The sequence below is a fragment of the Hymenobacter sp. UV11 genome (genome assembly GCF_004684095.1).
Classification (GTDB): domain Bacteria; phylum Bacteroidota; class Bacteroidia; order Cytophagales; family Hymenobacteraceae; genus Hymenobacter.
Genome location: NZ_SRII01000001.1, coordinates 346028 through 576713, shown reverse-complemented (window position 1 = coordinate 576713; position 230686 = coordinate 346028). Strand labels below are relative to the sequence as shown.

The following is a 230686-nucleotide window of genomic DNA, read 5'->3' as shown; positions in this document are numbered from 1 at the left end:
TGGTGCCTGGCTGCCGGCGTGGGCGCACCGCCCCGCCTACCTGGCCTTGCTGGGCGCCCTGATGCTGGCCGTCAGTGGCGACGGCGCGGCGCTACGCCCACCTACGGCGGCCACATCTTACGATGCCCCGGCTGCCCTACCCCACTGATTTGCCGCCGGCACCTTCCCCTTGCTTTGCTGCCCGGCCGAAAATCCGGCTTGTCGGAGTAGCTGCTACTCGTCTGAAAAAACGGCAACCCCGAGGTAAGAAGTACCTTTGAATCATCTTTCTTCTTTGTGCCCATGACCGGACTACTCGCTTACATTACCTGGAACGTTTCGCCCATTATTGCCGAAATCGGGCCGCTGCTGCTGCGCTGGTACGGCGTGCTGTTTGCCTCGGGCTTCGTTATCAGCTCGTTTGTCATCACCGATATGTTCAAAAAAGAGGACGTGCGGCCCTATTGGGTCGATGTCCTCACGTTTTACATGGTGGTGGGCACGGTGCTGGGGGCGCGGCTGGGCCACGTATTTTTCTACGACTGGCCTTCGTACAGTGCGCACCCGTGGGAGATTCTCAAAATCTGGCACGGCGGACTGGCCTCGCACGGGGCCACCATTGCCATTCCGCTGGCCGTCATTATCTTTAGCTATCGCAATAAGTTTGACTACCTCTGGGTGCTCGACCGCATTGTGATTACGGTGGCCATTGGCGGGGCGTGCATCCGGCTGGGCAATTTGATGAACTCCGAAATCGTGGGCAAGCCGACCGATGTGCCGTGGGCCTTCGTGTTTCCGCGCGATACCGAGCACTTGCAAACGCCCGTGACGCCCCTCCCCCCCGGCGCGGTGCTGGTGCAGCGCAGCCGCCTGCCCAACGGTGAGGACCGCACCGAGGTGCTACCTGCCGGCACGGTGCCCACCGCCACGATGGAAATGGCCGTGCCGCGCCACCCCACCCAGATTTACGAGTCGTTGTTCTGCATATTTCTGCTCGTCATTGTCTACGGTTTGTGGAATAAATACCGAGAACGCACGCCGCGCGGGATGCTTCTCGGGCTGTTTATGATGCTGCTGTTCACGTTCCGCCTGCTGGTGGAATACCTAAAGGAAAATCAGGTGGCGCAGGAGGGCGGCATCATTGCGCAGTACCACCTCAACATTGGACAGCTGCTCAGTATCCCGTTCATCCTCATTGGTTTGTGGATATTGCTTCGTGCCGGCAAAGACCCCAAAAACCCCTACGGCTACGCCCCGCGCGACCTGGCCGAGGAGGAAGCCGCCGCCCGCGCTGCGGCTACTACCAAGTCGTAAGTTAGGCAAACCGCAAAGCAAAAAGGGGCCGTCGCACCAAGTGCGACGGCCCCTTTTTATTTACTCAGCAAGCCCTACCCCCTGCTACAAGGGCAGCTCGTACACATCGCCCTGCTCAGTGGTGATGAGCAAGGTTTTAGCATCTTTGAAGGCGGCGCCTTCGGTCTGGCCGGCGCCTTCGAGGCTGATGTGGCGCGGGGTCGCTTTCAGGATGGCGTCCCAGGAATTACCGTCCAGAATGAACAGCTCCTGGCGGGCCAGCAGCACGAGGCGGCGGCCGTCGGGCGAGAGAGTGGCGTCGGTGACCTCACCCGGAATGACGAGCTTGGTAATGAGCTTGGCGGTATAGCTGCCGGGCTGGTCGGGCACGGTGTATACTTTGCAGGTGCTTTCCTGGCCGCGGTCCTTGGTAAAAAGATACACCTGGCCATCGTGCCAGAGGCTGGCCTCGCAGTCGAAGTTGCGGTCCTTTTTGCTGGGCGGAAACTCCGTTTGGTCGGGGTAATTGAACTTGATTTTGGAAACCTGGCTGGGTGTAGCGGGCCGAAAGCGCAGGATGGCCAGGTTCTGGCGGTCGGAGTTATTATTGCCGCAGTCGCCCATGTAGTAGTTGCCGCTGGGGTCGCGGCTCAGGCTTTCCCAGTCGTGGTTGGGCGCGCCGAGTGTAAACTGGGCCACTTGCTGGCCGGTGGCATCCACGCGCCACACGGTGGGCTGCTGGCCATCGTCGCCAAAGGTGAAATAGGTACCCGCCTCAGGCGCGGCGCACAGCCCCGAGCTTTCCAAAATGCCATCGGTGAGCTTGCCCACGCGGCGCAGGCCGCTGGGCAGGTTTTCGGCTTCGTCGTCTTTATTTTTCTTATGACCCTTCTTTCCCTTTTTACCGGGGTGGGTCTGGGCCGTGGCTTGCGGCTGGTCGGCGTCGTTGCTAACGTGGTCGCCTTCAGCCGAAGAACAGGCTGAAGTAAGGAGCAAGGCACCCAGCAACGGGCGGATAAGGAGCGGGATATACAGCATACGACCCGCTTGTACGGCAAAGCCCGCCCCAGTGGCTAAGCGCCCTCGCGCTACGGCACCGGGTCGTAGCCCGAGCCACCCCACGGGTGGCACCGCCCAATGCGCCGCAGCGCCAGCCTCCCCCCCCGCCACGCCCCGTACTTGCCAATAGCCTCGGCCGCATAGGCCGAGCAGGTGGGCGAGTAGCGGCAGCTCGGCGGCGAGAGCGGCGAAATAAACAGCTGGTAGAAGCGCACCAGCAGCAGCAGCAAGCGGCGAAACATAGCGCAATAAGCAACGGCCAGGGAGCAAAGTTCGGCATTGCCCATGCTGTGGGCGCTCGACTCACAACCAGCCCAAAAATAAAGCGCGGTTTCAGCCCGCAAGTATTCACCAAATTATCATTCTGCCAGTATATTTCGGCTTTTATCCGCTTATTAGTCTTTATGCTGAGACATTTATACTTTTTCTTTTTATTCTTATTTAGCACTCCCCTACCCCTGCTAGCGCAGGGCAACGGCCCGGCCGCGCACGGCGGCCGCGCGCAGGCGCTGGGCAATGCCTCGGCCACGCTGGGCGGTGAGGTGTGGGCGGTGGCCAACAACGCGGCCGGCCTGGGCAGCCTCACGCGGCCCACGGCGGGGGCATATTTCGAAAATCGCTACCTTATCCCAAGCCTCAACGTGGCGGCGGTAGCCCTGGCGCTGCCGCTGGGCGTGGTGGAGCCGGCGACGGGCGGCCTCCCCGCCCGCGCCAGCCGGGGCGTGCTGGGAGTGGAGGCCCAGCGGTTTGGTGGCATTTTGTACAATGAAGTACGGGTGGGCGCGGCCTACGGCTACCAGCTGGGGGTAGTGCGCGTAGGCGGCCGGCTCGACGCGCTGCAAGTGAGTTTCCAGGACCTGGGCAGTCGCCGCACGCTGGCCGCCTCGCTGGGCGGGCAGGCCGATATTTTGCCCCAGCGCCTCACGCTGGGCGTGTACCTCTACAACATCACGCAGGCCAAACTAGCTGATTACCAGGATGAGCGCGTGCCCACCGTGCTGCGCGCCGGCCTGGCCTACCGCCCCGGCAAGCAGGTGCTGCTGCTGGGCGAAGTGGAGAAGGATGTGGAGCGCGCGGCCGGCTTCAAAGCCGGCGTCGAATACCTCCCTACCCCCGCCGTGGCCGTCCGCCTGGGTTACGCAAGCCTGAGCCAGCAGAGCACGGCCGGCGTAGGCCTGCACGCCGGCGACTGGCAGCTCGACTACGCGGCCGGCTGGCATAATGCGCTGGGCCTGAGCCAGTACTTCAGCGTGAGCTGGCAGTGGGAGAAGGAGATAATTAAGAATGAGGAATGAAGAATGAAGAATTATTTCTCACGGGAACTCATCCTGTCTACTCTCTTCTTTCTTGCTGTTTGGCTCTTGCCAGGCCTCGCGGTGGCACAGGATTTTCCAAGGCGCGCGCCCGAGCTGGACCGGATAGCGCAGGAGCTGTTTGCCGAAATTCAATCGGACCAGATTCCCTACGAGGACCTGTACGGCACGCTGCTGAATTTTTACCAGTCGCCGCTCAACCTCAATACCGCCGGCCCCGAGGAGCTGCGCGCCCTACCCCTACTCAGCGAGGCGCAGGTGGCCGCGCTGCTGCTGCACCGCCGCACCGCCGGCCCGCTGCTGAGCGTGTATGAGCTGCAAGCCGTGCCGGGCTGGGACGTGCGGACCATTGAGCGGGTCGCGCCCTTCGTGACGGTGGCCAGCACCAACCCCAACGCGGTGCGCGGCCCGCTGTGGCAACGCATTAAAAATGAAGAGAATAACGCTATCATTCTGCGCTACGAGCGCGTGTTGCAGCAGCGCAAGGGCTATACCGCAGTCGATACCTTTCAGGGGCGGCCCACGCTGCGCTACCTGGGCTCGGCCGATGCGCTGGCCCTGCGCTACCGCGTGAGCCACGCCCACGATTTCAGCCTGGGCTTCACGGCCGAGAAAGACGCGGGCGAGCCGCTGGCCTGGCGGCCGGGGCACAACCAGTTTGGGCCCGATTTCTTATCGGCCCACGTCGTGCTTTATGAGCAGGGTAGGCTTAAGACGCTGGCACTGGGCGACTACCAGCTGCAATTTGGGCAAGGGTTATTGCTGTCGTCGGGGTTGGCGCTGGGCAAAGGCGGCGAAACCGTGACGGCCCTGCGCCGGGCGTCGCTGGGCGTGCGGCCCTACGCGGCGCTGCTCGAAAACACGTTTTTTCGGGGCGCGGCGGCCACTTATCAGCTCGCGCCGCGCTGGGAAGCCACAGCTTTCGCCTCGCGCAAAAACATCGACGCCAACGCCCGCCAGACCACCGACTCGCTGGCCCAGTTTGACGAGTTCAGCACCAGCCTGCTGCTGACGGGCCTGCACCGCACGGCCACCGAAATAGCCAACCGCCAGCGCCTGGCCGAAACCGTGGGCGGCGGCCACCTCGGCTACCGCAGCCCCAACGGCAACCTGAGCTTCGGCCTCACGGCGGTGGGCACGCACTACGGCATGGCGTATCAAAAAAGACTAGAACCGTACAATCGTTATGAGTTTCAGGGGCAGAATAACCTGGCCTTGGGGGCGCACTACAGCTACGGCTGGCGCAATATGCTGCTTTTTGGCGAAAGCGGGCGCAGCAGCGGCGGCGGCCTGGGCACCGTGAACGGCGTGCTCGCCAGCCTGGGCCCCAACGTGGATGCCTCATTGCTGGTGCGGCACTACGACGCTGATTTTCACACCTTCTACGGCAACGCGCTGAGCGAAAATACCCGCAACATCAACGAGAGCGGCCTGTATATTGGCCTCAAAGTGAGGCCCCTACCCCGCTGGGAAGTCTCGGCGTACTTCGACCAATTTCGCTTTCCGTGGCTGCGCTACCGGGTGAGTGCCCCCAGCCACGGCCAGGATGCGCTGCTACGGGTGGCCTTCACGCCCACCAAAACCGGCCTGCTCTACGTGCAGTACCGCGCCCGCCTCAAGCCGCTCGACCTGCCCAGTAGCCTGGGCCGGCCGGTGCCGCTGCCCGGCCAGCAGCTGCGCCACTCGCTGCTATTCTACTGCGATGTGCAGCCTACCCCCCGCCTGGGCCTGCGTACCCGCCTGCAAGCCAGCTACCTGCGCGCCGACGATAACCTGCCCTGGCGCAGCGGCTTCGTGCTAAGCCAAGACGCCACCGTACAGCTGGCCCGCCGCGTGAGCCTGGCCGCCCGCTACGCCGTATTCGACACCGACGACTACGACACGCGGCAGTATATGTTTGAGCAGGATGTCTTGTACGCCATCTCAGCGCCCGCGCTCTACGGCCAGGGCACGCGAGCCTACGCCCTACTGCAAGCCACACTCAATAAGCACTTTACCCTTTGGCTACGCTACGCCGACACGCGCTACCGCCACCAGGCCACTATCAGCTCGGGGCTGGAAGAGATAAAGGGCAACGCCCGCTCGGAGGTGACGGCACAGGTGCGGTATCGGCTGTGATTTTTAAGCTGTTAGCTAATAGCCAATAGCTAACAGCTTAAAAATCACGCATCCGTTTTCGTCAGCACCACTTGCGCATGGTCGGCCTGGTTGACTTTGCGGCGAAAGTCCTGGTACTCGGTGTATTTGGCGGGGGGTAGGGACGTGCCCCCGGCGGGGCGGCGGGTTTCGAGCTGGCGCACGTATTGCAGCGTGCCGTCGGGCAGGGTGGTGCAGGTGCTGGAATAAGTGCCGTAGGGCGAGGTCAGCTGCGTAGGTTGGGGCAGGTTTTCGGCCCGGAAGCCAGCCGGCAGGTGCAGGCGCACGGTGTCCTGGTAGAGGCCGGCGGGCGGCAGCGACAGCGGCGCGGTGCGCGAACCCACTTGCGCCGGCAGGGCGGCCAGACGACCCAGCACGTTGGGCTCCAGTAGCAGGCGGCGGCCGGCGGCCGTGCCCACGCTCTGCAGCTCCAGGCCCATCGTTTCGACTACGCCGGGCAGGGGCGCGGGGCCCGTGCTCGGGGCCGCCGCCAGGCGCAGGCTGGTGATAGTGAAATGACTCACGGGCAAGTGGTTGGCCACGTACTTTTTCTGGTCCTCGGGGCCTACCTCGTGCAATAGCTGGGCGTAGGTATCCTGGGCCAGGCCCAGGCGGCGGGTGCGCACGGTGGCTTTGGCCGCGCCGGTAGCATCGAGCCAGAGGTCGGTGCGGCGCTGCTGGCGGTTGGCCTGGGCGCCGTAGCGGGGGGTAGCCACCAGGCGGCCGCCCTCGGGCGTGAGCAGCAGCGCGTGGCGGTTGCCGGTGAAAGAGCCCATGTAGCCGAACGCCTCGGTCTGGCTGGTGCATTCCATCCACACCGTATCGGCGGGCGTGCTGCCGTGGGCGGCCAGCGGCATGCACAAAATCATGTGGTTGAACTGGCTGCTCGGGAAGTCGGCGCGCACGTCGGTTTCGTTACGCCCGGCCCCCACCAGAGCCATGTAGGCAGGCAGGCCGGCGGCTTTTAGCAACGCGCAGGTGTAATTACTCAGGGCTTTGCAGTCGCCGTAGCCGCCGGTGGCCACGCTGCTGGCGGGGGCCGTTTGCCAGCCGCCCAGGCCCAGCTGCACCGATACGTAGCGCGTCGAGCCCTGCAAAAACTCATACACCTTGCGGGCCCGCTCGCGGGCGTCGGGCGCGGTTACCAGCAGTTGGGCCATCTTGGCGGTGAGGGCGGGGGGTAGCACGTCGCGGCCCTGGCCGAGTTGATACGTCCACAGCCCCAGGCTTTGCCACGAGGCCAACGAGCCGGCGTGGCCCTGCACCTCAAAGGTGGCCGGGGCCAGGTGCACGGCCGGCAGCAGCTCATCGAGCGCAGGTGATAGGGGCTCTTCCTCCACGGCGGGCGCGGCGGGCAGCTGCCAGCGGTAGGTGGTCTGGCTGCCGGCCACCACGGGCGCGCTGGCGGCGCCGGCCGGCAGCAGCTGCTCCTGGTAGCGCAGGGGCAGGGCGGTGGGCGTAGTCACTTGTAAGGTGGCCCCTTCAAGGGACACATTCTCGGCGTACTGGGGCTGCCAGTCGGGGTAGAAAAGCGTGTTGTCCGACACTATTTCGTAGTCAAACTCCACGGTGTAGGGCGTGGTAGGCTGGCGCAGGTCGGCGTAGCGCACGCGCACGTCGGTCATCAGGCTGCCGCCGCTGCTGCCCAGGCCCTGGTCGTGCACCTCGGCCGGGCGCAGCTGGTGCAGCAGCTGGCCCTGGGCATCATACACGGCGCCGCGCAGGTAGTTGATGCGGTTGAGCGCGTCGTAGCTGACTACCAGCTGGCCGTAGTCGTCGCTGCCCGCCTCATTGAGCACCGTCATGACCCGGTGCACCGTTTTGACGAGCTGGCCGGCCGACTTCACCACCACTTTCTCGTCGTAGGCGCGCACCACGGCGTGGGCGTTTTCGCGCAGGGCCGGCGCAATGGCATCGGCCGGATACTTGGGGGTAGGCGGCCCCAGCAGCGTGAGCGAGGCAAATATGGGCAGAATCATAGCGAATTTATCAACAATAAATCAAGATGTTAGCTGGCTTTTTTAACCACCAGCGCCTCGGCCTGCTTGGCCAGCATCTGGCGGTAGAGCTCGCGCAGGGCCTGGTATTCGGCGGCGCTGTACACGGGCTTGTCGAGGGTGAGGCGGCTGAGGAGCTGCACCGTGCCGGGCGTGGGGCTGCTGGCCACGTACACGTAGCGGCCGCCCTGGTTGGGCAGCATCAGCGTGGCGGCCTTGGGCAGCTCGGCCACGTAGCCGGGGGGTAGGGTCAGCGTCAGGCTGATTATTTCCTGCTGCATCATGCCCACATCGACGGGGTAGTAGCGCTGGGCGTGGCGAAACGGGTTTTGATGTTCGCCAAAGGCTTCAAAGGGGTTTACGTACAGCTCCTGGGCCGGGCTGGGCGTGCTGGCCGGCTGCCGCAGCTCGTAGCGCAGGGCCAGCGGCTGGCCCACTTCCCCCTGCTGGCTGAACTTGTAGCTGGGCACTTCCCAGCCAGGATGTTGGCCAGCCAGCTCGCTCACGTACTTCTTCTCTCCCAGCTGCTGCAAGCGCTCGCGGGCTTCGAGGCCCGCGTAGCCGGCGTGCTCCTCGCGCACTTGCCCACTCAGGTTGCCCTGGGCATCGAGGGTCAGCTTCACTTCCTGGTAATGGTTGTAGCGGGGGGTAGGCACCAGGCTCACCCAGCGGCCCTCGCCGGTTTCGGGCACCGTGTGGCCGCGCTGGTTGAGGCAGTGGCGGGGTAGCACACCGGCGGGTAGCAGCGGCTCGGTAGCGTCGAGCAGCAGCTCGGGCTGGCCAGGGATTTCGACAAGCGCAATGACGTAGTTAAACTGCTCCAGCAGCGGGTATTGCTCGCTCACCATTCCGTGGCTGCGGGTGCTCAGCAGCAGCGGCTGGGCCAGCAGCCCGGCCTGGCGCAGGGCCGCGATGAGCAGCAGGTTCACATCGGCCGCCGTGCCGCGGTGCAGCTCGTAGCTCTTCTTGAGCGAGGAGCTGGCAAAGAGCCGGTTAGTGCCATCGTACTTCACGGCCTGCATCACCAGCGCGCGCACCGCCGCCGCCCGCGCCGCCGCATCCGGGTACTGCGCCACCAGCGGCTTCACGGCGGCTTCCAGAAAGCCACTTTGTTTCAAAGCCAGCCCAAACGACTCGTCTTCCAGCAACGCTTTATTCTTCTTGGGCCAGCTGTCGGTCAGGTCCCGGTATGGCTGTTCGGGCATTTGCACGCCGGCCAGCTCGAAGGTCATGCGCGCCAGGTAGTCGTTGGCGGTCGTCATGTAGGGCTCCTCCCGAAAGGCCGGCGCGTCGCGAATTACCCAGCGGTGCTGCTCGGTACTAATGCTCACGCCCATGCTGCCTACCCCCAGCCCGGCCCCAGCTCCCGCCCCGGCGTCCAGCTTCTGGTCGAGCAGCAGGCTCACCGAGCCCTTACCCATCTCATTAACAGCCAATGGCAAGTAGCCCTGGTAGAGCGCCTTATACTGGTACACCTGCGGAATGCTCGTGCGGTACTCGCTCCACCGCGTCGGAATATCGCGCTGAAACGTCCAGTCCTGGTAATTACTGAAGAACGTGGACGTGACCGTGTAGGCGTACTCAATCACCGCGCCTTCCTGCACGTTGGGCAGGGTAAATTTGCGCACCTTCAGGTTGTCGGTACGCTTTTCCTCAAACGTAGCGTTGGGGTCGAGCTTGGTTTTGCTGACTTTGCCATCGGCTCCGCGCAAGTACGTAAAGCCGCGCAAATTGCTCAGCCGCTCGTTTTGCTGGTCGCGGTGATACAGCGGTACTTCCACAGTGGCGTAGTCGTAGCCGGCTTTTTTCAGAATCTTGATGCGCACGGTGCGCTCCAGGATGATGCTCATCGCGCCGGCCGTGCTACCGAAGCGCGCCGTGCCGTAGTCGCACAGCACCACGGCCACCGCCCCACTGTCGGCCACAAAATTCTGGGCCTCAAAGTCCTTGGCTTCGGGCTGGCCAAATTGCAGCGGCAGCGGGGCCGGGGTTTTCGACAGGGGCGTTTGGGCCACGGCGGCCCGTGGGCCCACGGCCAGCAGCAAACCAGCCGCCACCACGGCCGGCCGGTAGTTTTTCCAGTTCATAGCGCTCTCGGCGTAAAAGAACAGCAGCCCTACACAGGCGCCAGTACCTAGATTTTCTTCAGCACCAGCGCCTCAGCCTGCTTGGCCAGCGCCAGGCGGTAGAATTCGCGCAACGAAGCATATTCCTCGGCTCCGTACACGGACTTGGTGAGCGTGAGGCGGCTGAGGAGCTGCACCGTGCCCGGCGCGGCCGCGCTGGCCGAGTACAAGTAACGACCGCCCTTGTTGGGCAGCTCTATCACAGCGGGCTTGGGTAGTTCGGCCACGTAGCCGGGGGGTAGGGTCAGCGTCACCATAATAACCTCCTGGGTAGGCGCCCCAAAATCGACGGGGTAGGTGCGGTCGGGGTGCCGAAAGGGGTTCTGGCTATCGCCAAACGAGGCCAACGGGCTCACGTACAGCTCACTCGCCGCGCCGGGCGTGCTGGCCGACTGGCGCATTTCATAGTTCAGGGCCAGTGGCTTGCTCACTTCACTCACCTCGCTAAACTTGTAGCTGGGCATTTCCCAGCCGGTGTGCTGGCTGGCCAGCTCGGTCACGTATTTTTTCTCGCCTAGCTGCTGCAAGCGCTCGCGGGCCGATGCCCCCGAGTAGCCGCTGTGCTCCTCGTGCACCTGGCCGGTCAGGTTGCCTTGCTCATCCACTTTTAGCTGCACCTGCTGGAAGTGATTATGGCTTTGGGCCGGCGTGAGGCTCACCCAGCGGCCCTCGCCTTCCTTACCATCCACGAGGCGGCCAATTTGGTTGAGGCAGCGGGTGGGCAGCGTGCCGCAGGGCAGCAACGGCTCGGTGGCATCGAGCAGCAGCTCCTTGTTATCGGCCAGCGGCAGCATCCCAATTACATAGTTAAACTGCTGGAGCAGCGGAAAATTCTGGTCCACGCGACCGTGGCCGCGGGTGCTCAACAGCACGGCCTCGGCGGGCAGCCCGGCCTGGCGCAGGGCCGCGATGAGCAGCAGGTTTACATCGGCCGCCGTGCCGCGGTGCAGCTCGTAGCTCTTCTTGAGCGCGCCGCTGGCCACAAAGCCAGTCGTACCGTCATACTTTACTGCCTTTACTATCAGCTCACGCACGGCGGCGGCACGGGTGGCCGGGTCGGGGTACTGCGCTATCAGCGGTTTCAGGGCCGCGTCCAGGAAGCCCAACCGGCCAAGCTGGCCGCCAAAGTTGTCTTCATTTTGCAGCTCGGTATTGATTTTTGTCCAAGTACCCAGCACGTTGTGGTAGGGTCCGCCGGGCATGCGCTCGCCAGCCAGCTCAAAGTTGAGGCGCGCCACATAGTCGCGCATGGTGGTCATGTAGGGCTCATCGCGCAGGGCGGGCACGTTCTGCATGGCCCAGTGGTAGTTGGTGGCCTGCGCCGTAATATTTTCGGTTTCAGTAGCTGAGTGACTACTCATGCCTCCTGAAAGGCCGCTAGCGCCCGAAGCTACCTGTACCCGTTCGCGTACCATATACTGGGTAGTAGTCTGCTCCTTGGTTTGCAGGGCCAGCGGCTCGTAGCCCTGCATCAGCATTTTGTAGTCGAAATACTCCGGAATCGTAGCCTGAAACTCGCTCCACCGGGTAGGAATTTCGCGCTGAAACGTCCAGTCCTGAAACTGCGATAGGAAGTCCGAGGTCACCGTGTAGGAATACTCAATCACGGCGCCCTCGCGCACGTTGGGCAGCGTAAACTTGCGCACCCGGGTGTTCTTGGTGCGCTCCTCGGTGAACGCCTTGCCCACTTCGAGCTTCACCTTTTCGATTTTACCGCCCACTTCGTTGTAAGTGAAGCCTTTCAGGTTCACGATTTTCTCCTCATCCTGGTCGCGGTGGTAGAGCGGCACCTCCACGGTGGCCACGTCGTAGCCCGACTTTTTCAGAATCTTGATGCGCGTAATGCGGTCCGACTCCAACTGAAAGCCCGTATCAGCAAACCGGAAGCGGGTCGAGCCACAGTCGTAGAGCACCACGGCCCCGAACGCGCTGTCGGCCACGAAATTCTTAGCCTCAAAATCGGCCGGCTCGGGCTTGCCAAACTTTATCTCGACCGACTTCACCGGCGCCTGCTGCGCGTGGCTGGTAGCCGCCCCCAACAGCGCCAGCGCGCTCGCCGAACATTGTACAAAAGCAAGTAAGTTTTTACTCATAACAGAAGAGAGATGTAGAGCGGGAGCGGCAAAAATATATAGTCGACCACAGCCTGGTAAAAGTAGGTGACAGCAAATACATTACCAATTTCCCCTGCTCACTGCTACACCACCTCTTCGGGGCCCGCCACGGCCATAGCTTGGGCGGCCAGCGCATCGTTGGCTGGCTGGGCGGGGGTAGGGCGCACGGCCAGCAATAAGTAGGCAATGGCCAGCAGCACACTGGCCAGGCTCAGGGCGTGCACGTAGGGTAGGCGGCCGGGTTGATTATCAAAAATCCAGCCCGCCAGCAGCGCCCCGATGCCGATGCCCACTTCCAGGGCTATGTACATGGTAGCCACACCCCTACCCCGGCGCTCGGGATGGCTCAGGTCGATGGTCCAGGCGTAGAGCGTGGGCGAGTTCAGGCCGGTGCCGAGGCCAAAAATCAAGGCCCCCAGCAAAAACACCGGCACCGAAGGCGACCACACCAGCACCGCCAATCCCACCGCCAGGATGCCCGCCGACCAGCGCAGCACCGGCACCCGCCCGTGGGTATCGCTGGCCTTGCCCAGCACCAGCCGCACCGCCAGCGAGGCCACCGTGTAGCAGATGTAGAACAGCCCCTTAGTCGAGCCCGTGAGGCCCAGCAGCCGGCTCTGGTCGGGTATTACGGTGAGCACCGCGCCGTACGGAAACAGGCACAGCAGCGTCACCAGGGCCGGGTCGAGTACGCGCGGCTCCAGTATTTCGTCCAGCTTCAGCTTGAGCAGCGCCGGGCTGAACTTGCGCCGCTGGGCGGGGGGTAGGGTTTCGGTGAGCGTGCCCTGCACCAGCACCGAGAGCAGCGCCGCCCCGCTCGACAGGTAGAACATGGTGTTGAGGGAGAACGTGGCCGCCACCCACGAGCCCAGCGCCGGCCCAGCCGCCATGCCCAGGCTGCCCGTCACGCCGAGCAGGCCCATGGCCTCGCCGCGCTTTTCGGCGGGCACGATGTCGGCTACAAACGCCGCCGTGGCCGTGGGCTTGAAGCCCGTGCTGAAGCCGTGCAGCAGCCGCAGCAGCAAAAAGCTGCTCACCGTGAGCGCCCACGGGTAGAAAAACCCGCACACAAAGCACACCAGCGACCCGAATATCATCACCGGAATGCGCCCCACCGTGTCGGAGAGCTTGCCCGAAAACGGCCGCGAAATGGCCGCCGTGAGCGTAAATAGCGCGATAATAAAGCCCTTGTACTGCCCGCCGCCCAGGTCGGCCAGGTGCTGCGGCAGCTCAGGCAGCAGCAGGTTGAAGGATAGAAAAAACAGAAACGACGACAGGCACATCAGCCAGAAGCCCCGCGAATACGAACCAAGCATAAGTGCCGCAAAGGTCGGGGGTAGGGCCGCCCCGTGGCACCGGTGGTTGGTGCTTCTTCCAAAAAACGAAGGCGACTGCAATTTCGGAAGCCGTTTTTAGGACCTTGCGTAACTTGGTGGTATGAATCGCGCTTACGACGAAATCATTGACTGGCTGGCGGGCGGCTTTACGCCAGCCTCTCTGGTAGCTTATCGCCCTTCCGAAGCAGTGCGCGAGCGCGTGGCGGAACTTATCAGCCGCAGCAAGCAGGAGGAGTTGGCAGAATCAGAATCTACTGAACTGGCTCATTATCTACAGATTGAGCACTTGTTGCGCTTGGCTAAAGCGCGGGCTCGGCATCGGCTGGCGGCGTGAGCACCACGTACATCAGTCCGGCCTTACGCCGGGAAGTCGCATTGCGCGCAGGCGCTCGGTGCGAATACTGTCACATTCAGGAAGAAATTAGTGAAAAACACGGTGGAGCTACCACCACTGAAAACCTAGCTTACGCCTGCACTTTTTGCAACTGGAACAAGGGCAGTGATATTGCTTCGCTGGCAACCGATGGCACGCTGGTACGCCTGTTTCACCCAAGGCTCGATACCTGGGAAACCCATTTTGCCCTAGTTGGAGTAGTTATCCAAGCTCGCACAGCTATCGGCGAAGTAACAGTGCGCCTGCTAAAGTTTAATCTACCCGAACGCCTTATGGAGCGGGAAGCACTTGGATAATAAACTCCTCGCGGAAAAAACGGAAGCGGCCGCTGAGGTTTCAGTGGCCGCTTCCGTTTTTTAGCTATTCGTCTCACCTCGCGTGCTGGCGCGTGGCGAAGGCCGTGCGGTCAAGGCGAGGCGGATTATTCAAGTCGTATCCGTAAGCTACGCTATTAAGATAAGCCGCAGCTCGTAAGCGCTCGGCGGGGGTAGCCGGCTGGTGCGTGGCGTGGTAGCGGGCGTTTTCTTCGTGGGTGCCGGCGTGGTGGGCAGTGCGGTCGAGGCGGAAGGGCATGGAGTAAACTTACTCGCGACGAGTGGTTTCTACGAGTAATGGAAAGCGGCGACTGAGAAATCAGTCGCCGCTTTCCATTACTTGAACTTTGCTTTCTTACAGTTTTGCAGCGAAGTTTTCAAGGTTTCTACTGATTCGCTGAACGTACTGATTATTACCGAGTCAAGTTGCCTAACGGTTTGACGGTCTAGAATTTTTAGCGTTTCGAAGCTACCAGCTTTACCAGTACTAACTCGGCTAAACTCCAACAAAACATCCTGCCATTTTACGTCACCTAGCTTACGCGTCCATATGCCATTGCGCCCAAACTGCAGCGATGGCTTCGTATCGGTCACTGTTCTCCAGCCCAACCAAATAGATATACTGGCTAGCAACAAGAGGAAGATGACAGTAAACGAATCAGCAGTTCCATTTGCAAAACCATAGCCAATAGCTGCTAGAAATCCCAATCCAAATAGCAACACAACATACCCATACCAACGGGCATTGTAGAAAGCATAGGAATAGGGTTCCATTGTTATTTAGTTACTTCACTACCACATCCGTCTTAATACTCAGTTCCTTCAACTGAACATGCGAAATCGGCGAAGGCGAGTCAATCATCACGTCCCTACCCGAGTTGTTTTTGGGGAAGGCGATGAAGTCGCGGATGCTGTCGGCGCCGCCGAAGAGGGAGCAGAGGCGGTCGAAGCCGAAGGCAATGCCGCCGTGGGGCGGGGCGCCGTACTCGAAGGCGTCGAGCAGGAAGCCGAACTGGGCCTGCGCTTCCTCGGCCGAGAAGCCGAGCAGCGAGAACATGCGGGCCTGCACGGTGCGGTCGTGGATGCGGATGGAGCCGCCGCCTACTTCTACGCCGTTGATAACCAAGTCGTAAGCATTGGCGCGGGCCTGGCCGATGGTGTCGGGGTTGTCGAGCAGGTGCAGGTCGTCGGGCTTGGGCGAGGTGAAGGGGTGGTGCATGGCGAAGTAGCGGCCTTCTTCTTCAATGTATTCGAGCAGTGGGAAATTGACGACCCACAGCGGGGCGAAGGTGTCTTTGTCGCGCAGGCCGAGGCGCTGGCCCATTTCGAGGCGCAATTCGCTCAGGGCCTTGCGGGTTTTATCGGCCGGACCGGCCAGAATGAGTAGTAGGTCGCCCTCGTTGGCGTTGAAAGCGGCGGCCCACTTCTGCAATTCTTCCTGCGAGTAAAACTTATCGACCGACGACTTTACTACCCCCCCGGCTTCGACACGGGCGTAGACGAGGCCGGTGGCGCCGAGCTGCGGCTTCTTCACGAAGGCGGTCAGCTCGTCGAGCTGCTTGCGGGTGTAGGCGGCACAGGTGGCGGCGTTGATGCCTACAACCAGCTCGGCATTGTCGAAGACCGGGAAGCCCTGGCCTTTTACTACCCCATCCAATTCGACGAACTTCATGTCGAAGCGCACGTCGGGCTTGTCGTTGCCATACCAGCGCATGGCGTCGGCGTATTCCATGCGGGGTACGGTGGGGAAATCGAGGCTTTTAATTTCCTTGAACAGGTAGCGCACTAGGCCCTCGAAGGTGTTGAGGATGTCTTCCTGGGTCACGAAGGCCATTTCGCAGTCTATCTGCGTGAACTCGGGCTGGCGGTCGGCGCGCAGGTCTTCGTCGCGGAAGCACTTCACAATCTGGAAGTAGCGGTCGAAGCCCGATACCATAAGCAGCTGCTTAAACGTTTGCGGCGACTGCGGCAGGGCGTAAAACTCGCCGGGGTTCATGCGCGAGGGCACCACGAAGTCGCGGGCACCCTCGGGCGTGCTTTTGATGAGCACGGGCGTTTCGACTTCGATAAAGTCCTGGCCGTCGAGGTAGCGGCGCACGGCCTGGGCCATCTTGTGGCGCAGCATGAGGTTCTGGCGCACGGGCGTGCGGCGCAGGTCGAGGTAGCGGTACTTCATGCGCAGCTCGTCGCCGCCGTCGGTGTCGTCTTCGATGAGGAAGGGCGGCAGCTTGGCGGGGTTGAGGACCTCCAGCTTTTCGACGCGGATTTCGATGGCGCCGGTGGGCAGGTGGTCGTTTTTGGAGTAGCGCTCGGCCACTTTGCCAGTTACGCTGATGACAAACTCGCGGCCTAAGGTGCGGGCGGTTTCGCGCACGGCGTCGCTCTCTACCCCCTCTTCCAGGGCTAATTGCGTGATGCCGTAGCGGTCACGCAGGTCAATCCAGAGGATGCCGCCTTTGTCGCGGGTGCGCTGCACCCAGCCAACGAGGGTGACGGTTTGGCCGACGTGTTCGAGGCGGAGTTCGCCGTTGGTGTGCGTTCTTAACATAAACCGCAGATTTAACGGATTTAACGGATTTTGCGGATACGCCGCTGCGCGGCTGGCGAGCGGGGCGGGCGTAGGCGGGTGGTCCGGAGATGAGGGTTACTGGGTGCGAAGGTACTGGCGAGGGCGCGGGGATGAAATGGCCGGTTTGGTACGGAGTATGCAAGAGGGGGTAGGGACGACGTTCTTTTGTCTGGTTTTTTCTTCCTTTTGACCATGAAATTTCTTTCTGCACTGGCCCTGGCGGCCGCTTTGCTCACGGCCGGCGCGGCTCAGGCCCAAACCAAAGTCAAAACCAAAAACAAGTCCGCTAGCGGCACCGAAATCAAGAGCAAGGGCGAGGTGCCAACCGTGACGCTCGACGGCCCCATCAAGCGCGTGGAGACGCTGTCAGGTATCGACATTTTCCCCCGGCCCAACTCCAACAGCGTGATGCTCAGCTTTACGCAGCAGTTTACCAAGCCCGGCACGCTGGTGATGACGGACTACAAGAACAAGGTGGTGTACCAGCAGGAGCTCGACCCGCAGAACAATACCGGCGAGCCCGTGGACCTGGGCCACATTCAGGCCGGCACCTACCTGGTAGAGGCCAAAACTGGCCAGTACGTGTACTGGAAGAAGGTTCGCATCAAGTACCCGACGGTGGTGCGCCGCTAAGCTCGCATGCTTCGCTAAAGCCCGAAAGAACGTCATGCTGAGCTTGTCGAAGCATCTCTACTGCGCCGTTAGGATTAGTAACCCCGGCGGCACGGTAGAGATGCTTCGACAAGCTCAGCATGACGTTCTTTTTTTCAGCATGACGCTTTGGTGTTTTTGCCGATTACCGCTGCCCGGCTCCTACCCCCTATTTTTGCCCCGACTATGAAAACCCTACCCCTCCTCGCTGTCGTTCTTACCCTCACCAGCTTTGGCCCCAAGCCCAAGCTGACGACGGTGAAGCTGGCGCCCGGCCTGTCGGTGGCGGTGCCGCAGGGCTTTACGCCGCTGCCCGATGCAGCCATTGCCGCCAAGTTTCCGTCGCCGCGCAAGCCGCTGGCCGTGTTCAGCAACCCCAGCGGGCGGGTCGATTACAGCGTAGGAGTGCGACCCACCACCTTTGGGCCCGATTATAACATCTTGCTGCCCATGTATAAAGCCAGCGTGCAGCGGCTGTACACGAAAGTGGAGTTCTTGACCCAAGAAGTGCGCAAGGTGAACGGCCGCGACTTCGTAGCGCTGGAGTTTATCTCTACTCTCACTGATAGCCGCCGCTTGGCCATAGCGCTGGCGCCCGTGCGCAAGTATGAGTACATCGAGTACGCCGTGCAGGGTGAGCAGCTGTATATCTTTTCCTTCTCGGCCCCGGCCGAGGAGCAGGCGCAGTGGCGCCCCGTGGCCCAGGCCGCGCTGGGTGATATTGATTTGAAGTAAGCCGCTTCCCATAAATCGGTTACTTACAATCGTTGGTCATTGCGAGCGTAGCGCGGCAATCGCACCCAAACGATACCCGAACGATTTCGTTCTGGGGCGATTGCCGCGCTGCGCTCGCAATGACCAACGATAGCATCCTCACCGACGAGTACTTTATGCGCCAGGCGCTGGCCGAGGCGCGGCGGGCGCGGGCGGCGGGCGAAATCCCGATTGGGGCGGTGGTAGTGCTGGCGGGGGTAATAATCGGCCGGGGCTACAACCAGACCGAACAACTGCACGATGTGACGGCCCACGCCGAGATGCTGGCTCTAACGGCCGCCGCCAATTACTTGGGCAATAAGTACCTGACCCACTGCACGCTCTACGTAACCGTGGAGCCCTGCGTGATGTGCGCCGGCGCCAGCGCCTGGGCCCAGCTGGGGGGGGTAGTGTTTGGCGCGGCCGAGCCCAAAACCGGCTACCGCCGCCACACCCTGGGGCTGCTGCACCCGCGCACCCAGGTGCGGGCGGGCGTGTGCGCCGAGGAGTGCACGGCACTCATGCAAGCTTTTTTCCAAGACAAACGGGGAGCAGTGTAGGATAGGCTTTAGCCTGCCGGAGAATGTGCGGTAAGCTTTAGCTTGCCGTTTTTAGCCCTGGCTGGCTGGCAGCTTTTCTCTCCCGGCAAGCTAAAGCTTACCCTACACTGCTCATGGTAAGCTAAAGCTTACGCCTGCCCTACACAACCTCGACAGCTTGTTGGGGGTTATAGTAATACCTACTACATTTTTTTCACTTAAAACACCCGCATCATGGCTTTTGAACTGCCCAAGCTGCCGTATTCCTACGACGCCCTCGAACCTACGTTTGACGCGCAGACGATGGAAATCCACCATACCAAGCACCACCAGGCCTACGTGACCAACCTGAACGCGGCCGTTGCTGGCACGGCGATGGAAAACCAGAGCCTGGAGGAAATTATGCACAACATTGCCTCGGCGGCCCCCGCCGTGCGCAACAACGGCGGTGGTCACTGGAACCACTCGCTGTGGTGGACCATCCTGAGCCCCAACGGCGGCGGCCAGCCCACGGGCGCCGTGGGCGACGCTATCACCAAATCGTTTGGCAGCTACGATAACTTCAAAACCGAATTTACCAAGGCTGCGACTACGCGCTTTGGCTCGGGCTGGGCCTGGCTGTGCAAGCAGGCCGACGGCTCGGTAACCATCTGCTCGACGCCCAACCAGGACAACCCGCTGATGCCCGACGCCGGCTGCAAGGGTATGCCCATCCTGGGCCTCGACGTGTGGGAGCACGCCTACTACCTCAAGTACCAGAACAAGCGCCCCGACTATGTGGCGGCCTTCTTCAACCTCATCAACTGGGATGAGGTAAACAAGCGCTTCGCCGACGCCAAGTAGGGCCTACCCCCCTCCGCAGCTAGCAAGAGCCCCTCTGCCCCGTGCAGAGGGGCTTTTTTGGTGGCCGGCCCGGGCTGGGCCAGCGGTTAATCGGTGTTACCGCAATGCTATGCTATTTGCACTGTGCCGACAAAAAGTATGTAACTTTAGGCGCAAAAGCCCCTTTCCCGAACTTTAAAGCTGCGCCTGCATGAGTATCAAGCTGCGACTTACCATTCTAAGCTTCCTCCAGTTTTTCATCTGGGGGGCCTGGCTGATTACGATTGGCGCGTACTGGTTTCAGACCAAGCAGTGGTCGGGCGCGCAGTTTGGGGCCATCTTTTCTACGATGGGCATCGCCTCCATTTTCATGCCCTCGCTCATGGGCATTGTGGCCGATAAGTGGGTAAATGCCGAGAAGCTCTACGGTGTGTTGCACCTGCTGGGCGGCATCACGCTCTGCACCATTCCGTTCGTCACGGACCCCGGCGTGTTCTTCTGGGTCATCCTACTGAACATGATTTTCTACATGCCCACGCTCTCGCTCTCCATTGCCGTGTCGTACTCGGCTTTGAAAACCCAGGGTTTGGATGTGGTGAAGGACTACCCCCCCATTCGGGTGTGGGGCACGGTGGGCTTCATTGCGGCCATGTGGACGGTTACGTTTCTGGGTTTTGAGAAGTCGGCCAGCCAGTTTTACGTAGCCGCCGCGGCCGCGCTGCTGCTGGGCTTTTACGCTTTTACGCTGCCCAAGTGCCCGCCGCCCTCCCAGGGCGCGTCGAGCCGCTCGCTGGTTGATGCGCTGGGCCTCAAGTCGTTTGCGCTGCTGCGCGACCGCAAGCTGGCTACCTTCTTCGCCTTTGCCCTGCTGCTGGGCGCCGCCTTGCAGCTCACCAATGCCTACGGCGACACCTTCCTGCACGATTTCGACAAGATACCCGCCTACCGCGACACGCTGGCCGTGCAGCACCCGGCCTTTATTATGTCGATTTCGCAGATTTCGGAAACGCTGTTTATCCTGGCTATTCCGTTCTTTCTGCGGCGCTTTGGCATCAAGCAGGTCATGCTATTTAGCATGGTGGCCTGGGTGTTGCGCTTTGGGCTTCTGGCCTACGGCAACCCCGGCGGCGGCCTCTGGATGGTGATTATGTCGTGCATCGTGTACGGTATGGCGTTCGATTTCTTCAATATTTCGGGCTCGCTGTTTGTCGAAACCCAGACCCAGCCCAGCATCCGGGCCAGCGCCCAGGGCTTGTTTATGATGATGACCAACGGCTTCGGCGCGGTGCTGGGCAGCTCGATAAGCGGCCTCGTTATTCAGAACTACTTCACCGACGCCGCCGGCAACAAGGACTGGCACGGCATCTGGCTGGCCTTCGCGGCCTACGCGCTGGTGATTGCCGTACTGTTCGTATTCATTTTCAAGCACAAGCACGAGCCGCAGCTGGCCGAGACCAACGAGTATTCGGAGCCCGTTCTGGCCGCTTAGTACCCGCTTACAGTACCTAATTTATGACGCCTACCCCGCCCCCGGCGGCTAGCCCCGGTGCATCTGACCTGTTCAGCCAGCACGGCAGCTTTTTACCCACCAACTGGTTCTACGTCACGTTTGGCGCGGTTCCTTTCAAGGAGTCTTACCAGCTAAGCACGGCCGATTCTCGGCAGCAAGTAGTGCAGCGCATGGCCGAATACTGCGACCTGGACCAGTCTACCATCACCAAGGCCGTGTACCTGGAGGAGAACGGCAAGGAGCCCGACTGGCACTACTACGCGCTGTCGCCGTGGCCGCACCTGCTGCTGTGGTTCCACGAAAACGGCATCTACGGCGACCAGGGTGCCCAGCTCTTCTACTCGCCCCACACCGATGCCGAGCAGCTGGCGCGGGTGCGTGGCATCTTGGCGACTTACCTGGAGGGCGGCCAGGCCGAGCGCCAGCGCATTCAAGTGCTGCGGCTGATGAGCAGCGACCTGGTTTTTTCGCCCCTACCCCTCAAAATTCCGGCGCTCGACCTCGCCGCCAACTACAACGACGACCTGCTGCCGGTGCACGAGGCCATTGTGAAGCGCCTGCAAAAGCCCGACGACAAGGGCCTCGTTATCCTGCACGGGCCGCCCGGCACCGGCAAAACCAGCTACATCCGCCACCTCTGCGGCCTCACCGATAAGCCCAAGCTGTTCATTCCGCCCAACCTGGCGCTGCGCATCGCCGACCCCGAGTTTATCAACCTGCTGCACGACAATACCAACTCCATCCTGCTCATTGAGGATGCCGAGGAGCTGCTCACCAAGCGCGACGCCACCGGTAGCAACGCCGTGAGCAACCTGCTGAACCTCAGCGACGGGCTGCTTTCAGACGGCTTTCACATTCAGATTATCTGCACCTTTAATGCCGACCTCACGCGTATCGACAAGGCGCTGCTGCGCAAGGGCCGGCTCATCGCCTCCTACGCCTTCGAGTCGCTGGCGCAGGACAAGGCGCAGGCGCTGGCCACGGCACTTGGCCAAACGGTGCCCGTTACCGAGGCTATGTCGCTGGCTGACATCTACAACCGCGAAGATGCTACCTTCGTGAGCGAGCCCAAGGGGCCGGGCCGCATCGGCTTTGGGCGCGCCAACTAAGCTCGTCGATACAAGATTGGTATAAAAAAAGTCTGCTTTGAGTATAAAGAAAAATCCGCTCTACATTGTGCAGAGCGGCTTTTTCTCGTCTGTCATGCTGACGAAGGAAGCATCTTATCAGGTTCGAACGAGTTGTTCAGCGGTGATAAGATGCTTCCTTCGTCAGCATGACAGACGGGAGGGGGTAGGGCCTACTTCTTGAAGAAGAACTCGCCTTCGATTTGGGCGTTCTCGTCCGAGTCGGAGCCGTGCACGGCGTTGGCTTCGATGCTCTTCGCGTACTTCTTGCGGATGGTGCCGTCCTCGGCGTTGGCCGGGTTGGTGGCGCCGATGAGGGTGCGGAAGTCGGCTACGGCGTTGTCCTTTTCGAGGATGGCCGCCACGATGGGGCCGCTCGACATGTACTTTACGAGGTCGTTGTAGAAAGGACGCTCGCTGTGCACGGCGTAGAACTGGCCGGCGCGCTCGGACGTGAGGGTTACTTTCTGGAGCTCCACAATGCGGAAGCCGCCCTGCTCAATCATGCTCAGGATGCCGCCGATGTGCTGGTCAGCCACGGCGTCGGGCTTAATCATGGTGAAGGTGCGATTGGTTGCCATTCTTTTTTGACTTAGAAAAAATTAATTGGATTGGTAAGGCAAAGGTAAGGGCGGGCGGCGGCCCCTACCCCCTCTCCCCGAACCAACGCGGGTGGTTTGATTGTTGAATGCCAATTCATGCCGACCTTTGTCGGCCAATTTGCGCTGGGTTAATCACCGGGCGTTTTTTCGAGTGCATTCGCAGGTCATTCACGTTGTCGATGTTTCCTTCCGTATCCGAGTTGCAGAATCTGCTGGCCCAGCCCCGGCAGATTTTTATCACCACGCACCACAAGCCCGACGCCGACGCGCTGGGCTCGTCGCTGGCCTGGGCCACGTACCTGAAGAAAAAAGGGCATTCCGTGACCGTCGTAACGCCCTCCGACTACCCCGCCTTCCTCAACTGGATGCAGGGCAACGACGAGGTAGTTATTTATGACCCGCGCCAGAACGACCGGCAGGTGCGCGACCTGGTGAACCGGGCCGAGCTGCTTTTTTGCCTCGACTTCAACTGCCTGGGCCGCATCAACGAGCTGGGCGAGTACGTGCGGCAGGCGCCAGGCACTAAAGTGCTCATCGACCACCACCAGCGGCCCGAAAACTTTGCCGACGTCAGCTTTTCGGACCCCAAGGCGGCGGCTACGGCCGAGCTGATTTTCGAGATTATCCGGGCCCTGGGCGACCAGGACCTTATTGACCAGGGCATGGGCGAGGCGCTTTACGCGGGCATTATGACCGATACGGGCTCGTTTCGGCACCCCAGCACCTCGCGCAACGTGCACCTCATTATTGCCGAGCTGCTGAGCGCCAACATCGACCTGGCCTCGGTGCACCGCCGCATCTACGACTCGCACTCCGAAATCCGGTTGCGCTTCCTGGGCTACATCCTGAAGGATAAGCTCGTGGTAAACCGCGAATTCAACACCGCATACATTGCCGTCACGAAGGAAGAGCTGCGCGAGTACGAGAGCAAAACCGGTGATACTGAAGGCCTTGTCAACTACGCACTCAGCATTGAGGGCATTGTATTGGCGGCCGTTTTCATCGACCGGGGCTCGGCGGTGAAGATTTCCTTCCGCTCGGTGGGCGATTTTTCGGTGGCCGATTTTTCGCGCAATCATTTTGAGGGAGGCGGGCACCACAACGCGTCGGGCGGGGTTAGCAACGAATCGCTCGACAAGACCGTGGCGCGCTTTCTGAGCGTGCTGCCGCAGTACCAGGCGCAGCTGGTGAGCACGCCTACCACCCCTGTAGCGGTTGCGCCGCCCGTGGCCTAACTTTGAGGCCGAATTCGTCTTTATTCCAACTTTCTGTTTTCATGCAGTTTTCCTTCCGGCCCCGCGCGGCCCGGCAGCTGGCCCTGGCGGCCAGCGTGCTCAGCGTAGCTTCCTTCTTATCGTCGTGCAGTAAAGGTGGCGGCGACTTTGCCAAGACTAAGTCGGGCATGGAGTACAAGATTTTCAAAAACGAGGGCGGCAAGTACGAGTCGCGCGACGTGGCGGGCGGCGAAGACCCCGGCTACAAGGACCGGGTAGGCAAGGTGATGTCGGCCCACATCGAGTACCTCACTTCGGGCGACTCGGTGATGATGAAGTCGCGTGAGCGGCAGTTTGGCGTGCCGGTACGCATTCCGCTGGAAGCACTGACGGCCAAGCAGCTGGGCGCCGAGCCCGAGGCATTCTCGTTGCTGCAGCCCGGCGACAGCGGCGTGTTCCGCTTCAACGCCGACACGCTGTATAAGCGCAATGCCCACCAGTTGGCGCCAGCTTATCTCAAGAAGAAAGGCAACTACATCATCCTGACTGTGAAAGCGGTAGCTCTGCAGCCCCGCGAAGCCGCGATGGCCGAGGCCATGGCCGACCAACAGAAGATGATGGCCGAGCAGCAGAAGCAGATGCGCACCTACGCCGCCACCCAGGACAAGGCCGACGAGGTAGTGCTCCAGGATTACCTGAAGAAGAATAACCTGACCAACGCCAAGAAAACCCCAAGCGGCGTGTACGTTATCACCACGCAGCCCGGCACCGGCGCCAACGCCAAGCCCGGCCAGATGGTGACCGTGCAGTACCGCGGTACGCTGCTCGACGGCAAGGAATTCGACTCGTCGGCCAAGCACCCTGGCCAGCCAGCCTTCACGTTTGCTTTGGGCCGTGGCCAGGTAATTCCGGGCTGGGACGATGCCCTGCAGCAGCTCAGCAAGGGCAGCAAAGCAACCATCCTCATCCCCTCGTCGCTGGCCTATGGCAAGCAGGGCTCGCCGCCCGCCATCCCGGCCAACTCGCCCCTGCGCTTCGACGTGGAGCTGACGAACGTGCAGGATGCACCGGCCGCTGGCCCCACTTCCATGGCCCCTCCAGCTGGCCAATAGCCGACCCGATTGCATCAAGTTACTACTTATGCCGCCACGCCGCTTTGGCGTGGCGGCTTTGTTTTTTGCAAGCACCATTTACAAAGTCCCCACTTCCCTGTGAAATACTTTCTGAATCTTTTTCTGCTGCTGGTGGCCTTGGCTAGCCCCACTTGCCTGTGGGCGCAGGCCCCTACCCCCCCCGGCTTCGAGCGCAGCCCCAGCGGCACGGAGTATAAGCTGTTTCGGCGCGATGCGGCGGGGCATTACGCGCCCCGGACCCTGGCCCCAGCCGGCGATGTGCCCTACGCCAGCCGTGTGGGCCAGGTGCTGCTGGTGTACATTCAGTACCGCACCGACCGCGACTCGGTGCTGATGGACACGCGCCAGATGAGGCCCGAGCCGGTGCCCATTCCGCTGGGCCCTACCCTCCCCAAAGGCAGCATAGAGGAGGCCGTGAGCCTGGTGCTACCCGGCGACAGCGCCATCTTCCGCTTCAACGCCGATACCGTGTTTGCCAAGTCGTTGCGGCAGCCGGTACCGCCATTTATCCAGCGGACGGGCAATGCCTTGCGCGTGACGGTGGTGGCCAAGCAGCTGCTCACCCCCGAGCAGATGCAGGCCAAGCAGCAGGCCCTGCTGGCCGAACAGGAGCGCCTGGCCAAAGCCCGCGCCGCCAAGCAGTTAGTGAAGGATGACGCCGCCATTCAGGCTTATCTCAAAAAGAATAAGCTGACGGCCAAAGCCAAGAAAACGCCTGGCGGCACCTGGTACGTGGTAACGACCCTTGGCAAGGGCCTACCCCCCAAAAAGGGCCAGACGGTGAGCGTGAAGTACCGCGGCACGGTGCTGGCCACCGGCCAGGAGTTTGACTCGTCGGCCAAGCACGGCGGCACCCCGTTTGACTTTCTGCTGGGCGCGGGCCAGGTGATTAAGGGCTGGGACCAGGGCATCGCGGCCCTACCCAAGGGCAGCAAGGCCATGCTGCTCATCCCCTCACCGCTGGCCTACGGCGAGCGCGGCGCGGGCGGCGACATTCCGCCTAATGCCGTGCTGCGCTTCGACGTGGAACTGGTGAACGTGAAGTAGCGCGCTACCGCACCTCGAAGCGGCGCACGTAATCCTGGGCGGCGAGCGCGACTTTATTGTCGGGCTCGCTGCCGTAGTGCCAGCTTAGCTGCGGCACCACGGCCGTGTGGTATTGGCCCTTGGGCAAATAGCCATTCGCCGCGTGCTGGCAAAAAGGTTCGCTGTCAGGATATTGCGGAGCGGCCGCCCAGGCCGTGGTCAGGGTGAGGGCTCCGTGGGCAGGCAGCACGTAGAAAGCGCGGTAGCTCGTGCACAGCCCCCCGCTGTAGGGCGTGCCCACAGACTGCGCCGGGCTGCTGGCGTCGCTGAACACCTCCAGGAAAGCAGTTGGCTCAAAGATGTTCGGCTGCAGGTACATATCCTGGTTGGTAGTGTTGCGCAGCTCGTAGCGAAACACCACGTTCTGGCCGGCGGCGAATATTGTGGATTCCTGGCCTTGCTCGTTTAGCAGCTGGAAGGTGCATACTAGCGGTTCACTCGGCACCACGGGGGCTTTCTGGCAGCCAGCCAAGTTACCCAGCAGGCCGGTGGCAAGTAGCGAAAAGAAGACGTATTTCATCTGAAAACAAGGGAAATAAGAAGTACTGGCATTATCAAAAAACCGCGCCCTACCCCTACTTCCGCCACCGGCGGCTACGGTCGTAGAGCAGCACCCCGGCGCTGAAGATAAGTTGGTTGGTGCGCTGGTGAAAGCCCTGAGTCTGGCCGGCGTAGGTTATCTGGCGGGAGTAGGGCGTCAGGCTTTGCTCGTAGCGCAGGCCCAGGTCGAGGCGCCACACCTGCAGCCCTACCCCCACCTGGGCCAACAGCTGCTGGCGCTCCACGGCCTCGTAGAGGCTGCTGAATACTGCGTTACTCGCTATTTGGCTGGCGGTGATTTGCTGGCGCAGCTGCCGGGCCAGCACGGGACCCGCCACCACGTAGAATCTTGGGTTGAGGTGCCAGCCAGCCAGCACCGCCACATCGGCCCGCCGGATGCGGTACCCAAAAGGGCCACTGGTGGGTGGCTGGTAATCGGGCGCGCTCGGCGGGCCGGGGTCGCCGGGGTAGCTCAGGTCGTAGCGGCTGCTGAGCACGCTGGTGTAGGCCAGCTCGGGCTGCACGAAGAAGGCGCCTTCACCCAGCCGAATGCGAGAGTAGGCGCTGAAGCGGTTGCCCGTATCATCGAAGCGCGCGCCCGCGTTGCCACCCAGCTGGTAGGCGCCCAGCTGCAGGCCCGGCTCGCGCAGCCAGCTTTGGCTGATGTTGAAGCTGGCCGCTAGGCCCACTACCTCTACCCGCTGGGCCTGGGCGGCGGGCAGCAGCAACCCGGTGGCGACAAAAACCGGCAGGCAACGACGGAAGAAAGACATAAGCAGAAAAAAGGTGGGTAGAAAACGATTAGCAGCTAATGCACCCCAGCTCAGCGCCCCAGGCAGAGCCCTACCCGCAGGTTCACGGCCAGGGTAGGACCCGAAAAATTGGGGTAGAAGATAGTGGTAGCAGCTCCTGGGCTGAGAGCGAAGGGAATACCGACGTTGAAATCGACGAAGCCAATACGGCCCAGCCGGCGCTGCAAGCCGTAGAGTAGCGCCACGTCGGCCCGGGCGAAGGGCCCGCTATCCGGGTAGAAGAAGCATGCCGTTTCGTGCGCCTGCTGGCCCAAGCCCGCGCCCACCGCCACGGAAAAATAATTACCCGAAAAGTCGCCGGCCCGCCGGCCCAGGCGCAGGCGCCGCGCCAGGTTGTAGTAATAGCGGCCCGCCACCTGCGCCCGGGCGCACAGGGCTACCCCCCCGGCCGATGCCGAGCCAGCCGGCGCGTAGTCCAGCAGGTAGGGGCTGATTTCGGTCAGCAAAGTCCAGGTCGCCCGCAACTTGCGCTCGTAGCCGAGGTGCAGCCCGTAGCGGCCGTAGCGCACGGCGCGGGGTACAGCCGTGAACTCGCGGGGCCCGCCGTCGGGCAGGAAAAACAGGTTATTCAGGCCCAGCTTCCACAGGTGCCGGGCCTGCACCTGCACGCGCGGGGCAGCCGGGGCCTCGGCGGGCGGCAGCACTTCCTCCTCGTAGTGGATGGTGGTGGAGTCGGGGCGGGTTTGGGCGGCGGCGGGCGAGCAACCCCCTACCCCTCCCAGCCAGCCGGCCAGCAACACGGGCAACCACCCCAGCGGCAAGCGAAAAAACAGGGCCATTAGCGGTGCAGGAGAAAGGCGCCCGCTGACTCTTGCAGCGTGATGGGCGCGTAGGTGGTGGTGAGGCGAAGCAAGGGCCGGCGGCCCGGCGCGCTTGATTTCCAGACAGTTTTAGCGGTCCCGAGGTCAATACCGGGCACGTTGAGCGTGCCGTGGGTAGCTACAAGCTGGTAGTTAAACTGCGCTAGCGCGGGTGGGAGCACGGTTATCTCCGTGCGCTCGGCATCTATCACTACGCTGGTCAGCTCCTCGGTAGGCTCCAGCCGAATGCTGCCGTAGCGGTTGCGAATGGCATAGCTGCCGCCCACGGTGCGCAACGACAGGGACGACTTTTCGGCCTGGCACGAAAAGGTCATTTGCAGGTCGGTGCCCGTGAGGTCGGCGTACTGCACGGTGGCGTCGAGGCTGCCGCGCAGCTGCGAGAGCGTTACCTGGCCAAACTCTTGGGTGAGCTGCTGCCGACCCGTGAGGCCCGTGAGGGCAGTCTGGCCGTAGGTATTGGCCACCTGCAAGGCGTTGGCGGCGGGCATCAGCACGGTATAGTCGGCGCGCAGGTCGCTGGCGGGCGCGGGAACGCCGGCGGGCAGCGCCACGTAGTTGACCAAATCGATGGCGCTGGCCTGCTGCGTAATGCGGTACTGCGCCGCCGCAAGGTCTTTTTCGGCCACGGCGCGCTCGGGGTGGCGGGCGCTGAGGCGCAGCACCACGCGCACGGTGGGCTGGTCCCAGCCCTGCACCCGCACGGTGGCTTTGTCGGCCCGGATGCGCACCGCCGTGCCGGCCGGACACACCAGCGTGCGCTCGATGGTGCGCGAAACTACCTGTACCTTGCGCGGGGCCGGCGCCTGGGCCAGGGCCGCCAGGCTCGGCAAGGCCAGCAGCCCCACGAGCAGCGCCCGGCCGGCCGCCGTCAGCAAAAGAAGGGCGCGGCTCATGAGATAAGTAGTTGAATCAACTCCCGCGTTACCGAGGCTTTGCGAATAGTTACCTGCACCTGCCGGCGCACCAGTTGGGGCGTGGCCCCGCGCTGCTGGGTTTGGGCGCGCAGCTGCTGCTCCTGCTGCTGCAACACCGTCAGCTGCGCCCGCAGCTGCTGAAACTCGCCCGACTGGCACACCGTGGGCAGCGAGGTGCAGTGCGCGTCAATAAAGGCCTCGCCTTCCATCTCCAGCGGGTCGGGGGCGGCGGGGGGGGGTAGGGCAGCCAGTACCGGCGCGGCGGCCGGCACGGGCGGCGCCACGGCCAGGGGCGGTGCGGTAGCCCTGCCCCCTAACCACCTCTGCCCTACCCCCACTGCCAGCAGCAACAGCACCGTGGCCGCCAGGCCCAGGCGCACCGGCCACGGGCGGCGCCACAGGGGCCGCACTACGGGCGCGGGGGCCGCCAGGTGGTCGAGCCGCGCCGCCACGCGCTCCCACGTAGCCGCGTCGGGCTCGTGAGTGGGCAGCTGCGGTAGGGCCTGCGCCACGGCCAATTCACCGGCCAGCTGGTCGGCGATGGCGGCCCAGGTAGCCGCGGCAGGCTCCTGGGCTGGCAGCTCGCGCACGGCCCGCTGCAGGTGCGGGTAGCCGGCTTCGGGTGGGGGGGTAGGGAAGCTCATCGGTACAGAAACGCTAGTTTGACTTGCAGCAGCCGCTTGGCCTGGTGCAGCTGCGACTTGCTGGTGCCCTCCGAAATACCCAGCAGCTCCGCCACTTCGCGGTGCAGGTAGCCTTCCACCTCTACCAGGCAAAACACGGCGCGGTAGCCGGCCGGCAGCTCGGCAATGGCCTGGGCCAGGGCCTCGCCGGTGAGGCCGTCGTGCCAGGGCACCAGCGGCTCGCGATGGCGCTCTTGGTCATATACTTCCATGCGCTGCTCGCGGCGTAGGGTTTGCAGGGCCATCTGCACCACAATGCGGCGAATCCAGGCGCCGAGCGTGGAGCGCTGCTCAAAGGTGGCCAGCTGCTGAAACACGGCCACGAAGGCATCTTGCAGCGCATCTTGGGCCAGGGCGCGGTCGTTGAGGATGCGCAGGGCGCACGAAAACATAGCCGTCTTGTAGCGCAGGTACAGCTGCTGCTGGGCCGCGCGGTCGTGCGCCAGGCAGCCGGCCAGCAGCAGCTGCTCATCACACGCGGGAAAAGACGGGGTAGAAAGGGTCACGGCCAGCTAATTTGGCTTAAAGTGACGCAGCCCCGGCCAAAGGTTGGGTGAGTAAAAAATAATTTATCTAATTTTTACTCAATTACCAGTAACTTACTCAAAATCAGAAATTTATATTTACAATAAAATGCTTAAAAAACAAAAGGGACGTCCTGCTTCCATACAAGAGCAGGCCGCTGCTCAGCCTCCCAGCACGTCGCTTAGGATTTCGAGCGATTTTATTTCGCCCAGGCCTTCGATGTGCAGCTGGTAGTAGCGAATGAGCACGGCCAGCAGCTCGCGGCGCACCTGACCGTTGGGGATGGAATTGCTGGCGGAGGTGCGCAGCAGCTCATCGAAATAATGCTCAAACTCGCGCAGGCGCAGCGTGGCCGGGCCACTGCTGAAGCCGCTGCCGGTGGGCGCGGCCCCGGCCATGGCCACCTGGTCGGTGATTTCGGCGCCGGTTTCGGCCCCAAAGCCGAGGTAGCTAGCCAGATGCAGCAGGAATAGCAGGGCGAAGTTTTCCACGCCCACGTCTTGCTGGTCGAAGGCCAGGATAGAGTCGTGCAAGAAGCGAAACAGCGACACGTTTTCTTCTTCCTCGCGCACCGATTTGCTCAGCACTTCGCTCAGGAAAAGGGCCACGCTGCTTTTGCGCATCTCGTAGGGCAGGGACCGGAACGGCTCGGCGCAGCGAAACTCGGCCAGCCGAGTAAGGCTACCCCCCTGGCGCGGCACGTAGGCCACTAATTCGAGCAACGTGAGCGGCTGAAACAGGGCAATGCGCCCGGGTGGCTTGGCCCGGCGCACGCCGTTCACGAGGTAGCTCTGCACGCCACGCTGCTCGGTGTAAACGCGGGCGATGATGCTGCTTTCGCGGTATTTGAGGTAGCTGAAGACGATACCGCGGGTTTTGATGAGCATAGAGGTGGGGTAGGGAATGTATGGCTAACAGCAACCAGAACGTCATATTGAGCTTGCCGAAGCATCTCGCTCAAATCGTTGAATTAGTAACGCAACGATTCGAGCGAGATGCTTCGGCAAGCTCAGCATGCCATTCTGGTTTGAAAAAACCTCTAGTTTGACAGCACGGCCACTTTGCTCACGCAGGTGTTTTTGCCGTCGGCATCAGAGGTGAGCACCAGGTATACGCCGGAGCGCACGCGGCGGCCGGCGGTGTCGGCCAAGTTCCAGGTCACGGTGCCGCCCGCGGCGTGGGTGCTGTACACGAGGTGGCCGGCGATGTCGGTGATGCGCACTTGGGCATTGTTGGCCACGCCGCTGATGCCCACGGTGCCCGCAAAATCGGGCCGCACGGGGTTGGGCGACACCTGGGCGCAGCTTGGGGCGCCGTCGGTGACGCTGGCCGAGCCCTGGTAGCTGACCAGGCCGGCATCGGTGGCCACGAAGACTTCGCCGGTTTTGTCGTTCACGGCCAGGTCCACGATGCTGTTGCTGGGGAGCGGGCTGTTGGCGGTGGTGAAGTGCAGCAGTGCTTCGGTGGCCGTGGCGTTGAAGAGCCACAGGCCATTGGGCGTGCCAAACCACTTACGGTTGGCCCCGTCGATGGCAATGCAGCGCACGGTTTCGTTGTAGAGCGTGGGAAACAAGCCGCTGCCGCTCTGGGCCACGGGCAGCTTGAAGCCGTTGGCGAGGGCAGTGCCCTGGCTGGCCGCGCTCACTAGCTGGCTGGGGTCGTTGAACACGGCCACGCCCGCCCCGGTACCCACCCAGATATCGCCCACACGGTCGCGCACCACGGCGTTGAGCGAATTGCTGGGCAGGCCTTCATTCGTACTGAAATAGAATGGCTTCTGGCTAGCCGTGTCGTAGGCCACTACCCCGCTGATGCCCTGCGCCCGCGACCGCGTGGCCCAGGGGTTGCCGAAATTATCGACCGTGATGCGGTCGAGGTTTTCGAAGCCGGTGTAAGCTGGCACCACCAGCCAGGTGGCGTTGGCGGGCCGGAAGCGGAACAAGCCCGGCACCCCGGCCAATTGGTGGCGATTTATTACCCACACCTGGCCGCTGGTAGGGTCGGCGGCCACGTCGGTCACGCGCACGAAGCTGGGGTAGTTAGGGTCCGTTGTGGGCAGGCTGCTGCGGAGAGGCGAGCCGGGAGTGTTATACGTGAATTGCCGAAACTGCCCTACCCCCTTCCATTCAAGCAAGCCGTTGCCGTAGCTGGCCATGTAGAGCGTGCCATCGGGCGTGCGGGTGCCGTGCGAGAGGTCGAGCAGGCTGGGATAGCCGGTGGGCGAAGGATAACTGGTGGCCGTGTAGGTGGTCCACTGCCGGTCTTTGTATTCGTAGAACCCCTGGCGCAAATTAAACTGCACCCCGTTATCGGCCGAGTAGCCACCGCTGAACACGTCGACCGTATTGGTGACCGCGTTGGCCAGCAAGCCATAGGAGAGGGCCGTTGCGGGGGCATTGGGCAGAATAACCTCGGGGGCCGTGGTAGTGCCGGGGGCAAAGCGCAGCAGGCCCTTATCGTAGCTGGCCACGTAGTACGTGCCATCGGTTTCGCGCACGGCATCGGCTGCGATGGTACCCACAGCGGCGGCGGGCAGCACGTCGGCCAGGTAGCCGGTAGGCGCGTCGAAGCGCCGCAGGGCGCTGCCATCGAAGGCTACCAGCAGCTGGCCGGCGCTCACGCGCAGCCGCCGGGCATAATTACCGTAGCCGTTGGGCACGCTGCGCCAGCGGCGGGCCGCCCCTACCCCCGCCAGGTAGTCGACACCCCGGTAGGTACTGGCCGTGACGGCGTGCCCCCGGTAAGCTACCAGCTGCTCATACACCCGCGCGGGGCTGCTGGTGGGGGTAGGGCCGTCGGCCGTCCAGCTGCGGTAGTCGAGCAGGTTTACGGCCGTGCTGATGCGGCCGCGCAGAATACCCGCCGACGTGGAGGCATAAACGGTATCGTGCAGCACCACCGTGGCGTAGGACGTAATCGTTTGGCCGCCCGGCCCAACGGCGCTGTACGTATCGCGCACTTCGCGCTTGGCCAGGTCAAGCACCACCACGCCCAGGGTAGTACCAATGTAGGCCAGCCCGTTATATACCTGCACCTGGTAAATCTTTTTGGCGATTTGGCTTTCCTTGCGCAGCAAGTCGGTGACATTGCGCACCCCACCGTTGGCACCCAGCAGGTCGATGTTGCCGTTGTTATACACAACCACCAGCTGCGCCGAGGCCGAGTCGTAGGCCAGCGCCGCCACGCCCACATCGCTGAGGCCGTCGCGGCGCGACAATAGCTGCGTGGTGTTGAGACTCTTATCGTAGAAGTAGAAGGACGATTCGGCCCGTACGTAGAGCCGGTTACCCGCCTCGGCCAGGCCCAGCGGGCGCCAGGCGGGCAGGTGCAGCTGCCAGTCGCCGTAGGCCGCGCCCTGGCCCCAGGCCCGCACGGCCAGCAGCATTCCTAACAGAAAGAACCGGGCGAAAAAACGGGGCATAGAACGTTGGTTAGCAGTGAACAAAGAGTAGCGTGCGAGGCTCAACGGCAAACACGCCCTCCTCATTGCTGGGCGCGGTTGGTAGCTACCTGCTCGTCGTGCCAGCTCTTGGCGGCGGGCCCGGCCAGGAAGCAGGGGCGGCAGCGGGCCTCGTAGCTGTCGGTTTCGCCCAGCAGCACCTGCTTTTCGCTGGCCGCGATGCGGTAGGAATACGCGGCCAGCTCGCCGCAGCACACGCACACGGCGTGCACCTTGGTCACAAACTCGGCGGTGGCTAGCAAGGCAGGTATCGGCCCAAACGGGCGGCCGCGGTAGTCCATATCGAGCCCCGCCACGATAACGCGAATACCGCTATCAGCCAGCTGCTTACACACCTCCACCAGGCTCTCATCGAAGAACTGGGCCTCATCGATGCCCACCACGTCGGTGCTGCCGCCGGCCAGCAGCAGAATTTCGGCCGGCGTTTGCACGGGCGTCGAGCGGATGCTGGTTTGGTTGTGGCTCACCACATCCTGGGCGTGGTAGCGGGTGTCGAGGGCGGGCTTGAAAATCTCAACCCGCTGCCGCGCAATGCGGGCGCGGGTGAGGCGGCGAATCAGCTCCTCGGTTTTACCCGAAAACATGGAGCCGCAAATGACTTCCAGCCAGCCCCGGTGACGCGGAAAATCGGACAGGCGGCGGGGCTCGGTGAACAAGGGGAGTTAGGAGTTAAGAGTTAGAAGTTATGAGTTACGGAGAACGGCATAACTACTCGGCAGGCGAAGATGACTCTTACAAAGTACGGCACCGCCTGCCGATAGCAGGCTACCCACCCCGCGTCTTCCCAACTCACGACTCATAACTTTTAACTTTTAACTCCACACTGGCAGGCCAGCCGCTCGGCCTCCTGGAGGCGGCCGGCGGCCTGGTAGCGCAGCTCGGGCGCGGTGAGGGGGGTAAGGAATTCGGCGCCGGCCAGCACCCGCACCCGGCAGGTGGTGCAGCGGCCCTTGGCCCCACAGGCGTGCCACCAGTCGTGGCCGGCCGCGTGGATGGCGGCCAGCACGGTGCGGCCGGCGGGCACGTCGAGCGGGGGGCCGGGCAGGCCCGCAATGGTCAGTAGGGGCATTTTGTGGCTAACTTGGCGCACGAAACCGGCCCACCGGCCGGCCCACGCTATGCCCGACAAATATAGCCTCGCCAAGTGCGAGCAATACGGCCGCCGGCTGGCCACCCGGCTCAGCCAGCAGTTTTTTGGCCCCCAGCCCGAAGCCACCCTCGACGGCCCGGCGCTGCTCAAGCTCACGCCCGTGCGGCAGGTCAACCTGCTGGTGCTTCGGCAGCTGCTGGGCCGCTGGCAGCAGGAGGCCAGCCAGTTGCGCAGCCCGTTCTTCGACTTCGAAGCCGCGCCGGTGCGCGCCGCGCTGGAGCAGTTTATGAACGTGCTCTCGCGCCACATTCGCCTCGACCGGGCGGCCCTGGAGCCGCTACTGGCGCAGGCCGTGGCCGATACGCTGGTGCTGGCCACCGCCCCGATGGCCGCCTTCGAGCGCTTGCTGCTACCCCCCGCCGGCCCGGCCGATGCCGACGATAACGTGCCGCTGGCCGCCCTGCGCGACCACCTGCGCTACTTCGACCAGGCCAAGCCGTTTTTTGAGGGCTTTGTGAATAGCCTGCCCACCGGCAACGCCCCACTGAGCCGCGACTTTTTGCGCCAAAGCTTCGACCTCTACCAGGCCGCGCACGCCAAGGAGCTGCCCGCCCTGTCGCCGCTCGTGAGCGAGTTCAGCACCCTGCTACCCCTCACCGAAGCCGACCTCTGGGACGATGGCCCGGCCGCACCGGCCAGCCCGCCAGCCCCAGCTAAAGCGGCGGCTCCCGCCGCGCCGGTAGCCGCGCCAGCGCCAGAACCGGCACCGGCTGCCCCGCCCAAGCCAGCAGCATCAGCAGCCGCCGAGCCTGCCCCGGCGCCCGCCCGGCCGCTGCCGCCGGTGGCCGCACCCGCCGCGGCCCCTACCCCCCCGCCACCGGCCGAAGCCCCGCTGTATGAGAAGCTGAAAGCCACCCAGCCGGCCGCGCCGCACCTGGCCAGCACGCTGCGCGAGGCGATTCAGGGCACGGCCACGTCGCTGGCCGAGCGCGGAGCGCCCAAAGTGGGCAGCCTGCGCGAGGCCATTTCCATCAACCAGCGCTTTAGCTTTATCAATGAGCTGTTTAACGGGGAGAATATGGAATACCACGCCGCCATTCAGCACCTCGACACGCTGCCCGATGCCAGCGCGGCCATGGCCTACGTGCAGCAGGAGCTGGCCCCGCGCTACGACTGGAGCCGCAAGGAAGAGCACGTAGGCAAGCTGCTCAAGCTGCTGGAGCGCAAATTTGCCGGCAGCTAGCGTTGGGGTAGGCATACTCTTTAAGGGATTAATCAGTTTTTTAAGAACGTCATGCTGAGCTTGCCGAAGCATCTCGCTCGCGCCATTGGGTTAGTAATCCAACAGCGTGAGCGAGATGCTTCGGCAAGCTCAGCATGACGTTCTTTTAGTATTTTCTTTTGCCTAACTACTTAGCTTCTGACATGACCCTTGCTACTTGCCGAAGCTGGCTGCTACCGTGGGTCCTGGCGTTGGGCGTGCTGCTCAACGCGGCCTTCCCCATGTACCGGCACTACGACTTCTCGCACTCGCTCGATACGCGCAGCTACCTGCGCCTGGCCAGCGGCCGCTTCGATAGCGTGAACGTGACGCGGCGCTACCGCCTGCTGGTGCCCCTGGCGGCCGGCGCGCTGGCCCGGCCCCTAGCCAAGCTCAGCACCCCCAACGGCCCGGCCCGGCCGGCCGGCGAATGGCCGCTCCGGCTGGCTTTCTATTTAATCAACTGCCTGCTGCTGAGCGCAGCAGGCGCCTGCTTCTACCAAGGTGCGCGGCTGGCGGGCGCCGGCGAGGCGGTGGCAAGCGTGGCGCTGCTGGCGGTGCTCAGTAGCCGCTGGGCGGGCTACACGGCGGGTCTACCCCTCACCGACAGCCTGTATCTGCTGGTGTTCGGGCTGAGCTACTATGCCGTGCGGCGTGGCCCCGGCGCAAGCTGGGCAGTGGTGGTGGCGCTGCTGGTGGGGCCACTGGCCAAAGAATCGTTCGTGTTCTTGCTGCCTTGGCTGGGGTGGTTTGGGCGGCGGGCGCTGGGCTGGCGCGGGCAGGCGGCGGCGCTGGCGCTGGGCGTAGCGGCCCTGGCGGCAGTGCACCTGTGGGTGGATAAAGCGGCCGGTGCCCCAGCTTTAGCGAGCGTGCACAATGCGTTTTCGCACGTCGAAAATATTGCCTATTCGTTGCGGCGGGGGTTTTCGGCGAAGGGAATATTCGAGCTGTTCAGCATTTTCGGCTTGTTTTGGCTGCCGGTGCTGGCGGCCCTGGCGCGGCCGGCGGGGCGGCGGGCACTGGCCCCGGTGCTGGGCTGGCCCGAGGCTACATTGCTACTGGTGGTAGCGGTACACATGCTGCTCTCGGGCGATTTGGCCCGCATGGGCTACCTGCTGGCTCCGGCCTTCACGGCGGTGCTGGCCCTGAGCCTGGGCTGGCTGGTGCGGCTATTCCCTACCCCCGCCGGCAGCAGCCGCGTGAGGTAGCTCGGGCCAAAAAACGTGGGGAATGAATCGACCCGCTCGCCCGCAAACCCGGCCAGCAGCTGGGCTGCCGCGTCGCCCTGCATGAGCTGGGCGCGGTCGAAGGGCCGGTAGCCGCCCAGCGCATCGGTATACACCGTATCGCCGGCTGCCAGGCGGGCTATGAGCCAGGGGCCCAGGGCGGCAGTATCGGGCCGCACCAAGCCCAAGATGCGCGGCGCGGCAGTGGGCCGGCCGGTGTAGTACTGAAGCTGGTTGCGCAGCAGATTAGGGTCGCGCAGCAAAAACCAGGCGCCGGGCTGGCTCAGCACCCGCGCCCGCAATGCCGGCCCGGTGCCGGTATAGTCGAGCAGGTGCGCCGGCAGTAGCCCGAAAGCCAGGTTCCAGCTCAGTAGCGCCACGCCCGCGGCGGCTACCCGCCGCGGCGGCCAGGTCACTAGCCAGCCGCCGGCCAGCGCCACCGCCGCCAGCACGGGCAGCATCACCATAAACTCGGCATTGCCGGCCGCCTGCGCCGCGAAGCCCAGGTGCAGCGCCCCGATGAGCAAGTGCGTGCGCCGCACAGTGCGGGCCGAATTCACCACTGCCAAGGGGGGTAAGGGCCGCGCCGGGCGGCAGCCAAGCACGCTATATACCCCCAGCGCCACGCTGCCCAGCGCTACGCCGCCCAGCAAGAGCGGCCACCGATGCAGCAGCGGCAGCAAGTTGCCATGCACTTGCACGGCAGTTCGCACCAGGCTGATAGCGGTGAGCAGCAGGCTTTTGCCTCCTATTTCCACTCGCGCATTGCCCGTGAGGTAGTCGTGCAAGGCAAAGCGCACCACGTTCCCTACCCCCCCCGGTGCAGCCAAGGCATACGCCAGCGGCACCAACAGCGCGGGCGCAGCATAACAGGCCGCCGCGGCCCGCGCGGCGCGGCCACGCCAGGGCCGCAGCCCCAGCAGCAGCCCCAGCCACCACCACACCATAAGCTGATGCACCAAGCACGCCAAGGCCGCCAGCAGCCCCGCCAGCAGCAGCCAGCGCCAGGCTTTTTCCTTGGTCTGAATAGCCCGCGCCCAGGCCAGGCTGGCCAGCAGCGCCAGCAGCAGCGGCTGGATGTACGTCTCGTTTTCGGTGGCAAAGCGCAGCATGCCGAAGCAGCTGCCCACCAGCAGCAGCCACGCCGGCACGGCGGCGCGGGGCGCCCCCGCCCGGCGCAGCAGCGGCGCCAGGGCCAGCAGGCAGCCGCCAGCGACCAGCGCGTTCAGGCTTTGGAGCCACGCTAGCGCGGCCAGGCCCGCCGGCGCGGGGCCGCTGGCGCCCAGCAGCAGCAGCCACAGCGCGCCAATACTATTATAGAGCAGGTGGTGCGGCTGCCACAGCTCCTGGCCCCAGCGGGCGCACGCGGCGTAGTACCAAGCGTCGCCGGTAGCGTTGGCGGTGGGCAGCGCCAGGCATAGGGCCGTGAGCAGACCCGCCACGGCCAGGCTAGGCCAGGTTTGGCCAAGGCGAGGGGGGTAGGGAATAGTGCGGCGCGGCATAGGGGGCGCAAGCTAGGCGCGGGCGCGGCTTTCCTATTTATCTGTTCCCGAAGGAGATTTTACGAAGAGTAACGTGACAGTACCTCCAGTACCGGGGCTGAAGCTACTTTGCAACGTATAGCCCTCCTGGTAAAGGCGTTGCAGAAACTTATAATATTCCTCACCACCTTGAATCTGCTTTTTATCCGAATACCCACTAGCAAACTCTACCTTCTCACTCTTGCCCTCGCCTCGCGTAATAATGGCGGTTGTATTGCCATTAAATTCCAGAATCCGCACTACCACAATGTCAGCGGGTGGCCCGGCCACGGCGCGCAGCGGCGTGGCCAATGCCAGCAGACAGGCGCACAAGAGAAGGATGTTTTTCATACCAACAATATACATTGGTATAACGTGGTGAACTGATGAAATCAGGCCAGGAACGTTATTCTGACCTCCTATTGACCTACGCGACCCTACCCCCCTCCTACCGCACCAAGTCCTGCTTGCGGTGCGCATCGAGGGCCAGCAGGGCGAAGAGCAGGATGGTGAACGACCACAGTGACGAGCCGCCGTAGCTGAAAAACGGCAGCGGAATGCCCACCACTGGCATCAGGCCCATCGTCATGCCCAGGTTCACGGTGAAGTGGACGAACAGGATGCTGGCCGCGCAGTAGCCGTAGGTGCGCCCAAACACGGACTTTTGGCGCTCGGCCACCAGCAGGATGCGCCACAAGAGCGTGAGGTACAGCCCAATGACTACGAAGCAGCCCGCCCAGCCCCACTCCTCGCCCACGGTGCAGAAGATGAAGTCGGTGCTCTGCTCGGGCACGAAGTCGAACTTGGTTTGGGTGCCCTTGAGGAAGCCCTTGCCAAACCAGCCACCCGAGCCGAGGGCGATTTTGCTCTGCGTCACGTTCCAGCCCTTGCCCAGCGGGTCTTTGCCGGGGTCGATGAGCATCTCAATGCGCTGCCGCTGATGGGGTTGCAGCACTTTATTGAAGAAGAAATCGACCCCGAACACCATCCCAATTACCAACACCCAGGCCCCTAGGCTCAGCGGCAAATGGTGGCGCCACAGCCGCGAATTCAGCAAAAACGCTATCCCCAGCACCACCGTAAAGCCGCCCACCAGCCACAGCTTGGGCACCAGCAGCGCCAGCAGCAAAATGACGCCGCCGGCCGCCAGCAGCAGCAGGATAATCGGCGACATGCCCTCGCGGAAATACGCCAGCAGCAGGGCCGCGAACACCAGCGCCTGCCCGGTTTCATTGGAAGCCAGAATGAGGGCTACCGGCAGCAGCGTGAGGCCCGCCAGCACCGCCTGGTCGCGCCAGTTCTGGTTGCGCAGGTTGATGCCGGCCATGAAGCGCGAGGCGGCCAGCGCGGTCGTAAACTTGGCAAACTCGGCCGGTTGTAGGCGCACCGGCCCAAACTCGAGCCACGAGCGCGAGCCCGCAATGGGCCGCGCCACGACCAGCGTAACCAGCAGCAAGACTATCATACCGCCATACAGGACGTAGGCCAGCGTGTCATAGGCCTTGTAATCAACCACTAGCAGCACCACGATGAGCACCACCGCCGTGCCCATCCAGATGAGCTGCTTGAACCAGTTGAAGGCCATCAGCTCCGAAAAGCTGAGCGCGGAAAACGGGTGCGCCGGGGCATCGGGCGAGTAGCTGGCCGCGTACACGGCCACCCAGCCCAGGCCCACCAGTACCAGGTAGAGGAGCAGCAGTGGCCAGTCGATGCTGCGCGAAGAACGGGGGGTAGCAGGGGACATTCAGTAAACTTTCCGCAAAGGTCGGGCAGTAGCGCGGACTCGGCGAGTCCGCGCGTGGGAACATTCGGGTGCTACCACGCGCGGCCCCGCCGAGGCCGCGCTACGTTTAATGGCGCCGCTTGGTCAGGTCGCCGTACATAATCCAGTCTTCCCAGCGCTTGCGGCTGGGGGCCACTTTGCCGCGCAGGTACTTTTCCATCATCAGGCCGGCGCAGGGGGCGGCGGCGGTGCCCCCGAAGCCCGAGTTCTCGATGAACACGGCGATGGCGATTTTGGGGTCGTTGGCGGGGGCGAAGGCGGCGAAAGTGGAGTGGTCGGGGCCGTGGGCATTTTGCACGGTGCCGGTTTTGCCGGCTACCGAAATGCCGTATTGGGCCAGGCTGGCAAACGAGCCGGTGCCGCCGTTGCCATCTACCACGGCCTGCATGCCGGGAATGAGGTACTTAAACAGCGTGGTATCGACGGCCGTGTAGTGGCGCTCGCGAAACTGCGGCAGCGGCCCGGTGGTGCCCACGCTGCGCACAAAGTGCGGCGCGTAGTAGTAGCCGCGGTTGGCAATGGTGGCCAGCACATTGGCCATTTGCAGACCCGTGATACCGATTTCGCCCTGCCCGATGCTGAGCGAATACACCGTTTTGTAGTTCCAGTGGTGGTAGCCGCGCAGCTTGTCGTAGAACTCGGGCGACGGGATGAGGCCGCGCTTCTCGTGGCCCATGTCTACCCCCAGCCGTTCGCCCAGCCCGAAGGTTTTCACCATTTTCTGCCACTGGCCCAGGCCCAGGCGGGCGTCCTCAAACTTGTTGGGCGACTGCCCGCGTAGAACCGCCGCGCGCATTACCTGGTAGAAATACGGGTTGCAGCTTTGCTTGATGGCAATGCCCACGTTGCTCGGGTATTCGTGGCGGTGGGTGCAGTGAATGAGGTGCTGGTCGCAGGGAAAGCCGGTGCTCGGCGTCACTACCCCCAGCTGCAGGGCCACCAGCTCGTTCACCAGCTTAAAGACCGAACCGGGGGGGTAGGTGGCCATCAGGGGACGGTCGAAGAGCGGGCGGTCGGGGTTGCGTAGCAGGTCCATGTAGCGGTTGCCCATGCCCTTGCCGGTCAGCATCTGGGGCTCGAAGCGCGGGGCCGACACGAAGCACAGGATTTCGCCCGTTTTAGGGTCAATAGCCACAATGGAGCCGCGCCGGCCGCCCAGCAGCTTCTCGCCGTAGGCCTGCAGGCCCGCGTCGATGCTCAGGTGCAGGTCTTGCCCGGCCTGCGACAGCGTGTCGAACTCGCCGCCCCGAAACGGCCCTTTGTCGATGCCACGCACGTTCACGAGGCGGTACTGCACGCCGCGCCGGCCCATCAGCGTGGGTTCGTAGTAGGATTCCAGACCCGAAATACCGACGTTTTCGCCCGGCGCGTAGTGCGCGTATTTGGGCGCTTCGAGCAGCTTAGGCGTGATGGAGCCCACGTAGCCCAGCGCGTGGGCTAGGTTTTGGGTGCGGTATGCGCGGGCCATGCGCGCCTGCACCCGGAAGCCCGGAAAATTAATCAGGTTGTCGTTGATGGCCGCCAGCTCAGGCGTGCTCAGGTTTTGAATAATCGGCGAAGGCCGCACACGCGAGTAGATTTTGGCGGCGCGCAGGCCCAGACGCAGGTCCTCCAAGGGCAGCTGCATGAGCTGGCAAAACTTGGCCGAGTCGAGGTGCTTCACCTCGCGGGGCACCACCATCAGGTCATAAACGGGCGTGTTGGTGACCAGCAGCGAATCGTGGCGGTCGTAGATAAGGCCCCGGTACGGCACCTGCACCTGCCGCTGCAGCGTGTTGCGGTCGGCCGCCGTTTTATAAGAGTCATCCAGCACTTGCAGGTAAAACAGCCGACTCGCGAACAGCAGCCCCACCAGCGTAAAAATCGCCAGCACCACATAGCGCCGGCCTTCCAGGTATTGCATACATCAAAGTTACAACTGGCTTAACGGGGGTTGGCGCGGAATCATTCAGTAAAAGCTGGACTGTCCGGTATTCGGCTTTTACCGTCAGGCTATTACCAAACGAAAAGCCCACCAGCAGGAACTGGTGGGCTTTTCAGCAACGCTACGTTAGGCTCAGCTTAGTTGAGCGAGGCAGAGTGAGCTTTCATAATTTGACGAGCCTGAGCCAGGTTAGTATCTTTCGAGTTAACAGCCAGGTAGATAAACTTTCCACCATCGGCCGACAGCTTCAGCAGGTGCAGCTGGTCAGTTAGCGTCAGCAGGATATCCTGCACGGTCTGGTTCAGCTTCAGGGCTTGCACAGCCTTGAGCTTGGCCTTAATCACTTCCGTGTTATAAGCAGCAGCGGTTTCGATATCAAAATCCGAGATGTTGGTGTGCGAAGCTAGGGGCATACCGGTTTCGGTTTCTACTACGGCTACGGCAAGCAGGGTAGGCAGGTCGGCCAGGATGCCCTGAATGGTTTGTTTGGGGGTTACAACTGACATGTTAGGGGGTAGGGAGGTAATAAAAAATGTGGGGGAAATGAATGGGTAAGCGGCTTTTTTATTTTATAACTTACTTTGCGTCAAATCATTAAGTGTTTTGTGAAACAGTCAGGAGGTACAGCGGCGCACCACTTCTTTTACCATGCCCATATTAGAATCGGCTAGTCGAGCAGCGGCGAAGCAGTACCACCCTAGCTCGTTGAGAGGCCGCAGGTGGTGAATCTGGTCTTCCAGGATAATCGAAACGTCGGTGAGTGGTCCCCCAACCCAGGCTTTATTGGCGAGCGCCTCCTGCATGGTGCGCAGGAGCTTGGTATTGCGCAGGCTGAGCTGGTTGGGGTTGTAAGAATTGCTAACGGTATAGAAAGATAAGATGCTACCCGACTGCGTATCAACTATGTAGCCTAACAACAATTCGGGTAGCTCCTGTACAATATCTACCAGCATTTTTTCGGCCCGGCGGCCCGACTCACTAGCAGTGGGCACCACTATTTTTTTGAGCTGGAGCCGGTTAAAAAAAGGAAAATTCATGTGGGAAGAGCGAGGAATCCGCAACTACTATTTTAGAGTACTCACTACAAGAATGTAGCCAGTCGGGATTCGGTGCGCAAAGTGGTTATTACTCCCCATAAGAATAGCACAATTTGTTAGTGGGTTAAGCTAATTAAATGGCCACCAATGGTGCTTTTTCTTCACATCAGTACGAGGCAACAACGTGATATTCTGAATGCTACGACCTTTTATTTGAATTTCTTCCTCGCCATAGCCGCCGTAGCCAAATTGTAGTTTGTGCGCTTGGTCAACGGGCACAGCGAGCGAGAATTTGCCCTGGGCATCGGTGCTTACCCCGCGCCCGTTGCTTTTGTCGAGTACAGTAGCACCTACCAGCGGCCGGCCGTTTTCGTCCAGAATCCGACCGTTTACCGTGGTCATCCGGTTAACCGCCATAACTTCTGCCGGCGCTGCGGCAGCCGCCGACTCCTCCATAGTGGAAGGCACGGTTGCAATGGCCACGCCCTCGCCTTTGACCGTGGAGTGGCTGGCTGCAAAAGCGCCGCCGCTCAGCAGCGCTCCTACCAGCAGCAACGAACCTGCGCGCTGGCGAAAACGAGCGGGCTCCGTGCGAATCAGCTGGAACTGCTGCTGTACCCAGCCTACGGGGCGCACCGTGTGGCCCTTCTGCTGCAAGGTGTGAAAACGTGCGAAGGTTTCGTTGCCCTTCGCCGGGTTGGCTTTCAGGTAAGCGTCTACCAAGTCGGTATTCTTGGTAGATAAATCCCCGCGCAAATAGGCATCGCGATAACCGGGAAGCAGGTCGCCGGTAGTGGGGTGAAAGGGGTGAGCATTTAATGCCATACAGAAAAATTGAGAAATAAGTAAAGGGGAAGGAGAAGCTAAAAAGAAGAGCGTGTGTGAGCCAGCCGGTGGTCTCTTATAAATAATGTGAGTAGTATTATTCTTCTTACTGAATCGTTCACGAATGTATAATCAAACCAAGAGCACGTTTTGTTTTTTTTGACGAAAGGAATAAACACCGCGCTGAGATGCACCCTACGCTATCTGGTGAATGCTCTTTTAAGAGCTAAAATAAATTCTCATTAAGTATAAATTTGAATTTATCCCTTAAAAACGCTCATCAATATTTTCACAAAAATTATAACTAATCTAACATTAAACTTTCTTCATTGCCTTACCATCCTGTGATTAGCTACCCGTGGGATTGGTCTGAGGCAGGCCAGTACCTTTGTGGTTTCAACTTCTGCCCATGCCCCCGCTTGCCACCCCTACCAGCAACACCGCCTTCGCCGGCCTCATTTCGGTGGTTGCTCCTTTATATAACGAGGTCGATACCGTGGCCCAGCTCGTGAGCCGGGTAGCCGCCGTGATGCAGCAGCACGGCTACGACTACGAGCTGATACTGGTGAACGACGGCAGCACCGACCGCAGCTGGCAGATGATGCGCGAGCTGGCCGCCCACGACCGCCACCTGGTGGCCATCGACCTGGCCGGCAACTATGGCCAGACGCTGAGCCTGCGCGCCGGCTTTGCCCAGGCCCGCGGCGAGGTCATCATTGCCATGGACGGCGACTTGCAGCACGACCCGGCCTACATTCCGCAGTTTATCAGCCTCATCAATGAGGGCTACGACATGGTGGGCGGCGCCAAGGCCAAGCGCCCCGAGGGGCCCATTGCCACGGCGCTGGCCACCACGGCGCACGGCATCATCCGGCGCTTGTCGGGGGTGCAGCTGCGCTACTTCGGGGCTACTTACAAGGCGTATCGCAGCTACTTGGTGAAGAATGTGGAGATGCTCGGCGATGCGCACCGCTTTCTGGGGGCGCTGGTGGCCCGCAAGAATCTACGCTACTGCGAGTTTCCAATTGATATTCACGAGCGGCAGTTTGGCCAGAGCAACTATAAGATTAGCAAGCTTTTCTACGTTATTCTGGACTTGTTTATCCTGCGCTTTTTCATCGTACACTCGCGCAAGCCGTTCCGGTTATTTGGCCTGTCGGGGCTGCTGAGCCTGCTGGTGGGCGGCGCGCTGGCGGGGCAATTTTTGGTGCGCTCCATCTTCTTCGGGCTCAATATCGAAGCCCGCTATCCCCTCGAATTCATCTTTAGCCTGTTCCTGATAATGGCGGGCATTTTCTTGCTCTGCTTCGGCGTACTGGCCGAAATCGGGATGTATAACTACTACTCGCGGCGCTCGCGCAAACCGTATGTAGTGCGGCATTTGGCTACGTCGGGCACAGTGGCGTAAAAAACCGTATTACTAGTTTGTCATTGCGAGGAGGAACGACGAAGTAATCATTCCTTATCGTTGGCAACCCCAAGGAAAGATTGCTTCGTCGTTCCTCCTCGCAATGACAAACTTCTCTGCTTTGCCCTACCCCCCTTCCAGCACGCCAAAGCGACTAATCATCAACTGCGACGATTTTGGCTGGGATGCGCCCGCTACCCAGGCCATTCTGGAGCTGGGCGCGGCCGGGCAGGTGAGCAGCACCACCGTGATGGCCAACTTCGCTAGCGACGCCGACCTGCGCGCCCTGCAAAAGCTGGCCTCCCCTACCCTCTCCGTAGGCCTGCACCTCACGCTAAACGCCGGCCAGCCGCTGAGCGCCGCCACGGCCGTACCCTCATTGGTGGACAAAGACGGACAGTTTTATAAGTCCAGCCAGCTGTGGCAGCGCTACCTGCGCGGCCAGGTGCGGCGCGAGGACTTGAAAACCGAAATCGCTACCCAGCTGCGTCGCCTGGCGGCCGCTGGCCTACCCCCCTCGCACGCCGACAGCCACCAGCACCTGCACCAATACCCGGTGCTGGGCCCGGCGCTGCTGGGCATTTTGCGCGAACTGGGCGTGCGCCGGGTGCGCCGCCTCACGGCGGCGGGCCGGCTCGATAGCCGCGGGCTGGTGCTACAAGCTTTTGCCCTCAGCAGCCGCCATGCCCTGCGCAGCCTGGCCACGCCGGGCGCGCTGGTGAGCACGTTTTCGACCGAGCCGGCGAGCGCGTCGGGCTTTCGGCGGGGGGTAGGGGCCGCGTTCCGGCGGGCCGACGTAGTGGAGTTTATGAGTCACCCCGGCCTGAGCGAGCGCCCCAGCTCGCCGCTGATGCGCGTGCCGGAATATGAATTCTGGCGAGGCGGCGAGGCGCACGAGCTGCTGCGGGAGCTGGGCGGCGAGCTGGTGAGCTACGCAGCCGTGTAGGGTAAGCTTTAGCTTGCCGCCATATCAACCAAAATCATTACCTACTGATGTTACGGAGGGCGACCCGCCTGCGTAACATCAGTTACTTACCTTCTAATAAGCCTGTTTTTAGTCGTGCTAGTCAGCAGCATCCGTCCTTACACCGAGCAGGGGAAGGAAATGCTTATTACCAGCCTGCCCAGCCGAGTAACAGGCTGGCGTTAGTTTATTCGCTCCACCTTTACCAGCGCGCCCACCAGCGACACCAGCGCCGTAATGACGTAGAAGAGCACGCTCACGCTCACCGCCACCGGCGTGCTTAGCGCGAAGAGTTGCGCGCCGTACAAAAACGTCAATTCGCGGGCGCCCAGGCCACCCACCGTGAGCGGCAGCACCGCCGCCATGCTCGACGCCAGAAACACCAGTAAGTAGGGCAGCACCGGCCCGTTGGCCGCGCCCAGCGCCGCCAGCAGCGCCCAGGCGCACAGCACCTGCGCGCCCTGCACGCCCAGCGCCTCCCAAGAAGTGCGCCCAAACGCCCGCCGAAACTCGCCAAATAGTTGCCGGCCCAGCGCGTAGCTCAGGCCCAGGCCCAGCGGCACCAGGCCCAGCGGCACCGCCCGCCACCAGGGGGGTAGGGCCAGCACGCCAGCCGGGCGCAGCTCGGCGGCGGGCACTACGGCCAGCAGCACCAGCAGCAGCACCAACAGGGCCACCATACCACTGAGCCGGTCGAGCAGCAGCGCCCGAAAAATGAGGCCCCGCCGCCCCGGAAACTCCCTGCCCAGCAGGTACACCTTGTAGCCGTCGCCGCCGATGCCGCCGGGCAAAAACAGGTTGTAGAACATGCCCAGCCAGTACAGGCGCAGGTTGTAGCGCTCAGTGAGCTGGATATCGACAGCACGAAAGAACGTATTCAGCCGCACCGACGAAATCAGCTTGGAGAACGTGAACAGCGCCGCGGCCAGCGCCAGCCAGCCCGGCCGCGCCTGCCGCAGGGTGCGGCCCAGAGCCGGCAGGTCGAGGTGGCGCGCCACCAGCCATAGCGCCCCGGCCATGAAGGCTAGCTTGAGCAGCAAGGCCGCGTAGCGCCGCCAGGGGGGGGTAGGCATGGGGTTTAATTTAGAATTTAGAATTATTTGTCATTGCGAGCAGCGCGAAGCAATCGCACCAGAACGACATCCACGCCAGTCGTTCATCCATCGTTCTGGTGCGATTGCCGCGCTGCGCTCGCAATGACAGATGATTTGCGTAAGCCCTATAAAACCTGTATTAGCCGGAAGTGGATGTTGCGGTCTACCTGCATCGTGTCGAGGGTGCGGTAGCGCAGGCCGCTGAGCCAGTACTCGTCGCCGAGGTACAGCGTGTCGGGGTGGAGCGCGTGGGTGGCGGTGCGCAGGGTTTGGCCGCGGCCGCGGGCGATGTAGAAAGCCTCTACGTTGTCGAGCGGGGTGCCGGGCAGCAGCAGCAGCGGCTTGCCCTTGGTTTCGCGGCCAATGCGCTCGGCAGCGGTGCGGTAGGGTACTTCGGGTGAGGTCTGCATGCGCGCCGGGAAGATGAACACGTCGAATGCCAGCCGCAGCACCAGCAGGTAGTAGCCCAGCACCAGCAGGCGGTAGTCGGCCAGCTTCCAGAACAAATACGTGCCCAATGCCAGCACCGCAAACAGCGCCAGACTCAGCGGCCACGAGGCGGGCACGCCACGCAAAAACGCCGTCTGCGCCGCCGATACCAGCCCTACCCCCTCGGCGGCCCGCAACACGGGCGGCCCCAGCAGCGCGGCGGTGCTGATGAGCAGCAGCGCTAGCAGCGCGGCATCGAGCCAGCCCACCAGCGTGCGCCCGGCCGCGCGCTGCTGCACGTAGAGCGGAATAACTACCGTGAGGCCCAGCGGCACCAGCATAAACAGGTAGCGCGGAATGGTGGCCGGCGACAGCCAATACACCGGCAAAATGGCCAGAAACAGCAGCGCGTTGTAGCGCAGAAACGGCTGCCCCAGCACCCAACGGCGCGCGCCCGGCACCAGCAGGCAGGCCACCAGCAGCGTCCAGGGCAGAAAGTGCTTGATAAAATCGAACGGAAACAGCAGCACGTACTGGATAGAATCGGCCAGCGGCTGGGCCGCTACCGTGCGCTGGCTCGACTGCGACCACAGTGTTTCCAAGGCTACTTCGAGCGAGTTGTGGCGGCTATAGAGCAGGAAATACGCCCCCAGAATGGCCAGCATCACCCCTACCCCCAGCACGTGCTGCCAGCTAAACAGGCGCCGCCACTGCCGGGTATCGAGGCAATATACGAGCAGCGCAATGCCCTGAAATACCATCGACGGCAGCCCTTTCAGCAAAAAACCCACCGCCGTGAGCGCGTAGGTGAGCACGAAGAGCCGCGTCCACTGCCCGCGCTGGCCCAGGTACCACACGGCCATGAAGCCCAGCCACGTGAGGGCCGCGTGCCAGAGGTCAATCAGCCCCAGAAAGGAATCGTAGAACAGTACTCGCCCGGTGGTGGCAAACGCCAGCGCCACCGTAAACGCCAGCCGCGAACCCAATTGCGGGCGCAGCACCCGCCAAATGGCGCTGGTGTAGAGCAGCAGCGCCGCAATGGTGGGCAGGCGCAGAATAAACTCATCCTGCCGCCCCGTGAGCCGAAACAGCGCCACTAGCAGCCAGTTGAACAGCGGCGGCTTATTATAATAGGGAAAGCCCTGGAGCGTGGGCGAGAAAAAGTGGCCCGAGTAGTGCATCTCCAGCGCCACCAAGGCCCGAATGGGCTCATCGACCAACAGCGGCTGCCAGCCCAGGTGCAGCAGCAGCGCCGGCAGCGCCAGCGCCAGCGTAAACGCCGCCACCCACCACGGACGCTGGCTAAGGGCAGTAATTACCCGGCGGGCTAACGATTCTACCACAAGTTTGGTTAGTTGTTCGGGAGTAGCCGCCCGCAAGAACCTGGCCGCAGGCAGCTACTCCGCAAAGGTACGCCCCCGAAGCAAGCCGCCCCGCCGCCCGGCAGCTTCTCATCATTTCGTAAGTTTGGCCCATGTCGTCGTCTTCCACGCTCCCTACCCCCCCCGACCGCCTCACCCAGACACTGCTGCGCCACGGCCTGCGCCAGACGCCCGTGCGCCGGGCCGTACTGGCCGCCCTCACCGGCAAAGGCTACGCCCTCACCGGGGCCGAGATTGAGCAGGAAATCGGCACCGATACCGACCGCATCACACTCTACCGCACCCTCAAAAGCTTCGAGCAGCAGGGCCTCATCCACCGCGTTATCGACGATACCGACGTGCTGCGCTACGCCGCCTGCTCCATCGAGTGCTCGGCCGAGGCCCACTTCGACAACCACGTGCACTTCAAGTGCGGCGTGTGCAGCCACACCTACTGCCTGAGCCAGGTAGCCATTCCGGCCGTGCAGCTGCCCGGCGGCTTCCAGGCCCAGCGCCGCGATTTTCTGCTCTCCGGCACCTGCCAGTTCTGCCAGGCGTAGGCTACTTCAGGTTTTCAACAGAAAATTGTTTGTCATTGCGAGCCTGCGAAGCAATCGCATCAGTACGAAATCGTTCGGGTGTCGTTTAGGTGCGATTGCCTCGCAGGCTCGCAATGACAAACGCATTACTCATTGTTCACTGCTAATTGCTAACTAAAATGTGGTGGACCTACGCCCTGCTTTCGGCCGTGTTTGCGGCGCTCACGGCGGTGCTGGCCAAGGTGGGCATTAAGGGCGTAAGCTCCGATTTGGCGACGGCTATCCGCACGGTGGTTATCCTGGTGGTGGCCTGGGGTATCGTGTTCTTTCGTGATAACCCGGCCGATATCTTCACCCTGCAGCCGCGCACCTGGCTGTTTCTGGTGCTGTCGGGCGTGGCCACGGGGCTGTCGTGGCTGTGCTACTTCCGGGCCCTGCAGCTGGGCAAAGTATCGCAGGTGGCCCCGGTCGATAAGCTGAGCGTGGCGCTAGCTATTCTGCTCTCGGTCATGTTTCTGGGCGAAACGCTCACCCTGAAAGTGGCGCTGGGCGCGGCACTCATTATTGGCGGCACGCTGGTGCTCATTTTCTAAAAAGCAGGGGGTAGGGAAACAAGCTGGTGTTGGTAGCCCCTACCCCTCCCAAAAGCAAAAAGCGTCCGCAAGCTAAGGCCTACGGACGCTTTTTATATAAACGGGAGTGGAGAATATCGGAGTCGAACCGATGACCTCTTGCATGCCATGCAAGCGCTCTAGCCAGCTGAGCTAATCCCCCGTTTTAGTGGCTACCAACCCGCCATTTGCGTTTTGGTTGTGCAAAAGTACGGCAACAGTTGGCTTACGCAAGCATTCGGGCCAACATTCTTCGCAACTGCCGCGAAATCAGGCGCAAAAAAAAGAGCGGGGAAATTTCCCCGCTCTTTTTGGCTTATGCCAGGTGGCAATTACTAGTTGAAGCTGTAGCGTACGCCCAGCTGCCCCTGCCAGCGCGAGCCAAACGCGGCGAAGTCATAGGCCAGGCCGTTGTTGCCATAAGCTGAAGGCAAGGAGAAGGTCGGCTGGGCGTTTACGTTCGTTGATTCTACTTTCAGTAGCTCCACGGCGTTGTTCGACACCACGTACTGACGGCCCCAGTTGTTGTTGAGCAGGTTGCCAACGTTGAAGATGTCAAACGTTATCTGCAGCGCGTTGCGCTTGCTGCCGCCCATGAAGGCAATGTCCTGGGCTACGCGCAGGTCAATTTCGTGCGTCCAGGGCAGGCGAGCGCCAAAGCGCTCCACTACCTGGCCGCGGTGGCTGCTCAGATACGGGTCGTTGTTGATGAAGTTTTCGAGCTGCGTCTGCACCGTAGCTAGGTCGCGGCCTTCGGTAGCTACCAAGCGAATCTGGTTCACGTCGCGCACGTCGGTCGGTACGTAGAGCAGGTCGTTGCCGTTGTTACCGTCGCGGTTCAGGTCAGTGCTCTGGCCGTAGATGTACGTCAGCGGCTGGCCCGACAAGCCTTCGTAGAACAGGCTGATGGTAGTAGCCAGATGGTCGTTCGCGTAGCGGAAGGTGTAGCCCGTGCTAGCGATAATGCGGTGACGCTGGTCGTTGCGCGAGTAGCCCAGCTCCGGGTTGTTCGGGTCATACGCTACCTGGTTGAAGGCGAAGTTCGACGAGGCCGTGCTGCTGCTGCCGCTGTTGATTTCCTTCGACACACCGTAGGTATAGGCTGCCATGGTGTTCAGGCCACCCACAAAGCGCTTTTGCAACTGGAAAGTAGCGTTGTAGCGGTAGCCCTTGTTGGTGTTGTTGAGCAGGTATACGTTGGTATAGCTCTGGTTAACGCGGCGCAGGGCCGTGGTAGCTGCGTAGACGGGGCGCTGGTCGGGGCCGGCCAGGCGGCCTACCGGGGCCGTCAGGTTCAGGTCCTGGTAGTAAATGTCGTTGACGGTCTTGGAGTAGATACCTTCTACCGTGGCCACTACGTCGCCGGGTAGGCGGAAGTCTACGGCCAGGTTCGAGCGCCACACCTGGGGCAGCCTGAAGTTGTCGCTTACCAGGTTAATCTGGCTGGTTGCTACCGGGTTAAACTTGGTAGCGATATCGTTGATGTTCGTGTAGATGTTGGGCAGATATACTGTCGAAGCACCCGAACCGGTAGAGTTCTGGCTTACCGAGCCCTGAATGAGGCCGCTGTTGGTGTAGCTGTTCGAAATCCACACGAAAGGCACACGGCCTGAGAAGATACCCGTACCACCGCGCAGCTGCACTTTGCTGTCGTTGTTCACGTCCCAGTTGAAGCCCAGGCGGGGCGAGTACAGCACCTGGCCGTTGGGGGTGTTGCTGGTGTGGTACTGCTGGCCAAACTGCGTGGCTACGCCCTCGTTGTTACCCGGCTTGTCGAAGAACACGGGTACGTCGATGCGCATGCCCAAGGTCAGGCGCAGGTTTTCGATGGGCGTGTACTCATCCTGCGCGTAGAAGCCCAGCTGCGCAGCTTTGAACTTAGCCTCCCCGCCATTAACAATGGGGTAGCTGGCCTGCACCTGGCTAGCCTTGCCGGTCTCAAAGTTGCCAATCGACGAGAACGTGTAGTAGCCAGCCCCGTTGTTGAGGAACAGGTTACGGAATTTGAAGCCTTCGTTGTGCGTGCCAATGGTAATGGTGTGCTTGCCGTAGGCCTTGGTCAGGTTATCCGTGATTTCCACGATATCCTGGTCGAGCTGGTTGGCTACCGAGCTGCGGTCTTGGCCAAGGCTGTAGGTAACGCCGCCTTCCGAAATCTGGTAAGCCGGGCCAGCCGCGCCTACTACATCGCGCGAGTCACGGATGGCAGTATAGGTCAGAATCAGCTTGTTGGAGAAGCCCCCCGCGAAGCGGCTGTTGAGCTCAGCTACCGTGCTGTTGGTGATGTTGCTAAAGCGGTAGGCGTTGTTGCTGAAGCGCACGTTGGTGCCGGTGCGGGTAATGTTGTCGTCAAACGCCTTCACGAAGTTGTGGCGCAGCGTCAGCGTATTGTTTTCCGAGAGGTTGAAGTCCAGGCGGGCAAAGATTTTGTTGCTCTCCGTGAGGCGATTTACATTGCCAATAGTGCCGGGGTCATAGCCACCATAGTAGCCCCCATCGGCCGTAGGCCTCAAAGAAGCCGTCCTAATCCGATTGATGATATCCAGGCTGGCTCGCGAATCGGAAGTGCCGGGCAGGTAGGCCAGGGGCGTATTAACGCGGGCAATTTCGGCATTGATGAAGAAGAATGCTTTGTCCTTCACCAGGGCGCCGCCCACGCGGAAACCCGTCTGGTAGTTGTAGAATTTATCGGCCGTGGTGCGGTCGGTTACGCTGCGGCCAATCGAGTTCTGGTTGCGGCCAAACCCGTAGATGGAGGCCGACAGGTCGTTGGTACCCGAGCGGGTCACGGCGTTTACGCCGGCCCCGGTGAAGTTACCCAGCGTTACGTCGTAGGGCGCGAGCACTACCTGAATCTGGTCGATAGCGTCGAGGGCGATGGGGTTGGTATTTGCCTGCCCGCCGGGCGTACCCGAGCCGGCCAAGCCAAACACGTCGTTGTTCACGGCGCCGTCGATGGTGATGTTGTTGTAACGGTTGTTAGCACCGCCAAACGACGAGCTGCCGCCGCCGCCCGCCTGGGGGGTAAGGCGGGTGAAGTCGGTGAGGCTACGGCTCAGCGTGGGCAACTCCATAATCTGCTCGCGGCTCACGTTTGTAGCGGCACCGGTGCGGCCAGCGTTGATAGTGGGGTCAGGGCGACCGGTTACTACCACGTTGCCCAGCTCGGTGCTGGAGGTACTGAGCGGAAAGTCGAGGCGTAGGTTCGCGTTCAAAGACAGCAAGATATTGCTGCGAGTAGCATCCTGGTAGCCCACAAACGATACCTTAACGGTGTAGGGCCCGCCTACGCGCATGCCCTGGATGTTGTAGCGGCCGTCGGCGTTGGTGCCTACCCCGTACTGGGTGCCGGTTGGCGTGTGGATAGCCAGCACGGTGGCCCCGGGCAAGGGCTCTCCCTTGCTGTCAGTTACCGAGCCGTTAATGGAAGCGGTAGTAGCTCCCTGACCCCAGCTCAGCTGCGCCGTTAGGAGCAGCAAGAGAAGCAGTGAGAAGTGGCGTAAAAGTAAATTTCTCATAAAATGAAGAAAAGTGAAAAGGCTCGCAATTGCCAATATGCTGCAAAGTTACACGGTAGCAGGTAGCGAAGCCTTACTTTCTCATCAAATCCTCATTTGAGCCTAGAAAAAGCGCATTATTCAATCATCCATAATACAAACTTCTATTTTGCATAACCTCTGCTTGTTATGCCCCAGTTGCGCAGGATTGACTAGTGGTCGACAGGCTTCTTTTTGCTTGGCTATTATCTTGAAATAATAGTGTTTTTTTATGCACAAAAAAGCGGGGTAGGAATTGCTTCCTACCCCGCTTTTGCGGGCCTAAGCCGGCGGGTGCCGGCAAGAGTACTTAGTTGAACAGGTAACGCAGGCCAATCTGCGCCTGCCAGCGCGAGGCCAGGGTCGTTACGTCCGTGCGGAAGGGGGTAGTCAACAGCGTCGGAGTGGTTGCACCAGTAGCCGTCTGCGACGGGTTATTGATGTACTGAAAATTGAACGTAGGCACACCCTGCGCATTGTAACCCGCGAAGGCCAGCGGCTGGGCCGTGTACTGGAACTGGGCAGCACCCCAGTTGCGGTTAATCAGGTTGCCTACGTTGAAGATGTCGATGCTGAACTGCAAGGCATTGCGATTTTCCCCGATGTTGGTGAAAATGTCTTGCAGCACGCGCACGTCTACCTGGTGCTGCCAGGGCTGCGAAGCGCCGTTGCGCTCAGCATACTGGCCGCGGTGCGCGCGCAAGTAGGGGTCGGTCTGGATGTAGTTTTCCAGGTCGACGGCCTGCTGGGCAGCAGTGTAGGTGAAGTACGTTGCCTTGGTCGTGCTGTTGGTAAATGCCCGGTCAACCAAGGCAATTTCGCTGGCACTGCGCGGGATGTACATCAGGTCGTTGCCCGATACGCCGTCGCCGTTCATGTCGCCGCCGTAGGTGTACGAGTAGCGGCCATAAGGTGCCCCGTTGTAGAACAGCGAGAGGGTAGTGCCGAGGTGGCCGACGTAGTTGAAGCGGTACGAGAGCGAGGCGATAACGCGGTGCGACACCAGGTAGGCCGAATAGCCAAGCGACTCCGAGTTAGGGTCGCCCGAAACGGGGCGGCCGGCCCAGCTCGACTGCGCGATGGAGCCACCGTCGTTTACCGACTTGGCATCGGAGTAGGTGTAGGCGGCCATGGCGTAGAGGCCATTGCTGAAGGTCTTTTGCAGCTGCGCCGTGAGGCTATAAGAGTAGCCCTGGCTGGTGTTGTTGAGCAGAATAGCGTCGGTAATGGCTGGGTTGGCCGCCGTAGCGGTAGTTGCTACACCAGCGGTCGTTTGGCCATAGAGGCGGTTGTAGGGGTTGGCATTGACCCCGCCAGTCGTATTGGCCGTGTAGAAAATCGGACGGTTATCCACCCCAGCCGCACGCTGCGTCGATACAGGCAGGTTGATGTTCTGGAAATACACCGCATTTACATCCTTCGAATACAGGCCTTCCAACGTCATGATTACTCCGCCGCCCAGCTCGTGGTCCACGGCCAGGTTGGAGCGCCACACCTGCGGAAACTTGAAGTCGCGCGCGGTGACGGCGATGTTGTACGAGGTATTGGCGCCGCCCGCGGCCAGCTGCGTGCGGTACTTGTTCACGTCGCCGCTAAAGGTATAGGGTAGGGCGGCGTTGCCTTGCAAGTCAATCGAGCCAAACTGTACGCCGTTGTTGCTGGCCTGGTTCGAGAGGTATACGTAGGGCACGCGGCCCGTGAAGATACCCGTGCCGCCGCGCAGCTGCGTTTTGCGGTCGTTGTTCACGTCCCAGTTGAAGCCCACGCGGGGCGAAAACAGCACCGTGCGCTTGGGCGTCTGGCTGGTGTTAATCTGAATCCCGTCGCGGAATGTTAGCTTGGCCAGGTCCGTATTCTGCTGAATAGTGGAGTAGATGATGGGCAAGTCGCCACGGATGCCGTAGGTCAGCTTAAAGTTGCTTTTCGGCGTCCATTCATCCTGCACATACAGGCCAATCTGGGCCGCGTTGGTTACGGCAAACGGGAAAGAGCCATCGGGCAGCGCCGAGTAGCGCACCTGGTAGCGCTGCGCCGAGCGCAGGCCATCGGCCGCGGTGCGGGGGGTAGGCGTGCCGCCGTTGGCGTAGTTGTAGCCATACGGCGCATCGGCAGTGGCGGCCGAGGCGTAAAAGTCTTGCAGCGAGTTGTATACAAACGCACCGTAGTACTGCGGCGCAAAGCCGTTGGTGAATTTATACAGCTCGTTGTAGGTACCTATCGTGAGGTTGTGCTGACCCAGAAAGGCCGTGAAGTTGTCGCCAATCTGATACGTATCGGTATTCAGAATATTGAACGCCGAGAAGGGCTCGTAGCCAAAGGAGGTGAGCGTTTGCGGCGCCGTAACCCGGCTATACACCGGCAGGCCGGTCTTGGAGTCCGTCGTGATGGCGCTCAGGCCCGAAGCATTGCCGATGTCTACCAGCGGAAACTGCGGAATTTCGCCGCCGCCGCCCGCCTGGCGGAAGTCGCGGTTGGCCAGGTAGCCCGCAGTCAGGTTGTTGGAATATTTCGACCCGAACGAGCTGTTCAGCTCCGCAATGAACGAGTTGAGGTTGTTGTTGATGCGGTAGTACGAGCCGTAGAAAGGCAGGCCATATATCGTCTGCGAGCGGTTGCTGATGGAGCCCGAGCCGCTGGGCGGCACGTCGCGGTACGACTTGAGGTAGTTGTACTTGACATTGAAGCGGTGGTTGGAGCTGATGTTCCAGTCCAGCTTGGCCGTAATCTTATCACTGTTCGACGCCAACGAGTAGCCCTGGTAAGCCCCGGGGTTGTAGTTGTAGTTGGTCATCAGGAACTTGCTGAGCGTCGTCAGGTCCGCATCCGAGGCCTGCGATATCGTTTGGCCGTTGGCGGGGTTAGCTTGGGTAGCCGCCTGGTAGTTGCCAGCGGGCGGGTCGGTGCGCAGCTCGCGCTCGGCGTTCAGGAAGAAGAACAGCTTATCCTTGATAATAGGCCCGCCGATGCGAAAGCCGAAGTTCTTCAGGTTGAAGGTGGGCACCGGGTTGTTCACGTCGCCAATCTTCTTGCCTACGTATTTCTGGTCGCGGTAAAAGCCGTAGACCGAGGCCGATACTTTGTTGGTGCCCGAGCGGGTCACGGCATTCACGTTGGCACCGGTGAAGGAGCCCTGGCGCACATCGTAGGGCGCAATGCTCACCTGAATCTGGTCGATGGCGTCGAGCGAAATCGGCTGGGCGTTGGCCTGCCCCCCGATGGTACCCGACAAGCCAAAGGCGTTGTTGAATAGCGCGCCGTCGATGGTCACGTTGTTGAAGCGGCCGTCGCGGCTGCCGAAGCCACCCTGGCCGTTGGCCTGGGGGGTAAGGCGCGTGTAGTCGGCAAACGAGCGGTTGATAGTTGGCAGCTGCTCAATCTGGGCCCGCTGAATTGTGGTAGCCGCCCCCGTGCGGTCGGCGTTGATAACCGGGTTCTGGCGGCCGGTCACGGTCACTTCGGTCAGCTGCGTCGAGGCTTCGCCCAGTTTAGCATCGAGGCGGAAGTTCTCGGCCAGCGTCAGGTTGACGCCCGTGCGCGTGAAATCCTGGTAGCCCACAAACGACACCTTAATAGTGTAGGGGCCGCCTACCCGCATGTTTTGGATGTTGAAGCGACCGTCGGCGTTGGTAGAGTTGCCGTAGGTGGTGTTGGTGGGTGTGTGCACCGCCACGATGGTAGCGCCGGGCAAGGGCTGCCCCTTGCTGTCGGTAATGGTACCGCTCATGGCGGCCGTAGTAGCGCCCTGGCTCCAGCCCAGGTGGGCCGACAGCAGCAGTACTACCAGCACGAACGCGTGTCGTAAGTACAATAACTTCATAATTAAGAAGAAAAAGTGAGGAAAAAGCGCGACGGATGGGTCTGCAAAGGTAGCGTGCACCTCTGAAAACCGCATGTTACGCTAATGTTAACAACCTAAAAGCTAACGGCTTGCAGGTCATGTTTCCTCATCATTTCCTCATTTTACCTCTACAACCGCGGCCGCACCGCCCGGATAAAGCGGCTGAGATAGTAGTCGGCCTCGAAGCTGTTCTCAATGACACCCAGCGAAGTAGAAGCGTGGATGAACTCTACCCCCTCGTTATCGACTACCGTCACCATGCCCACGTGCGTGATGACCTGCGAACCGGGCGAGGCCCCAAAAAAAAGGAAATCACCGGGCTTCAATTCGGTCGGCTTCACGGGGTCGCCCCAGGCCGCCTGCTCATTCGAGGAGCGCGGAATGGTCACGCCCGCGTCGGCAAACGAGAGCTGCAGCAGCGCCGAGCAGTCCATGCCCAGGCGGGTAGTACCCCCAAAGAGGTAGGGCGTGCCCTGGTAGGCGCGGGCATTCTCAATCACGCTGGCCAGTGTGCCGGTAGCGTTGCCCACGCGCGCGGGGCGTTTCACTACGGTTTTGGTGGTAGTGCTGCCGCTGGGCGTGGCGGCCCTGCTCTTGGTTTTAACGGTCGTGCTACGGCCGCCGCTGGGGCGGGCCACGCGCTCGCCGCGCTTGAGGCGCACCATATCGCGAGCCGAATAGTAGCGGCCGTTGCGCTGGTTGAGCTTGCGCTGGCAGCTGCTGCTGAGCAGCAACAGCACGATTATCAGCCCGTAATAGCTCCGCCAAGCTTTATCGGCGGCTGGCTGGCCAGCGGTTAGGAGCGCTTTCCGCATCGGCCGTACCTTCGTTCTTTCACACTGCATTATTGGCAAATATAGCCCGGCGGCCCCTGGCCGCGTTTTTTCACTCATGCAATTCAACGCCCTTACCCCCGCGCTAGTATCCGCTTTCGAGCAGATAGTGACTCCGGCGCACGTCCTCACGGCCGCCACCGCCGAGGCCCAGCAGTACGAAGCCTACGGCCGCGACCACACCGAGGACTTCCACTTCGCGCCCGATGTGGTGCTGCGGCCGGCCACTGTAGAAGAAGTCAGCGCCATCATGAAGCTCTGCCACGAGCACCAGGTGCCCGTGACGGCGCGTGGAGCCGGCACCGGCCTCAGTGGCGGCGCCCTACCCATCCACAATGGCGTGGTCCTCAGCATGGAGCGCTTCAACAAGATTCTAAAAATTGACGAGCGCAACCTGCAAGCCATCGTGGAGCCGGGCGTAGTGACGGAGGCGTTTCAGAACGCGGTGAAGGAAGTGGGCCTCTTCTACCCCCCCGACCCGGCCAGCAAGGGCTCGTGCTTTTTGGGCGGCAACCTGAGCCAGAGCAGCGGCGGCCCCAAGGCCGTGAAATACGGTACCACCCGCGACTATGTGCTTAACCTGCAAGTAGTACTGCCCACCGGCGAGATTATCTGGACCGGCGCCAACACCCTCAAAAACGCCACCGGCTACAACCTCACGCAGCTCATGGTGGGCTCGGAGGGCACGCTGGGCATTATTACCAAAGCGGTGTTTCGGCTCCTCCCCTACCCCCAGCACAACATCCTGATGCTGGTGCCTTTCCGGCAGGAGGCGCAGGCGGCGGAGGCCGTGTCGGCGGTGTTCCGGGCGGGCATCATCCCGTCGGGCATGGAGTTTATGGAGCGCGAGGCCATCGCCTGGTCGTCCGACTACCTGAAAATTCCGCTCACGCTGCCCGAGGATATTACCGCCCACCTGCTCATCGAGCTCGACGGCCGGGACCTCGACGAGCTGTATAAGGAAGCCGAGCAAGTGTACGAAGTGCTGGAGAAGTACGACGTGGGCGAAATCTTACTGGCCGACACGGCCGGGCAGAAGGACGACCTCTGGAAAATTCGGCGCAACATCGGCAATTCGGTGCGCTACAACTCCGTATATAAGGAAGAAGACACCGTGGTGCCGCGCGCCGAGCTCCCTACCCTGCTCAAGGGCGTGAAGGAAATCGGGGCGCGCTACGGCTTCAAAAGTGTGTGCTACGGCCACGCCGGCGACGGCAATATGCACGTCAACATCATCCGCGGTGAGCTAACCGACGAGGAGTGGAACGTGGGCCTGCGCCAGCCCATCTCGGAGATTTTCCAGCTCTGCGTGAAGCTCGGCGGCACTATCTCGGGCGAACACGGCATTGGGCTGGTGCAGAAGCCCTACATGCACATCGCCCTGGCCGAGGCCAACCTGAACATCATGCGCGGCATCAAGCAAGTATTTGACCCTAAGGGAATTCTGAACCCAGGGAAGATATTTTAGGGAGTTACGCTTAGCAGAACGTCATGCTAAACGCAGTGAAGCATCTCGCTCGCGCCGTTGGGTTTAGTAACCTACATGGCGCGGGCGAGATGCTTCACTGCGTTCAGCATGACGTTCCCACGAGGAAAAGCTACCCGATAACTGCTTTAAACTCCGGCGCTTTCCGGTGCTTGGTCGCCTGCTCATACGCGTAGCCGAGCGCCAGCAGCTCGGCTTCCTTATAAGGCGCGCCCACGAATGAGATACCAATGGGCAGGCCGTGCACGTAGCCCATCGGCAGCGTGAGGTGGGGGTAGCCCGCCATCGCCGCCGCGCCGGCGTAGCCGGGGCCGGTGTTGTACTCCCCATTTACGAGGTCGATGCACGCCGCCGGGCCAGTGGTAATGGCCACGATGCCCGCCAGGCCGCCGTCGGTTTTGAGCGCGGCATCGAGGGCGGCGCGGGAGATGTCTACCACTTTGCGCAGCGATGCTTTGTACTTGTCGCTGCCCAGGCCGTCGGTTTTTTCGGCTTGCTCCAGAATTTCCTGCTGGAAGAAAGGCATGGCCTTGGCGGCGTTGGCCTTGTTGAAGGCGATAACGTCGGCCAGGGTTTTCATGGGGGCCTTGGTGTTAGCCAAGTACTTATTCACACCGTCCTTGAACTCGTAGAGCAGCACGTCGAACTCCGCCTCGCCGATGGGCTGGGTGGCGGTGCGCACATCTACCTCCACTATCGTGGCGCCCTGGGCCTTGAGGTCGGCCACGGCTTTGCGCAGCAGCTCGCCGCCGATGGCCTGGTTGGTGAGATGCCCTTTCTCTACCCCCAATTTTTGACCCTTCAGGGCATCGGGGCGCAGCAGGCGGGTGTAGTCGGCGGCTTTCGCCGGGTTGTTGGCCGAAACCGTCACGGCATCGGCCGGGTCGGGGCCGGCCATGGCGCTCAGCAGCAGGGCCGCATCGCGCACGCAGCGGGCCATTGGGCCGGCCGTGTCCTGGGTGGCCGAGATGGGAATAATGCCCGTGCGGCTCACCAGGCCCACCGTGGGCTTGAGGCCCACCAAGCCATTGACCGACGACGGCGACACAATGGAGCCGTTGGTTTCGGTGCCCACCGCCGCCGCGCACAGGCTGGCCGAGGCTGCCGAGCCCGAGCCGGCGCTGCTGCCGCTGGGCGTGCGGTCTATTACGTTGGGGTTGTGGGTTTGGCCGCCGCGGCTGCTCCAGCCGCTGGCCGAGTGCGTCGAGCGGAAGTTGGCCCACTCGCTCAGGTTAGTTTTCCCCAGAATAATGGCCCCGGCTTGCCGCAATTGCTTAGCTACGTGCGCGTCCTGGGCGGCGTGGTGCCCCTGCATTGCCAGCGCGCCGGCAGTGGTCTGCATCTTGTCGCCGGTATCAATATTATCCTTGATGAGCACCGGAATGCCGTGCATAGGGCCGCGCAGCTTGCCGGCTTTGCGCTCTTTGTCGAGGCCATCGGCAATACTGAGGGCGTCGGGATTCAGCTCGATAATGGCGTTCAGGGCCGGGCCGGCCTTGTCGATGGCCGCGATGCGGGCCAGGTACTGCTGGCACAGGCTGCGGCTGGTGGCTTTGCCACTGGCCAGCTGGGCCTGCAAGTCGCTGATGCTTACTTCACTGAGAGCAAAGGGCGCTACCGTTGGCCCGGCTTTGGGCTCCACGGCGGGGATAGGGACTTCGGGGGTGGTGGCGGCGGTGGCGGCGAGCGGCAGCAGGGCCGAGGCCAGGGCGGCCTGCGTACCATGCTGAAGGAATTTGCGGCGTTGCATAATGCGCGGTAAAATTTGACTTAATAGGCGAAGAAATGGCGTTGCCAAATGTAAGCCTGCCCCGGCCGGACCAAGGCAAGCAGCCTGCATTTTTTTGAGCCCGGCCGCGCCAGCCCAACGCCGGGCGCGCTGGGGCGTATAGCTAAGCAGTAGCGTCCGACTTTCCCCACGCCTCACCTTCTTCAGCCTTTTCCCATGCCTAACCTGAACGACCAGCCCAACGAAATTGCCGGCAACCACCCCAGCCAACCCGCCAGCGAAACCGCCAAAATGGGCGCCGATGCCCGCAATACCAACGCCAACAGTTCGTTGCAGCCCGCCACGCCGGCCATGCAGTCGGGCGAGCCGGCCCCTACCCCCCCGCCCAGCAGCAAAGAGCTGTTTGATAGCGAGATGGAGGCCGGCAAAGGTGCGGTGGAGCCCGGCGGCGAGCAGGAAAACCGCGAAGCCAAGCCCGCCGACGTAGAAGCCGCGCCCGCCCCGCCCACCGATTCCAAGCAGCCCAATGTGTACGGCGGCAATTTTGGCAACGCTGTAGAAGGCAGCTTCCAGGACCATGACCGGGCCAGCAACCAGCGCGCCGATGCCAACCGCGGCGAGTTTGGCGAGCAAGGCACGCTGGGTGGCACCCACGGCGGCTTTGGCAACCAGTATCGCGAGTTTGACACGGCCGCCGAGCACCCCGCCGCCGAGGCTACGGAAGAGAAATATTATGGCGAGGGCGCCTCGGCACCGGGCTTGCAAGACAATGCCTACCGTGCTTACGATGGCCGCGACCAGCGCCCCAGCCAGCAGGGCCACGCCGTGCGCGACACGCCCGCGCCGCCGACCATGAATTTCAATGACAATACGACCAACCGCCCGCCCGCTACCGACGGCCGGGGCAACGTAGAGGACAACCGCAACCTACCCGGCAAAGCGGGCGAAGTGGCCGCCTTTCAGAACGATAACGGCTCGCCCACGGTGGACTCGGCCTATGCGCCCGACTACGGCCACACTTCGGGGGTAGGGCTGCCCGCCGAGGCCACCGACAATCACGTGGCTGGCGGCCCCGGCGGCCGCAACCAGCAGGAAGACCAGCGCTCCTCGCGCGGCGGCTACGACAACCAGGGCAGCCAGGGTGGCCGCAGCCACGACCAGCAGCCCGGCGGCGATGCGCCCGCCGGCCAGGGGGCACCCGCACCCGTCAACTCACCCGACGCCCCACAAACTCCTGGCTATGGCTACGGCCACGAGCGCAGCGAAGAAGCGCAGCCCGGCAGCCCTCACACCGGCGACTCGCGCAGCGGCTTTGGCCCGGCCGGCTCTAAGGAAGGCGATACCAGCCAGGGCTACGGCTCCAAAGGCGGCTCATACGACGACCAAAATCCTGGTGCCCGCGGCCCCGAGCACGACAACTTCACCAACCAGGACAAGGCCCAAAATTACGGCCAGGACAAGCGCGACGACTTTCGCCCCGCCGACGGCGACAAGCCCCAGGACGCCGAAGACACCGCCCCGCGCCGCAACGCAGGTAGAGACGAGGAGTAATGAGCAGTGAACAGTGAGCAAATAGATAGAGTGAGTTAATTGCTCACTGTTCGTTACTCACTGCTCACTACTTACTTATGCACTTTCATGTCGATGTCGTACTTGTAGCGCGGTGGGCCGCCAAGGGGCACGGCAAAGAAGGGTAGGGCCGTATCGTATTGGTCGGTAACGTAGAAAACCACGTCGTTGAAAACGGTGGCTTTACTTACCAACCGGAAATCGAGCGACAGGCCGTACTCTTTCGAATCAATGGGCAGCACGCTGCTCGTCCATTGGCCATCGCCGCTTACCGGGGCTTCGTGGCCATTTTTGGCAACGCTGAAGATGGTGAGCTTGGCCGAGTTATCCATGTCAAAATTACTTTGCTTGATGCTCACTACGTGCTCATTGGCAAAAGGATAGAGGTGCACCGTAACGGGCCGCCCCGACGGTGGCGCGGCCGGAATGCGGAAACAGTACTCGTAGGTAAACGCGTTGCCACCGGGAATGGGCACGTTCAGGCTGGGGCTGCTGCTGAGAAAGAAGCGGTAGAGGTTGCCGTCGTTGCCGCTCAGCCCGCGCACTACTACCTTATATACGTATCCTTGAAATTGGTCTACCAGCTCCCCCTCCAGCGGATTGAGGGGGCCGAAATTGAAATATTTGCCGTCGTAGGTCGGCTCTGCTCCGAAGGACTGCTGCTTCAGCAGGCGGCCCGAAGGGGGGGTAGCCGGGCTGGCCGGGCGCGGGTCGGTGGCGCCTTTGGCCGAGTGCGTCCCTACCCCCCCGTAGAGGCTGAACTCGGTACTCGTATTAAACTGGCCCACCTTGGCATCGAGCTGACCGCCGCAATCGGGGTCAAAAACCCGTATATAGATAGGCCTGCGCTCCATAGCGGGCACTAGGAAAAAAAAAGTCTGCGTAAAATCATCGTCGCCGCTGGTAGTTGGCGCTTGCGGCCCAAAAGTTACCAGGCTCTCAATTTTCTCACCGGGGTTGGGAACGGCCTGCGCGGCCGCGCCTACGGCCACACATAACAGCAGCCCGAGCGCGCACGTAAAGCGAGTTAGGGCAGAAGCATGATTTTGCATAAATGCAAGAAGAAAGACGGTGAGTAGGTTGAGTCTATTCCCAGCCTGTGCCGTAATATTACAACTCAAACCTAGCGCGTTGTCTGCTGTTTATCCTACTATGAGTGCCTCTGAACGTGATACCACCGAGTTTTTCGACCGGCTCACCAACCAGGTGCTGTCCCTGCGGGTGCTATCCTACCAGCGGTTGCGGCCACTCAATTCGGAGCAGCTCAACCGCCGGCCCGCGTATGATAAGTGGAGCGCCGCCCAGTGCCTGGAGCACCTCAACATTGTGGGCGGCTACTACCTGCCTAGCCTCAAAACGCGCCTGCGCCAGGCACAGGCCAGCGGCTCTACGGCCAGCCCGCAGGTGCGCAGCGGCTGGCTAGGCCGCTACTTCACCGAAACGGCCCAAAAAAATAATGGCCTGGGCGACAACCTCTTGCGCCGCCCCAAACAGTTTGCGCCCACCGGCGTGCGCCTCACCGGCACCGTAGTCGAGGCCTTCAATCGCCAGCTCGACGAGCTGCTGCGCCTGCTGCTGCTGGCCCGCCAGGTCGATGCCGGGGCCGTGCGCATTCCCAACCCGCTCTACCCCTGGCTGCGCCTGCGCCTCACCGATGTGCTGGAGGCGCTCGTTACCCACATTCAGCGCTACGTGAAGCAGGCTGAGCAAGTGACCAAAGAAACGGCCAATAAATAAGCAGTAGGAGCAGTTGGCGTAGTGGGGGTAATGTTGTTCAAGCAGTTAGAACAACATTACCTCCATTACGCCAACTGCTCTTATTTACTCCTGGTACAGCACTTGCAGCACCGTTTGGCCCACGGCTTTCAGGGTTTTGCGGTCGATGATGCTCATATTGTCGCCCGTGGCGTGGTGGTAGGCAGGGAAGTACTCCTCGCCGAAAGCCGGGTGGTCGTAGATGTCTACCGTGGGCACGCCGGCCTGGTTGGTGTATACATGGTCGTCGAGAATGGCCCCCGTATCCTTAAACAGGAAATAGTCGGAGTATCCTAGCTTGGCGGCCGTATTCCATATTTTATCTACTACTGAGCGGGCGTTGTTCAGCGAGGTACCTTCGCGGGTGAAGTGGCCGCCCTTGGCGCCCACCATGTCGAATAGAATGCCGTACTCGGCCTTGTAGCCGGCGGGCACCAAGTGCTTGGCCCAATACTGTGAGCCCAGGCACCACGACGAGTTGCCATTGGTTTCGTCGAGCTGGTCCTTGATATCAGACTGGGTACTATCCTCATGGCCCCAGTCCTCGGCATCCATCAGCATAATGTCTATCCCCACGTTGGGGGCCAGGCTGTCGGGCTGCAGGCTGAGCACGCGCGCTATTTCGAGGGCGGCGGCCACGGCGCTGGCGCCGTCGCTGGCGCCATCCATGGGGGCATTTTTGTGCTCCTTGTCGGCATCGGCGAAGGGCCGGGTGTCCCAGTGGGCAAACAGGGCGATGCGCCGCGCTGCCGTGGGCTGATACTGGGCAATGATGTTGCGGCCCTTAATCTGGGTACCGTCAAAGGTCATGGCCTCAAACGGCTGCTCGCGCACGGTTAGCCCAAACTGCTTGAGCTTGGCTACCAGGTAATTGCCGCAGGCAATGTGCGCTTTCGAGTTGGGCACGCGCGGCCCGAACGCCACCTGCTTGGCCGTGAACGCGTAGGCCGAATCGGCATTGAAAGCCGGGGTAGGGTGCGCTTGGGTTGCGGCGGGAGGGGTAGCCACTTCGGCCGGCTTTTCGGAGGGGCAGGCCGTGAGCAGGGTTACGGCGGCGGCCAGCAGGCCCAGGCGGGGAAGGATGTTTTTCACGCAGTGTCTCGCAGGGTTAAAACGCAGTGTTTGGCTTGCGCCGGCTTTCAGTTCGCGGTGTGGGGTTACTCTTCGCTATAGGCCCACTCAACGCCGGTTTTGGTGTCCTTAATCACGATGCCCTGGGTTTTGAGGGCGCTGCGAATCTGGTCCACCTTGTCGTAGGCTTTCTCCGACTTGGCTTCCTGGTAGAAACCCAGCGCGAGCGTCAACAATTCCTCGGCGCTGGCGCGGGGCTCGTCGCGCAGGCCCAGGATATCGACCACCACGGCGCGGTAGGCGGCGGCGGCTTCGGTCACAGCCTCGGCACTGACTTCGGCCAGCGCGGCGGGGGTAGTAGCCAGCGTGTTGAAGCGCTTGAGCAGGTCGAACAAAGCCGCCAGCGCGCGCGGCGTGTTCAGGTCGTCATTCAGAAACTCGAACGGCTTGGCGGCCAGGTTGCGCAGCTGCTGCTCGGGCGAGGGTGGGCCGGGCTTGGCCGTTTCGGAGGGGGTAGGGACCTCGGCGCGTTCGGTTTCGGTGCTCAGGGGCAGCAGCTTATCGAGTAGCCGCAGGCCGTTCATGAGCTTGCGGTAGCCTTTGCGGGCAGCTTGCAGGGCATCGTCCGAGAGGTCTATGGGCGAGCGGTAGTGGGCTTGCAGGAAGAAGAAGCGCAGTGCCATGGGCGAATACGCCTGCGACAACGCCGCGCTACTCCCCTGAAAGAACTCGTTGAGGGTGATGAAGTTGCCCAGCGACTTGCTCATTTTCTGGCCGTTCACGGTCAGCATGTTGTTGTGCAGCCAGAAGCGCGCGCCGGTACCGGGCGTGTTGCTGGCCTCGTTCTGCGCGATTTCGCACTCGTGGTGCGGAAACATCAAATCGAGGCCGCCGCCGTGAATATCGAACGCGGCGCCGAGGTACTTACGGCTCATGGCCGAGCACTCGAGGTGCCAGCCGGGGAAACCCATGCCCCAGGGCGAGGGCCAGCGCATGAGGTGCTCGGGCGCGGCGTTTTTCCAGAGCGCGAAGTCCTGGGGCGAGCGCTTTTCTTCCTGCCCGGCCAGCTCGGCGCGGGTGTTGGCCAGCAATTCTTCCACCACACGGCCCGAGAGGCGGCCGTAGTTCAGGCCCTCCGCGTTGTACTTGGGCACGTCGAAATACACCGAGCCGTTGGCCTCGTAGGCCAGGCCGCGGCCCATAATTTCCTCAATCAGCCCGATTTGCTCCGTGATGTGGCCGCTGGCCTGGGGCTCGATATCGGGGGGTAGGCAGCCCAGCGCGGCCATGGCCTGGCGGTAGCGCACGGTGTAGTGCTGGGCTACTTGCATGGGCTCCAGCTTCTGGGCGCGGGCGGTTTTGGCCAGTTTGTCTTCGCCCTCGTCGCCATCGCCCACGAGGTGGCCCACGTCGGTAATGTTGCGCACGTAGCGCACTTGGTAGCCCAGGTAGCGCAGGTAGCGCGTGAGCACGTCGAACACGATGGGCCCGCGCGCGTTGCCCAGGTGGGCATCGTTGTATACGGTGGGGCCGCACAGGTAGAGGCCCACCAGCGGCGGGTGCAGCGGTTCGAAGGATTCCTTTTTACGGGACAGCGTATTATAGAGCGTCAGCATTTTTTCAGTTATCAGTCATCCAATATCAGGCATCAGCCGGGCTGATGGTTGATAAGCGGGCAGTAGCCAACGGCAAAGGTCCGGCAAAGTTTGGCAAGTAGCGCTCACTTGTAGGGTAAGCTTTAGCTTGCCGGGCGCCTCGCCAAACGGCCGGGCACGCGAAAGCCCACCCCTCAGCCAACGCCCGGCAAGCTAAAGCTTACCCTACAGACCTTTCAACCGATACAGCCCCTCCACCGGAAAGTGGTCGGAATACGGAATTTCATCGTGAATGCGGCAGGCCAGCACCTGCCACTGCGGGCCGGCAAACTGCTGGTCGATGCGCAGCAGGGGGGGTAGGCGGCCGTGGTAAGTGTTGCCCGGCCCGAAGCCCACGGTGGCCCAGGCATTCTGGAGCGGGCCAGCCAGGGCGTTGTAGGCGTAGGAATAGGGCACGTCGTTGAGGTCACCGGCCAGTAGCACCGGGTAGGGCGAGCGGCTGATGTGGGCCAGCAGCGTATCGGCCTGCCAGGCGCGGGCCGCCGCGCCACGCACGAAGCGCCCGAGCAGGCCCCTACCCTTGGTTTTGAGGCCGGCCCGGCTGGAGCCGGCCGTCACGATGTCTCTTTCATCGAGGCTCATGCTCTGGAGGTGAGCGTTGAAAATGCGTACGGTATCGTGCGGGCCGGGGCCGGCCACATCGACCCACATGGCGTGGTTCTGGCTGAGGCGGCCAAAGGCAATTTCGCCCCGCCCCACAATGGGCAAGCGCGAAAAAATAGCCAGGCCAAACTCCGCGCCTACACTGTTAGTCAGGCTCTTCGAGATGAATACCTGCCGGCCAATATCCTCCCCCAGCTTCTCGCCCACCCGGAACAAGTCGCCATCAGAAGACCTGGTGCCGGCTGGCTCATTGTAAAACTCCTGCAGGCACAGCACATCGGCCGGGCTGGCGGCCAGCCACTCGATAAACCTGGTCGGAGCCGCCGGGTCGGGCTTGCGCAGCTGCGCATACACGTTGAAGATGCGCACGTTGGCGGAGAGCAGGCGCAGAGTAGTAGCTGGTTTCTGGCGCTTGGTTCCTGGTTTTTGGTTTCTTGGCCCTAGTGACTGACCATCAATTGCTAATTGCTCATTACTCATTGCTAATTGAGCGAAGTGCAGCGGTAGGCCACGCTGCACCTGCGGCCAGGCCAGCACCAGCGCCGCCAGCGGCAGCAGCGCGATGCGCCGCGCCCGCAGCCCCCAAAACAGCCCTACCCCCGCCGTGAGCACCAACCACCCCGGCACCGTGAGCGCCAGCAGTGGCGCCAGCACTAGCTGGCCGGCCGGCACCCGCTCGGCGGCCACGCTCAGCAGCAGGCCCAGCAGCACTAGCAGGGTAAAACGGTAGGACAGCAAGTGACGCACAAAGGGCCGGCGGCGCGCCAACTGGCCCCCGACCCGGCAAAAATACGCCCGCCGCGCCCGGCCGCCGCCGACCAGTTGCGGCATGGCCCGCCGAGGCTTAGCTTTACTACTAGATTGCTTACGGCCTATTTTATGTGGAAAAAGTTTTACGCTAGTCTCTGTTTAGTGGCCTTGAGCGCGGCCGCGCACGGCCAGCACCTGCCCGCCGGCCAGCCCGCCGCGCCCACGGCCCTGCCCGACGCGGCGCCCAGCCTGGAGTTTGTGGCCAACCGCGGCCAGTGGCCCGGTGCCGTGCGCTACGCGGCGTCCGTGCCGGGCGGCCACCTGTGCCTGGAGCCGAGCGGCCTGCGCTACATTTTGCTGGAGCCCATTGCGCACCCGCACCTGGGCGAGCAGGGCAGCGCGTTGGCCAAGGCGGGGGCGAAGGTCGGCGCCCGCACCGCCTCGGTGGCCCCTACCCCCACCGAGGCCGCCGCGCCCGTTCGCGGCCACCAGCTGCGCGTGCGCTTCGCGGGAGCCGATACGGCTACCCCCTTGCTGCCCAGCCAGGCCACCGCCGAGGTGCGCAACTACCTGCACGGCGCCGACCCCGCCCAGTGGGCCCAGGCCGTGCCCAGCTACCGGCAGGTGCGCTACGAGGCGCCGTGGCCCGGCGTGGCCGCCCGCTTTTATGAGAACGCGACCCAGCACCTGGAATACGATTTTGAGGTGGCAGCCGGAGCTGATGCGGGCCGGGTGCAATTGCTTTACGAAGGTGCTACCAGCCTCACCCTCAGCGCCGATGGGCAGCTGCACGTGGGTACCTCAGTGGGCGAGCTGACCGAGCTGCTACCCCACGCCTATCAGCTCGACCCGGCCACCGGGGCGCGGCAGCCGGTGAGCTGCCGCTACCGCCTGGATGCGGAGGCGGCGCGGGTGTCGTTTGAGTTGGGGGCATATGACCACGGCCGCCCGCTGGTGATTGACCCCACAGTGGTGTTCTCGACTTACTCGGGGGCCAAGGGCAGTAACTGGGGCTTCACGGCGACCTACGATGCGGCGGGCAACCTCTACTCAGGCGGCATTGTGCTCGATGATATGGTGGCTATTCCGAGCTACCCTACTACGGCGGGCGCGTTTCAAACCACCTTTGGCAGCATCATCGACATGGCGCTTATCAAGTATAATCCGGCCGTGAACGGGGCGGCGGCCCGGGTGTGGGCTACCTACCTGGGCGGCAACCGCGCTGACTTTCCGAGCAGCCTGGTGGTGAATGCCCAGAACGAGCTGCTGGTGCTCGGCAGTACGTCCTCGACCAACTACCCAACCACCAGCGGTGCCTTGCAGCGCAGCTTCGCGGGCGGGCAGTCGGTGGACCCGTTTGGCTACGCGCCTACCCCCATCTACCGGGTCGCGGATGGCACCGACCTCATGATTTCGCGCCTGAGCGCCGACGGCCGCTCGCTGGTGGCCTCGACCTACCTGGGCGGCAGCGGCAACGATGGCATTGCGGCCTACAATCCACTTTCGGCCACCCGGCAGCTGCCGCAGAACTACGGCGACGCGCTGCGCGGCGACATCCTGACCGATGCGGCGGGCAACGTGTACGTGGCGTCGGTAACCAGCTCGACCAACTTTCCGGTGACCAGCGGCAGCTTTGGCACCGGCTTCCGGGGCGGCACCTGCGACGCGGTGGTAGCCAAGCTCTCGCCCACGCTGAACAGCCTGGTGTGGAGCGGCTACCTGGGAGGCACCGCCGCCGACGCGGCCTACTCGGTGCAGCTTAGCGCCAGCGGCGACGTTTACGTGGCGGGCGGCACGCTCAGCACCAATTTTCCGAGCACGGCGGGCGGCTACCAGGCGCAGGCGCGGGGCAGCGTCGATGGCTTCGTAGCCCGCATCGCGGCCAACGGCAGCGCCGTGCAGCGGGCTACCTACCTGGGTACCAGCGCTTATGACCAGGCATTTTTTGCGCAGCTGGGGGGCGATGGCGGGGTGTACATTCTGGGCCAAACGCTGGGCGCCTGGCCAGTATCGGCGGGCGTATATAGCAACGCGGGCAGCCGGCAGTTTATCCAGAAGCTGAGCCCCGACCTGGATAAGATGCTGCTGAGCACGGTGTTTGGTAGCGGACGCAGCACGATTGACATTTCGCCCACTGCCTTCTTAGTGGACCAGTGCGACCGGGTGTACGCCTGCGGCTGGGGCGGCGACGTGAACCAGCAGGCCTACAGCTACAGCGGCTACGTGTCGAACAACGGCTACACTCACGGCCTACCCACCACCGCCAACGCCGTGCGCACCACGCCCGATACGCCGGGCGCGGGCTCCGACTTTTACCTGGCCCAGTTCGCGCCCGGCCTCACCGCCCTGAGCTACGCCACCTACTACGGCGACCCTACCCCCTACTCAGAGGGCGACCACGTAGACGGCGGCACCTCGCGCTTCGACCCGCGCGGCATCGTGTACGCGGCGGTGTGCTCGTGCTTCAACCGCAACGGATTTCCGGTACCGCCGGGCGCGTATTCATATTCGCCCACCAACGGCGGCGTGGCCCTACCCGGCTACAACACGCCCTGCAACAACGCCGCCTTCAAGCTCAATTTTGAACCCACCGTGGCTGCCGTGGGCCCCAGCCAGGCCGTATGCGACAACTCGCCGCCCCTGCAGCTGAGCGGCACCCCGGCCGGCGGCGCCTGGACCGGACCGGGCGTAACGGGCTCGGCCACGGCGGGCTTTGTGTTCACCCCTACCCCCGCCCTGGCCGGCACCCAGCAGCTCACCTACACGGTGCCGGGCGCCACCAGCGCCTGCACCGTGGAGGCCCGGCTGACCGTGACGGTAAGTAGCGCGGCGCAGGCTATAGCCGCCGCCCTGCCCACCGTGTGCGCCAACAACAGCCCCGTGCCCCTCACCACCGGCACGCCGGGCGGCGGCACCTGGAGCGGGCCGGGCGTGTCGGGCTCGGTGGCGGCGGGCTTCTTCTTTACGCCAAGCCAGGCCCTGGTAGGCGCGCAGCGACTCACCTATACCATCGCGGCGGTGCAGGCCTGCGGCAATGTGGGCAGCCAGGCCAGCACCACTATCGAGGTGCTGGGCACGGCTACCGTGGCTATGGCCGCCGATACGGTGCTGTGCCCCGGGAGCGCGCAGGCGTTCCGGCTGCGGGCCACGCCGGCGGGCGGCGTGTGGGCGGGGCCGGGCGTGTCGGCGGGCAACTTATTTACGCCGCCGGCTGCGCCGGGCACGTTCGTACTCACTTATACTGTGAACGCGGGCACGGCCTGCCCGGTGGTGGGCACGCGGCGCATCACGCTGCTAGCGCCGGCGGTGCTGGCCCCGGCGCTGGTGCCGGGTGCCTGCGTGCCCAGCTCGGTGGCGCCGCTGGTGGTGCACTTTTACCAGGACCCCGCCTCCCTACCCCCCGACGCGGTGCTGACCTGGAACTTCGGCGACGACAGCACGGCCGTGGTCACGGGCTTCGACGTGACGCATACCTACCTGAAAGCCGGCACCTACCGGCCGCGCGTGACGCTGAGCTTCAACCAGAACCGCTGCGGCAACGCCGTGGCCCTACCCCCCGTGGTGGTACAAGACATGCTGATTCCCAACGTATTCACACCCAACGGCGACGGCCAGAACGACCTGTTTGCCCCGCGCCTGGGTGGCTGCCCGCCGCGCCTGCAAGTGTTCTCGCGCTGGGGCCAGCAGGTGTACGAAAACGCCGCCTACCTAAATACCTGGGACGGTGCGGGCGTAGCCGCCGGCATCTACTACTACCTGCTCACCCCGCCCGATGGCTCGGCCACTATCAAGGGCTGGGTGGAAGTGGTGCGGTAAGTTTGTTTAACTTATTGCCGTTTGTCCTTGCGAGCGCAACGAAGTGGAGCGCGGCAATCCTTCCTACACGTTTGAGTTACTATCACAACGTCAAAGGAAAGATTGCCGCGCTCCACTTCGTTGCGCTCGCAAGGACAAACTATTAACAATCAACTCACAACAACAAACCAAACACATAAAATGGATACTTTCATGCAAGCCGCCATCGACGAGGCGCGCCAGGGCCGCCGCGAGGGCGGCATCCCGATTGGCTCGGTGCTGCGGCGCGGCGACGACATCGTGGGCCGCGGCCACAACAAGCGCGTGCAGGACCTCGACCCCATCGCCCACGGCGAAATGGACGCCCTGCGCAACGCCGGCCGCCAGCGCACCTACCGCGACACGGTGCTCTATACCACGCTGATGCCCTGCTACATGTGCGCCGGCACCATCGTGCAGTTTAAAATCCCCAAAGTGGTAGTGGGCGAGGCCCAGACCTTCGGCGAGTCGCTGGAGTTTCTGCAGGCGCACGGCGTGGAGGTCGAAATCCTCAACTCGCCCGAGTGCATCGAACTGATGCGCGAGTTTATTGAGGCCGAGCCAGCGCTCTGGAACGAGGATATTATGGAGCTGTAATAAGCCCCGTTTGTCATTGCGAGCGCAACGAAGTGGAGCGCGGCAATCTTTCCTTTAACGTTGTGATAGTAACTCCAACGTGTAGGAAAGATTGCCGCGCTCCACTTCGTTGCGCTCGCAATGACAGACGATTTTGTTCCCTACCCCCCCTACTTCCGCCCCAACCAACTCTCGGGGTTGAGGTTAGCGGAGTTGCGCCACACCTGAAACTGTACCTGCGCGGTGCCATCCGCGTCGAGGGCTGCCGTGCCGATTTCTTCGCGGGCGCTCACCTGCTGGCCCTCGTGCACGCTCACCGAGCGCAGCTTGGCATACACCGTGAAGTACTCGCCGTGCTGAATCATGACGATGGTGTTCATGCCCGGCACCTGGGCCACGGTGAGCACCCGGCCCGCAAACACGGAGCGCACCGGCTCGCCGTTATTAGTTTGGATATCAACGCCCCGGTTATCGACCGTGACGTGGCGCAGCACCGGGTGCGGGTGCCGGCCAAAGTGCTGGGCCACGAAGCCGTGGGCCACCGGCCAGGGCAGCCGCCCCCGGTTGCCGGCAAAGCCCGACGAGAGCATGGCCGTTTCGGGGGTGAGGGCCACGCGGCTGGCGCGGCGGTCGGCGCTGGTTTCTTCGGGCGCGTCGTTTTCGGGGTTGGCGCCGGCATCATCATCGGCGGCGCTGGCGGTGGCTTCGTCGTGGCGGGTGGGGGTAGCGCGGCGGCGGCGGGCGGCGGCCTCGGCGCGGTCGGCGCGACGCTTGGCCGCCGCCGCAGCCAGGCGGGCCTCGCGGGCGGCGCGGGCTATTTCTTCGCGCACGCGCTGGGCAATGAGGTCGTCGAGGCGGGCCACGGCCTGCTGGCGCTGGGCCAGCTCCTGGCGCAGCCCCTGCTCCTGCTGGCTCAGCTGCTGCACTACTTCATCCTGCTCCTGCTTGAGGCCTTGCAGATTGCGGCTCTCCACTAATTGATTGGTGAGCAGGCTCTTCTGGCGCTGACGCTGCTGCGTGAGGCCGTCGAGCTCGTGGCTCAGCTGCTGCTGGGCGCCCAGGATGCGCAGGGCCTGGTGCTGGCGCTCCTCGGTGTACTGGCGCACGTAGCGCAGCCGCAGCACAAACTGGTTGAACGACTCGGCCGCGAACAGGAACATGAGCTGGTTGAAGCCGCCGCTCGTTTTGGCGGCCGTGTAAAGCAGGCGGCCGTACTCGGCCTTAAGGCGCGCCAGCTGCTCCTGGGTACTCAGCACCTGCTTCACGGTCTGGTGCACATTGGTTTCGATGCCCTGCAGCTGGGTCGAGATGTGCTGAATCTGGCCCTGCTTCACCGTCAGCTTTTCCTTGATGACGTTGAGTTGGCCCAGCGACGCTTGCTTCTTCTGGGTGGTTTGGGTCAGTACCTGGCCCGCCTCCGCAATGCGCGCTAGGTTGGCCTGGCGCTCGCGCTCCAGCTGGGCCTTGCTCTTGCCGCGCGGGCGGGGGGTAGGGCGCGCCGCCTTGCGGGCCGGGCGCGGGGCGCGGGCCGGCTTGGCCGAGCGGGCGGGCTTTTTGGCCGGGCGACGGCGCTGGGCCACGGCAGGCGGCGCCAGCAGCGCCAGCAGCAGCAGGGCCGGCCCAATGCGCCGCAACAGAAGGGGTAGGAGAAAAGTCACAAACAAAGCGGGCGCGGCGGGCAGGCCACCGCCCCACAAAATAACGCACGAATGCCGGGCTTATCCGGGCCGCCGCGCGAACCAGCCTGGTTACGGAGCGCCAACGCAGCTATTGCTGCTTATTTATACTATTTGCAAAGTCACTTTTAGCCGCAATTATTTCCTGACCTAAAGCTATGCCAAGGCTTTTTCTCAGTCAGAGTGGAGCGTCTATTCTGACTTGTCAAAAGTCTAATTAGCTGCAATTTCGGCTTGCGCCGCTTGGCTAGGCTGAACTAGTTTGGCTCAGCATTTCTGCTCAAACGCTCTTCCTGCCTCATGCGCCTGCTCCCTACCCCCCTGCTACTGGCCGCCCTGCTGAGCCTGAGCCAGTGCAAGAAAAGCGACTCCGGCCCAGCCAAGCCCGAAGACCAACTGCCGCCCGCTACCCAGACTGGCGCGGGCACCTTTGGCTGCCTGCTCAATGGACAGCCCTGGACCCCTAGCGGCTATGATGGTAAGCCTAATTTTATCACTACTTATGACTCCGGTTATGCTGGTGGCAACTTGGCAATCAGGGTATACCGACTTATTCCATCGGCAGGTACAAATCAGTATTTCTTAATTAGCAGCACTTCTGTCAACAAGACAGGTGTATATAACTTTGACAATAACGGGCCGGCAGGGGCCTATTATAACTCAGGAATTAATGGTAACTGCCAAGAGTACGGCTACTACATCAAAAGCAATTTTTCTATGGATGGTCAGCTTACTGTTACCCGGCTAGACCAGAAAGCCGGCATCATCGCGGGCACGTTCAATTTCAAGCTTTATCAGCCCGGCTGTGATACTATCAAAGCCACGCAAGGCCGCTTCGACTACCAACTATAACTCTCCCTTCTGCCCTTACTCGCATAAAGGCGAGCTTAGGGCAAAAGAGAGAGCTATTTAGAAGAGTATTCCCTACCCCCTACTTTTTCACCTTGGTCTGCTTGGCGTAGCCTTTGGGCACGCTGAAGGGGAAATCGAGGTGGCCCGCGCCGACTTCTACTTTTTGGTAGTTGAGGGTGGCGGTGGTGCTTTCGGTGCCGCCCTGCTGGCCCAGCACGGTGGTGGTGAAGGCGAAGGGCAGGTCGGCGCCGCTGGGCTTCTGGAAGTCGGCGTAGCCCACGGTGAGGCTGCGCTGGGCAGCGCTCTCACTCACTTTCAATTGCTGGAGGCGGCCGGTGCTCAGGCTCAGCAGCTGCTCGATGATGAGCGGCGCCTGGGGGTAGCTCACGGCCTGGTTGTCGCCCTCCTTCTTGAGCACGGGCAGGGCACCCTTGGGGGCCTCCTGGTAGTCGCCGAGTAAGATGTCCTGCATCTGGCGGTAGGTGACGGGCACGTTCAGCAGCTGGCTCAGGTAGGCGTAGTCGCCGGCGAAGTAGGTCTTTTTCAGGCGGTTCACTACCCGCACCGAATCGGGCGTGAGCAGGGCCCTTACCCCCTCAATGCCCAGCAGCGAGCCCGAAAGCCAGATGGCCGAGTCGCGCCGCACGCGCAGCGCAAAGTTGGCCGACTGCTCCGAATCCTTCGCCTTGAAGTGCACCTTGCCGTGGCCGTTCAGGTACTGAAAACTGGTATTGGTGGCCTTTACGCCGGCCGGCGTCACCACGGTTTCGGCCACGGGCGTCGAGGTGCCGGCCGTGACGGAGCCCGACTTGGTGGAAACGGCGCGGTGGCAGCCCGCCAGGGCTAGCCCGGCCAGTAGCAGCGCAGATTTATTCATACAATTTTTGGTCTTTGAGTTTGCGGTCGAGCAGCGGCGAGGCGCCGGGCCCGGCTTTGCGGGCCCGCTGCCAGGCCGCCACGGCCCCGGTGTGGTCACCGAGTTGCCACAGTACGTCGCCGTAATGCTCCAGGATGCTTGCGTCTTTGGTGGTCTTGCTGGCTTTTTCCAGATTTGGGCGGGCGCCGGCGTAGTCTTTCTGCTTGTAGAGCACCCAGGCGTAGGTATCGAGGTAGGTGTCGTTGTCGGGAAATTTGGCCACCGTGCGGCCGGCCATCTCCTTGGCCTTGTCGAGCTTTTCGCCCCGCAGGCTCAGGTAGTAGCTGTAGTTGTTGAGCACTGCGTAGTTGTTGGGGTCGGTGGTGAGCACCGCGTCGTAGGCGGCATCCGACTTGGCATACTCCTTCATTTCCTGGTAGGCATCGCCGAGCTGCGAGTCGAACTGGCTTTGCTGCTCCACGTTGCCAGCGGCCAGACGGCGGCCGTGCTCCAGCGACTGCACCGCCTGCCGGGGCTGCTTCTTGAGTAAATGCCCTACCCCATTGTAAAACCACAGCGGCGCCTGGTTGGGGAACAGCTCCAGGCCTTGGTCGCTGTGTACCAGCAGCGAGTCGGTCTGGTTTAGCTCGGCATCGAGCAGCACCACTTGCTGCCAGAGCTGAAACTTGGACTTGTCGTATTTCAGGGCTTTGAGGTAGGTGTTGCGGGCCTCTTTTTTGTGGCCGGTCTGCATCTGCACGTCGGCGGCCACGCTGTAGGCTTTTGCCTCGCGCGGGTGGTTGCGCACGGTGGCGGCGGCTAGGTCGAGGGCCAGCTGGTTCACCTTGGGGTCGGGCAGCTGCTTGATGTAGCCCACCAAAATGCGTACTTCCTGGTCGATTTCGAGCGCGGGGCTGTCGAAGGCCAGGCGCAGGTGCTTTTCGACCTCGGCGGGCTGGTTTTCCTGGCGGTACACGTCGGCCAGTATCAGGTGAGCTGAGGGGTTGCCGGGGTCGAGGCGCAGGGCCTGGGCGGCTACCCGCAGGGCATCGGGCAGGCGGTTGTTGGCGGCGTACATCTCGGCCTGGGCCAGCACGAAGCGCGGCTCGGTGGGGTTGGCCGCGATAAGGTTTTCACCTTCCTTCAAGGCCAGCGGCAGGTTGTTCTGACGCAGGTATATCTGCTGTTTTTTGAAGGAAATCTCGTCTACGTTGCCGAACTGCTGCTGGGCCTTATCGAGCGCCGCAAGCGCCTCGGGCAGCTTGTTCTGGGCCAGGTAGAGGTCGGCCAATTGGAACAAGTAGCTGCCCGAGTTGGGCACATCCTTCACCAGGCTGGCGTAGGTGGCGGTGGCGGCTTCGTACTGCTTTTGGCTGGCCTGGGCCTGGGCCAATAGCAGGTAGTAATACGGGTTTTTGGCGTCGAGCTTCACGGCGGCCTCGGCGTAGCCGGTGGCGTCGCGCAGGTTGCCACTCAGTAAGTTAGCCTCGGCCAGCTTGTAGTTGACAGCTGCATTTTCGGGCATCAGCGTGTAGGCTTTCAGCAGCCGCTCCAGGGCCTTGGGGTAGTCTTCGAGGATGACGTATTTCACGCCATCGGTATAAAGCGCCTCGCTCAGCTCGCGCTCCTTGGCCGAGAGCGGCGGGCGGGCGGCGGCCATTTTGGCCTCGATTTCGAGGCGCTGGGCCAGCTCGCGGCGCTCCTTGCGCGTGAGCTTGGCAGGCGTGGCTTCCGGGGCCGTCCTACCCCCCGCAGCGGGCTCAACGCCCTGCGCCCGGCTGGCCGTGGCCAACCCACCTACCAGCAATAAACCAACCGCGAACGAACGTACAAGCATAGCACACATAAGCACAATAAATAAACCAAAAACCTGCGGGCGAATGTACGCGGATTTACGCACGAACGGCGCGGCCCCGCTGTGGGGGCCGCGCCGTTCGGTAACGCACGCAGGGCTTAAATTATCACACGCGCAGCGTATTAAAATCGCCCACGCTCAGGTCGGCCGACTGGCCGGTCACGCTGGCGCTGTTGCCAATCATAGAATTGGCCACGTTGGCGTGGCGCACGGTGGCGGCCGTTTGCACGATGGAGTTGGCCAGGCGCGAGTCTTCAACCACCGCATTGGCACTCAATGACACGTGCGGGCCGACTACCGAATTGGTAATCACGGCGTTCTCGCCAATGTACACCGGCTCGATAATTACCGAGTTGGTGATTTTGGCTGAGTCGGCTACCAGCTTTTCGCCGCGCTCCTTGAGGTATTCGAGGTAGCGCTGGTTGGTGTGCACGGTAGCGTCCTTGTTGCCGCAATCGAGCCACTCGGTTACCTGGCCGGGCACGAAGACGGTGCCCTTGTTCTTCATGTTTTCGAGGGCGTTGGTGAGCTGGTACTCGCCTTTGTCCTTGATGTCGTTGTCGAGCAGGTATTGCAGCTCCTCGCGCAGGTAGGCGCCGTCCTGGAAGTAGTAAATGCCAATAATGGCCAGGTCCGACACGAAGGTTTCGGGCTTCTCCACAAACTCCGTAATCTCGCCTTTCTCGTTGAGCTTTACCACGCCAAAGGGCCGTGGGTCTTCTACTTTCTGCACCCAAATGGTGCCGGGCACCGAGCTATCGAGCGTAAAATCAGCCTTAAACAGCGTGTCGGCAAAGGCCACTACCAGCGGGCCGCTCAGCGACTCCTTGGCGCACAAAATGGCGTGGGCGGTGCCCAGCGCCTCATCCTGGTACACGATGGTGCCCTTGGCGCCCACCGACTCAGCAATGGCCACGAGGCTTTTTTCTACAGCAGCGCCGAAGCGGCCAATGATGAAGGCAACTTCCGTCACAGGCTCGCCGCACACGCGGGCAATGTCTTCAACTAGGCGCTGCACAATGGGCTTGCCGGCAATCGGAATCAGGGGTTTGGGTACGGTGAGCGTGTGCGGGCGCATGCGCTTACCCATACCAGCCATCGGGACGATGATTTTCATGGGGGTGTTGGTTAAAGAGAGACTAGGGTGAGAATATAAAAAGCTGACGGCTAAGCGGCTTGTTGCATGGTAGCAGCTGTATCGCTGGCCGGTTGATTGGAAATGTCGGTTACCACAAACCCCACGAGCGCCCCCAGGGTGTTGGCACGGGTAATAAACTCGGCCACTACCCCATCCGGCACGTCCAGCATGATGGGCTGGCCCGGGCGGAGCGAGTTCTTTTCGCCTTCGAGCAGGCGGTCAACGTTTTCCTTTGCTTGTTTCAAGGATAGTTGAAGCAGCTCTTGCTGCAGGTTGGCCAAGGCTATTTTTTGTAAGCCCACGCGCCAGCCTGCTAAAACGATAGTTGCCATGGCGATACTAATTAGGCGTCGGGAATGGTGATAACAAAGGGCGTTGGCAGTTTTCCGCTGTAGCGGCCAGTCGTGCGGCGGCCACCTTCGATGCGCAGGGTTTTCACGCCAAAGTAACGACCTAGCTGATAAGCTACCTCCCATAACGCAGGCCGCCCCACTTGGTTAATCGCGACGCCCTCCAAATGCAGCCTAGTTAAGCGCAGCTCCCGCTGCTGCTCGTGCAGGGCAAAATTAGTCATGCACGCTATGCGGTTGGCTGCCACTAGGAAAGAAAAGCATAGCACATCTTCTTCCATCAGAATTTCCTCAGCAAGTAGCTTAACTGAAATTTCTGGTTTATCCATACCTGGTGAATATCAGTTGTTGCGATGCCGCAAAGCTACTGGCCGCCCAGCAGCTCGGCCAGCGTGGCCGGGTCGGCGTTGCCGCCGGTGAGGATGAGCACCGTGTGCTGACTGGGGGGTAGGGCATCGCGGTGGCGCAGCAGCGCGGCCAGCGGCAGGGCGGCGGTGGGCTCCACCACGAGGCGGGCTTCGAGCAGCAGGCGGCGGGCGGCGGCGCGCAGCTCGGCCTCGCTCACCGTTACGATATCGTCGGCGTACTGGCGCAGGTGGGCCAGAGTTAATTCACTCACGGACAGCGTACGCACGCCGTCGGCCAGGGTGCGGCTGGTATCGGCGGCGGACCACTCTACCACTCGGCCCGCCCGCAAGGAAGCCTGGGCATCGGCGGCCAGCTCGGGCTCCACGCCGATTACTTTCACGCTGGGCTTCAAAAATTTGAGGGCAGCTGCTACCCCCCCCAGCAGGCCGCCGCCACCCACGGGCGCCAGCACAAGGTCTACTTCGGGCAGGTCTTCGAATATTTCGAGGCCCACGGTGCCCTGGCCGGCTATCACGTAGGCATCGTCGAAGGGCGGCACCAGCACCGGCGGCGCGGCGGCCCCGGCCAGCAGGCGGGCGGCCACGGCCTCACGCTTTTCGTGGGCCGGGTCGTAGAGAATAACTTCGGCCCCTAGGACCCGGGTAGCATCGATTTTCACCCGCGGCGCATTGGTGGGCATGATGATGGTGGCGCGCAGGCCCAGCTGCCGCGCCGCGTAGGCTACGCCCTGGGCATGATTGCCGCTGCTATAGGCCAGCACGCCGCGCGCCCGCTCGGCCTCCGTGAGCGCCATAATGCGGTTGCCAGCTCCCCGAATCTTGAAAGAGCCAATGGGTTGCAGGCTTTCGGGCTTCAGGTACACGCGCTCGGTGCCCAGCTCGGGCAGGTCGAAGGGCAGCAGGGGCGTACGCCGGGCCAGGCCGCGCAGCCGCTGCTGCGCCTGCTCCAGGTCGGCGAGGGTGATGAGGTTCATAGTGCAAAGGTGGTAGCCCGACCGCTAACTACACCACACCGGCCATAACTACTGGCCGGCTGGCGGCGTTAGGCTAACGACTTCTTACTTTTGCCTTATGAACTTCATCTCCGAAATCGAATCCAGCATTCAGGCCCTGTTCGCGGCCATCAACAACGGCTTTGTGCAAGACCCCGGCTCGGGCCAGCAGCAAGTGAGCAATTGGCTCCAAAACCTGCGCGGCAGCGACATTCCCGCCGTGCGCCTCGTCGCCGCTGAGCTCGACGAGCTCAATGGCCACATCCAGCGCAACGACGCGGGCGCTATGGGCGCCTCGTTCCAGAAGCTGGCCGACCTCACGGCCCGCGCTGCCCTCCCCATCCACAGCTTCGAAGGCACCGGCGACAAAATCCGTGAACTGAGCCAGAAGCTCAACTCGGCCGGTGGCAACCTGCAAATCATTGCCCGCCAGCGCGCCGCCGGCACGGTACAGCAGTAGTGACAAATGACTAGGGACTAGTGACTAATGTAGTTCAAATCATCATTGAACGACATTAGTCACTAGTCCCTAGTCATTTGTCATTATCTACCCGTGCTTCCGTAGCCGCCGGCGCCGCGGGCGGTTTCGCTCAGCGTTTCGGCGGGCTGCCACTCGATGGTTTCGTGGCGGGCCACCACCAGCTGGGCAATGCGCTCGCCATCCTGCACGGTGAATACCTCGTTGGATAGGTTGACCAGCAGCACTTTTATTTCTCCCCGATAGTCGGCATCAATGGTGCCGGGGCTGTTTACGATGCCGATGCCATGCTTGTAGGCCAGTCCGCTGCGGGGGCGCACCTGCGCCTCGTAGCCAGGGGGTAGGGCCAGGCTGAGGCCCGTCGGCACGAGCACCCGCTCCAGCGGGCCCAGCGTGAGCGGGCCAGTGGGGAGGTCAGCCCGCAGGTCGAGGCCGGCGGCGTGGGCAGTCTGGTATTCCGGCAGCGGGTGCCGCGAGGAATTGATAACGGGAATGGTGAGCATAGAAAGCTATAAATTGTTTGTCATTGCGAGCGCAACGAAGTGGAGCGCGGCAATCGCACCAGAACAATCCGTGTGGTTATCGTTCTGGTGCGATTGCCGCGCTCCACTTCGTTGCGCTCGCAATGACAAATCTCTCAACTAAAAACTACAGCGCCGTCATTTCCTCGCGCACAAAATCGGCCAGCTGCCGCAGATACTCGGTGCTGAAGTCGAAACGAATGCCCGCCGCCGCGTACACCTCGCCGATGGGCACGGTGTAACCTAGCGCAAGCGCCCGCTGGTAACCGGCCAGCGCAACAACCGGGTCTTGCCGGAAATTACGCCACATGGCAATGGCCCCGAGCTGCGCCATGGCGTACTCGATGTAGTAGAACGGCACTTCGTAGAGGTGCAGCTGCTTTTGCCAGAGCGTGGGCCGGAACTGCTCCAGGCCGCTCCAGTTCACGGTGCGCTGGTTAAAGTTCTGGAAAATCTCGGTCCAGCGCTTGTGCCGCTCGGCTTCGGTGTGGTCGGGGTTTTCATACACCCAGTGCTGAAACTTGTCGATGGTGGCTACCCAGGGGAAGGTTTCGAGTACACCTTCGAGGTGCGTTTTCTTGGCGCGACGCAGCTCGGCGGGGTCCTGAAAAAACACATCCCAGTGGTCCATGCTCATCAGCTCCATGCTCATCGAAGCCAACTCGGCCACCTCACTCGGCGGGTGCTTGTCGGCCGAGAGGGGTAGGCGGCGGGTCAGGAAGGAGTGCACGGCGTGGCCGCCTTCGTGCAGCATGGTCACCACATCGCGCAGCGACGAGGTAGCGTTCATAAAGATGAACGGCACGCCGGTTTCGTCGAGCGGGTAGTTGTAGCCGCCGGGCGCCTTGCCCTTGCGGCTTTCGAGGTCGAGGTGGCCCATCTGGCGCATGGTGCGCAGGCAGTCACCCAGAAAAGGGTCGAGCTGATGAAAGACGGTAATGGTCTTTTCGAGCAACTCGGCACCGGTCTGGAATGGGCGTAGCGGCGGCTGGCCGCTGGGGTCCACATCGAGGTCCCAGGGGCGCAGGGCGGGCAGCTTGAGCTCATTGCGGCGGGCTTCATCAAACTCGTTGATGAGCGGCACCACCGTGGCCCCAATGGCCGAATGAAAATCAAAGCAGTCCTCGGCAGTGTAGTCGAAGCGCCCCAGCGCGGCAAACATGTAGTCGCGGAAGTTCGCAAAGCCCGCATTAAGCGCTACTTGGTGGCGCAGGCCCACCAACTCAGTGAAGAGGTGGTCGAGGGGCTTGCTATCGCGCAGGCGCCGCTCCTGAATGGCGCGCCAGGCCTGCTCGCGCACCGGGCGGCTCAGGCTTTTGAGGCGGTCGGCGGCGCGGGGCAGCGTCAGCTCCTCGCCATCGAGCGTTACGGTCATGGCGCCCACGGTAGCGGCATACTGCTGCTGCTTGGTCGAGATATCGGTTTTGAAGGCGATATTCTCCTCCCGGTAAATCTCCGACGCGCGGCGTACCGAGCGCAGAAATACCCCGTAGCGCTCCTGGCTCAGCTCGCCGAGGTAAGGGCTGGCTAGCAGCTTTTCGTTGAGGGCGTGGTCGTAGGGCGCCACCTGCGGCTCCACTTCCTGCACAAAAAACTGAAAAGCCTCGGCGCGGCCCTCGTCCTGGGTATCGCAGGTCATGTGGATGTAGCGCCAGGCCAGGTCCTCGCTCAGCATTGATTCCAGCTCGGAGCGGTCGAGCAGCCAGCGCTCTAGGGCGATGGCGCTGCTCACTGAGCGGTGCTGTAATTCTTGAAAGAACGGCTCCAGCGTGGCCCAATCAGTCACCTGAAAGTCTTCGGGCAAGTAGTGGCGGGGTAGGCGGGCAGTATCGGTGGCAGGCGAGGCCGCCAGGGTATCAAGCTCAGGAATCACCATAGAACACAAGTTACGTAATTTAATGACCAGCCGCCTGCACAGTTTGTTCAATTCAGGCTTAAAACAGCTCCCTACCCCTGGCTTCTGCTTGCTTATCAGCCAATTTCAATTATTACATCGGCCGTCAGCGGATGAGCTACGCAAGTGAGAATATACCCCTTGGCCAGCTCGGCATCAGATAGCCCTTCGCGCTCGTCGAGGTGTACCTTGCCGCTGAGGCACTTGCCGCGGCAGGCCGTGCACACGCCCGCCTGGCACGAGTAGGGCAGGTCAATATCCTGGTCGAGCGCCGCGTCGAGAATGGTGGTTTTGGCGGGCACTACCAGCTTGTACTCGCTGCCCTCGTAGTTGATGGTAACGGTACGCTCGGTCACTGGGCCGTCGTTGGGGCCGGCCAACGAGTCGCCTTGCATGTCGCCGGCTTCGGCCGCATCGGCAGCAGCTACAAAGCTCTCGCGCCGGATGCGGCTGCTGGGTACGTTCAGCAGCTCCAGAGCGGCCTGGGCTTCGGTCATCAGGCCCTCGGGGCCGCAGATGTAGTACTCGGCCTGCGGCGCCGGAAACTGGTGGCGCTGCTCCATTATGCGCAAAATAGTGGTGCGGTTGAGGCGGCCAGTGTGCTGGTGCGCGCCAGTAGCGTGCAGCGGCTGGCTGTACACGTGCTCCACTTGCAGGCGGCCGCGGCTACCGGCTTCAAGGTCGGCAAGCTGCTGCTTGAAAATAACCGTGTTCTCGTTGCGGTTGCCATAAATGAGCAGCACGTGGCTCTGCGGCTCTTGGGCCAGCACAGCCTTGAGCATGCTCATGAGCGGCGTAATGCCCGAGCCGGCCCCGAGGAGCACCAGCGAGCGGGCTGCCTTGGGGCTGGGCTGCACCACGAAGTTGCCGAGGGGGGGTAGGACCTCGTATTGCTGCCCAACTTTTACGTTATCAAGCAAATAATTACTCACGAGGCCGCCCGTTACGCGCTTCACGGTTACGGACAGGCGCGGGGCCTCGGCGGGCGTGCTGCTGAGCGAGTAGGCGCGGCGCTCGGGCCGGCCGCCGCCAGGGCCGCAGGGCACAAGCAGCGTCAGAAACTGGCCGGGCTTGCTGGGCACGGCCTGGCCATCGGGCCGCTGCAGGTGAATGGTAACGGTATCCGGGGTTTCCTGGGTGAGGGCAACGACGGTGAGCGTCAAATACGACGACATAGGGTAGAACTGAGTAAGGTGACAAATTTACGCCAGCCGCGGCGCGTGAAGTTTAGATTACCCATTTTTGAGGGGTCGAGAGATTAACCGGCCAGCGCTAGCTTCGTCTTTCGATGACCAGTCTTTCTACCCTACTCACCCGCCACCGGGCCACTTTTCAGCCCGTGCTGCCCGCCTACCCCCTCGCCGGCCCCAGCATAGCCCCGCTCGATTTTACCGCCGCCAACCCGCGCCTGGCCTACCCCGAGCGCCTGCGCGATACGGCAGTTTTTGACCATCTGGTGCACACCATGCTGGCCGAGCAGCACGCCACCGCCGGCATCGGCGGCTACCTCGAAAACCGGGTTATCTACCGCCGCAGCCCGCACTTCGATGCCGCCACCGAGCCGCGCTCGCTGCACCTGGGCGTAGATGTGTGGGTGCCGGCCGGCACGCCCGTAGCCGCGCCGCTGCCCGCCACCGTGCACAGCCTGGCCGACAATAATAACTTCGGCGACTACGGCCCCACCATCATCTTGCAGCACGAGCTAGAAGGCGCCACCTTCTTCAGCCTCTACGGCCACCTCGCCCGCACCGACCTAGCCGAGTTGCACGCGGGCCAGGCGCTGGCCGCCGGCCAAGTGTTCGCCCACGTCGGCCCCTACCCCGAAAATGGCGACTGGCCCCCGCACCTGCACTTCCAACTGATGACCGACATGCAGGGGCGGCGGGGCGATTTTCCGGGGGTAGCCCCGGCCAGCGAGCGCGAATATTGGGCAGAATTGTGCCCCGACCCGATGCTGGTGCTACGTTGACCTGTTTGTCCATTGCCGCGCTCCACTTCGTTGCGCTCACAATGACAAACGAAATTACTTTTCCCGCTCTATCGTGTAGTTTATCAACGTTTCCAGTGAGTTGCGGGCTTCGGAGGCCGGGAACTCGTGCAGGATTTCCAGGGCCTCGTCGCGGTAGCGCTCCATCGTGCGGATAGCGTAGTCGAGGCCGCCCGACTGCTTCACGAAGTCGATAACCTGCTGCACGCGGTCGCGGCGGCCGGCGTTATTTTTTACGTTGTAGATAACGCGGCGCTTGTCGAGCCAACTGGCCTGCTGCAAGGCGTAGATGAGGGGTAGGGTCATCTTTTTTTCCTTGATGTCGATGCCCACCGGCTTACCAATTTCGGCCGTGCCGTAGTCAAACAGGTCGTCTTTTATCTGGAACGCCATGCCCACTTTCTCGCCAAAGAGCCGGGCTTTTTCGATGGTGGCCTTGTCGGCACCGCTGGCCGCCGCGCCCACGGCCGTGCAGGAAGCAATGAGCGAGGCCGTTTTCTGGCGAATAATATCGAAGTACACGTCCTCCGTGATGTCGAGGCTGCGCGCTTTCTCGATTTGCAGCAGCTCGCCCTCGCTCAATTCCTTCACGGCGTTGCTCACGATTTTGAGCAGGTCGAAGTCGTCGTTTTCGAGCGACAGCAGCAGGCCGCGGCTCAGCAGGTAATCGCCCACGAGCACGGCTATCTTATTCTTCCAGAGCGCATTGATAGAGAAGAAGCCGCGGCGGTAGTTGCTCTCGTCCACCACGTCGTCGTGCACCAGGGTGGCGGTGTGCAGCAGCTCGATGAGGGCGGCGCCCCGAAACACAGCTTCGGGCAGCGGCGCGGTGGGGTCGGCAGCGCTGGCGCGGGCCGTGAGGAACACGAACATGGGGCGCACCTGCTTGCCTTTGCGGCGCACGATGTAGCCCATTATCTTATCCAGCAGCAGCACCTTGGTCTGCATCGACTGCCGAAACTTGACTTCGAACTCCGCCATCTCAGCGGTGATAGGAGCCTGAATCTGGTCGAGCGGGTTTGCCATGCGGGCGCAATAATACGGCCAGCAGCGCGGACTACTGCGCCTACGCTACCTTCGCCGCATGCTCCGTACTGTTGAGTTCACGCTAATTGGCCGCGCGCACGGCCGCCCTTTTGCCGCCGATGCCACCTACCAGCCCACCGGCCAGCCCCAGCCCATCATCGTGTTTGTGCACGGGTTCAAGGGGTTCAAAGATTGGGGCCACTTCGGGCTACTAGCCGAGTTTTTTGCCAATAAAGGCTTCGTTTTCGTCAAGCTCAACCTCTCGCACAATGGTGTGGTAGTGGGCGGCACCGGCGACTTGGAAGACCTGGAGGCCTTCGGAAAAAATAATTTCAGCCTGGAGCTCGACGACCTCGGCCAGCTGCTCGATGCGCTGCACACGCCCGGCGCTACCCCCCTGCCCGCGGCCCAGCTCGACCTGCGCCGCATCTGCCTGGTGGGCCACAGCCGGGGCGGCGCGCTGGTGCTCCTCAAAGCCGCCGAAGACCCGCGCGTGGCGGCCGTGGCGGCCTGGGCCGCCGTGGCCGACCTGCACCCGCGCTGGCCCGCCGAAGTAGTCGAAAAATGGCAGCGCGACGGTGTGCTCTACGTGCCCAATGTGCGCACCGGCCAGCAGCTGCCGATGTACTACCAGATTGCCGAAAATTTCTTCCAGCACCGCACCCGCCTCGACCTGCCGGCCCTCCTACCGGGCCTGCGCCAGCCGGCGCTGCTCATCCACGGCGACCAGGATGAGACGGTACCGCTCGCGGCCATGCACCAACTGCACGCCGCCCAGCCCGCCGCCGAGGTGCTGGTAGTGCCCGGCGCGGGGCACATGTTTGGCGGTGCTCACCCGTGGGCTGGCCCGGCCCTACCCCCCCAGGCACAGCTTATCGCCGAGCGCACGGCAAGCTTCTTCGAAGCAATTGGGAATTTAGAATGAGGTGTTAGCTACCGAATAATTCCTCATTCCTCAGTCTAAATTCCCAATTGAATAAGCTGGCTTACCTGCTGCTGGGCAGCAACCTTGGTGACCGGGCCGCCCGCCTGGCACAGGCCCGCGCCGACCTGGCGGCTACCACTGGCAACATTGTGGCCGCGTCATCGCTCTACGAAACAGCGGCCTGGGGCCTGGAGGACCAGCCGGCGTTTCTCAACCAGGTGCTGGCCGTCGAAACCGAGCTGGACGGCCCTACCCTCCTAACTGCCTGCCAAGCCGCCGAGCAGCAACAGGGCCGCGAGCGGCTGGTGCATTGGGGCGCCCGCACGCTGGATGTGGACATCCTGCTTTTGGGCCAGGAAATAATCGCTACCCCTACCCTATCGGTACCGCACCCGGCGCTGCCGGCCCGGCGCTTTGCCTTGGTGCCGCTGGCCGAGCTGGCGCCGCAACTGGTGCACCCACAGCTGCACCGCACCATTGCCGAGCTGCTGGCCGCCTGCCCGGATGAGTTGGCAGTGCGACGCTACGCAGCCTGACGGCTAAGGCAGGTGTAGTAGCCCCATGGGGGGCAGTCGGTGCAGCCGGTAAGCATTATGCCCGGCCCGTACGCCTTGGTATAGCACCCAGGCTACCACCAACACCGGGCCTAGCCGAATAAGCTTACTCTTTGTAGCAGGCCAATTGAGGAGTACCAACAGCAGCACCGTCGGATATAGGGGCGTCAGGTAACGCTCGGCTTCGTGCACGTCGGCGCCGATGCGGCCGCGTGCGGCACTGCCAGTCAGCAGCACCAGGGATAGCACTAGCCCCATAAAAAGCATCCGCTGGCAAAGTAGCGGCAAACCAGCAGGTACGGTCCTGGTCGGAGTGCGCACTATTGCCGCCCAGGGCCACAGCGCCGCTACCCCTACTAGCAAGCACACCCACACTGCTGCCGGCAGCGCCAGGAGGCTAGCTGCTGGCAACGGCACCAGCCATCGCCAAAGCACGAACCCATAATCAGCCAGAATGGGTAGAATAGCGTGCGGGTCATCACCAAGCTGTATCGAATTACTGAGGGAGAGTTTGGGCCAGCTACTTACTTGCCAAAGCAATAGCCCGCTGCCCGTGCCAACCAAGTGGCCAAGCCGGGCCCAGCCGCCAGGTCGCCCAACCTTGGCTGCCCCCGGCCAGGCCAGCCCAACTCCTATGCCTGCCAGCAGAAATACCCCCGCAATGCGCTGCAAGGGCAGCAGAAAGCCCAGCCCCGTAGCCAGCAGACCAAGTACGCGCCCACCCCGCCGCATCCAACTCAGCAAGGCCAAAAAATAACAGGCCCACAGCAGATTAAACAGCGGCTCAGACCAAATAAACTTGCTAACCACCAGCGCCGGACTACCCAGGGCCAACAGCAGCGACAGTGCCAGCGCTCGGCGGCCGGGTAGCAGTTGGTAGCCCACTGCGCTCCAGGCGGCTACCGCCCCCAGCAGGGCCAGCCCGTTGAGCCAGTGCACTAGCCCCGCCCCCCCCAGCAAAGCCAGCACTACCGGAAACAGCGGTGGCCAAGCCTGGTACGGGCTTCCATCAGGCATTAGGAGATGGCCTGTTTGCCGCAGGGTATGGGCCGCGTAGAGGTAGTGGTAGCTATCGGAGGTACCGGCTAGCCCCATGCTGGTAGTATAGAGGTAGCTGCCCAGTGCCAACGCAGCGGCTAGCACTAACAGCCCTATCCGGCCAGTCTGGCTGTTCGCTACGTGCTTCAGACTAGCTACTTGCACAACGGCTTACGCAATGGTGTCAAGGACGGCCGTGGGCTCGATTTTCTTCACTAGGCCTTGCAGCACCTTACCGGGGCCGCACTCCACAAAGTGGGTAGCGCCATCGCGGAACATGGCCTGCACGCTCTGGGTCCAGCGCACGGGGGCGGTGAGCTGGGCCAGCAGATTAGCTTTGATTTCGGCCGGGTTGCGGTGCGGGGCGGCGTCCACATTCTGGTACACCGGGCAGCGGGCCTCATGAAACGTCGTGCGCTCGATGGCCTCGGCCAGGGCGGCCTGGGCCGATTGCATAAGGGGCGAGTGGAAGGCCCCGCCTACCGGCAGGGGTAGGGCGCGCTTGGCGCCAGCGGCTTTCAGCACCTCGCAGGCTTTGGCGATGCCGGCCGTAGAGCCGGAAATAACGAGCTGGCCGGGGCAGTTATAGTTGGCGGCCACTACTACGTCGCCGCCGGCACTCACCTGCTGGCAGCCTTGCTCCACGGCCGCGTCGGGCAGGCCAAGGATGGCGGCCATGGTGCCGGGCTGCTCCTGGCAGGCGGCTTGCATGGCCTGGGCGCGGCGCGCCACCAGCGGCAGCGCATCGGCGAAGGTGAGCACGCCCGCGGCTACCAGCGCCGAAAACTCACCCAGCGAGTGGCCCGCCACCATGGCCGGCTGCCAGTCGGGCCGGGCCACAAACTGCGCCACCGAGTGCACAAACACGGCCGGCTGCGTCACGTCGGTGCGGCGCAGGTCTTCCTCGCTGCCCTCAAACATCAGCTTGGTCAGGTCGAAGCCCAGGATGTCGTTGGCCTGGATGAGCAGGGCGCGGGCGGCCTCATTTTGCTCAAACAGCTCGCGGGCCATGCCCGGAAACTGCGAGCCCTGGCCGGGAAATACGATGGCCGTCAGGCCGGCGTCGGAAGCGGGGGTAGGAGTCAAAATTATAGTTCAGTAATGAGCATTATCTAAGTCAGTTATCATGGCGAGCAACGCGAAGTAATCGCACCTGAACGAGTCGTTGTTTGTGCGATTGCCGCGCTTCGCTCGCCAGGACAACTGGTTTTTACTCCGGCAAAATAAAGCCAAAAAAGCCGCCCCGGCTTGGGGCGGCTTCTGGTTGCCGGAGGGGGGTAGGCGCTAGCGCGACACCTCCACCCAGCCTTTATAGGTGCGCTTGGTGTTGGCAGCGTCGGCAAACTGCACCTCGGCCAGGTAGTAATAAATGCCGTTCGATACCAGACCGCTGGTGGTGCTTTCGCCGGCCGCGCCGCCGCCCGTCCAGTTGATGTAGGGGTCGGCGCTACTCTCGTACACTTTCACGCCCCAGCGGTTGAAAATCTGGATGTGCGTGCTCGTAACCGGGCTGGAAGTCTTGGGCCGGAACACCTCGTTCACATTGTCGCCATTGGGCGTAAAGATGTTGGGCAGCAGGAAGAACACGCAGTCGCTCTGGCAGGCAATGTTGCTGACTGCGCTGCGCTGACCGCTCGATGCCACACCCTGCACCTGGTAGCAGCTGGTGGGCCGGTTCAGGTTGCGGTCCATGTAAGTAAGCTGGGCCGTGGAGTCAATCAGCACGAAGGGCCCGGCCTGGGTATCACCGCGAAAAATGCGGTAGTACACGGCGTTGGTAGCGCAGCCGGCGGGCGTGTTGCCCACCGTCCAGCGCAGGTTGTTCTGGTAGCGCTGGCCAGGAGAGGGGTAAGACGGCAAGTTGGCTAAACTGTCGCAGTTGGTAGCCTGCACGCTCAGCACCGGCGTGCAGGGCGTATCCTGGAGCGTAGTGCACACTTGCTGGCTCTTGTTGAGCAGATTAAGCAGGTAAGAATAGCCCGCATACTGGCCCGTAGTCTGCACGTAGTAGCAGTACTGCTGGCCGGTTTGCAGGCCCTTATCCACGTAGGTGCCGCTGGTAGCACCGGGCAGCACGCTCGCCACCTGGGTGAAGGCGCCGGTGGGCGTATCCTGCCGGTAAATAATTGTGGGCTGCTTGCTGTTGTCCCAAGGCACGTTGTAGGCCCAGTTCACGGTGATGGTTTTGGCCAGGCCGTCGGGCACCAGGCTGGTGCGCACGCTGGTAGCGGTGGCCGAGGTTTCGGTCTTCTCCACCGCCGTGCCCGTCGAAGTGTCGGTGTTGAAGAACACCAGCGTGTAGGTGTACTGGTTGGCCACCGTGTTCAGGCCGGAGTCCACGTAGGTAGTATCGCTGAGGTTGGTAATAGTTGCTGCCAGGACCAGCGGCCCCGTGCCAACGCTGCGGCTGAGGCGGTAGCCCGAAGGCGTGCCAAACGTGCCGCCGTTGTCGGCGCGCGGGCGGGTCCACTTCACCATAATCTGGCCGGTGGCGGTGTTGGTCGTGTTCACGTCCACATTGGTCAGCATGGCCGAGCGGCCGTTAAACGACAAGCAGGCCTCGTTCGACACAATGCTGGTGCCGCCCGAGGGCAGCGGAAACACGGCGTACACGCGGTAGCTATACGTTTTGCCCCGGCTCAGGCCCTTACCGGCGTTATCGTCGACAAAGGTGGTAACCGTTGGGTCCACAGACCCAATCTGGGTGTAGCCGGCGCTGGCGGGCAGGCCCGTGTCGCAGGGGCCGGGCGTGTAGGCGTAGCAGCCTTCGCGCCGGAAAATCAGCAGGCTTTTCGCATTCGGGCAGCTGTAGCGGTCCCAGCTCAGCAGGCTTACCAGCCCGGCGGCCGACGAGCTTGATACGGCGCGCACGTTTTGCGGCGGCGGCCCTACCACCGTGATACGCACGGTCTTTTCGTCGATAAGAATGGGCGTCGAGACGTTTCCGTTGGGCGGACTATCCTGCGCCTTGAATACGACCGAGTAAGGCTGATTGGATACTTTACTGCAATCGGGCGTCCAGCTGAACGTGCCCGCTACTGTAGTGCCCGTGTTGGTTTGAACAAAAGTGGCTGGCGGCAAGATACCGCTGTAGGCAAACAGCGTAACGGGGGTAGGCGCCTGCGAGCCAGCAGCCGTGCCATCAGTAGCCGATACGCGCAACGTCACAAGTTGATTGGCCACCACGCATATATCGGGCGGCACGGTGAGGGTAGGCGGCAGGTTGGTGGTAGCCGTCACGATAATCTGCATGTCGCGCACCACCGAGCCAATCTGCCGGTAAAAGCCATTAATCCGGCGCCACTCCTCCACTATAAACGCAATGTTGTAGATGCCCGCCAGGGCCGGTGCGTTCCAGGTTATCTGCCCGTTATACACGTCCTGCACAATTATGGCGTTTTTCGTCGGGTCACCGGCGGGCACCCCGTTGTAGGCTACCTGCTTGGCACCCGGCAGCAAGCTTTGGTTATCGGGGTACACGTAGTTCTGGCACTGCACCGGCACGGGCGTGTTGTTATTAGACTCCGCCGCACCTACCCCGTTCACTACCTGGCGGCAAGGAATAAGCTTGTATGCCAGCGAGTCGCCATCGGCATCGTACGCCGCTGGGTTGTGCAAAAACACCTGCTGCACTGCTGCCCGGTCCAAAGCTGGAGCCTTCAGCACCGGCGAGTGATTCAGACCATAAACCGGATTAATATTCACCTCCGACACAATGTAGAAGGTAGTATTAACCGAATTCACCATATTCTTAATATCGGCGTTGCGGTTTTCGCCAATAAAACTCACCTTGTAGTTACCCGCGCCCGAGTAAAAGTGGTCGAAATAAAAGTAGATTATCTCCGTATCGGCGGTCGAGCGGGCGGCGTCCGTCACGCGCGTCATCAGGTTTTTGCCAGTGGCATCTTTATCCGTGCCGCGCAGTTCCGTGGCATCGCCAAAGAAGATGGTCGTATTGCTCAAATCCTGCTGCACCGAAGAGGTCTTATCCCGATAAATCGTCATCTTAAAATAGATGTGATTTAGGTTGCTCGTGATGCTATCGACCCGCGACTGAATATCGCCGGCCCGGATGTGCGTAGCCTGCGCCACCTGCGGCCGCAGCCAGCCCAGGCCAATAAGCAGCAGGGCTACCAGCCAAGTCGCGGGACCACTATTCTTCCCAGAAGATAAAAAAAGTCGCATAATCTACCAATGTTGAGTAACAGCTTACAACCCGCCAAAACAACCTTTATTGCCCCTTTCACGTCACGACCCAACCTTTTTTCCGGGCCTTTGGTTGTGGAAAGTACGCAGTAAGTTGGCTAACGGCTTTCGGGCCGGATTGATTCAAGGCGACCGGCCATTTAGCTGCCACCTGGGTTTAACGGTTCTAAATAAGACTTATGTGCGCTGGCTGCCTTGGGCTGAGGCGCCGCTGGCCCTACCTTTGGGCGATATAAGAGGCTTTCTTTTTGGCTACAATTTCTATGAATTGGTTTACAAAGACCTTCACCAGCAGCATTGGGCGTAAGATTATCATGTCCCTGACGGGGCTGTTTCTCTGCACATTCTTGGTAGTGCACCTCGTTGGCAATCTCCAGCTTTTCAAGCACGACGACGGGGTAGCATTTAACACCTACTCGCATTTCATGGGTACCAACCCGGTCATTCGCACCATAGAGTGGGGCTTGGTGCTGGGCTTTGGCTTCCACATCTACGAAGCGCTGATGCTAACGCGCCGCAACAAGGGTGCCCGCTCGCACGGCTATACTCAGTGGGAGGCTAAGCAAAACTCGGAGTGGACCTCGCGCAACATGGGTATTCTGGGCTCCATCATCCTGGTTTTTCTGATTGTACACCTGTACAATTTCTTCTGGCGCGCCCGCTTTGGCACCATCGACCCAGACATCAACCACAACGACGACTTGTACAGCTTGGTAGTATCGTCGTTTCACCAGTGGTGGTACGTGATACTGTACGTGGCTGCGCAGGCCAGCCTAGGCTACCACCTGTGGCATGGCTTCCGCTCGGGCTTTCAGACCTTGGGCCTCAACCATCGCAAATACATGCCGCTAATTAAAAACTTTGGCTACGCTTTCGCTGTCATTGTATCAGCTGGTTTTGCTTCGATGCCGCTCTACTTTCTGTTGTTTACCAACGAGAAAGGAGCGCTTGTGAGCAGCGCGCCGGCCGTGCTGCACCAGTTGGTGTTGGCGTTCAACTAACATCAGTTTCTTAGCCTACCTACTATGGTTTTGAATTCCAAAGCGCCCGAAGGCCCCCTGGCCGAAAAATGGGACAAGCATAAGTTCAACGTCAAGCTCGTTAACCCTGCCAACAAGCGCAAGTACGATGTAATTGTGGTAGGTACTGGCTTGGCTGGTGCTGCTGCGGCTGCTTCGCTGGCCGAGCTGGGCTACAACGTAAAAGCGTTTACGTACCACGACTCGCCGCGCCGCGCGCACTCCATTGCGGCGCAGGGTGGCATCAACGCAGCCAAAAACTACCAGAACGACGGCGACTCGGTATTCCGGCTGTTCTACGATACTATTAAGGGCGGCGACTACCGCGCCCGTGAAGCCAACGTTTACCGCTTGGCCCAGGTATCAGTTAGCATCATTGACCAGTGCGTAGCCCAGGGCGTTCCCTTCGCCCGCGAATACGGCGGACTGCTTGCCAACCGCTCGTTTGGTGGTGCGCAGGTAAGCCGCACGTTTTACGCCCGTGGCCAGACCGGACAGCAGCTCTTGCTGGGTGCTTATTCGGCCCTTAGCCGGCAGATTGCCTATGGTAAGGTGAAAATGTACACCCGCTCGGAGCTACTCGACGTGGTAGTGGTGGATGGCCAGGCCCGCGGCATCGTAACCCGCAACCTCATCACCGGCGAGGTGCAAACGCACGCTGGCCACGCGGTGGTGCTGGCTACCGGTGGCTACGGCAACGTGTTCTACCTGAGCACTAACGCCATGTACTGCAACGCCTCGGCGGCGTGGCGCGCACACAAAAAGGGCGCGTATTTCGCTAATCCTTGCTTTACCCAGATTCACCCCACTTGCATTCCGGTATCGGGCGAATACCAGTCGAAGCTGACGCTGATGTCGGAGTCGCTGCGCAACGATGGCCGCGTGTGGGTTCCCAAAACCAAGGAGATAGCCGAGCGCGTGCGCAGCGGTGAGCTGAAACCACAGGACATTCAGGAAGATGACCGCGACTACTTTCTGGAGCGCAAGTACCCGGCTTTTGGTAACCTCGTGCCGCGCGACGTAGCCTCGCGCAACGCCAAGCAGATGTGCGACGAAGGAAAGGGGGTAGGCTCAACGGGCCTGGCCGTGTACCTCGACTTTGCCGACGTTATCAAGCGTACCAGCGCCGAAGCAGTGAGCCAGAAGTACGGCAACCTGTTTGAGATGTATCAGAAGATTACCGATGAAAACCCCTACGAGCGGCCGATGCGCATTTACCCGGCCGTGCACTACACGATGGGCGGCCTGTGGGTAGACTACAACTTGCAAACCACTATTCCGGGCCTTTATGCCACGGGCGAGTGCAACTTCTCGGACCACGGCGCCAACCGCCTTGGGGCTTCGGCCCTCATGCAAGGCCTGGCTGACGGCTACTTCGTCATTCCGGCTACCATTGGCGACCAGTTGGCTGCTACCCCCCCCAAGCCGGTTACTACCGACCACCCGGCCTTCGCGGAGGCTAAGGCCGGCGTGCAGGCCCGTGTTGAGCAACTGCTCAGCATCAAGGGTAACCGCACGCCCGACGAGTTTCACAAGAAGCTTGGCAACCTGATGTGGGAGTATTGCGGCATGGCGCGCAACGCCGAAGGCCTGCGCTACGCCAAAGCCGAAATCGCCAAGCTGCGCAAGGAGTTTTGGCAGGATGTGAAGGTGGTAGGCTCGGGTGAGGAGATGAACCAGGCGCTGGAGAAAGCCGGCCGCGTGGCCGACTTCCTGGAGTTGGGCGAATTGATGGTAGACGACGCCCTGGACCGCAACGAAAGCTGCGGTGGTCACTTCCGTGAAGAGTACGCTACGGAGGAAGGTGAGGCTTTACGCCGCGACGATGAGTATGCCTACGTGGCGGCTTGGGAGTACATGGGCGACAACCAGCCCGAGCGCCTCAACAAGGAAGAGTTGGTGTTCGAAAACGTAAAGCTTACGCAGCGCAGCTATAAATAACTAATTCTAAATTATGAATCATGAATTAAAGATTAAGTATTGACAACCCCATATTCGGAGGCAGCAATTCATAATTTTTAATTCATAATTTTTAATTCAAAAAATATGGCCGGTTCTAACCCCAACGCTAAACCCATGAACCTAACGCTGAAAGTTTGGCGCCAGCCAAACCGCCAGACCGAAGGTCAGATTGTGGACTATAAGGTGAACGATATATCGCCCGATATGTCGTTTCTGGAAATGCTTGATGTGCTCAACGAGGACTTGCTGCGTAAAGGCCAGGACCCCGTAGCCTTCGACCACGATTGCCGTGAGGGTATTTGCGGCTCGTGCGACTTGTTTATCAATGGCCGTTCGCATGGTCCCGAGAAGGGCACAACTACTTGCCAGCTGCACATGCGCAAGTTCTCGGATGGCGACACCATCACCATTGAGCCTTGGCGTGCCAATGCTTTTCCGGTGAACAAAGACTTGAGCGTGGACCGCTCGGCCTTCGACCGCATTATCCAGGCTGGTGGCTACGTGAGTGTAAACACTGGTGGCACGCCCGATGGCAATGAGATTCCGATTCCGAAGGAAATCTCCGACCGGGCCTTTGAGGCTGCTACCTGCATTGGTTGCGGCGCCTGCGTAGCAGCTTGCAAGAATGCGTCGGCCATGCTCTTCGTATCAGCTAAGGTGTCGCAACTTGCTCTGCTACCCCAGGGCCAGGTTGAGCGAGAAACCCGCGTGGAGAACATGGTAGCTCAGATGGACATTGAAGGCTTCGGCGCCTGCACCAACATCGGCTCGTGCGCAGCTGAGTGCCCGGTGGGCATCTCGCTCGAAAACATTGCCATCCTGAACCGCGAGTTTCTGACCGCCAAGGCCACTTCGAATCACTTGGCATAAGCAGCCAACTACTCATTACAAAAAAACCTCCTGGTCGAAACCAGGAGGTTTTTTTGCGTTTCAACTTTACAGCGGTTTTTAAGTTGGTATGCAGGCGAGACGCAAAACTTTGCGTGCATACCAACTCAAAAACCGCTGTAACTAGAGGAAAGTAGGAAAAGCTTAGCCGAAGCGCCTCTCCTACCCCCCTAAAACAAGAAGCCCTTGCTGCCTGGCGCAGCAAGGGCTTCTTTCTGAAAAAACCCGCCAGCTTACTTCGCCAGCTTCTTCTTCAGGTTTTCATCCAGCGCTTCCAGGAATTCCTCGGTATAGAGGTAATCGCGGCCATGCTCCACTTTGTTGCCATGAATGCACACGGCCAGGTCCTTGGTCATTTTGCCGCTTTCTACGGTTTCGATGCACACGGCTTCCAGGGCTTTGCAGAAGTCGATGAGCTCCTGGTTTTTATCCAGAATACCACGGAATTCGAGGCCACGCGTCCAGGCGAAGATGCTGGCGATGGGGTTGGTGCTGGTGGGTTTGCCGGCCTGGTGGTCGCGGTAGTGGCGCGTCACGGTGCCGTGGGCGGCTTCGGCCTCCATCGTGCCGCCGTCGGGCGTCACCAACACGGAGGTCATCAGGCCGAGCGAGCCGAAGCCCTGGGCCACAGTATCGCTCTGCACGTCGCCGTCGTAGTTTTTGCAGGCCCACACAAAGTTGCCGTGCCACTTCAGCGCCGAGGCCACCATGTCATCAATCAGGCGATGCTCGTAGGTAATGCCGGCTTCTTTGAACTTGGCGATGTAATCCTGCTCGTAAATCTCCTGGAAGATGTCCTTGAAGCGGCCGTCGTATTTCTTGAGAATCGTGTTTTTGGTGCTCAGGTACAGCGGCCAGCCTTTCATCAGGGCTTGGTTGAAGCAGGCGTGCGCGAAGCCACGGATGCTCTCGTCGGTGTTGTACATGGCCAGGGCTACGCCATCGCTCTTGAAGTTGAAAACCTCAAACGACTGCACCTCGCCACCGTCTTCGGGCGTGAAGGTAATGGTGAGCTTGCCCTTGCCTTTGGTTAGGAAATCGGTGGCGCGGTACTGGTCGCCAAAAGCGTGGCGGCCGATGCAAATCGGGGCCGTCCAGTTGGGCACTAGGCGCGGCACGTTGCTCATCACAATCGGCTCGCGGAACACGGTACCATCCAGAATATTGCGGATAGTGCCGTTGGGCGACTTCCACATCTGCTTGAGGCCGAACTCCTTTACGCGCTCCTCGTCGGGGGTGATAGTGGCGCACTTAATGCCCACGCCGTACTGCTTGATGGCGTTGGCCGAGTCGATAGTTACCTGGTCGTTCGTCTCGTCGCGGTACTCGATGCCGAGGTCGTAGTACTTAATGTCGAGCTCTAGGTAAGGCAGAATGAGCTTGTCTTTGATGAATTTCCAGATGATGCGCGTCATCTCGTCACCATCCAGCTCTACTACGGGGTTTGCAACTTTGATTTTGGTCATGTCTGCGGTGGGCTTTTGAAGGGTTTGGTACCTGGCTCAGAAAAGCAAAGCCAGGCCGGCGCGCACCCGCACCAAACTGGAGCGGGCGTTACCGGGGTCAATATTAAGCACAGCTTTCTACCCGGTCCTAACTGGGAATGCTTGCAAACGTTTGCACTCCATATTGGGCCCTATAATTTATCAATCGGGCTGCGGGCGAGCCGGCCGCCGGCCAAAATTTTCACGTCGCCGCTGAAACCAGCGCCCTACCCCCTCCTACCGAAGCGAAGTGCCTACGCAGCCCCGCCCAGCGCCGCGGGCTGAATAAATACGTGCTTCACGTCGGGGTACGCGGCCTTGATGGCATCGCAGAGCCGCGCCACTACCTGGTTGAGCTGAGCGGCGGGCAGGTCGGGCGCAAACTCGACGGGTAGCACCACCAGGATTTCGTGCGGACTGAGGTAGGACGAGAGCGGCGGCGCAGTGCGCACAATCGTTTGCTCGGCGCAAGCCAGGTCTGTAACGTGCCGAAGCAGGGCCGCGTCGGCGGGCTCGCCCAGCAGCAAGCTCTTAGTTTCGCGCAGCAGCAGCACGGCCACTACCAGCAGCAGCAGGCCAATGAGCAGCGAGGCTACCCCATCCAACTCAGGCATATTCAGCCAGTGGCTCAGGAAAACGCCCAGAAAGGCGATGAGCAAGCCCAGCAGGTCGGAGGCATCCTCGAAGAGCACGACGAACACCGACGGGTCCTTGCTAGCGCGGAAGGCAGCCCAGAACGTCTGCTTGCCCCGTTGCGCGTTAAAGGCGCGCCGCGCCACCAAAAACGAGCTACCATCCAGCAAGAAGGCCGCGGCCAGCACCACGTAGTTCCAGGTGGGGCTGCCGAGCGGCGCGGGGTGGCGCAGGTGCTCGTAACCCTCATACAGCGACAGCCCGCCGCCGATGGCGAAGATGAACACCGCCACCATAAAGGCCCAGAAATACAGCTCCTTGCCGTAGCCGAATGGCCGCCGCGCGCTGGCCGGCTGCTGGCTGGCCCGCAACCCCAGCAGCAGCAGCCACTCATTGGCCGTGTCCACGAGCGAGTGAATACCCTCCGATAGCATCGCCGATGAGCCCGTGAACCACGCCGCCACAAACTTGATAACGGCAATACCCAGGTTGGCCGCCAGCGCGGCGATAATGGCGGTTTTAGATTCGGGTTGGTCGTTGTCGGACACGGAGGGGGTAGGAGTATCTACTAAAAGTGAATTATCTATAAATACCAGTTACTTTTAGCAGTGCTTCTGTTTTCAGGAATGACCTTCCTATTTGGTGATAGTGCGGCACTACCAGGCGCACCCTCAGGCCTGGAGTGCTATACGCAAGCAACAAAAATGAAACGGCTTATCCCTTGCTGCGAATGATACTTATGCAAAGAATTTTTCATTGCTTGAGCCTGCTAAGTGGCATCAGCGTCGCGCTTCTAGTGGGTTGCACGCCCTAGGATTATCCGGTTATCGTGCCGCTGGTGCTGGTAGCTCCGGTGTCTATTAAGCCAAGTAATTCGACAGTGCTGGTGGGTGACACGCTGTGGCTGGAAACTAATTTTTCTGACTCTTTACTTGACCTGAATAGCGGCAAACGTTATCGAATTCAGCCGCAGGATATGTCATTGGAAACAGTTTTTGCTATTCATGAATTGCATGGCCTTGGGCAAAAGACAACGGGACTTGCCAGCACTTTCCGGATAGTTGAACGGATAGGACAAGCTGCCGCAGGCGGCGAGTATACCGGGTTATTTACCACCATTTACGATGGGCATTCATACCGGGCCAAATTTGGGTTGATTCCGACCAAGCGAGGCTTCACAAGCATTTCCCTTTTGCTACTTCCTCCTGGTGGAGCCAAGGGCTTTGGCCGGTTTATTCCGTTTCTAACGTTTCCACCCGACGCTCAAGGCCGGGAACAGAAAGCGGTGCTGGACAATATGTATCTTATTATCAATGAGGGCAAAGCCAATAACTATGACTTGTATCGGCAGCAGTTTACGATAGACCCGGAGACTACTGGCACCGACGTACCACCCGCGAGCCTTATCTACGGCCGGGAAAGCACGTTTACATTTGAGGTAAAGTAGCTCACTGCCTAAAACTTAACAAGCGCTCCGGTCTGAATCGGAGCGCTTGTTAAGTTTGGGGGTGCTAAATTATTACTACACCGAGCCTTCAGCAACCAGCGTAACAATCTCAATCTTCACCTCGCCAAACCCTACCCCTACTACCACGGCCGGCGCGGCCACGGTCGTTTCGGTGGCGGGGTATTCGCCAATGGCTAGTATTTCAGTATCAGCTTGGGCGGCGGTGGGGGGGGTAGGGAGGCCGTGCAGCACTACGCAGTAGGTGGTGTAGCTGGGGGCGTAATCACCCTCAATGTGTTGGGCCAGCGTGAGGCTGGTTTCGTCGCCCGTGACGGTGAAGCGGCGGGTGGTTTGCTGGCCGTCCTGGTAGCCGTAGCCCTCGCCACCGTCGTCGTAGAGCACGCTTTCAGCGTGGCCGTTTTTATAGTACACGTGCAGGGTGAGCTGCTCGATTACTTTCTCGCCCACGTATTGCAGCACGGGCTGCATGGGCACCACGGCGCCGGCCCGCACGAAGAGCGGGATGCGGGTGAGGTCGGCCGAAGCCCAGGTTTCGGCGCCGCCCGATTTAAGTTCGTCGGTCCAGTAGTAGTACCAGTCGCCGCGGGGCAGGTACATCCAGCGGCCATCCACGCCGGGCGAGGTAATGGGGCACACCAGCAGGTTATCGCCGAGCGCAAACTCGGCCATGCGCAGGTAGGTTTGCGGGTCGTCCTGGTCCAGGAAGGGTAGCGGGCGCAGCATGGGCGTGCCGTGGGTGCTGTACTGCCAAAACGTGGTGTACATATAGGGCAGCAGCATATAGCGCAGCTCAATAAAATGCCGCGCCAGGCTGGTGAAGGGCTCGCCAAAGCTCCAGGGCTCCTGGTCACCGTGGTCGCCGCTGCTGTGGGTGCGGAAGAACGGATGGAAGGCGCCGAGCGCAATCCAGCGCGAATACAGCTCGCCGTCGGGCGTGTCGATGAAGCCGCCGATATCGGAGCCGATAAAGCTGAAGCCGCTGATGCTCAGGCGCTGGCTCTGTATATTGGCCAGCCACAGGTGCTCCCAGCTGGCAATGTTGTCGCCGGTCCAGCCCGAAGAGTAGCGCTGGCCGCCCGCGTAGGTGCTACGCGTGATAGTGAACGGCCGGTCGGGGTAGCTGAAGCGCTTGACGCCCTCGTTGGTGGCGCGGGCCATCTGCATGCCGTAGATGTTGTGCGCCTTGCGGTGCGAGCCGGGCTGGCCGTCGTAGCCAAAGCGCACGTCGTCGGGGAAGGTGCCTTTCTCAAACACGGCGGGCTCGTTCATGTCGTTCCACACGCCCTTCACACCAATGTCCTTTACCAGACCCTCAAACAGGCCGGCCCACCACTCGCGCACCTCGGGGCGGGTGTAGTCGGGGAAGTTGCACTGGCCGGGCCACACCGAGCCCTTCATGAGCGGGCCATCGGCGCGGCGGCAGAAATAATCATTCTTGATACCCTCCTGGTACACCGGGTAGGCGGGGTCAATCTTGATGCCGGGGTCGATGATGACTACCGTCTTAAAGCCGTCGGCGGCCAGCTCGGCCACCATCTTTTTAGGCTCCGGGAAGTGCTGCGGGTGCCAGGTAAAGCAGCGGTAGCCGTCCATGTAGTCGATGTCGAGGTAAATGGCATCGCACGGAATGCGGCGCTCGCGCAGGCCCTGGGCAATGGCCTTCACGTTGCTCTCCGGGAAGTAGCTCCACTTGCACTGGTGGTAACCCAGCGTCCAGAGGGGGGGTAGGGGCGGCGGGCAGGTGAGACGCGTGTACTCCTCGGTGACTTCGAGCAGGGTAGGACCGTAGATGAAATAGTAGTTCATCTCGCCACCCTCGGCCCAGAAGCTGGTAATATCAGCCCGCTCGGCCGCAAAATCGAAGAACGCCTTGAAGGTATTGTCGAAGAAAATGCCGTGCGCAATGCGCTGGTGCAGCACGTGAAAGAACGGAATGTTCTTGTACAGAGGGTCCGAGCCTTTGGTGTAGCCGTAGGTGTCGGAGCCCCAGTTTAGGAAGCGCTGGCCGCGCAGGTTCATGTTGGCGGGCTTGTCGCCGAGGCCGTAGTAGCACACGCCGCTGGGCACCTGCAGGCTCATCTTCACGATATCGTTGCCGGTTTCGTAGTCGTGGTGCCAGTGAAAGCCTTTCTCGTCGGCGCTCAGGATGTTGCCCGAGCGGTCGAGCACGCGGGTGCGCAACGAGTCTTTCCACACAATGCAGATGAGGCGAGCCGTGGTGAGGCGGTAGTGGTCGCTTTTCTCCTTGAACTCCAAGAAAGTGGGCACCGCCGGGCGCAACGTATGCTCGGTGGCCGGGTCGGGTATGGCGTAGCTGAAATCGGGCTGGCTGGGGCTTTCGGGCGTGAGGTAGCGAAAGCGGATAATCTTGTCCGACAGCACGTGCAGCAGCAGGCGCGAGCCGTTTTCGGTAGTAAAGGTGAAGAGATGGTCATCGGTTTGCTCGGCCTGGTGCACGGGGCCGGGCAAGTGCTCCTGGTGGGCTTGCGCCGCCAGGTCGTTAACCATGTAGTTATTTTCTTGTACAGAACTGTTAGCCATATAAAATCAAGATAGATGAGGCAGAAAAAAGAGGGCGGCTTAAAAAAATACCGGCCGCAGCCGGTGACAAATAGCGTTGTATGCCTGCAATACTCGTGCCTGCAAGGTAAGTTCGGGTCTGGCTTCTGACTGTGGCGAAGTGCCGAGAACGGACGCCTAACCGCTTGGGTTACGATTATTTTTTAAGCCCAACGGTCAACCAGCCGGCAGTAGTACCGTTATTCGCAGGGACAACTCTTGCCGATGCCTGTGCCTGCCGCCGATTATACCGTCCCCATTGCCGTACTCGTGCTGGCCTGGGACGAAACCACGCCGGCCGTGCGCGCCCTTGTCGAAGCCACGCAGGCCCCTACCCCCACGGTTGAGTCTATCCTAGTGATGGTGCCGCAGGCCACTAACCCCGACGTGCTGAGCGCGGAAGAATACCTACCGCTCGCCCCGGCCCCTACCCCAACGCCCCAAGCGGCGCTGCCTAGCCAGGTAAGCGCCTTACCCCCTGCTGCCGCGCGCGCCTCACCCGAGCCCGCAACTGCTATTTTAGCCGAAACAGAACCTATTACTGAGGCGAGTGAAGCCGTGCTTCCGCTACCCGTTGCGGCCCCACTAGCTTGGTCGGCAGTGCGGGTGCTGCGCTTGGGCAGCCTGAGCCTGGCCGCAGCAAGCCAGCGGGCGGGCCAGCCCCTGCCTGCCCCCATCTGGCTGGGCATGCCTATGGCCCCGGCCGCACCTTACCAGGGTGCCACTGTAGAGCCAGCCCAGCTTGCAGCAGCGCAGAGCCCGGTTTCAGAAGAAGAAATACCTAGTCCGGCTCGCACCACGGCCCCTGTGCTTGCCCCCGCGCCGCCCCCATATGAAACGGCTGAGCCGCTGAGCCAGGGCGCCGACCTCGAAGCTGATTTATTGCCCGCCGAAGCAGAGGAGCTGGCTCACTTTGAGCTGGCTACAGCGGAAGTACCCGCGCTGCGCGCTCACTTTGAAAATTTGGCCGCTGTTGAAGACGGCTTCAGTGCGCCCCAGGCAAGCTGGGCCGGGGCGCTGGCTACATTGCAACAGCCCGAGCCGGCCGCGCCCGTGGCCCCTACCCCCCCGCCGGCCGTTCAGGCGGGTGGGGCCAACTTGCCCGCCCGCCCGGCGGCTTCGCAGTACGAGGTACCCGATTTAAACTTCAGAATTATTCAGTACGCCCGCTTCGCGGTGCCGGTGGCGTTGGCTGAGGAGCCCTACGCCGCCATTTATGCACCGGCCTGGCCTACCTGGCTAGCGGCCCAGGAGCTGCGCCAGCGCACGGGCTGGCCGCTGGTGCTGCACGTGACCACGCTGGCCGCTGGGGCCGATGAATCGCTCGATACGGCCACCAGCTGGATGGCTGAATTGCAGCGCCAGGCTCTGCGCCGGGCCGATGTGGTGCTGGCCGAAACCGCGGCCCTGACCCAGCGCCTGCGCCACGAGCTTAGCCTGCCCGCCGCCACCGTGCACACCGTGCCCGCCGCCGATGCCGCGGCCATTGCCCAGGCACTGCACGCGGCCCGGCCGCGGCCAACGGTCAGCGTGCGTTAATTTTGCGGGCGATGACAGAATTTGAACAGGAATTTGAGGCGACGCTGGAAGCTGACCCGCACACGGGCGACGTATTTGTAGTGGCGCCGTTTTCGGTATTTGACGTGTACGGTACCCACGAGGAACTGCTCGTGCGCACGGCCATTGAAGGCTTTCCCTACCAGGGCGAGCTGCTACCCCTCGGCGATGGCTATCACGGCCTGAGTATTCCGCGCGAGGTGCGCCGTGCGGTGGGCAAAACCCTGGGCGACGTGCTGCGCGTGCAGCTCAGCCACGACCTGAGCGAGCGCGTAATAACCTTGCCCGAGGACCTGGCCGCCGGACTAGCCGAGGATGAGGCCGCCTTCAAGTTCTTCAAGAGCCTGACCAAGCCCGAGCAACGCTCCTACGTGCGCTACCTCAAAGGCGCCAAAAACCCCGCCGCCCGCGCCAAGCGCCTCACCGAAACGGTATACCGCCTCAGCGTCGGACGCAAGCGGGAGTAAGCACGGGCTCCGTTATTTATGAAGAAAGAAGGGGGTAGGGATGCAAAAACATGCATCCCTACCCCCTTTTAACTAGTATAGCCGGCGGCGGCGCGCCAGGTTCTGCAACACTCTTGCGGAGCAACGCTACCCAAGCGCGGCCCCTTGCCCTGCCGCGCCGGCTGGCGCAGTAAGGCGGTCGTACCAGCCGCCACCATTATTTTCTTTCTCTCTCAATATGAATCTCACGCAGCAAACCATCCTTCTTACCGGCGGCGGCTCGGGCATTGGCCTGGCCCTGGCCGAACGCCTGCACGCGGTGGGCAATACAGTCCTCATTTGTGGGCGCGACGCGGCCAAGCTGCAAGCCGCGGCCGAGCGCCTGCCGGGCCTACGCACGCTGGTCTGCGATGTAGCCCAGACCGCTGAGCGCCAGCGCCTTTTCGAGTGGGCCACCACCGAGTGCCCCGACGTGAACGTGCTGCTCAACAACGCGGGCGTTCAGCGCACGGTATCGGTGTTGGAAAACACCGAGGCCTGGGCCACTACGGCGGGCGAAATCGCCATCAACCTGGAAGCGCCGATGCACCTGGCGCTGCTTTTCGTTGGCTACTGGCATACGCGGCAGCAAGCAGCCCCGGTAATCATCAATGTGTCGTCGGGGCTAGGTTTTGTGCCGCTGGCGCGGGTGCCCGTGTATAGCGCCACGAAGGCAGCGCTACATTCCTTCACGCAGTCGCTGCGCCGCCAGCTGGCGGGCACGCCTACCCAGGTTATCGAGATAATTCCGCCGGCCGTGCATACCGAGCTGGGTGGTACCGACCACTCCTTCGGCGTGCCCCTGGCCGAGTATGCCGACGATGTAATGCAGCAGCTGGCGGCGGGCCACCTAGAAATTGCCTACGGGTTCTCAGCCAAAGCCAGCCAAGCCACTCGGCCCGAACTAGATAGCATGTTTCAACAGCTAAATGGGTAACCAATAACAGGCAATAGTTAATGACGCCTGTCATTACTCCCTACCCCCGCGCCAGCACCAGGGCCGTGCGGCTGGGCACGTAGAGGCGCAGGCGCGGCGCTTCGGCCGTGCCACCGCCGCCGAAGGTGTCGTAAATCACCTTTTCGTCGAGCCGGGCAAAGCCGCCAAACTCGGAGCGGTCGGTGCTGAGCAGCAGGCGGTAGCGGCCCGTGGCCGGCACCGGAATGCCGTAGTCGAAGAAGCTGTTGCTCACGTTGAAGCTGAACACGAACACCAGCCCGGCGCGCTCAAAGGTGAGGACGCGGTTCTCGTAGTCAATATTGAGCAGCGTGGCGGGGCCTTTGGTGAGCAGCTGGCGCTCGCGGGCCACTTGCAGCATGGCGTGGTCAAAGGCTAACAGCTGCGAAAAGCGCAGGTCGACGTTGTCGGCCAGGCTCCACTGGCGGCGGGCGTAGTGGTAGCTCCAGTCGTTGCCGGCGCGTGGAAAATCGACCCACTCAGGATGGCCAAACTCGTTGCCCATAAAGTTGAGGTAGGCCTCGCCGCCCGCGCTGAGCGTGAGGAGCCGGATGAGCTTGTGCAGCGCCGTGGCGCGGGCCACCTGCGGGTCGCCGTCGAGCACGCCCATGTTGGTATAGATGGTCGAGTCGTAGAGCCAGTGGCTAAGCGTTTTATCACCCACCAGCGCCTGGTCGTGGCTTTCGGCGTAGGCCACGGTTTTCTCGCCCGCCCGGCGGTTGGTGAGCTGGTGCCACAGCTCGCCCAGGTCCCAGTCCTCGTCGCGCTTGTGCTTGAGGTTTTTAATCCAGAAATCGGGCAGGCCCATGGCCAGGCGGTAGTCGAACCCTACCCCCCCCTCGGCGATGGGACGGCACAGACCGGGCAGGCCGCTCATATCTTCGGCAATGAGCAGAGCCGATTTTTTCACCTCGCGCACCAGCGTGCTGGCCAGCATCAGGTAGAGGATGGCATCGTCGTCGGCATCGGGGCCAAAGTAGCTGTCGTAGCCCCCAAAGGTGTGGCCCTCGCCGTGGTGGTGGTACAGCATGGACGTGACGCCATCGAACCGGAAGCCGTCGAAGTGAAACTCCTCCAGCCAATAGCGCAGGTTGCTGAGCAAGAATTGCTGCACTTCGGGCCGGCCGTAGTCGAAGAGCTTGCTGTCCCAGCCGGGGTGGTTGCCGCGGTCGCCCTTGTGGAAATACAGGTTGCCCGAGCCGTCGAAATCGGCCAGGCCCTCGGCCTCGTTCTTCACGGCGTGCGAGTGTACGAGGTCGAGCAGCACCACGAGGCCGCGCTTATGCGCTTCGTTTATCAGGTATTTCAAATCCTCGGGCGTGCCGAAGCGCGAGCTGGGCGCGAAGAAATTGGCCACGTGATAGCCAAACGAGCCGTAGTACGGATGCTCCAGAATGGCCATCAGCTGGATGGTATTGTAGCCCTCAGCCTGAATGCGCGGCAGAATGTGGTCGGCAAACTCGCGGTAGGTGCCCACCCTACCCTCCTCCTGGGCCATGCCCACGTGCGCCTCGTAGATGAGCGGCTGGCCCTTAGTGGCATTGGCGATGCGGAAGGCCTGGTCGGTCCACTTAAAGGGGTTTTCGGGCACCCAGAGCTGGGCCGAATAGTCCTTGCTCGCCTCATCCTGCACGGCGCGGCGCAGGTAGGCGGGTAGGCGGTCCTTACCCTGGCCGTGGGCGGTCACGTGCAGCTTGTAGCGCGTGCCGGCGGCGGGCCGGCGGCCGTTTTCATCGTCGGCAATAAAGCCTTCCCAAATGCCCGTCGCCTCGTCTTTTTGCAGATAATCCGCTTCACGATTCCAAAAATTGAAGTCGCCGACCAAGCTCACCGACTCGGCGCCGGGGGCCCACTCGCGCACCACGTAGCCGCGGCGGCGCGCATCGTAGTGCAGGCCCAGGCGCTGGTGCGCGGTGGCAAACTTGCTGAGCGAACCATACTCTTTGGTGATGACGGCCAGGCGGTCGGCCAGGCGCTGCTGGCGGGCCAGTAAAATGGGTTCGTAGGGCTGGAGCCAGGAATCTTCCTGCGTGAGGGCCAGCGTGGGGGCGGGGGCGGCGGCGAGCGTATCGGCAGACATGGAAAAAGGGCAAGGTGAGTAGCCCAAAGGTAGCCAACTACCCGGTTGCCGGGGCTTTGTGCCTATTTTGCGGCCATGCACACGATTTCCCGTTTTTCGGCGGCGGCCATGCTGCTGGCTACGCTGGCCGGCCCAGCGCTGGGTCAGCGAGCGGCACCCGCCCGCCCTACCCCCTCCGCCCCGGCCAAAGACCAGCTGCCGCCCGCCGCCGCGCCCGTGGTGGCGCGCCACGCGCTGGTGGTATCGGCGCACCCGACGGCTTCGCAGGTTGGCCGCGATATTATGCAGCAGGGCGGTAATGCCTACGATGCAGCCGTGGCCGTGCAGTTTGCGCTGGCCGTGGTGCTGCCGGTGGCCGGCAACGTGGGCGGCGGCGGCTTCATCGTGTACCGCGACCACACCAGAACGGCCGGCACGCTCGACTTCCGCGAAACTGCGCCCGCCGCCGCCAGCCGCGATATGTACCTCGACGCCAGCGGCAACGTGGTGCCCGGCCGCAGCACCGCCGGTGCGCTGGCCGTGGGCACGCCCGGCACCGTGGCCGGCATGGCGGCGCTTCACAAAAAGCTGGGTAAGATGCCCTGGGCCAAGCTCGTAGCGCCGGCCGTGCGCCTGGCTGCCCGCGGCGTGGCCCTCACCGAGAAAGAAGCCGCCGGCCTCAACCGCACCCAGGCCGACTTCATGAAATATAACCCCGGCTCGCCGCCCGTATTTGTGCGCCCTACCCCCTGGCAAAAGGGTGATACGCTCAGGCAGCCCGAGCTGGCCACCGTGCTGCAACGCGTGCAGGACCAGGGCCGCGCTGGCTTCTACCAGGGCCGCACCGCCGAGCTTTTACTGGCTGAAATGAAAAAAGGCGGCGGCCTGATTACCCAGCAGGACCTCAACGGCTACCAGCCTAAGTGGCGCGACCCGCTGCGCGGCACCTACCGCGGCTACGACGTCATCACGATGCCACCGCCCAGCAGCGGGGGGGTAGCGCTGTTGCAAATTCTGCAAACGCTGGAGCCGTATGACTTGGGCCAGCTCGGCTACCACACGCCGGCCGCCGTGGCCCTCATCACGGAGGCCGAGCGCCGCGCCTACGCCGACCGCGCCACCTATCTCGGCGACCCCGACTTTGGTAAAGTGCCGGTGAGCCAGCTTTTGGAGAAGTCTTATAACAAGCAGCGTGGCGCCACCATTCGCCCCGACGGCCAGGCCACGCCCAGCACCGCGCTCACGGCCGGCCCCGGCCTGCCGCGCTACGAAAGCGACCAGACTACCCACTACGACATCGTGGACGCGCAAGGCAACGCCGTGAGCTGCACCACCACCCTCAACGGCGCCTACGGCAGCAAAGTAGTGGTGGCTGGAGCCGGCTTTCTACTTAATAATGAGATGGATGACTTCAGCTCGAAGGCCGGCGTGCCCAATATGTTCGGCCTGGTGGGCGGCACCGCCAACGCCATCGCGCCTGGCAAGCGCATGCTCAGCAGTATGACGCCTACCATCCTCACCCGCGGCGGCAAGCTGGCGCTCGTTACCGGCTCGCCGGGGGGTAGCACCATCATTACCAACGTATTGCAGAGTATTTTGGCGGTAGTGGACTACGGCGCCAACGCCGAGCAAGCGGCCGCCGCGCCGCGCCTGCACCACCAGTGGCTGCCCGACCAGCTCGACGTGGAGGCCGGTGCGCTCACGCCCGCCGCCGAGCAAACCCTTCAGCAAAAAGGCTTTAACCCCAAGCCGCGCAATGCCTGGGGCCGCCTCGAACTCATCCGCGTCTTGCCCAACGGGCAGCTTGAGGGCGGCGCTGACCCGCGTGGCGACGACGCGGCCGTGGGGTATTAGACTTGGATTTAGCCGATGACAAATCGCATCGTATCCTACTTAGCCGTTTTCTTGTTGCTAGCCAGCTTATTAGAAGGGTACGCTGTTATCAATACCATAGTAAGTCTAAAATATGAAACCGGCTACCCTGTTTCAAAGAGCGACTGCGTAAGTAGCGTAACTGGCATAGACTTATGTGCCTCAGTCAAAACACACAAAATAGCTGCTATTGGATGCTTTCTGGGATTTACCGCTATCTGTGGATTCGCTATACTGAGGAAAAAACCTGGAGAGTAACATCACAAAAAAGTTTGTATCTTTGCACCAGAATTTGGTATTCAATCTGAAAAGAGGGGACGCGCAGTCCCCTCTTTTTTTGCCCCCTACCCCGCCTTTCATGGCTCAATTTGACCAAACCCGCATTCAGCAATTGCTCGCCGACTCCCTGGGCGACAGCGGCTTATACGTGGTCGGCCTCACCGTGTCAGACTCGGTGATGCCCAAGATTACGGTTACCCTCGACGGGCCCAACGGCCTCGGCATTCAGGAGTGCGCCCAGGTGACACGCCGCCTCAACCGCGGCCTCGAAGAGGCCTACGGCGAAGAGGCAGCCTACTCGCTTGAAGTGACTTCGCCCGGCGCCGACCAGCCCCTCACCGACCCGCGCCAGTATAACCGGCACATCGGCCGTAGCCTCGCGCTCAAGCTGCAGGATGGCACCGAAAAAACCGGCCCACTCACCGCCGTCACTCCCGAAGGTATTGAGCTGGAAGAAGTTGTGAAGGTTAGAACCAAAAAAACTACGCTCCCGGCCGTCTTTATTCCTTTCGGGGACATTCAGGAGGCTACCGTTGTTATCTCTTTTAAGTAAGGTTGAACTGTTGACTAGATGAATGGCTGAACTGTTCAAGCTGATAGCACTTTAGCGCTCAGTGGGGTACTACCCAACAATTCAATCATCCAGCAATTCAGCGACTAAACAATTCCCTCTCATGGCTAAAAAAGTCACCCCAAATCCCCAGGAAGTAGCCGCCGCGGCCGCCGAAATGAACGCGCGGCTGCTCATCGAGAACTTCCAGGAGTTTGCCAAGAGCCGCAACATCGACCGGCCCACGATGATGTCTATTCTGGACGACGTGTTTCGGACGATGATTCGCAAGAAGTTTGAGGATGACTCTAACTTCGACGTGATTATCAACCCCGACAACGGCGACCTCGAAATCTGGCGTAACCGCGAAATCGTGGACGATGACTCGGAGGATATCTGGGATTTCGACAAGATTCCGCTGGCCGAAGCGCAGAAGATTGAGCCTGACTTCGAGATTGGTGAATCGGTGGCTGAACCCATTAAGATTGAGGACTTTGGCCGTCGCGCCGTGCTGCTGGCCCGCCAGACGCTTATTCAGCGCGTGAAGGACATGGAGCGCGACAACCTGTACCAGAAGTACAAGGACTTGGTGGGCGAAATCATCACCGGCGAAGTGTACCAAGTGTGGAGCCGCGAGGCGCTCATCCTAGACAAGGACGAGAACGAGCTGGTGCTGCCCAAGAGCGAGCAAATCCCGAAGGACCGCTACCGCAAGGGCGACACCGTACGCGCCGTGGTGCACCGCGTAGACGTGGTAAATGGCTCACCCAAAGTCATTTTGAGCCGCGCCGCACCCGCCTTCCTAGAGCGCTTGTTTGAGCAGGAAGTACCCGAGATTTTCGACGGCCTCATCAGCATCAAAAACGTGGTGCGCGAGCCCGGCGAGCGCGCCAAAGTAGCCGTAGAAAGCTACGACGAGCGCATCGACCCGGTCGGTGCCTGCGTGGGCATGAAGGGCAGCCGTATTCACCCCGTGGTGCGCGAGCTGATGAACGAGAACATCGACATCATCAACTACACCGATAACCTGGAGCTGTTCATTTCGCGGGCGTTGTCGCCGGCGAAGGTAGGCTCGATGAAAATCAGTGAACAAACTGGCCGGGTTTCCGTGTTTATGAAGCCAGACCAAGTTAGTCTGGCCATTGGCCGGGGCGGTGCCAACATTAAGCTGGCTTCGCGGCTGGTGGGAATGGAAATCGACGTGTTCCGCGAAGCCACCGACTATGAGGAAGACATTGCGCTCGACGAGTTTACCGACGAAATCGAAGGCTGGGTAATTGCCGAGCTTAAGAAAATCGGCCTTGATACCGGCCGCGCCGTATTGGCTGTGAAAAAGGACGATATCGTGCGCCGCACCGAGCTGGAGGAAGAAACAGTGGACGATTTGTACCGTGTTATCCGCCAAGAATTTGCTGACGACGACACGCTGCCCGATGAAGCTGGTGCTGCACCCGTAGCAGCTGCTACCCCCCCCACCGACGCTACAGAGCCTACCCCGGCTGCCACTACCGACGCTATGGACCCTACCCCGGCACCCGACGCCGACACCGACAGCGCCCCGGCCGCCCAATGAGGGCCAGGGCCAACCGCCAGCGGGTAAGTTATTAAATCAAGCCAGTGGGCTTGACTTATAGCCTGCTGGCCAGATTTAATCTTTACCTTTGCACCCTGAACGTATTCGTTCGCGACTTATTAGAATGGCGGAAGCAACCCCGAAACGGCTTTTACAGGCAGCCAAAGACCTGAACATTGGCATCGACCGGGCCGTCGAGGCCCTTTCCCGCAAAGGGATTGCGATTGAGAACAAGCCCACGACCAAGCTCACCGGTGAGCAGGTAGGCCTGTTGGAAAAAGAATTTGCGGCTTCGGCCCAGGACAAGCAGGAGGCCGAGCGCCACACCCAGGCTCGTCGCCAAAGCGAACTGAACGCCCAGGCGCAGGCTGCCGCAGCCAAGCCGGCTCCCGTAGCGGCGCCTGCGCCGGTGGCCAAGCCTGTCCCTGCGCCTACCCCTACCCCAGTTGCTGCTCCGGTAGCAGTGGCGCCCGCCCCGGCTCCGGTGGCGACGCCTGCTCCGGTAGCCGCGGCTCCGGCTCCAGTGGCCCCTACCCCCCAAGTCGCCGCTCAACCCGTCATCTCGTCCGAAGCTCCCAAGGCTCCTGGCCTTAAGGTGCTCGGCAAAATCAACTTGGATAGCAAAGGACGCGTTATCCCGGCCCGCCCAGCAGCGCCAGCTCCGGCAGCCGCGGCCCCGACGCCAGCCCCGGCTCCCCAGCCTGCCCCGGTTGCAGCAGCTCCGGCGGCACCGGTAGCTGCAACCCCAGTGGTTGAAGATAAGCCGACACCTGCTCCTAGCGCACCAGCACCCGTTGCGAGTGCTCCGGCTGCTACGCCGACACCTGCGCCTAGTACACCAGCAGCGGCTCCGGATGTTGCTCCTAGCGCCCCGGTACCCGTTGCCCCGGCAGCTCCAGTAGCTGCGGCAACACCGGTAGCCCCAGAGGCCCCAGCGGCCGAGGAAGGTACCATTACGGCCAAGGCTGACCAGCTAAAAGGCCTCACGGTTCTAGGCAAGATTCAGCTGCCGGTTGACTCCAGCCGTCGTGGCCCTGGTGGCCGTGGGCCGCGTCCCGTGGCGTCGTCCGACGTGCGTAAGAGTGGCGTGGGCACCAATAATGCCAAGAAGCGCACGCGCCTACCCGCTCCTGGGCAGCCCGGTGGCGGCAACGCTACGGGTACCGGCACCGGCCAAGGCGGTGGCTACCAAGGTAATCGCCCCAGTGGCGGCCCTGGCGGCAACCGCCCAAGTGGTCCTGGCCAAGGCGGCAACCGTCCGGGTCCCGGTGGCAACCGTCCGGGTCAGAGCAATAACCGCCCTGCTACCCCCCAGGTACCGCTTACGCCCGAGCAGAACGACAAGCAGATTCAGGAGCAAATTAAGGCTACGCTGGCCAAGCTGAGCGGAGGCAAGACCAATGCTGCTGCCAACCGCGCCAAGTATCGCCGCGACAAGCGGGGCATGGCTGCCGAAGAGCGCGAAGCCTTGCGTGCCCAGAACGAGCTAGATGCCAAGACCCTCAAGCTCACTGAGTTCATTTCAGCCAACGACCTCGCGTCGCTGATGGACGTGAACGTGAACGAGGTTATTAAGGTCTGCCTGGGCATGGGGATGTTCGTCTCCATTAACCAGCGCCTCGATGCCGAAGCCATTACGGTGATTGCCGACGAGTTTGGCTACGACGTAGAATTCCTGTCGGCGGAAGAAGACGAAGAGCCCATCGACATGAGCGATGCGCCCGAAGACTTGCAGCCCCGTGCCCCCATCGTGACTATCATGGGCCACGTTGACCACGGCAAAACGTCGCTGCTTGACTACATCCGCGAAGCGAGTGTGGCCAAGGGTGAAGCCGGTGGTATTACGCAGCACATTGGTGCTTACGAGGTAAAAACCAAGTCAGGCAATCCCATTACGTTCCTCGATACACCTGGCCACGAAGCCTTTACGGCCATGCGTGCCCGTGGTGCCAAGGTAACGGACATCGCCATCATCGTGATTGCGGCCGACGACTCGGTGATGCCCCAGACCCGGGAAGCTATCAACCACGCCCAGGCGGCGGGCGTACCGATTATCATTGCCCTTAACAAGGTGGATAAGCCTACAGCCAACCCCGAGAAAATCCGCGAAGAGCTTTCGCAGATGAACATCTTGGTGGAAGAGTGGGGTGGCAAGTATCAGAGCCAGGAAGTGTCGGCCAAGTCGGGTATCGGCGTGGACGATTTGCTGGAAAAGGTCCTGCTCGAAGCCGAATTGCTCGACCTCAAAGCCAACCCCGACCGCAACGCGGTAGGTACGGTTATCGAAGCTGAGCTGGACAAAGGCCGTGGCTACGTAACTACTGTACTGGTGCAAACCGGCACGCTCAATGTAGGCGATATCGTATTGGCTGGCCCGCACTACGGCCGTGTAAAAGCCATGACCGACTACCGTGGCAAGAAAAAGAAAGTAGCTGGCCCTGCTACTCCTGTGCAGGTGCTGGGCCTGACGGGTGCCCCGCAGGCCGGCGACCGCATCCAGGTAATGGAAACGGAGCGCGAAGCCCGCGAGCTGGCCACTCAGCGCCAGCAACTGGCGCGTGAGCAAACCATTCGTACCAAGAAGCACATCACCCTTGACGAGATTGGTCGCCGCCTGGCTATCGGCTCGTTTAAGGAGTTGAATATCTTGGTAAAAGGTGACGTGGACGGCTCGGTAGAAGCACTCTCAGACTCGCTGCTGAAGCTCTCTACCCCCGAAGTGAAGGTAAATATCCTGAGCAAGGGCGTAGGTGCCATCTCGGAGAGCGACGTGTTGCTGGCCTCAGCTTCCGATGCTATCATCATCGGCTTCCAGGTTCGTCCTTCGCAGAGTGCCCGGCGCTTGGCCGAGCAGGAGCAGATTGACGTGCGCCTGTACTCGATTATCTACAACGCCATCAACGAAGTGAAAGACGCTATGGAGGGCATGCTGGCCCCCACGGTGCACGAAATTGTGGTGGCTAACGCCGAAGTTCGCCAGGTATTCAACATTACCAAGGTTGGTACTATTGCCGGCTGTATGGTGACTGACGGCTCGTTCACCCGCAAAACCCGCGTGCGCGTGGTACGCAACGGCATTGTGCAGTACACGGGCGAGATTCAAGACCTCAAGCGCTTCAAGGACGACGTTTCGGAAGTACGCCAGGGTTACGAGTGCGGTATCTCCGTTAAGAACTTCAACGACCTGCAAGAGGGCGACAACATTGAGGGCTTCGAAGAGCAGGAAATCAAGCGCAAACTATAATCACGAATTACGCGGATTTTGTAGACGGCTCCCGACGTAGGTTGGGAGCCGTTTTTTTGTGTTAGGCCTCGCCAAAAAAAGAAGGCTGCCCGCAGGCAGCCTTCTTCAATCGTCCACAAAATCCGTGAAATCCGTTAAAATCCGCGTAATCCGCGATTTAGAAGAAGAGGAATTTCTTTTTCCGGCCGTGGTCGTGCACTAGCGGCTTACCCGTGGTGCGCGCGCCCATTGGTACCCGGCGCGATACGCCGCGCTCCTGCTCCTGCCCACGCAACGCCCGAAACTTGCGCACCGTGAAGGAGCCCCCACTTTTATCGAGCTGCCGGTAGGGGCCACCGCGCTCAGCACCCAGGCTGGTATTGCCGGTGCGCGCCTCCAGCACTTGTAGCTGCTGGTCGCGGGCGGCATCTTCGGGGTTCATCTGCTGCTGGCGGCGGGCGCGGTCGGCGTTACCCGAGGGGGTAGGCGCCGGCCGGGCCGGGCGGCCAGCAGTCGGAAAGTCGGGGGCGGCGGTTTGAGCCTGCGCCGCCGGCAAAGCCAGCAGAGAGGCCGAGCCGGCCAGAAGCACGGCAGCAACAAGCTTATTCACGCGAGAAATACTAATTGAGGCGAGAGGGATGAGTGGGTAGTAGACTAAGTAACGAGCAAAATACACTGCCCGGCCCAAAATAATTTCCGAGCCGGGCAGTGAGTAGTAAGCGCTGCTTGCCCGCAGCGCCGCAGCCTAAGCGCGGCTACGTAGAGCGTCGCGGATTTGCGTCAGCAGCACCTCTTCTTTTGAAGCAACTGGCTCTTGCACTACAACAACAGGCTCGGGCTTCTTCTTTATGCTGTTAGCTCCCTTCACGATGAAGAAGATAATAACTGCGATGATGAGGAAGTTGATAACAGCGTTGATAAACAGGCCAACTTTCATAGGCCCCGCTACGATGTTGGAGAAATCAACATGACCAAGGGCCATCCCCACGATGGGCATGATAATGTCGTCGGTCAACGATGTTACGATTTTGCCGAAAGCTGCGCCAATGATGACACCGACGGCCAGGTCAAGCACATTGCCTTTGGAAATGAACTCTTTGAATTCGGAAACAAAACCCATACAAGCAAAAGGGAAAAAGGGTGAGAAGAAATAGCTAGACAACCAACGCTTATTACCGATAAGCCTTTGCTTACCAATGACAACGCAAGTAAGTCGATGTGATTGATAATCACAAAGTTTTGTATGATACGAGGTTAATTTTGCAAGATTTAGCCCAACGCCCGTTTTTCCCCTCTAAATCTGCTTGTTGAGTAGTTGAACTCGTCGCCTGGCGCAGGAACGTACCTTTGGGCCATACTTTCCCTACCCCCGTTTTTTTCGCTGACTGTAGATGACTGCTTCTTTCGACAACCTGCTGTATGACCTGGATGCTGCCACCGGCATTCTGACCATCACCGTGAACCGCCCGACCAAGCTCAACGCCCTCAACGCGGCCACGATTGGCGAGCTGGGCGAGGCTATTGAGCAGGCGCGGGCCGATAATGCCGTGCGCGGCATTCTGCTCACTGGCAGCGGCGAAAAGGCTTTTGTGGCCGGGGCCGATATTGCCGAGCTGGCGGCGTTGAGCGGACCGGGCGCGCAAGAAGCCTCGGCGCGGGGCCAGGCCGTATTTCAGCGCTATGAAACGAGCCCTAAGCCTGTCGTAGCGGCCGTCAACGGCTTTGCGCTGGGCGGCGGCTGCGAGCTGGCCATGGCCTGCCACCTGCGGGTAGCATCGGAAAATGCCCGCTTTGGCCAGCCCGAAGTGAACCTGGGCCTACTGCCCGGCTACGGCGGCACGCAGCGCCTGGTGCAGCTGGTGGGCAAAGGCAAAGCACTGGAGCTGCTGCTCACGGCCGACCAGGTAAAAGCCGACGAAGCCCTGCGCCTGGGCTTGGCTAATCACGTAGTGCCGCAGGCCGAGCTGCTCGACTTTTGCAAAAACCTGCTACTCAAAATTTTGAACAAAGCGCCCGTAGCCGTGGGGCTCACGATTGCCTGCGTGAACACCTACTTTACTGAAGGCGGCGATGCGGGCTACACGGCTGAGGCCAAGGCCTTTGGCACGGCCTTCGGCACGGCTGATTTTAAAGAAGGTACCGCGGCATTTTTGGAGAAACGCCCGGCGGTATTCAAAGGGAATTGAAAGTTATGAATTAAAAATTATGAATCGATTTCTGGCATTTTATAATAACTGCCTGATTAGCAATTCATAGTTTATAATTTTTAATTCATAATTCAACCAGATGAGTATTGCCAAAAAGCTGGCCTCGCAAACGGCCATCTACGGGGTTAGCAGTATTGTGGGGCGGGTGCTCAGCTATTTGCTGGTTCCTATCTACACGGCCCATTTTGCGGCGGCTGAGTACGGAATCGTGACCGGGCTGTATGCCTACGTTTCGTTTCTGAACGTAGTATTTACTTATGGGCTCGAAACGACGTTTTTTCGCTTTGCTAACCGGCCCGGTGAGGACCGCCGCGAGCTGTATAGCCGCACCCTGAGCCTGCTGCTGCTGAGCAGCGTAGTCCTCACGGTGCTGCTGGCGCTGCTGGCCCGGCCGCTGCTGGCGCTGCTGCGGCTGCCGCCGGGCCACTACGAATACGCCATTTGGGTAGCGTTGATACTAGGGCTCGACGCGGTGGCGGCGCTGCCGTTTGCCCGCCTGCGCCTGGAAAACAAGGCGCGCAGATTCGCCGCTATTCGCCTCACCAACATTCTATTATACGTAGGGCTGAACCTGTTTTTCGTAGTGCTGTGCCCGGCCGTGCTGCGGAGCGCGCCCGCTGGCATGCTGGCGAGCCTACGGCCACTGGTGCAGGCCGTTTACAACCCCAACCTGGGGGTGGGGTACGTGTTTTTGAGCAACTTGGCGGCGTCGGCGCTGACGCTGCTGCTGCTGGCTCACGAGCTGCTCGACTTTCGCTTTCGCTGGCCGCAGCTGGGCTTTTTGCGCCCGCTGCTGGCCTATGCTTTACCCCTGATGCTGATGGGCCTGGCCGGCATGGTCAACGAAACGCTCGACCGCATCCTGCTGCCCACTTACCTGCCCGAGGGCTTCTACCCCGGCGTCAGCCGGCTGGGCGCGGTGGGCGTGTACGGGGCTTGCTACAAGCTCAGCATCTTCATGTCGCTGATAATTCAGGCGTTTCGCTACGCCGCCGAGCCTTTTTTCTTTGCCCAGAGCACCGAGAAGAACTCGCCGGCCACCTTTGCGCTGGTGCTCAAGTGGTTTACGCTGTGCTGCGCGTTTATTTTTGTTGGCATCAGCCTGAACCTGAGTTGGGTAGGGCCGCTTTTTTTGCGGCGGCCCGAGTACCTGACCGGCTTGGGGGTAGTGCCCATCCTGCTGCTGGCCAACTTGTTTTTGGGCGTGTATTACAACCTATCGGTGTGGTTCAAGCTCACGGATAAAACGTATTTCGGCACCTACATCGGGGCGGCGGGCGCGGTCCTCACCATTGCCCTGAACATTGCGCTCATCCCGGTGATGGGCTATATGGGTAGCGCCTGGGCCACGCTGGCCTGCTATTTTATGATGGCGGCGCTATGCTGGTGGCTGGGCGAGCGGCACTTTCCGGTGCCCTACCCGGTAGGGCGCCTGCTGGCGTGGCTGCTGGTGGCAGTGGCCTTGGTGGTGCTGGGCCAGGCCACGGTGCGGGGGTTGCCGGCGGGTAGCGTTGCTGGCTACGCCCTGGGGCTGGCCCTACCCCTGCTTTTCGCGGCAGCGGTATATGGCGTAGAAGTACGGCGCGGCATACGGCGCGCATAGCCAAAAAAAAGCATCGAACAACGTTCGATGCCTTTCTGAGCTATGAAAACAAACTTAGCCAACTTCCTATACCTTGGCAGGCTACTAATGCAGCGTTGCTTCGGTTAAGGCTGCTAACCACTACAAAGGTGCATCAGCAAGAGGTTATCTCCTACTTGTTTTCGGCGAATTGCCTATTATGCTCTCTTAATTTTTACATAACCTAGCTGACCTTCAGAGTTACTATCTCCGCAAATGGGAGCTAAATCTGATTTTCAGTGTTCATACCTTATGCACTGCGCTGGGCTGGCCCGAGTCGCTTTCCGCGTTATCCGGTACCTTTGCCGTCCAAAGCCTCGGCTTTTACGTATCTTCGTTTTCACACCTTATACGGCTTTTATGGCCGGCCTGCTCATGCTACTTACCACGCTTTTTCTGTTCCTAGGAAACCCCCGGACCATCATATTCATCATTTTTGTCTTGGTGTTGTTTTTCGGGGCCAAGCGGATTCCGGAGCTTTTTAAGGGGGTAGGCCAAGGTGTGCGCGAGTTTAAAGACGCCAGCAACCCCGAGCAGCCCATCAACCCAAACTACAACCAGCAACCCGGCTACAACCCCAACGGCTACCCGCAGCAGCCTAACCAAAACCCCAACGGCTACGCCCAGCAGCAGCCACCCTTCAACAACCAGGGTGGCTACCCCCAGCAGCCGCAGCCGTACGGGCCGCCCGCCCAGGGCCAGGTATCCCAGGCTCCGCAGAATCCCAACCAGCCTTACAACCCGAACAATACGCCCGCTAGCTAATTAGCTAACAGTTTCTATTCCTCGCTTTTATTTCTTTCAATTATGAATTCTCCCCTGCTTTTCTTAGGCGACATCGGCGGCTCCGAGCTGATTCTGATTATGGTCGTCATCCTGATTTTCTTTGGCGCCAATAAAATCCCTGAGTTGGCCCGTGGCCTTGGTAAAGGCATTCGGGAATTTAAGGATGCGAGCAGTGAGATTCGCAACGAGTTTGAGCGTGCTGGCCAGCCGAACCAGAATCCTAACCAGCAGTACAACCAGAATCCGGGCTACAACCCTAACCAGGGCTATAATCCTAACCAGGCTTACAACCAGCCCAACCAGGGCTACGACCAGCAGCAGGCGCATTACCAGCCGTCGCAGGTGCCCCCTGCCCCCATGTCGGGCGACTATGTGGCCCCGGTAGCTGACTATACCGCACCGGGTGCCGTAGATTTGCCGACGGCAAGCCAGCCTACCCATCACCAGAGCACTCCCATCCCGACCACTACGGATGGCGTGCCGGGTACGCGGCCCCGCCTCGACCAGCCATCAACCGACGCCTAAGATTTGAAACCTCTGTTTTCTTCCCTTTCGGAAATTCAGCGCGAGCTGGCGGCGGGCACTACGTCCTGCCGCCAGCTCGTTGAGTATTACCTCGATAACATCGCGCAGCGCAATGCTGAGCTGAATGTTTTTTTAGAAGTGTGGGCCGATGAAGCTCGTCAGCAGGCTATTGCCGTTGACGAAAAGCTAGCCCAGGGCACGGCCGGAAAGCTGGCCGGCATGGTTATCGGCCTCAAGGACGTGCTGGCCTACCAAGGCCATTCGCTGCAAAGCAGCAGCCGCATTCTGGACGGCTTTAAGTCGCTCTTTACCGGCACCGCCGTGCAGCGCCTGCTGGCGGAGGACGCCATTTTTATCGGTCGGCAAAACTGCGACGAGTTTGCCATGGGCGGCTCGAACGAGAATTCTGCCTTTGGCCCAGTGCGCAATGCGCAGGACCCCAGCCGGGTGCCGGGCGGCTCCAGCGGCGGGTCGGCGGTGGCGGTGCAGGCCGATATGTGCCTGGCTTCCATTGGCTCCGACACGGGTGGCTCGGTGCGACAGCCGGCGGCTTTTTGCGGCGTAATTGGGCTAAAGCCTACCTACTCGCGCATTTCGCGCTACGGGCTGGTGGCCTTTGCCTCGTCATTTGACCAGATTGGGCCGGTAACGCATTCGATTGAGGATGCCGCGCGCCTGCTCGAAGTAATGGCCGGCGCAGATGAGTACGACAGCACCGCTAGCCAGGAGCCCGTGCCGCTATACACCGCGCTGCTGGCGTCGGCTACGCAGTATCGCATTGGCTACGTGGCCAATGCGATTGACCGGCCGGGCTTGCAGCCCGAAGTGCACGAAGCACTGGAGCAAACCCTCACTACCCTACGCGGCCACGGCCACGTGGTAGAAGCCGTGGATTTTCCGCTGCTGGAGGAGATGATTCCGACCTATTACATCCTGACTACGGCCGAGGCTAGCTCCAACCTGTCGCGTTTTGATGGGGTGAAGTATGGTTTCCGGGCGCCCGACGTGACGGACCTGGAATCGCTCTACAAAAAGACGCGGGCCCAGGGTTTTGGTCCCGAAGTGCAGCGGCGTATCATGCTGGGCACCTTTGTACTGAGCGCCAGCTACTACGACGCGTACTATACCAAAGCGCAGCGCGTGCGCCGGCTAATTAAGGAGAAGACCGACGAGTTGCTGCGGCAGTACGATTTCCTGGTGCTGCCCACTACCCCCACCACCGCGTTTAAGATTGGCGAGAAGCAAGACCCGGTGTCGATGTACTTGGCCGATATTTTTACGGTGCAAGCTTCACTGGCCGGAGTGCCCGCTATCTCGATACCGGCGGGAGTCGATAATGATGGTATGCCCATTGGCGTGCAGATACTGAGCGGCGCATTCCGCGAGGCTGATTTACTGGCTTTTGCCAATACGCTGATGGTGGCGGAGGAAGACAACTAGGTTAGCCAGCCCCTTTAGCAAAGCGCGAGGCGCGAACGAACGCGGCCGTTTGGCCGTATTTGTTCGCGCCTCGTTTTGGTTAGGTAGTTCAGTAATTGTCATTTACCTTAGCCCGATGAAAGCTTTGCACCAACTGCCCGCGCCTGCCGCTAGTTCGCGTAAGCCGCGTTTGGCGCGGCGGCTGTTGCTGCTGGCCCTGGTGCTGGGCGCGGCCCCGGCAGTAGCGCAGCGGGCCCGGCACAAGCACGAGGCGCCGGCCCCTACCCCCCTCGCGCCGGCCATGGCCGACACGGTGCGCCAGGTAGTGGAGCTGCCCGCCGCCACTATCGACTCGCTGGCCGTGGAGCCGCTAACGGAACCGGCCGTAGACTCAGCCCGCCTGGTGTGGCTGCAAACGCCCGCCACGCTCTACGAAATGGTGGGCGACCGCATGGGTTGCATCGAAACCGCCGCGCCGCACCAGTTCAACGCGGCGGTGCTGGCCTACGTGCGGCTGTTTACGGAGCGGCAGCGCGGCTACACACAGCGGGTGCTGGAGCGCGAGCAGTTTTACTTTCCAATTTTTGAGAAATACCTGACGCAGTACAACTTGCCGATTGAGTTGAAGTACCTGTCAGTGGTAGAATCGGCGCTGATACCTACGGCTAAGTCGCCGGTGGGTGCGGTGGGCTTGTGGCAGTTTATGCCGCCCACGGCCAGTGACCTGCGCCTGAAGCGCGACGAATGGGTGGATGAGCGCATGCACCCCGACAAGGCGACTGAGGCCGCCTGCAAGCACCTGCGTTACCTCTACGGCGAGTTTCACGACTGGGAACTGGTGCTGGCTGCCTACAACTGGGGCGCGGGCAACATGCGCCGCGTGATGCGCAAAACGGGCAAGAAGAGCTTTTGGGACCTCTACCCCCACCTGCCCGCCGAAACGCGCAACTACGTGCCCACCTTCACGGCCATCATGTATGCCATGAAGTATGCGCCCGAGCACAGCCTCAACGACCCCAACCTGCGCTACCAGGCCTACGAGCCGCTCGACACGCTGGGGGTGCGCGGCCAGGCCCTGGACCTGCGCCGCCTGAGCCGCGCTCTGGGCTACACCGACTCGCTGGCCATGAACCGTTACAACCCAGAGGTGCGCCACGGCAGCCTGCCCGCCGGCTATCGGCCCTACGTGCTGCGCTATCCCGTGGCGGCCCGCGAGCACCTGGGCGATGTGGACCGCGCCACGCTGCTGGCCTACTGCCAGCCGCTGGCTGACTTGCCGCAGCCCTTGCCGCCCCACTTGGCCCAGCTGGGAGGGGTAGCGCCGTGGTCTACGCGCAATGAGCTGGCTGCTACCAGCGGCCCCCGGGTCGAAAGTGCGGAGCGGGCCCCACGCTACCGCCGCGTGCACTATACCGTGCGCCGGGGCCAGACGGTGGCCAGCATAGCCGAAAAATTTGACGTGAGCCCGGCCCAGGTGCGCCGCTGGAATGAGCTGCCCAAGCACATGACGGCTCTCAAAACCGGCCGCGAGCTGGTGGTATTAGTGGCCCTACCCCCCGCCGCCGCACCGATAGCGCCGGTAGTGGCCGCAACGGCACTGCCAGTGCTGGTTCAGCGCCACGCGGCGGCGGCTGATAGCGCCACTCAGGCCTTGGCAGCGGCTAACCTGCGCTACGCCCGTGAGGCTCAGGCCACTGCCCAGCGCGAAGCCGCGCAAGTACAGGAGCTGCTACGCGTGCAGAAACAGCAGGCTGCCCGCATAGCGGCACAGCAGCGGCAGGCCATTTTCCGGGCAGCGGCACTGGTGAAGGCGGCCGCTACGGAGAAAGCCCAGCAGCAAGCGGCAGCCCTGGCCACCCGTACCGAAACCGCAGATGCTGCGCCTGAGCAAGTAGCCGAAACCGATAGCGTGGCCGCTACCCCTGTTCGGCATCGTCATGCTAAAGCATTGGCTACCAATGGCCCGCGCGAAACGACGGAGGAAGCAGCCGGGGCCAAGGCCCCCAGCCTACCCCCTACCCCAGCGATGGAGGTGTACACGGTGCGCGCCGGCGACAACCTGACCAAGCTGGCCCGCACCCACGGCGCAACGGTGGCCCAGGTGCAGGCCTGGAACCAGCTTTCGACCGAAACGGTGGCAGCGGGCCAGAAGCTACGCTTTGGCGGGCCGGTGCCCGATGCGGTAGCCGTGCGCTCTACCCCCCGCCCGGCGCGCGAAGCGCGGCCCGAGCCCAATTTCAGCACCCACACTGTGCAGCCGGGCGACACGCTCTACAATATTTCGCGGCGCTTTAAGGTGAGCGTGCAGGAGCTGCGCCGGCTCAATCACCTGAAATCGGATGATGTGAAGCTAGGCCAGAAGCTGGTAGTGCAGGTGGGGTAGGGCGAGGGCTGGCCAAGGTAGCGGACGAGCTTTATTCATACTTTATCACGAAAGAGACTGCGAAAAAGAACGTCATTCCGGGCTTGCCGGGAAATCTTGCAGGCGTCGTTCAACGGCCCGAGCGAGATTCCCCGGCAAGCTCGGAATGACGTTCTTTTTCGCGGCTTACTCGATGAAGACGAATTTTAGCCGGAACTTGCGGCCTCGCTCTAGAGACCCTTTGCCCATTCCCATGCTCAAAATCAACAAACAAGACGCCCTCGCCTACCACGAGCAGCTGCCCCACGGCAAGATTGAAGTGGTGCCCACCAAGCCTGTGAGCACCCAGCTCGACTTGGCGCTGGCCTACTCGCCGGGCGTGGCCGAGCCGTGCATGGCCATCGCGGCCAACCCCGACGACGTGTACCGCTACACCGCCAAGGGCAACCTGGTGGCCGTGATTAGCAACGGCACGGCAGTGCTGGGCCTGGGCAACATCGGCCCCGCCGCCAGCAAGCCGGTGATGGAGGGTAAGGGCGTGTTATTCAAGAAGTTTGCGGGTATTGACTGCTTCGATATTGAGATTGACGCCACCGACCCCGACGAGTTTATTCGCATCGTGAAGGCGCTGGAGCCCACGTTTGGCGGCATCAACCTGGAGGATATTAAGGCGCCGGAGTGCTTCCGCATCGAGACGGAATTACGGGAGAAGATGAACATTCCGCTGATGCACGACGACCAGCACGGCACGGCTATTATCACGGCGGCAGCGCTGCTCAATGCCCTAGAAATCGTGGGCAAGCGCATCGAGGATATTCAGCTGGTGGTGAGTGGCGCGGGCGCGGCGGCCGTGTCGTGCATCCGGCTGTACCTGGCGCTGGGCCTGAACAAGGAGAACCTGGTAGTTTTTGATAAAGACGGCGTTATCAACCCAGCGCGCACCAACCTGGCCGACATGCAGATGCAGTTTGCCACCACGCGCCCGGTTACTACCCTGGCCGAAGCGCTGCAAGGCGCCGACGTGTTTCTGGGCCTGTCGGCGGCCAACGTGCTGCCCGCCGGGCTGCTGCTGAGCATGGCCAACGACCCCATCGTATTCGCGCTGGCCAATCCCAACCCCGAAATTGAGTACGAGCTGGCGATGGGTACCCGGCCCGACCTCATCATGGCCACTGGCCGCTCAGACCACCCCAACCAGGTGAACAACGTGCTGGGCTTCCCCTATATTTTCCGGGGAGCTTTGGACGTGCGAGCCACCGAAATCAACGAAGCGATGAAGCTGGCCGCCGTGCGCGCCCTGGCTGAGCTGAGCAAGGAGCCGGTGCCCGACATGGTGAACAATGCCTACGGCGACAACACGCTGGCCTTTGGGCGCACGTACCTCATTCCCAAGCCGCTGGACCCGCGCCTCATCACGGCCATCAGCCCGGCCGTGGCGCGGGCGGCGATGGAGAGCGGGGTAGCGCGCCTCCCCATCACCGACTGGGCCGCCTACGACGACCAGCTGCGCCAGCGCCTGGGCCTCGACCAGAAGCTGATGAACCGCATCACGTCGGCAGCCCGCGCCAACCCGCGCCGGGTGGTGTTTGCCGAGGCCGATAACTACAAGGTGCTCAAGGCCGCGCAGCTAGTGCGCGAGGAAGGCATTGCCTACCCTATCCTGCTGGGCCCGCTGGCCAAGATTCAGGCCATTGCCCAGGAGAATAACCTCGACCTGGAGGGCTGTGAAATCCTGGATATTCTGAAGGATGACGAGCAGCGCAACGCCTACGCCGAGCTGCTGTATCAGAAGCGCCAGCGCCGGGGCATCACCCTCTACGAGGGCAAGCGCTTGCTGCGCGAGCGCAACTACTACGCGGCTATGATGGTGGAAACCGGGGCCGCCGACGCCTGCATCACGGGCCTCACCAAAGACTACGGCCGGAGCCTGATTCCGTCGCTGCAGGTAATTGGGCCGGCTGAAGGCGTGAAGCGGGTGTCGTCGATGTACATTATTCAGCACAAGCGCGGGCCGTTTTTCTTCGCCGACACGACCGTGAACATCGACCCCACGGCCGAGGAGATGGTCGAGATTATTGGCCTCACGGCCAATGCCGTGCGCTTTTTTGATACTGAGCCGCGGGTGGCCGTTATCAGCTACTCCAACTTTGGCTCGCCCAGCGTGGGCACGCTGCCCGATAAAACCCGCCGCGCCACCGAGCTGGCCAAAGCCCGCTACCCCGACCTGCTCCTCGACGGCGAAATGCAGGCCAACGTGGCCCTGAGCCCCCAGCTGCTGCAAGAAAACTACGGCTTCTCGCCGCTAGCCGAGCAAGGTGCCAACACCCTGATTTTCCCCAACGTAGAGTCGGGCAACATCGCCTACAAGGTGATGCAGGAAATCGGCGGGGCCGAGGTAATCGGGCCGGTGCTGATGGGTATGCGCAAGCCGGTGCACATTTTGCAGCTCGGCGCCAGCGTGCGCGACATCGTGAACATGACCGCCATCGCGGTGGTCGATGCCCAGCGCGACGGCAAGGCGCTGTAGCGAGGTCCTTACCCCCCTGACTTCGATTGAAAAGGGGTTGTTGGCCACGCCAGCCACGCAAAAAGGGAGCGGGTCGCTTGTTTAAAGGACAAGCGGCCCGCTCCCTTTTTATGCCGCAGCTTGGGCGAAACCGGTTACCCGACTTGATTGGTGGTAGTGGCCGGCGGGGCGGGGGTTTCACTAGGCAGCAGGGGGGTAGGAAGCTAGGGGTTGGCCGCCTGCGGGCCGCCAGCCAGGGTAAGGACGAGCGCGGCGGCGAGCGCAAATGGCTGCCGGATGAAAAAAGTTAGGTGCCGGCTTTACGCAGCTACGCCCCGCTGAGGCCGAAAAAGGCCGTGCGGCAAAGCAAAAGGGCTTTTCAGTTGAGCGGGGATGAAGTAGATTTGAAGTAGCAAGCAAACCCGCCCACAGTAAATTTTTAGTGCTTGCGCCGTTTTTATGATTGCTTACCTCGACGGTAAACTCGCCTACAAAGACCCTACCCAAGCTATTATCGACACGGGGGGGGTAGGCTACGAAGTGAAGATTTCGCTGGCGACTTATTCCAAGCTGCCCGGCGAAAATGACAAAGTGAAGGTGTATACCTACCAGCACGTGAAGGAAGATGGGCAAACGCTCTACGGCTTCCTGGACCCCAGTGAGAAGGCGCTGTTTCTGCACCTCATCTCGGTGTCGGGCATTGGGCCGGGCACGGGCATCAACATGGTGAGCAGCATGGGGGTAGGCGAAATCCGCCAGGCCATCGTGAACGAGGATGTGCGGGCTATCCAGAGTATTAAGGGGGTAGGGCCCAAAACGGCGGCCCGCGTAATCCTCGACCTGCGCGACAAGCTGCGCAAGGACGAGCTACTGGCCAAAGCCGGCGTCGATACCGTACCGCTGGCGCGCCAGCACAATACGCAGCGCCAGGAGGCGTTGCAGGCTCTAGTAATGCTAGGCTTTGCCCGGGCCGCCGCGGAGAAGAATCTGGACCAGATTCAGCAGAAGCACGGCCAGGAGCTAAGCGTAGAGGAACTGATTAAGTACGCGTTGAAGTCGCACTAGGCTTTTGTCATTGCGAGCGCAACGAAGTGGAGCGCGGCAATCTCTCCTGGTCGTTCGCTTCATTGGGGTTAGTGACCCTGGCGTAAAGGAAAGATTGCCGCGCTCCACTTCGTTGCGCTCGCAATGACAAACGGCGCGCACTAGCAACCGGCGCGCAACCAAAATCCACCAGAATTCACTCTTATGCTGGCAGCCGTTTAGTGGCTGCCGCACCTGCTATCTGCTTGAAGCCTCTACTGTCCGTTGGTTCTAAATTTACCTGGCCGGGCGCGCTGCTCACGGCAGCCATATCGGCGTCGGTGCTGCTGGCGGCCGCGTGGGCGCCGGCCGGCGCTACAGGCCGCCGCTACCCGGCTGCGTGGTCTACGTGGGTGAGCCGGCTAGGGTTGCCGATGCAGAGCCTGCCGAGCCAGACCGTGCCCGGCGACACGGGCAAGTACCAGCCCAGCCGCCGGCCGCGCCTGCGCACCGTGCGCGACCGCCAGGGCAGCCGCTTTTCGCCGCGCGGGCGGCGCTCGCCGCTCATCCTACCCCTGCCCAAAAGCGTGAAGCTGGAAGTGACGGCCGACGACAGTCTCAAAAACTACAGCGTGCGCGAAACGGTAGGCGGCCAGATTGACTACCGCGACCCTACCATTATCTCGCAGGAAGAGCTGCTGAAGTTCCAGGAGCGGCAGGCCATCAACGACTACTACCGGCAGAAGGCGATGGGCGGCGTGGCCGGCGCCCCGGCCGCGCCCGGCAGCGCACAGGCCCAGCGCCTGATTCCCAAAATCTACCTGGGGCCCATTGCCGACCGCATTTTTGGCGGCTCGTACATTGATATTCGGCCCGCGGGCTCGCTCACGTTCAAGCTCGGGGCCAAGTACAACGTGAACCGCAACCCCGCGCTCACGTTGCGCCAGCAGAGCGTGGGCGACTTCATTTTTGACCAGAACATGAACCTGAGCCTGAGCGGCCAGGTCGGCACCAAGCTCAAGCTCACGTTCAACTACGACACCAAGGCGGCGTTCGACTTCGACAACCAGATGAAGTTTGACTACGCCGGGCAACCCACTGACATCCTGCGCAAGCTGGACCTGGGCAACGTGAGCATGCCCCTGAACAACTCGCTGATAACGGGCGGCTCTAACCTCTTTGGCATCAAGACGCAGCTGCAGTTTGGGCGGCTCGGGGTGACGGCGGTGGCCGCTACCCTGCGCGGCTCGCAGGACGAGGTGCGGGTGACCAACGGCGCGCAGAGCCGCACGTTTGAGTTGAAGTCGAGCCAGTACGAGAAGGACCGGCACTTTTTTCTGGAGCAGTTTTTTCGGGATAAGTACGACCAGGCGCTGCGCGGGCTCCCCACGGTGCAGAGCGGCTTCGAGATTCGGCGCCTCGAAGTGTGGGTGACCAACGACAACCGCACCACCGACAACCTGCGCAACGTGGTGGCCCTTATGGACATTGGCGAGCCGCGCCTGGCGCGCATTTACCGGCCGCAGTTTTACAACGATGCCAGCGCCGCCACGGCAACTACGCCGGCCCGCAACCAGGCTAACTACGTTTACCAAACCCTGACCGCCCCCGGCAGCACCCGCGACAACTTGCAGGTGGAAACGTTTTTGAGCAACCTGACGACGCCCCGCGGCCCGGTATCGCTGATTAAAGGCCTGGACTACGAGCGGATGCGGGCCCGCAAGCTCTCGCCCACCGAGTACACCTTCAATGCCCAGCTCGGCTACGTGAACCTGAACACGGCCCTGCTGCCCGACCAGGTGCTGGCCGTGAGCTACGAGTACCTCTACAACGGCAAGCCCTTCATAGTGGGCGAAACCCAGACCGAGTACGGCAGCAACGCCAACCAGAGCGACGTTATCTACCTGAAGATGCTGAAGGCCACCAACCCCGGCGTGGGGGTAGTGACTGACCCGAACGTGAACCCGGACAACCCGAACCTGCTGACCGGCAACACGCCCACCTGGGACTTGATGATGAAAAACATCTATCCCCTGAATACGTCGCAGATTAATCGCGACAACTTTCAGCTCCAGATTATTTACAAAGACGACATCACGGGCGTGGACCTGATTTCGCTGAAGGAGGGGCAGAATGTTCGGAACATCCCGCTGATTCAGGTGCTGGGCCTTGACCGGGTGAATGCCAACAATGACCGCAACGCCGACGGCAACTTCGACTACTTTCCCGGCATCACCATTGACCCCGAGCTGGGTAAGATTATCTTCCCCAGCATCCAGCCGTTTGGCACGTATCTGCAAAACCAGTTTGCGCCCACCGAGCAGGCGCTGGTGCAGAAATACGTGTACCAGGAGCTCTACAACCAGACCCAGAGCGACGCCCAACAGATACAAACCAAGGACAAGTTTTACCTGCGGGGCCGCTACCAGGGCACCAGCACCGACGAAATCAGCCTGCCCGGCATTGGGGTAGCGCAGGGCTCGGTGCGGGTCTATTCGGGCTCGACGCTGCTGACGGAGGGGGTAGACTACCAGGTATTCTACGACCAGGCTAAGGTCAAGATTCTGAACCCGGCCTACCTCAACTCAGCCAATGAGTTGCGGGTGGCTTTTGAGAAAAACGCCTTGGTGCAGGTGCAGCCGCGCAAGCTGCTGGGCGCCCGCTTCGACTATGCCCTGAGCAAGGACGTGCTGCTGGGCGCCACGGCCATGCACATCCTGGAAAACCAGGCGCCTGGTATCAACCGGGTGAATATCGGCGACGAGCCGGCCAACAATACCATCCTGGGGGCCGACGTGAGCCTGCGCAAGGAAAGCCGGGTGCTGACCAAGCTGGTAGACCGCCTACCCTTCCTCTCGACCAAGGAAACCTCGACCATTGCCTTTAGTGGCGAGGTGGCCAAGCTCATTGCGGGGCAGGCGCAGCTGGGGCGCGGCGAAAACGGCGTGAGCTACCTCGACGACTTTGAGAACGCGCGCACGCCCTACACGCTGGGCGGGCTGGCCGCCATTCCGGCCTGGCGCCTGGCCGCTACCCCGAGTCCCATTGTGGGCAGCGGCATCAACGGCCTGGCCAATGGCTACCAGCGCGCCAAGCTGGCCTGGTACACCGTGGACCAGAGCTACTACACGGGCGGCCCCAACGTGCCGGCCAGCATTTCGGCCCAAACGCTGCTCAACCACTACGTGCGGGGTATTCCGCGCAACGAAGTATTCCCGAACAAGGACCTAGGCGCGACGGGCAACGGCTACGAGTACACGTTTGATATGGCGTACTTCCCGAACGAGCGCGGGCCGTATAACTACACGCCTAACATTCAGCCGGGGGGTAAGTTCTTTTCGCCAGCGGCGGGCCTGCCCGATAATAAGTTTGGCGGTATTTCGCGGGGAATTACGTTTGATACGGACTTCGATAACGCCAACGTGGAGTACCTGGAGTTTTGGCTGATGGACCCTTTCTTGGCCGTGACGAACCCCAACGCGCCCGCCGCGCGGGTGAATATTACCGACCAGGACGGCAACGACCAGCCCACCACCAAGGGCGGCGACTTGTATATCAACCTGGGCAACATCAGCGAAGACGTGCTGCGCGACCAGGGCCAGCACGAGTTTGAGAACGGCCTGCCCGTGCCGGGTAACCCGGACAATACGCAGCCCACCCCTTTCGGCCGCGTAACCACCGAGCAGTTTTTGACCGACGCCTTCAACGCTACCCCCGGTGCGCGGGCCAGCCAGGATATTGGCCTCGACGGCCTGGCCAATGCGGATGAGAAGGCATTTTTCAATCCAGCCAACTCGCCCGGCATTAACCCGGTGTACAGCACACTGGATGACCCTTCTAACGACGACTTCCGCCACCACCTCGACCCGAACTACGACGCGGCCAACACCCAGATTCTGGGCCGCTACAAGAACTACGACAACTACGAGAACAACTCGCCTGAGAACTCGCAGCTCAGTTCCACGGCCTACCCCGACAAGGAGGACCTGAACCGCGACAACACGATTCAGACCACCGAGCAGTACTTCGAGTACAAGATTTCGCTTCAGCCGGGCCAGCTGGCGGTAGGCGGCAACAGCTACATCACCGATAAAATAACGAACACTATTAGGGCCAACGGAGCCGCTACCGGCGAAGTGGTGACGTGGTACCAGTTTCGGGTGCCCATTCGCCAGCCTTCGCGCACCGAGGGGAACATTACTAACTTCAAGAATATCCGCTTCCTGCGGATGTACATGACCAACTGGCAGCAGCCGGTGGTGCTGCGCATGGTGCAGCCGCAGTTTGTGGCTAACCAGTGGCGCCGCTTCGCAAGCGTTATCGCCGACCCCAAGGCCGGGCCTACCGTAGGCACGGTTACCGATGCCGACGCCTTTAATATCTCAACGGTGAGCGTGGAGGAAAACGGCCCTTCGGCGACCAGCCCTAGCACTACCGGCGCTATCCCGTACATCGTGCCGCCGAACATTACCCGCGACATTGAGTATGGCTCCACGGCCGTATCGCGCCAGCAGAACGAGCAGAGCCTGCGCCTGGCCGTGACGCGCCTGCGCGACGGCTACGCTAAGGCTGCCTACAAAAACCTCAGCACTAACCTACTGCGTTACAAGCGCCTGCGCATGTACCTGCACGCCGAGGCCAACAGCACCGACGCCGTGGCCGACGGCGACGTGCGCGCCTTCCTGCGCATTGGTACCGACTACACCCAAAACTACTACGAGTATTCCCTACCCCTCCAGATTACGCGGGCCGGGTCCACGGCCCAGCTCGAAGTGTGGCCCGAGGCCAACAACGTAGATGTGGCGTTTCAGGACTTCATTGATGCCAAGGCGGCCCGCAACCTGGACCTCGTGAATGGGGTGCCCGGCGTGGGCTACAATATTCCCTACCCCTACACCAAGCCGGGGTCGAAGGGGACGATTATTATTTTGGGCAACCCTGACTTTTCGCAGGTGCAGGGCTGCATGATTGGGGTGCTGAACCCGGCCACGGCCCCGGCCGATGCCAGCGACAAGAGCGTGACGATGTGGGCCGACGAGTTTCGGGTGTTTGACTTCGACAGCCAGGGTGGCTGGGCGGCCAACGCCCGCCTAAACGTGAAGCTGGCCGACCTGGCCAACATCACGGCCACGGGCTCGTTTATCGGCGTGGGCTTTGGCGGGCTGGAGGACAAGGCCCAGCAGCGCTCAACCAGCGACGTGCTGCGCGGCGACCTCAACGCCACGGTGGCCGCCGAGAAGTTCCTACCCCCCCAAACCCACCTGAAGGTGCCGGTGCTGGTACAGCTGGGCCGCCAGACCATCACGCCCCAGTACGACCCACTTGACCCCGATACCAAGCTGAGCCAGAGCCTGCTGAAATTTCAGAACAACCCCGGCGCGGCGGCCGAGTACCAGAAGCTGGTGGTGGACCGCACCACCACGCGCAGCATTTCGGTACTGAACATGCGCAAGGAGCGCGGCCCGACCCAGACCAAACCCCACCCCTGGGACATTGAGAACGTGGCCGTGAGCTACGCCATCACTGAGCGCCTGCATACCGATATCAACACGGCCCGCGACTACACGCAGTCGTACACGGCCGCGGTGGCCTACGTGTACCAGACCACCCCGCGCAACTACACGCCGCTGGCCAGCTGGAAGGCGCTGGACAATCCGTATCTCAAGATTTTCCAACAGATTAACTTCACACCGCTGCCCTCGCGCTTCTCGTTCCGCACCGACCTCGACCGGCGCTACAACGAGCGCTTTTTGCAGCGCGTGACCGAGCCGGGCAGTCTGCCCACCCAGGCGGGCATTGCGGGCGTGTTCTATAAGTCGTTCTACGTCAATCGCATTTATGACCTGAAGTGGGACATCACCAAGGCGCTCATCTTCGACTACACCGCCACCAACCGCGGCGTGATTGACGAGGGCCTGGGCCAGAGCATTGGCAACAGCGACCAGGCCATCTCGAACCGGGCCGAGCAGTGGAACAACCTCAAGCGCGGCGGCCGCACCACCAACTTCAACCAGACGGCGGCCGTTACCTACCGCCTGCCGCTGGATAAATTCCCGCTCACCGACTGGATTTCGGCCGATGCCCGCTACTCGGCGCACTACACCTGGCAGGCGGCTTCTACGGCTCTTTCCATTCCGTACCCGGTGGTGCCCGGCGACACCATTCTGCGCCTGGGCAATACCATTCAGAACAACGCTGAGCTGAGCGCCAACGGCAAGATTGACCTGGTGAAGCTCTATAACAAGGTCAGGTTTCTGAACATCATCAACAACGCGCCGCCCGCCACCCCGCCCCGGCCGGCCCCGGCCGACCCCAACAGCCCTACCCCCCTCGGACGGCCCCAGCCCATCGCGCCCGACACCGCCAAGAAGGACCCCTTGCGCTTGGTGAAGGCGGTGCTCCGGGCCGTAATGACGGCCCGCGCTATCAACTTTACCTACGCCCGCTCTAACGGTACGCTGCTGCCGGGCTACCTACCCAATACCAATTTTTTCGGCTTGCAGCGCGAGTCGCTGGCACCGGGCCTGCCGTTTATTCTGGGCAAGCAGTATGATGTGATAGGCGATACGCTGTCGGCCAATAACCTGTATGGCGTGGCAAGCCGGCACGGTTGGTACACTTCCCAGAGCCAGTACCTGAACACGCCGCTCTCCAACATTCTCACCGAAAACCTAACGGCCCGCACTACCTTGGAGCCGTTCCGGGGCTTCAACATTCAGCTCGACTTGCGGCGCCAAAAAGTGCGCAACAACGAGGCGTACTACCGCCGGGCCATCGACACGACCCAGCAGGTTTATCGCGACTACGGTACGCTGGCTGGGGGCTCGGGCCTGGCGCCCGTGCAGGCACTGGGCACGGGCTCGTACAGCGCCACGACCATTACCATCAACACGCTGTTTGGCGACCTGAGCGCCAACGGCGAAACCAGCAAGGCCTTCGAGCGCTTCGTACAGAACCGGCGCTTCGTGCAGCAGCAGTTGCAGGCAGTTAATCCCGTTTCCCTTACCCCGCAGATTGTGACCACGCCGGCCACGTCTACTACCCCCCAGATTCAGACTGCCCAAACGGTAGGCCTCTACAGCTACAACTCGCAGGACGTGCTGATTCAGAGCTTCCTGGATGCCTACCACGGCAAGTCGTCGGATGGCTACGTGGCGGAGAAATTCAACCCATTCGGCGTGATTCCGCTGCCCAACTGGACAATCCAGTACAACGGCTTTTCGGATTTGCCGGCTATTCGAGCTGTCTTCCGCTCGTTTACCATCAACCACGCCTACTCCTCGCTTTATACGATGGGCGGCTACACCACCTCGACGCAGTATGCTGCCGAACCCGAGTTTGGCCGCACCAATAATCCCTTCCCCTACGTGCTGAACACGACCGGGCAGTACGTGCCGTACTACGTTATCGGGCAGGTGAGCATCGTGGAAAGCCTGGCGCCTTTTATCGGCGTTAACTTCCAGACCGTGAACAACGTGACCGGCCGGGTGCAGTACAATACCGCCCGCGCCGTGGCCCTGAACGTGACCAACGCCCAGGTAACCGAGCTGCACACCACCGAGCTGATTATCGGCCTTGGCTACGCCGCTACCGGCCTCAAGCTGCCCTTCCGGGTGGGCGGCGAGCAGCGCACGCTCAAGAACAATCTTACGGCTCGCCTCGACCTGAGCATTCGCGACAACGCGACTATTCAGCGCAGCATTTTAAACTCGGTTGACCCCGTGCCGGCCGCAGTAGGCACAGGCGGGGTACTAAGCACGGCGGCTGTCGCCGGCGACCCCGGCATCGCTACCAGCCAGATTACCAACGGCTCGCTGCAGGTGCAGCTGCGCCCCACCATCGATTATTTGCTCAACGCCCGCCTCAACCTCCAATTTTATTTCACCCAAACCATCACGCAGCCGCGCGTAAGCAATGCCTTCCGCAACGCCACTACCGAGGGGGGCATTCAGCTGCGCTACAGCTTGCAGTAGCCAGTGCAGGAGAAGCTTTAGCTTGCCATGCTTACTAGCCGGGCGCGCCGCCGTATTTTTGCCCTACTTCCTCACCACGGCAAGCTAAAGCTTACCCTACCCCCCTTACCGCATGAATATCCCCGGCACCCTGCACTACACCAAAGACCACGAATGGCTGAGCGTGGACGGCGATACGGCCACCATCGGCATTACCGACCACGCGCAGCGCGAGCTGGGCGACATCGTATACGTGGACATCGATACCGTTGACAAGGAGATTGCCCAGCACGATGTGTTTGGCACGGTAGAGGCCGTAAAAACCGTTTCGGACCTGTTTAGCCCCATCAGCGGCACGGTACTGGAAGTGAATACCAAGCTCGCCGACGCCCCCGAAACCGTCAACTCCGACCCCTACGGCGAGGGCTGGCTTATCAAGATGAAGATTAAGGACCAGGGCGAAATCGCCGGCCTGCTCGCCGCCGCCGCCTACGGCGAACTGATTGGCGAGTAATCCGCCTGGCCGCCGCCCACTGCTTTTTCTCGTACACCGCCTACCCCCCACCCAACGTCATGCTTCGCTTTGTGCGGCATGACGTTGTTTTTTTTGCGACCTATGAAAATTTCTGCTCACCGAGTCTACGGGTTTCTCACCCTGCTGTGGATAGCCATTATGCTGCTGCTCACGCTTACCCCAGCCCAGGAAATGCCCATCACCCCCGCTTGGAAGCTCGTTTCGTTCGACACGGCGGCCCACGCGGGGGTATTTGCGGTGCTGGCCGGCCTTAGCTGGCTGTGGCTGCGCGGGCGGCGCGGCCAGTCGGGCGGCCGCGCGGCGGGCTTGGTGCTACTGAGCTGCGTGGCGTTTGGCGCCCTCATCGAGGTGCTACAATATGTGATGCACCAAGGCCGCCACGCCGAATGGAGCGACCTGCTGAGCGACACCATTGGGGCCGGCCTGGTGCTGCTGCTTCCGTTATTGAAACGGCAGCAGCCCGCGGCCCTGGCCGTGGGCGCGCTGCTGCTGGCCCTACCCCTCCACGCGCAGCCAACGGCGCCCGACCTGGCCCGCGCCCGCCGCACCATTGAGGTGCTAGCCTCCCCCGCCATGCGCGGCCGCGGCTACGTGCAGCAAGGCGAGCACCGGGCCGCCGCCTACCTGCGCGGCCGCCTGCACAAGCTGGGCTTGCAGCCGCTGGCGCCCGATTACACCCAGCCGTTCGCGCTGGATGTGAACACGTTTCCGGGAAAGATGAAGTTGCAATCTAATAACAGTCCTTTGTTCCAACCATTTCAGCCTCTGATGCAACCAGGGGTGGAATTTATTGCCGCGCCCAACTCCGGCCCAATGCGTAATGGTCTTGCAAAGCCATCGCCACTTGATTCGCTAGTATTTTTCAATCCCGACACGGCCCGCGCCTGGCAACACCGCCACATAGGCGTGTTGGTGCTAACCAGCCGCCAGCAGGCTAGGTTATCTAAGTTGCCAGCCTTGCTCCAGCAGCACCTGGATTCAGCGTTTGCCTGGATTACGCTAGTACCCAAGCTAACGGCCTCGCTGGCTGCCACCCAGGCCCGACAGCCGCGCTTGGAAGTACTGGCTAGCAGCTGGCACCCTAATAATCTAATACACTTATCGGTAGACGCCCAACTCCGGCGCGCCTACCCCACCCAAAACCTCGCGGCCGTAGTACGTGGCAGCGCCCAGCCCGATAGCTTTCTGGTAATATCGGCGCACTACGACCACCTGGGCATGATGGGCAGCAAAACCTATTTCCCCGGCGCCAACGACAACGCCAGCGGCGTGGCGCTGCTGCTGGAGTTGGCCGCCCACTATGCCCGGCCCGAAAACCGGCCCGCTTATTCGGTCGCGTTTCTGCTCTTTGGGGCCGAGGAGGCGGGGTTGGTGGGTTCCAGCTATTTCGTGCAGCACCCGCTGGTGCCCCTACCCCGCATAAAATTTCTGCTTAACCTCGACCTGCTGGGCACTGGCGAAGAGGGCGCTACCGTCGTCAACGGCCGTGTATACGAAGCGGCTTTTCGCCAGCTCACGGCGCTCAACGACGCCCACCGCTACCTGCCGCGCCTCACGGCCCGCGGCCCGGCCGCCAACTCCGACCACTTTCCGTTTTCGGAAGCCGGGGTACCGGCTTTTTTTATGTACACCCGCGGCGGCAGCCTCGCCTACCACGATGTGAACGACCGGCCGGCTGCGCTGTCGCTTGCGGGCTTTGCCGGGGCCTACGGCCTGGCCCGCGACTTTCTGGATGCCCAAGGCGCCCGGCCAGCCCCAATAAAAAACCCCAGCCGATAATCGGCCGGGGCTTCACGCGTAAAATAATCTTATAGGTAAAAATATACTAACGCTTTAATTCAACCTGCGCCTGCCTGCTTCCGCAGTGTAGCGTGGCCATTCATAACCTATTCGTCACAAATAATCGTTCACGCTGGATGGCTTTGGCTGCTAGCTATTTGCTTTCAGCGAGGCCATAATCTTTTTGGCCAGGGGCTCCCACTCAGGCTTCTGGCGGTCGGCGCAGTTGAAGGTGCAGATGAGCAGCTTGCCCTGCACGTCGGTGAAAAACACGAGCGTGTATACCTCGTGGCCCATTTCCGGCTTCATGTATTCGATAAAGCCCACTTTGCGGTTGCTTACTTCCTTCACGCCTTCGCTGAAGAAAGTGGCTTGCTTGTACTGCTTGTGATAGGCCTTGGCAAAGTTGGTTTCGTACACTTCCACCATGTCCTGGTCGGCCTCGTTGTCAGAGTAGTTGAAGGCCAGTGACACGAGGTTGTTGTTCGTGAATACTACGCTCGGGCGGCTGCTGGCATGAGCGTAGGTGAAGTCCATCTGCTGCTCAGTCATCACTTCGAAGCCTTTGGGAATGAGCACTTCTACGCGCTCACTCAGCACATGCTTCTTTATCAACTCAATCTCAGCGGCCGGGCGGGCGGCCATCAGCATGCTTGCAAAGCAAGTGAGCAATGAAAGTACTAATGTCTTCATAAGAGTATGATAAAAATGGTAAAGAAATTTTGTTTGCTAGTGCCTTCTGGGCAACTAAGTTACACCAAGAATCCAGATTTAATTTAACTGGGGCAGTTTCAGGAAAGAGTAGCTAAGGGGCCGTTTTGATTACAGCATTACTTACTCATCTTATTGAAAAACAAGAAAATAACAATCGCTTATTAAAGAATAAATTAATAAATTTTATACGTTTCATGCTGATTAAGCTTCTTGCTTTTATTAGAAGATTACAGTTTATGCGCGGAAAGATGCAGCGATTTTTATTAAAAACCTTACGAGGCCAACTTGCACTTTGGATTTGCTTAGAGAATATTATTGAGTTGTTCTTTGATTTTTTCCAACTCTTCTTTCATGCCTATTACCAGATGCTGCACGGTAGCATCATTTGCTTTTGACCCTATCGTATTGATTTCCCGGCCTATCTCCTGGGCAAGGAAGCCCAGCTTCTTGCCCACGGCCTCGTCGGGCTGCCGGCTAGCCAGCTCAAAATAGTCGAGGTGGGCGGCCAGGCGCACCTTCTCTTCGGCGATATCGAGCTTCTCGATATAATACAGGACTTCCTGCTCGAAGCGAGTGGCATTGAACTGCTCGTGCTGCATCAGCTCGGCCAGGTGGGCGGCCAGGCGCTGGCGCACGTTGGCTACCCGCTGCGGGTCGTGCAGCTCGATGGCGGCCAGCTGCTGCCGGATGGTGGCCACGTAGCTAAGAATTTCCTGTTGCAGGGTTTGGCCCTCATCTTGGCGAAACTGCTGCATGGCGGCCAGCGCTTCGGTGAGCAGCGGCTGCAGCTCGGCCCAAGTGGGCTCGTCGGCGCCGGCATCGGCTTGGGCAGCTTGGGCGGCTTCGGAGGGGGTAGGCACTACGCCGGGCAGGCGCAGGGCAGCCAGCAGCGTTTCTTCGCCCACGGGCAGGCCCAGGCTTTGAGCGGTCCGCTGCAGCTCGTGAAAGGCCGCTTTGAGCGCCACGAGGTTGATGGCCGGCGCGGTGGCGGTACTGGCCGGGCGGTTGAAATCGAGGTTAAAATTGACCTTGCCGCGCAGCAGAGCTTTGGTGATTTGCTGGCGAATTTCCAGCTCGTGGGCTTGCAGGAAGCGGGGAAGGCGCAGCGTGAGGTCGAGGGTTTTGGAATTGAGTGAGCGTAGCTCGGCGGTAGCGGCGTAGCGGTCAGTTTCGCGGTGGGCCTGGCCGAAGCCGGTCATGGAAAGTAGCATGGGTACCAAGGGGCTAGCTGAGCCAGCCGGAAGAAGTATAACAAAGAAATGCGTGCCGAACCGCCCAAACGGTCACATTCGCCCGGTGCTACCCCCCACCCGATGAGTAGGTGGTAGCACTAGGCGAATGCTACACCGCACGCTAGTGAAGCGAGGGTGCGGCGGGCAGCCAAAAGTAACGGTAAACGCCGGCCTGGCCGGCGCGCATGGGCCGGGCCGGGGGCTGTATGGGGGGTAGGCCGCGACGGCTTAGTAAGGGGCTGGCTACCTGGTGGCTGGTGCGGGCAACGGGCCGCGTGTATGCACCGCAATATTACGCCAGTGTTACGCCATTTATTGATTACCAACGATTTGATAACCCAGGACCTGACGAGCACATGAAGAAGCCGGGGGACCTTTGCGGCAGCATTGGTTTAACCCCCTTTCTATGCGCACCCTTACTTTGAGCCGGACTGCTTCGCGGCTGGCAATTTTGTTTATCCTGCTGCTATTGGCCAAGCTGGCCTCGGCGCAGGTCACGACCTCCGCCCTCAGCGGCAAGGTTATTTCAGATAAGAAAGAAGACCTGATTGGCGTGACGGTGGTAGCCACCCACGTGCCCACCGGCAGCAAGCGCGGCACCGCTACCGAGCCCGACGGCCGCTTCACGATTCCGAACCTGGCTCCCGGCGGACCTTACACCGTGACGGTGACCTACGTGGGCTACAAGGAGCAGGTAATCACCAATGTATTTCTGACCCTGGGCAACACCACGCGCCTCAACTTTGAGCTGGCGGCCGAAGCCCAGGCCCTGAACGAAGTAGTGGTGGTGGGCAGCACCCAGGCCACAAAAACCGGCGCGGGCACCAACGTGGGCCGTGAGCAATTGCAGCAGCTGCCCACCATTTCGCGCAGCATCCAGGACTTTACCCGCCTCGACCCGCGCAACTCGAACAACTCGTTTGCGGGCAGCTCATTTCGCTACAACAACATTACCCTCGATGGCGCCGTGAACAACGACGCCATTGGCTTCTCGCCCTCGCTGGGTGGGCAGGGTGGCACCAGCGGCCTGCCCGGCGGCTCGGCCCGCTCGAACCCAATTTCGCTCGATGCCATCCAGGAAATTCAGGCCTCGGTGGCGCCGTATGATGTGAAGCTGGGCAACTTCACGGGCGGCTCGATAAACGCCGTGACGCGCTCGGGCACCAACGACTTCCACGGCTCTATCTACGGCTACGGCCGCAACCAGAGCATCACGGGCAAGAGTATCGACGGCAATGGCACCAAAATCGGCTCGTCGTACCACGACTACCAGACGGGCTTCCGCCTGGGTGGGCCCATTATTCAGAACAAGCTGTTTTTCTTCGTGAACGGCGAGATTGCCCGGCGCACCGAGCCGCAGTTCTACGGCGCTGGCCAGCCCGGCTCGCCCGTGACGACGGACCTGGCCCAGCAAATTGCGGCCAAGCTCAACAGCTACACGACCAAGACGAACGGCGTGCTCGGCACCGCCAGCTACAACGTGGGCGACTACGGCGACTATAACATCTACGCCAACAGCAACAAGATTTTTGGCCGCCTCGACTGGAACCTGAACGACAAGACGAGCATTGCGCTGCGCCACAACTTCATTAAGGCCGAAGCGACCAACCTGGAGCGCTCGGGCAGCTTGTTTAAGTTTGGCTCGCAAGACTTTACGCAGAACAACATCCAGAATTCGACGGTGCTGGAAGTGAAGTCGAACTTCTCGAACCAGCTGGCCAACAACCTGATTCTGGGCTACACCAACATTCACGACTACCGCAACCTGATTGGCGGGCAGAGCAACCTGTTTCCGGCGGTGCAGATTAACAACGTGAGCACCGACGCTTCCAAGGCGTACGGGGGGGGTAGCAACCAGATTTTGCTCGGCTCGGACCGCGAGGCCAGCATTTTTAACACCCGCCAGAAGACGTTTGAGCTGACCGACAACTTCACGTTCTACACTGGCTCGCACGCCCTGACGGTGGGCACGCACAACGAGTTTTACCACATCGACTACGGCTTCATCAACTCCTGGAACGGCCGCATCGAGTACAACAGCCCCAGTGACTTTTTGAACGACCTGCCGAGCCGTATTCGCGGTACGTACAACAAGACCGACAACTCGTATGACTACAACTACAACAACCCGTCGGCGGCGTTTAACATCAACTTCTACAGCGCCTACTTGCAGGATGAGTGGAACGTGACGGACCGCCTGAAAATTACGCCCGGTATTCGCATCGACATTGCCTCCCTACCCACCAAGCCGGCCCTGAACTCGGACCTGGTGAATACCGGCGCCATTACGACCAATGGGGTAACCACCACTAACGACCAGCGCACCCTGAACCAGACCTATACCCACACGGCCTGGCAGGACCTCAACAACGGCTACCTCGGCAAGCCACAGATATCGCCCCGGCTGGGCTTCAACTACGACGTGAACGGTAATGGTTCGGTAGTGGTGCGCGGCGGCTCGGGCATCTTCACGGGCCGGGTACCGTTTGCCTGGTTTGGCTACGCCTACTACAACAACGGCGTGAATTTCAACTCGGTAGACTTGAACAGTATTCAGACTACCCCCGCCACCGCCGGCAAATACTACCTCAACCAGAACCCCAACAACATCTACGCCCAGCTGCCAGCCGCAAACCAGAGCACGACGGAGGTGAACCTGATTGACAACAACTTCAAGATGCCGCAGGTGTGGCGCTCGAACCTGGCCTTGGACGTGAAGCTGGCCTCGGGTACCCGCTTCTCGGTGGAGGGCTTGTACACGAAAACTATCGAGGACGTGAAGTTTGAGAACATCAACCTGGCCGATAACGTGACCTACTTCAACGGCGGCCCGCAGCTCAACCCTACCGGCTCGAACGGCCCTAACCTGAGCCCCCGCTACGTGGCCTCGCCCTACGGCGGCACCAAAGTGAACCCCGGCTTCTCGAACGCCTTCTTCCTGACCAACACGCACCAGGGCTACCGCTACCAGCTGACTGGCTCGGTGGGCCAGACGGTGGCGAACCTGCTCGACGTGAGCGCCGCCTACACCTACGGCAAGAGCTACGACATCAGCAACGGTATCCGCAACTCGCCGCAGAGCAACTGGGAGCTGAACCCGGCCCTGAACGTGAACGACCCCGGCCTGGCCTACTCCAACTTCGACCTGCGCCACCGCGTGGTAGCCAGCATCAACCTGCACAAGTCGACCAACGACGGACGCTTCACGGGCTACCTGACCTCGGTGCTGACTTACGCCAGCGGCTCGCCCTTCACCTGGGTATATAACAACAACTTCCTGGGCAATGGGCAGCAGAACGTGCAGCTGGCCTACATCCCCGGCTCGACTACTGACATCGTGCTCGTGTCGCGCGCCAGCAGCGCGGCCCCGTACGTGGCCGAAAACAACGGCCCGCAGTACGCCGCCCTCAACAGCTTTATCAGCAACGACCCGTACCTGAACACCCGCCGCGGCCAGTATGCCGAGCGCAACGGTGCCCGCACGCCCTGGAACAACCAGGCCGACGTGCGCCTGATGGTAGAAGCCAAGCTCGGCAAGCTCACGCCCAACGAGGCAGGCGTGACGCCTACCGGCCACAGCATCCAGATTTCGTTTGACATCGTGAACTTCGGCAACTTTGTCAACAAAAACTGGGGCCGCCAGTACTTCGTGCCCAACACGTTTAACTCGACGCTGGGCTCCGGCCTCACGCAGGTGGCCTTCGCCGATGCCAACGGCAACGTGTCGAGCACTTACTCGGCTACGTTCAACCGCCCGGCCTTCACCTTCAGCAACCCCGCCACTTACTCCATCGACCAGCTGGCCTCGCGCTGGCAGGGGCAGCTAGGCGTGCGCTACTTATTTTAGGCTGACGCCAGATTTTGCATCCCGCTTCGTAAAGCCCGCCCTACCCAGGGCGGGCTTTACTTTTGGTAGTTGAAGGCAGTTTTCCACACAATAGCCTCCACTTATCCACAAGCTGCCGGCACCCCGTGAGAATCCTGCACCTGCCCAAGTGGTACCCACACCGCTACGACGACCAGGATGGCGACTTTGTGGCGCGGCACGTGGCGGCTATCGCGGCGCACGGGGGGGTAGGCGGCGGGCCGGTGCAGTCGGCGGTGGTATTTGCGGCCGTGGCGCGCGGCCCGCTCCCTACCCTCCTGGCCGAGGACCACGACTTGGTCGGCCCCGTGCCCACCTGGCGCTACTACTACCGCGCCCGCCCTACCGGCCTACTCCCCCTCGACAAGCTGCTGAAGCTGGGGCTGTGGCTAGAGTGCCAGCGCCGCGGGCTGCGGGCTGTGCGGCGGCACTGGGCCGGCGCGCGGCCCAGCGTGGTGCACGCGCACGTGCTGTTTCGGCCGGCCGCGCTGGCTTGGTGGCTGAGGCTGTGGCACGGCATTCCCTATTTGATAACGGAGAACTGGACCGCCTTTCAGCCCGGCAATGTGGAGCGGCTGGGCCGGCTGCGGCGCTGGCTGGCGGGCTTTCTGGTGCGGCAGGCGGCGGCCTACACGCCGGTGTCGGATGACCTGCGCCGGGCGCTGGCGGCGCTGGGCGGCGTGAATGCCCACACGGTAATTATTCCTAATGTGGTCGATACCGAGCTGTTTCACCCGCCCGCCACCGCGGCCACTCGCTACGGCTTGCTCAACGTGGCGGCTTTCAACGAGAAGGCCAAGAACCTGAGCGGCCTGCTGCGTGCCGTGGCCCACTTGCGGGCCACCGCCCCCACCCTACCCGGCCTGCACCTGCGCATTGCCGGCTACGGCCCGGCCGAGGCCCAAATGCACCAACTAGCCGCCGCCCTGGGCCTGCTGGCCGATGACACGGTAGAGTTTTTGGGCAAGCTCACTTCGGCCCAGGTAGCCGCCGAGATGCGCCGGGCCAGCTGCTTCGTGCTGTTTTCCAATTATGAAAACCTGCCTTGCGTGCTCATTGAGGCCCAGGCCAGTAGCCTACCCGCCGTGGCTACCCGCGTGAATGGCGTGCCCGAGCTCTTACTGCCTGACGGCCAGGCCGGCCTGCTGGTGCCGCCCGCCGACGAAGCCGCCCTGGCCGAGGCCCTGCGCGCCGTACTCACGGCCCCGGCGGGCCACTTCGATGCGGCGGCGCTCCGGGCGCGGGCCGTGGCCGAATTCAGCTATCCGGCGGTGGGCCGGGCCTTCGGGGCGGTCTATGCCCGTATTTTGGGGCAATGAATGCGCTCCGCTCTTTACTCGAAACGGCCGTTGGCCTGGTGGTGCTGCTGGGGCTGGCGCGCTGGGCACTGGCCTTTTTTGGCAAGAAATCTACCGTTTATCTCCCTACCCCGGCCCGGCAGCTGGCGCTGCTCACGTGGCCGCTCCTCACGGTGGGCACGGCGCTGGCCGCCGCCGGCCCCGGTCTGCTAGCCCCTACCGCCGTGGAGCGCGGCCTGGCCTGGGCACTGCTGCTGGCAGTGCTGGCGCTGGCGGCTCCGGCGCTGCTATTGCACCTGCGCTACTACACCCTCAACGCGGCTACCACGCTCATTTTTGACCCCACCGGCGGCCACCTGCAAGTGGCCCTTGATGACATATTGGCCTACGACCCCGCCCGCCAGGGCTGGCCCGGCCCCGCACCCGTAGAGTGGAGTCGCTGCCGCTGGCCAGGCGTGTTTTGGCGGCGCTATGAGTACCTACGCCTACCCCTGCCCCAGGGCGACATCCTGCTCACCAGCCTCGTGCTGAGCGACATGCAGCCGCTGGTGCGCTACCTGCGCCACTTCGGCGTGGTGGTGCAGGAGCGGCGCCGCATCTGGGCGTGGACGTAAGTAATGAGCAATGAACAGTGAGCAATGAACAATTGATTGCTCACTGTTCATTACCCACTGCTCACTGCTCACTATTCGTTACTCATTACTTATTGCTCACTGTTAACTACCTATGATGTTGCACTACCTCGACCAAGGCGACCCGGCGGCTACGCCGCTGGTGATTCTACACGGCCTGTTTGGCACCCTCGATAACTGGCAAACCCTGGCCCGGCGCTGGGCCGACGAGGCCGGCCTGCGCGTGGTTAGCGCCGATTTGCGCAACCACGGGCGCTCGTTTCACGCGCCCGAACACAGCTATGCCCTCATGGCGCAAGACGTGGCCGACCTGCTCGACCACTTGGCCCTCGACCCTGCCCGCCTCACGGTGCTGGGCCACAGCATGGGCGGCAAGGTGGCCATGACGCTGGCCCTGGCTTACCCCCAGCGCCTGGCCCAGCTTGTGGTGGTGGACATTGCGCCGCGCTTTTCCAACATGGAGCATCAGGAAGACATCGTGGCCGGCCTGCAAGCCGTGAACCTCGACACCATCCAGAGCCGCCAGCAGGCCGAGGCGGCGCTGCTACCCCACATTCCGCAGGTAGGCGTGCGGCAATTTTTGCTCAAAAACCTGTACCGGCGTGAGGACAACTCCTTTGCCTGGCGTATCAACCTGCCGGGGCTGGTGGCCCGCCTGGCCGACGTGGGCGAGGAAATAACGTCGGCTCAGCCTTTCCTGAAGCCGACACTCTTCGTGCGCGGCGGCAAGTCGGACTACATCACGGCCGATGATAAGCTGCACAGCATCCCGGCGCTGTTTCCCAATTCGCAGGTCGTGACCGTGCCTGACGCCGGCCACTGGCTGCACGCCGAAAAGCCGGAGGAAGTGTTTGGGCTAGTGAAGAACTTCGTGGGCCAACTCTGAAAATGGCGGGTCCGGCCTTTTTTACCTCCTGGCGCGGTACGCTGCCCGTGCGGTGGCGGGGCTTGATAGTGCCTTATGGTAAGGCGTTGGGGATTTTTGTGGTGGGCTACGCGGGCGCTACGGCGGTAGGGCAGCCGTGGTCACTGGGCCACTGGTGGAGCCTGGGAGTGCCAGCGCTGACTGCCTTTGGGGTGTGCTGGTGGCTGTGGCGGCCCTGGGCGCTACTAGCCACTAACTCCAGGGGCGAACTGCGCCGCCTACCCCTCTGGCTCCTGTGGATAGTGCTGGTGCTGCTGGGCTGGAGCTTGCGCAACTACCTGCGCTATCGGCTGGGTGAAGCCCGCGATATGCACAGTGCGCAGGAGCTAGTACGGCCTGGCAATGCCATATTTTTTCGGCTGCATAGCTCGTTTTACCTCGACCGAGCGCATGTGGGGCGCTACGCGGTTTCGCGGGTCAATACCCTAAAAGGCGGCACGAAGAATTATTTTGCTACGTACAATTACGCCTGCCCACTACTGGTAGCAGCCACCGACACCAGTGTTTTTCGCCTGACGCCCCCCGCCTGGCTGAGCTATTCTTACCGGGCCGACCTCGGCAATGACCTCACGCCTGGCGAGCGCAACTGGCGCTACCAAAACTTCGTGGCCCGCACCGATGCCCGCTTCGATTCGCTGCCGCTCGCCCGCTTCACGTATCTGCTGCGGGTCGACAACCCCGACCCTGCCCAGTACCAGGCGGTGCGCGCCAGCCGGCTAGCACCTTTCTACGGCTCGCCGCTGCTGCTGGCTCCCATTCGCGCGCCATTTGCGGTGCGCGGCACGCGCACGCTTCGCCTGGGTTTGTGGCTTGTCGGACTGGGTAATAGCGCGGTTATTTTTTTATTGTTGGTAATGCCCCTGCGCCCAACCGACTAGCTTCCGCGCCAGCCCTACCCCCCCGCACAGCGTTCAGGCTGCCGATTTGCCAGTACTTTTTATCGCTTCAACTAATGCTCTACCTTATCCCTACCCCCCTCGCCGAGGGCAGCGCGCCGCAGGTGCTACCGCCGCAGGTGGTGGCAGCCGTGGCCCGGCTGCCCTATTTCCTGGTCGAAAACCTGCGCACCGCCCGCCGCTTCGTGAAGGAGGTAGCGCCGCACCGCGTCATCGAAGACATTCGCTTCGAGCTGATTGACAAAGACAGCACGCCTGCCCAGGTGAAAGCCGCGCTGGAGCCCTTGGTTAAGCAAAAACTGGATGCCGGCGTGCTCTCGGAGGCGGGCTGCCCGGGTATTGCCGACCCCGGCGCAGCGCTGGCCCAGGAGGCGCACCGGCTGGGGCTGGTGGTGCGGCCGCTGGTGGGGCCGTCGTCTATCTTGCTGGCCCTCATGGGCTCGGGGCTGAACGGGCAGCGGTTTGCCTTTCACGGCTACCTGCCCATTGAGAAGGCCGCCCGCATTGCGGCCCTCAAAACCCTGGAGAAAGAAGCCGCCCAGCGCGACCAGAGCCAGCTCTTTATCGAAACGCCCTACCGCAACGACCAGCTGCTGGCCGACCTGCTCGCGCACCTCCAGCCCGCTACCCGCCTGTGCGTGGCCGCCGACCTCACCGCCCCCACCGAGTACCTGCGCACGCTGCCCGTGGCCACCTGGCGGCAGCTGCCCGAGCTGCCGCAGCTGCACAAGCGCCCGGCAGTGTTTGCGCTGGGCAAGTAGGGCGATAGTGATTAATGACTAACAACGAGTGACTAATGGAAGACTTGTGCAAAGGCATCTGTCCTTCATTAATTACTCGTCACTAGTGATTAATCACTATTTCCCAACGCTGCCGCCGCCGCTCACTTCTTTGGTCACGGCTGGCGAGCCGAAATAGCGAATGGCGGCGCCGCTGCTTGCTTCGGCCAGCAACGATTCGCGCACGGCCAGGCGCACGGTGCTGCCGTTGGTGGCCTCAATTTGGCCGCGGTCGGTTTGCAGGCCTTCCCCATCGAAGGTTGAGCCGCTGGCAATGCGCAGGTCGAAGCGCGGAGCGCGGCCACTGAGCGTGACGGTGCTGCCGCTACTCTGGCGCACCACCAACACACCCACCACCAGGTCGCTGGCCTGGCAATTGGCCCCCGACGAGGCATCGAGCTGAAAATCGGAAGCCGTAAAATTACCCGAAGCCCGCACCTGCGCCCCGCTGCCCGCCGTGAGAGCCGTGAGCTGGTCGGCCGTTACGGCCACGCGCAGCTGCTTGCTGTTGCGCTCGCGCTTGACGTTGCTGAAGCCCCGGTCATCGGGGTTCTCGTAGTGAATGGAAAGCACGCCGCTAACCACCGCAGTGAGAATATGGTCGCGAAAATCGGCCGTGGTCGCGCTTACTTCTACCCGCTGCGCGTGGCCGGCCGTAAGCAGCAACTCAATCCCGGTACCTACCGTAATGGCGTGGAAGGGCGCGAGCGAGCGCACCTGCGGCCCATTGGCCGCCTGCGCCAGCACAGGCACCACACCCACGAGCCACAGCAGCAGCGGAAGTAATAGTTTTTTCATAAAAGGTATTTAAATAAAAGAAGAAGGGGAAGAGAGTAGGTGCCGGGGCTAGCCCGCCGCGCAAAGAAACCAGCTTTTGCAGCTGTTCCACACTGAAGCTCTCCTGCTTGTACTGCTTGCGGCGGGCAGCGCTTCGGGTTGCTAGCGGGCAAGCAGGGTAGGGGCGCCCTGGCCAGTGGCCAGGCCCATAACTGGCATATTCAGGCTTTTGTGTAAATTGCCCTCACTGTCAGACCTTTGCTGCACATTTCTACTCTTCTTTTCAGCTATGTACGAACAACTAACTGGCGGGCTTCGGGCCAGCCAGCGGCCACTGCGCACGCTCGCACGCCGCTCTGCCGTCGTTTCTTTTAGTGAGCCTGGCCCTGCGCCGAGGAGTTTTGGGAGTGGCCGCCGCGCGTGGCCCAGGTTGGCACGGCCCAGCGCGCGGCTGGTAGTACCTAGTGGGATGGTAATACTACACTAACCTGTTCGAGCCATGACCATCGACCAGATTTACCTGCTTTTCAGCGAGTGCGCCAGCCTCACTGCCCCGAAACGGCGGCATCGTCGCCGCCCCAGCCGCCGCGATGCCGCGGCGGCGCAGCACCCGCCCCAGCGTCCGCCACAGGATAAGCAAGTCGAGCCCTAGACTCTCATGCTCGACGTACCAGACGTCGTAGGCAAATTTCGCTTCCCAGCTAATGGCGTTGCGGCCATTGACCTGCGCCCAGCCCGTGAGGCCGGGCCGCACGAGGTGGCGGCGCGCCTGCTGGGGCGAGTACAGCGGCAGGTACTGGGGTAGCAGCGGGCGCGGGCCCACCAGGCTCATATCACCGCGCACGATGTTCCAGAGCTGGGGCAGCTCGTCGAGCGAGGTGGCGCGCAGCCAGCGGCCCAGGGGGGGTAGGCGCTGGGCATCGGGCAGCAGCTGGCCGGTGGCGGGGTCGCGGGCGCTGGTCATGGTTTGCAGCTTGTAGAGCGTGAACAGTCGCCCGCCCAGCCCCGGCCGCGCCTGCCGAAACAGCCAGCTGCCGCCGTTCTGCGCGGCGGCCAGGGCCGCGCCCAGCCCCAGCAGCGGCGCCGTGAGCACTGCCAGCGGCAGGGCCACGGCCAGGTCGAGCAGGCGTTTGCCACGGTACATGGGGTAATGACGAATGACTAGTGACTAATGGGCGGCAAAGAACGTCACGCTGAACGCGCTGGAGCATCTTGGTTGATTCGCTTCCTGTTGCTCAACGGTCCAGTGGAAGATGCTTCTCGCCGTTCGGCATGACGTTCTTTGCTACCCATTAGTCATTCGTCACTAGTCCTTCGTCATTACCCACTATCCTCTTGCTCACCTTCCCCAACGCCAAGCTCAACCTGGGCCTCTACGTGACGGCGCGGCGGCCCGACGGCTACCACGAGGTCGAAACCGTGTTCCTACCCCTGCCCTGGACCGACGTGCTCGAAGTGCTGCCCGCGCCTACTGGCCAGGCCGCGTCCGACCTCACGCTTACCGGCCGGCCCATTCCCGGCGAGGTATCTACCAACCTGTTCCTCAAAGCTTTCGAGTTACTCAAAGCCGATTTTCGCGACTTGCCAGCGGCCCAAATGCAGCTGCACAAGATTGTGCCCATCGGCGCGGGGCTGGGCGGAGGCTCGGCCGATGCGGCGTTTGCGCTGCGGGCCATTGGCGAGGTATTTGGGCTGCACCTGACTACGGAACAGCTCGAAAACTACGCCCGGCGCCTGGGGGCCGACTGCGCCTTTTTTATTGAGAATACGCCCCGGCTGGCGCGCGGCAAGGGCGATATTTTTGAGCCGATTGCGCTGAGCGTCAGCGGCACAGCGTGCGTGGTGGTGTATCCGGGGCTGCACATTAGCACGCCGCAGGCATTTGCGGGCATTGTGCCGCAGGCCCCGGCCTACCCCCTGCGCGAGGCGTTGGCCCAGCCCATGAGCAGCTGGCGCGCCACCGTCAGCAATGATTTTGAAAAATCATTGGCCCCTACCCACCCCGTACTGGCCGACATCAAGCAGCAGCTTTACGCGGCGGGCGCTACGTATGCCAGCCTATCGGGCTCGGGCTCAGCGGTGTATGGGCTTTTTAAAGGGGTAAGCGAAGCTCCTACCCTACCCTGGCCGGCCGAGTATCTGGTGTGGCGCGGGGTGTTGTAGCATAAGCTTTAGCTTGTGCGTGCTATAACCTAACCCGCACAAGCTAAAGCTTATGCTACAAATTGCTTGCGCAGGCGGCGCTGGTTCCAGCGGTCGAGCACGGGGTGCACGAGCACGCTGGCCAGGATGAGCACCGTGCCGGCGTAGAAGCCGCCCGACATCTTTTCCTGCCCAAAGCCCGGCACGTGCAGCACGAACATGAGCTGCGCCAGCACGATGCCGTAGACCGGCTCCAGGTTGATGGTGAGGTTGACGACGAAGGCCGAAATCCGCTTCATCAACTCCACCGATGAGGAGAAGGCATACACCGTGCACACGCCCGCCAGCAGCAGCAGCCACAGCCAGTCGAGGCCGTGCCAGGCCAGCTGCAGACCCGCGCCGTGCGTGAAATAGCGGCTATAAATGGGGAAGAACAGCACGATGCTCAGGCAGGCGCCCAGCATCTCGTAGAAGGTGAGCCGCACCGGCGCGTGGCGCTTCACCAGCTGCGAGTTGAGCACGCTAAACAACGCCGACAACCCCGCCGACACCACCGCCACCAGCAAGCCGGTGAGCTGGTTGAACTCGGCCTGCGAAATCAAATACAGCCCCAGCATGGCCAGCAGGCCCAGGCCCACCTCGTAGGGCCGCACCCGGCGCCACAGCAGCAGCGGCTCCAGCAGCGAGGTCCAGAGCGCCAGCGTGGCCAGGCCCGCCAGGCACACGCTCACCGACGAGAGGCGCGCGGCCAGGAAAAACGTAATCCAGTGCGCGGCCACCAGCGCCCCTACCCCCAGTAGTTTCAGCGCCTCGGCCGGGGCCACGCGCCAGCCGGTGCGCCGCAGCAGCAGTAGCCCCGCTAGCCCGCTGCTGGCCAGCAGCGTGCGCCAGAATACCAGTTCGACCGGCGGCACCGTCAGCAGCTTGCCTAGTATGGCGGTGAAGCCCCACAGCAGGACGATAAAATGCAGCTTGAGGTAGTCTTTTAGCATAATTTTTTTTTGTCATTGCGAGCGCAACGAAGTGAAGCGCGGCAATCTTTCCTTGGTCGTTGGGGTAGTAATCAAACGAAAGCAAACGATTAGGAAAGATTGCCGCGCTCCGCTTTGCTACGCTCGCAATGACGGGCGATTTTACTTAGGCACCACGCGATACAGGAAAAGCCCAATCACGGAAAACACGATGCCCGGCACCCACGCGGCCAGCATGGGGGGTAGGGAGCCCACCGAGGCCAAGTTGCGCGAGAGCATCACGAAGATGATGAAAATAAACGCTAGCACGAAGCCCAGCGCGATTTGCCCGCCCACGCCGGCGCGGCTCTTGCGGGCGCTCAGCACCACCCCGATGAGGGTGAGAATAATGGTATCGAAGGGGTAGGCGTAGCGCTCGTATTTCACGCTCAGGTACTGGGCCGTGTCGTTGGCGCCGCGCATGATTTTGGTGGCAATCAGGTCGTTGAGCTCGGGCGAGGTCAGGGTTTCGGCCAGGCGGTAGGTGCTGGCAAAGTCCTTGGGGTAAAGGTTGAGGGTGGTGTCGCGGGCCGGGATGGATTGCAGCGATTCGCCAGTTTGGCCGTGGAAGGTGCGCACCGTTTGGTTGGTCATTTTCCAGGCCTGCTTGGTCGAGTCCCAGGTGATGGCGTCGGCCGTGAGGCGGCGGCGCAGCACCGTACTGTCGATGGTTTCGAGGGCGAAGCGGTAGCCCACGTTGCGGTCGGCGTCGTAGCTCTCGAGGTACACGTAGCTGCGCGGCCCGATTTTGACGTGGATGTTGCGCCCCTCGTACTTCCACGGTTCCTGCACGTGCAGGTTCTCAAACTTCACTATCTCCTTGGTACCCTTCGGGATAATCCAGCTGATGAGCCCAAAGGTGAGCACCGCAATGATGCTGGCCCCCATCACGTAGGGCACCAGCAGCCGCTCGAAGCTCATGCCGCTGGCCAGCATGGCCACCAGCTCGGTGCGCGCCGCCAGCCGCGAGGTCACAAACACCACCGCAATGAAGATGGTGATGGGCGCCAGCAGGTTGGCAAAATACGGAAACAGGTACACGTAATAGTGCGTGAAAACGTGCCAGAACGTGAGGTTGTGGTGCAGGAAGTCGTCGTTCTTCTCCGTGTAGTCAATCACGCAAATCACCGATACGAGCATCAGCACCGTGAAAAAGAACGCGGTGAGAAACTTGCTGATGATGTACTTGTCTAGTATGCGCATTTGATAAAATTTATCCTAACAAAATCGCCTGTCATTGCGAGCCTGCGAAGCAATCGCACCCGAACGATAGCCGCGCCACCCGGCTATTCGCACCGGTTGTCATAGCAAACCTGCAAAGCAGTCGCCCCAGAACGAAACCAAGTGCACCGCATTATTATTCCGCCATCAAATCCTGCCAGGTCGGATTCATTTCCATTATTAATGTCAGCTTCTTAGCCCGCGAGCCAGCTTTCAGCTGCTTCTCGCGCTCGATGGCCTGCATGGTACTAGGTGACGTTTCAAAATAGACCAGCTTGCTCACGTTGTATTGCTTGGTGAAACCCTCAACTGCACCGGCTTTGTGCTCGCCTACCCGGCGCTCCAGATTATTCGTTACGCCAACGTAAAGCACTGTGTGGTAAGGGTTAGTCAGAATATACACGTAGTAGGTGTTCATACGAGGTCGTTCGGGTGCGATTGCTTCGCAAGCTCGCAATGACAAATGGCCTGGGCTTAGGCTGTTCTAATGGGGTCGTTCGGGTACGATTGCTTCGCAGGCTCGCAATGACAGGTGGCGCGGACGATTAAAGGCGCCGCATCAATTTTTCTACCATTACCGTTTTCCAGGGCCCAAACGTGCCGGCCACTATTTGCTTGCGTGCCTCCTTCACCAGCCAGAGATAAAACGTGAGGTTGTGCATGGAGGCAATTTGCGCGCCCAGAATTTCCTTGGAGTGAATGAGGTGCCGCAGATAGGCCTTGGTGTAGAACGTGCTGGCGTAGCCGCCCAAATCCTCATCAATGGGCGAAAAGTCGTCGGCCCACTTCTTATTAGTCACGTTGATAATGCCCTGCGTGGTGAAAAGCATGCCGTTGCGGGCGTTGCGGGTGGGCAGCACGCAGTCGAACATATCGACGCCCAAGGCGATGTTTTCCAGGATGTTGGCGGGCGTCCCTACCCCCATCAGGTAGCGCGGCTTGTCGGCGGGCAGGATGTCGCAGACCAGCTCGGTCATCTCGTACATGAGTTCGGCGGGCTCGCCCACGCTCAGGCCGCCGATGGCGTTGCCGGCGCGGCCCTGCGCGGCGATGAACTCGGCCGATTGCACCCGCAAATCCTTGAAGGTGCTGCCCTGCACGATGGGAAAAAGCGTCTGCTCGTAGCCGTAGAGCGGCTCGGTGCTGTCGAGGCGCTGGATGCAGCGCGTGAGCCAGCGGTGCGTCATGTCGAGGGAGCGGCGGGCGTAGTCGTACTCGCACGGCCAGGGCGTGCACTCGTCGAAAGCCATGATGATATCGGCCCCGATGCGGCGCTGAATATCCATCACGCCCTCGGGCGAAAACAGGTGCTTCGAGCCGTCGATGTGCGAGCGGAAGGTGACGCCTTCCTCCTTAATCTTGCGGGTGCCCGAGAGCGAAAACACCTGGTAGCCCCCGCTATCGGTGAGGATGGGGCCGTCCCAGCCGTTGAACTTGTGCAGGCCGCCGGCGGCCTGTAGCACATCGAGGCCGGGGCGCAGGTAGAGGTGGTAGGTATTGCCGAGGATAATCTGGGCCTGCACATCGTTTTTTAGCTCGCGCTGGCCCACAGCCTTGACGGTGCCGGCCGTGCCCACGGGCATAAAAATGGGCGTCTCGATGTCGCCGTGGGCCGTGGTGAGGCGGCCGGCGCGGGCTTTGGTGGCCGGGTCGCGGGCCAGGAGGTCAAACTTCATTCTGCCAAAATTACCGCCGGCTTACCTTTGCGGCCCAGTTCCGTGTTGCTACCCTCTTTCACATCCCTACCCCCCGCGCTTTTGCTGTTGCCCCTGCTGCTTGTGCAGCTGTGGTTTGGGCTGCGTTATTTCCGGCCTTTTGCGCGGCGGCCCGCCGAAGCGGCGGCCGATGAGCCGGGCCCCGATACCGAGCCGGTATCCATCATTCTGTGCGCCCACAACGAGCTCGACAACCTGCGCGAGCTGGTGCCGCTGCTGCTGCGCCAAGCCTACCCCCCCGGTTTTGAGCTGGTGCTGATTGACGACCGCAGCCACGACGATACCTACCTCTACGCCCAGCAGCTGAGCCAGTATTACCCCGGCCGCTTCCGGCTCGTGACGGTGGCACACACGCCGGCCGGCTTCGCACCCAAAAAATATGCGCTCACGCTGGGTATCAAGGCGGCGCGCTACGAGCGGCTGCTCTTCACCGACGCCGACTGCCGGCCCGCCGGCCCCGACTGGCTGCACCTGATGCAGCGCGGCTTTGCCCAAAACAACGGGGCCGATATGGTGCTCGGCTACTCGGGCTACGCTGAGCTGCCGGGGCTGCTCAACCAGCTTATCCGCTACGAAACGCTGCTCACGGCGGGCCAATACCTGAGCTTTGCCTGGGCGGGCAAGCCCTACATGGGGGTAGGGCGTAACCTGGCCTATACCAGAAGCACTTTTCAGCGTACCAAGGGTTTTGCCAGCCACATGCGCCGATTGAGCGGCGACGACGACCTGCTGGTGCAGGATGCGGTGGCCGCCGGCGCCCGCGCCGCCGTGGTGGCCGACCCGCCCGCCCACACCCTGAGCCAGCCCGCCGAAACCTGGGGCGCGTGGTGGCGCCAAAAGCGCCGGCACCTCTCGGCCGGGGGCCGCTACCGGGCCGCCGACCGCCGCCGAATTGGCCTTTTTATGGGTAGCAACGTGCTTTTCTACCTGCTCACACCGGCCGTTTTGGCAGTTGCACTGAGCCCCGAAAACTTGGTATCTTTGGCAATAATCTGGTTGGCGCGAACATTGTTGCTCGCGCTGGTTTATACACCGCTGGCGCGCCGGTTGCGCACCAACTTCCCGCCGCTGCTGTTGCCGGCGCTCGACTTTCTCTACTTTGCTCTTTACTGCGCCTGGGGCTTATCTCTGCTCCGGCGCCGCCCGCTCCAATGGAAGTAAACCCTGCTGATATTCAAAAACAGTTCTCGTCCAAGGCCAAGCACGACTTCAAGCTGATTCGGGCCGCCGTAGACCACGGCGATGAGAAGGCCTACGCCGAATTGATGCACATCTATAAAAAGCCCGTGTTTCACGTGGTGCTCAAGATGGTGCGCAACCCCGACGATGCCGAGGACCTCACCATCGAGGCTTTTGCCAAGGCGTTTAAGAACCTGCACAAATTCAACCCCGAGTTTGCCTTCAGCACCTGGCTTTTCCGCATTGCCACCAACAACTGCATTGATTTTATTCGCAAAAATAAAATCAAGACCATGAGCATTGACTCGGCGGTGAAGATGGGCGACGGCGACGAGATTCAGCTCGAATTTCGCGATAACGACCTCAACCCGGCCGATATCACGATTAAGAATCAGAAAATCGAAATCATGCGCCACGTGGTGTCGCGCCTGCCCGACAAGTACCAGCGCCTCGTGAGCCTGCGCTACTTCGACGAACTGAGCTACGAGGAAATCGCCACCGAGCTCAAAGCGCCCCTCGGCACCGTGAAGGCGCAGCTGCACCGCGCCCGCGAGCTGCTCTACGACATGGTGAAGGACAAGAAGGAGTTTATTTAATCTATTGATAGGCTGACCGTAAGAACGTCATGCAGACCGAAGGGAAGCATCTCGCGTGCAGCAGTAATTTCTACCGTTAGATTTTACTACCCCACGCGAGATGCTTCCCTTCGGTCTGCATGACGTTCTGTTTTGCTGCCCTACCCCCTGCTTTAGCCCCAATCCTTGATGACGCTTCTTACCAAGTATTTCCCTGACCTCACCAAGCACCAGCTGGCCCAGTTTGCGCGCCTCGAAACCGAGTTTAAAGCCTGGAACGCGCAGATAAACCTGGTGGCCCGCACCGACACCGACAACCTCCTGGAGCGTCACATTCTGCACTCGCTGGGGTTAGCCAAGGTGGTGCAGTTTCCGGCCGGCAGCGCGGTGCTCGACGTGGGCACCGGCGGCGGCCTGCCCGGCCTGCCGCTGGCTATCCTATTCCCGGAAGTGAAATTTCACCTCGTTGATAGCATTGGCAAAAAGATTCGGGCCGTGCAGTTTATGGCCGCCGACCTGGGCCTGACCAACGTGACGGCCGACCAAATCCGGGCCGAAGACGTGCGCGAGAAATTCGACTTCGTGGTGAGCCGCGCCGTGGCCCGCCTGGCCACTTTCCACCCCTGGATAGCCCACCGCTACAAAGCCAAGCCCGCCAAGGGCGCCGGCCTCTATTACTTGAAAGGCGGCGAGTTGGAGGAAGAAATTGCCGAAAGCGGCCTCGTGGCGCGGGTCGTGGACCTGGGCGAGTTTTTTGAGGAAGAGTTTTTCGAAACGAAAAAAGTGGTCGTGGTGCCGGTATAAGGGCAGCGACTTATTTACTGGCCTCTTCTTTCGCAAACAGTTGCTGCAACTCCTCCAGCAGCTCGTTGCGCACGGCGTCTTCCTGGCCGGGCGTGGTGTGCACGCGGAAAGCCGCCGTCATGGTGGCGCCGGGCTTGAGCGATACGATGCTGACTTGCGGCAAGGGGGTAGGGAGCACCCGGCTGGTGCGCTGCATGAGGGGCACGGCGCGCTGGCGCAGGGCATCGAGGTCGGTGGTGCTGTCGAGCTCCAGCTGGACCTCAACGGCCGCTTGCATGGGGTGGGCTTTGTTGACGATGACGCCGTTGGAAGTGGCCCCGTTGGGCAGAATCACGGTGTCGCCCTGCGAGGAGAGCAGGATGGTATTGAAAATCTGGATGGCCACTACGGTACCGCTTTTACCCTGGCTCTCAATAACATCGCCCACCGTGAAGGGTTTGAAAACCAGAATCAGCACGCCGCCCGCGAAGTTGGCCAGCGTGCCCTGCAAAGCCAGGCCCACCGCCAAGCCCGCCGCCCCCAGAATGGCCACAAACGAGGTCGTTTGAAACCCGACCATGCCCGCCGCCGAAATAAGCAGCAGCACCTTGAGCAAGATGCTGAACATGCTGGTAAGAAACGAGCTGAGCGACACATCGAGCCGGGCCGTGGCCTCCGCTACCAGCCGGCTCAGCCAACTGATAACCCACCAGCCCACCACCAGCAGCAGGATGGCCGCTGCCAGCCGGGGCAGGTAGAGCACCACGAGGCTCGTGAGGCGCTCGACATAAGTATTAACTTGCACAGCAGAGAAGGGGGAAGCGGTGGGAATAAGCATAAGTAAACGGGGACCAGCAGGGGGGGTAGGGCGATTTTATACGGCGCTATGGCACTAACGGGCGGGCGGGAGCAGCTCAACGCGCAGCATTTTATCACCGATTTCGAGCTGCTGCACCACGGCCAGGCCCTGCACTACCTGGGCAAAGATGGTGTAGCGGCCGTCGAGGTGGGGGGTAGGCTGGTGGGTGAAAAAGAATTGGCAGCTCTCGGTATCCTTGCCGGCCGAGGCCAGGCCCACCGCGCCCGCGCCGTAGTTCAGCTGCGCAAATTCGGAGCGCAAATTATACGGCGTGCTGCCCGAACCATCGCCGCGCGGGTCGCCGCCCTGGGCCACGAAGTCGGGCACTACGCGGTGGAAATACAGCCCGTCGTAGAAGTGCTGCTTAATCAAGCTCACGAAGCTGGCTACCGAGCCGGGCGCTTCTACTACCTTCAATTCCAGAATTATAACACCTTTGGTGGTCGCCAGCTGCACGCGCTGGCCCACCGGGATGGTCTGCACCAGCGCCCAGTCGATGGGGTGCTGGCTGGCGGGTCCCACGGGCGCGGGCGCCGGCTTGGGGGCTTTGGTGAGCTTATCCAAAGCCTGCTGCAAGCCCAGCCAAGCCTCGATTTCGCGGGGCAGCGTGAGCTTGCGCTGGGCCTGGTGCAGGGCGGCTTGGTCCTCGGGTTGGGGGATAGGGACGAGCGCGGGGTTGGCCAGCGCCTCGGCGGCGGTGGCGAGTTGGGCCACGTCGCCGCCGGCCAGCGCTCGCCGCAGCGCCGCCGTGAAATCGGCCTGCCGGGCGGCGGGGAAATTCTTGCTGCCGCGCAAGCTCACCAGCGCCGCCAGCGCCGTGCCGGGCACCACAAGCGGTCCGGCAGTGAGCGCGGCTTCTTGCGCCAGAAAATCAAATTGCGCCGGGTCTTCGCTGAGCGCGGTGAGCAGCGCGGCTTTTTCGTATTGATTGGCAGTGTGCTGGTAGCGAGCGCGGATGGTATCGGCGATGGTTGGGCGGCGGGCGGCGCGGGCATGATGCAACCCGGCTTGCAGGATAATAGCTCGCGTGCGCCAATGGCGAACACCACTGGCTACGAGTAAAAAATCACCATTAAGCTGGGAGCTATCAGCAGGCAGCTTCAATAGCCATTCTGCGGCAACCAGAGTTTCCTGCGCTGAGGGTCTTGCCAAACTACTGGTTATAATCGCCGCTGACGGGATGGAAAACCGCATCGGCAGCGCCCGCAGCGCCGCAATGCGCGGCCGGTGGTCCACATCCGAGCCCGCTGCTTTTATCAGCGCCGCATACGCTGCGGGGCGAGCTACCCGGCCCAGCGCCGACGCGCAATTTTCGCGCACGAAATAATCGGGGTCATTCTCCACGGCTTTTAGCAGCACCGGCAGCGCTACTTGCGCCAGCGTCGAATCCTGGCCGCGCACCCGCGCCAGGGCGGCCGACGCGCCGGCCCGCGCCGGGGCCAGCCCATGTCCCGGCTGGGCCAGCAACGTCGTGGTTTGGCGCACCACCTCGGGCGTGGCGAGGCCGCGCAGCGTGGCGCGGTACAGCGCCCAGGCCCGGCCGGGCGCGGCGGCCGAATCGGGGCCGGCCGGCTTCACTTCCCAAATCTGGCTGACGGTGCGCCGGGTGATGCAGCGGCCCAGCGCCTCGTAGGCGGCGCGGCGGGCAGGAGCGCTGGCTTCGGGCTGGGCTAGGCGCTGGGATAGGGCGGGCACGGCTGTGCTGTCGCCGGCTTGGCCCAGGGCGTAGGCGGCGGCGCGGCGCACGGCGGGGTTGGCATCGCGGAGCAGGGGCAGGAGCGCGGGCGTGGCCTTTTTATCCTGCACTGAGGCGAGGGCCTCGGCGGCGGCGGCGCGGTAAGTTGGGTTCTTATCCTGCAGAAACGGCAGCAGCACGGCCGTGCGGCGCTCGTCCTGGGCGGTGGCGATGCGGCGGCGCGTGGCGTCGGCATAGGGGTGGGCGGGCCGGGTGGGAGGGCCGACGAGCAGCAGCGCCAGAAAAAACGAGAGCATAAGCCAGATAAAATTTTGCCTCCGCAAGTAGCACCCAATCCAGCTTACGCGCCGGTAGCGCTCCGTAGCGCGAACTTTGTAGTTCGCGTCTCCGCGCCGGTAGCATCGAAACCAAACGGCGCGGGAATGCGAACTACAAAGTCCGCGCTACTATACTATGCCTACCCCCCCCGACCCGCACCAGCTGCGCATCCAGGATTTTCACTACGACCTGCCGGCCGAGCGCATCGCGCCCGAGCCCCTACCCGACCGCGCCGCCAGCCGCCTGCTGGTGAGCCGCGCGGGCGTTATTACGGATAAGACTTTCCGCGACCTGCCCGATGAGCTGCCGGCCGATAGCCTCTTGATTTTCAATGATACCCGCGTGGTGCGGGCGCGGCTGATGGCCCAGCGGCCCACGGGCGGCGTGGTCGAGCTGTTTTGCCTGGAGCCCGTGGCCCCGCACCGGGCGCTGGAGCCGGCCTTGCAGCAAACCGCCGCCTGCACCTGGCGCTGCCTGGTGGGCAACGGCCGCCGCTGGAAAAGCGGCCCCGTGAGCCTGGAATTCCGCTTTGCGGGACAGCCCGCCACGCTGTGGGCCGAGCGCCAGGCCACCGAGGCGGGCGGCGAAAGCCTGATTGATTTCCGCTGGGAGCCCAGCTCACTGCCCTTTGCCGAGGTGCTGCGCGCCGCCGGTCACCTGCCCCTACCCCCCTACCTGCACCGCACCGACACCGCCGCCGACGCCGTGCGCTACCAAACCGTGTACGCGGCCCACGAGGGCGCCGTGGCCGCGCCCACCGCCGGCCTGCACTTCACCCCCGAGCTACTGGCCGAGCTGGGCCGGCGCGGCATTGCTACCGGCCAGGTAACGCTGCACGTGGGCGCCGGCACCTTTCAGCCCGTGAAGGCCGAAACCATGGCCGACCACCCCATGCACGCCGAGCCGATAATCGTGCAGGCCAGCCTGTTGAGGCAGCTGCTGGCGCACCGACCGCGGCCGGTTATCGCGGTGGGCACCACTAGCCTGCGCACCTTGGAGAGCCTCTACTGGCTGGGCGCGGCGCTGGTGCGCAGCCCTACCCCCCCCGCCGCGCTGCAAGTAGACCAGTGGCAGCCCTACCAGCCGCTGGCTGCGGGCGAGGCCGAAATTTCGGCCGAGGCGGCGCTGCAAGCGCTGCTGGCGCACCTGGAGGCAACGGGCTCGGCTGCCCTTGAGGCCAGCACGCGGCTGCTGATTGCGCCGGGCTACCGCTTCCGGCTGGTGCAAGGGCTGATTACCAATTTTCACCAGCCCGAGAGCACGCTGCTACTGCTGGTGTCGGCCCTGCTTGGTACTGGCTGGCGCGCGGTGTACGACCACGCCCTGGCCCATCGCTACCGCTTCCTGAGTTACGGCGACTCGTCGCTGCTTTTGCCCTCATTAATAGGATGATTGCGGGGTTTAATTGACTTTGGCACGGGGTTTGAAAAGTATTTCTCAACTTTTAGTGGCAACCCACGTTGGGCCGCTGCGTAAAAGTCTTCGAAAATACCTTTTCCCCTTTCGCCATGAAAAAAGTACTCCTGCTGGCAGTTACCTGCGCTTTCGCCACCGCCGCTTTCGCCCAGACACCCGAAACTGAAGTAAAGGTTCGTAACAACGGCACGACCAAAACCGTGACCACGACCGGCAAAACCAACGTGGGCGCCGCCCTCGACAACACGGTTGATGCTGCTGGCAATGTAGCCTCGAAAGCTGGTCACAAAATCAAGACCGGCACCCAGAAGGCCAGCCGCAAGCTGCGCAAAAGCACCAAGAAAATGGAAAACAAGACGGAGTAGTCTTACTCCATCTTAATCCTAAAAAAGCCCCGGCTCCGGCCAGGGCTTTTTTTTTGCGCCCTGCCGACCAGCGAGGGGGTAGGCGCGCTAATTGCCCGCCGCTTTTTCGCGCAGTTCATGCAGGGTTTTTTCCACTACGCTGCTGCCGAATATGCTTACGCCCGCATTGAGCACCACCAGCGCTACGGTACCGGCCAGCACCCAGGTACCCGTTGGCTTGCCCTTCGCTTTTAGGCTGCCGGCCCAGTCAACCATGCTCGCCCCGGCCCCGATGGCAAGCAGCCCGGCGGGCGCGAGGAGCAACCATTTTTTTTTGTGTGTCATGTGTAGAAGTAGGAACGCACGGTTTGTAAAAGGGTCAGGTCTAGCCCCGCTTACTACATACTTGCGAGCGGCCGGCGGAGTTGCCACGGGAAGACAATCTTACTTGCTTCAAAAAATAATGCATGTGATTTTAATAGGGCTCACCATACATTCAGGCATTTTTAACGGGCAATAGGCTAAATACTACGGTCATTTTAGCTGAAAGTGAGTATTTTTTACCACTACCCCCTAACTTCGCAGAGGTCATTTAGCTAAATTATTTTCGTATGTCGCGCAAACAAATGCTTGCCCGTCCTTCGCTGGTAGTGTTGGCAGTGCTGGCGCTCGGCGCTGCCTTCCTACCCCACCACCACCCCGATGCCGCGCCCAACTCGCTGCAAGCCGCCGATATAGCCTGGATGCTGGTTTCGACGGCGCTGGTGCTGCTGATGACGCCGGGGCTGGCCTTTTTCTACGGCGGCATGGTGAACCGGGGCAACATCATCTCGACGATGCTGCAAAGCTTTATCTCACTGGGGGTCATTTCGTTGCTGTGGTACGTGGTGGGTTTTTCGCTGGCCTTTGGCGATGACATTGGCGGGGTAATTGGTGACCCGCGCACGTTTTTCATGTTCAATAATGTGGGCACCGCGCCCCACCCCACGCTGGGCGCGGGGCTGCCGCTGGTGCTGTTTGCGGCGTTTCAGCTCAAGTTTGCCATCATCACGCCGGCGCTCATCACGGGCGGCTTTGCCGAGCGCATCCGGTTTTGGGGCTACCTCATTTTTATCTGCTTTTTTAGCCTGTTTATCTACTGCCCGCTGGCGCACTGGGCCTGGCACCCCGACGGCTTCCTGTTTAAGTGGGGCGTGCTCGACTTCGCGGGCGGCACGGTAGTGCACATTTCGGCGGGCTTTGCAGCGCTGGCCGGGGCGCTGGCCATTGGCCGCCGCCGCTCGCACCTCGACGGCCACGCCCACGCGCCGGTCAACATTCCGTTCGTGATTCTGGGCACCGGGCTGCTGTGGTTTGGCTGGTTTGGCTTCAACGCCGGCTCGGCCATGGGGGCCAATGCGCAGGCCGTGCAGGCCTTCGTGACCACGCACTTTGCTTCGGCCGCCGCCATGCTCACCTGGATGGTGCTGGAGGCCGCCCGCGGGCAGCGGCCCTCGGCCATGGGCGCGGCCGTGGGCGCGGTGGTGGGGCTGGTGGCCATTACACCGGGGGCGGGCTACGTGGCCTACGGGCCGGCCATTGCCATCGGCATTCTGGCGTCGGGCGTGAGCTTCGGGGCCGTAGTTTTAAAAAACCGCACTACCCTCGACGACACGCTCGACGTGTTTCCGTGCCACGGCGTGGGCGGCATTGTAGGCATGCTGGCCACGGCGCTGTTTGCGCAAAAGGGCGGCCTATTTACGGGCGGCGGGCCTACCCTGCTCTACTACCACCTGCTCACGCTGGTAGTGGTGGGCGTGTTTACCTTCGGCGGCTCCTGGATTTTGTACCGGATTACCAACCTTATTGTGCCCATTCGGGTAAACGCTGAGAACGAAACCCACGGCCTCGACACCAGCCAGCACGGCGAAACCATGCTGGCGGCGTAGGGAATTGTAACTGCTGGATTATGAATTAGAGCCTGAAACCTAACTGCGCTAATTCATACATGCAGCATTTGCAATTCATAATTTACAACTCCCCGTGACTCAGTTATTTTTCTCAGAATTTCAAGACGACAATCACCCAAACGCTCCTCTAGGCTCTCCACGCCCGCTGGTAATTGTGGGGGCCGGCGGCCTCGGCCGTGAAATAGCCGTGCTCGTGGCCCAGCTCAACGAGGCGGGCAGCAACTGGGATTTGCAAGGTTTTTACGACGATAAGGTGCCGGCTACCCCCACCGTGGCGGGCCTGCCCTACCTGGGTACCATCGCCGACCTAGCCGCGACCCCTACCCCCCTGGCGGTGGCCGTAGCCGTGGGCAGCAGCGCCGGGCGGGCCGCTGTGGTGGGCCAGCTCACGTCGACGCAGCTGTCGTTTCCGGCGCTGGTGCACCCGCAGGTGGCTTTGCGCGTGCATCAGCGCATCAGCATCGGCGCGGGCTGCCTCATTCAGCGCGGCTGCATCCTCACCTGCGACATTACCCTGGGCCACTTTGTGCTGCTCAACTTGGGCTGCACCGTGGGCCACGATGCGGTGCTCGAAGACTTTTGCTCGCTGATGCCGCACGCCAACGTGGGTGGCGGGGCGCACCTCGAAACCGGCGTGTACCTGGGTACCAATGCGACCATTATCCAGCAAATTCGGGTGGGCGCGCGCGCTACCGTGGGCGCCGGCGCCGTAGTGGTGCGGCATCTGCCCGCTGGGTGCACCGCCGTGGGCGTGCCGGCAAAGGCCATTATCAATAATCAGTGAACAAGTATCAATTATCATTTTCAAGGCGCTGAACGGCTCTTTCTTTGCAGCACCAGCTTGCCTTGCTGACTGATAATTGCTCACTGCTAACTGATAACTGAGTTTGGACCGTATTTACCTTTCGCCCCCGCACCTGGGTCGCCACGAGCTCAACTACCTGCTTAAGGCGGTGGAAGACAATTGGGTAGCCCCCGTGGGTCCCAATCTGAATGGCTTTGAGGCCGACATTTGCGCGGCGGTGGGTGTGCCTTATTGCGTGGCGCTGAACTCGGGCACGGCGGCCCTGCACCTGGGGCTGCTACTGCTGGACGTGGGGCCGGGCGATGAGGTACTGTGCCCCTCCTTCACCTTCGTAGCCACGGCCAACGCCATCCGGTACTGCGGCGCTACCCCCGTATTCGTGGATAGCGAGGCCGATACCTGGAACATTTGCCCCGCGCACCTGCGCGAAGCCATGGAGGACCGCATCCGGCTGGGCAAAAAGCCGAAGGCGCTGCTGCTAGTGCATCTCTACGGCATGCCCGCCAAGCTGCCCGAAATCCTGGCCCTGGCCGCCGAATTCGATATTCCTATTCTGGAAGATGCGGCCGAGGCGCTGGGCTCCAGCTGGCAGCACCAGCCGCTGGGCGGCTTTGGGCGGGTAGGGGTGTTTTCGTTTAATGGTAATAAGATACTGACGACCAGCGGCGGCGGCGCGCTCGTGACCTACGACCGCGAGCTGGCCGCGCGGGCGCGCTTTCTGGCCACCCAGGCCAAGGACCCAGCCCCGCACTACCAGCACTCGGAAGTGGGGTACAACTACCGCCTATCCAACTTATTAGCTGGCATCGGCCGGGGCCAGATGGAGCTACTGCCTGACCGCGTGAAGCGCCGCCGCGAGATTTTTAACTGGTACCACGAGCACCTCACCGGCCTGCCCGGCCTGGCGCTGGCCCCTACCCCCGAGCCGGCCGGCAGCCTCAGCAATCGCTGGCTCACTACCCTACTACTCGACCCGGAAGCGACGGCCGCTACCCCCGAAAGCGTGCGCCAGCACCTCGAAACGCGCCGCATTGAGAGCCGGCCGCTCTGGAAGCCCATGCACTTGCAGCCGCTTTTTGCCAGCGCGCCCATGTATGGCGGCGCGGTGTGCGCGGGCCTGTTTGCCCGCGGCCTGTGCCTGCCCAGCGGCACCGCCATGGGCGATGAAGAGCTGAACCGCGTAGCCAAAGCGTTGCGCGAAGCGCTAAGTGTAGGGTAAGCTTTAGCTTGCCGCCTAGCCGCACGCCCGGCAAGCTAAAGCTTACCCTACACGCTTACAGCTTAATCGTTTTCTTGGTAATCATCTGGCCGTCAATTGTAACGGTAGCCACATAGAGGCCGGCTTTCAGGTGCGTGCCATCTACGGGCAGCGCGTGCGCGCCGATGGCGAAGCGCTGGCCAGCCACTACGGTCTGCACTTTGCGGCCCATCTCGTCGAATAATTCTACCGTGACGGCGCCCGCCGTAGGCAGGGTAAAATTGACCTGAAACTGATTATCGAATGGCACGGGGCTCAGCTGGAAGGCGTCGGTAGTAGTAGCCGGCAGACCGCCCCGCACGTTGAGGGTAGTAGCAAACATGCTCAAATTCAGGAAATCAGCCATGACGGGCGTGAGCGACGTGTTGTCGAGCAGGCCTTTGCCGGTGAACTGCGAGGCGTGGGTGCCGGTGTTATCGTCTGCGCCTACCCACACATCCTGGGGGGTGTGGTTGCCCACGTTGCCCGACTGGTTAGCGCCGTTGCCGTTGGTGAGCGGGTTGGAGGCGTAGGCCACCACAATGCGCCGGCCGGTGGCCGAGGCGGGGGTAGGGTAGTCTTTGCCTTGGAAATTGGTCATGACGTAATCCGGAAACCAGCCGTTGGGGCCGCCGTCGCCGCGCACCAGGTTGGTGGGCGTGGCGTAGCCCAGCTCGGCGGTGGCCGACTTGGTGATGGCACCGGCGTAGGTGCGGATTTTGGTGCCGTTCTTGGCAAAGTCGGCCTCGTCGTGCAGGCCCGTTACGGCAAAGCCGCCGCACTCGTGGTCGGAGGTCGAGAGCAGCAGCGTGCGGCCGTTGGCGGGCGTGTTGAGCAGGGCGCGGCCCTCGGCCACGGCGTAGTCGAAGGCCATTACCTCCTTAATCATGTAGTCGGAGCCGTACACGTTGGTGGTGCGGGGCGAGGTGAGCGTGGCCGTAACCCCGGCGTCGCCGGTGCCGGCGTAGGTCGGCTTATCGGCATCCACCGCGTACTGGTTGGTGGTGCCCGAGCCGGCCACCACCGAAATGCCGCCCGTGTTGGAGTGCTCCAGGTGGTCGATGCGGCCGGCCTCTACCATCAAGAAAAAGCCCTTGCCGTTGCTTTTGGCGCGCAGCACCTGAATGGCGATGTTGGTCATGTCGGCCAGCGAGGGCTCCCAGGTGTTGGTGCTCTGGCGGTCCTGCTCGTAGCTGGCATGCGAGGCATTGAAGAGGCCCAGCAATTTTTTGCCATTAGGACCGTACTGGGTAAGGTTGTTGGCCACATTCAGCAGGGCGTCGCGGCTGTTCACGTAGCTGTAGTTGCGGTTATCTACGGCATACTTCACTAGGTCCACGTCGTCGGCGCGGGTGCCGGCCAGCGTCACGGCCGTGCCCCCTGCGTTGTTGATGGGCTGGCCGGCGGCATTCACTACGTTCTTGTAGGTGCTGGCCGCGTTTTTGGGCAGGAAGTGGCGGGCGCCGCCGCCGAGCACGACGTCCAGCTCTACCCCTACTTTGGTGGTGGGCAGCTGCCAGTCGCGGGCCGCTTGGTACTTGTAGGAAGCCGTGGGGCTGCTATTGTAAATGGCCTCGTACTCAGCCTCCGACGAAGCAATGTATTGAGCCGCAATGTAATCCTCCAGGTCGCGAAACCAGATGTGGCTGGCAAACGCGGCCGGCGTGGCGTGCGTGATGCGGGCCGTGCTCACCAGGCCCACCGCGTAACCCTGCTTCTTGGCAGCTTCCAGAATGGTTTCGAGGGGCGTGCCGGTGGCGGCATTCATGGCAATTACCTCGTTGTCCTGCTTGCCGGGCTTGCCGCAGGCGTACACCGAGGCGCCGGGCGCCGAGTCGGTAATCCAGGAGTTGAGCGAGTGGGTCGTGACGGTGGCGTTGTACTTGAGCTTGTCGAGGTTAAGGACCTGAAAGCCCGCGTCGGTGGCGAAGCGCTTGCCGTCGCGGCCCTGGCCCATGGCCATGCGTGCAGCCGTTTTGGGGGCTAGCCCAAAGCCGTCGCCGATGTACATAATGACGTTGTTGTTAGTGGCCTGCGCCTGGGCGAGCTGCCCACCGGCCGCCGCTAGCAACAACCCGCTCACGAGTAAAAATTTAGCTTTCATAAACCCTGAAAAAATGTGGAAAAAAGAAGCCCCGTAACCGGCCGCAAAATTGGCCGGCCTGCGTGAGGCGGCTGTTACGCGCTCATCAAGTCTTCATTACTAATCCAGGATTATCAACCTCATATTTAACCATATCGTAATCAGCACATTATTGACGCATTTTTACCTTTGCCGTAGTATTCATCCCGTTTCTGCGCCCTATGTTAAAGCCCCGCCTACCCCTGGTATTTTGCCTCACGTGGGGCGTGCTGCTGGCCCGGCTGCTGGGGCCTGGCGCGGGCTTGCTGGCCCGCCCCCGGCCGCCCTACCCCCTCGCGGGGCACGAGCAGCCGGTGGCGCTGCTGCACGCCGGCCAGGCCACGTTTATAGTAACTGAGCACAGCGTGTGGCAGCTGGAAAAAGGTAATTTTGTTCGTAAATACCAAAGCACTAGCCCAGTGCAATGTGCAGTGGCAGCCGATACAGTGCTGTGGCTGGGTACCCGGCAGGGGGTAGTAGCATTGGGCACGCGGCGCTTTCGGGCGCGGGCACTGCCACTGCCCACGGCCGAGCCGGCCGGCAACATCACGGCGCTGTTTCAGGACAAGCAGGGTGCGCTGTGGGTGGGGGCCAATGGCCAAGGCGTGTTTCGGCAGGGCACCGACGGCCAGCTGACGCAGGAGTTGCGCACGCCCGCCATCAACGCCGGGGCCGTGACGGCCGATAGCTCCGTCTGGATTGCCACCAACATTGGCCTCAGCCGCAAGCAGGGCGCGCAGTGGACGCGCTATAACGAGGAAGGCGTGGCCAACCACGAAATCCCCGACAATATTGTAAATAAGCTGCTGCCCGACAATGCCGGCAACCTCTGGGTTATCATGTCCGACGCCATTTCGGTGTTTGAAGGGCCGGGCCGCCACGAGCAGGAAGAGTTGCCCACGGTGAAGTTTCTGGGGCAGCCCGGCAACGAGGTTTTCAGCGTGGTGTACGTGCGGGGCGAGGGCCGGCTGTTTGCCACGGCTCAGGGCCTGCTGCTACTTCCTACCGAGCCCGCCGCCAGCTTTGCCCCCGCCGCCGGCACCGACCAAGTGGTGCCCAAGCAGCTACTGCGGCCCGTGCCTACCCCCGCCGGCCGGCCCATGCTCGCGCAGCTCGATGCCCAGCAGCGCCTCTGGCTGGTGAGCACCGACGCCGTGAGCGTGCTCACACCCAAGGAAGTGCACCAGTTGCTGCACGCCCCTACCCTCTAGGACTGTTAGGTTCTAGCGGTACCGCTAGGGCTTAGTAGCCCTACCCCCCGCTTTAGGCCAGCGCCAGCCAGTGGGCCAGCTCCGCCTCTATTTCGCTGAATAAGGGCCGGGCGGCCACCGTGGGTTGCGTGCAGCGCCGCTGCAAGTCGGCCAGAGCGGCCAGTGTGGCGGCGTCGCCGGCCGGGCTGTGAGCCAGCAATTCTTCAAGCAGGCAGCCAAAGGCGCAAGCTTCGAGGCGCTGCAAGCTGCGCGCGGCCGGGGCAGCAGTATCGAAGAAGCAAGCAGCACCAAAGTCGCCCAGCAGGGCATCGCCGGCCGGAGTAGCCAGAATGTTGTGGGCATATAAATCGCCGTGCAAAATGCCCTGCGCGTGCAAGTGCGCCGCCGCCGAGGCCATGCCGTGGGCCAGGCGCAGCGCCGCCGCCAGCGTGAAGGTGGTGCCGGGCGCGTACACGTCGCGGGTGCAGGTATCGAAGCTGGGCGGCCCGGCAAGGTTGCCATAGGCCGGGTCAATCAGCTCCAATACAAGCCCTTCGGCCCCGGCCGGATGCTGGCTGACTTTGCCTTCGACCGCAATCAGATTGGGGTGCTGGCCCGCGCCGATGCAGGCGGCCATCTCGCTGTGGGGCAGGCCGTCGCTCGTCACGGCTCCTTTGAAGAGCTTGACGGCCACTTCGGCAGCCGGCGCGGCGGGCCGCTGCCATCGCGCCCGGTAAATGACGCCCGAAGCGCCTTCGCCCAACTGCTGCTCCACGGCTAGCTCAGGCCAGCCAATGCTGCCGATGGGGTGGCGCGCCACCACGGCCGCCTCGGCATCGGCGCAAAACGGATTGGCGGCGTAGGCCAGCCAGGCCAGCCTGGGCATGGTGAGGAGCCAGGCGGGCAATTCTTCGAGCTGGTTGGCGGCGATGCGCAGCAGGCCCAGCTGCGTGCAGTGGGCCAGCTCGGTGGGCAGGTGCCGCAGCTGGTTGCCGGCCAGCAATAGCTTTTGCAGCTGCCCGCACCGGCCAATTTCGGGGGGTAGGGCTTCGAGCTGGTTATCAGTAAGGATGAGCCAGCGCAAATTGGGCGGCAACGCCGCAGCCGGCAGCGTGCGAATTTTATTGGCCTTGAAAGCTACCATGCGCAGCTGTGGGCACTGGCCCAGCACCTCGGGCACGAAGGTGAACTGATTATTAGCGCAAAACAGAATGCGTAGCCGATGCAGCCGGTGCAAGTCGGGGGGTAGGGACGAGAGCTGGTTGCCCGATAAATCGAGAATTTCGAGCGTATCGGCCAAGCCAAATATTTCCTCGGGAAATTCGGTGAGGCCGGCGGCCAGACTGAGCCGGCGCAGGCCCGCCAGCTTGCCGGCGCGCAGTTCTTCAAGCGTATGCATTGGGGCAAAGGTCGGCACGCCGGCCGCCGCGCGCCTAGTGGTGGTGATGTTCTTCTTCGGGCGGCGGGGGCAATTCGGCGGCGGCGCGGTAGAGCAGCGCGGTAGGCACGCGCGGGTAGTGGTGGTGCAGGTGATGAAAGGCAAACGAGGCCGTGATGGGCGTCCAGGCCTGGGCCAGCGCAGCGGCGGCGCGCGCGGCCGGGTTGCGCGACGACACGTGGTGCGGCACGTAGGATGCCCAGATAGGCATGGTGGCGCTCATAAAAAACGCCACGCCCCAGTACACCAGCCCCACCAGCGAGCCCGTGAGCCAGTACAGCCCCATGAAAGCCACCAGCAGCGCCAGCGTAAGGCCGGTTTCGAGCAGCTGCATGTGCCGGGTGTTGGGCGCGATGCGCAGCGACTCGCGCCGCAGCATGAGTGTGTGCCAGGGGCCCTGCCACAGCACCCGGCCGAAGCTCCAGGTGGCGGGTGCGCCCTCGGGGTCGGCCTCGGTGAGGCAGCGGCCGTGGTGGCGCAGGTGCGTCACTTGCAGGCCGTGGCCACTTTTCAGAATAAGCAAGCCGCTGAGCGTGAGCACGCGCTTATTAGCAGTTTTACTCAGGCCCAGCGAGTTGTGCATGGCGTCGTGCATCTGCACGAAGGCGGCCAGGCACATCACCACCGCCAGCGGCACGGCCAGCCACCACCAGCCGGCCAGCGCCAGCCCCACGTAGCCCGCCAGCAGCACCCAAGGCCGGGCCAGCTCGATGCGCCGCTGAGCCGGAGTAAGTTGAAGATTCATGGCTTATAGAATACTAGTTTAAAGGTGGTCATGCTGAGCTTGTCGAAGCATCTCTACCGCGTAAGTAATCTCTGGCGTTAGCAATTACTGGCGTGGTAGAGATGCTTCGACAAGCTCAGCATGACGGCCAATTAAATCCCTAAAACGCCCTACCCCTACTCCCGGCCTTCGTGGCGCACAGGCAGGGCGTAGGCCGGAATGGCTTCGGGTGCTACCTCGCGCCACGCGGGCTGGAAGGAGCCGTGGTAGCCAAACAGCTTGCCAAACAGCTTATTACGCACTTCCACCTGAATGCGGTAGCAGCCGGCCGCGTCGTCGTACCATTCCTCCACGTCGGCCAGGCCTGAGAGCAGCATCGGAAACTTGAAGTTGAACCGGCCCTCGTAGAAGCGCTGCTCACCCGAGCGCAGGCGCAGGCCGCCGCGCGCAGTCACGGCCAGGTCGATGTCCACGGCCAGGTGCTGGTGCGTGCCCAGGTAGTCCACGATGCGGTCGCGGGTGGCGCTGCGAATCATGGTGGCGTCGAAGCAGCGCACGTGCCGCGGGAAGGTGAAGCGCCGAATCCAGGTCACGGTTTCGCGGCCCAGGGGGTCGCGGTAGGCGTAGTTTTCGATGCGAAACGGTATGTTCTGGCCGGCATCCGGGAACATGATATTGCGCAGCAGCCCCACGCGCAAAAAGGGCTGCGTGTAAAACGGCCCGTGCCAGACTCGCTCCATTGTGCCCTCGCCCACAAAAGCGCGGTTGTCGTGGCTGCTAAAGGCCAGTCGCTCCTGAATACGCGGGTGCAGCTTCTGAAAGTCGGCACCCAACTGCTGTTGGTAGATGGAAGACATTGACAGTGAACAGTTAGCGGTGAACAACGAGCAATTTTTTAGGCTACCTGCGGGGCGGGGCGCGGAGGCGCTGCCACGCGCGCTGCGGTGGGCGGGCGACGCAGGCAGCGGGCGGCGCTGGGCAGCATATCTTCGGGAATGAGCAGGCGCACGGCGGCCATCGTCATCAGGGCGGCGTTCAGAGTGAGCGGGTTGAAGGGCGCCACGAATATGGCCGGCTGGCTGAACAGCGCGCCCGCGCCCAGCACCAGCAGCCCCACGAGGTGCAGCCAGTACACCGGCCGCAGCCGCCGCGGCGGCAGCAGCCAGAACAGCAGGCCAAACAAGATTTCGCCGACTCCTACCCCCTCCGCTACGCGGTGCGCCGCGGCGGCCGAAAAGCCCGCGCCCTGCAAGATGCCTAGCTCGCCGGTGTCGGGAAAAAGCAGCTTGGGTACCACGCCCTGATACATCCACACCGCGCCCAGCGTGGCCCGCGTGAGCCAGTCGGCCTGGGCCAGCCGGCGCGAAATGGCGGGGTGCTGCCCGGTTTCGAGCCACAGCCGCAGGCAGTCGAAGCTCCAGGCCGTGGCCCAGCCGATGAGCGGCCGGAATGCCAGCCTATCCAGCCATTGCCCTATCCCCCCGAAGCGGGTCTGATAATCATATTTCGTGAAGAACCGCAGGCCGTCGGCGGTGGGCACGTATTTCCAAAAACCGGCGCCCTCGCGGATAAGCGACACCCACTCATCGGACCAAAACTTGAGCACTGAGGTGCGTTCGCCATTCGTCTCGCGGGTGCCCAGGCTTTCGCCCCTGCCCGCCACGCCCAACCCGAAGCCAATGCGCGTGGCGTACAGAAACTGCTGCGGCGCAGCCTCCGAGGGCCGGGGCAGGTAAGTAATCTCGGTGAAGCGCAGGTCCCATTGCTGGTGCAGCTCGGGCTGCTGGGTGTGCTGCCACAAGGCCTCCAGCGGGCACCGGATGCGGGCTTCAACGTAGATGGGCGGGTTCTTCATAACGCGTGCGAAAGGTACCATTCGCGGGTTATAAAACCTACAAAATATGCTATTTATGCGAACTCCCCAATCGCTTTGGGCACAGCCGCCAGCCTACAAAGAACAGAGGGGGTAGGGCAGCCAACTCTGGCCTCCCTACCCCCTCCTTTTAATCGCAAGCGAAGTGCTTAATGGCTGCCTTCGCCCTCGCCCAGCGCGTGCTCTAAATCGACGAGCAAATCGGCTACTTCCTCGATGCCGACGCTCAGACGCAACACGCCCGGCGTGATGCCCAGCGTGGCGCGTTGGGCCGGTGTGAGGCCACGGTGCGAAGTGGCGGCCGGGTACGAGCACGACGACTGCACGCCCGCCAACGACGGAGCCAGCGGGAAAAGCTTGGTTTTCTGCACAAACGCATCGACGGCCGCCGCCGAATCGTCGGCCAGGCGCACGGACATCATGCCGCCGTAGAGGCCGCCCAGCAGCTGGTGCGCGGCCAGGTCGTGGCCGGGGTGGCTCTCCAGGCCGGGGTAAAATACCTGGGCCACGGCCGGGCTGTCGGCCAGGAAACGGGCCACGGTCAGCGCATTTTCGGAGTGCTGGCGCATGCGCAGGCGCAGGGTTTTGAGGCCGCGCACGGCCAGCCAGCTGTCGAGCGGGGCCAGCATGAGGCCGAAGTTAGTGGCCACCTGCCGCATACGCTTGGCAATGGCTGGGTCGCGGGCCACGACTACGCCGGCCGTCACATCGGAGTGGCCGGCCAGGTATTTGGTGGCCGAGTGCCACACCATGTCGGCGCCCCAGCTTAGCGGCTGCGTTAAAATCGGGGAGGTGAAGGAGCTGTCAATCAGCAGCAAAATACCTTGGGCCTGGCAAGCCTGGGCCAGGCGCGGGCCGTCGAGCACCACCAGCAGCGGGTTGCTAAGCACTTCGGCCAGCACCAGCTTGGTGTTGGGCTTGCGGTGGCGGGCCACGTCGTAGAGGTCGGCCAGTGGCACGTAGCTCGTTTCGATGCCCAGGCGGGTTAGCTCATTCGAAAGCAAAACTACTGAGCCGCCGTAGAGCTCGGCAGGGCACAGTACGTGGTCTCCGGCCTGGCAGGTAGCCAGCACGGCGGCCAGCAGCCCGGCCAGGCCCGCGCCGGTAGCTACACCGCCACCGGCCGCGCCTTCGAGCTTGACCACTTCGGCCACCAGCTCGTCGGAGTTCGGGTGTTCGGAGCGCGAGTAGCCGTACATGCCGCCGTGGTCGGGGGTAGTGTAGTAGGTTTCCAGCTCGGCCAGAGAGCCAAACTTGAAGACCGAGGTCTGGTAAATCGGGGTGACTTTGGGGTGAATTGAGGTCAGGTCCATATAGCAGGCGAAGGTAGCGTCGGGCCGGCGTTGGCCCACACTTACTGCGTGCGCCGCACTTCGCTGGCGGCCTCTTCCTGCCGGAGCTTAGCCTCCATATTACGCTCGGCTTTGGCTACTACGCCATCGGGCACCAAGTGGCGCAGGGCCACGTTTTCGCGGGCAAAAACCTGCATCAGCACAATGAGATAGGATAGCAGCAGCGGCCCGATAACCAGGCCCACAATGCCAAAAATGCCGACGCCCAGCGTGAGGCCCACCAGCGTTACCCAAGGGTGAATATCGCCCATATACTTGGCCAGCCAGATGCGCAGCAGGTTGTCGATGTTAACAATCACGATAACGCCCACTAGCAAAATGCCGAGGCCCTGGCCATTGTGCCCCTGCGCGAACTGGTAGATGGCCGCCGGCCCCCACACCAGCGGCGTGCCCAGCACCGGAATAAAGGCCATAAAAAAGGCCACTACCGTCCAGAACAAGGAATCCGGCACGTCGAATATCCAGAGGGTAACGCCCGTGAGGATGCCTTGCACCAGCGCCACGATGCCCTGGCCCAGCACATTAGCATTCACGTTGTTTTTCAGGGAGATGCTCAGCTCATCCATTGTCTTTTCGCGGAAGGGCAGGTAGCGCTTCAGCCCCAATAAGAAGGCCTCTTCCTGCATGAAGAGGTAGTAGAGCGTGAACAGCATGAGGCCCACAATAACGATGACGTTGAGCACGCTGCTGGCCAGCGTGGGTATCCACTGGCTTACGCGGGCGGCGCCTTGTTGCAGCAACTGGCGAACCTGGGTTTCCTGGGTCACCTGCATACCTACCTTGCGCTCCACGCTCTGCACGGCAGACAAAAGTTGCTCGGGGTGTTTGGCCAGCTCGGTTACGCGGTTGATAAGCAGCGACGACAGGGCGAAGAATGGAATCACCAGCACTACTATCGCAAACACCAGCAGCAGCACCGTTACGAAGGTGCGGTTCCAGCGGCGCTGGTGCACCAGGGCCGTGAACCACGGCCGCAGCACCACGTACAAAATGCCCGCACCCAAAAAGGCCGTCAGGTATTCCAAGAGCCCGAATAGGGCCAGCATTCCCAGCACTACCAGCGTAACGATGAGCAGCACAAAGCGCTGGCGGGGCGAATAAATATTGGCTTCAGTAGTATGCGGCATAGCGCGGCAGGCAGCAGGTGGAGGAATGAATATTGCCTGAACGAGATTTCGCCCCAAATGGCTGCTTCAAACGCGAAAATATTGAAGCGCGTGGGCCATTCCCTACCCCCCTGGCTATGCCCCAAGCCACCAAAAAAAGCGCCCGCGCCGACCGAAGTCAGCGCGGGCGCTTTTGCGTAATAGCTAGCGGGCTAAGCCGAAGCTGACTCTGCCAGTACAATCACTTGGTTGCGCAGCACCTCCACGATGCCGCCGCTGATGTGAAACGTACCGCCACCCGCGCCCGTCACCGTCACGTCGCCTTCGCGCAGGGCCGCGATGAGCGGCGCGTGGTTGTTGAGTACCTCAAACGAGCCATCGGTGCCCGGAAACCGCACCGCAGTTACTTCGCCCTCATATACTTTCCGGTCGGGGGTGATGATTTCTAAGTGCATTGATTTGAGTTTTGGGTTGAAAGAAAGAACGTCATGCTGAGCTTGTCGAAGCATCTCCACCGCGCCGCCAGGGTTAGTAACCCAATGATGCGGTAGAGATGCTTCGACAAGCTCAGCATGACGGTTCTGCCAGTTTTATTACTTGGCCTCCGCCATCAGGCGCTCACCCTTGGCTACGGCATCTTCGATGTTGCCGACCAGGTTGAAGGCCGACTCGGGCAGGTGGTCGTACTTGCCGTCGATGATTTCGTTGAAGCCGCGGATGGTATCCTTGATGTCAACGAGCACACCTTTGAGGCCGGTGAACTGCTCGGCTACGAAGAAGGGCTGCGACAGGAAGCGCTGCACGCGGCGGGCGCGGTTCACGGTCTGCTTGTCCTCTTCCGAAAGCTCGTCCATACCCAAGATGGCGATGATATCCTGCAGCTCCTTGTAGCGCTGCAGAATCTCCTTCACGCGCTGGGCGGTGTTGTAGTGCTCATCGCCCAGGATGGTGGCATCCAGAATGCGCGAGGTCGAGTCCAGCGGGTCAACGGCGGGGTAGATACCCAGCTCGGCGATTTTGCGGCTCAGTACCGTCGTAGCATCCAAGTGAGCAAAGGTGTTGGCCGGGGCCGGGTCGGTCAAGTCGTCGGCGGGCACGTACACAGCCTGCACCGAGGTAATCGAGCCGCGCTTGGTCGAGGTGATACGCTCCTGCATGGAGCCCATTTCGGTGGCCAGCGTGGGCTGGTAACCTACGGCCGACGGCATCCGGCCCAAGAGCGCCGATACCTCCGAACCCGCCTGCGTGAAGCGGAAGATGTTGTCGATGAAGAACAGGATGTCGCGGCCGGCACCGGTGCCGTCGCCATCGCGGAAGCTCTCGGCGATGGTGAGACCCGACAGGGCCACGCGGGCGCGGGCTCCGGGAGGCTCGTTCATCTGGCCAAACACGAGGGTAGCCTGCGACTTCTCCATCTCCACCATGTCCACTTTCGACAAGTCCCAGCCGCCCTCTTCCATCGAGTGCTTGAAGGCATCGCCGTAGCGGATGATGTTGGCCTCGATGAATTCGCGCAGCAGGTCGTTGCCCTCGCGGGTACGCTCGCCTACCCCCGCAAATACCGACAGACCCGAGTAGGCCTTGGCTACGTTGTTGATAAGCTCCTGAATGAGAACGGTTTTGCCCACGCCGGCACCGCCAAATAGACCAATCTTGCCGCCCTTTACATAGGGAGCAAGCAGGTCAATTACTTTGATGCCGGTGAAGAATACTTCCGACGAGGTAGCCAATTCCTCAAACGCCGGGGCGCTGCGGTGAATGGGCAGGCCGCCGGTGCTTTTGGGCTGCGGAATGCCGTCAATAGCCTGGCCGATAACGTTGAACAAGCGGCCTTTCACGCCGTCGCCGGTAGGCATCGTGATGGCCTGGCCCAGAGGGCGCACTTCGGCGCCGCGGGTCATGCCTTCGGTCGAGTCCATGGCGATGGTGCGCACCCGGTCTTCGCCCAAGTGCTGCTGGCATTCCAGCACAACCACTTGGCCGTTGTCTTTGGTCACTTCCATGGCATCGAAGATGTTGGGGAGGTCGCCTTCGCCCGCGAAGCTCACGTCCACCACGGGGCCGATAACCTGGGTGATTTTGCCCGAATTCGCCATTTGCTTGGGTTTTACTGGGTTTTACTAAGTTAATATCTTTTGAGGGTGCAAAAGTACGCCTCAAACCGGGCTTTTCAAAGCTGTAGCTAAGGTGAATCCGCCCCCTACCCCCACCCACCCCGCTGAGGCCAGATGGCCCCGGCCCAACACTTTTTTTAAAAAAATTTATTCCTCCTCTTGCCTCGTATCATTCTTTTAGTACCTTTGCAGCCCCGAACGGCACATCGCCCACCGGGAAATTGTCCGATGGTGTAACTGGCAACACGTCTGATTTTGATTCAGGAGAGTCCAGGTTCGAGCCCTGGTCGGACAACGACCGCCTCTAGAAGGCAACTAAATTAAAAAAGCCCCTTTCACAACTCGTTGAAAGGGGCTTTTTTGCGTTTAAAAACTCACTTGACTTTGGGAGCCGCCGGCTGCCAGTCGAGGATGGACACCGGCTGCGGTGGCACGGCCTCCAGGGTTTCGCCGTCGCCCTGGCCGGTGCGCTGCACGAAGAGGCTGAGGATGCCCGCCTGCTTCCAGCGCTCGGTGTCGTAGCTGGGTTCCCAGCTGCCGAGGGGGGTAGGGCTGAGGTCGCTCAGCTGCCAGGTATTCTTTTGCAAATCAGTGCATTGCGCTACCGAGGCGCGGTCCTGCCGCTCGCTGTCGCGGAAGAGCACGCACACCGTGCGCCGGCCGCGCTGCTCGCTCACCACCACCTGCGGGCGCGAAATGGGGATTTTTTTGGTGCCGGCGCCGCTCAGGCTAAAGGGGGTAGTGCGGTGCGTGACCTGGGCCGTTTGCCAGGCTTTATTACGCAAGTAAATAAGCTGGTACTGGGGCACTTGGGTACCGGCCGGCCGCCAGTAGGTGGCGATGTAGGGCTGGCCGGCCGCGTCGGCCGTGATGGAGGTCTGGTTTATCAGCTCGCTGCCCTGCGGGATGCGGGCGGCATACTCGGCGGTCTTTTCGGTGATGGGCAGGCGGTAGGGTTCGCCGGTACTTTTTTGCCAGGTCCTACCCCCGTCCAGGGAGCGCGCGTAGGCCATGTCGTGGTTGGAAGCCACGTCGGGCGACTCGCGCCATACCCACGACAGGTGGATGGTGCCCCGGGCGTCGAGGCAGGCCTGCCAGTAAGCGTTGCGCTGGCCCTCGCCGTCGATGAGCACCGTGTGCAGGCGCGTCCAGCGCTGGGTTTTGACCGAGTAGCGGTTCAGCACGAGGTTGCCGTTGCCCGAGCTACCGTCGCGGTACAGAAAGAGCAAGTCGCCGCCGGGGAAGCGGTGAAACTCAGGGTAGGTCACGTTTTGCTCCTGCTGGCCGGTCATGGGCTGCAGGGCGCCCATGGTGAGCGCACCGGGCGCGGTGCCGCGGCAGTAGCGCAGCGGGTTGCCGTGGTGGTCGAAGGACAGGTGCACGTAGCCCGCGCCATCCACCATGAGGCTAATGATGTTGTGGGCATCTTTCACATTACCCTGGTACTGCGTGCGTTGCACCTGCCACGGCCCGGCGGGCAGGCGGCGCTTGGCCAGCACCACGTAGCCCACCGAGTCGTAGTAGGCCGTGTACTGCGCCTGGCCCTGGGTCACGACCGAGTTTTTGCGGAAAACCGCGCCGTTCACGTTGTTTTTAGCCCAGCCCAGGCCCACCACGGGCGCTTGGGCCGTGGCCGGCAGGCCCCTACCCCCCAGCCAGAGCAGCAAGAGCCAGAGTGCATGTGAAATTGCTTTTTTAGGCATTATTCTACTGGTTATCAATTATCAGGAAGATGCTTTTCTTCTGATTAACACCGTCTGTCATGCTGACGAAGGAAGCATCTTATCAGGTTCGAACGAGTCATTCAGCGGTGATAGGATGCTTCCTTCGTCAGCATGACAGATGGTGTTAATCTGAAGTATGGTTATTGGTTAACCTTCACTTTAGTGCTGGTACACCCGCACGTAGTCAACCTCGAAGCGCGCGGGGAAGGTGGTGCCGGCGGGGTCGCCGCCATTATCGCCGCCCAAGGCCAGATTCAGCAGTACATAATGCGGCTGGCGGAAGGGATTGGTGCCGTCGGCGTTCACCGTTTTAGCTACGGCCACGGCGTTGAGCACGCGGCCATCGAGCAGCAGCTTGATGGAATCGGGCTCCCAGTCCATGCGCCAGACGTGGAATTTTTGGGCCCAAGCGGGGTCGTGGAAGGCGGCCAGGGGCTTTTTTACCGATTGCCAGTGCGGGGTATAGCGCTGGGCGGTGCCCCAGGCAAAATTGGCCAGCACCGTGCCGCGGTAGTATTCCATGATGTCGATTTCACCGCTGGCGGGCCACTCGCCGGCCGCGCCCAGCGTCCAGAACGCGGGCCAGCGGCCGGGGCGCACGTCGATTTTGGCGCGCATCTCGAAGCGGCCGTACTGCCACTGGTGCCGGCCCCGCGTTTGCAGGCTGGCCGAGGTGTAGCGAATGCTGTCGCGGCTGGCTTTCCAATCGGCGCTGCCGGGCTGGTAGCCGGGGTTGGGCCGGCGGGTGCGGCGGGCTTCTATCAGCAGCGAGCCGTGGGCGCAGGTGGCATTCTGGGGCTGGTACCACTGCAACTCGTGGTTGCGCACGAAGCCTTTTTCGAACGTCCAGTTTTGCGCGTTTGGAGACCCGGCGGTGTTAAACTCATCTGCCCACACCAGCCGCCAGGGCCGCGCCGGGGCATGGGCCGCCGGGACGTTAGCCGGCAGCGCGAGCAGCAACCAAATGGGAAGTAGGGTAAGCATTATAGCAAAAGTTTACCGGCCCGCTACCCCCCGGATGTAGATGGAGCCGGGCGGCAGCGGCGTAGGCCTGTAGGGCACGAGGCGGATGTTCACAACAATCTCAGCGTCATGATGAAGTACATCGAACCCCGCAATAGCTTGGGTAGCCACCCGCAGCGAAGCACTCTCAATGGGCAGGCCATTTAGCTGAAAGATAACCGGCCCGGTTAGCTTCAGCTGCCGCTGAATGCGGGTCAGCGACTTGGTGCGCAGCCTATGCTTCGCGCCCGGTTTGAGGGTGATGCTTAAGATGCCGTGCGCCGCCAAGCTACGCCACGGCGCGGGCGTGCTTGCCGCCGTTTTATAGATGTCGACTTTAGCTATATCCTGTGGCGTAAGCTTACTTAGTCCATTCGGGCCCAAGATAATATGAGCATCAAGCAAGTAAACGGGCTCTGGCAAGACCGGCCGCGTGGCGGTCGCGGCGGGGGTGACCGGGGCGGTAGGCGAAACGGCTACTCCCGTTTTTGCTGCCTCTCCCAGCCCAGCCGGCAGCACTGACTGCAGCACGGGGGGTAGGGGCATGAGCGGCGCTACGGCGGCGCGCTGCGCCCAGCTTGGCAGCCCGGCCAGGCAGCCGGCCGTAATCAGCAGCAGCATTATAAACTGACTTGCACGCATAAAATTCTTATTTTAAGGATTTTATAATAATCCAGTTATGCTGAGCGTCAAAACCTACCCGTCTGTCATCCTCATCTGGCGTCCGCTTGCGAAGGACCTTGTTACGCCCAAACGACTCGTTCGCTGAGTATTAGGTCCTTCACAAGCGGACGCCAGATGAGGATGACAGATGGCGGGATTCTATTTACGGCTGCGGCTTCTTTTCATCAACCAACCGCAAGGTATAGCTATACGAATACTGCTTGGCCAGCAGGCGGTATTGCTCGTGGGGCAGGGCGCCCCAGCTGTTGTCGCCGCCCACGCCGCGCTGAGCCAGGTCCACGCTCAGGTACACGCGGTCGGCGTGGTGGCGCACGTCGCTGGTGTGCTGCTGCTTCTTGGTGAGACCGGGGTCCAGCTCCTCGGTGGATACGTCAAGAGCGCTGAAGCTCAGTGGCTGAGCGCCTTCTACGCGCAGGCCGCGGCCGGTGGGGGTAGTGAGCGTGAGCCAGCGCGTATCGGTGTGGTAGCCACCCTCCTGGGGCCGGATGTAGTTATTAATGAACTGGTGGCGCACGGTGTCGCGGTACTGGCCCAGGAAAGCGGCCGAATGGCGGTCGCTGTAGTTTTCCCAAGGGCCGCGGCCGTAGTAGCCCAGCTGGTCGAAGCGGCCGGGCAGCTCCAGGCGCATGCCGAAGCGGGGCAGCTCGGGCAGGTCTTTGCCGCGCATGTCGAGGGCGGCCGTCACCTGCACCGCGCCGTCGGGGGCGATGAGGTAGCTCACGGTGTAGGGCACGCCGAGGCTGGTGAGCAGGTACTCGACCGTGATGGGCAGGCCGGCAGCCGACTGCTCGCCCACCGTCACGCGCTGCACTTGGCGCTGGGCGTGGGCCGTGCGCCAGGCGCCCAGCCGCTGCGGCATCTGGTTACCGAAGTCATTGTCAGTGGGCGCGCGCCAGAAGTACGGCTCCGGGTACTGGCTGATAACCTGCTCGTTGCGCAGGTGGTAGTTACTGAGCCGGCCTTGCTTGGTGTCAAACTCGCCGCTCACCTCGCCGGCCACGAAGGTCAGCTTATCGCCGGTGCGCTGCACTTGCAGGCCGCCGGCGGGGGTAGGCGCCGCGGCGAAATACGCCGGGCCGGGCGTGAGCACAAACTGCTCGCGGGCCACCTCGTGGCCGGCCGGCAGCAGCGGCGCGGCCGCTTTGGTGCGGGCCACTACGTTGAGCACGTACTCGGTGCCGTTGGCGGCCGGCAGGGGGGGTAGGGCCAGCTTCACCTCGCGCTGCTGGCGCGCCGGTAGGTGGGCCACCGCGAAGGTGCCGCTGCGCAGAGGCACGCCGTTTTTCAACACTTCCCACTGGAACGTGTAGTTGTCCAGGTTATTAAACGAGAAGCCGTTGAGCACCGTGAGGCGGCCGCTGGCGGGCTGGGCGGCGCTGAAGCGGATATCCTGGTACACTTTCTTCACCTCCAGCAGGCCGGGGTGCGGGGTGCGGTCGGCGGCCACCAGGCCGTTGGCGCAGAAGTTCTCGTCGTTTTGGAGCTGGTAGCCACCGAGGTCGCCGCCGTAGGCAAAGTAGGGCGCGCCGTAGTTGGAGGCCAGCAGGCCCTGGTCGACCCAATCCCAGATGAAGCCGCCCTGCATGTGCGGGCTGCTGCGGATGATGTCCCAGTATTCCTGGAAGTTACCGTTGCTGTTGCCCATCGCGTGCGAGTATTCACACATGATGTAAGGCCGCTTCTGACTGGCATCGTCGGCGTATTTTTTCATCGAATTTACGCCCGGATACATCGGGCACACGATGTCGGTGTCCACGTCTTCGCCGGCCTGCTCAAACTGCACCGGGCGGCTGGGGTCGCGCTGCTTGAGCCAGGTATAGGCCTCGTGAAACACCGGCCCGTTGCCGCACTCGTTGCCCATGCTCCAAATGATGACCGCCGGGTGGTTCTTGTCGCGCTCCAGCAAGCGGTGGATGCGGTCGAGGTGGGCCGGCGCCCACTGCGGCAGGTAGGCCGGGTGCTTGCTTTTGTCGAAGCTGCCCTGCAGCTCGGCGCCCATGCCGTGGGTTTCGATGTTGGCCTCGTCCACGAGGTAGAAGCCCAGCTCGTCGCAGAGGCGCAGCCAGCGCTCATCATCGGGGTAGTGGCTGCTGCGCACGGCGTTGATGTTGTGCTGCTTCATCAGGGTGAGGTCCTGGCGCATGCCGGCTTCGGTGACCACGCGGCCGGTGGTAGGCTCCAGTTCGTGGCGGTTCACGCCGTGTACCTCCACCGGCACGCCGTTTATCAAGAGTTGGGCGTTTTTGATTTCGACCTGCCGGAAGCCCAGCGCGCAGCCCGTAATGGCCAGCGGCTGGCCCTGGCCGTCGGCCAGCGTGAGGCGGCACTGGTACAGGTTGGGCTGCTCGGCGCTCCACGGCCGCACGTTTTTGAGGGTGCCGGCGAGGTGCACCGTCTGGGTGCCGGCGGGGGGTAGGGCGGCCACGGCCTGCTGCTGGCGCAGCACGGTTTTGCCAGTGGCATCCAGGATTTCAACCGTGAGGCGGCCCGCCGCGCCGGCCGTGGGCGCGAAGTTGCGCATCGTCACGTCGGTGGCAAACTGGCCGTTTTTGTAGCTCGCATCGAGGCCAGCGTGGGCAAAAAAGTCCCAGATGGTTTGCTTGGGCAGGCTGGTGAGGTACACGTCGCGGTCGAGGCCCGAGAGGCGCCAGAAGTCCTGGTCTTCGAGGTAGCTACCATCATGCCAGCGTGTTACCTGCACGGCCAGCGTGTTCTGGCCGGGCTTTAAATAAGAAGTAATGTCAAACTCGGCCGGCGACTTGGCCACTTTGCTCATGCCCACGCGCTGGCCATTCACAAACACCACCGCGTAGCCCGAGATGGAGCCAAACGTGAGCAGCACCTCGCGCCCCGCCCAGCCCGCCGGCACCGTGAAGCTGCGCCGGTAGCTGCCCACCGGGTTGTCGCGCCCATCAATAAAGGGCGGGTTTTTGGGAAATGGGTACGTGACGTTGGTGTAAATCGGCACCCCAAAGCCCTGGATTTCCCAGTTCGACGGCACCGCGATGCTGGCCCAGGCGGCATCGTCAAACTCGGGCCGGGCAAAGTCCTGGGGCTTGTCGGCGGGCCGGGGCACGTAGTTGAATTTCCAGCGGCCGTTCAGGCTCTGGTGGTAGGGCGAGCGGGCGTAGTCGTTGGCGGCCACGTCGGCGGGCTGCCCATACACCATAAAGCTGGCGCGGGGCGCCTCCTTATGCTGCTCCACGATTAGGGGGTTTTCCCACTCGTTGGGGGGGGTAGGCGCCTGGGCGGTGGCCCGGCCGGCGCCGGCCAGCAGCAGGGCGGCCAGGAAAAAGCGAACAGATTGTATCATGCTACGGAAAAGGAACGAAAGACCAGGAGCGGGTTGCCTTAGCGGCGGGGTGCCCTATCCCCCTGGCGCGGCACTACGGTCGCCGGCATTTTCTCAAAAACGTTGACGGGCAAAATGTTGCCCTGCGCATCGAAGCGCATGGGCGAAAGGCAGGTTTCGCGGTTGTAGCCGGTGCCGCCGGGAATGCGGAAGCGGTGGTAGGCGATAGCCCACTGGTTGGTGCCCGGCACCTGCGCCACCGAGTGGTGGCCGGCGCCCTGCACCACGCCGCGGCCATGCAGCACGGGCGGGCCGCTGGCTTTCACCCAGGGGCCCAGCGGCGAGCGGGCCGTGGCGTAGGCCACCGAGTAGCGCGGGTCGCGGGTGTCGTACTCGCTCCACATGAGGTAGTATTTGCCCTGGCGCTTGAACACGAACGGGCCCTCGTTGTAGCCCACGGGCTTAAACTCGACCACGGCGGCGGGGTCGTAGCTCGTCAGGTCGGGGTTCAGCTTCACCACGTGGCACTGGCCCTGGCCCCAATAGAGGTAGGCGCTGCCGTCGTCATCGACCAGCACCATCGGGTCGATGGCCTGGCCGTGGTAGGCATCCTTGGCCACCAGCGGCTTGCCAAGGGGGTCTTTAAACGGCCCGAGGGGGGTGGGGCCCACCGCCACACCCACGCTTTGGGCCGCCGAGTAGTAGAAGTAATACTTGCCATTCTTGGTGGCCATGGCCGGGGCCCAGGCGTTGCGGTTGGCCCAGGTCAGGTCGCGCGGCAGGTCTAGTATCACGCCCTCATTCTTCCACGTCACCAGGTCTTTCGACGACCACGCCGTGAACGACTTGGCGCCCCAGCCCTCGATACCATCGGTGGTGGGGTATAGGTAAAATGTATTGCCAAACGCCGCCAGGTGCGGGTCGGCGGTGGGGCCGGGCAGGGCCGGCGGCGGGGCGTGCAGGGAATCGGCTGGGGGCGAGGTTTGGGCGTGGGCGGCGGGGCCGGCGAAGGCCAACAGTAGCGCTAACGGCACCATGCGGCCAACTCCACCCCCGATAACCGCTTGCTTTTCAAAAAATCTACACATAGCATTTACTCGGCTAATACGCAATTTCCCGGCGGCTGCCATCGGCCAGCGTCACCGTGGCGCCGCCGTTGGCGGCGGCCACTTTTTGCACCGGCAGCAGCTCGGCATCGGTCCACTTCTCACCCGATTTTTTCCAGAGCAGCAGCGTGGCATAGAGTGCGGGGCGGGGGGTAGGAGCCGTGGTGCCCACCGCATTTAGCACCGCGCTTTTGCTAGCAGACGGGTGCAGGCCGGTGGCCTCCACCACTTCCACTTTTTGCCAGCCGCTGAGCGGCACCAGCGCCAATTGGTAGGTACCGTTGTCGAGGAGGTGCACTTCGTGGCCCTTCACCCGGCGGGTGCTGCGCTTTATCGGCCCTGCCAGCTGGGGTAGGGCGTAGTGGCCCAGGCGCAGGGCGGTGGCGGTGGTGCTGGCATTTTGGTCCACGCGCAGGATGCCGTTGGGCAGGGGCATTTCGGCCAGCTGTAGTTTGAGGGTGGACGTGCTTTCGGGCGTGGCGTCGCGGTAGTACACGCCGTTTTCGTACTTTTTGAAGGTGTAGAAGCGCAGGGCTTCCCACGTATCGTCCTTGGTTTTGAACACGTAGCTCATGGCTACCTCGCCGTGGGGGCCGTCGGCCTGCCACGGGAAGGCGGTGTTGTAGCTCAGGCGGTTGTAGTTCTCGTTGCCGCGGTTGCCGTCGCTGGCGGGCTGGCGGGGCGCGTCGCGCAGCTCGGCCGCGCCGCTGTTGGGGTAGTCGGTGACGAGGATATTCGGCCCCGCCTCAAACTTGTTGGCTACCGTGCCGGGCTTGAACTCGCTGGCCCAGGGCCCTTCGTTTTCGGTGGCCGTCCAGAACGGGTTATCGGCTGGCACCAGCAAACCCAGAAACGCCTTGGCCATCCAGAACACGCTGCCCCGGCAGCTATACGCCTGCACGGCCGGGTCAAACGGCCCGTAGAAGCCCAGCGTCGGAATGTTATCCTGCAAAAAATCAGGGTTTTGCAAAAACTGCAAGAGTGCCCCCGAGGCAATGCGCCGCATCCAACCAAAGTTGGTGCCGGGCACGGTGGGCGCCAGCCCCATCAGCGGAAACGGCACCACCGCCGCAAAGCGGTACGTGATGCTGCGGCCCCACATGAGCATATTGCCATCGCGCCCAAACTGGTAGGGGTAGTTATCCTTCAGCAGGGCGAAATTCTCAGCCAGCTGGGCCGCCACCTGGGGGTAGTGCGCCTGCCCATAGTAGTGGCTCCAGAGCCGGCCATACATCTGAAAGGCCCACATGCTGTAGTAGTCGAAGGTGGGCGCATCGTCGTACCAGCCCGCGCCTTTGTAGTGCGTCAGCTGCTTTTGCAGGTACTCTTCCAGCAGCTTTTCATTCACCGCGTAGCCCCGGCTTTGGTAAAAGCTGAGGATGAAGATGTTGAAGTAGCGCCAGTTTTGGGGCACGGTGGGGCCGTCGCCGTAGCTGAGCATGGTTGCGGCCAGCTTGTCCTTCGTTTCTTTAGGCAGCGGGTCCCAGAGGATTTCGGGGGCCGCAAACAGCGCCACGCTCAGCCCGCCAAACTCCACCAGGTTCTGGCTGGGGCCACCGGTGGCGGCGCGGGGCTGGATGAACGAGGGGCTGGCCGGGTCCACGAGCAGCGCCAGCTGGTGGCGGTAGTAGTCGCCCACTTTCACGCCGTTCAGCACCAGGCCAGGGTTTTCCTTGAGCAGCGGCGCGGCCATAAACAGCGTGCGGCACAGGCCCTCCAGCTTCTCGGTGGGCACCTGGCTCGCGGAGCGGGGGTAGCTTTTGCCCGGCTGCTTTGGAAACTGCATCGGGTCGTCCAGCGTCCGCACGTAGCTGAACGCGCCGCCGAGCAGGTACTGCGCCGCCTGCTGCCAGTGCGCGCGCGTCATGCCCGTGAAAGGGCTTAACTGGTGGTCCGGGTTCTGCACCGCAAAGGGCGGCAGCTTGGTAGCGGCCGGGGCCACGTGGGTGTCGAAGAAGGGGGGTAGGGCCGGCTGCGCGGCCATCCGCTTCCCTACCCCCACGGCCAGAGCCCAAGCCAGGATAATGGTCTGTTTCATACTGGATATAAAAAACCAAAGGGCCGAAGTCTGTCTCCCACGACAGGCCCCGGCCCAGTTAGCTACAGCAAGGGGTTAGTAGCCAGGATTTTGAGCTAAGACGCCATTAGTATTGCGGTCAATTTCCGACTGCGGAACGGGCAGCAGGCTGTTTTTGGCAGTCAGGCCCGTGATGGACGCCCCGTTCAGGCGGGTAGCCCGGTCTACCAAGGTGCCCGTGCGCATCAGCGTGAGGCGGCGCTGCTCCTCCCCTATCAGCTCACGAGCGCGCTCATCGAGGATAAAGTTGAGCGTTATCTGGCTGGCGGTTACCTGCGCGGCTTTGGCGCGGGTGCGCAGCACGTTGATGCTGGCCGCCGCCCCGGTGGTGTTGCCCTGGCCTAGCTGCGCCTCGGCCAGCAGCAGGTAGGTTTCGCCCAGGCGCATAATGGGCAGGTCCTTCACGGTGGCGTAGCCGAAGGCATCGGCCGGGTTATACTGGTTCCACTTGGTGGTGTAGGGCGTGATGTTGTACACCGTATCGACGCCCTTGAGGCCGGTTACGCGCTTGCCAAACAGGGCCGTCTGCGAGGCGTCGTTGTAATAAAAGCGGCGCTTGAGGTTGTACTTCGAGTCGCGCATGTCGGCGTTCTCATTGGCCGGGTACAGCTGGTAGTCTACCCAGTTGCTGAGGCGCAGGCGGCCGATGCCGCGCCCGCCCAACGAGTCGGCGATAAGCATGCCTTTGATGTTGTAGTAGGCGGGCACCCACACGCGCCGCTGCTGGCCGCTGCTGCCCACGCCACCCGGCACGTTCAGTTGCTGCTCAATGCCCCAGATAATCTCGGTGTTGCCCTGACTGCGGCGCTGGTTGCCCACAATAAACATATCAGCGAAATAGTCGCCGGGCGAGCCAGCGTTTACGCCGTAGCGGGCCGAAATCAGTTTGTAGACAGTGCTGCTGATAAGTGCCTGTAGCACCGGCTCGGCCTTGGCGGGCTGCTTCATGCGCAGGTACACCTGGCCCAGCAGGTGCTGCGCCGCCCCGCGCGTGATGCGGCCCGACTGCGCCGCCGCAAACTGGCTGGCCGTTAGCAGGTTGGGAATGGCTGCTGTCAAATCACTCACTATAAAGTCATTGACCGTGCCGATGGGAGTCCGGGTAAAGTCGGTGCGCGGCGCGGTCAGCGGCTGGTCTATCAGCGGCACGTCGCCGTAAAGGGTCGCCAGCAGGTCATAGGCGTAGGCCCGGAAGAAGCGGGCCTCGGCCGCAATCCGGTTTTTGTAGCCCTGGCGCAGGGTAGCCGGCGCCGCGGCCGCCGCCGAGATGATGATGTTCGAGTTGTTGATAATGCGGTAGGCCTGGCCCCAGAAGTAGCTGGCCCCGTTGTCTTGCGAGCTGAGCTGCGCGTAGTTATAGTAGGGCACCTCAATGCCCTGCGTTTGGCCCGGCGAGGCCACGTCGGTGCCCAGCTGCATGATGCTCACCATGCCTTGGTTGTCGGAGTTGGTGTACAGGTCGCGCACCACGTTTTGCAGGCCGGCCATCTCGGCCTCAAAGCCCAGCGAGTCTACCAGCGCCGTCTGCGGGGTGTAGAGCGAAGGAGGGTTTTCGTCCAGGTAGTCCTTTTTGCAGGAGCTGGTCAGCTGCGCCGCGCCCAGCAGGCCTAGCGCAGCCACTATCAATCGTTTCATATCCAAGAAGTAAATCGGGTGCGAGAAGGGGTTAGCGCAGGCTCACGTTCAGGCCAGCCACGAAGGTGCGCGTGTTGGGGTAGTTGAGATAAGTGGTGCTGGTGGCGTTGATGACGTTGCTCGAAGTCGGATTGTCCACGTTGCCCGTGCCGTTGCCCAGGGTGTAGTTCTGCTCGGGGTCCCAGCCTATCCAGGGCGTCCAGGTATAGAGGTTGCGCCCGCTGAGGTACACCGACAGCGACCCCAAGTGCAGCTTCTCGGTAATGGCGGCCGGGAAGTTGTAGCTGAGCGTCACGTCCTTGAGGCGGGTGTAGCTGGCGCTGCTGGGGTAGCTGTAGCCGCGGGGGTTGGTGTAGTTGAGGCCGGGGCGGTCCTGGCTGCCGTTCTGAGGCGTCCAGTAGCCAATTTCCTGCGGCGTGTTAACGCGCCCGCCCAGGTCCGCGAAGCTCAGGTTGCCGTTGCTTTTCAGGATGCCCTGCGCCGTTTGGAAGAACACCCGCAGACTCAGGCCTTTGTAAGTAAATGTGTTGGTGATACCGCCCTGCCAGTCGGGGATGGACGAGCCCAGGTACTGACGGTCGAGGGCGTTTATCACGCCGTCGCCGTTGAGGTCGGCAAACTTCAGGTCGCCGGGCTTGGCCGAGGGGTCTTGCTTGCTCACGTCCTCCCCCTGCTGCCACACGCCGGTTTTCACGTAGGAGTAGATACCAAACAAGGGCTTGCCGATAAACAGGTTGTTACCAATGTCGTCGCCGCCGGTGCCATAAACCTGCGTTACGCGGTTGCGCACGGCCGAGAAGTTGAAGTTGGTTTCCCAGGTGAAGGCCGAAGTCTGGATGTTGGCCGTGGTCAACGTCACGTCCACGCCTTGGTTGCGCACCGCGCCCACGTTGTCCAGAATCGAGCCGTAGCCGGTGATGATGGGTAGGGCGCGGTTCAGGAGCAGGTCGCTGGTTTTGGCGTCGTAGTATTCCACCGTACCGGTGATGCGGTTACCCAACAGGCCGAAGTCCACGGCGTAATTGGTACTGGTGGTGCGCTCCCACTTCAAATTGGCATTGCCCAGCACGTTGGCTCGCAGGCCGGTAGCCGTTACCCCGTTGTAGGCGTACTGCAGCTGCGTCAGGCCCGTGATGGTCTGGTAGGGGTTGATGCCCTCATTGCCGGTGGTGCCCACCGAGAAGCGCAGCTTCAGCACGTTCAGCACGCGGTTGTCCTTCAGGAAGGCCTCGTTGGCCACGTTCCAGCCCACGGCCACCGAGGGAAACACCCCGTACTTGCTGGTATTGGCGCCGAACACCGTCGAGCCATCGCGGCGGGCCGTGGCCGTGAGCAGGTAGCGACTGTCGTAGTTGTAGTTGATGCGGGCCATCTGCGAGAGCAGCGCCCGGCGCTCGCTGTACGAGCTGAGGGTAGGCGAGAGCGAGCCGCCCCCGATGCCGTTGTAGCCCGTCTGGTCGTTGATGTAGCCGCTGCCGTTCTCGGTAGTGGTAAAGTAGGTATTCTGCTGGGCGCTGTAGAGCGCCGTGACATCCACGTGGTGCTTGCCAAAGTCGCGGTTGTAGCTCAGGATATTCTCCACCGTGTAGTTGTGCCGCTCCTCGTTCAGGAGCTGCGCGGCGCCGTAGTTGTTGCCAAACTGCCGGCCCTCGTAGTAGGCGTAGCGGTAGGGGCGGTACGAATAAGTGCCGTTGAGGCGGTAGCGCAGGCCTTTCAGCGGCAGGTCTACCTCGGCGTAGCCCGTGCCCGTGAGCTGGTTTATCACGCTTTCGCGGTTGGTAGTCAGCGAGGCTAGTGGGTTCTTAATCAGCAGCTCCGGCAGCTCCGGGTACACTGTCACCGTGCCGTCGGCGTTGTATTCATTGCCGTAGGGGCTGGTTACCTGGGCCAGCGACAGGTTGGCCCGGCCGCCGCCATCGTTGTTGCTGGAGAAGAACGACGAAGTGCCTATCCGCAGCCAGGGCGTGATGTTGGCGTCGACGTTGGCCCGCACGTTGATGCGCTGAAACTGGAAGCCTTTAATCACCCCGCGCTGCTTGAACAGCTCACCGCCCACGAAGTACCGCACGTTATCGGTGCCGCCCGAAATGGATAGGTTGTGGTCCTGCACCAAGCCCTGCTGCCGGATTTCCTGCATCCAGTCCACCGTTTTGCCCGCCTGCAGGTTGGTCACCTCCGTGTAATTGGGAAGGGCCTGCGTGAGCGTCAGGCCACGCTGCGTGGCATAGTCCTGGTACTTCTGCGCATAGGCTGGCCCGTCGAGCGGGTGCAGCTTATACACCAGATACTCGGGCCCGGCGTAGCCGTTGTAGCGAATCTCGGGCTTGCCGGTTTTGCCGCGCTTGGTCGTGATGAGGATAACCCCGTTGGAACCACGCGTGCCGTAGATGGCCGTCGAGCTGGCATCCTTCAGCACCTCAATCGAGGCAATGTCGTTGGAGTTGATGTCGTTGAGCGTGCCAGGAAACGGCAGCCCGTCCACGATGAGGTACGGCGAGGTATTGGCCGTGATGGAGCGCACCCCGCGGATATTGATGGCGGGCTGCGTACCGGGCAGGCTCGAAGTGGTGCTGATGTTCACGCCCGCCACTGCGCCTTCCAGCGCCTGCGCCACGTTGGCCACCGGAATCTTCTCCAGGCGGTCCTGCCGCACCGAAGCCACCGAGCCGGTAATGTCCGAGCGCTTCTGGGTGCCGTAGCCTACCACTACTACCTCGTTGAGGTCCTGCGTATTGGCGACCAGGCTCACCGTCAGGTTGGTGCGCCCGTTCAGGGCAATTTCCTGCCGCACGTAGCCGATGGAGGAAATTACGAGGGTAGGGCTGGCCGTGCCGTCGGGTACGCGCAGGCTAAAGTTGCCGTCAGCGTCGGTGTTGGCTCCCAACGAGGTGCCCTTCAGCACGACCGTGGCGCCGGGCAGGCCCGCTTGCTTTTCGTCGAGCACCTTGCCCGTCACGGTGATGTCGGCCGTGGGCTGCCGCAATTCGGCGCCCGGCCAGCCGGGGCTGGCCAGCGAAACCGGGGCTGCCGCAACGGCAGCCGGCAGCAATGCCCCGCATAATAGTAGAGACTTTACCTGCATAGGTAAGGGGAGTTTTAGACCAGCCAAAGCCAGCCTGGGGTGGGAAAAATGGAGTAGCGAAGGAGGATGGCCGCGAGGCGCCGCCTTCGGCCCACCGCAGGGGGGTAGGAGCCGAAGGCAGGGGTAAAAGTACCAGGCTAGCCGGGGAGGCTAAGGGGGGTATTTTAAGCAAAAGAAGGGGGTAAATTGCCCCCTACCCTCCTGTAGTCTCCGGCTGCCTTTAACCAGGCCACTAGCTCAGGTTGGCAGGCAGTAAATCAGTTCTTTATCCTGCTACCGAGCGCAGTCGCGCTTGCCAGCAGCCCGCCCCAGGCCGGGGCTACTGCGTGGCCGCCGGGCGGGGCTGGTCAAACACGCCCAGCGTCCAGGTGTCGGCCCAGCGCAGGCGGGGGCGGCCGTCCTCAAAGGTGAGCGGCAGCCAGATGTAGCGCCCGTCGATGGGGTTCTTGGGCACCCAGCGGTCGGCCATAAACAGGAAGGCGTCGGGCCGGCCGGCCACCGGCAAAATGGCGGTGCTCTGGGAGTGAAAGGTAGAGTCAGCATCGGGCCCCACGGCGGGGTTGCCCAGCGCCTGCCACGGCCCCCAGATGGAGCTGGCCACGAAGGAGCGCGCCGCATTGGGCGCCCAGCCGGTGCAGCCGCTCGTGAGCAGGTAGTACTTGCCGCCGCGCTTGCACAGGGCGGGCGCCTCGTTGTGGCCGGCCGGCGCAATGGTGTTCCAGCGGCCCGTAAAATCCTGGTAGTCGGTGGTGAGCTCGGCCAGGTGCAGCGTCAGGTTGTCTTCGGAGGCGCTGACGTGGTAGGCCTTGCCATCGTCATCCACGAAGATGGTCATGTCGCGGGCCATCTGACCCTGGGCAAAGTCGCGGCGCACGAACAGGCCCTCGGCCACGGCGCGGTACCAGTCGGGCGTCCACCACTTCAGGTCTTTTTCGCCGGGTAGGGGTTGCTTCCAGGCCTCCTGAAAGCCCAGCGGCCACTGCCCCGCGCCGGGCCGGTACGAGCGCACGTAGCGGTAGGGCCCGGTGGCTTTACCGCTCACGGCCACGGCAGTGCGGGCGGCGGCGTAGCCCCGGCCCTTCAGCTCCAGGTGAAACCACATCACATACTGCCCGGTCTTTTTATTGAACACCACCTTGGGCCGCTCCAGCACGCAGCCTTGCTCGATTTCGGAGCCCGAGCCGGCCGGGGCCACGGCCAGCGCAATGCCCTCGTCGCGCCAGTTGTAGAGGTCCCTGGACGAGTAGCAGTGCACGCCCACCTGGGCACGGTTGCCGGTGAGGCCGGCTATTTTGTGCTCGCCAAAGAGGTAGTAGCGGCCCTTATCAAAGAGCACGCCCGCGCCGTGGGCGTTGAGGTGCGTGCCGTGGTTATCGGGCCACACCGCGCCGGGGTGAAAGGCGGTAAGCTTTTGGGCAGCGGCGGGGCCGGCCAGCGCCAGCAGCACAGCAAAGAGGAAGGGCTTTTTCATGGTGGAAGGGTGGAGGAGTGGTCGCCCTCTGCGGGGCACCTCACCCCCTAGCCCCCTCTCCAAAAGAGAGGGGGGACTAGTTTTTAGTTCTAATTATAAAAATTTGGTTTATAACTAGTTCCCCCTCTCTTTTGGAGAGGGGGCTAGGGGGTGAGGTGAGCCGCGAAGAGTATATGGTTCAGCTGAAAACTCATCTCCCTCAAGGCTGAGGCCCACTCAGCTCGCTGAGAATAGGATGGTCCAGGAAGCGCAGGGCCGTTTGCTCGGGCCGCAGCAGCTCCAGCACTTTGATGTCGTTCGTCCCCTTGCGCAACCACTCGGCGGGCACGTACAGCGTTTGCTGCGGGCCGATGGCCCAGTAGCGGCCCAGGTTGTGGCCATTCAGCCACACCACGCCCTTGCCCCACTGGCGCATATCGAGGTAGGTATCGATGGGCTGGGCCAGCGTGAAGGTGGCAGCGCGCAGCACCGGGCCGCTGGCCGCGGCGGGGGTAGGGCTGCCGGCCGCCACGGTGGGCGCCTGGGCAAAAGGCAGGCCGTACATGCGCCAGCCCGTCACCTCCCGGCCGCCCAGCAGCACGCGCCGGGTAATGCCCTTGTTGTTCTGGAGCAAGTACGCGCCGAAGTTGATGCGGCCCAGGTTTTCGACCAGAATATCGAGCTGCACCGGGCCGGCGGGCAGGGCCAGGCGCAGGCTGTCCTGGCGCAGGCGGCGGTCGAGGGTGCCCACCCGGCGGCCATTTACCAGCACCACAGCATAGTCGCGCAGGTCATTGATTTTCAATACTTCACTCCGGCCGCCCGGCACCGTGGCGCGGTACAGCACGAAGCCGTAGGCCTGCTTGAGCTGCTCGAAGGTGAGGGGGGTAGGGCTGGCCACGGGCGCGGGCAGGTGGCCGAGCAGGCTGGCGTATTGGGTCAATTGCAGGGCGGGCAGCGCGGCGCTGGGCTTGGCGGCCGGCACGGGGGGTAGGGGCGCGGCCCCGGCAGGCCGATACTTCGCAATAACCGCGCGGAAGGCGCGGAACTTGGCCGTGGGGTTGCCGGCCTCGTCGAGGGGCGCGTCGTAGTCGTAGCTGCTCACCTGGGGCTCGTAGTGCGAGGTGTCGCCCTTGTAGTTGGCCCCGTTTAGGAAGGCCCGCGTGGTGCCGCCGTGAAACATGTACATGTTGATGCTCATGCCGGCCCGCAGCACCGAGTCGAGGCCCGGCGTGTAGCGGGCGGCGGGCACGGTGTGGTGCGGGGCGCCCCACCAGTCGAACCACGCCGGGTACCACTCGGCCACGTAGTAGGGGCCTTGGCCATCGTGGTTGGCGCGCACCAGCCGGCGAATTTCGGCGGGCTTGTCGGTGCCGTTCACGGCGGGCAGCAGGCCGGGCAGGTGGCCCTTGGCCACGTCGGCTACGGGGTCGCAGGTGTAGAGCACGCCATCGAAGCCAGCGTCTTCAAACAGCTTTTTATTGAGCGCTAAATACTGCTTATCAGAACCATAAGAGCCGTACTCGTTCTCGACCTGCACCATGAGCACCGGCCCGCCGTGGCCCACTTGCAGCGGGGCCAGCTGCTTGCCCACGGCCTCGATGTAGCGCTTGTAGGCGGCCACGTACTGCGGCTCCTGGCTGCGCACCTTCAGGCCGGGCACGTTCTGGAGCCAGTAGGGGTAGCCGCCAAATTCCCACTCGGCGCACACGTAGGGGCTGGGCCGCAGTATCACCCACAGGCCTTCCTGCTGGGCCATGCGCACGAAGGCCGCCACGTCGTTATTACCCGTGAAGTCGTACTGGCCGGGCTGGGGCTCGTGCACGTTCCAGAACACGTAAGTGCCGATGGTGTTGAGGCCCATCGCCTTGGCCATTTTGAGGCGGGCGCGCCAGGCTTCGCGCGGAATACGGGGGTAATGCAGCTCGCCCGAAATCATTTGCAGGGGCTTGCCATCAAGCAGAAAATCGGTGGGCCCCAGCGCAAACGTGTGGCGGGCCGCCGGGGCCTGGGCTTGCGCCGGGCACCAGCCCAGACCGCCGAGCAGTACTAGAAGAAAAAAATACCGCACGAGAAGTAGGGCTGGGTGGGAGAATAGGCCGGCCGGCGTAGCGAAGCCACTATGCCAGCGGCCGGCAGCCGCGCCAGCGCAGCCACCTAGTCAGGCAAAAGTACCGGCCGCCCCCAGCGGCGAAAGGGGGCATTTTCGCTGAAAAGGGGGACGAAATTGACTACCCCCGCGAAAAGGCGGCGAGCCCGGCCTCAACCAGGCGGCCGGGGTAGCGGGGCGAGGGCGAGCGACTTACCTTAGGGTGCTGGCTGGCTACGCTGCCCCCGCCGGCGGTGCTGCTTCTTCCCTACCCCACCCTTTTTCTTTCTTTTACCGTGACGGCATTTTTCGGCTATTTGCGGGCGGCGGCCGGGCTCTGGCTGCTGCTGCTGGCGCCGCTGGCCCGCGCCCAGGACGCCACGCCCAGCGAGTTTCGCTTCGAGCACATTACCGTAGACCAGGGCTTGTCGCACTCCGACGCCATGGCCGTGGCCCAGGACCGCGCCGGCTTCATCTGGATTGGCACCAACCGCGGGCTGAACCGCTACGATGGCTACGCCCTCAAGCACTATACAATGCCCATCAACCCGCTCAACGGCTTGTCGGGCAACCGCATCGAGGTGCTGCTGGTGGGCCCCGACGGCCGCCTGTGGGTGGGCGCCGAGCACGCGGGCCTCAGCCTCTACGATGCCCGCCGCGATGCCTTCGTGAGCTATAATGAGCAGCTGACCCCGCCCCCCGCCCGCCCCCTGGCCCGGCTGCTGGCCCAGAGCGACGTGGCTACCCTGGCCTTCGATGCCCAGGGCCGGCTGTGGGTGGGCACGGCCCAGCACGGCGTGTTTGTGCTGGCCTTCGATGCCCAGGGCCAGCTGCGCAGCCTGCGGCAGCTGCCGCTGCTGGTGGCGGGCCGGGCGGCGCCGGCCCACGTCACGAGCCTGGTTATTGATGCCGAGGGCAAGGTGTGGGTAGGCACGCTGGGCGCGGGCCTGCTAGTAGTGCGCTCAACCGAAAATGCCCTCACGGCCCAGGCTACCGAGTTGGCTGCTACCCCCATTCGGGCGCTGTGCCTGGACCGGCGCGGCGACCTGTGGGTGGGCACCGACCGCCAGGTGCTGTGGGTGGCCGCCGCCAACCGCCGCACCGTGCGCGAGCTGGCCGCCCACCCGTTGCCCCAGCAGTGCCCGGTGCCGCAATCGCTGCGGCTCGACTCGTTTGGCCGGCTGTGGGCGGGCACGCTCTACGGCCTCTACGTGTGGGAAGCCGGGGCCGTGACGGGCACCGCCCCGCCCGTGCAGGCCGCCCGCCCTACCCTCTTTCTACCCCAGGATGGTGAGCCGTACAGCATTAACTCGGAGCGGGTACACCAGATATTTGAGGACCGCCACCAGATAATGTGGCTCTGCGCCTCGGCCGGCGGCCTCAACAAGGTAGACCTGCGCCAGAAGGCCTTTGGGCGGCTGCGGCGGCAGCTCACGGGCCCGGCTGCGCTGTCCAATAATTACATCAACACCATTTATAAGGAAGAGGCCACGGGCCTGCTGTGGTTTGGCACCCGCAACGGGGTGAGCAGCTACGACCTGGCGCGCCACACCTACCACACCTACCTCAGCCAGCAGGCCGACGCGGCGCGGGGTGTGGACGTGGCCACCATCTTTCGGGCGGCCAACGGCACGCTCTGGTTTGGCACCCGCAACAATGGCCTGGTGGCCCTCACGCGCACCGGCGGCCACGAAAAGCTAACCACCTACCTGCGCCTGCCCGGCGGCCCCGACCTCAGCACCACCAGCATCGAGCACCTGGCCCAGGATGGCCAGGGCACGCTTTGGGTGGCCACGTTTTCGGATGGCCTGCTGCGCTTCAGCCCTGAGGGGCAGTACCTGGGCACCGTGGACCGGCGCAACAGCCGCCTGCCCAGCGACCAGTTTACCTTTTTGCTCTACGACCGCGCGCGCGATGTGCTGTGGGCCAGCACCCACGATGCGGGCCTGCTCAAGCTGCGCCCTACCCCCGATTCGCTGCTGGTGCTGCGGCACTTTCACTACGTGCCGGGGCAGGCGGGCGGCTTGCGCGTCAACTACCTGTGGCCGCTGCTGCTGGGCGAGCAGGGCACCCTCTGGATTGGCACCATCGGGGGCGGCCTGCACCAGCTCAGCACCGATGCGCAGGGCCGCGAGGTCATCCAACCCCTTAGTAAGTACTTGCCGGAGAGCGATGTAGAGAGCTTGCTGGCCGACGATGCGGGCCACCTCTGGATTGGCGGCACCGGCCTGTATCGGTACTCGCCCGATACCCGCCAGTACCTGCGCTACGGCGTGGCCGACGGCCTGCAAAGCAACTCGTTTAAGATTGCCTCGGCCACCCGCGCCCAGGATGGCACCCTGTATTTCGGGGGTATCAATGGCATTAACTACTTCCAGCCCTCGGCCATTCAGCCTAATCCCTACCCCCCCGTGGTGCAGCTAACCGGCCTGCGGGTGATGAACCGGCCGGTGAGCGTGGGCGAAAAGCTAAACGGCCGCGTGCTGCTCACCAAGGCCCTGTCGCAGCCCCAGGCGGTGACCATTCGGGCGGCGGAGAACGATTTTTCGGTCGAATTTGTGGCCCTCAGCTTTGCTAATCCGCAGAAAAACCGCTACTTATACCGCCTGCTGGGCTACAACCAGGACTGGGTAGACCCCGGCCCCGGCCAGCGCACCGCCAGCTTTGCCAACCTGCCGCCCGGCCACTACAGCCTGCAGGTGAAGGCCAGCAACGGCGAGGGCGCGTGGTCGAAGCAGCCCGCCACCATGGCGTTCGACGTGTTGGCGCCGTGGTACAAGACGCCGTGGGCCTACCTCTTGTATATCAGTGCGCTAATTGGCTCCATTGCGCTGTACCGGCGCTTCGAGATGGCCCAGCAGGAGCTGCAAAGCAAGCTGGCGCTGGAGCATTTTCAGGCCGAGAAGGAGAAGGAACTGACCGACCTCAAGCTGGGCTTTTTCACCAACGTGAGCCACGAGCTGCGCACGCCGCTCACGCTCATTCTGGGGCCGATGGAGGAGATAATCGGCAGCCCCGGCCCGGTTAATAACCTGCGCGACAAGCTTTTGCTGATGCACAAGCAAACGCGCAAGCTGCTCGACCTGGTCAACCAGCTGCTCGACTTCCGCAAGGTGGAGGCCGGCAACGTGCCGCTGCGCGCCAGCTACGGCGATGCTCTGGGCTTCATCAGCGATATCTACCAGGTTTTCAAGCTCAAAGCCGAGGAGCGCCACCTCGACTACACCCTCGACGTGCCCGCCGAGCCGGTGCAGCTGTACTTCGACCGCAGCAAGCTGGAGATTATTCTGACCAACCTGCTGGCCAACGCCTTCAAGTACACGCCCGAGGGCGGGCGGCTAGGGCTGGCGGCCACGGTGGTGGGCAACCCCGGCGGCGAGGCCGTATTTCAGGATGGCCAGCTTACGGGCAACTACCTGGAGATAAACGTCTTTGATGAGGGGGTAGGGATTAAGCCCGACGAGCTAGCCCACATTTTTGACCCCTACTACCAGGCCTCGCACACCGACACGCTGCGCATGACGGGCACCGGCATCGGGCTGTCGCTGGTTAAGCAGTTTGCCGAGCGCCACGCGGGCACGGTGCAGGTGGCGAGCCAGGTAGGCGCGGGCACCACGTTCCGGCTGCGGCTGCCGTTTGGCCAGGCCCACCTGCGGCCCACCGACCTGCTGCCCGACGCCGAAAATCCTGATTTGCAAGCCCCTACCCCCCCGCTCGACGCCGAAGCCCTGGCCCAGTGGGCCGCGCCCACCGAGCTGGGCACCCGCCCGCGCCTGCTGGTGGTAGAAGACAACGACGAGGTGAGCCAGTACTTGCAGCAGCTCTTTCAGGCCGATTTTGAGGTGGCCAGCGCCGCCGATGGCTTGGAAGGCTGGGCGCAGGCCCTGGCCCAGCTGCCCGACCTCATTATCAGCGATGTGATGATGCCGCGCAGCGACGGCCTGGAGCTGTGCCAGAAAATCAAGCAGCACCCCAAAACGGCCCACATTCCGGTGCTGCTGCTCACGGCCCGCACGGCGGCCCTGCACGAGGTGGAAGGCCTCGAAACCGGCGCCGATGCCTACGTGAGCAAGCCCTTCAACCCGCTGGTGCTGCAAGCCAAGGTAGCCGCGCTGCTGCGCAACCGCCACCAGCTGCGCACCTACTACCAGCGCCAGATACTGCTGGAACCCACCGAGATAATCATCGCCGATGCCGACCGCGACTTCCTGGAGCAGGCCATGCGCGTGGTGGAGCAGCACCTCGACGACCCCGAGTTCAGCGTGCAGGTGCTGGCGCGGGAAGTGGCCATGAGCCAGTCGGTTTTTTACCGCCGCATCAAGAGCATCACGGGCCAGACGGCGGTCGAGTTTATCCGCGATGTGCGCATGAAGCGAGCCGCCCAGCTGCTGGCCCAAACCCAGCTGCGGGTGTCGGAGGTAGCGTTCCAGGTAGGCGTAGAAGATGCCAAGTACTTCCGCAAAACGTTCCAGAAAATCTACGGCGTGGCCCCGTCCGAATACGCCAAGCAGCACCGGGCCAGCCGCGAGCCCGCCGCGGCTGGCGATGGCAATTAGTAGAGACACAACATTTTGTGTCTCGTCGTTGCTGGCACTTGTTTATCACCGACGAGACACAAAATGTTGTGCCTCTACTAATTGCCCCCTACTCTTGACCTCCTCCAGAGAGGGGTAGGGCACGGCAGAGGCGAATAAACACCCCGTAACTGCCCGAAATACCCCGGCCCCAATTGGGCATAGGGGCGTAGTATTGCCCTTACTTTCGGGGCCCGCGTCCCGGCTTTTTTGCTTGCTCTTTTCCCACCCTCCCTCATGCACGGCACCCGCTGGTTTTCTTCCTTTCGCTCTGTTTTAATGGGCCTGCTGCTGGCCCTGGCCCTACCCCACCGCAGCACGGCGCAAGCCGCCGACAAGGCGCTGTTTCAGCCCGCCTACATCAAGCAAATGCTGCTAAAAACGGCGCGCTGGCAGCTGGCCAACCCCCGCCACGCCCCCACCGACTGGACCAACGGCGCGTTCTACTCGGGCGTGTTTGCGGCCTACCAAACCACCAAGTCGCCGCTGCTGCTCGACTCGCTCATGGCCCTGGGCGAGCGCACCCACTGGCAGCCCGGCGCCCGCTACGACCACGCCGACGACATCGCCATTTGCCAGACGTACCTGAACCTGTATCGCCTCAAAAAGGACCGGCGCATGATTCAGCCCACGCTCGACGTGGTGGAGAAGTTTCGGACCACGCCGGGCCCCGAGGTAGCCGGCCACGGCATTGCCTGGTGGTGGTGCGACGCGCTGTTTATGGGCCCGCCAGTGCTGGCAAAGGTGGCTGTTATCGAAAAGCAGCCCAAATACTTAACCCTGAACGACACGCTGTACCAGCAAACGTACCGGCGGCTGTTCAACCACCAGGAGCACCTGTTTTCGCGCGATGCCTCGTACCTGCTCAATGCCCAGGGCGAGGGCAAGAAAGAGAGCAACGGCCAGCCCGTGTTCTGGAGCCGCGGCAACGGCTGGGTAATGGGCGGCCTAGTGCAGATTCTCCAGGAATTACCCAAAAACCACCCGACCCGCAGTTTTTACGTCAATTTATTTAAGGAAATGAGCGCCCGGCTAGTGCAGCTGCAACAGCCCGATGGCCTATGGCGCTCCAGCCTGCTCGACCCCAGCGCCTACCCCGGTGGCGAGGCCTCGGGCTCGGGCTTCGACTGCTACGCCATGGCTTGGGGCCTCAACCAGGGCATTTTGGACAAAGCAACGTTTCGGCCCGCCGTGGAAAAAGCATGGGCCGGGCTCAATCGCTGCGTGTCTAGCGAGGGCCGCGTGGGCTGGGTGCAGCCCATCGGGGCCGACCCGCGCCGCGATTTTTCGGCCGATAGCTGGGAGGTGTACGGCACCGGCGCCTTCCTGCTGGCGGGCTCGGAGGTTATCAAGCTGAAGTAGCCGTGCAGCGGCGCAACTTCATCGGGCAGGCGGCCACGGGGCTGTCGGCCCTGGCGGCGGGGGCGGCCCTACCCCTACCCGCGTCGGCCACGCCGACGGCCGCCAGCCTACTCGCCGCGCCCCGGCCGGTTACGGACCGCGCCTACTGGCTGGCGACCTTGCTGCGCGTGGCCGAGCCGGTGCTGGCGGCGGCGGCGACCGGCCGCCTCAAAGCCACGATGCCTGTGGAGTCGGCCGCCGGCCAGCAGGCGGGCCGCCGCGCCGTGACGCACTTGGAGGCGCTGGGCCGCCTGCTGGCCGGCCTGGCCCCGTGGCTGGAGCTGAAGGACGTGCCCGCCGACGAGGCGGCGCGCCAGCAGCGGGTCGCCGAGCAGGCACGCCAGGCCATTGCTCACGGCGTTAATCCGCAAGATGCTGATTTTCTGAACTTCACCCAGGGCGGGCAGCCGGTAGTGGATGCCGCGTTTCTGGCCCACGCGATGCTGCGGGCGCCTACCCAGCTCTGGGAGCGGCTGCCGGCCACCACGCAGGCGCAGCTGGTGCAGGCGCTGCAAAGCACCCGCGTTATCAAGCCGGTGTATAGCAACTGGCTGCTGTTCAGCGCCATTATTGAGGCCGCATTGCTCAAATTCACGGGCAGCGGCGATTTGATGCGGATGGACTACGCCATCAAGGAGCACCAGACTTGGTACGTGGGCGACGGCACCTACGGCGATGGGCCTGATTTTCATTGGGATTACTACAACAGCTACGTTATTCAGCCCATGCTGCTCGACGTGGTGGGCACGCTGGTGGCTGCTGGCAAGGAGCGTCCCGAACTGCTCGATACGCTGCGCACCCGCGCCCGCCGCTACGCCGCGGTGCAGGAGCGGCTGGTGGGGCCCGATGGCTCGTTTGCGGCCTTCGGGCGGTCGCTGGCGTATCGGTGCGGTGCGTTTCAGCACCTGGCGCAGTGCAGCTTGCAGGGCTTATTGCCCGAGGCCCTACCCCCCGGCCAGGCCCGGAGCGCTATCACGGCCGTTATCCGGCGCACGCTGGAAGCCAAGGGCACGTTCGATGCGCAGGGCTGGCTCCAGATTGGGCTATGCGGGCACCAGCCGGGCATTGGCGAGGGCTATATCTCGACGGGTAGCCTGTACTTGTGCACCACCGCTTTTCTGCCGCTGGGCCTGCCCCCTACCCACCCTTTTTGGGCCGAACCGGCGCAGGACTGGACGGCCCGCAAAATCTGGTCGGGCCAGGATATAAAGACTGACCATGCGCTGTAGCGCGAACTGGAGAGTTCGCGCTACTTACTCGCGCTACCTTTAGCGCGTTCATTACCGATTTTTTATGCTGCAACAACTCTTCGATTTAACGGGCCAAACGGCGCTCGTCACGGGCTGCAACCGGGGCATTGGGCAAGCGCTGGCTCTGGGCCTGGCCGAGGCGGGCGCCGACATCATCGGCGTGTCGGCCACGCTGGCCGCTGATGGCGGCGACACCGGCCAGCAGGTGCGGGCGCTGGGCCGGCAGTTTTTCGCCTATCAGGCCGATTTCAGCCAGCGCCCCTCCGCCGACGCCTTCACCCAGCAGGTGCTGGCCGATTTCCCGGCCATTGATATTCTGGTCAATAACGCGGGCACCATCCGGCGCGCCCCGGCCGCCGAGCATTCGGATGAGGACTGGGACAACGTGCTCAGCATCAACCTCGACGCACCCTTTCGGCTGGCCCGCGCCGTGGGCGGCCGGATGCTGGCGCGCGGCCGGGGCAAAATTATTTTTACGGCCTCGCTGCTCACGTTTCAAGGCGGCATCAACGTGCCGGGCTACGCGGCCAGCAAAGGGGGGGTAGGCAGCCTGGTGAAGGCGCTGGCCAACGAGTGGGCCGGCCGCGGCGTGAACGTGAACGCCATCGCCCCCGGCTACATCGCCACCGACAACACCGAGGCCCTGCGCCAGGACGAAACCCGCTCGGCGGCCATCCTGAGCCGCATTCCGGCCGGCCGCTGGGGCGAGCCCGCCGACTTCAAAGGCCCCATCGTGTTCCTGGCCTCGGCGGCCAGCGACTACGTGCACGGCACCATCCTCACTGTCGACGGCGGCTGGATGGGAAGATGATTTTTTAAGTATGAATTAAGAGTTATGAATTGGGGGCAACCGCTGCTGTTTAGCCAGTCACTGCGCACTCCCTGATTCAATTCATAATTCCTAATTCAAAACTCATAATTCCAACAAGATGAACACTCGTTTTGCCATTGGCCCGCGCGAAACCGCCGGCCTGAATACGGACGGCCTGCGCGCCCATTTCCTGATTGAAAATATCTTCGCGCCTGGCGCTATCGAGCTGACGTACACGCACTACGACCGCATGATAGTAGGCGGGGCCATGCCCACCGAGGCGCCGCTGGCCCTACCCTGCCCCGACGGGCTGAAGGCCCAGTACTTTCTGGAGCGCCGCGAGCTGGGCGCTTTGAACGTAGGCGGGCCGGGCGCCATCGTAGTCGATGGCACGACCCACGAGCTGGGCACGCAGGACTGCCTCTACGTGGGCAAGGGCAGCCAGCAGGTCGAGTTTCGCAGCGCCGACGCGGCTAATCCAGCCAAGTTTTACCTGCTTTCGGCGCCGGCGCACAAAGAGTACCCGACCGCCCGCCGCACCCAGGCCGAGGCCACGCCGGTGGAAATGGGCAGCCAGGAAACGGCCAATGCCCGCACCATTTACAAGTACATTTTCAACGAGGGCCTACCCTCGTGCCAGCTCGTGATGGGCCTCACCCAGCTCAAGCCCGGCGCGGTCTGGAATACTATGCCCAGCCACGTGCACGACCGCCGCATGGAGGCCTACCTCTACTTCAACCTGCCCCAGGGCCAGCGCGTGCTGCATATGCTGGGCGAGCCCAACGAGACGCGCCCGCTGTGGGTGAGCAACGAGCAGGCCATTTTGTCGCCGCCGTGGTCCATTCACACCGGCTGCGGCAGCGCGGCCTACGCCTTCATCTGGGGCATGGCCGGCGAAAACCTCGAATACACCGACATGGACGCCGTGGCTTTGGCTGATTTGCGCTAACTTCTTCTCTTTCAGTGATTACATAGCATCATCTGTCATTGCGAGCGAAGCGCGGCAATCGCACCAGAACGATACCCGAACGACTCGTTCTGGTGCGATTGCCGCGCTTTGCTCGCAATGACAATCATGCTGGGTAATTCTAACTCTCTTAAGCTCATATGAAACAGCTGACGCTTTTGCTGCCCCTGGCGGCGCTGGGCCTGGGCACCGCCCCTACCCTCCCGCCGCCGGCCCAGGCCACCCTCACGGTGCGCAACCAGCTCAACCAGCTGCGCCGCGCCGAAACCATCAGCCTGCCGCTGGCGCAGCTGCCGGCTAGCGTGCGCCAGCTGGCCCCGGCCAGCCTGCGCGTGCACGATGCGGCCACCAAGCAAGTGCTGGTGAGCCAATTGCTGGACAATGACGGCGATGGGCGGCCCGATGCGCTGCTGTTTCAGACCGATGTGCCAGCCAAAGGCACCAAAACGTTTACCCTGGCCGCCGGGACCGAAGCGGTGCCCAGCAGCGCAGTTACCACGTTTGCCCGCTTCGTGCCCGAACGCACCGACGACTTTGCTTGGGAAAACGAGCGGGTGGCCTTCCGCACCTACGGCCCCAACGCCGAGCAACTGTTTGATAAAAAAGACCCCGCCGGCACGCTCAGCAGCGGCATGGACTGCTGGCTGAAACGGGTTTCCTACCCTATCATCGACAAGTGGTATGGCCAGCACGTGCGCACGCCGTTCTCTTACCACAAAGACACCGGCGAGGGCTACGACCCCTACCACGTGGGAACCAGCCGCGGCGTGGGCGGCACCGGCGTGCTGGAAGGTGGCAAACTCTACATTTCCAAGAACTTCGCTACGTATAAGGTACTAGCAACCGGGCCCATTCGCACGGTGTTTGAGCTGACCTACGCGCCCTGGGACGCAGCCGGCAAGCCCGTGACGGAGAAGAAAATCATCAGCCTTGACCTAGGCTCGAACCTCACGCGCTACGAGGAAACGATGACGGCCCCTACCCCCCTACCCAACTGCACCATCGGCCTGACCTTGCACGAGGCCAAGGGCGCGGTGCGCGCCGACCGCGCCGCCGGCTGGTTTCGCTACTGGGAGGCCGTCGACGACTCGTTTCTGGGCACGGGGGTAGTGGTGGCGCCGTCCGCCATCACCGATTATGAGGACCACCGCAGCCCCGACAAAGACGCCAACCAGCTCTACATCGTCACCAAGCCGCAGCAGCATACGGTCGTGTTCTACGCGGGCTTTGGCTGGACGAAAAGCGGACAATTTGCCTCGGCCGCCGCCTGGGATGCCTACCTCGCCGAGTTTGCCCAGCGCCTGGCTTCACCCCTGAAGGTCAGCTGGTAACCTGGCTGGAAGCAGCTTGGCGCTCCCGGCGCGCTTCACCAATTAATCAGGCTACCAGCCATTCTACCCGGTCCGGTTTGGTGAAAGCCGGTTTACCTTGCGCCCTGATTCGGAAACCTTCGCGTAACTCTATGGACTACCGGCCTGCCAATCTGGGGGAGGATTTTCCTCCGAAAGCCCGCGACCTCAGTAGTCCCGACCGAACACCGACGACCTTACTTTTTGACCACTTACGAGGCGCTGGCTTCTCCCATTTGGGAGCAAGCCGGCGCCTTTCGCTTGTTAGTTCGGCCCGGGCGGTAGGCTTCGGCTTGCCGGAAAAGTGTAGGGTAAGCCTTAGCTTGCCCTTTGGTGCATTGACTTTTATTTTAACCTGTAAGCCGGCAAGCTAAAGCTTACCTTACACTCCACACGGCAAGCGAAAGCTTACCTTACTTCTTATGGACCCGCACGTTAAACTATTCGCCGGCAGCGCCTCGCAGGAGCTAAGCCGCAAAATTGCCAAAGCCTACGGCCAGCCCCTGGGCGACCTCACGCTCCAGCGCTTCGCCGACAACGAGTTGGGCCCCAGCTTCGACGAGAGCGTGCGCGGCTGCGAGGTGTTTCTCATCCAGAGCACCTTTCCGCCCTCCGAGCACCTCATGGAGCTCATGCTGATGGTGGATGCCTGCAAGCGCGCCTCAGCCCACAAGGTCAATATCGTGATGCCCTATATGGGCTACGCCCGCCAGGACCGCAAAGACAAGCCCCGCGTGAGCATCGGGGCCAAGGTGGTGGCCAACATCATCCAGAGCGTGGGCACCGACCGCCTCATGACCTGCGACCTGCACGCGGGCCAGATTCAGGGTTTCTTCGACATTCCGGTAGACCACCTCGACGGCGCCACCGTCACGGCGCCCTACATCAAGTCGCTGAACCTCGAAAATCTCATTTTTGCCTCGCCCGACGTGGGGGGGGTAGTACGCACCCGCGCTTTCGCCAAGAAGTTTGGGGCTGAGATTGTAGTGTGCGACAAGATGCGCCTGCGGGCCAACGAAATTGCCTCAATGCAGGTAATCGGCGATGTGAAGGGCATGGACGTGGTATTTGTGGATGACATGGTGGACACCGCCGGCACCATCTGCAAGGCCGCCGAGCTGGTGATGGAGCGCGGCGCCAACTCGGTGCGCGCCGTTATCACGCACCCGCTGCTCAGCGGGCCGGCCCACGCCCGCCTCCGCGCCTCGGTGCTCACCGAGCTCATTACGACCGACACCATTCCGCAGCGCGAGGAAAACGAGAAGGTGCGGGTGATTTCGCTGGCACCCCTCTTTGCCGCCGCCATCCGCAATGTGGTTACGCACGAGAGCATTAGCTCGCTGTTTGTGTAAGGGGTAGGCGGTATACCTGCTGCTGCCAACTGGCGGCTGGCGTTGCGGAAAGGCTTGTCTTTTTCGCAACGCCAGCCGCTTGTTTTTTGCAGGCACCTCCTGGTTTCGCGCAGTTTATTCTTACCATTAGCTCAACGATTTTAAGGGAGACAGAAACCTTTCCATGGCTGCTAAGGCGCAGCTGCTGGGGCGCGGGCGCGGGTTTTTCCTACCCCCTCTGCCACCCGAATACATCCAGGCGCTGTGCCGCCGCACGCAGGTCGATGGCTTGCTAGTGCTCGAAGCCTTCGACTCGGATATGGGCCTCACCCGCCGCACCACCGGCACGCGCACCGTGAAGGACAAGGATGGCAAGGAGCATCAGGTGCCCACTTTTCGGGTCGATATACTGATGAGAGTGGTAACGGGCTTCCGCACCTACGGCGCAGCGCAGGGCTTTGTGCTCGACCAGGCCCGGTAGGAAGACTACCTGGTGTTTACGGGCGAGGGCGATAGCTGCCCGGCTGCGCTCCGCCAGCTGCCCGCGCCCGCAGAGTGCATTCAGCACGCAGCGCGGCTGGCCGGCGATGCCTACGCCCGCCGCATTGCCCCCTCCTACGTTGACCTGCAGCGCACCTACTTTACCTCGGCCCGCAAAGACGTGCTGGTGAAGTAAGGCGCCCTGCAGGCCGAGGCCGGCGAGTGGGCCGGGGCCACTACGGCGTGGCAGTAGGCCGCCGCCAGCCCCAGCCTAGTCGTAGCCAGCCATTCTTTGGCAGGACGTGCTGAGGTTTGCTTGTCAATGCCCAGCCAGCGTTCGTGCTTCGCTTGCCAACTGCTCATCTTTTCTGGCCACGCGGCCCTACCCCCCACTTCTGCCTCAGTTGGACCTGGCCTGGCTACTTTTTTCGGGGCACATTGGATTTACCGCTTGAAATCCTTACCTTTGCGGCCCGTTTCGGCAAGGGTTGCCGAGCGGCCAATTCATTCCAAATCAACTTCTTTTATGAAAAGCCTGGAGATTGTAGGGTTTAAAAGAGCGAATCTCGGCAAGACGGACGCTAAGGCGCTGCGCCTCGACGCGCAGGTACCATGCGTACTGTACGGCGGCCAAGACACGGTGCACTTCGCAGTGCCCGCCATCCTGTTCCGCGAGTTGCTGTATACCCCCGAGGCCCACATCGTGGACCTGAACGTAGAAGGCACCACGTACCGCGCCATCGTGCAGGACGCCCAGTTCCACCCCGTCAACGAAATGCTGCTGCACGTTGACTTCCTGGAAATTGCCGACGGCAAAGAAGTAAAAATGGACATCCCCGTGAAGTACATCGGCGTTTCGCCGGGCGTATTGGCCGGTGGCAAGCTGGCCAGCAAAATTCGTAAAGTGAAGGTGAAGGCAATGCCCGAAAACCTGCCCGACTACGTGGAAGTTGACATCAGCACCCTAGAGCTAGGCAAGTCGGTGAAAGTAGGTGCGGTGAAGCCCACCAACTACGTTATCCTGACCAGCGACCAGGCGCCCATCGCCACCGTTACCGTTCCGCGCGCCCTGAAAGGCGAACTGGCCGGCAACAAATAAGACCACTGATTAGCGCGAATTTTAACGGATTTCACGGATTTTGTGGACGACGTTATTTTTGCAAGCAAAAAAGCCATCCTGTTGGGGTGGCTTTTTTGTTAAATAGGGACGAGCCAGTGCGTGCCTGGCCGCTGAAAGCAGGGCCAGCGCAATCGTCCACAAAATCCGTGAAATCCGTTAAAATCCGCGCCAATCAGTGGTCTTTTTAATTCTTTGCCTTGGCAACATCGGCCCCGAGTATGCCGACACCCGCCACAATATTGGCTTCATGGTGGCCGATTATTTAGCACAGAAATTCGAGGCGCCGCGCTTTGAGCTGGGCCGCCACGCCTTCACCACCGAATTCAAAAACAAGGGCCACCGCTATGTGCTGGTGAAGCCCACCACGTTTATGAACCTCAGTGGCAAGGCCGCCGCGCACTGGCTAAGCACGCTGAAAATTACGCCCGAGAATATGCTGGTCGTCACCGACGACCTGGCCCTACCCTTCGGCAAGTTGCGCTTAAAAGGCCAGGGCTCGGCCGGCGGTCACAATGGCCTCAAAGACATTCAGGCCACGCTGGGCAACGACGTGTACGCCCGGCTGCGCTTCGGCGTCGATGCTAATTTTCCGAAGGGTCGGCAGGTCGATTACGTGCTCGACCCGTTTTCGGCCGATGAGCGGATTGACCTGTCGCTGCACATCGAAAAAGCCGGCGAAGCCGTGCTGGCCTTCGGCAGCATGGGGCTGGAACGCGCGATGAATATCGTAAATATGAAGTGATTAGCGAGAATAAAATAGGCCGTCATGCTGAGCTTGTCGAAGCATCTCTACCACGCCGCTAGGTTACTAACTTCAGTGGCGTGGTAGAGATGCTTCGACAAGCGCAGCATAACGGCCTGTTTGCTGCGACTATCCCGACTACAGAATCGGGCTGCCGTTGCGCACCGCGCTACCTGGCTGCATGAGCGCCAAACTGCCGTCGGCATTTTCGGCCAGCAGCAACATGCCCTGGCTTTGAATTCCTTTGATTTCGCGGGGCGCCAGGTTTAATAAAACCATCGCCTGCTGGCCAATTAGCGCCTCGGGAATAAACGACTCGGCGATGCCGCTCACGATGGTGCGCTGCTCCAGGCCCACCTCAATCGTGAGCTTAAGCAATTTCTTGGTTTTGGCTACTTTTTCGGCGGCCACGATGGTGCCCACGCGCAAGTCCATTTTGCCAAACTCGTCGAAGCTCACGTTCTCTTTGGCCGGCGCGACGGGGGTAGCAGCTAGCACGTTGGCCTGCTTGGTATCGAGCAGTTTCTGCACCTGCGTTTGCACCACGGCATCGTCAATTTTGGCGAATAATAGCGCGGGCTCCTGCAACTGATGGTCGGCGGGCAATTGCTCGGCGCGGGCCGCGCTCTGCCAGTCGCCGGGCTCAAAATTCAGCATCTTGGCTAGCTTGGCGGCCGACTCGGGCAGGAAGGGCGTGAGCAGCGGTACCAGCGCGGCCGCCACTTGCAGCGCCACGTGCAGCACCGTGCCGGTGCGCGCCGCGTCGGTTTTGATGAGGTGCCAGGGCTGCGTATCAGCTAGGTATTTATTGCCGAGGCGCGCCAAACTCATCACCTCCGCCAGCGCATCGCGGAAACGGTAATTTTCAATTAATTCACCAACGCGATTCGGAAATTCGGCCAGCTGCCGAAATACCTCTTCTTCGACCGCCGTTAATTCGCCTCGCAGGGGCACTTTATTATCAAAAAACTTCTGGGTGAGCACGGCGGCGCGGTTCACAAAATTACCGAGGGTAGCAACCAACTCGTTGTTGTTGCGCGCCTGGAAGTCCTTCCAGGTGAAGTCGTTATCCTTGGTTTCGGGCGCGTTGGCGCAGAGCACGTAGCGCAGCACATCGGCCTGGCCGGGGAAATCCTGCAAGTATTCGTGCAGCCACACGGCCCAGTTGCGCGAGGTGCTGATTTTATCGCCTTCCAGGTTCAGAAACTCGTTGGCCGGCACGTTATCGGGCAAAATAAATTCGCCGTGCGCCTTCAACATTACCGGGAAAATAATGCAGTGAAAAACGATGTTATCCTTACCAATAAAATGCACCAGCTTGGTGGCCGGGTCTTTCCAGTATTTCTCCCACTCATCGGGGAAGCCTTCCTTGGTAGCCGAGATGTAGCCGATGGGCGCATCAAACCAGACGTATAGCACTTTACCCTCGGCGCCGGGCACCGGCACGGGCACGCCCCAGTCGAGGTCGCGGGTTACGGCGCGGGCATGCAGGCCCTGGTCAATCCAGGATTTGCACTGGCCGTAGACGTTAGTTTTCCAATCGTTTTTGTGGCCCTCAACTATCCATTCGCGCAGCCAAGGCTCGTACTCGTTGAGGGGCAAAAACCAGTGGCGCGTGTCGCGCAGCACCGGCGTATTGCCGCTGAGCATGGAGCGCGGATTAATTAATTCCGTCGGGCTGAGTGAAGTACCGCAGCGCTCGCACTGGTCGCCGTAGGCATTTTCGTTGCCGCAGTTGGGGCAGGTGCCCACCACGTAGCGGTCGGCCAGAAACTGGCCCGCCTGCTCGTCGTAAAGCTGCTGCGTGGTTTGCTCGATGAATTTATTATCGGCATTTAATTTCTCGAAAAATTCGCTCGAAACTTCGGCGTGCGTTTTCGAAGACGTGCGTGAATACACGTCGAACGACACGTTAAAATCGCGGAAGGAATCACCAATTATTTTGTGGTATTTATCGACAATCTGCTGGGGCGTAACACCCTCTTTCTGAGCCCGAATAGTGATGGGCACGCCGTGCTCGTCGGAGCCGCAGATAAATTTTACGTCGCGGTTTTGAGCGCGCAGATAGCGCACATAAATATCGGCGGGCAAATAAACGCCCGCCAGGTGGCCAATGTGCACGGGGCCGTTGGCGTAGGGCAAAGCAGCCGTAACCGTGTAGCGCTGAGGAAGTGAGGTCATTAGAAAAATAGGCTAGCTATTACTGCGTTTTTACTACTGAAATTCCGGGTTTCGTAAAAATTGGCAGTAGCTTGGCTAAGATTTAAAAAAAGCACCGCTTACTACCCGAATTTATGGGCAAGTAATGCGGCAGAAAAATGGAGATATGCTAACAAAACAGGCGCGCTACCGTTTGTGAAAAGCGTAATTAATTACGAGCGGCGAGCAGTTCTAACTTTCACTCTTTCACCTTTTCACCTTTACTAAATTTCTTTTACTCATGGCTAAAAAAAACGCCACGCCTTCGCCCGAAGCGGCCGCCCCTAAGTTGAAGCGTACTGCGCTAGAAAAAGCGGAGCGCAAATCTCAAAAGGCCAGCAAGCAGGCAACCAAGGCGAGCAAAGGCTTGGCTGATGACCGCGCCGAGAAAAAAGCCAGCCAGAAACAGACCTTGAAGTCGGCCGCTAAGCAGCTGCAGAAAGAGTTGGACGCACGCATGAAGGAGGTGGTCGCGCGCATTCGCAAAGAAACGAAGGCCAAGCTGAAAGAAGTAGTGAAGGACGCCACCCGCCGCCTCGATGTCGACACGGAGCGCATGTTTGAGCAGGCGCTGCACACCATTGTGCGCCACTACGACGCCACCATGCCAGACGCCCCTACCCCCGCCGCTGCCTCCGAAGCCGACGTAGCTACCGAGGCCAGCCCGGCCTCCAGCCGCACCAAAAAGGCGACGGTGAACAAAGACGGAGCGGCCCGCAAAACCAGCAAAACCACCGCCCCTACCCCGGCCGCCGCACCTCGCAAGGGTGCCGGCCGCCCGGCGGGCTCCACCAGCAAATCGACCAGCCGCACCGGCCCCGGCCGCCCCAAGCGCCAGCCCGCCGCCGACACTGCCGCGCCAGAGCTTAGCATCCCAACCGGCACAACCAACGACAGCGTAGCCGTAGACAACGTGTAGACGGTCAGCAGCTTTTCAAAAAGCCGGCCCGCTTCCGATACTGGAAACGGGCCGGCTTTTTTAGTTACCCGGTGCAAGTACTAGCGCAAATTTCCCAATTCATACGCGAGCAAAGCGAGCATGGTCGTTCGCGCCGCGCGGTTCCACCTATTCGCTTTGCTCGCACACGAACTGGAAAGTTCGCGCTACTGCCTGACGGCTACGGGCGGCGCAACGTGTCGGGAATTGATTGGTCGATGCGCTGCAGGCGGGTTTCGGTGGTGGTGATGTTGGCGTCGTTGGTGTTGAGCGTTTCGGGCCGCTTGAGGCGGTTGATATCGGAGGCCTGCTCGCCAAGGCGCAGGGTGTTGGGGGTGGCGTCGGGCACGGGCGTATTGCGGGCGGCGCTACCGGCCGGCGCATTGGCGTTGTAGATGGCGCGGCGGTCGGCGTCGGTCACTACTTCGGTGGGCACGGAGCGGGGGGTAGCGGTTTCGGCGGTGCGCTCGGTGGCCGAGCACGCGGCCAGCAGCAGGGGGGGTAGGGCCAGGGCCACGGCGCGGCAGGTGAGGCGGAAGAACATGAGTATCAGCAAAAAGGCGACCCGAGGTGGGCCGCCTTGCGTTAAACGGATTTGGCGCCGGGCGGTTGGCCGCTATTTTTTCGGCTCGAAGGTCAGCGCGTTGCCGTCCATGCAGTAGCGCTGGCCGGTGGGCTTGGGGCCGTCGTCGAATACGTGGCCGAGGTGGCCGCCGCACTTGGCGCACACAATCTCGTCGCGGCTCATGCCGAAGCTCTCATCCGACTTCACCTTGAGGCTGGCGGCGGTGGCCGGCGCGAAGAAGCTGGGCCAGCCGGTGCCCGAGTCGAACTTGGTATCGCTGTTGAACAGCAGGTTGTGGTCGGCGGCGCAGTAGTAGGTGCCGGCCGCGTGGTTGTCATGGTACTTACCGGTGAAGGGCCGCTCGGTGCCCTCTTCGCGCAGGATATAGTACTGGTCAGGCGTGAGCTGCTGCTTCCACTCGGCGTCGGTTTTAACCACCGGAAACTCGCTGGGCTTGCCCGTAACGGGCTGGGGCTGCGGGTATTTGGCGGTGGTGACCGAAGCGCCGTGCGGGCCGGCGGGCACGGCCGCCACGGTTTTGGCCTGGTCGGCGTGGCTTTGCGAGCAGGCAGGCGACAAGGCGGCAACGCTCAGCAACAGGGAAAGCATGGAAAGACGCATGGGGGGTAGGGATAAGCGAAGGTGGTGTAAGTAGAAGCTAAACAAACGAAAAAGCCGGGTCGTTCGGATGCTGTAGGGTTAGACGCGGCCGGGCCATTGGCCTTACAACCCGCCTACTCCCGCTTTCGGCGGAACGTTGAGTAACCGCCCGGTGTTGATTGTCAGGATAATAAAAACACAATTCGGTTTTCTATTTGAAAATCCGTACCTTTGCGGCCGCAAAAACTTACGTATGACTCAGAACATTCGGAATATCGCCATCATTGCCCACGTTGACCACGGCAAGACGACTTTGGTGGATAAGATTATCCACGCCTCCAAGATTTTCGATGCGCACCAGCACTTCGACGACCTTATCCTCGACGACAACCCCCTGGAGCGTGAGCGCGGCATTACCATCGTATCGAAGAACGTATCGGTACGCTATAATGGCGTGAAAATCAACATCATCGACACTCCTGGTCACGCCGACTTCGGCGGCGAGGTAGAGCGCGTGTTGAAGCTGGCCGACGGCGTGCTGCTGCTCGTGGATGCCTTTGAAGGCGCCATGCCGCAGACCCGTTTCGTGCTGGGCAAAGCCATCGACCTGGGCCTGAAACCCATCGTGGTAGTGAACAAAGTAGACAAGGAAAACTGCCGCCCCGACGAGGTGCACGAGCAGGTTTTCGACCTCATGTTCAACCTTGGGGCTAGCGAAGACCAACTTGATTTCGTGACGCTGTACGGCTCGTCGAAGCAAGGCTGGATGAGCACCGACTGGAAAGTAAAGACCGACAACCTCATCCCGCTGCTCGACGCGGTGGTGGCGTCCATTCCGCCCGCGCCGGTGCTGGAGGGCACGCCCCAGATGCAGATTACGTCGCTCGACTACTCGGCGTTCGTAGGCCGCATCGCCATTGGCCGCGTGCACCGCGGCACACTGACCGAAGGCTCGAACATGAGCTTGATGAAGGCTGATGGCAGCGTCAAGAAAGTGAAAGTACGTGAGCTGCACGTATTTGAAGGCCTGGGCCGCGTGAAAGTGGACAAGGTAAGCAGCGGCGAAATCTGCGCCGTATCGGGTATTGAAGGCTTCGACATCGGCGATACGCTGGCCGACTTTGACAACCCCGAGCAGCTGGAGCGCATCAGCATCGACGAGCCGACGATGAACATGCTGTTCACCATCAACAACTCGCCGTTCTTCGGTAAGGAAGGTAAGTTCGTGACTTCGCGTCACTTGCGCGACCGTCTGTTCAAAGAAACCGAGAAAAACCTCGCCCTGCGTGTGGAGGCCACCGACAAGGAGGACACGTTCCTGGTGTTTGGCCGCGGCATCCTACACTTGTCGGTGCTCATTGAAACGATGCGCCGCGAAGGCTACGAGCTGCAAGTGGGCCAGCCCCAGGTGCTGTTCAAGGAGAACGAGCAGGGTAAGCGCATGGAGCCCATCGAGCTGCTGGTAGTGGACGTGCCCGAGGAATCGGCCGGCAAGGTTATCGAGCTGGTGAGCATGCGCAAAGGCGAAATGACCATCATGGAGCCGAAAGGCGACTTGCAGCACTTGGAATTCAGCATCCCGTCGCGCGGCCTCATCGGCCTGCGTAACAACGTGCTGACGGCCACCGGCGGCGAGGCCATCATGAACCACCGCTTCGTGGACTACGAAGAGCACAAGGGTCCGATTCCGGGCCGGATTGCTGGCTCGCTGATTTCGCTCGAAACCGGTCCTGGTACCGCGTACACCATCGACAAGATGCAGGACCGTGGCTCATTCTTCGTGGACCCAGGTGAGGAAGTGTACGCTGGCCAGGTTATCGGCGAGCACACCCGCCCCAACGACTTGACCATCAACATCCAGAAGGGTAAGAAGCTGACCAACATGCGCGCCTCGGGCACGGATGACAACGCCAAAATCGTCCCCAAGCGCCAGTTCTCGCTGGAAGAAGCGATGGAGTACATCCAGAAGGACGAGTACTTGGAAGTAACGCCCAAGTCGGTACGCATGCGCAAGATTCTGCTCGACGAAAACGAGCGTCTGCGCTACGCCAAGACGGCCGAATAAATCGCAGATTGACGCTGATTTCTGTGATTCCGCAGATGCAGGCGTCAGGTAGTTTTGAAAAAGGCGCGGCGTTGGTCGCGCCTTTTTTATTTCCATTTCTCTAATTTCTTGATGAATACGACTGATTTATCCCGGCTTATTGAGCTTTTCACCCCAGCCGATACGGCTGCCAGCCAGCGCATTAGCGAACGGCTGACTTTGGTGCTGCGCGACCCGGCCGCCTACCAGGCGCAGTATGCCGAGGAGCTAGCCGAGCGCAGCATGGAGGGTGCCCTACCCCCCCAGGAAGTGCGCGACGTGGCGCTTATCGACGCGCTGCTGAGCGAGGACCTCCTGTGGGAAGCCGATGCGCAAGACCCGCTGGCCGACACAGCCGAGGGCCTGAACGACATTCTGGAGCAGCAAAAGCGGCCCGAGCGGCTGCGCCTGGCCACCGGCCGCGGCGCGGGCGGGCCCGAGCAGCTCGACGCCTTGCAGGACGCGCTGGAGGCTCAGGGCCTGGCCCTGGTGCTGCTGACGCTGGATAGCGACGCGTATCCGCTGAGCGTGGTGGCCGATGCCCAGGCTGAAGAATTGCGCGGCCTAGCGCAGGAACTGGGCTTTGGGGTGACTGTTTATTAGCCAGTAGCGCGAACTGGAAAGTTCGCGCTACTGCCCGCGCTGGCGCACGGCCTCGAAGGTGAGCACGGCGGCGGCCACGCTCACGTTGAGCGAGTCGAGCACGCCGCGCATGGGGATGATGATAGTTTCGTCGCAGGCGGCGCGGGTAGCGGGCGTGAGGCCGTCGGCCTCGGTACCGAGCACCAGCGCCGTGGGGCCGCTGAAGCTGGTGGCGGTGTAGTCTTTGGCGCCTTCAGCCAGGGCAGCGGCGAAGGTGCGGATGCCTTTTTCTTGCAGAAAGGCCAGGATTTCGGACATCGGCGCGGCCACGGTGGGCACCGTGAAGATGCCGCCCAGGCTGGCCCGGATAACGTTGGGATTGTAGAGGTCGGTGCGGGGGTCGCCGACGAGCACGGCGTGGGCGGGCGCGGCGTCGGCGGTGCGCAGAATGGCGCCAAGGTTGCCGGGCTTCTCCACGGCTTCGAGCACGATGAGGAGCGGATTGGGGGGTAGGGCCAGGTCGGCGAGGGTGTGGCGCGGGGTGTGCAGCACCGCCAGCACGCCATCGGAGCGCTCGCGCACGGCCAGCTTGGCAAACACGGCGGCGCTCACGGGCAGGAATTCGTAGAGGCGCGGCACTTGCTGGGCGGGCGCCAGTAGCTGCCCGGTAATGTCGGAGCCGGCCAGCTCCTCGCACACCAGCAGCGTGGCCACGGCCCAGCCGGCCTGGCGGGCATTTGTCAGCTCACGGTAGCCCTCGACCAGCGTGAGGCCCTGGCGGCGGCGCTCGGCCGACTTCTCCTGCAAGCGCAGAATTTCTTTGATGCGCGGGTTGTGCAGGCTGGTGATGCGGTCGGGGGGGGTAGGGCGGGCGGCAAACATGGCACGAAGGTACTGGGCCGGGGTAGTGAGATTGCCGAAAATAGCTGCGCTTTGTTAGCTGGCCTGGCCTGTGGCGTACCTTTGCCGGGCTTGGCGCGCAGCAATAGTTCACGCGGCATTCACTTTACCATTCCCCACCTGGCTTGGCTATTCGGCTTAATACCAAGATTTTACTTGGATTTACCATTGCCCTTACGGTGCTGATGGGGACTTCCGTCACTTCCTACGTGGTGATGCAGCAGCTGAGCCGCTACACGCAGCTGGTGGAGCACTCGTACCGGGTGTTGCAGCAAACCAGCGACCTGCGCATCAGCGTGCGCGACGCCCAGAGCGGCGTGCGCAACTACCTGCTGATGGCCGATACCACGTTTCTCAGCACCTACCGCCACAACGTGGCCCTGATGCAGGCCGAGGCGGATGTGCTGCACGAGCTGGTGGCCGATGATGCCCAGCAGCACGCCCGCGCCGACTCGCTGCGCCGCTTTGTGGCCGGGCAGCTGCGCGAGCTGGCCACGTACCGCAGTTTTGCCCCTACCCCCCCCGCGGCCCAGTCGCTGCTGCTGCGCGAGCAGGGGCCGCTGCGCACGCTCAAAGGGGTGCTGCTGCGGCTGCGGCGGCACGAAGATGAGCTGCTGCGCGCCCGCAACCGCCAGCAAAGCTTGTTTCAGAAGCTGGCGCCCTCGGCCGTGGTGGTGTCGGCCATTCTGGCGGTGATTATCGTGCTGTGGCTGTTTCGCAAAATCGCGGGCGAGCTGCACGCCAACGACGACCTGCGCCTGCAGCTCACACGCACCAACCTCGACATGGCCCGGCGCATTCGGGCCATGGAATACCTGGCCCGGCAGGTAGTGCAGGGCGATTATAAAGTCAAAATTACCGACCCCGGCCAGCAGCACGACCGCCTGGCCTCGCTGGCCACGCTGCTCAACCAGATGACCCAGGCCCTGGACACGGCCTTTGGGGCGCTCGAAAACCGCAACAAGGAGCTCGACCAGTTTGCCTACGTGGCCTCGCACGACCTCAAGGCGCCCCTGCGGGGCCTGCGCACCATCGTGAAGTGGATAGAGGAAGAGCTGCCCGACGAGCTGTCGCCGCAGCTGCGCACCTACCTCGCCCAGCTCAAGGGCCGCCTCAGCCGCCTCGACGACCTCATTGACGGGCTGCTGACCTACGCCCGCGCCAGCCGCGCCGAGCGCCAGCTTGAGCTTGTGGACGTGGCCCGGCTGGTGCGCGAGGTGGCCGACCTGGTGGTGCCGCCCAGCTTTGCGCTGGTGCTGGCGCCTGGCCTACCCACCTTCGTGGCCGACCGCCTAAGCTTGCAGCAGGTATTTACCAACCTACTCAGCAATGCCGTAAAATACTACGTCGGTGAGGGCCAGGGTCAGATTACCGTCGCGGGCCAGGACCTGGGGGCGCAATACGAGTTTCGGGTGCAGGACAATGGCCCCGGCATTGCGCCCGAGCACCACCGCAAGGTGTTTCTGCTTTTCCAAACCCTGCGCGACCGCCACACCGCCGAAAGCACCGGTATTGGCCTAAGCATCGTAAAGAAGCTTGTGGAAGACCAACAGGGCGCCATTCACATTGAATCGACGCTGGGCCAGGGCGCAACTTTTATCTTCTCCTGGCCGAAAGAACACACAGCGGCTGCCATTTCGGCCGCTGCTTTTTCCTAATTCACCGCGCCACCCGGCCCCGGCCCTGCCGCCGCCGAACCTGCCCGCGCTTACTTATTCCCTACCCCCCCATGCGCTCCGTATTGCTAATAGAAGATGATGTTTTTGACACGATGACGGCGCAAAAGTCCTTCGAGCGTTTCAACGTGCCGCACCAGCTGCTCACCGCCTTCAACGGCGAGGAGGCCCTGGATATGCTGCTGGGCCGCTTCGGCACCCCGGTTATCGACCCGCTGCCCGAAGTCATTTTGCTCGACCTGAACATGCCCCGCATGAACGGCGTCGAGTTTCTGGAAGTGCTACGCAGCACGCCCCAGCTGGAGCACCTGCCAGTGTTCGTGACCACTACTTCCAACATGGACCTCGACCGCGCCGAGGCCGAGCGCCTGGGTGTGAGCGGCTACATCCTGAAGCCACTGGACTTTGCCTCCGGCGGTGACCTGGCCGACAGCTTGAGCCTGCTCGAAAAATTATTAAAATAAGCCGGCGAGCTGACCTAACCCGCTGACGGCGTGGGCCGCGCCGCGCCTAGGGGCTAGCCGGCAGCGTGGGCACTTTTGCGAGGGGTAGCGGCGTTAGCTGCGCAGTGGCCGCAGTTGGCCAAAATCGCTTTTATTTGCCTGCATGAAATTTTTGTTCGTTGTGGTGCTGAGCCTGGGGCTGAGTGCCGCCTGGGCGCCAGTGCTGGCGCAGGAAGCTCCCCGGCAGCTGGGCGGCGCCCCCGTGGTGCCGGCGCCCGCCCCCCGCCAAGCAGCGCCGGCGCCCCGGCAGCTCGACCCGGTGCCCGCTACTGCGCCCGCCGCAATCACTGCCGTGCCCGCCGACTCGACGCAGCCGGCCCAAATGGCCACTACCCCCGCCGCGCAGCCCCAGCCTGCCCCGGTGGCCCCGCCCGCCCCAGGCGGCACTTCGCCCTTCAACCGGCCCTACGTGATGGGCGGCTCGACGCAGCCCACCCGCTACCAGGTGGGCCTCAAGAGCGGGGCGCTGTACAATGTGTACGACGTGCAGGTGAAGCAGCCGCTATTCGGGCGCAGCTTCCTGCTGCTCGACGGCCAGCGCCGCGTGGAGCTGAGCGAGGTGGGCTTCTACGAAAACGAAACCGGTCACTTTGTGCGCACCAACCTGCCCGGCTCGTCGCGCGAGGCCACGCTGCGCCGCGAAAAAACCGGCCGCATCAGCCTCTACGCTACGTATAACACTAGCTACGCGCCCGGCGGCTACGGCATGCCCGGCATGGGCTACGGTGGCTTTGGCTACGGCGGTTTCGGCGGCTACCCCTATGGCAGCGGCTACCGCACCACCAAAACCGAGTATTTCTCGAAAGATAATGGCCCGATTCAAAACCTGAACTCGCGCAACCTAGCCCTGGCCACCACCGACAACGCGGGGGCCCAGGAGCTACTGTCGCAGGCCCGGCGCTACCAGACCTTCGTGGTGGGGGCCTACGTGGTGGGCGGCGGCCTGCTGGTGGCTGGCCTGCTGCAATCGCTGCAGCCCAACAGCCTCGGTATTTCGCCGCTGTTCTACGCGGCCATTCCGGTGCTCATTGTGCCGCTGGTGCTGCAAGGCAAGCAGGCCTCGGCCCAGCGCCAGGCCATTGCGCTCTACAACAGCACGGGCTACAGGTAGCGTTTCAATGACCGACTGAACGGATAGCTTACAAGGAATCGTCTGCTTCTGCGTCTTCAGCGAAAACCTTTGCGTCTTCAGTGGGCTAAAAACCATTCGGCTCACTAGCCATTAGGAAGCCAATTTTTAAGGGTACCGCCAACCTGAACCCAGGATTGGCAGTACCCTTTTTTATGCCTACCCCCACCGCCGTACCCGCTACTGATTTTGCCGCCCGCCAGGCGCTGGCACTGCTGGCTCACCAGCGGCTGTGCGCCGAATACGGGGCGCCCTTCCTGTTTTTCAGCGATAAAGACCCGCTGAGCGAGCTGATTAGCGCCCTGCTTTCGCACCGCACCAAAAACACCGACTCGCACCGCGCCTACCAGCAGCTGCGCGCCACCTTCCCAACTTGGGAAGCCGTGCGCGACGCGCCCACCCTTGACGTGCAGCGCGCCCTGAGCGCCTGCACCTGGCCCGAGCAGAAGGCGCCGCGCATTCAGGCCGTGCTGCACGAAATCAGCAAGCGCTGCGGCGACGAAAACCTGCCGCCCTGCTCGCTCGATTTCCTGGCCGACCGGCCCATCCCCGAAGCCCGCGCCTGGCTGGAAAGCATTACGGGGGTAGGGCCAAAAACCAGCGCCGCCACGCTGCTCTTCAGCACCTTGCGCCTGCCAGCCATGCCCGTCGACAGCCACCACCACCGGGTGGCGCAGCGCCTGGGCCTCATCGGCCCCAAGGTGGGCGAAGGCCCAGCCCACGCGCTACTGGCCGCCCTCCTACCCCCCGACTGGACGGCCCAGCAGGTGTACGACCACCACGAGGCGCTCATGTTTCACGGGCAGAAGTGCTGTTACTACCGCCAGCCCGCCTGCCACCGCTGCATCATGCTGGATGTATGCCCGGTTGGGCAGGCGGCAGTACCGAATAAATTATGAGTGATAGGCAATGGGGAATTAGGTAAAAAAGAACGTCATGCTCATCTGGCGTCCGCTTGTCGAAGCATCTCTACCGCTTCATCCGAGCCGTTCCATGAAGCGGTAGAAATGCTTCGACAAGCGGACGCCAGATGAGCAGGACGTTCTGTAATAGTTATAACCCATTACCTGCTACCATTTATCCTTTGATTCTCCACCTCCAGGCCAAGCCCAATGCGCGGCGCAACGAACTGAAGCCCGGCCCCGATGGCCGCTGGCTGGTGCGCCTAGCCGCCCCGCCCCAGGATGGCCAGGCCAATGCCGTGCTACTGGCTTTTCTGGCTGAAATCTTTGGGGTGCCCAAGCGCGATGTGCTGCTGCTGAGCGGCCACACCGCGCCGTTCAAAAAAGTGGAGGTAACCGGGGTGAGTGAGGAAGCTGGCGCGGCGATTTTGGCCCGCCACGGTACCTGAAACCGCGGCGGCCGGCCGTACTTTCGCCTATCTACTTTTGTATTTAGCCGCTTTTATGTCCGACGCCACGCTGCAACCGCTGCTTGCCGCTTTGCAATTTTCGCCCGATAACCTGCCGTTGCGCCAGCACCTGGGCGGGTTGCTGCGCCAGACCGGCCAGCACCAGGCCTCCGAAGACTTGTACCGCGAGGGCCTGCGCTACCACCCCACCGACCCTACCCTCCAACTGGGCCTCGCCGAAGCCTATTTCGCCCTCGGCAAAACTTCGGCCGCCTTCGTGGTAGTGGAAGAGCTTTTATACCAAGATGATGCGCTGGGCCCCGCCCACCTGCTGCACGCCCGCCTGCTGGCCGCTACCCAGCAGCCCGACGCCGCCCGCGCCGCCTACGCTCAGGCCCTGCACCTCGACGCCGGCCTGGCCGACGCCGCGCTGGCTAACGAGCTGCAAGCCAGCGCCCCGCGCCGGGTGCCCGCCAGCGGCCCTACCCCCGGCGCCAGCGCCGAAGCCCCTACCCCCCCGCTGCCGGCTGGCCTCGAAAAGCCGCGCATCACCTTCCAGGATGTGGGCGGGATGGAGACGGTGAAGGAGGAAATCCGGCTCAAAATCATTCACCCGCTGCACTTTCCCGATTTGTACAAGGCCTACGGCAAGGCCACCGGCGGCGGGCTGCTGCTATACGGCCCGCCTGGCTGCGGCAAAACCTACCTGGCCCGCGCCACGGCAGGCGAGGTGCAGGCCAATTTCCTGAGCGTGGGCATCGCCGAAATTCTGGATATGTGGCTCGGCAACAGCGAGAAAAACCTGCACCAGTTGTTTGAAACGGCGCGGGCGCAGGCGCCGTGCGTGCTGTTTTTTGACGAGGTAGACGCCCTGGCCGCCAACCGCCACGACCTGCGCCAGAGCGCCGGCCGCACGGTCATCAACCAGTTTTTGGAGGAATTGGATGGCGTGTCGGCCTCTAACGAAGGCGTGCTCATCATCGCGGCCACCAACGCGCCCTGGCACCTCGACCCCGCCTTCCGCCGCCCCGGCCGCTTCGACAAAATCGCGCTCGTAACCCCGCCCGACGAGCCCGCCCGCGCCAGCATCCTCGACATTATGCTGCAAGGCAAGCCCCTGGATGCCAGCGTGAACGCGGCCGCCGTGGCCGCCCGCACCGCCGGCCTCAGCGGCGCCGACCTCAAAGCCGTGGTCGATGCCGCCGTGGACACGCGCCTGCGCCTCTCCATGCGCGCCGGCCGCCCGCTGCCCATCGAGCAAAGCGACCTGCTCGACGCTGCCAAGCTCGTGAAGCCCAGCACCAAGGAGTGGTTTGCCACGGCCCGCAACTACGCGCTCTACTCGAACGAGGGCGGGCTGTATGACGATATTCTGGTGTATTTGGGGGTGAAGAAGCCGGGCGCGTAGCGAGAGCTCATCAGGCACTATGACCCCGACCTCTTCCTTACCCGCAGCTCCTAGCACCGCCGGCGTGTGGCAACTGCTTGAGCTACGCCGGCCCGAACTGGCCCTGGCGATGGCCGAGCACCTGCTGGCCACCGACCCGGCCGCGTTGTCGCCGCAGTTGGCCCGCATCGAAGCCCTGTTTCAACTTAGAGCGCTACCTCAAGCGGAACAAGCCGCCCGGATGCTCATCGCCCAAGCCCCGCAACTGCCGGCTGCGTTTTGCGCCCTGGCGCGCGCCACCGGGCAGCAAGGGGAGTTGAAAGCAGCCGAAGAAGCCATCCGCGAAGCCCTGCGGCTCGACCCCTACGAGGCCGCTTACCATGCGAATCTGGCGCAGTTGTGCTATCTGCAAGGCCAGCCCCAGGCCGCTACTGCCGCCGCCGAAACCGGATTGTTTATCGACGCCCAGCATCTTGATTGCCTGTTGTGGCGAGCGCTGGCGCAAGAACAGCTTAGCCACTCCACGGCTGCCGACAGCACGTTTGAGGAGTTGTTTTACCTGGAGCCGAACAACGCCCTAGCTCATACCCGGCGCGGCAAGCAGCTGATTTGGCGCTGCAAACCGGCCGCCGCAATTATTCACCTGACCGAAGCCCTGCGGCTGGCTCCTACCCAAAGCGTTGAGCTGGTGCCCTTGCTACGGCGGGCAGTGCGCGAGCAGCAGTGGCCCGACTGGCTTCGGTATCACCAGCGGCGGGCCCGGCTGGGTACGGGCCTAGTCATGGCAAGCTTACATGGGCTGCTGGCGGGCACGGTCATGCCCTGGTACCGGCTGCGCAGTTGGTGGCTGACCCGGCACGACCCCATTTTTCAGTATAAGCTGCCTGCCCGGCGAAATCCGGCAACCTGGTTCCTGATTGGGTACGTGCTGGTTTACCTGGTATCAGTTTGCGCTTTCGGCTACCTGTTTTTACTGCTCGGAATACCGACTTTCTTGGCGACTATTCCTGCTTTATTCATCGGTAGAACTATGCTCGCCCGCGCTAAGGTCGCATTCATGAAGGACATGCAAGCCTAAGCTGTCCAGCCTTTCATTTCAGCTTTCTCCTCCCTTGAATTACTCTACCGACTGGCTGCCCCGCGTGCAGCTGCTGATGCAGCAAAACCGCCTACCCCAGGCTGCCGACGAGCTGCGCCGCCAGCTAAGCCTCGACCCGCACGAGCCGGTGGCGCACTCGCTGCTGGCCCTCTGCCTGCTCGACGATGCGCAGCGCCTACCCCAGGCCCAGGAAGAGGCCGAGCTGGCCATTCACCTGGCCCCGGAGTACGATTTTGCTTTCTACGTGCTGGCCCTGGTGCAGCACCGGCGGCATCGGCCGCAGGAGGCCCTGGCGGCCATCAACCAGGCGCTGGCCCTCGACCCCGCCGATGCCAGCTACTACCACCTGCTGGGCCAGCTGCGCCTCGAAAGTGGCCAGTGGCAGGCGGCCTTGCAAGCCGCCCGCACCGGCCTGAGCTTCGACAGCGAGCACGCCGACCTGCACGGCCTAGAGGCCCGCGCCCTTGCCCGCCAGGGCCGGGGCCAAGAGGCCAGCGAAGCCGCCCGCGTCGCCCTGGGCCACGGGGCTGAAAGCAGCAGCATTCAGGCGCAGGCCGGCTGGGTAGCCCTCGAAACCTACCGCTCGAAGGAGGCCCTCGACCACTTCCGCGAAGCGCTGCGCCTCGACCCGACTTCCGACTTTGCCCGCTCGGGGCTGGTGGAGGCCCTCAAGGCCCGCTACTGGGTGTACCGCACGTTTATGCGCTTCATCTACTGGGTCAATTCGCTGAGCGCGGGGCTGCGGCGCGGGTTGCTGCTGGGAGCCTACGTAGTGGCACGCTTCGTGCCCTGGCTACTGCCGTTCTACCTGGTTTTTGCCTACCTGAGCTGGTTCAAGGACCCGCTGTTTGACTCGCTGCTGCGCCTCAACCGCTACGGGCGCTACGCCCTCAGCCCGGCCCAAACGCTGCACTCGACGCACTTCCTGGCCTTGCTGGGCCTCGGGCTGGCGGCCGGCCTGGCAAGGCTGCTGGGCGCGCCGGTGCCGGGCCTGAGCACGCTGGCGCTGGTGGCGCTGGGGCTGCTGTTTCCGCTGGTGGGCACCGAGCGGCTGGCCAGTCAGCCCAAGCAGCACAGCTACTCGCGCTGGGCCGGTTGGGCGCTGGCCGCCGTGGGCGCGCTGGCCGTGGCGCTGGCCGTGCTGGGCATTCCTACTCAGTTACTTATGGTATTTATCTACGGCACGGTGGCGTACACCTGGGTGTTCGCGCTACGGTAGCTTATTTGCATTTTGGGCTTTTGTCATTGCGAGCGCAACGAAGTGGAGCGCGGCAATGACAAAAGCCCTACTCCTACTTTTTCCGCTTCCAGCGGTAGTAGCGGCGGTACCAGGAGGACGTTTTTTTGAACAGGCTACTCCCCGTTTCGTGCGGAAACATGTTGATGCGGAAAATCTGCATCCGGTCGTCTTCCAGGTGCAAGCCGCCGCTGTCGGTGGCCACGGCGTAGGTGAAGCCGGCCTGCTGCACCAGCTGCTTGGTTTCGGGGCTGAGGTCGCCGTAGGGATAGGCGAAGGACAGCACCTCGATGCCCAGGCGGCGCTCCAGCTCGGCTTTGCTGCTGGCAATTTCGGTGGCGGCCTCGGCGGGGGGTAGGGCGGCCAGGCGCGGGTGGGTTTGGGTGTGCGCGCCGATTTCCCAGCCAGCGGCCACGAAGGCTTGCTTCTGCGCCTCGCTCATGATTTCGGCGCGCGGCTCGGCGGGGTCCACGGCGAGGTCCCATTGATTGTGGCGCACCTCAAAATCGCCGAGCAGGTAGAGCACGCCCCGGTAGCCGTATTGCTGCATGAGGGGCAGCAGGTTGGTGTAGTTATCGGTATAGCCGTCGTCGAACGTGAGCACGATGGGCCGCTTCGGAAACTCGGCCAGCGGGCGCCGGGCGCTGGCAAAATCCTGGTAGTCGCGGAAGGTTATTGGTATGATATCCTGGCTTTTGAAATACGCCAGGTGCTTGGCAAAATTTTCCTTCGTGACAAAAATCTGGTGCTTGGTGGCAATGGGCGCGTCGGGGATTTTGTGGTACATAAGCACCGGCATGAAGTCGGGCGCGGCCAGCGCCATACGCGCCGACCCGTACACGCCCAGCACCCGCGCCGCCACGCGGGCCAGGTCGTAGTCGTGGCGCACCCGCGCCGCCAGCTCGGGCGCCACCCGGTGCGGCTGCGCGAGGAAAGCCCGCGCATCGGCCAGCACCGGCGCGGGGTCGAATTTCCCTACCCCCCCCCAGTAGGCCGAAATGTCGCCGAAGTTGGAGGCCGCTGCCTCGGCGTAATTAGCTGGCGTAACGGGCCCCACGTAGAGCGCCTCGCCCAGCGCCAGCACGGCGCGGCCCGCGCCCAGGCCTTCCATCGCCACCCGGCCGGCCCCAATAATGAGGTCGGTTTTTTGCAACCAGCCGGCCACGTCGTCGGTAAAGCCGATGACTTCAACCCGCGCTCCATAGTGGCTTTGCAGCTGCGTGAGGGCTGCTTTGCCAGCTTCGGGCAATTGGTCCAGCTCGCCGCCGATGAGGGTTACGCGCAACGCCGGGAACTCGGCCAGCAGCGGCGGGAAGACGTGTTGGAGTAGGGCAGCGGCACGCGCGCCCTTCGGGCCGTTGAAGCGGCCGATAAAGGCCAGGCGCAGTTCATCCCCTACCCCCTCCTCCAAAAGCGAAGGGGACGAAACGCTCACTGGCGCGAACGCTACCCCATTGGGCACTACCACAATCTTGGCCGGGGCCATTTTCACTTCTTCCCGCAGGTGCTCGGCCAGGTTTTCGCAGATGGCGATGACTTTCTGACCGTAGACATCGAATAGCGAGGTAGACGTGTGCACGTGCTGGCGGCCGTGCACGGTGCTTACCAGCGGCACCCGCAAGCCCTTAAGCGCGAAGTAGCTGACCCAGCTTGCGGCCCGCGAGTGGGCGTGCACGACGTCGATATTGTGCTGGCGCACCAGCTGCCGCAACGCCCGGATATTGCGCAGCCGCTGGCCATATTTGCGCTGGCTGATGGGCAGCTGCACCTGCGTTGCTACCGTGGGCAGCGCCGCCGCATCGGAAGCCAGCCATACCTGGTGGCCTTCGCGGTGGTGAGCCTCGGCCAGCGCCACGGCG

181 protein-coding genes, 2 tRNA genes and 1 pseudogene (2 of these 184 cut by a window edge) are annotated in these 230686 nt (G+C 62.1%); 91 read left to right on the top strand and 93 right to left on the bottom strand.

Translation table 11 applies throughout. The annotated features are described in order from the left end of the window. Both E4631_RS02235 and lgt read left to right on the top strand, forming a co-directional pair. Window positions 1-148, top strand: the 3' portion of a protein-coding gene (locus tag E4631_RS02235) for a hypothetical protein (protein WP_133658462.1). 143 nt of this gene lie to the left of the window's left edge; 148 of the gene's 291 nt are visible here — the last part of the coding sequence; the start codon falls outside the window, past its left edge; it ends in the stop codon at window positions 146-148. A 134-nt stretch (window positions 149-282) separates the two neighbouring features. Beyond that, entirely contained in the window at window positions 283-1293 is a 1011-nt protein-coding gene (lgt, locus tag E4631_RS02230; protein ID WP_133658461.1) for a prolipoprotein diacylglyceryl transferase, read from the top strand. Window positions 1294-1377: 84 nt separating this feature from the next. On the opposite strand, the gene E4631_RS02225 is transcribed toward lgt, so the two are convergent. Together E4631_RS02225 and yidD are read right to left on the bottom strand one after the other, a co-directional pair. Next, entirely contained in the window at window positions 1378-2310 is a 933-nt protein-coding gene (locus E4631_RS02225) for a hypothetical protein (protein ID WP_166648148.1), read from the bottom strand. Between the two features lie 50 nt (window positions 2311-2360). Next, window positions 2361-2573, bottom strand: a complete 213-nt coding sequence (gene yidD, locus E4631_RS02220) for a membrane protein insertion efficiency factor YidD (protein WP_133658459.1) — start codon at window positions 2571-2573, stop codon at window positions 2361-2363. Between the two features lie 162 nt (window positions 2574-2735). Here yidD and E4631_RS02215 point away from each other — a divergent pair, with 162 nt between their 5' ends. After that, window positions 2736-3626, top strand: a complete 891-nt coding sequence (locus tag E4631_RS02215) for a hypothetical protein (RefSeq protein ID WP_133658458.1) — start codon at window positions 2736-2738, stop codon at window positions 3624-3626. A 66-nt stretch (window positions 3627-3692) separates the two neighbouring features. After that, window positions 3693-5762 (top strand): helix-hairpin-helix domain-containing protein, encoded by a 2070-nt coding sequence (locus E4631_RS02210; protein ID WP_240734604.1) that lies wholly within the window; start codon window positions 3693-3695, stop codon window positions 5760-5762. A gap of 44 nt (window positions 5763-5806) precedes the next feature. Here the strand turns inward: E4631_RS02210 and E4631_RS02205 are convergent, their stop codons facing one another. From E4631_RS02205 to E4631_RS02190, 4 genes are all read right to left on the bottom strand, one after another. Continuing rightward, window positions 5807-7759, bottom strand: a complete 1953-nt coding sequence (locus E4631_RS02205) for a DUF3857 and transglutaminase domain-containing protein (protein ID WP_133658456.1) — start codon at window positions 7757-7759, stop codon at window positions 5807-5809. A 29-nt stretch (window positions 7760-7788) separates the two neighbouring features. Next, a complete protein-coding gene (locus E4631_RS02200) occupies window positions 7789-9864 on the bottom strand; it encodes a DUF3857 domain-containing protein (protein ID WP_133658455.1) in 2076 nt (691 codons plus the stop codon). Between the two features lie 47 nt (window positions 9865-9911). Next, window positions 9912-11996, bottom strand: coding sequence for a DUF3857 domain-containing protein (locus tag E4631_RS02195; protein ID WP_133658454.1), 2085 nt, complete (start codon window positions 11994-11996; stop codon window positions 9912-9914). Between the two features lie 104 nt (window positions 11997-12100). Next, complete coding sequence (locus E4631_RS02190; RefSeq protein WP_133658453.1) at window positions 12101-13333, bottom strand: MFS transporter; 1233 nt, start codon at window positions 13331-13333, stop codon at window positions 12101-12103. A 121-nt stretch (window positions 13334-13454) separates the two neighbouring features. Here E4631_RS02190 and E4631_RS02185 point away from each other — a divergent pair, with 121 nt between their 5' ends. Both E4631_RS02185 and E4631_RS02180 read left to right on the top strand, forming a co-directional pair. Further along, entirely contained in the window at window positions 13455-13688 is a 234-nt protein-coding gene (locus tag E4631_RS02185; RefSeq protein ID WP_133658452.1) for a hypothetical protein, read from the top strand. After that, a complete protein-coding gene (locus E4631_RS02180) occupies window positions 13685-14044 on the top strand; it encodes an HNH endonuclease (RefSeq protein WP_133658451.1) in 360 nt (119 codons plus the stop codon). Before E4631_RS02185 ends, E4631_RS02180 begins: the two co-directional genes overlap by 4 nt. 73 nt (window positions 14045-14117) lie before the next feature. Here E4631_RS02180 and E4631_RS02175 read toward each other — a convergent pair whose 3' ends face one another. The 3 genes from E4631_RS02175 to aspS all read right to left on the bottom strand — a co-directional run bounded on the left by E4631_RS02175 (window position 14118) and on the right by aspS (window position 16610). Then, complete coding sequence (locus E4631_RS02175) at window positions 14118-14321, bottom strand: hypothetical protein (RefSeq protein WP_133658450.1); 204 nt, start codon at window positions 14319-14321, stop codon at window positions 14118-14120. A 77-nt stretch (window positions 14322-14398) separates the two neighbouring features. Next, a complete protein-coding gene (locus E4631_RS02170; RefSeq protein ID WP_133658449.1) occupies window positions 14399-14836 on the bottom strand; it encodes a hypothetical protein in 438 nt (145 codons plus the stop codon). 10 nt (window positions 14837-14846) lie between these two features. Then, window positions 14847-16610: an aspartate--tRNA ligase gene (gene aspS / locus E4631_RS02165; RefSeq protein WP_133658448.1), complete on the bottom strand. Its 1764-nt coding sequence runs from the start codon at window positions 16608-16610 to the stop codon at window positions 14847-14849. A 213-nt stretch (window positions 16611-16823) separates the two neighbouring features. Here aspS and E4631_RS02160 point away from each other — a divergent pair, with 213 nt between their 5' ends. From E4631_RS02160 to E4631_RS02135, 6 genes are all read left to right on the top strand, one after another. After that, on the top strand, window positions 16824-17264 hold the full coding sequence (locus E4631_RS02160; RefSeq protein ID WP_133658447.1) for a T9SS type A sorting domain-containing protein: 441 nt from the start codon (window positions 16824-16826) through the stop codon (window positions 17262-17264). A gap of 204 nt (window positions 17265-17468) precedes the next feature. After that, window positions 17469-18017, top strand: a complete 549-nt coding sequence (locus tag E4631_RS02155; protein WP_133658446.1) for a hypothetical protein — start codon at window positions 17469-17471, stop codon at window positions 18015-18017. 119 nt (window positions 18018-18136) lie between these two features. Beyond that, window positions 18137-18595 (top strand): nucleoside deaminase, encoded by a 459-nt coding sequence (locus E4631_RS02150; protein ID WP_174805466.1) that lies wholly within the window; start codon window positions 18137-18139, stop codon window positions 18593-18595. Window positions 18596-18808: 213 nt separating this feature from the next. Next, window positions 18809-19417 (top strand): superoxide dismutase, encoded by a 609-nt coding sequence (locus E4631_RS02145; protein WP_133658445.1) that lies wholly within the window; start codon window positions 18809-18811, stop codon window positions 19415-19417. Between the two features lie 190 nt (window positions 19418-19607). Further along, entirely contained in the window at window positions 19608-20885 is a 1278-nt protein-coding gene (locus E4631_RS02140; RefSeq protein ID WP_133658444.1) for a nucleoside permease, read from the top strand. A gap of 23 nt (window positions 20886-20908) precedes the next feature. Next, on the top strand, window positions 20909-22015 hold the full coding sequence (locus tag E4631_RS02135; RefSeq protein WP_133658443.1) for an AAA family ATPase: 1107 nt from the start codon (window positions 20909-20911) through the stop codon (window positions 22013-22015). Window positions 22016-22206: 191 nt separating this feature from the next. Here the strand turns inward: E4631_RS02135 and E4631_RS02130 are convergent, their stop codons facing one another. Further along, a complete protein-coding gene (locus E4631_RS02130) occupies window positions 22207-22614 on the bottom strand; it encodes a nucleoside-diphosphate kinase (RefSeq protein ID WP_133658442.1) in 408 nt (135 codons plus the stop codon). A gap of 200 nt (window positions 22615-22814) precedes the next feature. Between E4631_RS02130 and E4631_RS02125 the strand changes: the two genes are divergently transcribed. The 3 genes from E4631_RS02125 to E4631_RS02115 all read left to right on the top strand — a co-directional run bounded on the left by E4631_RS02125 (window position 22815) and on the right by E4631_RS02115 (window position 26029). Then, a complete protein-coding gene (locus E4631_RS02125; protein WP_133658441.1) occupies window positions 22815-23870 on the top strand; it encodes a bifunctional oligoribonuclease/PAP phosphatase NrnA in 1056 nt (351 codons plus the stop codon). Window positions 23871-23911: 41 nt separating this feature from the next. Beyond that, window positions 23912-24961: an FKBP-type peptidyl-prolyl cis-trans isomerase gene (locus tag E4631_RS02120; protein WP_133658440.1), complete on the top strand. Its 1050-nt coding sequence runs from the start codon at window positions 23912-23914 to the stop codon at window positions 24959-24961. 99 nt (window positions 24962-25060) lie between these two features. Beyond that, window positions 25061-26029: an FKBP-type peptidyl-prolyl cis-trans isomerase gene (locus E4631_RS02115; protein WP_133658439.1), complete on the top strand. Its 969-nt coding sequence runs from the start codon at window positions 25061-25063 to the stop codon at window positions 26027-26029. Between the two features lie 4 nt (window positions 26030-26033). On the opposite strand, the gene E4631_RS02110 is transcribed toward E4631_RS02115, so the two are convergent. The 10 genes from E4631_RS02110 to E4631_RS02065 form a co-directional block, all read right to left on the bottom strand. Continuing rightward, complete coding sequence (locus E4631_RS02110) at window positions 26034-26588, bottom strand: hypothetical protein (RefSeq protein ID WP_133658438.1); 555 nt, start codon at window positions 26586-26588, stop codon at window positions 26034-26036. 55 nt (window positions 26589-26643) lie between these two features. Continuing rightward, complete coding sequence (locus tag E4631_RS02105; RefSeq protein WP_133658437.1) at window positions 26644-27381, bottom strand: hypothetical protein; 738 nt, start codon at window positions 27379-27381, stop codon at window positions 26644-26646. 50 nt (window positions 27382-27431) lie between these two features. Next, window positions 27432-28199 carry a hypothetical protein gene (locus tag E4631_RS02100; protein ID WP_133658436.1) on the bottom strand — a complete coding sequence of 256 codons (768 nt, stop codon included), beginning with the start codon at window positions 28197-28199 and terminating at the stop codon, window positions 27432-27434. Further along, window positions 28199-29134, bottom strand: a complete 936-nt coding sequence (locus tag E4631_RS02095; RefSeq protein WP_133658435.1) for a hypothetical protein — start codon at window positions 29132-29134, stop codon at window positions 28199-28201. The genes E4631_RS02100 and E4631_RS02095 overlap by 1 nt, the downstream gene beginning before the upstream one ends. Continuing rightward, complete coding sequence (locus tag E4631_RS02090; protein WP_133658434.1) at window positions 29131-29799, bottom strand: hypothetical protein; 669 nt, start codon at window positions 29797-29799, stop codon at window positions 29131-29133. The genes E4631_RS02095 and E4631_RS02090 overlap by 4 nt, the downstream gene beginning before the upstream one ends. Next, window positions 29796-30344 carry an RNA polymerase sigma factor gene (locus tag E4631_RS02085; RefSeq protein WP_133658433.1) on the bottom strand — a complete coding sequence of 183 codons (549 nt, stop codon included), beginning with the start codon at window positions 30342-30344 and terminating at the stop codon, window positions 29796-29798. The genes E4631_RS02090 and E4631_RS02085 overlap by 4 nt, the downstream gene beginning before the upstream one ends. A 180-nt stretch (window positions 30345-30524) precedes the next feature. Continuing rightward, on the bottom strand, window positions 30525-31250 hold the full coding sequence (gene recO / locus E4631_RS02080) for a DNA repair protein RecO (RefSeq protein ID WP_133658432.1): 726 nt from the start codon (window positions 31248-31250) through the stop codon (window positions 30525-30527). 152 nt (window positions 31251-31402) lie between these two features. Continuing rightward, the gene (locus tag E4631_RS02075; RefSeq protein WP_166648147.1) at window positions 31403-33784 is read right to left on the bottom strand and encodes a two-component regulator propeller domain-containing protein; all 2382 of its coding nucleotides are present in this window, start codon (window positions 33782-33784) and stop codon (window positions 31403-31405) included. A 62-nt stretch (window positions 33785-33846) separates the two neighbouring features. After that, window positions 33847-34479, bottom strand: coding sequence for a thymidine kinase (locus E4631_RS02070; protein WP_133658430.1), 633 nt, complete (start codon window positions 34477-34479; stop codon window positions 33847-33849). 149 nt (window positions 34480-34628) lie between these two features. Further along, a complete protein-coding gene (locus E4631_RS02065) occupies window positions 34629-34892 on the bottom strand; it encodes a 2Fe-2S iron-sulfur cluster-binding protein (protein WP_133658429.1) in 264 nt (87 codons plus the stop codon). A gap of 49 nt (window positions 34893-34941) precedes the next feature. Here E4631_RS02065 and E4631_RS02060 point away from each other — a divergent pair, with 49 nt between their 5' ends. Together E4631_RS02060 and E4631_RS02055 are read left to right on the top strand one after the other, a co-directional pair. Next, entirely contained in the window at window positions 34942-36156 is a 1215-nt protein-coding gene (locus E4631_RS02060) for a hypothetical protein (RefSeq protein WP_133658428.1), read from the top strand. A gap of 182 nt (window positions 36157-36338) precedes the next feature. Next, entirely contained in the window at window positions 36339-37382 is a 1044-nt protein-coding gene (locus E4631_RS02055; protein ID WP_133658427.1) for a hypothetical protein, read from the top strand. Here E4631_RS02055 and E4631_RS02050 read toward each other — a convergent pair. The 7 genes from E4631_RS02050 to E4631_RS02020 all read right to left on the bottom strand — a co-directional run bounded on the left by E4631_RS02050 (window position 37283) and on the right by E4631_RS02020 (window position 44489). Continuing rightward, window positions 37283-38902, bottom strand: coding sequence for a hypothetical protein (locus E4631_RS02050; RefSeq protein ID WP_133658426.1), 1620 nt, complete (start codon window positions 38900-38902; stop codon window positions 37283-37285). The genes E4631_RS02055 and E4631_RS02050 overlap by 100 nt on opposite strands. 33 nt (window positions 38903-38935) lie before the next feature. Beyond that, on the bottom strand, window positions 38936-39271 hold the full coding sequence (locus tag E4631_RS02045) for a hypothetical protein (RefSeq protein ID WP_133658425.1): 336 nt from the start codon (window positions 39269-39271) through the stop codon (window positions 38936-38938). A 97-nt stretch (window positions 39272-39368) separates the two neighbouring features. Then, window positions 39369-40664, bottom strand: coding sequence for a rod shape-determining protein RodA (gene rodA, locus E4631_RS02040; protein ID WP_133658424.1), 1296 nt, complete (start codon window positions 40662-40664; stop codon window positions 39369-39371). Between the two features lie 106 nt (window positions 40665-40770). Next, window positions 40771-42606 (bottom strand): penicillin-binding transpeptidase domain-containing protein, encoded by a 1836-nt coding sequence (locus tag E4631_RS02035; RefSeq protein WP_133658423.1) that lies wholly within the window; start codon window positions 42604-42606, stop codon window positions 40771-40773. A 158-nt stretch (window positions 42607-42764) separates the two neighbouring features. Beyond that, window positions 42765-43133 carry a hypothetical protein gene (locus tag E4631_RS02030; protein WP_133658422.1) on the bottom strand — a complete coding sequence of 123 codons (369 nt, stop codon included), beginning with the start codon at window positions 43131-43133 and terminating at the stop codon, window positions 42765-42767. A 108-nt stretch (window positions 43134-43241) separates the two neighbouring features. Further along, a complete protein-coding gene (locus E4631_RS02025) occupies window positions 43242-43664 on the bottom strand; it encodes a hypothetical protein (protein ID WP_133658421.1) in 423 nt (140 codons plus the stop codon). A 129-nt stretch (window positions 43665-43793) separates the two neighbouring features. Next, window positions 43794-44489 carry a carboxypeptidase-like regulatory domain-containing protein gene (locus tag E4631_RS02020; RefSeq protein WP_133658420.1) on the bottom strand — a complete coding sequence of 232 codons (696 nt, stop codon included), beginning with the start codon at window positions 44487-44489 and terminating at the stop codon, window positions 43794-43796. Window positions 44490-44898: 409 nt separating this feature from the next. Here E4631_RS02020 and E4631_RS02015 point away from each other — a divergent pair, with 409 nt between their 5' ends. Next, on the top strand, window positions 44899-45897 hold the full coding sequence (locus E4631_RS02015) for a glycosyltransferase family 2 protein (RefSeq protein ID WP_133658419.1): 999 nt from the start codon (window positions 44899-44901) through the stop codon (window positions 45895-45897). A gap of 103 nt (window positions 45898-46000) precedes the next feature. Next, window positions 46001-46843 carry a carbohydrate deacetylase gene (locus E4631_RS02010; RefSeq protein WP_133658418.1) on the top strand — a complete coding sequence of 281 codons (843 nt, stop codon included), beginning with the start codon at window positions 46001-46003 and terminating at the stop codon, window positions 46841-46843. Window positions 46844-47043: 200 nt separating this feature from the next. On the opposite strand, the gene E4631_RS02005 is transcribed toward E4631_RS02010, so the two are convergent. Both E4631_RS02005 and E4631_RS02000 read right to left on the bottom strand, forming a co-directional pair. Further along, entirely contained in the window at window positions 47044-47934 is an 891-nt protein-coding gene (locus tag E4631_RS02005; protein ID WP_133658417.1) for a lysylphosphatidylglycerol synthase transmembrane domain-containing protein, read from the bottom strand. A 146-nt stretch (window positions 47935-48080) separates the two neighbouring features. Further along, window positions 48081-49727 carry a glycosyltransferase family 39 protein gene (locus tag E4631_RS02000; protein WP_133658416.1) on the bottom strand — a complete coding sequence of 549 codons (1647 nt, stop codon included), beginning with the start codon at window positions 49725-49727 and terminating at the stop codon, window positions 48081-48083. 131 nt (window positions 49728-49858) lie between these two features. On the opposite strand from E4631_RS02000, the gene E4631_RS01995 reads away from it, so the two are divergent. Then, the gene (locus E4631_RS01995; RefSeq protein ID WP_133658415.1) at window positions 49859-50305 is read left to right on the top strand and encodes a Fur family transcriptional regulator; all 447 of its coding nucleotides are present in this window, start codon (window positions 49859-49861) and stop codon (window positions 50303-50305) included. Between the two features lie 158 nt (window positions 50306-50463). Beyond that, window positions 50464-50877, top strand: a complete 414-nt coding sequence (locus E4631_RS01990) for an EamA family transporter (protein WP_133658414.1) — start codon at window positions 50464-50466, stop codon at window positions 50875-50877. Window positions 50878-50984: 107 nt separating this feature from the next. Here E4631_RS01990 and E4631_RS01985 read toward each other — a convergent pair. From E4631_RS01985 to E4631_RS01970, 4 genes are all read right to left on the bottom strand, one after another. Then, window positions 50985-51058: transfer RNA gene (locus E4631_RS01985), tRNA-Ala, on the bottom strand. A 172-nt stretch (window positions 51059-51230) separates the two neighbouring features. Further along, a complete protein-coding gene (locus E4631_RS01980) occupies window positions 51231-54413 on the bottom strand; it encodes a carboxypeptidase regulatory-like domain-containing protein (protein WP_133658413.1) in 3183 nt (1060 codons plus the stop codon). A gap of 328 nt (window positions 54414-54741) precedes the next feature. Beyond that, a complete protein-coding gene (locus E4631_RS01975; protein WP_166648146.1) occupies window positions 54742-58248 on the bottom strand; it encodes a TonB-dependent receptor in 3507 nt (1168 codons plus the stop codon). A gap of 149 nt (window positions 58249-58397) precedes the next feature. After that, entirely contained in the window at window positions 58398-59084 is a 687-nt protein-coding gene (locus E4631_RS01970; protein ID WP_240734602.1) for a C40 family peptidase, read from the bottom strand. A 76-nt stretch (window positions 59085-59160) separates the two neighbouring features. On the opposite strand from E4631_RS01970, the gene E4631_RS01965 reads away from it, so the two are divergent. After that, a complete protein-coding gene (locus tag E4631_RS01965) occupies window positions 59161-60570 on the top strand; it encodes an FAD-binding oxidoreductase (protein WP_133658411.1) in 1410 nt (469 codons plus the stop codon). 130 nt (window positions 60571-60700) lie between these two features. On the opposite strand, the gene E4631_RS01960 is transcribed toward E4631_RS01965, so the two are convergent. Then, window positions 60701-62338: an amidase gene (locus E4631_RS01960; RefSeq protein WP_133658410.1), complete on the bottom strand. Its 1638-nt coding sequence runs from the start codon at window positions 62336-62338 to the stop codon at window positions 60701-60703. 195 nt (window positions 62339-62533) lie between these two features. Here E4631_RS01960 and E4631_RS01955 point away from each other — a divergent pair, with 195 nt between their 5' ends. After that, window positions 62534-63868, top strand: a complete 1335-nt coding sequence (locus E4631_RS01955) for a hypothetical protein (protein ID WP_133658409.1) — start codon at window positions 62534-62536, stop codon at window positions 63866-63868. Window positions 63869-63939: 71 nt separating this feature from the next. Here E4631_RS01955 and E4631_RS01950 read toward each other — a convergent pair whose 3' ends face one another. Further along, window positions 63940-64938 (bottom strand): hypothetical protein, encoded by a 999-nt coding sequence (locus tag E4631_RS01950; RefSeq protein WP_135318578.1) that lies wholly within the window; start codon window positions 64936-64938, stop codon window positions 63940-63942. 100 nt (window positions 64939-65038) lie between these two features. Between E4631_RS01950 and E4631_RS01945 the strand changes: the two genes are divergently transcribed. After that, on the top strand, window positions 65039-65623 hold the full coding sequence (locus E4631_RS01945; protein ID WP_133658407.1) for a DinB family protein: 585 nt from the start codon (window positions 65039-65041) through the stop codon (window positions 65621-65623). A gap of 84 nt (window positions 65624-65707) precedes the next feature. On the opposite strand, the gene E4631_RS01940 is transcribed toward E4631_RS01945, so the two are convergent. The 3 genes from E4631_RS01940 to E4631_RS01930 form a co-directional block, all read right to left on the bottom strand. Next, window positions 65708-66733 carry a M28 family peptidase gene (locus E4631_RS01940; RefSeq protein WP_133658406.1) on the bottom strand — a complete coding sequence of 342 codons (1026 nt, stop codon included), beginning with the start codon at window positions 66731-66733 and terminating at the stop codon, window positions 65708-65710. A gap of 65 nt (window positions 66734-66798) precedes the next feature. Then, window positions 66799-68328 (bottom strand): cysteine--tRNA ligase, encoded by a 1530-nt coding sequence (gene cysS, locus E4631_RS01935; RefSeq protein WP_205704190.1) that lies wholly within the window; start codon window positions 68326-68328, stop codon window positions 66799-66801. A 204-nt stretch (window positions 68329-68532) separates the two neighbouring features. After that, the gene (locus E4631_RS01930; RefSeq protein WP_166648145.1) at window positions 68533-69801 is read right to left on the bottom strand and encodes an endonuclease/exonuclease/phosphatase family protein; all 1269 of its coding nucleotides are present in this window, start codon (window positions 69799-69801) and stop codon (window positions 68533-68535) included. Between the two features lie 48 nt (window positions 69802-69849). On the opposite strand from E4631_RS01930, the gene E4631_RS01920 reads away from it, so the two are divergent. Then, window positions 69850-73536: a gliding motility-associated C-terminal domain-containing protein gene (locus tag E4631_RS01920; protein ID WP_133658403.1), complete on the top strand. Its 3687-nt coding sequence runs from the start codon at window positions 69850-69852 to the stop codon at window positions 73534-73536. Between the two features lie 180 nt (window positions 73537-73716). Further along, complete coding sequence (locus tag E4631_RS01915) at window positions 73717-74151, top strand: nucleoside deaminase (protein WP_133658402.1); 435 nt, start codon at window positions 73717-73719, stop codon at window positions 74149-74151. A gap of 149 nt (window positions 74152-74300) precedes the next feature. On the opposite strand, the gene E4631_RS01910 is transcribed toward E4631_RS01915, so the two are convergent. Further along, window positions 74301-75788: a murein hydrolase activator EnvC gene (locus tag E4631_RS01910; RefSeq protein ID WP_240734600.1), complete on the bottom strand. Its 1488-nt coding sequence runs from the start codon at window positions 75786-75788 to the stop codon at window positions 74301-74303. A gap of 318 nt (window positions 75789-76106) precedes the next feature. On the opposite strand from E4631_RS01910, the gene E4631_RS01905 reads away from it, so the two are divergent. After that, window positions 76107-76658, top strand: a complete 552-nt coding sequence (locus tag E4631_RS01905) for a hypothetical protein (protein WP_133658401.1) — start codon at window positions 76107-76109, stop codon at window positions 76656-76658. Between the two features lie 79 nt (window positions 76659-76737). On the opposite strand, the gene E4631_RS01900 is transcribed toward E4631_RS01905, so the two are convergent. The 6 genes from E4631_RS01900 to E4631_RS01875 form a co-directional block, all read right to left on the bottom strand. Beyond that, a complete protein-coding gene (locus tag E4631_RS01900) occupies window positions 76738-77535 on the bottom strand; it encodes a DUF4292 domain-containing protein (protein ID WP_133658400.1) in 798 nt (265 codons plus the stop codon). After that, window positions 77528-79351 carry a tetratricopeptide repeat protein gene (locus tag E4631_RS01895; protein ID WP_240734597.1) on the bottom strand — a complete coding sequence of 608 codons (1824 nt, stop codon included), beginning with the start codon at window positions 79349-79351 and terminating at the stop codon, window positions 77528-77530. Before E4631_RS01895 ends, E4631_RS01900 begins: the two co-directional genes overlap by 8 nt. Before the next feature lie 124 nt (window positions 79352-79475). After that, entirely contained in the window at window positions 79476-80486 is a 1011-nt protein-coding gene (locus E4631_RS01890; RefSeq protein WP_133658398.1) for a sugar nucleotidyltransferase, read from the bottom strand. A gap of 50 nt (window positions 80487-80536) precedes the next feature. Next, window positions 80537-80839: a hypothetical protein gene (locus E4631_RS01885; protein WP_133658397.1), complete on the bottom strand. Its 303-nt coding sequence runs from the start codon at window positions 80837-80839 to the stop codon at window positions 80537-80539. A gap of 11 nt (window positions 80840-80850) precedes the next feature. Further along, the gene (locus tag E4631_RS01880) at window positions 80851-81186 is read right to left on the bottom strand and encodes a hypothetical protein (protein ID WP_133658396.1); all 336 of its coding nucleotides are present in this window, start codon (window positions 81184-81186) and stop codon (window positions 80851-80853) included. 35 nt (window positions 81187-81221) lie between these two features. Then, window positions 81222-82199 carry a threonine/serine dehydratase gene (locus E4631_RS01875; protein ID WP_133658395.1) on the bottom strand — a complete coding sequence of 326 codons (978 nt, stop codon included), beginning with the start codon at window positions 82197-82199 and terminating at the stop codon, window positions 81222-81224. 97 nt (window positions 82200-82296) lie between these two features. Between E4631_RS01875 and E4631_RS01870 the strand changes: the two genes are divergently transcribed. Beyond that, window positions 82297-82677 (top strand): hypothetical protein, encoded by a 381-nt coding sequence (locus E4631_RS01870; protein WP_133658394.1) that lies wholly within the window; start codon window positions 82297-82299, stop codon window positions 82675-82677. Between the two features lie 83 nt (window positions 82678-82760). On the opposite strand, the gene dut is transcribed toward E4631_RS01870, so the two are convergent. From dut to E4631_RS01855, 3 genes are all read right to left on the bottom strand, one after another. Next, window positions 82761-83198 carry a dUTP diphosphatase gene (gene dut, locus E4631_RS01865; RefSeq protein ID WP_133658393.1) on the bottom strand — a complete coding sequence of 146 codons (438 nt, stop codon included), beginning with the start codon at window positions 83196-83198 and terminating at the stop codon, window positions 82761-82763. Between the two features lie 145 nt (window positions 83199-83343). Continuing rightward, window positions 83344-85092, bottom strand: a complete 1749-nt coding sequence (locus E4631_RS01860; RefSeq protein WP_133658392.1) for a M3 family oligoendopeptidase — start codon at window positions 85090-85092, stop codon at window positions 83344-83346. A 95-nt stretch (window positions 85093-85187) separates the two neighbouring features. Beyond that, window positions 85188-86285: a ferredoxin--NADP reductase gene (locus tag E4631_RS01855; protein WP_133658391.1), complete on the bottom strand. Its 1098-nt coding sequence runs from the start codon at window positions 86283-86285 to the stop codon at window positions 85188-85190. 113 nt (window positions 86286-86398) lie between these two features. Here E4631_RS01855 and E4631_RS01850 point away from each other — a divergent pair, with 113 nt between their 5' ends. Next, window positions 86399-87079, top strand: a complete 681-nt coding sequence (locus tag E4631_RS01850; RefSeq protein ID WP_133658390.1) for a peptidoglycan DD-metalloendopeptidase family protein — start codon at window positions 86399-86401, stop codon at window positions 87077-87079. A 54-nt stretch (window positions 87080-87133) separates the two neighbouring features. Here the strand turns inward: E4631_RS01850 and E4631_RS01845 are convergent, their stop codons facing one another. Further along, entirely contained in the window at window positions 87134-88123 is a 990-nt protein-coding gene (locus E4631_RS01845; protein ID WP_133658389.1) for a polyprenyl synthetase family protein, read from the bottom strand. 58 nt (window positions 88124-88181) lie between these two features. Here E4631_RS01845 and E4631_RS01840 point away from each other — a divergent pair, with 58 nt between their 5' ends. Then, complete coding sequence (locus tag E4631_RS01840; protein WP_133658388.1) at window positions 88182-89048, top strand: S9 family peptidase; 867 nt, start codon at window positions 88182-88184, stop codon at window positions 89046-89048. 47 nt (window positions 89049-89095) lie between these two features. After that, the gene (gene folK / locus E4631_RS01835; protein ID WP_133658387.1) at window positions 89096-89584 is read left to right on the top strand and encodes a 2-amino-4-hydroxy-6-hydroxymethyldihydropteridine diphosphokinase; all 489 of its coding nucleotides are present in this window, start codon (window positions 89096-89098) and stop codon (window positions 89582-89584) included. Window positions 89585-89587: 3 nt separating this feature from the next. Here folK and E4631_RS01830 read toward each other — a convergent pair whose 3' ends face one another. The 3 genes from E4631_RS01830 to E4631_RS01820 all read right to left on the bottom strand — a co-directional run bounded on the left by E4631_RS01830 (window position 89588) and on the right by E4631_RS01820 (window position 94825). Next, window positions 89588-90805, bottom strand: a complete 1218-nt coding sequence (locus tag E4631_RS01830) for a hypothetical protein (protein WP_133658386.1) — start codon at window positions 90803-90805, stop codon at window positions 89588-89590. 6 nt (window positions 90806-90811) lie between these two features. After that, the gene (gene fabD, locus E4631_RS01825; protein ID WP_133658559.1) at window positions 90812-91696 is read right to left on the bottom strand and encodes an ACP S-malonyltransferase; all 885 of its coding nucleotides are present in this window, start codon (window positions 91694-91696) and stop codon (window positions 90812-90814) included. A gap of 228 nt (window positions 91697-91924) precedes the next feature. Then, on the bottom strand, window positions 91925-94825 hold the full coding sequence (locus E4631_RS01820) for a gliding motility-associated C-terminal domain-containing protein (RefSeq protein WP_133658385.1): 2901 nt from the start codon (window positions 94823-94825) through the stop codon (window positions 91925-91927). A 284-nt stretch (window positions 94826-95109) separates the two neighbouring features. Between E4631_RS01820 and E4631_RS01815 the strand changes: the two genes are divergently transcribed. The 3 genes from E4631_RS01815 (at window position 95110) to E4631_RS01805 (ending at window position 98697) form a co-directional block, all read left to right on the top strand. Continuing rightward, the gene (locus tag E4631_RS01815) at window positions 95110-95847 is read left to right on the top strand and encodes a succinate dehydrogenase cytochrome b subunit (protein ID WP_133658384.1); all 738 of its coding nucleotides are present in this window, start codon (window positions 95110-95112) and stop codon (window positions 95845-95847) included. A gap of 24 nt (window positions 95848-95871) precedes the next feature. Then, on the top strand, window positions 95872-97806 hold the full coding sequence (locus E4631_RS01810) for a fumarate reductase/succinate dehydrogenase flavoprotein subunit (RefSeq protein WP_133658383.1): 1935 nt from the start codon (window positions 95872-95874) through the stop codon (window positions 97804-97806). A 135-nt stretch (window positions 97807-97941) separates the two neighbouring features. Continuing rightward, a complete protein-coding gene (locus E4631_RS01805) occupies window positions 97942-98697 on the top strand; it encodes a succinate dehydrogenase/fumarate reductase iron-sulfur subunit (protein ID WP_133658558.1) in 756 nt (251 codons plus the stop codon). A 251-nt stretch (window positions 98698-98948) separates the two neighbouring features. On the opposite strand, the gene E4631_RS01800 is transcribed toward E4631_RS01805, so the two are convergent. Together E4631_RS01800 and E4631_RS01795 are read right to left on the bottom strand one after the other, a co-directional pair. Beyond that, on the bottom strand, window positions 98949-100181 hold the full coding sequence (locus E4631_RS01800; protein ID WP_133658382.1) for an isocitrate dehydrogenase (NADP(+)): 1233 nt from the start codon (window positions 100179-100181) through the stop codon (window positions 98949-98951). Window positions 100182-100453: 272 nt separating this feature from the next. Continuing rightward, window positions 100454-101380: a cation diffusion facilitator family transporter gene (locus tag E4631_RS01795; protein WP_133658381.1), complete on the bottom strand. Its 927-nt coding sequence runs from the start codon at window positions 101378-101380 to the stop codon at window positions 100454-100456. Window positions 101381-101661: 281 nt separating this feature from the next. Here E4631_RS01795 and E4631_RS01790 point away from each other — a divergent pair, with 281 nt between their 5' ends. Next, window positions 101662-102279, top strand: coding sequence for a hypothetical protein (locus tag E4631_RS01790; RefSeq protein WP_133658380.1), 618 nt, complete (start codon window positions 101662-101664; stop codon window positions 102277-102279). 75 nt (window positions 102280-102354) lie between these two features. On the opposite strand, the gene E4631_RS01785 is transcribed toward E4631_RS01790, so the two are convergent. Beyond that, window positions 102355-104841, bottom strand: coding sequence for a glycoside hydrolase family 31 protein (locus tag E4631_RS01785; protein WP_205704189.1), 2487 nt, complete (start codon window positions 104839-104841; stop codon window positions 102355-102357). Window positions 104842-105084: 243 nt separating this feature from the next. Here E4631_RS01785 and E4631_RS01780 point away from each other — a divergent pair, with 243 nt between their 5' ends. The 3 genes from E4631_RS01780 (at window position 105085) to E4631_RS01770 (ending at window position 107838) form a co-directional block, all read left to right on the top strand. After that, on the top strand, window positions 105085-106398 hold the full coding sequence (locus E4631_RS01780) for a glycosyltransferase (RefSeq protein WP_133658379.1): 1314 nt from the start codon (window positions 105085-105087) through the stop codon (window positions 106396-106398). 11 nt (window positions 106399-106409) lie between these two features. Then, window positions 106410-106883, top strand: a complete 474-nt coding sequence (locus tag E4631_RS01775; protein ID WP_133658378.1) for a YdeI/OmpD-associated family protein — start codon at window positions 106410-106412, stop codon at window positions 106881-106883. A gap of 217 nt (window positions 106884-107100) precedes the next feature. Beyond that, a complete protein-coding gene (locus E4631_RS01770; protein ID WP_133658377.1) occupies window positions 107101-107838 on the top strand; it encodes an SDR family oxidoreductase in 738 nt (245 codons plus the stop codon). 40 nt (window positions 107839-107878) lie between these two features. Here the strand turns inward: E4631_RS01770 and E4631_RS01765 are convergent, their stop codons facing one another. Beyond that, window positions 107879-109936: an alpha-amylase family glycosyl hydrolase gene (locus tag E4631_RS01765; protein ID WP_133658376.1), complete on the bottom strand. Its 2058-nt coding sequence runs from the start codon at window positions 109934-109936 to the stop codon at window positions 107879-107881. Window positions 109937-110011: 75 nt separating this feature from the next. On the opposite strand from E4631_RS01765, the gene ggt reads away from it, so the two are divergent. The 4 genes from ggt to infB all read left to right on the top strand — a co-directional run bounded on the left by ggt (window position 110012) and on the right by infB (window position 117433). Continuing rightward, window positions 110012-111769, top strand: coding sequence for a gamma-glutamyltransferase (gene ggt / locus E4631_RS01760; protein WP_133658375.1), 1758 nt, complete (start codon window positions 110012-110014; stop codon window positions 111767-111769). Window positions 111770-112145: 376 nt separating this feature from the next. Continuing rightward, window positions 112146-112619: a ribosome maturation factor RimP gene (gene rimP, locus E4631_RS01755; protein ID WP_240734595.1), complete on the top strand. Its 474-nt coding sequence runs from the start codon at window positions 112146-112148 to the stop codon at window positions 112617-112619. A 175-nt stretch (window positions 112620-112794) separates the two neighbouring features. Next, complete coding sequence (gene nusA / locus E4631_RS01750; protein ID WP_133658555.1) at window positions 112795-114189, top strand: transcription termination factor NusA; 1395 nt, start codon at window positions 112795-112797, stop codon at window positions 114187-114189. A gap of 124 nt (window positions 114190-114313) precedes the next feature. Further along, entirely contained in the window at window positions 114314-117433 is a 3120-nt protein-coding gene (gene infB, locus E4631_RS01745) for a translation initiation factor IF-2 (protein WP_133658374.1), read from the top strand. Window positions 117434-117590: 157 nt separating this feature from the next. Here the strand turns inward: infB and E4631_RS01740 are convergent, their stop codons facing one another. Together E4631_RS01740 and mscL are read right to left on the bottom strand one after the other, a co-directional pair. Beyond that, on the bottom strand, window positions 117591-118022 hold the full coding sequence (locus E4631_RS01740; protein ID WP_133658373.1) for a hypothetical protein: 432 nt from the start codon (window positions 118020-118022) through the stop codon (window positions 117591-117593). Between the two features lie 135 nt (window positions 118023-118157). Continuing rightward, window positions 118158-118532 carry a large conductance mechanosensitive channel protein MscL gene (mscL, locus tag E4631_RS01735; protein ID WP_133658372.1) on the bottom strand — a complete coding sequence of 125 codons (375 nt, stop codon included), beginning with the start codon at window positions 118530-118532 and terminating at the stop codon, window positions 118158-118160. 271 nt (window positions 118533-118803) lie between these two features. On the opposite strand from mscL, the gene E4631_RS01730 reads away from it, so the two are divergent. From E4631_RS01730 to E4631_RS01680, 11 genes are all read left to right on the top strand, one after another. Further along, on the top strand, window positions 118804-119598 hold the full coding sequence (locus E4631_RS01730; protein WP_133658371.1) for an enoyl-CoA hydratase/isomerase family protein: 795 nt from the start codon (window positions 118804-118806) through the stop codon (window positions 119596-119598). A 100-nt stretch (window positions 119599-119698) separates the two neighbouring features. After that, window positions 119699-121222 carry a lipopolysaccharide biosynthesis protein gene (locus E4631_RS01725; protein WP_133658370.1) on the top strand — a complete coding sequence of 508 codons (1524 nt, stop codon included), beginning with the start codon at window positions 119699-119701 and terminating at the stop codon, window positions 121220-121222. A gap of 378 nt (window positions 121223-121600) precedes the next feature. Next, window positions 121601-122005, top strand: a complete 405-nt coding sequence (locus E4631_RS26890) for a twin-arginine translocase TatA/TatE family subunit (RefSeq protein WP_317129119.1) — start codon at window positions 121601-121603, stop codon at window positions 122003-122005. A gap of 42 nt (window positions 122006-122047) precedes the next feature. Then, entirely contained in the window at window positions 122048-122551 is a 504-nt protein-coding gene (tatA, locus tag E4631_RS26730) for a twin-arginine translocase TatA/TatE family subunit (RefSeq protein ID WP_133658369.1), read from the top strand. 3 nt (window positions 122552-122554) lie between these two features. After that, a complete protein-coding gene (gatA, locus tag E4631_RS01710; RefSeq protein WP_133658368.1) occupies window positions 122555-123991 on the top strand; it encodes an Asp-tRNA(Asn)/Glu-tRNA(Gln) amidotransferase subunit GatA in 1437 nt (478 codons plus the stop codon). A 115-nt stretch (window positions 123992-124106) separates the two neighbouring features. Then, window positions 124107-126353 (top strand): lytic transglycosylase domain-containing protein, encoded by a 2247-nt coding sequence (locus E4631_RS01705; protein WP_133658367.1) that lies wholly within the window; start codon window positions 124107-124109, stop codon window positions 126351-126353. A gap of 232 nt (window positions 126354-126585) precedes the next feature. After that, window positions 126586-128859 (top strand): NADP-dependent malic enzyme, encoded by a 2274-nt coding sequence (locus E4631_RS01700; RefSeq protein ID WP_133658366.1) that lies wholly within the window; start codon window positions 126586-126588, stop codon window positions 128857-128859. 438 nt (window positions 128860-129297) lie between these two features. Further along, on the top strand, window positions 129298-129903 hold the full coding sequence (ruvA, locus tag E4631_RS01695) for a Holliday junction branch migration protein RuvA (RefSeq protein ID WP_133658365.1): 606 nt from the start codon (window positions 129298-129300) through the stop codon (window positions 129901-129903). A 224-nt stretch (window positions 129904-130127) separates the two neighbouring features. Next, entirely contained in the window at window positions 130128-137834 is a 7707-nt protein-coding gene (gene sprA / locus E4631_RS01690; protein WP_240734593.1) for a cell surface protein SprA, read from the top strand. Between the two features lie 112 nt (window positions 137835-137946). Further along, a complete protein-coding gene (gene gcvH, locus E4631_RS01685) occupies window positions 137947-138327 on the top strand; it encodes a glycine cleavage system protein GcvH (protein WP_133658364.1) in 381 nt (126 codons plus the stop codon). A 102-nt stretch (window positions 138328-138429) separates the two neighbouring features. Further along, complete coding sequence (locus E4631_RS01680; RefSeq protein WP_166648144.1) at window positions 138430-140127, top strand: VanZ family protein; 1698 nt, start codon at window positions 138430-138432, stop codon at window positions 140125-140127. 150 nt (window positions 140128-140277) lie between these two features. Here E4631_RS01680 and E4631_RS01675 read toward each other — a convergent pair whose 3' ends face one another. Further along, complete coding sequence (locus tag E4631_RS01675; protein WP_133658362.1) at window positions 140278-140820, bottom strand: hypothetical protein; 543 nt, start codon at window positions 140818-140820, stop codon at window positions 140278-140280. A 323-nt stretch (window positions 140821-141143) separates the two neighbouring features. After that, entirely contained in the window at window positions 141144-142052 is a 909-nt protein-coding gene (locus tag E4631_RS01670) for a YicC/YloC family endoribonuclease (protein WP_133658361.1), read from the bottom strand. Window positions 142053-142479: 427 nt separating this feature from the next. Here E4631_RS01670 and E4631_RS01665 point away from each other — a divergent pair, with 427 nt between their 5' ends. The 6 genes from E4631_RS01665 to E4631_RS01640 all read left to right on the top strand — a co-directional run bounded on the left by E4631_RS01665 (window position 142480) and on the right by E4631_RS01640 (window position 150450). Continuing rightward, window positions 142480-145920, top strand: a complete 3441-nt coding sequence (locus E4631_RS01665; protein ID WP_133658360.1) for a TonB-dependent receptor — start codon at window positions 142480-142482, stop codon at window positions 145918-145920. A 125-nt stretch (window positions 145921-146045) separates the two neighbouring features. After that, entirely contained in the window at window positions 146046-147257 is a 1212-nt protein-coding gene (locus E4631_RS01660; protein ID WP_166648143.1) for a glycosyltransferase, read from the top strand. Then, window positions 147254-147850 (top strand): hypothetical protein, encoded by a 597-nt coding sequence (locus E4631_RS01655; RefSeq protein ID WP_133658358.1) that lies wholly within the window; start codon window positions 147254-147256, stop codon window positions 147848-147850. Before E4631_RS01660 ends, E4631_RS01655 begins: the two co-directional genes overlap by 4 nt. A 112-nt stretch (window positions 147851-147962) precedes the next feature. Continuing rightward, entirely contained in the window at window positions 147963-148754 is a 792-nt protein-coding gene (locus E4631_RS01650; protein WP_133658357.1) for an alpha/beta fold hydrolase, read from the top strand. Window positions 148755-148756: 2 nt separating this feature from the next. Next, window positions 148757-149671, top strand: a complete 915-nt coding sequence (locus tag E4631_RS01645) for a hypothetical protein (RefSeq protein ID WP_133658356.1) — start codon at window positions 148757-148759, stop codon at window positions 149669-149671. Between the two features lie 74 nt (window positions 149672-149745). Continuing rightward, complete coding sequence (locus E4631_RS01640) at window positions 149746-150450, top strand: SAM-dependent methyltransferase (RefSeq protein WP_133658355.1); 705 nt, start codon at window positions 149746-149748, stop codon at window positions 150448-150450. 96 nt (window positions 150451-150546) lie between these two features. Here E4631_RS01640 and E4631_RS01635 read toward each other — a convergent pair whose 3' ends face one another. Then, a complete protein-coding gene (locus E4631_RS01635) occupies window positions 150547-151266 on the bottom strand; it encodes a head GIN domain-containing protein (RefSeq protein WP_133658354.1) in 720 nt (239 codons plus the stop codon). Window positions 151267-151723: 457 nt separating this feature from the next. Then, window positions 151724-152389, bottom strand: a complete 666-nt coding sequence (locus tag E4631_RS01630) for a sugar transferase (RefSeq protein ID WP_133658353.1) — start codon at window positions 152387-152389, stop codon at window positions 151724-151726. A 191-nt stretch (window positions 152390-152580) separates the two neighbouring features. Between E4631_RS01630 and ispE the strand changes: the two genes are divergently transcribed. Beyond that, complete coding sequence (gene ispE / locus E4631_RS01625; RefSeq protein WP_133658352.1) at window positions 152581-153408, top strand: 4-(cytidine 5'-diphospho)-2-C-methyl-D-erythritol kinase; 828 nt, start codon at window positions 152581-152583, stop codon at window positions 153406-153408. 50 nt (window positions 153409-153458) lie between these two features. Here the strand turns inward: ispE and E4631_RS01620 are convergent, their stop codons facing one another. The 4 genes from E4631_RS01620 to tgt form a co-directional block, all read right to left on the bottom strand. Next, entirely contained in the window at window positions 153459-154379 is a 921-nt protein-coding gene (locus tag E4631_RS01620; RefSeq protein ID WP_133658351.1) for a DMT family transporter, read from the bottom strand. A gap of 141 nt (window positions 154380-154520) precedes the next feature. Further along, on the bottom strand, window positions 154521-155600 hold the full coding sequence (locus E4631_RS01615; protein ID WP_133658350.1) for an LptF/LptG family permease: 1080 nt from the start codon (window positions 155598-155600) through the stop codon (window positions 154521-154523). Between the two features lie 154 nt (window positions 155601-155754). Further along, window positions 155755-156036, bottom strand: coding sequence for a GIY-YIG nuclease family protein (locus tag E4631_RS01610; protein WP_133658349.1), 282 nt, complete (start codon window positions 156034-156036; stop codon window positions 155755-155757). Window positions 156037-156163: 127 nt separating this feature from the next. After that, window positions 156164-157294, bottom strand: a complete 1131-nt coding sequence (tgt, locus tag E4631_RS01605) for a tRNA guanosine(34) transglycosylase Tgt (protein WP_133658348.1) — start codon at window positions 157292-157294, stop codon at window positions 156164-156166. A gap of 42 nt (window positions 157295-157336) precedes the next feature. On the opposite strand from tgt, the gene E4631_RS01600 reads away from it, so the two are divergent. The 3 genes from E4631_RS01600 to rsmG all read left to right on the top strand — a co-directional run bounded on the left by E4631_RS01600 (window position 157337) and on the right by rsmG (window position 159891). Continuing rightward, window positions 157337-158494, top strand: a complete 1158-nt coding sequence (locus E4631_RS01600) for a glycosyltransferase (RefSeq protein WP_166648142.1) — start codon at window positions 157337-157339, stop codon at window positions 158492-158494. Then, entirely contained in the window at window positions 158485-159108 is a 624-nt protein-coding gene (locus E4631_RS01595) for an RNA polymerase sigma factor (protein ID WP_133658346.1), read from the top strand. The genes E4631_RS01600 and E4631_RS01595 overlap by 10 nt, the downstream gene beginning before the upstream one ends. Window positions 159109-159276: 168 nt before the next feature. Then, window positions 159277-159891 (top strand): 16S rRNA (guanine(527)-N(7))-methyltransferase RsmG, encoded by a 615-nt coding sequence (rsmG, locus tag E4631_RS01590; protein WP_133658345.1) that lies wholly within the window; start codon window positions 159277-159279, stop codon window positions 159889-159891. Between the two features lie 10 nt (window positions 159892-159901). On the opposite strand, the gene E4631_RS01585 is transcribed toward rsmG, so the two are convergent. Together E4631_RS01585 and E4631_RS01580 are read right to left on the bottom strand one after the other, a co-directional pair. After that, a complete protein-coding gene (locus E4631_RS01585; protein WP_240734591.1) occupies window positions 159902-160675 on the bottom strand; it encodes a mechanosensitive ion channel family protein in 774 nt (257 codons plus the stop codon). 87 nt (window positions 160676-160762) lie between these two features. Further along, on the bottom strand, window positions 160763-162721 hold the full coding sequence (locus E4631_RS01580) for a peptidylprolyl isomerase (RefSeq protein WP_133658343.1): 1959 nt from the start codon (window positions 162719-162721) through the stop codon (window positions 160763-160765). A 157-nt stretch (window positions 162722-162878) separates the two neighbouring features. Between E4631_RS01580 and E4631_RS01575 the strand changes: the two genes are divergently transcribed. Both E4631_RS01575 and E4631_RS01570 read left to right on the top strand, forming a co-directional pair. Beyond that, window positions 162879-164135 (top strand): S-adenosylmethionine:tRNA ribosyltransferase-isomerase, encoded by a 1257-nt coding sequence (locus E4631_RS01575; protein WP_133658342.1) that lies wholly within the window; start codon window positions 162879-162881, stop codon window positions 164133-164135. A gap of 116 nt (window positions 164136-164251) precedes the next feature. Beyond that, complete coding sequence (locus E4631_RS01570) at window positions 164252-164524, top strand: hypothetical protein (RefSeq protein WP_133658341.1); 273 nt, start codon at window positions 164252-164254, stop codon at window positions 164522-164524. Window positions 164525-164611: 87 nt separating this feature from the next. Here the strand turns inward: E4631_RS01570 and E4631_RS01565 are convergent, their stop codons facing one another. Then, window positions 164612-164848: a hypothetical protein gene (locus E4631_RS01565; RefSeq protein ID WP_133658340.1), complete on the bottom strand. Its 237-nt coding sequence runs from the start codon at window positions 164846-164848 to the stop codon at window positions 164612-164614. A 266-nt stretch (window positions 164849-165114) separates the two neighbouring features. Between E4631_RS01565 and E4631_RS01560 the strand changes: the two genes are divergently transcribed. From E4631_RS01560 to E4631_RS01550, 3 genes are all read left to right on the top strand, one after another. Further along, window positions 165115-166431 carry an ammonium transporter gene (locus E4631_RS01560; RefSeq protein ID WP_133658339.1) on the top strand — a complete coding sequence of 439 codons (1317 nt, stop codon included), beginning with the start codon at window positions 165115-165117 and terminating at the stop codon, window positions 166429-166431. 94 nt (window positions 166432-166525) lie between these two features. Next, window positions 166526-167236 carry an acetyltransferase gene (locus tag E4631_RS01555; protein WP_166648141.1) on the top strand — a complete coding sequence of 237 codons (711 nt, stop codon included), beginning with the start codon at window positions 166526-166528 and terminating at the stop codon, window positions 167234-167236. Between the two features lie 103 nt (window positions 167237-167339). Beyond that, the gene (locus E4631_RS01550; protein WP_133658337.1) at window positions 167340-168476 is read left to right on the top strand and encodes a DegT/DnrJ/EryC1/StrS aminotransferase family protein; all 1137 of its coding nucleotides are present in this window, start codon (window positions 167340-167342) and stop codon (window positions 168474-168476) included. A gap of 55 nt (window positions 168477-168531) precedes the next feature. On the opposite strand, the gene E4631_RS26885 is transcribed toward E4631_RS01550, so the two are convergent. Next, window positions 168532-170598: an alkaline phosphatase gene (locus tag E4631_RS26885; RefSeq protein ID WP_166648140.1), complete on the bottom strand. Its 2067-nt coding sequence runs from the start codon at window positions 170596-170598 to the stop codon at window positions 168532-168534. A gap of 200 nt (window positions 170599-170798) precedes the next feature. Between E4631_RS26885 and E4631_RS01540 the strand changes: the two genes are divergently transcribed. Continuing rightward, window positions 170799-171827, top strand: a complete 1029-nt coding sequence (locus tag E4631_RS01540; RefSeq protein WP_133658336.1) for a two-component regulator propeller domain-containing protein — start codon at window positions 170799-170801, stop codon at window positions 171825-171827. Between the two features lie 52 nt (window positions 171828-171879). On the opposite strand, the gene E4631_RS01535 is transcribed toward E4631_RS01540, so the two are convergent. The 8 genes from E4631_RS01535 to atpD form a co-directional block, all read right to left on the bottom strand. Beyond that, window positions 171880-173205 (bottom strand): leucine-rich repeat-containing protein kinase family protein, encoded by a 1326-nt coding sequence (locus tag E4631_RS01535; protein ID WP_133658335.1) that lies wholly within the window; start codon window positions 173203-173205, stop codon window positions 171880-171882. Between the two features lie 34 nt (window positions 173206-173239). Beyond that, window positions 173240-173989, bottom strand: a complete 750-nt coding sequence (locus tag E4631_RS01530) for a fatty acid desaturase (protein WP_133658334.1) — start codon at window positions 173987-173989, stop codon at window positions 173240-173242. 155 nt (window positions 173990-174144) lie between these two features. Beyond that, complete coding sequence (locus tag E4631_RS01525; RefSeq protein WP_133658333.1) at window positions 174145-174825, bottom strand: DUF4166 domain-containing protein; 681 nt, start codon at window positions 174823-174825, stop codon at window positions 174145-174147. A 38-nt stretch (window positions 174826-174863) separates the two neighbouring features. After that, window positions 174864-175823, bottom strand: coding sequence for a DoxX-like family protein (locus E4631_RS01520; RefSeq protein ID WP_133658332.1), 960 nt, complete (start codon window positions 175821-175823; stop codon window positions 174864-174866). Between the two features lie 167 nt (window positions 175824-175990). Then, complete coding sequence (locus tag E4631_RS01515) at window positions 175991-177154, bottom strand: PLP-dependent aspartate aminotransferase family protein (protein WP_133658331.1); 1164 nt, start codon at window positions 177152-177154, stop codon at window positions 175991-175993. A 41-nt stretch (window positions 177155-177195) separates the two neighbouring features. Beyond that, the gene (locus E4631_RS01510; RefSeq protein ID WP_133658330.1) at window positions 177196-178320 is read right to left on the bottom strand and encodes an AI-2E family transporter; all 1125 of its coding nucleotides are present in this window, start codon (window positions 178318-178320) and stop codon (window positions 177196-177198) included. A 191-nt stretch (window positions 178321-178511) separates the two neighbouring features. Continuing rightward, window positions 178512-178754 (bottom strand): ATP synthase F1 subunit epsilon, encoded by a 243-nt coding sequence (gene atpC / locus E4631_RS01505; protein WP_133658329.1) that lies wholly within the window; start codon window positions 178752-178754, stop codon window positions 178512-178514. Between the two features lie 138 nt (window positions 178755-178892). Continuing rightward, window positions 178893-180395, bottom strand: a complete 1503-nt coding sequence (gene atpD, locus E4631_RS01500; RefSeq protein ID WP_133658328.1) for a F0F1 ATP synthase subunit beta — start codon at window positions 180393-180395, stop codon at window positions 178893-178895. A 240-nt stretch (window positions 180396-180635) separates the two neighbouring features. Here atpD and E4631_RS01495 point away from each other — a divergent pair. Further along, a tRNA-Gln gene (locus tag E4631_RS01495) sits at window positions 180636-180708 on the top strand. 79 nt (window positions 180709-180787) lie between these two features. Here E4631_RS01495 and E4631_RS01490 read toward each other — a convergent pair. The 10 genes from E4631_RS01490 to E4631_RS01445 all read right to left on the bottom strand — a co-directional run bounded on the left by E4631_RS01490 (window position 180788) and on the right by E4631_RS01445 (window position 198536). Beyond that, complete coding sequence (locus E4631_RS01490; RefSeq protein ID WP_205704188.1) at window positions 180788-182080, bottom strand: BNR repeat-containing protein; 1293 nt, start codon at window positions 182078-182080, stop codon at window positions 180788-180790. Window positions 182081-182296: 216 nt separating this feature from the next. Continuing rightward, the gene (locus tag E4631_RS01485; RefSeq protein ID WP_133658326.1) at window positions 182297-183121 is read right to left on the bottom strand and encodes a family 16 glycosylhydrolase; all 825 of its coding nucleotides are present in this window, start codon (window positions 183119-183121) and stop codon (window positions 182297-182299) included. A 12-nt stretch (window positions 183122-183133) separates the two neighbouring features. Further along, window positions 183134-183781, bottom strand: coding sequence for a hypothetical protein (locus E4631_RS01480; RefSeq protein ID WP_135318577.1), 648 nt, complete (start codon window positions 183779-183781; stop codon window positions 183134-183136). 184 nt (window positions 183782-183965) lie between these two features. After that, window positions 183966-187136, bottom strand: a complete 3171-nt coding sequence (locus E4631_RS01475) for a glycoside hydrolase family 2 TIM barrel-domain containing protein (protein ID WP_133658324.1) — start codon at window positions 187134-187136, stop codon at window positions 183966-183968. A gap of 38 nt (window positions 187137-187174) precedes the next feature. After that, entirely contained in the window at window positions 187175-188203 is a 1029-nt protein-coding gene (locus E4631_RS01470; protein ID WP_205704187.1) for a family 43 glycosylhydrolase, read from the bottom strand. A gap of 13 nt (window positions 188204-188216) precedes the next feature. Next, complete coding sequence (locus E4631_RS01465; protein WP_133658322.1) at window positions 188217-190259, bottom strand: DUF2264 domain-containing protein; 2043 nt, start codon at window positions 190257-190259, stop codon at window positions 188217-188219. A 75-nt stretch (window positions 190260-190334) separates the two neighbouring features. Next, a complete protein-coding gene (locus tag E4631_RS01460; protein WP_133658321.1) occupies window positions 190335-191933 on the bottom strand; it encodes a RagB/SusD family nutrient uptake outer membrane protein in 1599 nt (532 codons plus the stop codon). 31 nt (window positions 191934-191964) lie between these two features. Beyond that, window positions 191965-195015, bottom strand: coding sequence for a TonB-dependent receptor (locus E4631_RS01455; RefSeq protein ID WP_133658320.1), 3051 nt, complete (start codon window positions 195013-195015; stop codon window positions 191965-191967). 319 nt (window positions 195016-195334) lie between these two features. Next, entirely contained in the window at window positions 195335-196486 is a 1152-nt protein-coding gene (locus tag E4631_RS01450; RefSeq protein ID WP_133658319.1) for a glycoside hydrolase family 43 protein, read from the bottom strand. Window positions 196487-196685: 199 nt separating this feature from the next. Further along, a complete protein-coding gene (locus E4631_RS01445; RefSeq protein ID WP_205704186.1) occupies window positions 196686-198536 on the bottom strand; it encodes a beta-galactosidase family protein in 1851 nt (616 codons plus the stop codon). A 314-nt stretch (window positions 198537-198850) separates the two neighbouring features. On the opposite strand from E4631_RS01445, the gene E4631_RS01440 reads away from it, so the two are divergent. The 10 genes and pseudogenes from E4631_RS01440 to pth all read left to right on the top strand — a co-directional run bounded on the left by E4631_RS01440 (window position 198851) and on the right by pth (window position 212579). Continuing rightward, window positions 198851-203110 (top strand): hybrid sensor histidine kinase/response regulator transcription factor, encoded by a 4260-nt coding sequence (locus E4631_RS01440; protein WP_133658318.1) that lies wholly within the window; start codon window positions 198851-198853, stop codon window positions 203108-203110. A gap of 255 nt (window positions 203111-203365) precedes the next feature. Further along, a complete protein-coding gene (locus tag E4631_RS01435; RefSeq protein ID WP_240734588.1) occupies window positions 203366-204490 on the top strand; it encodes a glycoside hydrolase family 105 protein in 1125 nt (374 codons plus the stop codon). 2 nt (window positions 204491-204492) lie between these two features. Then, window positions 204493-205758 (top strand): DUF2264 domain-containing protein, encoded by a 1266-nt coding sequence (locus E4631_RS01430; RefSeq protein ID WP_133658317.1) that lies wholly within the window; start codon window positions 204493-204495, stop codon window positions 205756-205758. Window positions 205759-205822: 64 nt separating this feature from the next. Next, complete coding sequence (gene kduD, locus E4631_RS01425) at window positions 205823-206590, top strand: 2-dehydro-3-deoxy-D-gluconate 5-dehydrogenase KduD (RefSeq protein ID WP_133658316.1); 768 nt, start codon at window positions 205823-205825, stop codon at window positions 206588-206590. Window positions 206591-206708: 118 nt separating this feature from the next. Continuing rightward, window positions 206709-207539, top strand: a complete 831-nt coding sequence (gene kduI / locus E4631_RS01420; RefSeq protein ID WP_133658315.1) for a 5-dehydro-4-deoxy-D-glucuronate isomerase — start codon at window positions 206709-206711, stop codon at window positions 207537-207539. 158 nt (window positions 207540-207697) lie between these two features. Next, window positions 207698-208888, top strand: coding sequence for a DUF4861 domain-containing protein (locus E4631_RS01415; RefSeq protein WP_133658314.1), 1191 nt, complete (start codon window positions 207698-207700; stop codon window positions 208886-208888). A 440-nt stretch (window positions 208889-209328) separates the two neighbouring features. Continuing rightward, a complete protein-coding gene (locus tag E4631_RS01410) occupies window positions 209329-210258 on the top strand; it encodes a ribose-phosphate pyrophosphokinase (protein ID WP_133658313.1) in 930 nt (309 codons plus the stop codon). 163 nt (window positions 210259-210421) lie between these two features. Further along, window positions 210422-210913: pseudogene (locus E4631_RS26385) on the top strand (DUF6340 family protein). 330 nt (window positions 210914-211243) lie between these two features. After that, a complete protein-coding gene (locus tag E4631_RS01395; RefSeq protein ID WP_133658310.1) occupies window positions 211244-211816 on the top strand; it encodes a 50S ribosomal protein L25/general stress protein Ctc in 573 nt (190 codons plus the stop codon). 196 nt (window positions 211817-212012) lie between these two features. Then, window positions 212013-212579, top strand: coding sequence for an aminoacyl-tRNA hydrolase (pth, locus tag E4631_RS01390; protein WP_133658309.1), 567 nt, complete (start codon window positions 212013-212015; stop codon window positions 212577-212579). 138 nt (window positions 212580-212717) lie between these two features. Here the strand turns inward: pth and metG are convergent, their stop codons facing one another. Next, the gene (metG, locus tag E4631_RS01385) at window positions 212718-214760 is read right to left on the bottom strand and encodes a methionine--tRNA ligase (RefSeq protein ID WP_133658308.1); all 2043 of its coding nucleotides are present in this window, start codon (window positions 214758-214760) and stop codon (window positions 212718-212720) included. A 259-nt stretch (window positions 214761-215019) separates the two neighbouring features. Here metG and E4631_RS01380 point away from each other — a divergent pair, with 259 nt between their 5' ends. After that, the gene (locus E4631_RS01380) at window positions 215020-215697 is read left to right on the top strand and encodes a hypothetical protein (RefSeq protein WP_133658307.1); all 678 of its coding nucleotides are present in this window, start codon (window positions 215020-215022) and stop codon (window positions 215695-215697) included. Between the two features lie 199 nt (window positions 215698-215896). Here E4631_RS01380 and E4631_RS01375 read toward each other — a convergent pair whose 3' ends face one another. Both E4631_RS01375 and msrB read right to left on the bottom strand, forming a co-directional pair. Further along, on the bottom strand, window positions 215897-216259 hold the full coding sequence (locus tag E4631_RS01375) for a hypothetical protein (RefSeq protein ID WP_133658306.1): 363 nt from the start codon (window positions 216257-216259) through the stop codon (window positions 215897-215899). A gap of 72 nt (window positions 216260-216331) precedes the next feature. Beyond that, window positions 216332-216901, bottom strand: coding sequence for a peptide-methionine (R)-S-oxide reductase MsrB (gene msrB / locus E4631_RS01370; protein ID WP_133658305.1), 570 nt, complete (start codon window positions 216899-216901; stop codon window positions 216332-216334). Between the two features lie 232 nt (window positions 216902-217133). Between msrB and typA the strand changes: the two genes are divergently transcribed. Next, complete coding sequence (gene typA / locus E4631_RS01365) at window positions 217134-218945, top strand: translational GTPase TypA (protein ID WP_133658304.1); 1812 nt, start codon at window positions 217134-217136, stop codon at window positions 218943-218945. Window positions 218946-219056: 111 nt separating this feature from the next. Further along, on the top strand, window positions 219057-219566 hold the full coding sequence (locus E4631_RS01360; protein ID WP_133658303.1) for a hypothetical protein: 510 nt from the start codon (window positions 219057-219059) through the stop codon (window positions 219564-219566). A gap of 27 nt (window positions 219567-219593) precedes the next feature. Here E4631_RS01360 and E4631_RS01355 read toward each other — a convergent pair whose 3' ends face one another. Beyond that, a complete protein-coding gene (locus E4631_RS01355) occupies window positions 219594-220427 on the bottom strand; it encodes an RNA methyltransferase (RefSeq protein WP_133658302.1) in 834 nt (277 codons plus the stop codon). Window positions 220428-220570: 143 nt separating this feature from the next. Here E4631_RS01355 and E4631_RS01350 point away from each other — a divergent pair, with 143 nt between their 5' ends. The 8 genes from E4631_RS01350 (at window position 220571) to E4631_RS01315 (ending at window position 228809) form a co-directional block, all read left to right on the top strand. Continuing rightward, window positions 220571-222103, top strand: a complete 1533-nt coding sequence (locus E4631_RS01350) for an ATP-binding protein (protein ID WP_133658301.1) — start codon at window positions 220571-220573, stop codon at window positions 222101-222103. A gap of 71 nt (window positions 222104-222174) precedes the next feature. After that, a complete protein-coding gene (locus E4631_RS01345) occupies window positions 222175-222585 on the top strand; it encodes a response regulator (protein WP_133658300.1) in 411 nt (136 codons plus the stop codon). 142 nt (window positions 222586-222727) lie between these two features. Next, window positions 222728-223735 (top strand): hypothetical protein, encoded by a 1008-nt coding sequence (locus tag E4631_RS01340; RefSeq protein WP_133658299.1) that lies wholly within the window; start codon window positions 222728-222730, stop codon window positions 223733-223735. Window positions 223736-223908: 173 nt separating this feature from the next. Continuing rightward, the gene (gene nth / locus E4631_RS01335; protein WP_133658298.1) at window positions 223909-224652 is read left to right on the top strand and encodes an endonuclease III; all 744 of its coding nucleotides are present in this window, start codon (window positions 223909-223911) and stop codon (window positions 224650-224652) included. A gap of 185 nt (window positions 224653-224837) precedes the next feature. After that, window positions 224838-225104: a DUF167 domain-containing protein gene (locus E4631_RS01330; RefSeq protein WP_205704185.1), complete on the top strand. Its 267-nt coding sequence runs from the start codon at window positions 224838-224840 to the stop codon at window positions 225102-225104. A 55-nt stretch (window positions 225105-225159) separates the two neighbouring features. Next, window positions 225160-226512 carry an AAA family ATPase gene (locus tag E4631_RS01325; RefSeq protein WP_133658296.1) on the top strand — a complete coding sequence of 451 codons (1353 nt, stop codon included), beginning with the start codon at window positions 225160-225162 and terminating at the stop codon, window positions 226510-226512. Window positions 226513-226531: 19 nt separating this feature from the next. After that, on the top strand, window positions 226532-227569 hold the full coding sequence (locus tag E4631_RS01320) for a hypothetical protein (RefSeq protein ID WP_133658295.1): 1038 nt from the start codon (window positions 226532-226534) through the stop codon (window positions 227567-227569). A 34-nt stretch (window positions 227570-227603) separates the two neighbouring features. Next, window positions 227604-228809: a tetratricopeptide repeat protein gene (locus E4631_RS01315; RefSeq protein WP_133658294.1), complete on the top strand. Its 1206-nt coding sequence runs from the start codon at window positions 227604-227606 to the stop codon at window positions 228807-228809. Between the two features lie 73 nt (window positions 228810-228882). Here E4631_RS01315 and E4631_RS01310 read toward each other — a convergent pair whose 3' ends face one another. Further along, window positions 228883-230686, bottom strand: the 3' portion of a protein-coding gene (locus E4631_RS01310) for a polysaccharide deacetylase family protein (protein ID WP_133658293.1). Its footprint extends 53 nt past the window's final position; 1804 of the gene's 1857 nt are visible here — the last part of the coding sequence; the start codon falls outside the window, past its right edge — the gene reads right to left on this strand; the stop codon is at window positions 228883-228885.

Coding starts and splice junctions, on each gene's coding strand:
- lgt (WP_133658461.1), top strand. CDS start 283: ATGACCGGACTACTCGCTTACATTACCTGGAACGTTTCGCCCATTATT.
- E4631_RS02225 (WP_166648148.1), bottom strand. CDS start 2,310: ATGCTGTATATCCCGCTCCTTATCCGCCCGTTGCTGGGTGCCTTGCTC.
- yidD (WP_133658459.1), bottom strand. CDS start 2,573: ATGTTTCGCCGCTTGCTGCTGCTGCTGGTGCGCTTCTACCAGCTGTTT.
- E4631_RS02215 (WP_133658458.1), top strand. CDS start 2,736: ATGCTGAGACATTTATACTTTTTCTTTTTATTCTTATTTAGCACTCCC.
- E4631_RS02205 (WP_133658456.1), bottom strand. CDS start 7,759: ATGATTCTGCCCATATTTGCCTCGCTCACGCTGCTGGGGCCGCCTACC.
- E4631_RS02200 (WP_133658455.1), bottom strand. CDS start 9,864: ATGAACTGGAAAAACTACCGGCCGGCCGTGGTGGCGGCTGGTTTGCTG.
- E4631_RS02195 (WP_133658454.1), bottom strand. CDS start 11,996: ATGAGTAAAAACTTACTTGCTTTTGTACAATGTTCGGCGAGCGCGCTG.
- E4631_RS02190 (WP_133658453.1), bottom strand. CDS start 13,333: ATGCTTGGTTCGTATTCGCGGGGCTTCTGGCTGATGTGCCTGTCGTCG.
- E4631_RS02185 (WP_133658452.1), top strand. CDS start 13,455: ATGAATCGCGCTTACGACGAAATCATTGACTGGCTGGCGGGCGGCTTT.
- E4631_RS02175 (WP_133658450.1), bottom strand. CDS start 14,321: ATGCCCTTCCGCCTCGACCGCACTGCCCACCACGCCGGCACCCACGAA.
- E4631_RS02170 (WP_133658449.1), bottom strand. CDS start 14,836: ATGGAACCCTATTCCTATGCTTTCTACAATGCCCGTTGGTATGGGTAT.
- aspS (WP_133658448.1), bottom strand. CDS start 16,610: ATGTTAAGAACGCACACCAACGGCGAACTCCGCCTCGAACACGTCGGC.
- E4631_RS02160 (WP_133658447.1), top strand. CDS start 16,824: ATGAAATTTCTTTCTGCACTGGCCCTGGCGGCCGCTTTGCTCACGGCC.
- E4631_RS02155 (WP_133658446.1), top strand. CDS start 17,469: ATGAAAACCCTACCCCTCCTCGCTGTCGTTCTTACCCTCACCAGCTTT.
- E4631_RS02150 (WP_174805466.1), top strand. CDS start 18,137: ATGACCAACGATAGCATCCTCACCGACGAGTACTTTATGCGCCAGGCG.
- E4631_RS02145 (WP_133658445.1), top strand. CDS start 18,809: ATGGCTTTTGAACTGCCCAAGCTGCCGTATTCCTACGACGCCCTCGAA.
- E4631_RS02140 (WP_133658444.1), top strand. CDS start 19,608: ATGAGTATCAAGCTGCGACTTACCATTCTAAGCTTCCTCCAGTTTTTC.
- E4631_RS02135 (WP_133658443.1), top strand. CDS start 20,909: ATGACGCCTACCCCGCCCCCGGCGGCTAGCCCCGGTGCATCTGACCTG.
- E4631_RS02130 (WP_133658442.1), bottom strand. CDS start 22,614: ATGGCAACCAATCGCACCTTCACCATGATTAAGCCCGACGCCGTGGCT.
- E4631_RS02125 (WP_133658441.1), top strand. CDS start 22,815: ATGTTTCCTTCCGTATCCGAGTTGCAGAATCTGCTGGCCCAGCCCCGG.
- E4631_RS02120 (WP_133658440.1), top strand. CDS start 23,912: ATGCAGTTTTCCTTCCGGCCCCGCGCGGCCCGGCAGCTGGCCCTGGCG.
- E4631_RS02110 (WP_133658438.1), bottom strand. CDS start 26,588: ATGAAATACGTCTTCTTTTCGCTACTTGCCACCGGCCTGCTGGGTAAC.
- E4631_RS02105 (WP_133658437.1), bottom strand. CDS start 27,381: ATGTCTTTCTTCCGTCGTTGCCTGCCGGTTTTTGTCGCCACCGGGTTG.
- E4631_RS02100 (WP_133658436.1), bottom strand. CDS start 28,199: ATGGCCCTGTTTTTTCGCTTGCCGCTGGGGTGGTTGCCCGTGTTGCTG.
- E4631_RS02095 (WP_133658435.1), bottom strand. CDS start 29,134: ATGAGCCGCGCCCTTCTTTTGCTGACGGCGGCCGGCCGGGCGCTGCTC.
- E4631_RS02090 (WP_133658434.1), bottom strand. CDS start 29,799: ATGAGCTTCCCTACCCCCCCACCCGAAGCCGGCTACCCGCACCTGCAG.
- recO (WP_133658432.1), bottom strand. CDS start 31,250: ATGCTCATCAAAACCCGCGGTATCGTCTTCAGCTACCTCAAATACCGC.
- E4631_RS02075 (WP_166648147.1), bottom strand. CDS start 33,784: ATGCCCCGTTTTTTCGCCCGGTTCTTTCTGTTAGGAATGCTGCTGGCC.
- E4631_RS02065 (WP_133658429.1), bottom strand. CDS start 34,892: ATGCCCCTACTGACCATTGCGGGCCTGCCCGGCCCCCCGCTCGACGTG.
- E4631_RS02060 (WP_133658428.1), top strand. CDS start 34,942: ATGCCCGACAAATATAGCCTCGCCAAGTGCGAGCAATACGGCCGCCGG.
- E4631_RS02055 (WP_133658427.1), top strand. CDS start 36,339: ATGACCCTTGCTACTTGCCGAAGCTGGCTGCTACCGTGGGTCCTGGCG.
- E4631_RS02050 (WP_133658426.1), bottom strand. CDS start 38,902: ATGCCGCGCCGCACTATTCCCTACCCCCCTCGCCTTGGCCAAACCTGG.
- E4631_RS02045 (WP_133658425.1), bottom strand. CDS start 39,271: ATGAAAAACATCCTTCTCTTGTGCGCCTGTCTGCTGGCATTGGCCACG.
- rodA (WP_133658424.1), bottom strand. CDS start 40,664: ATGTCCCCTGCTACCCCCCGTTCTTCGCGCAGCATCGACTGGCCACTG.
- E4631_RS02035 (WP_133658423.1), bottom strand. CDS start 42,606: ATGCAATACCTGGAAGGCCGGCGCTATGTGGTGCTGGCGATTTTTACG.
- E4631_RS02030 (WP_133658422.1), bottom strand. CDS start 43,133: ATGTCAGTTGTAACCCCCAAACAAACCATTCAGGGCATCCTGGCCGAC.
- E4631_RS02025 (WP_133658421.1), bottom strand. CDS start 43,664: ATGAATTTTCCTTTTTTTAACCGGCTCCAGCTCAAAAAAATAGTGGTG.
- E4631_RS02020 (WP_133658420.1), bottom strand. CDS start 44,489: ATGGCATTAAATGCTCACCCCTTTCACCCCACTACCGGCGACCTGCTT.
- E4631_RS02015 (WP_133658419.1), top strand. CDS start 44,899: ATGCCCCCGCTTGCCACCCCTACCAGCAACACCGCCTTCGCCGGCCTC.
- E4631_RS02010 (WP_133658418.1), top strand. CDS start 46,001: ATGACAAACTTCTCTGCTTTGCCCTACCCCCCTTCCAGCACGCCAAAG.
- E4631_RS02005 (WP_133658417.1), bottom strand. CDS start 47,934: ATGCCTACCCCCCCCTGGCGGCGCTACGCGGCCTTGCTGCTCAAGCTA.
- E4631_RS01995 (WP_133658415.1), top strand. CDS start 49,859: ATGTCGTCGTCTTCCACGCTCCCTACCCCCCCCGACCGCCTCACCCAG.
- E4631_RS01990 (WP_133658414.1), top strand. CDS start 50,464: ATGTGGTGGACCTACGCCCTGCTTTCGGCCGTGTTTGCGGCGCTCACG.
- E4631_RS01980 (WP_133658413.1), bottom strand. CDS start 54,413: ATGAGAAATTTACTTTTACGCCACTTCTCACTGCTTCTCTTGCTGCTC.
- E4631_RS01975 (WP_166648146.1), bottom strand. CDS start 58,248: ATGAAGTTATTGTACTTACGACACGCGTTCGTGCTGGTAGTACTGCTG.
- E4631_RS01970 (WP_240734602.1), bottom strand. CDS start 59,084: ATGCGGAAAGCGCTCCTAACCGCTGGCCAGCCAGCCGCCGATAAAGCT.
- E4631_RS01965 (WP_133658411.1), top strand. CDS start 59,161: ATGCAATTCAACGCCCTTACCCCCGCGCTAGTATCCGCTTTCGAGCAG.
- E4631_RS01960 (WP_133658410.1), bottom strand. CDS start 62,338: ATGCAACGCCGCAAATTCCTTCAGCATGGTACGCAGGCCGCCCTGGCC.
- E4631_RS01955 (WP_133658409.1), top strand. CDS start 62,534: ATGCCTAACCTGAACGACCAGCCCAACGAAATTGCCGGCAACCACCCC.
- E4631_RS01950 (WP_135318578.1), bottom strand. CDS start 64,938: ATGCAAAATCATGCTTCTGCCCTAACTCGCTTTACGTGCGCGCTCGGG.
- E4631_RS01945 (WP_133658407.1), top strand. CDS start 65,039: ATGAGTGCCTCTGAACGTGATACCACCGAGTTTTTCGACCGGCTCACC.
- cysS (WP_205704190.1), bottom strand. CDS start 68,328: ATGCTGACGCTCTATAATACGCTGTCCCGTAAAAAGGAATCCTTCGAA.
- E4631_RS01930 (WP_166648145.1), bottom strand. CDS start 69,801: ATGCCGCAACTGGTCGGCGGCGGCCGGGCGCGGCGGGCGTATTTTTGC.
- E4631_RS01920 (WP_133658403.1), top strand. CDS start 69,850: ATGTGGAAAAAGTTTTACGCTAGTCTCTGTTTAGTGGCCTTGAGCGCG.
- E4631_RS01915 (WP_133658402.1), top strand. CDS start 73,717: ATGGATACTTTCATGCAAGCCGCCATCGACGAGGCGCGCCAGGGCCGC.
- E4631_RS01905 (WP_133658401.1), top strand. CDS start 76,107: ATGCGCCTGCTCCCTACCCCCCTGCTACTGGCCGCCCTGCTGAGCCTG.
- E4631_RS01900 (WP_133658400.1), bottom strand. CDS start 77,535: ATGAATAAATCTGCGCTGCTACTGGCCGGGCTAGCCCTGGCGGGCTGC.
- E4631_RS01895 (WP_240734597.1), bottom strand. CDS start 79,351: ATGCTTGTACGTTCGTTCGCGGTTGGTTTATTGCTGGTAGGTGGGTTG.
- E4631_RS01890 (WP_133658398.1), bottom strand. CDS start 80,486: ATGAAAATCATCGTCCCGATGGCTGGTATGGGTAAGCGCATGCGCCCG.
- E4631_RS01885 (WP_133658397.1), bottom strand. CDS start 80,839: ATGGCAACTATCGTTTTAGCAGGCTGGCGCGTGGGCTTACAAAAAATA.
- E4631_RS01880 (WP_133658396.1), bottom strand. CDS start 81,186: ATGGATAAACCAGAAATTTCAGTTAAGCTACTTGCTGAGGAAATTCTG.
- E4631_RS01875 (WP_133658395.1), bottom strand. CDS start 82,199: ATGAACCTCATCACCCTCGCCGACCTGGAGCAGGCGCAGCAGCGGCTG.
- E4631_RS01870 (WP_133658394.1), top strand. CDS start 82,297: ATGAACTTCATCTCCGAAATCGAATCCAGCATTCAGGCCCTGTTCGCG.
- dut (WP_133658393.1), bottom strand. CDS start 83,198: ATGCTCACCATTCCCGTTATCAATTCCTCGCGGCACCCGCTGCCGGAA.
- E4631_RS01860 (WP_133658392.1), bottom strand. CDS start 85,092: ATGGTGATTCCTGAGCTTGATACCCTGGCGGCCTCGCCTGCCACCGAT.
- E4631_RS01855 (WP_133658391.1), bottom strand. CDS start 86,285: ATGTCGTCGTATTTGACGCTCACCGTCGTTGCCCTCACCCAGGAAACC.
- E4631_RS01850 (WP_133658390.1), top strand. CDS start 86,399: ATGACCAGTCTTTCTACCCTACTCACCCGCCACCGGGCCACTTTTCAG.
- E4631_RS01845 (WP_133658389.1), bottom strand. CDS start 88,123: ATGGCAAACCCGCTCGACCAGATTCAGGCTCCTATCACCGCTGAGATG.
- E4631_RS01840 (WP_133658388.1), top strand. CDS start 88,182: ATGCTCCGTACTGTTGAGTTCACGCTAATTGGCCGCGCGCACGGCCGC.
- E4631_RS01820 (WP_133658385.1), bottom strand. CDS start 94,825: ATGCGACTTTTTTTATCTTCTGGGAAGAATAGTGGTCCCGCGACTTGG.
- E4631_RS01815 (WP_133658384.1), top strand. CDS start 95,110: ATGAATTGGTTTACAAAGACCTTCACCAGCAGCATTGGGCGTAAGATT.
- E4631_RS01810 (WP_133658383.1), top strand. CDS start 95,872: ATGGTTTTGAATTCCAAAGCGCCCGAAGGCCCCCTGGCCGAAAAATGG.
- E4631_RS01805 (WP_133658558.1), top strand. CDS start 97,942: ATGAACCTAACGCTGAAAGTTTGGCGCCAGCCAAACCGCCAGACCGAA.
- E4631_RS01800 (WP_133658382.1), bottom strand. CDS start 100,181: ATGACCAAAATCAAAGTTGCAAACCCCGTAGTAGAGCTGGATGGTGAC.
- E4631_RS01785 (WP_205704189.1), bottom strand. CDS start 104,841: ATGGCTAACAGTTCTGTACAAGAAAATAACTACATGGTTAACGACCTG.
- E4631_RS01780 (WP_133658379.1), top strand. CDS start 105,085: ATGCCTGTGCCTGCCGCCGATTATACCGTCCCCATTGCCGTACTCGTG.
- E4631_RS01775 (WP_133658378.1), top strand. CDS start 106,410: ATGACAGAATTTGAACAGGAATTTGAGGCGACGCTGGAAGCTGACCCG.
- E4631_RS01770 (WP_133658377.1), top strand. CDS start 107,101: ATGAATCTCACGCAGCAAACCATCCTTCTTACCGGCGGCGGCTCGGGC.
- E4631_RS01765 (WP_133658376.1), bottom strand. CDS start 109,936: ATGTCTGCCGATACGCTCGCCGCCGCCCCCGCCCCCACGCTGGCCCTC.
- ggt (WP_133658375.1), top strand. CDS start 110,012: ATGCACACGATTTCCCGTTTTTCGGCGGCGGCCATGCTGCTGGCTACG.
- rimP (WP_240734595.1), top strand. CDS start 112,146: ATGGCTCAATTTGACCAAACCCGCATTCAGCAATTGCTCGCCGACTCC.
- nusA (WP_133658555.1), top strand. CDS start 112,795: ATGAACGCGCGGCTGCTCATCGAGAACTTCCAGGAGTTTGCCAAGAGC.
- infB (WP_133658374.1), top strand. CDS start 114,314: ATGGCGGAAGCAACCCCGAAACGGCTTTTACAGGCAGCCAAAGACCTG.
- mscL (WP_133658372.1), bottom strand. CDS start 118,532: ATGGGTTTTGTTTCCGAATTCAAAGAGTTCATTTCCAAAGGCAATGTG.
- E4631_RS01730 (WP_133658371.1), top strand. CDS start 118,804: ATGACTGCTTCTTTCGACAACCTGCTGTATGACCTGGATGCTGCCACC.
- E4631_RS01725 (WP_133658370.1), top strand. CDS start 119,699: ATGAGTATTGCCAAAAAGCTGGCCTCGCAAACGGCCATCTACGGGGTT.
- E4631_RS26890 (WP_317129119.1), top strand. CDS start 121,601: ATGGCCGGCCTGCTCATGCTACTTACCACGCTTTTTCTGTTCCTAGGA.
- tatA (WP_133658369.1), top strand. CDS start 122,048: ATGAATTCTCCCCTGCTTTTCTTAGGCGACATCGGCGGCTCCGAGCTG.
- E4631_RS01705 (WP_133658367.1), top strand. CDS start 124,107: ATGAAAGCTTTGCACCAACTGCCCGCGCCTGCCGCTAGTTCGCGTAAG.
- E4631_RS01700 (WP_133658366.1), top strand. CDS start 126,586: ATGCTCAAAATCAACAAACAAGACGCCCTCGCCTACCACGAGCAGCTG.
- ruvA (WP_133658365.1), top strand. CDS start 129,298: ATGATTGCTTACCTCGACGGTAAACTCGCCTACAAAGACCCTACCCAA.
- gcvH (WP_133658364.1), top strand. CDS start 137,947: ATGAATATCCCCGGCACCCTGCACTACACCAAAGACCACGAATGGCTG.
- E4631_RS01680 (WP_166648144.1), top strand. CDS start 138,430: ATGAAAATTTCTGCTCACCGAGTCTACGGGTTTCTCACCCTGCTGTGG.
- E4631_RS01675 (WP_133658362.1), bottom strand. CDS start 140,820: ATGAAGACATTAGTACTTTCATTGCTCACTTGCTTTGCAAGCATGCTG.
- E4631_RS01670 (WP_133658361.1), bottom strand. CDS start 142,052: ATGCTACTTTCCATGACCGGCTTCGGCCAGGCCCACCGCGAAACTGAC.
- E4631_RS01665 (WP_133658360.1), top strand. CDS start 142,480: ATGCGCACCCTTACTTTGAGCCGGACTGCTTCGCGGCTGGCAATTTTG.
- E4631_RS01655 (WP_133658358.1), top strand. CDS start 147,254: ATGAATGCGCTCCGCTCTTTACTCGAAACGGCCGTTGGCCTGGTGGTG.
- E4631_RS01650 (WP_133658357.1), top strand. CDS start 147,963: ATGATGTTGCACTACCTCGACCAAGGCGACCCGGCGGCTACGCCGCTG.
- E4631_RS01645 (WP_133658356.1), top strand. CDS start 148,757: ATGGCGGGTCCGGCCTTTTTTACCTCCTGGCGCGGTACGCTGCCCGTG.
- E4631_RS01640 (WP_133658355.1), top strand. CDS start 149,746: ATGCTCTACCTTATCCCTACCCCCCTCGCCGAGGGCAGCGCGCCGCAG.
- E4631_RS01635 (WP_133658354.1), bottom strand. CDS start 151,266: ATGAAAAAACTATTACTTCCGCTGCTGCTGTGGCTCGTGGGTGTGGTG.
- E4631_RS01630 (WP_133658353.1), bottom strand. CDS start 152,389: ATGTACCGTGGCAAACGCCTGCTCGACCTGGCCGTGGCCCTGCCGCTG.
- E4631_RS01620 (WP_133658351.1), bottom strand. CDS start 154,379: ATGCTAAAAGACTACCTCAAGCTGCATTTTATCGTCCTGCTGTGGGGC.
- E4631_RS01615 (WP_133658350.1), bottom strand. CDS start 155,600: ATGCGCATACTAGACAAGTACATCATCAGCAAGTTTCTCACCGCGTTC.
- E4631_RS01610 (WP_133658349.1), bottom strand. CDS start 156,036: ATGAACACCTACTACGTGTATATTCTGACTAACCCTTACCACACAGTG.
- tgt (WP_133658348.1), bottom strand. CDS start 157,294: ATGAAGTTTGACCTCCTGGCCCGCGACCCGGCCACCAAAGCCCGCGCC.
- E4631_RS01595 (WP_133658346.1), top strand. CDS start 158,485: ATGGAAGTAAACCCTGCTGATATTCAAAAACAGTTCTCGTCCAAGGCC.
- rsmG (WP_133658345.1), top strand. CDS start 159,277: ATGACGCTTCTTACCAAGTATTTCCCTGACCTCACCAAGCACCAGCTG.
- E4631_RS01580 (WP_133658343.1), bottom strand. CDS start 162,721: ATGCTCTCGTTTTTTCTGGCGCTGCTGCTCGTCGGCCCTCCCACCCGG.
- E4631_RS01575 (WP_133658342.1), top strand. CDS start 162,879: ATGCCTACCCCCCCCGACCCGCACCAGCTGCGCATCCAGGATTTTCAC.
- E4631_RS01570 (WP_133658341.1), top strand. CDS start 164,252: ATGAAAAAAGTACTCCTGCTGGCAGTTACCTGCGCTTTCGCCACCGCC.
- E4631_RS01565 (WP_133658340.1), bottom strand. CDS start 164,848: ATGACACACAAAAAAAAATGGTTGCTCCTCGCGCCCGCCGGGCTGCTT.
- E4631_RS01560 (WP_133658339.1), top strand. CDS start 165,115: ATGTCGCGCAAACAAATGCTTGCCCGTCCTTCGCTGGTAGTGTTGGCA.
- E4631_RS26885 (WP_166648140.1), bottom strand. CDS start 170,598: ATGAAAGCTAAATTTTTACTCGTGAGCGGGTTGTTGCTAGCGGCGGCC.
- E4631_RS01540 (WP_133658336.1), top strand. CDS start 170,799: ATGTTAAAGCCCCGCCTACCCCTGGTATTTTGCCTCACGTGGGGCGTG.
- E4631_RS01535 (WP_133658335.1), bottom strand. CDS start 173,205: ATGCATACGCTTGAAGAACTGCGCGCCGGCAAGCTGGCGGGCCTGCGC.
- E4631_RS01530 (WP_133658334.1), bottom strand. CDS start 173,989: ATGAATCTTCAACTTACTCCGGCTCAGCGGCGCATCGAGCTGGCCCGG.
- E4631_RS01525 (WP_133658333.1), bottom strand. CDS start 174,825: ATGTCTTCCATCTACCAACAGCAGTTGGGTGCCGACTTTCAGAAGCTG.
- E4631_RS01520 (WP_133658332.1), bottom strand. CDS start 175,823: ATGAAGAACCCGCCCATCTACGTTGAAGCCCGCATCCGGTGCCCGCTG.
- E4631_RS01515 (WP_133658331.1), bottom strand. CDS start 177,154: ATGGACCTGACCTCAATTCACCCCAAAGTCACCCCGATTTACCAGACC.
- E4631_RS01510 (WP_133658330.1), bottom strand. CDS start 178,320: ATGCCGCATACTACTGAAGCCAATATTTATTCGCCCCGCCAGCGCTTT.
- atpC (WP_133658329.1), bottom strand. CDS start 178,754: ATGCACTTAGAAATCATCACCCCCGACCGGAAAGTATATGAGGGCGAA.
- atpD (WP_133658328.1), bottom strand. CDS start 180,395: ATGGCGAATTCGGGCAAAATCACCCAGGTTATCGGCCCCGTGGTGGAC.
- E4631_RS01485 (WP_133658326.1), bottom strand. CDS start 183,121: ATGCTTACCCTACTTCCCATTTGGTTGCTGCTCGCGCTGCCGGCTAAC.
- E4631_RS01480 (WP_135318577.1), bottom strand. CDS start 183,781: ATGCGTGCAAGTCAGTTTATAATGCTGCTGCTGATTACGGCCGGCTGC.
- E4631_RS01475 (WP_133658324.1), bottom strand. CDS start 187,136: ATGATACAATCTGTTCGCTTTTTCCTGGCCGCCCTGCTGCTGGCCGGC.
- E4631_RS01470 (WP_205704187.1), bottom strand. CDS start 188,203: ATGTGTAGATTTTTTGAAAAGCAAGCGGTTATCGGGGGTGGAGTTGGC.
- E4631_RS01465 (WP_133658322.1), bottom strand. CDS start 190,259: ATGAAACAGACCATTATCCTGGCTTGGGCTCTGGCCGTGGGGGTAGGG.
- E4631_RS01460 (WP_133658321.1), bottom strand. CDS start 191,933: ATGAAACGATTGATAGTGGCTGCGCTAGGCCTGCTGGGCGCGGCGCAG.
- E4631_RS01455 (WP_133658320.1), bottom strand. CDS start 195,015: ATGCAGGTAAAGTCTCTACTATTATGCGGGGCATTGCTGCCGGCTGCC.
- E4631_RS01450 (WP_133658319.1), bottom strand. CDS start 196,486: ATGAAAAAGCCCTTCCTCTTTGCTGTGCTGCTGGCGCTGGCCGGCCCC.
- E4631_RS01435 (WP_240734588.1), top strand. CDS start 203,366: ATGCACGGCACCCGCTGGTTTTCTTCCTTTCGCTCTGTTTTAATGGGC.
- kduD (WP_133658316.1), top strand. CDS start 205,823: ATGCTGCAACAACTCTTCGATTTAACGGGCCAAACGGCGCTCGTCACG.
- kduI (WP_133658315.1), top strand. CDS start 206,709: ATGAACACTCGTTTTGCCATTGGCCCGCGCGAAACCGCCGGCCTGAAT.
- E4631_RS01415 (WP_133658314.1), top strand. CDS start 207,698: ATGAAACAGCTGACGCTTTTGCTGCCCCTGGCGGCGCTGGGCCTGGGC.
- E4631_RS01410 (WP_133658313.1), top strand. CDS start 209,329: ATGGACCCGCACGTTAAACTATTCGCCGGCAGCGCCTCGCAGGAGCTA.
- E4631_RS01395 (WP_133658310.1), top strand. CDS start 211,244: ATGAAAAGCCTGGAGATTGTAGGGTTTAAAAGAGCGAATCTCGGCAAG.
- metG (WP_133658308.1), bottom strand. CDS start 214,760: ATGACCTCACTTCCTCAGCGCTACACGGTTACGGCTGCTTTGCCCTAC.
- E4631_RS01380 (WP_133658307.1), top strand. CDS start 215,020: ATGGCTAAAAAAAACGCCACGCCTTCGCCCGAAGCGGCCGCCCCTAAG.
- E4631_RS01375 (WP_133658306.1), bottom strand. CDS start 216,259: ATGTTCTTCCGCCTCACCTGCCGCGCCGTGGCCCTGGCCCTACCCCCC.
- msrB (WP_133658305.1), bottom strand. CDS start 216,901: ATGCGTCTTTCCATGCTTTCCCTGTTGCTGAGCGTTGCCGCCTTGTCG.
- typA (WP_133658304.1), top strand. CDS start 217,134: ATGACTCAGAACATTCGGAATATCGCCATCATTGCCCACGTTGACCAC.
- E4631_RS01360 (WP_133658303.1), top strand. CDS start 219,057: ATGAATACGACTGATTTATCCCGGCTTATTGAGCTTTTCACCCCAGCC.
- E4631_RS01355 (WP_133658302.1), bottom strand. CDS start 220,427: ATGTTTGCCGCCCGCCCTACCCCCCCCGACCGCATCACCAGCCTGCAC.
- E4631_RS01345 (WP_133658300.1), top strand. CDS start 222,175: ATGCGCTCCGTATTGCTAATAGAAGATGATGTTTTTGACACGATGACG.
- E4631_RS01340 (WP_133658299.1), top strand. CDS start 222,728: ATGAAATTTTTGTTCGTTGTGGTGCTGAGCCTGGGGCTGAGTGCCGCC.
- nth (WP_133658298.1), top strand. CDS start 223,909: ATGCCTACCCCCACCGCCGTACCCGCTACTGATTTTGCCGCCCGCCAG.
- E4631_RS01325 (WP_133658296.1), top strand. CDS start 225,160: ATGTCCGACGCCACGCTGCAACCGCTGCTTGCCGCTTTGCAATTTTCG.
- E4631_RS01320 (WP_133658295.1), top strand. CDS start 226,532: ATGACCCCGACCTCTTCCTTACCCGCAGCTCCTAGCACCGCCGGCGTG.